Annotated in this window: 157 protein-coding genes, 2 tRNA genes, 1 pseudogene and 1 riboswitch; of the genes and pseudogenes, 99 read left to right on the top strand and 61 right to left on the bottom strand. The window is 63.4% G+C overall.

The window, feature by feature from the left end; all coding sequences use genetic code 11:
- Positions 1-304 (top strand): hypothetical protein (locus tag AC2FMN_RS10205; protein ID WP_496687931.1); only part of this gene is annotated, 304 nt, incomplete at its 5' end.
- On the opposite strand, the gene AC2FMN_RS10200 is transcribed toward AC2FMN_RS10205, so the two are convergent.
- Positions 301-1,014 carry a uroporphyrinogen-III synthase gene (locus AC2FMN_RS10200; RefSeq protein ID WP_496684084.1) on the bottom strand — a complete coding sequence of 238 codons (714 nt, stop codon included), beginning with the start codon at positions 1,012-1,014 and terminating at the stop codon, positions 301-303. The two genes, AC2FMN_RS10205 and AC2FMN_RS10200, sit on opposite strands and share 4 nt — an antisense overlap.
- Positions 1,015-1,111: 97 nt before the next feature.
- On the opposite strand from AC2FMN_RS10200, the gene tsaD reads away from it, so the two are divergent.
- The 4 genes from tsaD to AC2FMN_RS10180 are packed head-to-tail and all read left to right on the top strand — an operon-like array spanning position 1,112 to position 3,861.
- Entirely contained in the window at positions 1,112-2,209 is a 1,098-nt protein-coding gene (tsaD, locus tag AC2FMN_RS10195) for a tRNA (adenosine(37)-N6)-threonylcarbamoyltransferase complex transferase subunit TsaD (RefSeq protein ID WP_496687945.1), read from the top strand.
- Positions 2,206-3,168 carry an NAD(P)H-dependent glycerol-3-phosphate dehydrogenase gene (locus AC2FMN_RS10190; RefSeq protein WP_496687929.1) on the top strand — a complete coding sequence of 321 codons (963 nt, stop codon included), beginning with the start codon at positions 2,206-2,208 and terminating at the stop codon, positions 3,166-3,168. The genes tsaD and AC2FMN_RS10190 overlap by 4 nt, the downstream gene beginning before the upstream one ends.
- 1 nt (position 3,169) lies before the next feature.
- Complete coding sequence (locus AC2FMN_RS10185; protein ID WP_005979743.1) at positions 3,170-3,439, top strand: YciI family protein; 270 nt, start codon at positions 3,170-3,172, stop codon at positions 3,437-3,439.
- Positions 3,439-3,861: an EVE domain-containing protein gene (locus tag AC2FMN_RS10180; RefSeq protein ID WP_496687926.1), complete on the top strand. Its 423-nt coding sequence runs from the start codon at positions 3,439-3,441 to the stop codon at positions 3,859-3,861. Before AC2FMN_RS10185 ends, AC2FMN_RS10180 begins: the two co-directional genes overlap by 1 nt.
- Positions 3,862-4,078: 217 nt before the next feature.
- Here AC2FMN_RS10180 and AC2FMN_RS10175 read toward each other — a convergent pair whose 3' ends face one another.
- On the bottom strand, positions 4,079-4,420 hold the full coding sequence (locus tag AC2FMN_RS10175; protein WP_149774134.1) for a DUF2853 family protein: 342 nt from the start codon (positions 4,418-4,420) through the stop codon (positions 4,079-4,081).
- A gap of 188 nt (positions 4,421-4,608) precedes the next feature.
- Between AC2FMN_RS10175 and AC2FMN_RS10170 the strand changes: the two genes are divergently transcribed.
- Complete coding sequence (locus tag AC2FMN_RS10170) at positions 4,609-5,256, top strand: DUF899 family protein (RefSeq protein WP_496687923.1); 648 nt, start codon at positions 4,609-4,611, stop codon at positions 5,254-5,256.
- A gap of 55 nt (positions 5,257-5,311) precedes the next feature.
- On the opposite strand, the gene ahcY is transcribed toward AC2FMN_RS10170, so the two are convergent.
- Positions 5,312-6,700 (bottom strand): adenosylhomocysteinase, encoded by a 1,389-nt coding sequence (gene ahcY / locus AC2FMN_RS10165; protein WP_496687920.1) that lies wholly within the window; start codon positions 6,698-6,700, stop codon positions 5,312-5,314.
- Positions 6,701-6,796: 96 nt separating this feature from the next.
- The gene (locus AC2FMN_RS10160) at positions 6,797-7,111 is read right to left on the bottom strand and encodes a hypothetical protein (protein ID WP_496687917.1); all 315 of its coding nucleotides are present in this window, start codon (positions 7,109-7,111) and stop codon (positions 6,797-6,799) included.
- 206 nt (positions 7,112-7,317) lie between these two features.
- On the opposite strand from AC2FMN_RS10160, the gene AC2FMN_RS10155 reads away from it, so the two are divergent.
- Positions 7,318-7,911: an HD domain-containing protein gene (locus AC2FMN_RS10155; protein WP_496684101.1), complete on the top strand. Its 594-nt coding sequence runs from the start codon at positions 7,318-7,320 to the stop codon at positions 7,909-7,911.
- A 389-nt stretch (positions 7,912-8,300) separates the two neighbouring features.
- On the opposite strand, the gene AC2FMN_RS10150 is transcribed toward AC2FMN_RS10155, so the two are convergent.
- Both AC2FMN_RS10150 and AC2FMN_RS10145 read right to left on the bottom strand, forming a co-directional pair.
- Entirely contained in the window at positions 8,301-10,400 is a 2,100-nt protein-coding gene (locus tag AC2FMN_RS10150) for an alkyl/aryl-sulfatase (protein WP_496687914.1), read from the bottom strand.
- Positions 10,401-10,492: 92 nt separating this feature from the next.
- Positions 10,493-11,572, bottom strand: a complete 1,080-nt coding sequence (locus AC2FMN_RS10145) for an AraC family transcriptional regulator (protein ID WP_496687911.1) — start codon at positions 11,570-11,572, stop codon at positions 10,493-10,495.
- 321 nt (positions 11,573-11,893) lie between these two features.
- Between AC2FMN_RS10145 and AC2FMN_RS10140 the strand changes: the two are divergent.
- Positions 11,894-12,526, top strand: a pseudogene (locus AC2FMN_RS10140) (tyrosine-type recombinase/integrase).
- 186 nt (positions 12,527-12,712) lie between these two features.
- The gene (locus AC2FMN_RS10135; protein WP_496687909.1) at positions 12,713-14,617 is read left to right on the top strand and encodes a DUF3604 domain-containing protein; all 1,905 of its coding nucleotides are present in this window, start codon (positions 12,713-12,715) and stop codon (positions 14,615-14,617) included.
- Between the two features lie 101 nt (positions 14,618-14,718).
- Here AC2FMN_RS10135 and AC2FMN_RS10130 read toward each other — a convergent pair whose 3' ends face one another.
- The gene (locus AC2FMN_RS10130; RefSeq protein WP_496683628.1) at positions 14,719-15,273 is read right to left on the bottom strand and encodes an ActR/PrrA/RegA family redox response regulator transcription factor; all 555 of its coding nucleotides are present in this window, start codon (positions 15,271-15,273) and stop codon (positions 14,719-14,721) included.
- 79 nt (positions 15,274-15,352) lie between these two features.
- The gene (locus AC2FMN_RS10125) at positions 15,353-15,976 is read right to left on the bottom strand and encodes an SCO family protein (RefSeq protein WP_496687907.1); all 624 of its coding nucleotides are present in this window, start codon (positions 15,974-15,976) and stop codon (positions 15,353-15,355) included.
- Between the two features lie 90 nt (positions 15,977-16,066).
- On the opposite strand from AC2FMN_RS10125, the gene regB reads away from it, so the two are divergent.
- The 8 genes from regB (at position 16,067) to trxA (ending at position 27,892) form a co-directional block, all read left to right on the top strand.
- Positions 16,067-17,464 (top strand): sensor histidine kinase RegB, encoded by a 1,398-nt coding sequence (regB, locus tag AC2FMN_RS10120; protein ID WP_496687904.1) that lies wholly within the window; start codon positions 16,067-16,069, stop codon positions 17,462-17,464.
- A 66-nt stretch (positions 17,465-17,530) separates the two neighbouring features.
- On the top strand, positions 17,531-19,039 hold the full coding sequence (locus tag AC2FMN_RS10115) for a PAS-domain containing protein (RefSeq protein WP_496687902.1): 1,509 nt from the start codon (positions 17,531-17,533) through the stop codon (positions 19,037-19,039).
- A 41-nt stretch (positions 19,040-19,080) separates the two neighbouring features.
- Positions 19,081-19,551, top strand: coding sequence for a tRNA (adenosine(37)-N6)-threonylcarbamoyltransferase complex ATPase subunit type 1 TsaE (gene tsaE, locus AC2FMN_RS10110; RefSeq protein ID WP_496687899.1), 471 nt, complete (start codon positions 19,081-19,083; stop codon positions 19,549-19,551).
- Complete coding sequence (locus AC2FMN_RS10105; RefSeq protein ID WP_496687896.1) at positions 19,548-20,552, top strand: aminoglycoside phosphotransferase family protein; 1,005 nt, start codon at positions 19,548-19,550, stop codon at positions 20,550-20,552. The genes tsaE and AC2FMN_RS10105 overlap by 4 nt, the downstream gene beginning before the upstream one ends.
- Positions 20,549-21,235 (top strand): nucleotidyltransferase family protein, encoded by a 687-nt coding sequence (locus tag AC2FMN_RS10100; RefSeq protein ID WP_496687893.1) that lies wholly within the window; start codon positions 20,549-20,551, stop codon positions 21,233-21,235. Before AC2FMN_RS10105 ends, AC2FMN_RS10100 begins: the two co-directional genes overlap by 4 nt.
- Positions 21,228-24,155: a double-strand break repair protein AddB gene (gene addB, locus AC2FMN_RS10095; protein ID WP_496687891.1), complete on the top strand. Its 2,928-nt coding sequence runs from the start codon at positions 21,228-21,230 to the stop codon at positions 24,153-24,155. Before AC2FMN_RS10100 ends, addB begins: the two co-directional genes overlap by 8 nt.
- Complete coding sequence (addA, locus tag AC2FMN_RS10090) at positions 24,152-27,511, top strand: double-strand break repair helicase AddA (protein ID WP_496687888.1); 3,360 nt, start codon at positions 24,152-24,154, stop codon at positions 27,509-27,511. Before addB ends, addA begins: the two co-directional genes overlap by 4 nt.
- A gap of 60 nt (positions 27,512-27,571) precedes the next feature.
- On the top strand, positions 27,572-27,892 hold the full coding sequence (gene trxA / locus AC2FMN_RS10085; RefSeq protein WP_490361043.1) for a thioredoxin: 321 nt from the start codon (positions 27,572-27,574) through the stop codon (positions 27,890-27,892).
- A 127-nt stretch (positions 27,893-28,019) separates the two neighbouring features.
- Here trxA and AC2FMN_RS10080 read toward each other — a convergent pair whose 3' ends face one another.
- Positions 28,020-28,214, bottom strand: coding sequence for a DUF1127 domain-containing protein (locus tag AC2FMN_RS10080; RefSeq protein WP_496687885.1), 195 nt, complete (start codon positions 28,212-28,214; stop codon positions 28,020-28,022).
- A gap of 197 nt (positions 28,215-28,411) precedes the next feature.
- Here AC2FMN_RS10080 and hslV point away from each other — a divergent pair, with 197 nt between their 5' ends.
- The 4 genes from hslV to AC2FMN_RS10060 all read left to right on the top strand — a co-directional run bounded on the left by hslV (position 28,412) and on the right by AC2FMN_RS10060 (position 32,762).
- Positions 28,412-28,969, top strand: a complete 558-nt coding sequence (gene hslV, locus AC2FMN_RS10075) for an ATP-dependent protease subunit HslV (protein WP_149774117.1) — start codon at positions 28,412-28,414, stop codon at positions 28,967-28,969.
- Positions 28,970-29,037: 68 nt separating this feature from the next.
- Positions 29,038-30,345, top strand: coding sequence for an ATP-dependent protease ATPase subunit HslU (hslU, locus tag AC2FMN_RS10070; RefSeq protein WP_496683655.1), 1,308 nt, complete (start codon positions 29,038-29,040; stop codon positions 30,343-30,345).
- 102 nt (positions 30,346-30,447) lie between these two features.
- Positions 30,448-31,545 (top strand): alpha/beta hydrolase, encoded by a 1,098-nt coding sequence (locus AC2FMN_RS10065; protein WP_496687883.1) that lies wholly within the window; start codon positions 30,448-30,450, stop codon positions 31,543-31,545.
- Positions 31,542-32,762 carry an MFS transporter gene (locus tag AC2FMN_RS10060; RefSeq protein WP_496687880.1) on the top strand — a complete coding sequence of 407 codons (1,221 nt, stop codon included), beginning with the start codon at positions 31,542-31,544 and terminating at the stop codon, positions 32,760-32,762. The genes AC2FMN_RS10065 and AC2FMN_RS10060 overlap by 4 nt, the downstream gene beginning before the upstream one ends.
- Here AC2FMN_RS10060 and AC2FMN_RS10055 read toward each other — a convergent pair.
- From AC2FMN_RS10055 to AC2FMN_RS10045, 3 genes are read right to left on the bottom strand one after another with little or no spacing between them, the layout of a single operon-like run.
- Positions 32,759-33,346 carry a Smr/MutS family protein gene (locus AC2FMN_RS10055; protein WP_496683663.1) on the bottom strand — a complete coding sequence of 196 codons (588 nt, stop codon included), beginning with the start codon at positions 33,344-33,346 and terminating at the stop codon, positions 32,759-32,761. The genes AC2FMN_RS10060 and AC2FMN_RS10055 overlap by 4 nt on opposite strands.
- Positions 33,346-34,386, bottom strand: coding sequence for a murein transglycosylase A (gene mltA / locus AC2FMN_RS10050; RefSeq protein WP_496687877.1), 1,041 nt, complete (start codon positions 34,384-34,386; stop codon positions 33,346-33,348). Before mltA ends, AC2FMN_RS10055 begins: the two co-directional genes overlap by 1 nt.
- Complete coding sequence (locus tag AC2FMN_RS10045) at positions 34,383-35,042, bottom strand: Tim44/TimA family putative adaptor protein (RefSeq protein ID WP_496687874.1); 660 nt, start codon at positions 35,040-35,042, stop codon at positions 34,383-34,385. The genes mltA and AC2FMN_RS10045 overlap by 4 nt, the downstream gene beginning before the upstream one ends.
- Positions 35,043-35,150: 108 nt before the next feature.
- Here AC2FMN_RS10045 and AC2FMN_RS10040 point away from each other — a divergent pair, with 108 nt between their 5' ends.
- Both AC2FMN_RS10040 and secB read left to right on the top strand, forming a co-directional pair.
- Positions 35,151-35,642 (top strand): FxsA family protein, encoded by a 492-nt coding sequence (locus AC2FMN_RS10040; RefSeq protein WP_496681654.1) that lies wholly within the window; start codon positions 35,151-35,153, stop codon positions 35,640-35,642.
- 54 nt (positions 35,643-35,696) lie between these two features.
- Positions 35,697-36,197 (top strand): protein-export chaperone SecB, encoded by a 501-nt coding sequence (gene secB / locus AC2FMN_RS10035; protein ID WP_496687871.1) that lies wholly within the window; start codon positions 35,697-35,699, stop codon positions 36,195-36,197.
- Between the two features lie 23 nt (positions 36,198-36,220).
- Here the strand turns inward: secB and dnaQ are convergent, their stop codons facing one another.
- Genes dnaQ through AC2FMN_RS10015 form a run of 4 tightly spaced genes read right to left on the bottom strand, consistent with a single transcriptional unit; the run spans position 36,221 to position 38,955 of the window.
- Complete coding sequence (gene dnaQ, locus AC2FMN_RS10030) at positions 36,221-36,943, bottom strand: DNA polymerase III subunit epsilon (RefSeq protein WP_496687869.1); 723 nt, start codon at positions 36,941-36,943, stop codon at positions 36,221-36,223.
- A complete protein-coding gene (coaE, locus tag AC2FMN_RS10025; RefSeq protein WP_496681641.1) occupies positions 36,936-37,529 on the bottom strand; it encodes a dephospho-CoA kinase in 594 nt (197 codons plus the stop codon). The genes dnaQ and coaE overlap by 8 nt, the downstream gene beginning before the upstream one ends.
- Positions 37,526-38,359, bottom strand: a complete 834-nt coding sequence (locus tag AC2FMN_RS10020; protein ID WP_496681639.1) for a shikimate dehydrogenase — start codon at positions 38,357-38,359, stop codon at positions 37,526-37,528. The genes coaE and AC2FMN_RS10020 overlap by 4 nt, the downstream gene beginning before the upstream one ends.
- Positions 38,356-38,955 carry a Maf family protein gene (locus AC2FMN_RS10015; protein WP_496687867.1) on the bottom strand — a complete coding sequence of 200 codons (600 nt, stop codon included), beginning with the start codon at positions 38,953-38,955 and terminating at the stop codon, positions 38,356-38,358. The genes AC2FMN_RS10020 and AC2FMN_RS10015 overlap by 4 nt, the downstream gene beginning before the upstream one ends.
- Before the next feature lie 402 nt (positions 38,956-39,357).
- On the opposite strand from AC2FMN_RS10015, the gene AC2FMN_RS10010 reads away from it, so the two are divergent.
- The 7 genes from AC2FMN_RS10010 to AC2FMN_RS09980 all read left to right on the top strand — a co-directional run bounded on the left by AC2FMN_RS10010 (position 39,358) and on the right by AC2FMN_RS09980 (position 46,746).
- Positions 39,358-39,807 carry a CopD family protein gene (locus tag AC2FMN_RS10010; protein ID WP_170340679.1) on the top strand — a complete coding sequence of 150 codons (450 nt, stop codon included), beginning with the start codon at positions 39,358-39,360 and terminating at the stop codon, positions 39,805-39,807.
- A 135-nt stretch (positions 39,808-39,942) separates the two neighbouring features.
- Positions 39,943-41,214 (top strand): transcription termination factor Rho, encoded by a 1,272-nt coding sequence (gene rho / locus AC2FMN_RS10005; RefSeq protein WP_496681633.1) that lies wholly within the window; start codon positions 39,943-39,945, stop codon positions 41,212-41,214.
- A 31-nt stretch (positions 41,215-41,245) separates the two neighbouring features.
- Positions 41,246-42,532 (top strand): tRNA uridine-5-carboxymethylaminomethyl(34) synthesis GTPase MnmE, encoded by a 1,287-nt coding sequence (mnmE, locus tag AC2FMN_RS10000; protein ID WP_496687865.1) that lies wholly within the window; start codon positions 41,246-41,248, stop codon positions 42,530-42,532.
- 12 nt (positions 42,533-42,544) lie between these two features.
- The gene (mnmG, locus tag AC2FMN_RS09995) at positions 42,545-44,413 is read left to right on the top strand and encodes a tRNA uridine-5-carboxymethylaminomethyl(34) synthesis enzyme MnmG (RefSeq protein WP_496687863.1); all 1,869 of its coding nucleotides are present in this window, start codon (positions 42,545-42,547) and stop codon (positions 44,411-44,413) included.
- The gene (gene rsmG, locus AC2FMN_RS09990; protein ID WP_496687861.1) at positions 44,410-45,033 is read left to right on the top strand and encodes a 16S rRNA (guanine(527)-N(7))-methyltransferase RsmG; all 624 of its coding nucleotides are present in this window, start codon (positions 44,410-44,412) and stop codon (positions 45,031-45,033) included. The genes mnmG and rsmG overlap by 4 nt, the downstream gene beginning before the upstream one ends.
- On the top strand, positions 45,026-45,829 hold the full coding sequence (locus AC2FMN_RS09985; RefSeq protein ID WP_490360036.1) for a ParA family protein: 804 nt from the start codon (positions 45,026-45,028) through the stop codon (positions 45,827-45,829). The genes rsmG and AC2FMN_RS09985 overlap by 8 nt, the downstream gene beginning before the upstream one ends.
- Before the next feature lie 20 nt (positions 45,830-45,849).
- On the top strand, positions 45,850-46,746 hold the full coding sequence (locus AC2FMN_RS09980; RefSeq protein WP_496687859.1) for a ParB/RepB/Spo0J family partition protein: 897 nt from the start codon (positions 45,850-45,852) through the stop codon (positions 46,744-46,746).
- Here the strand turns inward: AC2FMN_RS09980 and AC2FMN_RS09975 are convergent.
- From AC2FMN_RS09975 to rph, 4 genes are read right to left on the bottom strand one after another with little or no spacing between them, the layout of a single operon-like run.
- Entirely contained in the window at positions 46,736-47,089 is a 354-nt protein-coding gene (locus AC2FMN_RS09975) for a YbaN family protein (protein WP_496681622.1), read from the bottom strand. The genes AC2FMN_RS09980 and AC2FMN_RS09975 overlap by 11 nt on opposite strands.
- Before the next feature lie 2 nt (positions 47,090-47,091).
- On the bottom strand, positions 47,092-48,246 hold the full coding sequence (gene hemW / locus AC2FMN_RS09970; RefSeq protein WP_496687856.1) for a radical SAM family heme chaperone HemW: 1,155 nt from the start codon (positions 48,244-48,246) through the stop codon (positions 47,092-47,094).
- Positions 48,236-48,850, bottom strand: a complete 615-nt coding sequence (rdgB, locus tag AC2FMN_RS09965) for an RdgB/HAM1 family non-canonical purine NTP pyrophosphatase (protein ID WP_496681617.1) — start codon at positions 48,848-48,850, stop codon at positions 48,236-48,238. Before rdgB ends, hemW begins: the two co-directional genes overlap by 11 nt.
- Entirely contained in the window at positions 48,847-49,560 is a 714-nt protein-coding gene (gene rph / locus AC2FMN_RS09960) for a ribonuclease PH (RefSeq protein WP_496681615.1), read from the bottom strand. Before rph ends, rdgB begins: the two co-directional genes overlap by 4 nt.
- A gap of 113 nt (positions 49,561-49,673) precedes the next feature.
- Between rph and hrcA the strand changes: the two genes are divergently transcribed.
- Positions 49,674-50,738: a heat-inducible transcriptional repressor HrcA gene (gene hrcA / locus AC2FMN_RS09955; protein ID WP_496681612.1), complete on the top strand. Its 1,065-nt coding sequence runs from the start codon at positions 49,674-49,676 to the stop codon at positions 50,736-50,738.
- A gap of 10 nt (positions 50,739-50,748) precedes the next feature.
- Positions 50,749-51,312, top strand: coding sequence for a nucleotide exchange factor GrpE (locus AC2FMN_RS09950; protein WP_496681609.1), 564 nt, complete (start codon positions 50,749-50,751; stop codon positions 51,310-51,312).
- Between the two features lie 58 nt (positions 51,313-51,370).
- Here the strand turns inward: AC2FMN_RS09950 and mutS are convergent, their stop codons facing one another.
- The gene (gene mutS / locus AC2FMN_RS09945; RefSeq protein ID WP_496687943.1) at positions 51,371-53,986 is read right to left on the bottom strand and encodes a DNA mismatch repair protein MutS; all 2,616 of its coding nucleotides are present in this window, start codon (positions 53,984-53,986) and stop codon (positions 51,371-51,373) included.
- A gap of 160 nt (positions 53,987-54,146) precedes the next feature.
- Between mutS and AC2FMN_RS09940 the strand changes: the two genes are divergently transcribed.
- Both AC2FMN_RS09940 and AC2FMN_RS09935 read left to right on the top strand, forming a co-directional pair.
- Positions 54,147-56,402 carry an NADP-dependent malic enzyme gene (locus tag AC2FMN_RS09940; protein ID WP_496681606.1) on the top strand — a complete coding sequence of 752 codons (2,256 nt, stop codon included), beginning with the start codon at positions 54,147-54,149 and terminating at the stop codon, positions 56,400-56,402.
- Between the two features lie 4 nt (positions 56,403-56,406).
- Entirely contained in the window at positions 56,407-57,279 is an 873-nt protein-coding gene (locus AC2FMN_RS09935) for a ribokinase (RefSeq protein ID WP_496687853.1), read from the top strand.
- Here the strand turns inward: AC2FMN_RS09935 and msrA (AC2FMN_RS09930) are convergent.
- The 4 genes from msrA (AC2FMN_RS09930) to AC2FMN_RS09915 form a co-directional block, all read right to left on the bottom strand.
- Positions 57,276-57,926: a peptide-methionine (S)-S-oxide reductase MsrA gene (msrA, locus tag AC2FMN_RS09930; protein ID WP_496687852.1), complete on the bottom strand. Its 651-nt coding sequence runs from the start codon at positions 57,924-57,926 to the stop codon at positions 57,276-57,278. The two genes, AC2FMN_RS09935 and msrA (AC2FMN_RS09930), sit on opposite strands and share 4 nt — an antisense overlap.
- Positions 57,927-58,021: 95 nt before the next feature.
- Positions 58,022-58,303, bottom strand: coding sequence for an SCP2 sterol-binding domain-containing protein (locus AC2FMN_RS09925; RefSeq protein WP_496687849.1), 282 nt, complete (start codon positions 58,301-58,303; stop codon positions 58,022-58,024).
- Positions 58,304-58,384: 81 nt separating this feature from the next.
- Positions 58,385-58,783 carry a DUF1810 domain-containing protein gene (locus AC2FMN_RS09920; RefSeq protein ID WP_496687941.1) on the bottom strand — a complete coding sequence of 133 codons (399 nt, stop codon included), beginning with the start codon at positions 58,781-58,783 and terminating at the stop codon, positions 58,385-58,387.
- A 32-nt stretch (positions 58,784-58,815) separates the two neighbouring features.
- On the bottom strand, positions 58,816-60,042 hold the full coding sequence (locus AC2FMN_RS09915; protein ID WP_170373152.1) for an argininosuccinate synthase: 1,227 nt from the start codon (positions 60,040-60,042) through the stop codon (positions 58,816-58,818).
- A gap of 135 nt (positions 60,043-60,177) precedes the next feature.
- Here AC2FMN_RS09915 and AC2FMN_RS09910 point away from each other — a divergent pair, with 135 nt between their 5' ends.
- The gene (locus AC2FMN_RS09910; protein WP_496687847.1) at positions 60,178-60,945 is read left to right on the top strand and encodes a hypothetical protein; all 768 of its coding nucleotides are present in this window, start codon (positions 60,178-60,180) and stop codon (positions 60,943-60,945) included.
- 59 nt (positions 60,946-61,004) lie between these two features.
- A complete protein-coding gene (gene ilvA / locus AC2FMN_RS09905) occupies positions 61,005-62,231 on the top strand; it encodes a threonine ammonia-lyase IlvA (protein ID WP_496687844.1) in 1,227 nt (408 codons plus the stop codon).
- A 4-nt stretch (positions 62,232-62,235) separates the two neighbouring features.
- Here the strand turns inward: ilvA and AC2FMN_RS09900 are convergent, their stop codons facing one another.
- Complete coding sequence (locus tag AC2FMN_RS09900) at positions 62,236-62,562, bottom strand: Hpt domain-containing protein (protein WP_496687842.1); 327 nt, start codon at positions 62,560-62,562, stop codon at positions 62,236-62,238.
- Positions 62,563-62,725: 163 nt separating this feature from the next.
- Here AC2FMN_RS09900 and AC2FMN_RS09895 point away from each other — a divergent pair, with 163 nt between their 5' ends.
- Entirely contained in the window at positions 62,726-63,991 is a 1,266-nt protein-coding gene (locus tag AC2FMN_RS09895) for a PP2C family protein-serine/threonine phosphatase (protein WP_496681649.1), read from the top strand.
- Here the strand turns inward: AC2FMN_RS09895 and AC2FMN_RS09890 are convergent.
- Entirely contained in the window at positions 63,988-64,431 is a 444-nt protein-coding gene (locus AC2FMN_RS09890; protein WP_496681593.1) for an NUDIX hydrolase, read from the bottom strand. The two genes, AC2FMN_RS09895 and AC2FMN_RS09890, sit on opposite strands and share 4 nt — an antisense overlap.
- Positions 64,432-64,507: 76 nt before the next feature.
- Between AC2FMN_RS09890 and hslO the strand changes: the two genes are divergently transcribed.
- The 8 genes from hslO to AC2FMN_RS09850 all read left to right on the top strand — a co-directional run bounded on the left by hslO (position 64,508) and on the right by AC2FMN_RS09850 (position 73,755).
- Positions 64,508-65,494, top strand: a complete 987-nt coding sequence (hslO, locus tag AC2FMN_RS09885; protein WP_496681592.1) for an Hsp33 family molecular chaperone HslO — start codon at positions 64,508-64,510, stop codon at positions 65,492-65,494.
- On the top strand, positions 65,484-66,083 hold the full coding sequence (locus tag AC2FMN_RS09880; protein ID WP_496687839.1) for a CoA pyrophosphatase: 600 nt from the start codon (positions 65,484-65,486) through the stop codon (positions 66,081-66,083). Before hslO ends, AC2FMN_RS09880 begins: the two co-directional genes overlap by 11 nt.
- Complete coding sequence (locus AC2FMN_RS09875) at positions 66,080-67,234, top strand: CCA tRNA nucleotidyltransferase (RefSeq protein WP_496687837.1); 1,155 nt, start codon at positions 66,080-66,082, stop codon at positions 67,232-67,234. Before AC2FMN_RS09880 ends, AC2FMN_RS09875 begins: the two co-directional genes overlap by 4 nt.
- A 191-nt stretch (positions 67,235-67,425) precedes the next feature.
- A complete protein-coding gene (locus tag AC2FMN_RS09870; protein WP_496687836.1) occupies positions 67,426-69,276 on the top strand; it encodes an ABC transporter ATP-binding protein in 1,851 nt (616 codons plus the stop codon).
- Complete coding sequence (locus AC2FMN_RS09865) at positions 69,273-71,105, top strand: ABC transporter ATP-binding protein (RefSeq protein WP_496687833.1); 1,833 nt, start codon at positions 69,273-69,275, stop codon at positions 71,103-71,105. Before AC2FMN_RS09870 ends, AC2FMN_RS09865 begins: the two co-directional genes overlap by 4 nt.
- Before the next feature lie 39 nt (positions 71,106-71,144).
- On the top strand, positions 71,145-72,374 hold the full coding sequence (locus tag AC2FMN_RS09860; protein ID WP_496687831.1) for a class I SAM-dependent RNA methyltransferase: 1,230 nt from the start codon (positions 71,145-71,147) through the stop codon (positions 72,372-72,374).
- Positions 72,375-72,394: 20 nt separating this feature from the next.
- The gene (locus tag AC2FMN_RS09855; protein WP_496681584.1) at positions 72,395-73,180 is read left to right on the top strand and encodes an ion transporter; all 786 of its coding nucleotides are present in this window, start codon (positions 72,395-72,397) and stop codon (positions 73,178-73,180) included.
- Positions 73,181-73,236: 56 nt separating this feature from the next.
- Positions 73,237-73,755, top strand: coding sequence for a L,D-transpeptidase family protein (locus tag AC2FMN_RS09850; protein ID WP_496681582.1), 519 nt, complete (start codon positions 73,237-73,239; stop codon positions 73,753-73,755).
- Here AC2FMN_RS09850 and AC2FMN_RS09845 read toward each other — a convergent pair.
- The 7 genes from AC2FMN_RS09845 to cysQ all read right to left on the bottom strand — a co-directional run bounded on the left by AC2FMN_RS09845 (position 73,739) and on the right by cysQ (position 81,767).
- Positions 73,739-75,184 carry a nodulation protein NodH gene (locus tag AC2FMN_RS09845; protein WP_496687829.1) on the bottom strand — a complete coding sequence of 482 codons (1,446 nt, stop codon included), beginning with the start codon at positions 75,182-75,184 and terminating at the stop codon, positions 73,739-73,741. The genes AC2FMN_RS09850 and AC2FMN_RS09845 overlap by 17 nt on opposite strands.
- A 6-nt stretch (positions 75,185-75,190) precedes the next feature.
- Complete coding sequence (locus AC2FMN_RS09840; RefSeq protein WP_496687827.1) at positions 75,191-76,894, bottom strand: DUF5927 domain-containing protein; 1,704 nt, start codon at positions 76,892-76,894, stop codon at positions 75,191-75,193.
- Entirely contained in the window at positions 76,891-77,877 is a 987-nt protein-coding gene (locus AC2FMN_RS09835; RefSeq protein ID WP_496687825.1) for a glycosyltransferase family 2 protein, read from the bottom strand. Before AC2FMN_RS09835 ends, AC2FMN_RS09840 begins: the two co-directional genes overlap by 4 nt.
- A 184-nt stretch (positions 77,878-78,061) precedes the next feature.
- Positions 78,062-79,105 (bottom strand): glycosyltransferase family 2 protein, encoded by a 1,044-nt coding sequence (locus AC2FMN_RS09830; RefSeq protein WP_496687938.1) that lies wholly within the window; start codon positions 79,103-79,105, stop codon positions 78,062-78,064.
- Between the two features lie 7 nt (positions 79,106-79,112).
- Positions 79,113-80,096, bottom strand: a complete 984-nt coding sequence (gene galE / locus AC2FMN_RS09825; protein WP_496687822.1) for a UDP-glucose 4-epimerase GalE — start codon at positions 80,094-80,096, stop codon at positions 79,113-79,115.
- A 73-nt stretch (positions 80,097-80,169) separates the two neighbouring features.
- A complete protein-coding gene (locus tag AC2FMN_RS09820; protein WP_496681572.1) occupies positions 80,170-80,970 on the bottom strand; it encodes a 3-deoxy-manno-octulosonate cytidylyltransferase family protein in 801 nt (266 codons plus the stop codon).
- Positions 80,970-81,767 (bottom strand): 3'(2'),5'-bisphosphate nucleotidase CysQ, encoded by a 798-nt coding sequence (gene cysQ, locus AC2FMN_RS09815; RefSeq protein WP_496681569.1) that lies wholly within the window; start codon positions 81,765-81,767, stop codon positions 80,970-80,972. The genes AC2FMN_RS09820 and cysQ overlap by 1 nt, the downstream gene beginning before the upstream one ends.
- A gap of 122 nt (positions 81,768-81,889) precedes the next feature.
- Between cysQ and AC2FMN_RS09810 the strand changes: the two genes are divergently transcribed.
- Positions 81,890-82,711, top strand: coding sequence for an ABC transporter permease (locus tag AC2FMN_RS09810; protein WP_496681567.1), 822 nt, complete (start codon positions 81,890-81,892; stop codon positions 82,709-82,711).
- Here the strand turns inward: AC2FMN_RS09810 and AC2FMN_RS09805 are convergent.
- Positions 82,708-83,310, bottom strand: a complete 603-nt coding sequence (locus AC2FMN_RS09805; protein WP_496687820.1) for an alpha-ketoglutarate-dependent dioxygenase AlkB family protein — start codon at positions 83,308-83,310, stop codon at positions 82,708-82,710. The genes AC2FMN_RS09810 and AC2FMN_RS09805 overlap by 4 nt on opposite strands.
- Before the next feature lie 214 nt (positions 83,311-83,524).
- On the opposite strand from AC2FMN_RS09805, the gene dnaK reads away from it, so the two are divergent.
- The 13 genes from dnaK to radC all read left to right on the top strand — a co-directional run bounded on the left by dnaK (position 83,525) and on the right by radC (position 95,078).
- Positions 83,525-85,432 carry a molecular chaperone DnaK gene (gene dnaK, locus AC2FMN_RS09800; RefSeq protein ID WP_496687818.1) on the top strand — a complete coding sequence of 636 codons (1,908 nt, stop codon included), beginning with the start codon at positions 83,525-83,527 and terminating at the stop codon, positions 85,430-85,432.
- Positions 85,433-85,507: 75 nt separating this feature from the next.
- Complete coding sequence (dnaJ, locus tag AC2FMN_RS09795) at positions 85,508-86,647, top strand: molecular chaperone DnaJ (RefSeq protein WP_496681560.1); 1,140 nt, start codon at positions 85,508-85,510, stop codon at positions 86,645-86,647.
- A gap of 124 nt (positions 86,648-86,771) precedes the next feature.
- Positions 86,772-86,876, top strand: a riboswitch (TPP riboswitch).
- 46 nt (positions 86,877-86,922) lie between these two features.
- The gene (gene thiD, locus AC2FMN_RS09790) at positions 86,923-87,726 is read left to right on the top strand and encodes a bifunctional hydroxymethylpyrimidine kinase/phosphomethylpyrimidine kinase (RefSeq protein WP_496687816.1); all 804 of its coding nucleotides are present in this window, start codon (positions 86,923-86,925) and stop codon (positions 87,724-87,726) included.
- Entirely contained in the window at positions 87,723-88,700 is a 978-nt protein-coding gene (locus AC2FMN_RS09785; RefSeq protein ID WP_496687815.1) for an FAD-dependent oxidoreductase, read from the top strand. Before thiD ends, AC2FMN_RS09785 begins: the two co-directional genes overlap by 4 nt.
- Positions 88,684-88,878: a sulfur carrier protein ThiS gene (thiS, locus tag AC2FMN_RS09780; protein WP_496687813.1), complete on the top strand. Its 195-nt coding sequence runs from the start codon at positions 88,684-88,686 to the stop codon at positions 88,876-88,878. Before AC2FMN_RS09785 ends, thiS begins: the two co-directional genes overlap by 17 nt.
- Positions 88,879-88,880: 2 nt before the next feature.
- Positions 88,881-89,651 carry a thiazole synthase gene (locus AC2FMN_RS09775; RefSeq protein WP_496687812.1) on the top strand — a complete coding sequence of 257 codons (771 nt, stop codon included), beginning with the start codon at positions 88,881-88,883 and terminating at the stop codon, positions 89,649-89,651.
- Entirely contained in the window at positions 89,648-90,244 is a 597-nt protein-coding gene (locus AC2FMN_RS09770; protein ID WP_496687811.1) for a thiamine phosphate synthase, read from the top strand. The genes AC2FMN_RS09775 and AC2FMN_RS09770 overlap by 4 nt, the downstream gene beginning before the upstream one ends.
- On the top strand, positions 90,241-91,203 hold the full coding sequence (locus AC2FMN_RS09765) for a ThiF family adenylyltransferase (RefSeq protein WP_496687808.1): 963 nt from the start codon (positions 90,241-90,243) through the stop codon (positions 91,201-91,203). Before AC2FMN_RS09770 ends, AC2FMN_RS09765 begins: the two co-directional genes overlap by 4 nt.
- Before the next feature lie 20 nt (positions 91,204-91,223).
- On the top strand, positions 91,224-92,159 hold the full coding sequence (locus tag AC2FMN_RS09760; protein WP_496687805.1) for an ABC transporter substrate-binding protein: 936 nt from the start codon (positions 91,224-91,226) through the stop codon (positions 92,157-92,159).
- The gene (gene tenA / locus AC2FMN_RS09755) at positions 92,156-92,830 is read left to right on the top strand and encodes a thiaminase II (protein ID WP_496687803.1); all 675 of its coding nucleotides are present in this window, start codon (positions 92,156-92,158) and stop codon (positions 92,828-92,830) included. Before AC2FMN_RS09760 ends, tenA begins: the two co-directional genes overlap by 4 nt.
- A complete protein-coding gene (locus AC2FMN_RS09750; RefSeq protein WP_496687800.1) occupies positions 92,827-93,555 on the top strand; it encodes an ABC transporter ATP-binding protein in 729 nt (242 codons plus the stop codon). The genes tenA and AC2FMN_RS09750 overlap by 4 nt, the downstream gene beginning before the upstream one ends.
- Positions 93,552-94,286 carry an ABC transporter permease gene (locus AC2FMN_RS09745; protein ID WP_496687798.1) on the top strand — a complete coding sequence of 245 codons (735 nt, stop codon included), beginning with the start codon at positions 93,552-93,554 and terminating at the stop codon, positions 94,284-94,286. Before AC2FMN_RS09750 ends, AC2FMN_RS09745 begins: the two co-directional genes overlap by 4 nt.
- A 36-nt stretch (positions 94,287-94,322) precedes the next feature.
- Complete coding sequence (gene radC, locus AC2FMN_RS09740; protein WP_496687796.1) at positions 94,323-95,078, top strand: RadC family protein; 756 nt, start codon at positions 94,323-94,325, stop codon at positions 95,076-95,078.
- A gap of 3 nt (positions 95,079-95,081) precedes the next feature.
- Here radC and AC2FMN_RS09735 read toward each other — a convergent pair whose 3' ends face one another.
- The 3 genes from AC2FMN_RS09735 to secA all read right to left on the bottom strand — a co-directional run bounded on the left by AC2FMN_RS09735 (position 95,082) and on the right by secA (position 100,371).
- Positions 95,082-96,638 carry a phosphate ABC transporter substrate-binding/OmpA family protein gene (locus AC2FMN_RS09735; protein ID WP_496687793.1) on the bottom strand — a complete coding sequence of 519 codons (1,557 nt, stop codon included), beginning with the start codon at positions 96,636-96,638 and terminating at the stop codon, positions 95,082-95,084.
- A gap of 24 nt (positions 96,639-96,662) precedes the next feature.
- Positions 96,663-97,559 (bottom strand): hypothetical protein, encoded by an 897-nt coding sequence (locus AC2FMN_RS09730; RefSeq protein WP_496687935.1) that lies wholly within the window; start codon positions 97,557-97,559, stop codon positions 96,663-96,665.
- Between the two features lie 106 nt (positions 97,560-97,665).
- The gene (secA, locus tag AC2FMN_RS09725) at positions 97,666-100,371 is read right to left on the bottom strand and encodes a preprotein translocase subunit SecA (RefSeq protein WP_496687790.1); all 2,706 of its coding nucleotides are present in this window, start codon (positions 100,369-100,371) and stop codon (positions 97,666-97,668) included.
- A 175-nt stretch (positions 100,372-100,546) separates the two neighbouring features.
- Here secA and AC2FMN_RS09720 point away from each other — a divergent pair, with 175 nt between their 5' ends.
- The 13 genes from AC2FMN_RS09720 (at position 100,547) to AC2FMN_RS09660 (ending at position 114,170) form a co-directional block, all read left to right on the top strand.
- Positions 100,547-101,395, top strand: coding sequence for a peptidylprolyl isomerase (locus tag AC2FMN_RS09720; RefSeq protein ID WP_496687788.1), 849 nt, complete (start codon positions 100,547-100,549; stop codon positions 101,393-101,395).
- Positions 101,396-101,401: 6 nt separating this feature from the next.
- Positions 101,402-102,628, top strand: a complete 1,227-nt coding sequence (argJ, locus tag AC2FMN_RS09715) for a bifunctional glutamate N-acetyltransferase/amino-acid acetyltransferase ArgJ (protein WP_496687785.1) — start codon at positions 101,402-101,404, stop codon at positions 102,626-102,628.
- A gap of 55 nt (positions 102,629-102,683) precedes the next feature.
- Entirely contained in the window at positions 102,684-103,082 is a 399-nt protein-coding gene (gene mutT, locus AC2FMN_RS09710; RefSeq protein ID WP_496681018.1) for an 8-oxo-dGTP diphosphatase MutT, read from the top strand.
- Between the two features lie 173 nt (positions 103,083-103,255).
- Positions 103,256-105,199: an AMP-binding protein gene (locus AC2FMN_RS09705; RefSeq protein WP_496687933.1), complete on the top strand. Its 1,944-nt coding sequence runs from the start codon at positions 103,256-103,258 to the stop codon at positions 105,197-105,199.
- Positions 105,200-105,276: 77 nt separating this feature from the next.
- Positions 105,277-106,098: an ATP-binding cassette domain-containing protein gene (locus AC2FMN_RS09700; protein WP_490361278.1), complete on the top strand. Its 822-nt coding sequence runs from the start codon at positions 105,277-105,279 to the stop codon at positions 106,096-106,098.
- A 29-nt stretch (positions 106,099-106,127) separates the two neighbouring features.
- A complete protein-coding gene (locus tag AC2FMN_RS09695) occupies positions 106,128-107,114 on the top strand; it encodes a branched-chain amino acid ABC transporter permease (protein ID WP_496687782.1) in 987 nt (328 codons plus the stop codon).
- Positions 107,115-107,117: 3 nt separating this feature from the next.
- Positions 107,118-107,375 carry a hypothetical protein gene (locus AC2FMN_RS09690; protein WP_496687780.1) on the top strand — a complete coding sequence of 86 codons (258 nt, stop codon included), beginning with the start codon at positions 107,118-107,120 and terminating at the stop codon, positions 107,373-107,375.
- A gap of 3 nt (positions 107,376-107,378) precedes the next feature.
- Positions 107,379-108,455 carry a branched-chain amino acid ABC transporter permease gene (locus AC2FMN_RS09685; RefSeq protein ID WP_005979938.1) on the top strand — a complete coding sequence of 359 codons (1,077 nt, stop codon included), beginning with the start codon at positions 107,379-107,381 and terminating at the stop codon, positions 108,453-108,455.
- A gap of 71 nt (positions 108,456-108,526) precedes the next feature.
- Entirely contained in the window at positions 108,527-109,810 is a 1,284-nt protein-coding gene (locus AC2FMN_RS09680; protein ID WP_490361276.1) for an ABC transporter substrate-binding protein, read from the top strand.
- Positions 109,811-109,893: 83 nt separating this feature from the next.
- Complete coding sequence (locus tag AC2FMN_RS09675; protein WP_170342738.1) at positions 109,894-110,727, top strand: ABC transporter ATP-binding protein; 834 nt, start codon at positions 109,894-109,896, stop codon at positions 110,725-110,727.
- A gap of 19 nt (positions 110,728-110,746) precedes the next feature.
- Positions 110,747-111,964, top strand: coding sequence for a phenylacetate--CoA ligase family protein (locus AC2FMN_RS09670; protein ID WP_496687777.1), 1,218 nt, complete (start codon positions 110,747-110,749; stop codon positions 111,962-111,964).
- A gap of 114 nt (positions 111,965-112,078) precedes the next feature.
- Positions 112,079-113,746 (top strand): ABC transporter permease, encoded by a 1,668-nt coding sequence (locus AC2FMN_RS09665; RefSeq protein ID WP_496687775.1) that lies wholly within the window; start codon positions 112,079-112,081, stop codon positions 113,744-113,746.
- 73 nt (positions 113,747-113,819) lie between these two features.
- Complete coding sequence (locus AC2FMN_RS09660) at positions 113,820-114,170, top strand: DUF2794 domain-containing protein (RefSeq protein ID WP_496681005.1); 351 nt, start codon at positions 113,820-113,822, stop codon at positions 114,168-114,170.
- Here AC2FMN_RS09660 and AC2FMN_RS09655 read toward each other — a convergent pair.
- From AC2FMN_RS09655 to AC2FMN_RS09645, 3 genes are all read right to left on the bottom strand, one after another.
- Entirely contained in the window at positions 114,167-114,904 is a 738-nt protein-coding gene (locus AC2FMN_RS09655) for a C40 family peptidase (RefSeq protein ID WP_496687772.1), read from the bottom strand. The genes AC2FMN_RS09660 and AC2FMN_RS09655 overlap by 4 nt on opposite strands.
- Positions 114,901-116,283 carry a leucyl aminopeptidase family protein gene (locus AC2FMN_RS09650; RefSeq protein WP_496687770.1) on the bottom strand — a complete coding sequence of 461 codons (1,383 nt, stop codon included), beginning with the start codon at positions 116,281-116,283 and terminating at the stop codon, positions 114,901-114,903. The genes AC2FMN_RS09655 and AC2FMN_RS09650 overlap by 4 nt, the downstream gene beginning before the upstream one ends.
- 64 nt (positions 116,284-116,347) lie before the next feature.
- Positions 116,348-116,737: a hypothetical protein gene (locus AC2FMN_RS09645; protein ID WP_005979954.1), complete on the bottom strand. Its 390-nt coding sequence runs from the start codon at positions 116,735-116,737 to the stop codon at positions 116,348-116,350.
- A gap of 142 nt (positions 116,738-116,879) precedes the next feature.
- Here AC2FMN_RS09645 and AC2FMN_RS09640 point away from each other — a divergent pair, with 142 nt between their 5' ends.
- Positions 116,880-117,530 (top strand): carbonic anhydrase, encoded by a 651-nt coding sequence (locus tag AC2FMN_RS09640; RefSeq protein ID WP_496681001.1) that lies wholly within the window; start codon positions 116,880-116,882, stop codon positions 117,528-117,530.
- 41 nt (positions 117,531-117,571) lie between these two features.
- On the opposite strand, the gene AC2FMN_RS09635 is transcribed toward AC2FMN_RS09640, so the two are convergent.
- The 4 genes from AC2FMN_RS09635 to AC2FMN_RS09620 all read right to left on the bottom strand — a co-directional run bounded on the left by AC2FMN_RS09635 (position 117,572) and on the right by AC2FMN_RS09620 (position 121,999).
- Entirely contained in the window at positions 117,572-118,489 is a 918-nt protein-coding gene (locus AC2FMN_RS09635; RefSeq protein WP_496687768.1) for an endonuclease/exonuclease/phosphatase family protein, read from the bottom strand.
- Between the two features lie 158 nt (positions 118,490-118,647).
- Complete coding sequence (locus AC2FMN_RS09630; RefSeq protein WP_496687765.1) at positions 118,648-119,670, bottom strand: aspartate-semialdehyde dehydrogenase; 1,023 nt, start codon at positions 119,668-119,670, stop codon at positions 118,648-118,650.
- Between the two features lie 103 nt (positions 119,671-119,773).
- A complete protein-coding gene (locus tag AC2FMN_RS09625; protein ID WP_496687762.1) occupies positions 119,774-120,805 on the bottom strand; it encodes a glycosyltransferase family 4 protein in 1,032 nt (343 codons plus the stop codon).
- Positions 120,806-120,826: 21 nt separating this feature from the next.
- Entirely contained in the window at positions 120,827-121,999 is a 1,173-nt protein-coding gene (locus AC2FMN_RS09620) for an MFS transporter (RefSeq protein WP_496687759.1), read from the bottom strand.
- A 136-nt stretch (positions 122,000-122,135) separates the two neighbouring features.
- Here AC2FMN_RS09620 and AC2FMN_RS09615 point away from each other — a divergent pair, with 136 nt between their 5' ends.
- Complete coding sequence (locus tag AC2FMN_RS09615; protein ID WP_496687756.1) at positions 122,136-123,278, top strand: DUF3095 domain-containing protein; 1,143 nt, start codon at positions 122,136-122,138, stop codon at positions 123,276-123,278.
- Between the two features lie 7 nt (positions 123,279-123,285).
- Here AC2FMN_RS09615 and AC2FMN_RS09610 read toward each other — a convergent pair whose 3' ends face one another.
- Together AC2FMN_RS09610 and AC2FMN_RS09605 are read right to left on the bottom strand one after the other, a co-directional pair.
- Positions 123,286-124,053: an HpcH/HpaI aldolase family protein gene (locus tag AC2FMN_RS09610; protein WP_496687753.1), complete on the bottom strand. Its 768-nt coding sequence runs from the start codon at positions 124,051-124,053 to the stop codon at positions 123,286-123,288.
- Positions 124,053-125,486, bottom strand: a complete 1,434-nt coding sequence (locus AC2FMN_RS09605) for a pyridoxal phosphate-dependent decarboxylase family protein (RefSeq protein WP_496687750.1) — start codon at positions 125,484-125,486, stop codon at positions 124,053-124,055. Before AC2FMN_RS09605 ends, AC2FMN_RS09610 begins: the two co-directional genes overlap by 1 nt.
- Before the next feature lie 161 nt (positions 125,487-125,647).
- On the opposite strand from AC2FMN_RS09605, the gene AC2FMN_RS09600 reads away from it, so the two are divergent.
- Positions 125,648-126,346, top strand: a complete 699-nt coding sequence (locus AC2FMN_RS09600; protein WP_496687747.1) for a fumarylacetoacetate hydrolase family protein — start codon at positions 125,648-125,650, stop codon at positions 126,344-126,346.
- 25 nt (positions 126,347-126,371) lie between these two features.
- Here AC2FMN_RS09600 and AC2FMN_RS09595 read toward each other — a convergent pair whose 3' ends face one another.
- Positions 126,372-127,616, bottom strand: coding sequence for a winged helix-turn-helix domain-containing protein (locus AC2FMN_RS09595; RefSeq protein WP_496687744.1), 1,245 nt, complete (start codon positions 127,614-127,616; stop codon positions 126,372-126,374).
- Complete coding sequence (locus AC2FMN_RS09590) at positions 127,591-128,616, bottom strand: LacI family DNA-binding transcriptional regulator (protein WP_496687741.1); 1,026 nt, start codon at positions 128,614-128,616, stop codon at positions 127,591-127,593. Before AC2FMN_RS09590 ends, AC2FMN_RS09595 begins: the two co-directional genes overlap by 26 nt.
- A gap of 115 nt (positions 128,617-128,731) precedes the next feature.
- On the opposite strand from AC2FMN_RS09590, the gene AC2FMN_RS09585 reads away from it, so the two are divergent.
- Positions 128,732-128,808: transfer RNA gene (locus tag AC2FMN_RS09585), tRNA-Arg, on the top strand.
- 421 nt (positions 128,809-129,229) lie between these two features.
- On the opposite strand, the gene AC2FMN_RS09580 is transcribed toward AC2FMN_RS09585, so the two are convergent.
- A tRNA-Leu gene (locus AC2FMN_RS09580) sits at positions 129,230-129,316 on the bottom strand.
- A 211-nt stretch (positions 129,317-129,527) separates the two neighbouring features.
- Between AC2FMN_RS09580 and AC2FMN_RS09575 the strand changes: the two genes are divergently transcribed.
- A complete protein-coding gene (locus AC2FMN_RS09575) occupies positions 129,528-130,511 on the top strand; it encodes a complex I NDUFA9 subunit family protein (RefSeq protein ID WP_496687739.1) in 984 nt (327 codons plus the stop codon).
- Here AC2FMN_RS09575 and AC2FMN_RS09570 read toward each other — a convergent pair whose 3' ends face one another.
- Positions 130,512-131,315: an undecaprenyl-diphosphate phosphatase gene (locus AC2FMN_RS09570; protein WP_496687736.1), complete on the bottom strand. Its 804-nt coding sequence runs from the start codon at positions 131,313-131,315 to the stop codon at positions 130,512-130,514.
- A 228-nt stretch (positions 131,316-131,543) separates the two neighbouring features.
- Here AC2FMN_RS09570 and AC2FMN_RS09565 point away from each other — a divergent pair, with 228 nt between their 5' ends.
- The 8 genes from AC2FMN_RS09565 to AC2FMN_RS09530 all read left to right on the top strand — a co-directional run bounded on the left by AC2FMN_RS09565 (position 131,544) and on the right by AC2FMN_RS09530 (position 143,768).
- Positions 131,544-132,977, top strand: a complete 1,434-nt coding sequence (locus AC2FMN_RS09565; protein WP_496687734.1) for an NAD(P)-dependent oxidoreductase — start codon at positions 131,544-131,546, stop codon at positions 132,975-132,977.
- 29 nt (positions 132,978-133,006) lie between these two features.
- Positions 133,007-133,444 (top strand): GFA family protein, encoded by a 438-nt coding sequence (locus AC2FMN_RS09560; RefSeq protein ID WP_005979708.1) that lies wholly within the window; start codon positions 133,007-133,009, stop codon positions 133,442-133,444.
- Positions 133,441-137,973, top strand: a complete 4,533-nt coding sequence (gene gltB / locus AC2FMN_RS09555) for a glutamate synthase large subunit (protein ID WP_496687731.1) — start codon at positions 133,441-133,443, stop codon at positions 137,971-137,973. The genes AC2FMN_RS09560 and gltB overlap by 4 nt, the downstream gene beginning before the upstream one ends.
- A 253-nt stretch (positions 137,974-138,226) precedes the next feature.
- Positions 138,227-139,072 carry a Hint domain-containing protein gene (locus AC2FMN_RS09550; RefSeq protein WP_496687728.1) on the top strand — a complete coding sequence of 282 codons (846 nt, stop codon included), beginning with the start codon at positions 138,227-138,229 and terminating at the stop codon, positions 139,070-139,072.
- A gap of 43 nt (positions 139,073-139,115) precedes the next feature.
- The gene (gene mtgA, locus AC2FMN_RS09545; RefSeq protein ID WP_496687726.1) at positions 139,116-139,856 is read left to right on the top strand and encodes a monofunctional biosynthetic peptidoglycan transglycosylase; all 741 of its coding nucleotides are present in this window, start codon (positions 139,116-139,118) and stop codon (positions 139,854-139,856) included.
- Between the two features lie 58 nt (positions 139,857-139,914).
- Complete coding sequence (gene fzlA / locus AC2FMN_RS09540) at positions 139,915-140,580, top strand: FtsZ-binding protein FzlA (RefSeq protein WP_496683184.1); 666 nt, start codon at positions 139,915-139,917, stop codon at positions 140,578-140,580.
- Positions 140,581-140,655: 75 nt separating this feature from the next.
- A complete protein-coding gene (queG, locus tag AC2FMN_RS09535; RefSeq protein ID WP_496683182.1) occupies positions 140,656-141,693 on the top strand; it encodes a tRNA epoxyqueuosine(34) reductase QueG in 1,038 nt (345 codons plus the stop codon).
- A 71-nt stretch (positions 141,694-141,764) separates the two neighbouring features.
- The gene (locus AC2FMN_RS09530) at positions 141,765-143,768 is read left to right on the top strand and encodes a hydantoinase/oxoprolinase N-terminal domain-containing protein (RefSeq protein WP_496687723.1); all 2,004 of its coding nucleotides are present in this window, start codon (positions 141,765-141,767) and stop codon (positions 143,766-143,768) included.
- A 3-nt stretch (positions 143,769-143,771) separates the two neighbouring features.
- Here the strand turns inward: AC2FMN_RS09530 and msrA (AC2FMN_RS09525) are convergent, their stop codons facing one another.
- Both msrA (AC2FMN_RS09525) and msrB read right to left on the bottom strand, forming a co-directional pair.
- Entirely contained in the window at positions 143,772-144,284 is a 513-nt protein-coding gene (gene msrA / locus AC2FMN_RS09525; protein WP_170391424.1) for a peptide-methionine (S)-S-oxide reductase MsrA, read from the bottom strand.
- Complete coding sequence (gene msrB / locus AC2FMN_RS09520; protein ID WP_496683177.1) at positions 144,281-144,730, bottom strand: peptide-methionine (R)-S-oxide reductase MsrB; 450 nt, start codon at positions 144,728-144,730, stop codon at positions 144,281-144,283. The genes msrA (AC2FMN_RS09525) and msrB overlap by 4 nt, the downstream gene beginning before the upstream one ends.
- Before the next feature lie 144 nt (positions 144,731-144,874).
- Here msrB and AC2FMN_RS09515 point away from each other — a divergent pair, with 144 nt between their 5' ends.
- Complete coding sequence (locus AC2FMN_RS09515) at positions 144,875-145,396, top strand: glutathione peroxidase (RefSeq protein ID WP_496687720.1); 522 nt, start codon at positions 144,875-144,877, stop codon at positions 145,394-145,396.
- Here AC2FMN_RS09515 and AC2FMN_RS09510 read toward each other — a convergent pair.
- The 4 genes from AC2FMN_RS09510 to ade form a co-directional block, all read right to left on the bottom strand.
- Positions 145,372-146,259, bottom strand: a complete 888-nt coding sequence (locus AC2FMN_RS09510; RefSeq protein ID WP_496687718.1) for a DMT family transporter — start codon at positions 146,257-146,259, stop codon at positions 145,372-145,374. The genes AC2FMN_RS09515 and AC2FMN_RS09510 overlap by 25 nt on opposite strands.
- A gap of 132 nt (positions 146,260-146,391) precedes the next feature.
- The gene (locus tag AC2FMN_RS09505; RefSeq protein ID WP_005979685.1) at positions 146,392-146,679 is read right to left on the bottom strand and encodes an HU family DNA-binding protein; all 288 of its coding nucleotides are present in this window, start codon (positions 146,677-146,679) and stop codon (positions 146,392-146,394) included.
- Positions 146,680-146,809: 130 nt separating this feature from the next.
- On the bottom strand, positions 146,810-148,273 hold the full coding sequence (locus AC2FMN_RS09500) for an AMP nucleosidase (RefSeq protein ID WP_496687715.1): 1,464 nt from the start codon (positions 148,271-148,273) through the stop codon (positions 146,810-146,812).
- The gene (ade, locus tag AC2FMN_RS09495) at positions 148,270-150,072 is read right to left on the bottom strand and encodes an adenine deaminase (protein ID WP_496687712.1); all 1,803 of its coding nucleotides are present in this window, start codon (positions 150,070-150,072) and stop codon (positions 148,270-148,272) included. The genes AC2FMN_RS09500 and ade overlap by 4 nt, the downstream gene beginning before the upstream one ends.
- A 128-nt stretch (positions 150,073-150,200) precedes the next feature.
- On the opposite strand from ade, the gene AC2FMN_RS09490 reads away from it, so the two are divergent.
- Positions 150,201-150,626: a VOC family protein gene (locus AC2FMN_RS09490; protein ID WP_496687710.1), complete on the top strand. Its 426-nt coding sequence runs from the start codon at positions 150,201-150,203 to the stop codon at positions 150,624-150,626.
- Between the two features lie 3 nt (positions 150,627-150,629).
- On the opposite strand, the gene AC2FMN_RS09485 is transcribed toward AC2FMN_RS09490, so the two are convergent.
- Entirely contained in the window at positions 150,630-151,514 is an 885-nt protein-coding gene (locus AC2FMN_RS09485) for a LysR substrate-binding domain-containing protein (RefSeq protein ID WP_496687707.1), read from the bottom strand.
- A 114-nt stretch (positions 151,515-151,628) separates the two neighbouring features.
- Between AC2FMN_RS09485 and AC2FMN_RS09480 the strand changes: the two genes are divergently transcribed.
- The 6 genes from AC2FMN_RS09480 to queF all read left to right on the top strand — a co-directional run bounded on the left by AC2FMN_RS09480 (position 151,629) and on the right by queF (position 155,801).
- Positions 151,629-152,384 (top strand): class II aldolase and adducin N-terminal domain-containing protein, encoded by a 756-nt coding sequence (locus AC2FMN_RS09480; protein ID WP_496687705.1) that lies wholly within the window; start codon positions 151,629-151,631, stop codon positions 152,382-152,384.
- 11 nt (positions 152,385-152,395) lie between these two features.
- The gene (locus tag AC2FMN_RS09475; protein WP_496687703.1) at positions 152,396-153,385 is read left to right on the top strand and encodes a sterol desaturase family protein; all 990 of its coding nucleotides are present in this window, start codon (positions 152,396-152,398) and stop codon (positions 153,383-153,385) included.
- A gap of 173 nt (positions 153,386-153,558) precedes the next feature.
- Complete coding sequence (gene queC / locus AC2FMN_RS09470) at positions 153,559-154,251, top strand: 7-cyano-7-deazaguanine synthase QueC (protein WP_496687700.1); 693 nt, start codon at positions 153,559-153,561, stop codon at positions 154,249-154,251.
- Positions 154,251-154,607, top strand: coding sequence for a 6-carboxytetrahydropterin synthase QueD (queD, locus tag AC2FMN_RS09465; protein ID WP_496683158.1), 357 nt, complete (start codon positions 154,251-154,253; stop codon positions 154,605-154,607). Before queC ends, queD begins: the two co-directional genes overlap by 1 nt.
- The gene (gene queE / locus AC2FMN_RS09460) at positions 154,604-155,323 is read left to right on the top strand and encodes a 7-carboxy-7-deazaguanine synthase QueE (RefSeq protein WP_496687697.1); all 720 of its coding nucleotides are present in this window, start codon (positions 154,604-154,606) and stop codon (positions 155,321-155,323) included. The genes queD and queE overlap by 4 nt, the downstream gene beginning before the upstream one ends.
- Positions 155,324-155,333: 10 nt before the next feature.
- Positions 155,334-155,801 carry a preQ(1) synthase gene (gene queF / locus AC2FMN_RS09455; protein ID WP_068347314.1) on the top strand — a complete coding sequence of 156 codons (468 nt, stop codon included), beginning with the start codon at positions 155,334-155,336 and terminating at the stop codon, positions 155,799-155,801.
- 5 nt (positions 155,802-155,806) lie between these two features.
- Here queF and AC2FMN_RS09450 read toward each other — a convergent pair whose 3' ends face one another.
- A complete protein-coding gene (locus tag AC2FMN_RS09450) occupies positions 155,807-156,751 on the bottom strand; it encodes a GlxA family transcriptional regulator (protein ID WP_496687694.1) in 945 nt (314 codons plus the stop codon).
- Positions 156,752-156,829: 78 nt separating this feature from the next.
- Here AC2FMN_RS09450 and AC2FMN_RS09445 point away from each other — a divergent pair, with 78 nt between their 5' ends.
- Genes AC2FMN_RS09445 through AC2FMN_RS09435 form a run of 3 tightly spaced genes read left to right on the top strand, consistent with a single transcriptional unit; the run spans position 156,830 to position 160,832 of the window.
- Positions 156,830-157,990 (top strand): acyl-CoA dehydrogenase family protein, encoded by a 1,161-nt coding sequence (locus AC2FMN_RS09445; protein WP_496687692.1) that lies wholly within the window; start codon positions 156,830-156,832, stop codon positions 157,988-157,990.
- On the top strand, positions 157,987-160,056 hold the full coding sequence (locus tag AC2FMN_RS09440; protein WP_496687689.1) for an acetate--CoA ligase family protein: 2,070 nt from the start codon (positions 157,987-157,989) through the stop codon (positions 160,054-160,056). The genes AC2FMN_RS09445 and AC2FMN_RS09440 overlap by 4 nt, the downstream gene beginning before the upstream one ends.
- Positions 160,053-160,832: a carnitinyl-CoA dehydratase gene (locus AC2FMN_RS09435; protein WP_496683145.1), complete on the top strand. Its 780-nt coding sequence runs from the start codon at positions 160,053-160,055 to the stop codon at positions 160,830-160,832. Before AC2FMN_RS09440 ends, AC2FMN_RS09435 begins: the two co-directional genes overlap by 4 nt.
- A gap of 26 nt (positions 160,833-160,858) precedes the next feature.
- Here the strand turns inward: AC2FMN_RS09435 and AC2FMN_RS09430 are convergent, their stop codons facing one another.
- Positions 160,859-161,494: a class I SAM-dependent DNA methyltransferase gene (locus AC2FMN_RS09430; protein ID WP_496687686.1), complete on the bottom strand. Its 636-nt coding sequence runs from the start codon at positions 161,492-161,494 to the stop codon at positions 160,859-160,861.
- Between the two features lie 87 nt (positions 161,495-161,581).
- Here AC2FMN_RS09430 and AC2FMN_RS09425 point away from each other — a divergent pair, with 87 nt between their 5' ends.
- Positions 161,582-162,442, top strand: coding sequence for an SDR family oxidoreductase (locus AC2FMN_RS09425; protein ID WP_496687684.1), 861 nt, complete (start codon positions 161,582-161,584; stop codon positions 162,440-162,442).
- Here the strand turns inward: AC2FMN_RS09425 and AC2FMN_RS09420 are convergent, their stop codons facing one another.
- The gene (locus AC2FMN_RS09420; protein ID WP_496687681.1) at positions 162,443-164,062 is read right to left on the bottom strand and encodes a GMC family oxidoreductase; all 1,620 of its coding nucleotides are present in this window, start codon (positions 164,060-164,062) and stop codon (positions 162,443-162,445) included.
- Here AC2FMN_RS09420 and AC2FMN_RS09415 point away from each other — a divergent pair.
- Entirely contained in the window at positions 164,061-164,306 is a 246-nt protein-coding gene (locus tag AC2FMN_RS09415; protein WP_490360091.1) for a hypothetical protein, read from the top strand. The genes AC2FMN_RS09420 and AC2FMN_RS09415 overlap by 2 nt on opposite strands.
- Before the next feature lie 60 nt (positions 164,307-164,366).
- Positions 164,367-166,574, top strand: a complete 2,208-nt coding sequence (gene katG / locus AC2FMN_RS09410; RefSeq protein WP_496687678.1) for a catalase/peroxidase HPI — start codon at positions 164,367-164,369, stop codon at positions 166,572-166,574.
- The last annotated feature ends 398 nt before the right edge of the window (positions 166,575-166,972 follow it).

Raw genomic sequence — 166,972 nt, 5'->3', positions numbered from 1 at the left:
CGGCTTCGGCTTCGGCTTCGGCTTCGGCTTCGGCTTCGGCTTCGGCTTCGGCTTCGGCTTCGGCTTCGGCTTCGGCTTCGGCTTCGGCTTCGGCTTCGGCTTCGGCTTCGGCTTCGGAAGGGGCCTGCTCAACCCGATCCTCTGGGTCAAGGGCTTCGGCATCGACGTTTTTGTCGACCGCTTCGGTCACCGCGTCGGCCTTGGGGTCGTCCACCGGTTTCTGGTCCGTGTCTTTCTTGGCAGCCACCGTCACTTCCCCCTGTCGATTCCCATAAATCCTGACGCGCAGACGCGTCCAAGTTAATCCGCGCCCATCGCACCCTCAAGCCGGATCGCATATTTCACGAGTTTTTTCACGGCTTTCCGCATTTTCTTGGGCGTCGGGCGTTTGGCAATCCGCAAACGGGCAATGGCCAAGTTTTCAAGGGGCTCAGCTGTCGGTCCGCTCATCGCAGCGACCAAAAGCGGCGCCGGTCCAGGCCAAAGGTCGGCAAATTGTCGCGCGGTCCGCGGCGAGAACAAGGGCGCAATCACCGGGGCAGATCCAGACGCCGCGTCTTGGGCCTCGGGCGTCAGGGGCAGCAAATACTGGCGATAGACCGCCTGTTCCCGCACGGTCAGGCCCAGTTCGGTCAGCCGGGTCGCGATGTTGCCCCGGCTGTGTTCGCCGCGCAGATGCAGCAGTGGGCTGTCCGGGCGCTCTTTCAGCAGTTTGGCCACCAGTTCCTCGGCGGTTTCGCCGGCCATCCGGGCCCCCCACCCGACTTGGCGGGCCGTTTCGGTGGTGGCCGGCCCCACGCAATAGGCGGGCAGATCCCGGCGCACATTCTGCGCCGCGGCGGCCGCCACGCCATTGGCCGAGGTGAAGATCAGGCCCCGGATTCCGGTCGTGTCCACCGCCTGCTCCATCGGTCGGATATCCAGCAGCGGGGAATAAATCACCTGGACCCGCGACCGTATCCGTTCGGGAAGCTGCGCCACGAACCTTTCCGAGGCGGCGCGGGGGCGGGTCATCAACAGGTACACGGGCGAGCGTTCGGGCCTTGAGGATTGTTTGCTGCAGCTTGGGGTGATACCCCGCGACGAGATCATGATGCAATGGTTCAGGCCGATGGTGCAAACACTTACCGTTCTGGGATTGGAAAGCAGCTGCGATGACACGGCGGCGGCCGTGGTGCGGCATACCGAGGGCGAACCGGCGCAGGTTCTTTCTTCGGTCGTGCATGGCCAGACGGACCTGCACAGCGCCTTCGGCGGCGTGGTGCCCGAGATTGCGGCGCGCGCGCATGCCGAAAAGCTGGATGTCTGCGTGCAGCAGGCGTTGGAGCAGGCGGGCCTGACTTTGCAGGATATGGACGCCGTGGCTGTGACCGCCGGGCCAGGACTGATCGGCGGGGTCATGTCGGGTGTGATGTGCGCCAAGGGGATCAGCGCGGCCACCGGCCTGCCGCTGATCGGCGTCAACCACCTGGCCGGCCACGCGTTGACCCCACGCCTGACGGACGGGATCGCCTTTCCCTACCTGATGCTGCTGGTGTCCGGCGGGCACTGCCAATACCTGATCGCCCACGGCCCCGAGCAGTTCACGCGGCTGGGCGGCACCATCGACGACGCCCCCGGCGAGGCATTCGACAAGACTGCGCGCCTGCTTGGCCTGCCCCAGCCCGGCGGCCCCTCGGTCGAGGCCGAGGGGCGCAATGGCGACCCCAAACGCTTTCGCTTCCCGCGACCGCTGCTGGACCGGCCCGGATGCGATCTGTCCTTTTCCGGGCTCAAGACCGCCTTGATGCGGATGCGCGATCAGATCGTGGCCGAAAAGGGCGGGCTGACGCGTCAGGACCGCGCCGATCTGTGCGCCGGGTTCCAGCAGGCGGTCGTGGATACGCTGGCCGAAAAGACCCGCCGCGCCGTCGCCCTGTATCTTGAAACCAACCCTGCCGAGCCGGTGATCGCCGTGGCCGGGGGCGTTGCCGCCAACACCGCTATTCGGACTGCGTTAGAGTCTGTTTCGGCGGATGCCGGCGCGCGGTTTACCGCCCCGCCGCTACACCTTTGCACCGACAATGCGGCAATGATCGCCTATGCAGGGTTGGAACGGTTCCGGCTGGGCGCGCGCGACGGGCTGGACCTGACCGCCCGACCCCGCTGGCCGCTGGATCAAACCAGCCCGGCCATGCTGGGCGGTGGGCGCAAGGGGGCCAAGGCATGAGTGTCTCGGTCCTTGGGTCGGGCGCCTTCGGCACCGCGCTGGCGATCTCGCTGGCGGGCAAGGGTCCGGTCACCTTGTGGGCCCGGTCGGGCGAACAGGCGCGGACGATGCAGGCGACCCGCCGCAATGACACCCGCCTGCCGGGGATCGCCCTGCCCGACGCCATCACCGTGATCGCCGAAATCACCCTGGCCTGTCAGGGCGACGTGTTGCTGCTGGCGGTGCCCATGCAAAAGCTGCGCGATGTCCTGTCGGACCATGCGGCAGACTTGCAGGGTCGCAACCTTGTGGCCTGTTGCAAGGGCATCGAGCTATCCACCGGCCTCGGTCCGATCGCCATGATCGAACAGGTGCTGCCCAGCGCCCGCACTGCCTTGCTGACCGGGCCCAGCTTTGCCGATGACATCGCCCGCGGGTTGCCCACGGCGCTGACCCTGGCCTGTGCCGACGCAGACCTGGGCACCCGGTTGCAACAGGCGCTGACCACTACCAACCTGCGGCTCTACCGGACCACCGACGTGACCGGGGCCGAGCTGGGCGGGGCCTTGAAGAACGTGATGGCCATCGCCTGCGGGGCCTGCATCGGCGCGGGTCTGGGGGACAGCGCCCGCGCGGCCCTGATGACTCGCGGCTTTGCCGAGATGCAGCGCTTTGCCACGATGCGCGGCGCCCGGCCCGAGACCCTGATGGGCCTGTCGGGTTTGGGCGATCTGGTTCTGACCTGCTCGTCCGAACTGTCGCGCAACTTCAGGTTCGGGCTGTCGCTGGGCCGCAACGAGTCCTTTGACGCCGCGACAACCGTCGAAGGCGTGGCCACGGCAAATGCCATGGCCGCCATCGCCGCGACCGAGGGGCTGGACATGCCCATCTGCCAGACGGTGGCGCAGCTCAGCCGCGGCGCCTACAGTGTCGCCGAGGCCTTGCAATCCCTGCTCAATCGCCCACTCAAGGAGGAATGACATGCTTATCGCCCTGATCGCCCGCGACAAGGACGGCGCCCTGCAGACCCGGCTGGACAACCGCGCCGCGCACCTGGCCTATATCGAAGAAACAGGCGTAGTCGCACAGGCCGGGCCGCTGCTGGACGGCGATGCCATGATCGGGTCGCTGGTCATCCTGGATGTCGAGGATCTGTCCGCCGCACAGGCCTGGGCCGACAACGACCCCTATGCCAAGGCCGGTCTGTTCAAGTCGGTCGAACTGATCCCGTGGAAGAAGGTCATCGGCTGATGGCGTATTGGCTGTTCAAATCCGAACCCTCGACCTGGAGCTGGGACCAGCAGGTCGCCAAGGGCGACGCGGGCGAGGAATGGGACGGGGTGCGCAATTACCAGGCCCGTAATTTCATGCGGAAGATGAAGCTGGGCGACCGGGGGTTTTTCTATCATTCGCAGAAGGACAAGGCGATCGTCGGCATCGTCGAGGTCTGCGCCGAGGCCCACCCCGACAGCACCACCGACGACGACCGGTGGGAATGCGTGGACATCAAGGCGGTGCGCCCCTTTTCCAAACCGGTCACGCTGGACCAGATCAAGGCCGATCCGCGGCTGACCGACATGGTGCTGGTCAAGAACTCGCGCCTGTCGGTGCAGCCCGTCTCCGAGGCCGAATGGGCGGTGATCTGCGAACTGGGCCAGACCGCGGCGGATTGAGAAAAAGGGAAGGCCCTGACGATGCAGAACCTTCCCTACCCCGCGTGCTCCCTACTCACCACACGCAAAGAAATCTCTGGTTCTGACCGTCCTGGTCACGGGTTGAATGTAGCTTAGGGCGCGTCTGTTTTTCAAACGTTGAATCAATAGATTGTGATTCAAATGCAAAACGCCCGCCGGTCCGACCGGGCGGGCGTTTCCAAATGTCGCGGCGAACTCAGCCGTAGACGGACTCTTTGCCGAAATGCTTGGTCAGCATGTAATAGACCACCGCGCGGTATTTGTTGCGCTCGGACTTGCCGTAGGTTTCGATGACCTTGTTGATCGCTTCCATCAGCTCGGGGCCATCCGACAGGCCCAGCTTCTTGATCAGAAAGTTGTTCTTGACCGTCTCCAGCTCACCTTCCTGGCTGGCGGCCACGGTTGCGGCATCCGCGTCATAGATCGACGGCCCGCAACCGATCGTCACTTTGGTCAGCAGGTCCATGTCGGGGTCCATCCCGCATTTGTTTTTCAGATCATCCGCATATTTTGCGATCAACTCGTCACGTTTTCCCATTGTCCTCTCCTGTATGGGTTGGGGTACGGCCTTTTTGGCGCTGGCTGAACGGTAGCGGCTGGCAGGAAAAGCACAAAGGGAAAAATCGGGCATGTTCCCCGTAGACCACGCCCGTGCAGCCCGCGCCTTGATCTGTTCGGGTTCTTTATTTAACATAAAAGTTAATTAATGATCCAAGGAGACTCGTCATGCCCGTCGCCCTTCCCAACGAAAGCGCCGCGTACCGAACCGCCCGAAATGCCCTGCTGGCCGCCGAAGTCGATCTGCGTGCGCGGGTCGAGGAAGTGGCCGCGCTGCGCCGGACCTTGCCCAAAGGCGGCCAAATCCCACAGGATTACGTCTTTCGGAACCTCAGCGGCAATATTGCCCCGATTTCAAGCCTTTTCGGTGATCATGACACTCTGGTCGTGTATTCGCTGATGTTCGGCCCCAAGGCGCAGGACCCCTGCCCCATGTGCTCGGCCTTTCTGGACGGTCTGACCGGGCAGGTCGCGCATCTGACCCGAAAAGCCGCCTTTGCGGTCGTGGCGCAGAATACGCCGGATGCCCTGGCCGCGCTGCGCCGGCGCATGGGCTGGCAGGATCTGCCGCTTTTTTCCGCGTTGGATACGACGTACCAGCAAGACTATCTGGCTGAGACCGAGGACGGAAACCAGTTGCCGATCCTGAACGTGTTTCAACGCGATGCGGATGGCATCCACCATTTCTGGAGCTCCGAGCTGTTTTTTGAACCCAGCGACTGGCATCCGCGCCATGTCGATGCGGCCTGGCCCCTGTGGAACATTCTGGACCTGACACCGCAGGGCCGCGGAGATTTCGTGCCGTCGCTCCGCTGACCGCAACAAAAAAAGGCGGCCCAGATGGCCGCCTTTTCCTCGAATTTCTGACAGATCAATACCGGTAATGCTCGGGCTTGAACGGGCCTTCGGGCGTGACACCGATGTAATCCGCCTGCTCCTTGTTCAGCTTGGTCAGCTTGACGCCTATCCGGTCCAAATGCAGGCGCGCGACCTTCTCGTCCAGATGCTTGGGCAGGATATAGACCTTGTTCTCGTACTGGTCGCCGCGGGTCCACAGTTCGATCTGGGCCAGAACCTGGTTGGTGAACGAGGCCGACATCACGAAGGACGGATGCCCGGTGGCATTGCCCAGGTTCAGCAGACGGCCTTCGGACAGCAGGATGATACGGTTGCCCGAGGGCATCTCGATCATGTCCACCTGGTCCTTGATGTTGGTCCATTTGTGGTTGCGCAGGCTGGCCACCTGAATTTCGTTGTCGAAATGGCCGATATTGCCGACGATGGCCATGTCCTTCATCTCGCGCATGTGCTCGATGCGGATCACGTCCTTGTTGCCGGTGGTGGTGATGAAGATGTCGGCGGTCGAAACCACGTCTTCCAGCAGAACCACCTCATACCCATCCATCGCGGCCTGCAGGGCACAGATCGGGTCGACCTCGGTCACCTTCACGCGGGCGCCGGCGCCACGCAGCGAGGCAGCCGAGCCCTTGCCCACGTCGCCATAACCGCAGACCACGGCGACCTTTCCGGCCATCATCGTGTCGGTGGCGCGACGGATGCCGTCGACCAGCGATTCCTTGCAGCCGTACTTGTTGTCGAATTTCGACTTGGTGACGCTGTCGTTCACGTTGATCGCCGGGAACGGCAGATGGCCGTCCTTGACCAACTGATACAGGCGGTTGACGCCGGTGGTGGTTTCCTCGGACACGCCCTTGATCTGATCGCGCACCTTGGTGAACCAGCCCGGGCTTGCCGCCATCCGCTTCTTGATCTGCGCCTTGATGACCTCTTCCTCTTCCGAGGACGGGACGGGGATGATGTCCTCACCCGCTTCGGCGCGCGCGCCCAGCAGGATGTACAGCGTGGCGTCGCCGCCATCATCCAGGATCATGTTGGGGCCGTCTTCGAACTGAAACGACTTGTCGAGATAGTCCCAATGCTCTTCCAGCGTCTGGCCCTTGATGGCAAAGACCGGAATGCCCGCCTTAGCGATGGCTGCCGCCGCGTGGTCCTGAGTCGAGAAGATGTTGCACGACGCCCAGCGCACGTCCGCGCCCAGCGCGACCAGCGTTTCGATCAGAACGGCGGTCTGGATCGTCATGTGCAACGACCCGACGATGCGCGCCCCTTTCAGCGGCTTGCTGTCGCCGTATTCCGCGCGCAGAGCCATCAGGCCCGGCATTTCGGTTTCCGCGATATCCAGTTCCTTGCGGCCGAACCCGGCCAGTGAAATGTCTTTGACGATGTAGTCGCCGGCCATCAGATGCTCCATTCCGATCAACAACGGTTTGGGCAGGCCCTAACACCGTTGAGGAAAAGTCGCAATGTGGATGGCGATTGGGGCGCGGGCGTTAATTCAACTGGGCGCCCCTTCGGCAGCGGCCCTAGGCGTCATTTCGAAGAAATCGGTGCCAGCGGCGACAATGCAACTGATGCCGTTGGCGTGGGTCATCAACACGGTATAGGTGCCGGTGGCGCGTGAGGCCCATACCTCCATGACCGTCTGACCGCTCCGCGTGTTCTGCAATCCGCCAAAGGCCAGCTCTTCGGAATAGATCTGCTGCAGCTTGGCGATGACATCACCGCGCAGGGCGCAGTTCTGGGCCGATGCGGGCGGCGCGGCCGCAGCCATGCCAAAGACAAGGGCCATTCCCAACAAACGCTTGAACATGACAAGCTCCTTTCGGTTCGGGTTTCGATCCGAGAGGGGCACGCCGGGAGGAACGCGCGCCCCCCTCAGCCTTGATGTCGTGATCCCCACGTGCCGGTTCAAAGCACGATTGCTCAAGAAACTGTTGGCAGCCGGTGATCAGGATGGCTTAAGCATAGCACGAAACCGCGTTTCAGGCACATTCGCTGCAAAGGGGGCATGGCAGAATGGCAACACAACCCAGAGCGTGGCAGAGGATGCTGTCAGGTCGCCGGCTGGACCTGCTGGACCCGACCCCGGTGGATATCGAGATCGAGGATATCGCCCATGGGCTGGCATTCGTGGCCCGCTGGAACGGCCAGACGGCGGGTGATTTCGCCTATTCCGTGGCCGAGCATTCTCTGCTGGTCGAAGAGCTGTTCGGCCGGATCGCCCCCAAGGCGCCGGTGAAATGGCGGCTGGCGGCGCTTCTGCACGATGCGCCAGAATATGTGATCGGCGACATGATCTCGCCGGTGAAGGCCGCGGTCGGCCCGGGCTATGGCGCGCTGGACGACCGGTTGGCGGCGGCTATCCACATCCGCTTTGGCCTGCCCGCCGCGGTGCCGAAAACGGTGAAACGTCAGATCAAGAAAGCCGACCGGATCAGCGCCTGGATGGAGGCCACCCAGATCGCGGGGTTTTCCGAGGCCGAGGCAACCAAGTTCTTTGGCCGACCGGACGCGGCGGTGATGGAGGGGTTGCAAATCACTCTAAGGCCACCGGTTGAGGCTCGGCAGGCGTATACGGCGCGGCATGCGGAGCTGTTGGCGTTATTGTAGCACATGACTTAGGCCCGAGGTCTGCTTTAGAGCCCTCTGCAAAAGTGAAGAATTTACGCTGCGAGCGCTCGCGGCAAGACTACCCGCAGCATGACAGAAGGAAATGCGGACGTTCAGGCAGAACGCAGCGAGATTGCGATCCGCAATGACCGGGTCGCGGGCCTCAGGGCGAATAGCTCTTTGGAGTGTGACCGACCCTTTCCTGCCGTTCGGCCAATCGGTCCGATGCTGCACAGCAGTTTGTCGAAGCCAAAATTCGCGGGCTTGCGGAACGACGCTGCCCTTGGAGGCCTTCCGCGCGGACGAAGTGGTTACTCAAATCGCACTATTTTCATGAGGGGTGGGTATTGGGGCAAGGTGCCGGTCAGAACCTTGCCCCGCGGTTTCTGTCACTCTGCGATAGTGGCACCCGGAACTGCTTCGTAGGCATTGGATTGCGCAACCTCGTGCTGAATGGCAGTGCCGGGCAGGATCTCAAACAGCGGGTCGAAATCGACCATGGTCGAGGCGAGTTGCGCAAGAACGGTGGGATCACCTTCAATCTTGGCGGTGCCATCGGCGATCTGCTGCTCTAGTTCAATCGCGCCCATCATAGTCATTTCCAGATCCGAACGGTTTATGACCAATGTCAGGTCCGGGTTGTCCGCCTGATATCCCTCGATATTGGTCAGGGTCGCGTTCTCCATTTCGATGATGAACTTCTCGCCATTGTCCGGCGTTACCAGATTGATGGTGAACCGCATGCCTTCGGCTTTGCGGCTGTCCATCTTGATGCCGAGGAAGTTCAGGAACAATTCCGTGGACATCGCCCGGATCACATCAGAACTGGTTGAGCTCACCGTTGGAGCGTCGGAAATACCAGAACGCAGTTCGTAGGCACCCGACAAGTAACTATTTCGCAGTCCCGGGTTTTCCTGCTGGTAACCAAGCTGCTCATAACAGTCCGCAAGCAGATCACGTGCTGGCTGGTTGTCGTTCTCAGCGAGAAAGAGTTTGTTTAGGATTTCGACGGCCATCTTGTACTCACCAGCCGAGAAAAGCTCTTGTCCTTTGGCCATGATCTTGTCCGACCCGCCCATCATCTCGACGTAGAGGGGCGCCGATGCTTCGGGTGATGGCGGGATCAGGGTTGCTGGATTGGCATCCCAAAAACCAAGGTATCGCTGGATCACTCCTCGACTGTTGTGCTCGGGTGAACCGTGATAGCCCCGGCAGTGCCATTCATTTTGCAGGCTCTTGGGCATTTCATAGACGTTCTGGATCTGGTTGATCGTCACGCCTTGATTGGCGAAGTGCAGCACCTGGTTATTAAAATGCGCATACATGTCACGCTGCGCCCGCATCACCTCTTGAATACGGTCATTGCCCCAGCGCGGCCAGTGGTGCGACTGGAACATCACTTCTGCTTCCTCGCCAAAGAGATGCAGCGCCCGCGAGATGTATTTAGACCAGCGCAGAGGATCGCGCACCGGAGCTCCGCGCAGGGTGTAAATATTATGTAATGTGCCGGTAATGTTCTCGGCCATCCACAATGCCTTCATTCCCGGAATGTAAGTGTTCATGTTGGACGGCGCTTCAGTGCCTGGCGTGTTCTGAAACACCATACGCACGCCATCCACATCGAGATATTCGATGTCTTCTTCGATGATCCGGGTGGGGGCAATAAGGCCAACGGAACCAAGAGACACCCGGTGACCCAGCCCCTGCCCTGCAAAACCGTACGGGTTGATCGGAAGCTGTTGGCCATACTGGTAAGACAATCGCCGGTTCATAGCGTTGCCAGCATAGACATTCTCGGAAATCGTGAACTCCATGAAATCACGCGGTGCAATGATTTCCACTTTGCCTGAACGCACATCAGCTTCGTCGATTATGCCGCGTACACCACCCCAATGGTCACCATGGGAATGCGAATAGATCACTGCGGTTGCCGGCAGCCCATCACCGACGTGCTCTTGAAATAGCTTCCATGCTGCGCGCGCTGTTTCCGCACTGATCAATGGATCGATTACGATCCAACCTTTTTCGCCGCGCACAAAGGAAACGTCGGACAGATCGAAGCCCCGCACTTGGTAAATTCCGGGAATGACTTCATACAGTCCGTAGTTCTGGTTCAGCCGCGAGACCCTCTGCAAAGACGGATGAATGCTTGGCCAGTCCTTGTCTTCGTCGAAGAAGCGGAAACTTGCCATGTCCCAGGCGATGTTGCCTGCATCCGCCATGATCGTATCTTCGGGCATCGGCGCGATAAACCCGCGAGCTTGTTCATCAAAATCACGCGTATCTGAGAACGGCAGCGTTTCCCGCGCTTCGGCAAGAATTTTCAAAGTGTGTTCCGAAGGCGCCTTGCCCTTCGGGTGGAAATGCCCTTCGGCTGGCGTCGCACTCTGCGCATACGCCGCCCCCTCCTCTGAAATGAATGTTGGCGCCACTGCGAATGCCGCTCCGAGCGCCGGGGCCGACTTGATGAAATTACGACGTGTGGTCATTTCAATTCCCTCCTGAAAATGACATTACGGAGGGCCGAAAAGTCCGGCTATGGCAGACCCGCGAGTTTGCCGCTCCGTTTCCACTCAAAAGTTTACCGTTGGCAAAAGTCCGATCTACTCACGCGACCTATCATTTCGCGACAATCGCCTAGGTACACAGGATCCTTTTTCTGACTTCCCTGGGCCTTTGACCGGAATTCAGACGGAGAGACCCCCTGCCACGCGCGGAAAGCGCGTGTGAAATTTTCCGGTGCGTCATAGCACAACTCGGCAGCTATGTTTTTCACAGGCAGATCGGTTTCTAAAAGGAACGCCATCGCACGCCTGCTGCGTGCAATTTCAAGGAGATGTTTGTAGGTGTACCCAAGCTTTCTCAGCTTCCGTTGGACAGTTCTTGGACCCAGATCCGCGGCCCTTGCAAATCCATCGAGGTCGACGGTGCGATCCATCAATCGAAGGTCAATGAGTTTCAGGATATCATCAAGGAACGCGGTTTGCCGCCCGTCGGGTGGTGCTACCAAATCAAGTGACGTAATGGGTCGATCGAACGGAAGCGGCCCAGAGAGCCTCGTACTCAGGTCCGCTTTCCTGACCGCCACACCGTAATTTGGACGGCCGAAACGGATTTCATTTTGAACAAGGGCACTTAATTTTTCCGTTCTCGCCGGCTTTTCGTAGTCGACTTCCACCCAATCGGGTCGCCACCCCTCGCCCAGGAACCCGCGAAAGAAAACGAACATCGTTTCAAAGAGGTGGTCCGAGAAATGACGTGTGTTTTCATAGCCTGCCAGACCTGATTTGTAGCACCAGACAACGTGATGTTCGCGCAAGGACAAGTACATCTCTGTGCCGCTTTCGTGCGCCCACAGTGTCCTGCAAACACGCTGGAGGGCTTGGCCAAGCGTTGGAGCACAATAAGCATATCCGGCCCAATTTCCGTAATCGAGCGCAGTGGTTTTGCTGCCAAGGCTTACACCGAATTCCGCGTCACCGATCGTACGCGCAGCCGCCTCCATTACGCGGATCATCTTGGCCAAAGGGACCCGATGCTCTGGCGCATCGAGAACGCTTAGGGGAAGATCGTGGCGTTTCAGGATGCGGTTAAGCGCGCGATCTCCGGCAATGTCACGAACAAGTTCGGGAAAGGGGCCCCATCCCCGGATTCTTGTCATCGCTAAGGCTTTCAACGCAAACCCCCTCATTTCCCATACAAACGATATCACATTCTTTCCATGACGTTGAGCCTGGAGTGCCACTCGCCTTCAATGGCTTGAAGGCGCCGGAAGACCTGTACAGAATGACCGGTTTCAGCCCACAGCGACGACTGCTGCGCCTCGGATCAAGGTCGTTAAAGGGCTCGAAACCGCCTTGTGGCGCCGCGGCATCGGTCGCTAGCAGCCCGTCATCGAGACCAGTCGTGACGCTTGGTCTTACAATCAATGGTCAACGCGGTGTTGATGTGTGGGCCGGGAGGGACGGATGGAGGCTAAATTATGCCCAGAATCCAACTTCCCGCCGCAAAACCGAAACGCAAGACCCGGAACAAGGGCTGCCTGATCGGTCAGAAACGCCCGCTGCTCCCGACGCAGGTATGGGCCATTCGTGCCCAGCTCGAACTCGCGGGCAATCTTCGTGATCTTGCGCTCTTCAACCTCGCCATAGACAGCAAGTTGCGCGGCTGTGACCTCGTCGGACTCCAGATTAGCGATCTCGTCGTCGAAGACCGAATCCGTGAGCGCGTCACGATTGTTCGGAGCAAGACCAATCGGCCGATCCAGTTCGAAGTATCTGAGAATACGCGCGAAACGATCGCTGCCTAGCTCGACCAACCCGAGATTCTGGGATGCAGACATCTGTTTCCGAGCCACTTCCACGCGTCACCGCACATCTCGACCGGGCAGTACGCGAGGCTTGTTCGAGACTGGGTATCGGCCATCGGCCTGGAACCGGGCGGCTACGGCACACATTCTTTGCGCCGGACCAAGGCCTCGGAGATCTATCGAAAGACCGGCAATCTCTGGGCTGTCCAACTTTTGCTGGGTCACACCAAGGTCTACAGCACGGTACGATACCCGGACGTCGAGCTTGAAGATGCACTGAGAATCGCCGAAAGAATCGACATCTGAATCAAAACGGCGAGCGGCACGCGCCGTCCAAGACCTGTTCTTCGCTGATACAAAGGTCAGCGGCGCGAAAGAGCCCACAGCGGCTATTCATTCTGCAGTCAATGATGAGCGGCTGATCCAAATCAAGTCAGCCTTTCGAGCATGCGCTATAATAATTCTGCGTTATTGACTGACGGGAGGACGGCAATGAAGAAGATATTCATGAGCGTGAGCTTGAGTGCATTGTTCACCGGCGCGGCACTTGCCCAAGGATACTCTGGCGACCTTGCGATAAACCCCGAAGATGTCCGACTTGGTCAGCGCGGCTATTCTCCATTTGTCGATCAGTCTTTTCCAAACAGAGTGTTCTGGGGCGATACCCACCTGCACACCTCCTACTCGACCGACGCCGGGATGGTCGGCAATGTGCTCGGTCCTGACGAAGCTTTCCGTTTCGCGCGTGGCGAGAAGGTGCGGGCCTCCCTCGGTGAGTTCGCGCAGCTTGTGCGTCCGCTCGATTTTCTGGTTGTTGCCGACCACGCCGAGAACCTTGGCCTCGCGCCGATGATCGCGGAATCGAACCCGCAGCTTCTGGCCAATAGCTGGGGTCGCAAGATCCACGATCTTGTGCGCGGTGGCGACCCGCTCGGCGCATTCGTAATGTGGGGCGACGCGATGGGCGCGGTAACGGACCCGATTGACGACGACGATCTGACCCGTACATTTTGGAGGCGCATTGTCGATGCAGCTGAGCGGTACAATGAACCTGGCGTGTTCACATCTCTGCACGGCTTTGAATGGACTTCAATCAAGGACCTGAACAACCTGCATCGGATCGTCATGTTTCGAGATGGTGCAGACGAAGTCGCGGACCTCGTGCCATTTTCCAACTACGACAGTTCCGATCCGGAGGATCTTTGGGACTGGATGGAAGCGTATGAAGCCCGAACAGGCGGTCAGGTCATGGCGTTTGCCCACAACGGCAACCTGTCGAATGGCACGATGTTCGACGATGTCCGTCAGAACGGCGAACCGATAGATCAGGCCTACGCCGAACGCCGGATGCGGTGGGAACCGCTATACGAAGTCACGCAGATTAAAGGCGACGGGGAAACCCACCCGATGCTCTCACCGAATGACGAGTTCGCGGACTATTATCGCTGGGATCGCGGAAATTTCGGCAGTGCACTTAAGACACCGGACATGCTGCCACGCGAATACGCTCGCGAGGCACTGGCGCGCGGTCTGAAATACGAAGAAGACATAGGCACGAACCCCTACAAATTCGGGATGATCGGCGCGACCGACAGCCACACGTCACTGGCAACCGCCCGCGAGGACAACTTCTTTGGCAAGGCTTCCCTGGCAGAACCCGGCGGCGGCGATCACCGCTACGATGAGTTCATCATCCAGCCTGATTTTCTGGGTGAAGACGTCGCGATCCGCACATATGAAACCCTCGCGTCCGGTCTTGCCGCTGCATGGGCGCGGGAAAACACCCGTGAAGCGATCTGGGATGCCTTCAAGCGCAAGGAAGTCTACGCCACGACGGGCCCACGGATGACTGTCCGCGTGTTTGCGGGGTGGGACTTTGAGGCCGACGAAGTGCACCGTCCCGACTTCGCCGCCGAGGGTTATGCCCGGGGCGTGCCCATGGGCGCGGACCTCTTCGCCGGGCCAAAGGGAGCAGCCCCCACCTTCATGGTGCGTGCGCTGCGCGACCCGGACGGCGCGAACCTCGATCGTATTCAGATTGTCAAAGGATGGGTCAATGCGAACGGCGAACCCAAGACCAAGGTCTTCGATGCGGCATGGGCCGGGGATCGGGAGCCGGATGCGAATGGAAAGTTGCCCCCGGTCGGCAGCACCGTGAAGGGCGCAGATTATACCAACACGATTGGATTGGCAGGGCTTGGCGCGCACTGGGTGGACCCAGAGTTCGACCCGGCGCAGCGTGCATATTATTATGTCCGGGTGCTTGAAATCCCGACGCCGACCTGGCTGGCCTATGATGAGGCTTTTTACGGCAACCTCGACCTGCCAGAGGATGCCGTAATGATCCATCAGGAGCGCGCCTACACTTCGCCCATCTGGTACACGCCAGAAAACTAACTTGAAAGCCAGCAGCAATGTCGCGTTTGTCCCGCATTGCGGCCATTCCAGCTCGCTTTAAAATGTACTTGAACTTCGAACAGGCGTAGCGCGACCCGGTATTACCGCGGGCTGCGCTTCGCCAGAATCCGCTGCAAGGTCCGGCGGTGCATGTTCAGCCGTCGCGCGGTTTCCGAGACGTTTCGGTCGCACAGTTCATAGACCCGCTGGATATGCTCCCACCGTACGCGGTCGGCGCTCATGGGGTTTTCGGGGGGCGGGGGCAGTTCGTCGCCCTTGGCCAGAAGCGCGTTGGTGATGTCGGTGGCGTCGGCGGGTTTCGACAGATAGTCTGTGGCGCCGATTTTCACGGCCGCCACGGCAGTCGCGATCGCGCCATAGCCAGTCAGAACCACCACCCGGCTGTCGGGGCGCTTTTCCCGCAGCACCTCGACCACGTCCAAACCGTTGCCATCCTCAAGCCGCAGATCCACTACGGCAAAGGCAGGTGGGCGAGCGGTGGCGATGGCGCGGCCGGCGGCGACCGATCCGGCGGTTTCCACCTCGAACCCGCGCTTTTCCATCGCCTTGGCCAGACGCCTCAGAAACGGCTCGTCATCATCCACCAGAAGCAGGGATTTGTCGGGGCCGATTTCAAGCTGCGCACTGTCTGCCATGTGGGTTCTTTCTGCTATGTCCTGCCGATAGGCTTGGTGTTGAGTAATAGCAGCGCCACACCAAAGGTCAAACCACCCTCTATTTCCCTGCCTGGTCCAGGAAACAGGCGACCCGGTCGGCAATCTGCTCGGCCGTGTCGTCCCGCTTGAAGAACTCCAGGAATCCGTCCTGCGGCGTGACGAAATAGGTAAAGGTGGAATGATCGACCAGGTAATACTCGTCGCTCTTGTCCTGGGCCTTGTAATAAGTCTTGTAGGCTTGGCTCGCAGCTTTGACCTGTTCGGGCGTTCCGGTCAGCCCGATCATCTTTTCATGCAGGTTGTAGGCAAAATCGCCGACCGCCTCGGGGGTGTCGCGATCGGGGTCGATCGAGATGAAGATCGGCGTCACCGAATAACCGCGCTCGGTCAGGATATCGACGGCCTCGGCATTGCGGGTGGTGTCCAGCGGGCAGACATCGGGGCAGAAGGTATAGCCGAAATAGATCAGCGACGGCTCGGTGATCACATCCTTGTCGGTCACGGTTTCACCCTTGGAGTTGATCAGCTCGAACGGGCCGCCGATGGCCGCGGAACCGCCGGCGATCTGGCTGGTCCGGCATCGGGCGAACTTGTCCTCGGGCCCGCCACGCGTCATCAGCCACATGGCGCCCAGGCCAAGGGCCAGAACGACGGTTGCGAGAATGGCATAAAGACGGGTCATGGCGTATTTCCTGACGCAAGGGGCTGTTGATCGGATCGGCCGCGACACCTATCAAGTTGACCAGCCGCCGCAACAGGACATAATCGCGCGATGACGGATTCCAACACCAGCCTCTGGCGCGGACAGGAACGCAGCAGTTGGATCCGGCTGCGCACGCTGATCCTGCTGCGATGGGTGGCCATCATCGGCCAGCTGACCGCCATCACCGTGGCGCAGCAGGTCTATCACGTTCAGCTGGAACTGGGCCTGTGCTATCTGGCCATCGGCGTGTCGGTGATGGGCAACCTGACGGCTATGCTGCTGTTCCCGCAGAACAAGCGCCTGACCGAGTTCGAGAACTTCCTGATGGTGCTGTTCGACCTGCTGCAGCTAGCCATTCTGCTGTACCTCACCGGCGGGCTGAACAATCCCTTTTCACTTCTGCTGCTGGGGCCGGTGACCATCGCCGCCAACGTCATGAGCACCCGCTCGACCCTGATCATCGGCGGGGCGGCGATCATCGTGGCGACGCTGCTGGCCCGGTTCCACCTGCCGCTGCGCACCAATCTGGGGCTGGTGCTGGACATCCCCGAGATCCTGCTGTTCGGAAACTGGGCCGCCATCGTGATCGCGATCGTGTTCATCGGCGCCTACTCGCACCGCATCAGCGCCGAGGTCCAGTCGATGTCCGAGGCGCTGGCCGCTACCCAGATGGCACTTGCCCGCGAACAGAAACTGACCGACCTGGGCGGGGTCGTGGCCGCCGCCGCGCATGAGCTGGGCACGCCTCTGGCCACCATCAAGCTGACCAGCGCCGAGCTGATCGAGGAATTGGACGACCGCCCGGACCTGAAGGAAGACGCCGCCCTGATCCGCGAGCAGGCCGACCGCTGCCGCGACATCCTGCGCGACATGGGCCGGGCCGGAAAGGACGACCTGCACCTGCGGCAGGCGCCACTGTCCACCGTGATCCACGAAGCCGCCGAGCCGCATATCCACCGCGGCAAACAGGTGCATTTCGCCGAAGGGCCGGGGCCGGATGGCGACGTTCAGCAGCCCTCGATCCTGCGCAAACCCGAGATCATCCACGGGCTGCGCAACCTGATCCAGAACGCGGTCGATTTCGCCCGCGCGCAGGTCTGGGTCGAGGCCGAATGGACCCCCGACCGCATCACCGTCAGCATCATGGATGACGGACGCGGATATCCGGCCCAGATCATCGGGCGCATCGGCGATCCGTTCATGCGCCGCAAACGCGCCGAAACCGACCTGCGCACGCGGCCCGAATACGAGGGCATGGGCCTGGGTCTGTTCATCGCCAAGACGCTGCTCGAGCGCAGCGGCGCGGAACTCTCCTTCGCCAACGGATCCGATCCGTATCAGGACCTCACTGACGACCCCGAGCGCCGGGGCGCCATCGTTCTGGTGTCCTGGCCGCGGAAACTGATCGACGCCCAGAGCGGTGAGTCGCCGGTTCCCTCGGGTGCCAACAAGCCGTTCCGGGTCTGAGTTAAGACACCGTTAACCATTGGCGCCGATAGTTGGGTCTGGTTTGGGTTTTCGGGTGCACGGAATATGGCAGACTGGATCATTCTGGCCGCGATCAGCCTGGTCTCGTCAAGCCTGGCGCTGCAGTGGCTGTTGCCGCGGCGCCGGCCCCGCGATGACAGCTTGGGCCTGTCGGCGCCCGAATCCCTTTTGGATGCGGTGTTTCTGTTCGATGGCGATCGCCTGATCAGCCATTCCGACATCGCCCTGTCCGGATTCGAGTCGGTGAATGACTGGAACGATCTCAGTCGCCTGTTGCAGAGGGACTTTCCCGCCTTTCCCGAGTCTCCTGAACTGGTGCGCGAGCAGGGCAGCATGGTGGTGTCTGCCATCGACTGCACGGTCGAGCGAGAAGTTCTGTGCGAATGGATCGACGGGATTGTACGGGTGCGCCTGCGCGACCGGGCCGGTGCACCCGAGCCCATTCGCCGCGACCCCAGCGACCCGATCCGCCTGGCCATGGACAAGGCGCCCTATCCGGTATGGCTTCTGAACCGGTCGAACAGGGTCAGCAGGTGCAACGCTGCCTATGTAACGCTGGCCCGCAAGGTGCGGGGGCCCGATACCGACCTGACCGACCCCATGTTTCCCGATCTCGCGGGTGAAACCCGGCCCGGACGGAAGACCCGCGTTTCCATTCCGGTCAAGGGCAACGACAACAGGCTGTGGTTCGATCTGACGCAGATCGAACTGGACGAGGGCATGCTGCACTATGCCGTCGACGTAAACGCGATCGTCGAGGCCGAAACCGCCCAGCGCAAATTCGTCCAGACCATGACCAAGACCTTCGCGCAGTTGTCGATCGGGTTGGCGATCTTCGACCGCAACCGGCAGCTGGCGCTGTTCAACCCTGCACTGATCGACCTGACGGCGCTGCCGCCCGACTTTCTCAGCTGCCGCCCCAACCTTTCCAGCTTTTTCGACAGGCTGCGCGACCAGCACATGATGCCCGAACCCAAGAACTATCGAAGCTGGCGCAGCCAGATGAACGACCTGCTCGAAGCGGCCGAAGGCGGCAACTATCAGGAAACCTGGTCGCTGCCGTCGGGATCGGTCTATTCGGTCAGCGGCCGCCCGCATCCCGACGGCGCCGTTGCTTTTCTGTTCGAGGACATCACCGCCGAGATCACCCTGACCCGGCGCTTCCGGTCCGAGATGGACCTGATGCAGTCGGTCTTCGACAAGTTGGCCGACGCGATCGCCGTTTTCGCCGATGACGGGACTCTGGCCTTCACCAACCATGCTTATCACCAGCTTTGGAACGACCCGGACGAAGAGGGTTTTCAGCCCGCCACCGTGTTGGACCTCATTCGCAGCTGGCAGGAAAAATGCCAGGCGACTCCGGTTCTGGGCGAAATTCGCGACTTCATCGAAATGCGCAATGACCGGGCCGAGTGGAGCGCGGAAATCCGCAAGTCGGACGGGACGCCCGTATCCTGCACGGTGACCCCGATCCAGAACGGCGCGACCATCGTCCGTTTCTCGGTCGAACCGGCGGAAAACCCGGCCAGAGGAATGATGCAGATCCCGGCCTGAACCGGGTTGCAGCGGGGGTGCGGCGCGTCCATTGTGGCGCCATGAATTCGCCTGTTTCGATAACCCTGGACTCGCCCGAAAAGACGTCGCGCCTGGCGGCGGAACTGGGCCAACGGCTGGCCCCCGGCGACGTGGTGCTGCTCGACGGACCCATAGGCAGTGGCAAGACCCATTTCGCCCGCAGCCTGATCCGGTCGGTCCTGCCGGTCCCCGAGGATGTTCCGTCACCGACCTTCACCCTAGTTCAGGTCTATGACGGCGCCACCGGAGAGATATGGCATTCCGACCTGTATCGCCTGACCTCGGCCGACGAGATCGTCGAACTGGGCCTGACCGAGGCGTTCGACACAGCGATCTGTCTGGTCGAATGGCCAGAAAAGCTGGGCGATCTGCGGCCGGAGTCGGCCTTGTTGGTCACGATAATAACCGACGCGGCCCACGAGGAGACGCGACATCTGACACTGTCCTGGTCCGATCCGAAATGGGCTGACAAGCTGGAGTTTTCCGTATGACCAACCGTGCAGACCTGATCCAGGCGTTCCTGGGGCGGACCCCGTGGTCCGGAGCACGACGCCAACCGCTGGCCGGCGACGCGTCCAACCGCCGCTACGAGCGGCTGACCGATCCCGACACGGGAAGGACGGTTGTATTGATGGATGCGCCCCCGGACAAGGGCGAGGACGTCCGGCCCTTTGTCAAGGTCGCCCGCTACCTGAATTCCATCGGTCTGAGTGCGCCTGAAATCCTGGCCGAGGATGCCGAGCACGGCTTTCTGCTGCTGGAAGATTTCGGTGATGATCTGTTCGCCCGGGTGCTGGAACGCGCGCCCGCGAAAGAGCGCGCGTTGTACGACGCCGCCACCGACGTTCTGGTGCATTTGCACGCCGCCCCCTTGCCCGCGCTGGACAGCTATGATCCGTCCCTGATGACCGAACTGTCGGCACTGGCCTTCACCAAATATGCGGAAGGAATTCTGGGCAGGCACGATGCCGACGCCCGGGCGCGGTTCGAACACCGCTTTGCCGACATCCTGCATCAGGAAACTTCGGGCACACGGGTGGTGACGCTCAGGGACTACCACGCCGAGAACCTGATCTGGCTGCAGGATCGCGATGGGGTCCGCCGGGTCGGCCTGCTGGATTTCCAATGCGCGATGCTGTGCCATCCGGCCTATGATCTGGTGTCGCTGCTGCAGGATGTCCGGCGCGCCGTGCCGGCAGGAGTCGAGATGCAGATGATCCAGCGCTACATCGCGTCCACCGGCGTGGACGATCATGACTTCCGCACTGCCTACAGCGTTCTGGGCGTCCAACGGAACCTGCGCATTCTCGGCGTGTTCGCCCGGCTGGCCATGGACTATGGCAAGCCGCATTACATCGATCTGATCCCAGCCACCTGGGCGCATCTGATGCGCGATCTGGAACATCCCGCGTTGATTTCCCTGGCCGACCTGCTGCGCTCGGCCCTGCCCGAACCCACCCCGGAAAACCTGGCACGTCTGAGGGGCGCATGACCGCAAGACCGCAGGCCGTGATGCTGTTTGCCGCCGGTTTCGGCACCCGGATGGGCGCGTTGACCCGCACCCGGCCCAAGCCGCTGGTCCCGGTGGCCGGACGGCCGCTGATCGACCATACGCTGGAGTTGACGGATGCGGTGAGGCCACGCCGTGTGGTCGCGAACCTGCACTACATGGCCGATCAACTGACCGATCATTTGGCGCCGCGTGGTGTTCTGCTGTCACACGAACAGCCGGAAATCCTGGAAACCGGCGGCGGGCTGCGGGCAGCCTTGCCACTGCTGGGTCCGGGGCCGGTATTCACGATGAATACCGATGCGATCTGGTCCGGGCCCAACCCTTTGGAGTTGCTGCAGGCGGCCTGGGACCCGGCGCGGATGGACGCGCTGTTGATCTGCGTGCCGATCGCACAGACGATCGGACATGCAGGCCCCGGAGACTTCAATGTCGACCCCCAAGGCCGGCTTGCACGCGGGCCGGGTCACGTCTATGGCGGCATTCAGATCCTCAAGACCGACGGTCTGGTGGACATTCCGGAAAAAGCGTTCTCGCTCAATGTTTTGTGGGACCGGATGCAGCGCGATGGACGGCTGTACGGGCTGCAGTATCCCGGGCGCTGGTGCGATGTCGGCCGCCCCGAAGGCATCGCTCTGGCCGAGGAGATGCTGGCCGATGTTTGAACCCGGCGCCACCCCCCGGGTCTTTGCAGTGCCGCCCGGCGCGGATTTTCCGCAGGCACTGGTGCGCGGGCTGCGGGCGCGCTGCGACGGCCGCCCGCCCGAGGCACTGGCCCGCGTACAACTGGTGCTGAACACCCGCCGCATGGCCCGCCGCGTGCGCGAGCTGTTCGATCAGGGCCCGCCCTGCCTGTTGCCCCGCATTTCGCTGGTGACTGATCTGGGCGAAAGCGTCGATCTGGATCAGGTGCCGCCCGCCGTGCCGCCCTTGCGGCGACGGCTGGAACTGACGCAACTGGTGTCCCGCCTGCTCGACCAGCAACCGGACCTGGCCGCGCGGTCGTCGCTGTTCGACCTGTCCGACAGCCTCGCCGCCCTGATCGAAGAGATGCAGGGCGAAGGCGTCTCGCCCGAGGCGATCCGGCAGCTGGACGTGACCGACCTGTCGGGCCATTGGGCACGGGCGCAGGCCTTCATCGGCATCGCCGACCAGTTCCTGAAGACCGAGGATGGCAGCCTGGACGTGCAGGCCCGCCAACGCCGCGTGGTCGAAAACCTGATCGCCCGCTGGCAGGACGCGCCGCCGCAACACCCGGTGATCCTGGCCGGGTCCACCGGCTCGCGCGGGACCACGCTGATGCTGATGCAAGCGGTGGCGCGGCTGCCGCAGGGGGCGCTGATCCTGCCCGGGTACGATTTCGACCAGCCCGCCCATGTCTGGGAGCGGTTGGATTCGACAATGACCTCGGAGGATCACCCGCAATACCGGTTCCGCAAGCTGATGACAGAACTGGGCTTGGAGCCGGATCAGATCGCAGCCTGGACCCCGGACCAGCCCCCCTCGCCCGCGCGCAACCGTCTGGTTTCATTGGCGTTGCGTCCGGCCCCGATTACCAATGCCTGGATGAGCGAAGGCCCGCGGCTGCGCGATCTTGATGCCGCGACGCGCGACATCACCCTGGTCGAGGCGCAATCGCCGCGGGCCGAGGCGCTGGCCATCGCCCTGCGCCTGCGGCAGGCGGCCGAGACCGGACAGACTGCTGCCCTGATCACCCCCGACCGGATGCTGACCCGCCAGGTCAGCGCTGCTCTGGACCGCTGGAACATCCTGCCCGACGACAGTGCCGGCCTGCCGCTGCAACTGTCGCCGCCGGGCCGGTTCCTGCGTCATGTGGCCGGGCTGTTCGCGCGCCGTCTGGATGCCGAGGCGCTGCTGACCCTGCTGAAACACCCCTTGTGTCACAGCGCCGGCGACCGCGGCGCGCATCTGTTGCATAGCCGCGATCTGGAACTGCACCTGCGTCGCAATGGCCCGCCCTTCCCCGACCGCGCCAGCCTGACCGGCTTTGCCGTTGAAAAAGACATACCCGACGCGTGGGTCCAGTGGTTGATCCGCCATTTCTGCGACCAGCAGATCAGCGGCACCCTGCCGCTCACCGACTGGGTGCAGCGCCTGCGCGATCTGGCCGAAACTATTGCTGGCGCCGGAACCGCCGGCGCGGGCGAGCTGTGGGACAAGAATGCAGGCCAAGCGGCTCTGGCGGTGATCTCGGGCCTTGCGGACGAGGCCGAGCACGGCGGCGAGATGACGGCGCTGGATTTCGCCGATCTGTTGGGTGCGCTGCTGGCCGGGCAAGAGGTCCGCGACCGCGACGCCCCCCACCCGCGGATCATGATCTGGGGTACGCTCGAAGCGCGCGTGCAGGATGCCGACCTGCTGATTCTGGGCGGGCTGAACGAGGGCAGCTGGCCCGAGGCCCCCGCGCCCGACCCGTGGTTGAACCGCCAGATGCGCGACCGTGCCGGCCTGCTGCTGCCGGAACGGCGCATCGGCCTGTCGGCCCATGATTTCCAGCAGGCCATCGGCGCGCCCGAGGTCTGGTTGACCCGCGCGGTGCGCTCGGATGATGCCGAAACCGTGCCGTCACGCTGGCTGAACCGGTTGACCAACCTGTTGCAGGGCCTGCCGGATCAAGGCGGCCGCGCGGCGCTTGAACAGATGCGCGACCGGGGCAAGACATGGCTGCGCTGGTCCGAGATGCTGGAACAGGCGCCCCGGATCGCCGCCGCACCGCGTCCTTCACCGCGCCCGCCGGCGGCCGCGCGCCCGCGCCGCCTGTCGGTGACCGAGATCAAGAAGCTGATCCGCGACCCCTATGCGATTTATGCCAAGCACGTCCTGCGCCTGAAACCGCTGGACCCGCTGGTGCAGGCGCCCGACGCCCTGCTGCGCGGTATCGTGGTCCACGAGATCCTGGAACATTTCGTCAAGGACAGCGTGCTGGACGGCGCGCTGCTGACCCGCGACAATTTCCTGAAACGGGCCGAGGCGCTTCTGGATCAGCATGTCGCCTGGCCTACCACCCGAAAACTGTGGCTGGCGCGGCTGGAGCGGATCGCAGACGACTTTCTGCGCGCCGAGATCAGCCGCCGCAGCGACGGCGGCCCGATCGCGTTCGAGGCCAAGATGCGCCTGACGCTGGAACCGCTTGGGTTCACCCTCAATGGCCGCGCCGACCGGATCGACCGCAACAGCCGCGGCGCCCTGACCATCATCGACTACAAGACCGGCACGCCACCCTCGGAATCGCAGCAGGCCAAGTTCGACAAACAGCTGCTGATCGAGGCCGCGATGGCCGAGCAGGGCGGGATCGACGGCTTTGACCCGATGGCCGTGGCCAGCGCCGTGTTCATCGGTATGGGCGGCACCTACAAAGAGGTCCCGGCACCCTTGGAAAAAGAGCCGCCCGACAAGGTTCTGGCCGAGCTGAAAGAGCTGATTTCTGCTTATTTAGAGCCTGATCAGGGGTTTTCTTCGCGCCGGATGATGCACAAGGACAGCGACGTGGGCGATTATGACCACCTGGCGCGGTTCGGCGAATGGGACCGCACCGCCGAAACCAAGCCCGAGGATCTGACATGACCCCGCGCGACGAAGCGACCGAACGGCAGGTTCAGGCGGCGCGGCCCGATGCGTCGACCTGGCTGGCGGCCAATGCGGGCTCGGGCAAGACGCGGGTTCTGACCGATCGCGTGGCGCGGCTGCTGCTGGATGGTGTACAGCCGCAGCACATCCTGTGCCTGACTTACACCAAGGCCGCCGCCAGCGAGATGCAGAACCGCCTGTTCAAGCGGCTGGGCGAATGGGCGATGCTGGACGACGCGGCGTTGCTGCGGCAACTGACCGAACTGGGCGTCGAAGGTGTGATCGACCCCGACCGCCTGGCCCGTGCCCGCACCCTGTTCGCGCGTGCCATCGAAACGCCGGGCGGGTTGAAGATCCAGACGATCCACTCGTTCTGCGCCTCGCTGCTGCGGCGGTTCCCGCTGGAGGCCGGGGTCAGCCCGCAGTTTTCCGAGATGGAAGACCGCGCCGCGGCCCTTCTGCGAGAGGAAATCGTCGAGGATTTTGCCGAAGGCCCACAGGCCCGCCTGATCGAGGATGTGGCCCGCTATATCACCGATACCGGCTTTGACAAGCTGACCGCCGCGATCGCCCAGAAGCGCACCCTGTTCAAGCCCGCGCTGCAATGGCCCGACCTGCTGGCCCGTTTTGGCCTGCCCGAGGGGTTCGACGAGGACACGCTGCTGGCGCAGGTGTTTCTGGGCGGCGAGGCCGAGCTGATCCGGTCGATCCTTCCGGCGCTGGCGGGCGGCGGCAAGACCGACGCCAAGGCGGCCGAGAAACTGTCGGGCTTCACCGAACCCGCCCTGGGTCAGTTGCCGGTGCTGGAAGACGTGTTCCTGACCGGAAAATCCGCCAAAGAGCCCTTTACCGCCAAGATCGGCAATTTTCCCACCAAAGCGCTGCGCGAGGGGGTCCTGGCAGGGCAGATGGTTCCGCTCGAGTCGCTGATGCGGCGGGTCGAGGCCGCGCGGGAAGGGCGTCTGGCGCTGGCAGCCGCGCGCAAATCCATGGTGCTGCACCGCTTCGCGGCGGCGTTCCTGCCGGAATACGAGCGCCGCAAGCAACTGCGCGGCTGGTTGGATTTCGACGACCTGATCCTGCGCGCGCGCCTGTTGCTGAACGACCCGGCGGTGGCCGCTTGGGTGCTGTACCGGCTGGATGGCGGGATCGACCACATCCTTGTGGACGAGGCGCAGGACACCAGCCCTGATCAATGGGATGTGGTCGAGAAACTGGCACAGGAATTCACCAGCGGCGAGGGCGCACGGTCCGGGGTTGAGCGCACGATCTTCGTGGTCGGCGACAAGAAACAATCGATCTATTCCTTTCAGGGGGCCGACCCGCAGGCCTTTGACCGGATGCAAGCCGAGTTTGGGCGGAAATTGCACGAATCAGGCTCTAAACTGTGGGATTGGACGCTGGAATATTCGTTCCGCTCCTCCAGCGCCATCCTTTCGCTGGTCGATATCCTGTTCGAAAACCGCGCCGAGGCGGGGTTTCAGAAAGAGTCCCAGCACCGCGCCTTCAAGGCCGATCTGCCGGGCCGGGTCGATCTGTGGCCGGTGGTGGAAAAGGTCGAGGACGCGGACGAGGGCGACTGGACCGACCCGGTCGATCGGCCCGCGTCGCAGCATCACACGGTGATCCTGGCCAACCGGATCGCCGCGCGCATCAAGGCCATGATCGACGCCGGCGAAACCATCCCCGAAGACGGCCCCACGCGCGGTACATTCGTGCGCCGCAAGGTGCGGCCGGGGGATTTTCTGATCCTGGTGCAGCGCCGCTCGGACCTGTTCGCCGAGATTATCCGCGCCTGCAAGGCCCAGGGTCTGCCGATCGCGGGGGCCGACCGGCTGAAGGTGGGCGCGGAACTTGCGGTCAAGGATTTGGCCGCACTGCTGAGTTTCCTTGCCACGCCCGAGGATGACCTCTCGCTGGCCACGGTATTGAAATCGCCGCTGTTCGGCTGGTCCGAGCAGATGCTGTTCGACCTCGCTCATCGCCGACAGGAAAAGTACCTGTGGGCGGCGCTGCGCCAACGCGCCGGGGATTTTCCCGAAACGCTGGCTGTGTTGAACGATCTGCGCGGGCAGGTGGACTTTCTGCGCCCCTATGACCTGATCGAACGGGTGCTGACCCGCCATGACGGCCGCCGCAAACTGTTGGGCCGTTTGGGCGCCGAGGCCGAGGACGGCATCAACGCGCTGCTGTCGCAGGCGCTAGCTTATGAGCGGTCAGATATTCCCAGCCTTACCGGTTTCCTGGTCTGGATGCAGACCGATGACCTGGAGATCAAGCGCCAGATGACCGGCGTGGGCGACATGATCCGGGTGATGACGGTACATGGCTCGAAAGGATTGGAGGCGCCGGTCGTGATCCTGCCGGACACCGGCAAGCGGCAGCCGCCCCGCGATGCCGAGATCATGGTCGCCGACGGAACGCCGCTGTGGAAGGTGCCCGCCGACCTGTCGCCGAACCTGATTGCCCGTGCCCGCGAAGACGCGCGCCAACGCGAGGAAAACGAGCGGCTGCGTTTGCTGTACGTCGCGCTGACCCGGGCCGAGAAATGGCTGATCGTGGCGGCTGCCGGCGATCTGGGCAAGGACGGGTCCAGCTGGTACCAACTGGTCGAAGAGGCGATGGGCCGGGCAGGGGCCACCGAGATCCCCGGCACCGGCATCCGCCGTCTGGCGCATGGCGATTGGGAGGGTCTGCCACTGGACCATCGCCCGACCCCGGAACCGGCGCAGGAGATCCTACCGGACCTGTTTCACCGGCCCGCATCCGAGCCGATACCCGATCCCGAAACGCTCAGCCCGTCCGATCTGGGCGGGGCCAAGGCCCTGCCGGGCGAGACCGGGCTTGAGGAAGAGGCCGCCAAGCTGCGCGGCACCCGCCTGCACCTGCTGCTCGAACATCTGGCCGAGGCGCCGCGCGACCGGTGGGATCAGCTCTGCGCCCGGCTTCTGCCCGATATGCAGGACGGCGACCGCAGCGACCTTCTGGCCGAGGCGTCGGGCGTGCTGACGGCGCCGGACCTGGCCCCCGTCTTTGCCCCGGCCGCGTTGGCAGAGGTGCCCGTCTCGGCCACTCTGGACGGTCGTCGGATCCACGGGGTGATCGATCGGTTGATCGTGACGGATGACGTGGTGCAAGTCATTGATTTCAAATCGAACGCTACGGTTCCCGATCGGGCCGAGACCTGCCCCGAGGGCCTGCTGCGCCAGATGGGCGCCTATGCCGCCGCGCTGTCGCAGATCTATCCCGGTCGCGAGATCCGCACCGCGATCCTGTGGACCCGGACGGCACGTCTGATGTGGCTGCCACACGATCTTGTGACGGAGGCCTTGGGGCGTGCCCAGATATCTTGACCTCCCTCTTGGGGACACCTACGTTCTACTCCCAAGCGCATGTCATTCAGGAGACAGAATATGTCGACCGTAGCCGTAACCGACGAAACCTTTGACGCCGAAGTCAAGAACTCGGACGTCCCCGTCGTGGTGGATTTCTGGGCCGAGTGGTGCGGCCCCTGCAAGCAGATCGGCCCCGCCTTGGAAGAGCTGGCGGCCGAATACGGCGACAAGATCAAGATCGCCAAGGTCGACGTGGACAGCAACCCCAACTCGGCCGCGGCCATGGGCGTGCGCGGCATTCCGGCGCTGTTCATCTTCAAGAATGGTCAGGTGGTTTCGAACCGCGCGGGTGCTGCTCCGAAGGCCGCCCTGCAAAGCTGGATCGAAGAATCGATCTGATCCCACCGGATCCCAAGGACACAAGGCGCCCCGCCAAGGGCGCCTTTTTTGTGGCCATACCGGACAAAAGAAAAGACCGCCCGAAATTTCGGACGGCCCTTTCTGGGGAGATAACTTTGCGTGCCGCTCAGATCTTGGCGATGTCGGCGCGGGTCAGGCCGATGTCGTCCAGCTGTTCGTCGCTCAGGCGCGACAACAGTTTGCGGGTCTTGCGGCTGGTGTTCCATTCAACAACCGAGTCATAGACGCGGATGAAAGCGTCCACTACGTGCAGGATGGTAGCTGCTCCGAGCGGCGCATGGATGTTTGCGGTGGTTGCCATTTTGCGCATTCCTTCAACTGAAGCAGCCGATCCAATGTCGGTTGCAGGCCCCATCTAGTCCTGCCGGGGGCGACTCACAATTGCTGGTCCGACAACCCCGTGATGCATAGATTGCATATCTTTTAGGCAGTTTGAGAACGGGTTGCGCGGATCGCCCGCCCGGCCCATATAGGTCGGCAACGGATACGGAGGCTTGGATGGCTGAGAACGACTTTCCCGGATGGCATGGCACCACGATCATCGGCGTCAAGAAGGGCGGCGAGGTCGTCATTGCGGGTGACGGGCAGGTCAGCTTGGGCCAGACCGTGATCAAGGGCACCGCCCGCAAGGTGCGCCGCCTGTCGCCCGGCGGGTTCGAGATCGTCGCCGGCTTCGCCGGATCGACGGCGGATGCCTTCACCCTGCTGGAACGGCTCGAGGCCAAGCTTGAGGCGACACCGGGCCAGTTGGCCCGCGCCTCGGTCGAGCTGGCCAAGGACTGGCGCACCGACAAGTATCTGCAAAAGCTCGAGGCGATGCTGATCGTCACCGACGGGGCGGACATGTTCGTGATCACCGGGGCGGGCGACGTGCTGGAGCCCGAACATGACGTGGCCGCGATCGGGTCGGGCGGCAATTTCGCTCTGGCGGCGGCGCGGGCGATGATGGACAGCGACAAGAGCGCCGAACAGGTGGCCCGCGACGCAATGGCGATCGCCGCCGATATTTGCGTCTACACCAACGGCAACCTCACCGTGGAGCGGATCACGAAATAACGGGCTCCGCCTTGTGTTTCCGCACCCCATGCTTAGGTTGCCCGCGAAACAACGGGATTTGAAAGCACATGACCGACCTGACCCCGCGCGAAATCGTCAGCGAGCTGGATCGCTTCATCATCGGCCAGAAGGATGCCAAGCGCGCCGTGGCCGTGGCCCTGCGCAACCGCTGGCGGCGCAAGCAGCTGCCCGATGACATCCGCGACGAGGTCTATCCCAAGAACATCCTGATGATAGGCCCCACCGGTGTCGGCAAGACCGAGATCAGCCGCCGCCTGGCCAAGCTGGCTCGGGCGCCCTTCATCAAGGTCGAGGCGACCAAGTTCACCGAAGTCGGCTATGTCGGCCGCGATGTCGAACAGATCATCCGCGACCTGACCGACGCCGCAATCATCCAGACCCGCGAATACATGCGCGACGAGGTCAAAGCCAAGGCGCATCAGGCCGCCGAGGACCGGGTGATCGAAGCCATCGCTGGCGCGGACGCGCGCGAAAGCACCCGCGAGATGTTCCGCAAGAAGCTGAAATCGGGCGAGCTGGACGACACGGTGATCGAGCTTGAGGTGGCCGACCATTCCAACCCCATGCCGATGTTCGACATACCCGGCCAGCCCGGCAGCCAGATGGGCATGATGAATCTGGGCGACATCTTCGGCAAGGCCTTTGGTGGGCGGACGGTCAAGCGCCGGATGACCGTGGCCGAAAGCTATGACATCCTGATCGGGGAAGAGGCCGACAAGCTGCTGGACGACGAAACCGTCACCCGGACCGCGCTTGAAGCGGTCGAGCAGAACGGCATCGTCTTCCTTGACGAAATCGACAAGGTCTGTGCCCGGGCCGATGCGCGCGGCGCCGATGTCAGCCGCGAAGGCGTGCAGCGCGACCTGCTGCCGCTGATCGAGGGCACGACCGTGTCCACCAAGCACGGCCCGGTCAAGACCGACCACATCCTGTTCATCGCGTCGGGCGCGTTTCACATCGCCAAGCCCTCGGACCTGCTGCCCGAACTTCAGGGCCGGCTACCGATCCGGGTCGAGCTGCGCGCGCTGACCGAGGAGGATTTCGTGCGCATCCTGACCGAGACCGACAACGCCCTGACCCGGCAATATGCCGCGCTGATGGGCACCGAGGACGTGAGTGTATCGTTCACCGATGACGGCATCGCGGCGCTGGCCCGGATCGCGGCCGAGGTGAACCGCAGCGTCGAGAATATCGGCGCCCGGCGACTGTACACGGTCATGGAGCGCGTATTCGAAGACCTGTCTTTTGCCGCCCCCGACAAGGCCGGCGCCGAGATCGTGGTGGACGCGCAATTCGTGGATGACAATTTGGGCGAATTGACCAAATCCGCCGATCTCAGCCGTTACGTTCTGTAACAGGTCCCACCGAAGATCGGCGGTCTGTCGCCACCCAAGTCTCTGGACCCTGCCGCTGGTTCCGTTATGCGTAGGCCGTTCCTTTGTTCCGAGGCCCGTTCCGTGCTGCGCATTCTGATCCTTCTTGTCTGGGTCGCCACATTGGGTGCCTGTGTCGACAGGTCCGTTTCGGTAATCCTGCCGCAGGCGCTCGAGGTTGGCACTGCGCAGACCGTCTTTGTCGCGACCACGCGTGCGCGCGAACCGGACGGCAGCTATGGCTATGGGCGGTCCGAGGATCTGAGGTTTCTGGAACTGACCGTGTCGATTCCGCCGAGCCACCGGCCGGGAACGCTTGATTTTTCCTATTCCGACCCTGATCCCGCAAAACAGTTCGTGCTGGCCGGGCTGAAAGAATTTGACGGGCCGCGGGACCTAAAGGCGCGGCTGAATGGCGCGCAGGAGGTCACGATTTTTGTGCACGGCTTCAACGCCACCCAGACCGAAACCGCGTTTCGTGCGGCCCAGCTGGCCCATGACATCGGGCTGCCGGGGCGGACCCTGATCTATTCCTGGCCCAGCCGGGGCAGCGGCACGGGTTATGCCTATGATCTGGACAGCATGCTGTTTGCGCGCAACGGGCTGCAGCAAACGGTGGCAAAGCTTAAATCCATCGGCGTTCCGCGCATACTGATCGTGGCGCATTCGATGGGGGCCGCGCTGACCATGGAGATGATGCGCCAGGCCGAGCTGCGCGAGCCCGGCTGGTCACGGCGCAACCTGGAAGGTGTTCTGCTGATCTCGCCCGACCTGGATGTCGATGTGTTTCGGTCGCAGATGGCCAGCATTCAGGACCCGCCCGATCCGTTCTTGGTGATGGTGTCAAAGAAAGACCGGATTCTAGGCATCTCGGCCCGGCTGCGCGGCACCGCCAAGAGTGAACGGCTGGGCAATATCCGTTCGACCGACCGGATCGCCGAATACCCGATCAGCATCATCGACACGACCGTGTTCAACCGCGATGCCGAATCCTCGCATTTCGTGGCCGCGACCTCGCCGGCGCTGCTGTCGATTCTGGGCGCGCTCCGCCGCGTTAGCCGGACTTTCGGCAAGGACAACGGAGGGATCGACCTGCTGGTTCCTCCGGCGGTTCGAAACGACAACGGCGCGACCGAAGTGGTTCTGACGGAAACCGGGCAGGTCCGGGTCAGTTCTCCGTGACCGGGCGGGGGCTGCGCCATTTTCTGGCCGGGAATGCGCCATGGCTGGGTGCGGGGGTGCTGCTGACCTTTCTGTCCAGTTTCGGGCAGACGTTTTTCATCTCGATCTTCGCGGGCCAGATCCGGGCCGAGTTCGGCCTGAGCCACGGCGCCTGGGGCAGCCTCTATGCGCTGGGTACTCTGGTTTCGGCCGGGGTCATGATCTGGGCCGGAGGGCTGACCGACCGCTACCGCGTGCGCGCGCTGGGGGCTGCGGTGCTGGGAGGCCTGGCCGTGGCGGCGATGGCGATGGCGGTCAACCGCTGGGTGGTCCTGCTGCCGGTTGTGATCTTTTTGTTGCGGCTGTTCGGCCAGGGCATGTGCAGCCACATCGCAATGGTGGCGATGACCCGATGGTTCACCGCCTCGCGCGGGAAGGCGCTGTCGATCGCGACGCTGGGCTTTGCCGTGGGCGAGGCGGTTCTACCGATGCTGTTCGTGGCCGCGATGGCGCTGATTGACTGGCGCTTGCTGTGGGTCGCCTCGGCCGCCGTGACGCTGTTGGGCGTACCCGCCTTGATGCGGATGCTCAGGAACGAACGCACCCCCCAAAGCCTTGCGCAGCAGCATTCGGCCACCGGGATGGCGGGCCGTCACTGGACCCGGTCCGAAACCCTGCGGACCCCGCTGTTCTGGTTCATGGCGCCGGCGCTTCTGGGGCCGTCGGCCTTCATCACCGCCTTTTTCTTTCACCAGGTTCATCTGGCGCAGATCAAGGGTTGGGCGCATCTGCAGCTTGTGGCGCTGTTTCCGATCTATACCGGGGTGTCGATTTTGGCGATGTTCGCCTCGGGCTGGGCGCTGGACAGGTGGGGCACCGCCCGGATGATGCCGTTCTATCAACTGCCGCTGGCGATCGGGTTTGGCCTATTTTCCGTCGTGCACACAATCCCCGGCGCGGTGGTGGCACTGGCGTGTCTGGCGCTGTCGGTTGGGGCCAACAGCACGCTGCCCGCGGCCTTCTGGGCCGAGTTCTACGGCACCCGCCACATCGGCGCGATCAAGGCCATGGCTGCTGCGGTCATGGTGCTGGGATCAGCCATCGGACCGGGCCTGACCGGGGCACTGATCGACAAGGGCGTTTCGTTGACCACCCAGTTTCAATGGATCGCCGGGTTTTTCATGCTGGCCAGCGCGCTGGTTTGGGCCGGGATCCACCGGGCGCAGCGGCTGTTCTAGCGGATCCGGCGCAGGTAGACGTAATAGGCCCCTTCGCCGCCATGGCTGACATGGGCCGGCGCCACCTGCAGCACCGCCTGCGCCAGCGGCGGCAACGCGAGCCATTGAGGCACCTGATTGCGCAGCACCCCGCGCGGAGTCGGAATCGGGCCGGGCTCGTCGCGGTGTTTGCCCTTGCCCGTCACGACCAGAACCAGCCGCTTTCCCGAGGCCTGTGCCGACAGGATGAACCTGATCAGGGCCGGGTGCGCCGTGTCGACCCGCATGCCGTGCAGGTCCAGCTTGCCCTCGGGTTTCAGCTTGCCGCGCTTCATCCGGGCGAAGGCCTTGCTGTCCATCTGCACGGGCGCAGCCCGCAGCCCCTCGGCCACCGAAGGCTTCAGACGATGGTCCGGCGCGGGCGCAGGTCGGTTCTGACCCAGCTGGAACGGCTCGATCCGCGGTTTGGGCGGTTTCTTGGGCGTGGGCTTGGGCAGGGTGGTCGGATGCACCGACTGCGGCAGTTCCGGGTGCAGCCGTTCGGTCTGGCGGGCCACCTTGCGCCACAGTTCGATCTCGTCAGCGGTCAGTTTGCGCCGGGTCATCAGAATTCGTCCGGCAACATGGCATAGGCGCGCTGGATCGGCAGCAGCACCACCATGCGGCCCGGATCCTTCAGCCGTCCGGCCGCCTGGCCCGCGGCGTCCCCCGTGCCGAAAAAGATGTCGGCCCGCTGTGCGCCCTTGATCGCGGCACCGGTGTCCTGCGCAATCATCAGGCGGCGCAGGGGTACGGCCCCGTCTTTCTCGACCCAGACCGGCGCACCCAGCGGCACAAAGGCCGGGTCCACCGCCACACTTCGCATCGCGGTGATCGACCGGTTCATTGCTCCCAGCGGGCCCCGGTCGGGCGCCACTCGCGAAACCTCGCGGAAGAACACGTAGGACGGGTTGTGCATCAGCAGTTCGGCCCCGGCTTCGGGGTTCTTGCGGACCCAGGCGCGGATCATCCGGGCGCTGACCTCATGCGCACCCAGCAGGCCCCGCCGCACCATCTCGACCCCGATCGAGCGATAGGGGTGGCCGTTCGCGCCGCCATACCCCACCCGTAACGCGGTTCCGTCGGGCAGGCGGATCCGGCCTGAGCCCTGGATCTGCAGAAAGAACAGCTCGACCGGGTCATCGACCCAGGCGATCTCGAGTCCGCGGCCCTGCATGACATCGCCTGTCAGCAGCTCTTGCCGGGTCAACCAGGGGCCGTCACCGCGGGCCTCGGGCGGCATCCGGTAGACCGGAAAGCGGAACCGGTCAGTGCGATGGCGCGCGCCATCGAGTTCGGGTTCGAAATAACCGGTGAACAGGGGCGGCTTGCCGTCCTCGATTAGAACCGGGCGGAAGAAAAGTTCGAAGAAGGCCCGCGCGGCCTCGGGCTTGTGGCTGCGCGCGGTGGCGCACAGCGCCCGCCAGTCGGGGTCGTCCAGATCGCCGCAGGTCTCGAGGAATACCGACAGGGCCGCGGCATGATCGTCTTCGGCCCAGCCATGCAGGTCATCGAAGGTCAGGATCGACCGCGTGGTCTCAGCCCCAGAGGCGGGAGCGGCGGCCAGAATCGCCGCCGCAATCAGCGACCGGAGCCGTCCCGTCATGCGTCGGTGGCGACAAGCAGCCAGTTTGGATCGTCCGCGCCCATGACGCGGGCAAATGTCCAGCTGTCCTTCTGGCGCTTGATCGTGTTGGGGTTGCCCTCGACGATGTTGCCGTCGCGGTCGCGCACGACCGAGGTCAGTTCACCGACAAAGCGCACGGTGATCTCGGCCCGGTTGGTGTCCTTGTCAAACTGCGCGTCCACCAGCGCGATCTCGCGCACGCCGATGAACTCGGCCTCGATGGTCAGGCCCTTGTCTTCGCGATCGGCCACGACGGACACGAAGGTTTCAAAAACGTCTTCGGCCAGGAAGGGCTGAATTTCGTCAAGGTTGCCGCGCTCGAATCCCATCACGATCATTTCGTAGGCGCCGCGTGCGCCCTGCAGGAACTCGCTGACCGAGAAGCTGGGTTCGACCCGCTTCATCGCGGCCAGGGTCTGGGCGATTTCGCTGTCTTCGGGGACATGATCGGTGATGTCGCGATCGGGGCCGCCTTCGATCACCTCGAAATCCCGACGCGACTTGCTGGGGGCAGGTTGCTGCGGCACGGGCGGTTTCTCGAAACCTTCCCGCGTGCCCAACACGCTTTTCAGGCGCAGGATCAGGAAGATGGCAATGCCAGCCAGCACCAGAAGCTGGATCAGGGGTGAATTCATTTCGTCCTCTTTTCAGCACCGAGACTTTGTACAAGCGGCCTCTGGTCACTATGTAGGTGACTGTTGATGGCAAGTCCACAGCCCGGCCTATGGGAAAGGATAGCGCAAATGTACCTGTTCTTGGCATTTTTGTTGGTGCCGATCGTCGAAATCGCCCTGTTCATCCAGGTTGGCGGGCTGATCGGCCTGTGGCCAACGCTGGCGATCGTGGTGCTGACGGCGGTTCTGGGCACCGTGATGGTGCGCAACCAGGGCCGGATGGCGCTGGAGAAACTGCAGCGCAGCTTTGCCGAACTGGACGACCCGACCGAGCCGCTGGCCAGCGGGGCGATGATCCTTGTCTCGGGTGTGCTGCTGCTGACGCCGGGGTTCTTCACCGATGCGGTGGGATTTGCGCTGCTGATCCCGGCGGTCAGGGCCGGCGTGTTCCGCTGGCTGAAATCGCGCGTCACAGTCACGCAGTTTCAGATGGGCGGCGCCACGCGGCACGAGGGCCCGTTCGCGCCGGGCGACATCATCGACGGCGAATTCACCGAGGTCCGCCCCCGTTCGAACCCGCCGCGTCCTTCGAAATGGGTAGAAGGCCCCCACCGGCATTGAGGTGCCGCGCCCAACTTGCTAAGCAGTGGCGAATTTCATTTTTGGAGCCGTTCCATGACCGAAGACACCGCCGCAGGCAACACCGAAGCCCCCGCCAACCCGCAAGTCAAAATGCGGGTCCTGGGCCAGTTCATCCGGGACATGTCGTTTGAAAACGTGATGGCGCAGAAAGGCGTTTCGGGCGACGTGCAGCCCGAAATCTCGGTTCAGGTGAACCTGGATGCGAAAAAACGCCCGGTCGAACATCAGTTCGAAGTGTCGATCAAGCTCAAGCTGACCTCGAAGGCCAAGGTCATGGAGGACGTCCTGTTCCTGTGCGAAATCGACTATTGCGGGTTGTTCCACGTGGAGGGCGTGCCGGAGGACCAACTGCACCCGTTCCTGCTGATCGAATGCCCGCGCATGCTGTTCCCGTTCCTGCGCCGGATCGTCAGCGACATCACCCGCGATGGCGGCTTCCCGCCGGTGAACCTGGACAATATCGATTTCGTCGCGCTGTATCGCAACGAGCTGATGCGCCGTCAGGCCGAGCAGGCCAACAAGACCGAAGCCTGATACGGACCCCGCGCCTGACCGGGTCAGGCGCGGGTCCACAGGGCGTTGTCGCCCAGTTTCTTCACGAAAGCTTCATGCGCGGTGCGCTCGTCCGCGGTGATCCGCGGGGGCAGGGGCGTCGGCCGCGGGCCCGGGCGCCAGGTCTCGCCGCCACCGCTGGTTTCCGAGCGGGCTGCGGACAGGCCGAAATCGGGCTGTCGTCCGCCGATCAGCTCAAGATAGACCTCGGCCAGGATTTCCGAGTCGAGCAACGCGCCGTGCAGAACGCGGTTCGAGTTGTCGATGTTGAACCGTCGGCACAGCGCATCCAGCGAGGCGGGCGAGCCGGGAAACCGCTTGCGCGCAATCGCCAGTGTATCCAGCGCCTGATCCATTGGGATCGGGGGCAGGCCTATCCATCCCAGCTCGGCATTGAGGAATTTCATGTCGAAGGCGGCGTTGTGGATCACCAGCCGCGCATCACCCACGAAATCGCGGAAGGCCTGCCCAATCTGGGCAAAAACGGGTTTGTCCTTCAGGGTGATCTGTCCCGGTTCAGGTTTTTGCGGCGGCTCCAGCAGGTCGGGGCCGATACCGTGCACACCGAAGGCCTCGGCCGGCATCGAACGTTCGGGGTTGATATAAACGTGATAGGTCTCGCCCGTGGCAACGTGGTTCCACAGCTCGATGGCGCCGATCTCGACGATCCGGTCGCCGCTTTCGGGATCGAATCCGGTGGTTTCCGTATCCAATACGATTTCACGCATCTGCCAATCCTGCCCTGATCTGCCTGACCACATCCTGCACCTGTGCGCGGGCATGGTCCAGAGTGTCGGTGACGATCACGAAATCCGACCGCGCGCATTTCTCGTCATTCGGCATCTGTTTGGCGCGGATTTGCTCGAACTGCGCCTCGGTCATCGTGCCACGCGCCATGACGCGGTGCTTCTGCTCATCTGGGGAGATTGAAACGCAGGCCACCGCATCCATCTGCGCGTCGCCGCCGGTTTCGAACAGCAGCGGGATGTCAAAGACAAGGATGTCTGACTTGGCCGCCTGGCGAAACATTTCCCGATCCCGGGCAACCAGTGGGTGGACGATGGATTCGATCCGTTTCAATGCGGTCGGATCGGCGCCGATGATCCGTTTCAGGGCGTCGCGGCTGACGGCTTCATCTTCGATCGCGTCGGGAAATGCCGCGCGGATCGGCGCGACCGCCGCGCCGCCTGCCGCATACAGCCGATGCACCGCGGCGTCGGCATCCCACACGGCGCAACCTTCCTGTGCAAACAGGTCGGCGGTGGTGCTTTTGCCCATGCCGATCGATCCGGTCAGACCCAACGCAAAGCTCATGCCAGAACCGCTGCGCGGGTTTCTTCCGTGACTTCGGGGCGGAGGCCGAACCATCGCTCGAACCCCGGCACCGCCTGATGCAGCAACATGCCCAGCCCATCGACGATGCTACAGCCCGCAGCCTCGGCCTGTTCCAGAAGGCGGGTCTTCAGCGGTGCATAGACCAGATCGGTCACCACCGTTCCCGGCTGCAACCCGTCCAGCGGGACGCGCAGTTCGGGTTGGCCCTGCATGCCCAGTGACGTGGTGTTCACCACCAGCTCGGCGTTTTCGATCACGTTTCCGGCCTTGACCCAATCAATCACGGTGATGCGCTGGCCGAATTCCTCTTTCAGGTGATCAGCGCGCGACCGCGTGCGGTTGGTCAGCAGGATCTCGGGCACGCCGGCCTCGGCCAGCGCCTGCAGCACCGCCCGCGCGGCTCCACCTGCGCCGAACACCACAGCCGGGCCATCCTGCGGCACCCAATCCGGCGCACCCGCGCGCAGGTTCTGCATGAACCCGTACCCGTCGGTATTGTCTGCGTGGATCGAGCCATCGGCCCGGAACACCAGCGTATTCGCCGCCCCGATCACCGAGGCACGGTCCGACACATGATCCGCCAGGCGCAACGCGGCCTCTTTGTGCGGAACGGTGACATTGGCCCCGACGAACCCGGCCTTGGGCAAGCTGCGCAGGACCGTTTCAAGATCGGCAGGCGCAACATCCATCGGCACATAATGGCCCGGCAAACCATAGGTCTTCAGCCAATAGCCATGCAGGGCGGGCGATCGGGAATGGGCAATCGGGTGTCCGATGACTCCGGCCAGTGGAATGCGGTTGTCGGTCATTGTTCGATCACCCCTCGGACCGCAAGAAAATTGAGCAGCTCCAGCAGGGGCATACCCAAGACGTTAAAATAGTCGCCGTCAATGCTGCTGAACAGGCGCACGCCTTCTTCTTCCAGCTTGTAGGCTCCGACTGCATGGCGAATGCTGTGCCAGTTGCGCGCGACATAGCCCTTCAGATAGGCATCCGAACTGGCGCGCATCCGCAACCGTACCTGTCCGACATGGCGCCAGACCGGTTCGCCGTCCTGATAGATCACCGCCGCCGACAGCAGCATGTGACGCTTGCCGCGCATCGCCTTCAACTGCGCCAGCGCGTCTTCGGGCGTTTCGGGCTTGGACAGCAGACGTCCATCGAAATCCAGAACCTGGTCACAGCCCAGAACCATCGCGCCGGGCGTCTTGTCACTGATCTTGCGCGCCTTAAGCTCGGCCAGAGCATCAGCGATGTCGCGGGGTGGCGCGGCCTCGGCCAAAAGCGCGCGTTTCGCGGTATCTTCGTCCACGCGGGCGACTTGGACGGAAAACGGCACCCCGGCGTTCCGCAGCAGCTGCGCGCGGATCTCGGACCCCGAGGCAAGTACGATGGGGACAGTCATGTGGAAAACCCCGTGGGCAAGTGGATCATTGGTCTTGAACGGTTTGTATGGTTTTCCGGTTGACACGCAAGCCCGCGATTTCGGCCCGAAACTTCCCTGAGTCGCCCGAAGTCTGTCCGGTCGGGACAAGGATAACTCGGGACCTTGGGATTTCCTGTTTATCAAAAGATGTCCCTTGAGTTATCCCCAGAAAGGTTAGGCGGATTCATTTCAAATCATTGAGTTTGCTTGTGAAAACTTTGTTTCAACAGAATCACGGATAATCGGGATACAGTCATCCACCTGGGGAAAACCGGCAGACAAAACAATAATCCACGGATTTTGCCCACCCTACAAAACCATCATCCTTTCTCTTTTCTATTTTTTTTATTAGGGAGGGCCCGACCAGTGCCGGGAAACCCGATGACCGATCTTCTCTTCACGCTGTACCCTTGGGTGAAATCGCTGCACATCATGGCGGTGATTTCGTGGATGGCGGGTTTGTTCTATCTGCCGCGCCTGTTCGTCTATCACGTCGAAAAGGCGCAGACCGTCGACGGCGCGCCCGAGATCTTCTTTGAAATGGAAGAAAAGCTGCTGCGCGTGATCATGCGGCCGGCGATGATCGTGGCCTGGGTCTGCGGCCTCATTATGGTGTTCACTCCCGGCATCGTCGGGTGGGACTGGTCCTGGCCCTGGGTCAAGGGCGCGGCGGTGATCGGTATGACCTGGTTCCATCACTGGCTGATGGCTCGGCGAAAGGATTTCGTCGAGGGCCGCAATACGCTCACAGGGCGCCAGTACCGCATGATGAACGAGGTTCCGACCGTTTTGATGGTCATCATCGTTCTGGCGGTCATTCTGAAGTTCTGACGGCCATTCCCGCACGGGTTTGACTCGGGTGGCAGCTGGCCTTATGTAAGAGGTAACCCATCCGACCGGATGGCGCATCTTCCTGTTTGAAATTCAATGCTGTGCCGCACCCTTGCGGCCAAGGTCCGTATAATCATGACAACCGAATCCCTGAATCTGTCCGATCTGAAGGCGAAAAGCCCCAAAGACCTTCTGGCCATGGCCGAAGAGCTCGAGATCGAAAACGCCTCGACCATGCGCAAGGGCGAGATGATGTTCCAAATCCTGCGCGAACGCGCGGACGAGGGTTGGACCGTGGGCGGTGACGGCGTGCTTGAGGTGCTGCAGGACGGCTTCGGCTTTCTGCGCTCGCCCGAGGCGAACTATCTGCCCGGCCCGGACGACATCTATGTCTCGCCTGACATGATCCGCCAGCATTCGCTGCGCACTGGTGACACGGTTGAGGGCGAGATAAAGGCTCCGGACGAGAATGAGCGCTATTTCGCGCTGACGAAGGTGACCAAGATCAACTTCGAAGACCCGGAAAAGGCCAAGCACAAGATCCTGTTCGACAACCTGACGCCGCTCTATCCGGATGAGCGGTTGAAGATGGAGATCGAAGATCCGACCATCAAGGACAAATCCGCCCGTGTGATCGACTTGGTCGCGCCGATCGGCAAGGGCCAGCGGTCGCTGATCGTGGCGCCGCCGCGGACCGGTAAGACGGTGATCCTGCAGAACATCGCGCACTCGATCGAAAAGAACCACCCGGAATGCTACCTGATCGTCCTGTTGATCGACGAACGCCCGGAAGAGGTGACCGACATGCAGCGCTCGGTGAAGGGCGAGGTGGTGTCGTCGACCTTTGACGAACCCGCATCGCGCCACGTCGCCGTGTCGGAAATGGTGATCGAAAAAGCCAAGCGTCTGGTCGAACATAAGCGAGATGTTGTTATTCTTCTCGATTCGATCACAAGACTTGGTAGGGCCTTCAACACCGTGGTGCCGTCCTCGGGCAAGGTTCTGACTGGTGGTGTGGATGCGAACGCGTTGCAAAGGCCCAAGCGGTTCTTCGGCGCGGCGCGCAACATCGAAGAAGGCGGATCGCTGACCATCATCGCCACCGCGCTGATCGACACCGGCAGCCGCATGGACGAAGTCATCTTCGAAGAATTCAAGGGCACCGGTAACTCGGAAATCGTTCTGGACCGCAAGATCGCCGACAAACGCGTGTTCCCGGCAATCGACATCCTGAAATCCGGCACCCGGAAAGAGGATTTGCTGGTCGACAAGGCGGATCTGCAGAAGACCTTCGTTCTGCGTCGGATCCTCAACCCGATGGGCACCACCGACGCGATCGAGTTCCTGCTGTCCAAGCTGAAACAGACCAAGACCAATGCCGAGTTCTTCGACTCGATGAATACCTGATACGGTCTTGTCACCGACTCGGGGCCTTTGAATGGATACGATATTCGCCTTGGCCAGCGCGCAGGGCAAAGCAGGTGTGGCGGTCATCCGTCTGTCCGGGCCGTTGGCGCATCGGGCCGCGGCGGATCTGTCGGGCGGTGACTTGCCGGCGCGCGGAATGCGGGTGCGCGAGTTTCGTGCGCCTGACGGCTCGCGCCTGGACGATGGCCTGGTGCTGACCTTTCAAGAGCCGGCCAGTTTCACCGGCGAAGACGTGGCCGAACTTCAGATCCACGGTAGTACGGCCGCGGTCAACGCCGTGTTGCGCACACTGGCCGACATGGATGGGTTGCGGATGGCCGAGCCCGGCGAGTTCACCCGGCGTGCGCTCGAAAACGGCAAACTGGATCTGGCCCAGGTGGAGGGCCTGGCCGATTTGATCGATGCGGAAACCGAGGCGCAGCGCAAACAGGCCCAGACAATCCTGGCCGGAGAGTTGGGGAACCTGGCTGAAAGGTGGCGGCGTGACCTGATCCGGGCGGCCTCGCTGCTTGAGGCGGTGATCGATTTTGCCGACGAGGAGGTTCCCACAGATGTGACGCCCGAGGTGCGGCAGTTGATTGCCGGGGTGATGGTGGATCTGGACCGCGAGTCGCGTGGGGTGAGAATTGCCGAGCGCATTCGGACCGGTTTCGAGGTGGCGATCGTGGGGCCGCCGAATGCCGGTAAATCAACGCTCTTGAATGCCTTGGCCGGACGCGATGCGGCGATCACCTCGGAATATGCCGGCACCACGCGCGACGTGATCGAGGTTCGGATGGATCTGGCCGGCTTGCCGGTGACTTTGCTGGACACGGCCGGCTTGCGAGAAACCCGGGATCATGTCGAAAGTCTGGGCATTGCTTTGGCGCGGGACAGGGCGGACAAGGCCGATCTGCGGGTTTTTCTGACCGAAGATCCCGATCAGCTGGGAATCGCTTTTCAGCCCGGAGATATCCACGTTCTGCCGAAATCCGATCTGCGCGGCGAATCCGAGTCCGGTGTTTCAGGCAAGACCGGGCAGGGCGTCGATCGGTTGATAGACCAGATATCGCGTGTTTTGCGCGAACGAACCGCAACATCTGGAATCGCGACAAGAGAACGCCATCGAAGCGCCATGCAGCGCGCTTCTGCGGCTTTGACCGAATCGTTGAAGGTTCTGGAATCGGGTCCCGACCTATATGATATTGCAGCGGAAGAATTGCGCACTGCCATCCGCGCGCTGGAGTCCCTTGTGGGCCGGGTCGATGTCGAAAACCTGCTGGACGAGATTTTCGCCAGCTTCTGTCTTGGGAAATAGGGAGTGTTTCACGTGAAACATTCACAGTTTGATGTCGTGGTAATCGGGGCCGGCCACGCCGGTGCCGAGGCCGCTCATGCCGCCGCGAGAATGGGCGCGAATACAGCGCTGGTCACGCTGTCCGAGACGGATATCGGTGTAATGTCGTGCAACCCGGCCATTGGAGGGTTGGGCAAGGGTCATCTGGTCCGCGAGATCGATGCCTTGGACGGAGTCATGGGCCGCGTCGCGGACCGGGCCGGCATCCAGTTTCGCCTGCTCAACCGCCGCAAGGGGCCTGCCGTTCAGGGGCCACGCGCTCAGGCAGACCGGGCATTGTATCGGGCGGCCATGCAGACGGAAACACGGAAGCGCCAAAACCTGATCGTCGTGACCGGCGAAGTCGTTGATTTCCGGATGGATGGACCGCGTGTAGCCGGGGTTGTTCTGGGCGATGGTTCGGAGATTCCGGCGAAAGCTGTGATCCTGACGTCTGGCACGTTCCTTCGGGGGATGATTCATATCGGCGATGTCCAGCGCCCTGGCGGACGCATGGGCGACCGGCCCTCGGTCAGGTTGGCCGAACGTCTTGACAGCTATGACCTTCCGATGGGCCGTTTGAAGACCGGAACCCCGCCGCGCCTGGATGGGCGTACAATTGACTGGAGCGGGCTGGAGCACCAAGAAGGGGATCCCGACCCAACCTTGTTTTCCTTCTTGTCGAAGGCGGTAGAAGCGCCGCAGATCGCGTGCGGGATCACCCATACTAACAGCCGCACCCATGACATCATCGAGAAAAACCTGAAGCGCTCGGCCATGTATGGTGGTCATATCGAAGGCGTTGGCCCGCGCTACTGCCCGTCGATCGAGGACAAAATCGTGCGTTTTGCGGAAAAGGACTCGCATCAGATTTTTCTCGAGCCCGAAGGCGTCAACGACCACACGATCTACCCCAATGGGATTTCGACGTCGCTTCCTCAGGATGTACAGGTTGAATACGTCCGGACGATCAAAGGATTGGAAAGCGCCGAGATCCTTCAGCCCGGCTATGCGATCGAATATGACTATATCGACCCGCGCGTATTGACGGCATCTTTGTCGCTGCCGGATATCCCAGGCCTATATCTTGCGGGTCAGATCAATGGTACCACAGGATATGAGGAGGCGGCGGCGCAAGGACTGGTTGCCGGTCTGAATGCCGCGTTGGCCGTCAAAGGGCGAGAGCCGGTCCATTTCACCCGTTCCAACAGTTATATCGGCGTGATGATTGATGATTTGACCACCCGCGGTGTTGCAGAGCCCTATCGGATGTTCACGTCCCGGGCCGAGTTCCGCCTGTCACTGCGCGCGGACAACGCCGATCAACGGTTAACACCTGTTGGTCTGGAGATCGGGTGCGTGAGCGAGACGCGCCGGGCGGCATTTGAAGATAAGATGGAAAAACTGGACACGGTAAAGCAGAAGCTTTCCGGCCAAACTTTCACACCAAAGCAAATTCAATCCGTGGGAATTGACGTCAACCAAGATGGAAATCGGCGTGACGGTATGGCGATCCTTGCTTTCCCATCGGTATGTTTCGAAGACCTGATGCCTTTGGTCGATGGGCTGGAGGATGTTGAACCTGATATCAGGCGGCAGATTGAGCGTGACGCGCTGTATGCGAACTACATCGCGCGTCAGCAGAAGGATGTTGAAGCATTGAAGCGGGATGAAGCCTATGAAATCCCAATGGATTTCGACTACTTCGCGCTAGAAGGGCTATCTTCTGAGATGAAACAGAAGCTGTCTCATGCGCGTCCAGCCAACATTGCGCAGGCCAGTCGGATCGAAGGTGTGACGCCCGCTGCTTTGACCTTGGTTCTCGCAAAGCTCCGCCGGGATCAAAAAGCGCGGCACGCATGACCTCCAGTTTCATACCGACGCCGGACAGCTTGAGTGTTTCACGTGAAACATTCGATCGGCTGCGCCTATATGTCGATCTGTTGAAAAAATGGAATCCCAGAATTAACTTGGTGTCTCGCAGCACACTGGCCGAGTCATGGTCGCGTCACATTCTGGATTCGGTTCAAGTCTTTCGTCAGGTGGACAAATTTGACCACTGGGTGGACCTTGGAAGCGGCGGGGGCTTTCCAGGCCTCGTTTGCGCTGTCATGGCCATTGAGACTCAGCCCCAGGCACGGTTTACCCTTGTCGAAAGCGATCAACGAAAATCGGCCTTTCTGCGGACGGTCATACGCGAGACAGGTGCAAACTGTTCGGTCATCATCAGGCGAATCGAATTGGCGGACCCGCTGAATGCCGACGTCCTGTCGGCCCGAGCCTTGGCCGATCTGACGACGCTTTTGTCTTTTTGTGACAGGCATTTGCAAAAAAACGGCGTTGCACTGTTCCCGAAAGGTGCCATCTGGAAAAAAGAGCTGGAGGATGCGCAGCGGGAATGGAAATTCGACGCCGAGCCGATTAAAAGTTTGACTGAAGCTCAGGCTGTCATCCTCAAGATCAAAGGAGTCTCACGTGGTTGATCTGTCGCGCCCGGCCGGACCTCGGATTATCGCCGTGGCCAACCAAAAAGGCGGGGTGGGAAAGACGACGACGGCAATCAATCTGGCAGCCGGCTTGGCCGAAGCGGGCTGCAAGGTGCTCGTGGTCGATTTGGACCCGCAAGGCAACGCGTCCACGGGCTTGGGGGTCGAGGACCGGGATTGGACGACCTATGACCTGATTCTCGATGAGGCGCCGCTGGAAGCGGTTGTGCAGGAAACCGAGCTGGAAAACCTGTACATCATTCCGGCGACTGTCGATCTGAGCTCGGCTGATATCGAACTGATTTCGAATGAAAAACGCAGCTATCTTCTGCACGATGCTCTGCGCCAGCCAGCAATTGATGCTTTTGGGCTGGATTTCATCCTGATCGACTGCCCGCCGTCGCTGAACCTTCTGACGGTTAACGCGATGGTCGCGGCGCATTCTGTTCTGGTCCCATTGCAGAGCGAGTTCTTTGCGCTGGAAGGTCTGTCGCAACTTATGCTGACGATCCGCGAGGTTCGTCAGACCGCGAATCCCGATCTCAGAATCGAAGGTGTTGTGTTGACCATGTATGACAACCGCAACAACTTGTCCCGGCAAGTCGAAAAGGACGCGCGTGACAATCTGGGCGAGATGGTATTTAAAACCAAGATACCCAGAAACGTAAGGGTCAGCGAGGCACCGTCTTTTGCGATGCCGGTGTTGCAGTATGACTCGGGGTCTTTGGGCGCCATGGCCTATCGACACCTGGCGCGCGAGATCATGCAGAAGAACAAGAAAATGGCTGTCTGAACGGCTGTCAGGAGGGCGAAGTGAGCGCCAAAAAGGCAAAACCCAGGGGGCTGGGGCGCGGGTTGTCCGCTTTGATGGCGGATGTCACGCAGGATCCGCAGGGGCAGGTATCTGCCGCGCCGCGTCGACCGGACATGAAAGTTCCGATCGAAAAGCTGCGGGCCAACCCCAACCAGCCGCGCCGCACCTTTTCGCAAGAGCAGTTGGACGAGCTGGCCGCCTCGGTCAAGGAAAAGGGCATCATCCAGCCCCTGATCGTGCGTCCCGTCGAGGGCGGCCAATACGAGATCGTCGCCGGTGAACGCCGGTGGCGCGCCGCGCAGATGGCGCAACTGCATGACATTCCTGTTATCGTGCGTGAGTTCGACGACACCGAGGTGCTGGAAGTCGCCATCATCGAAAACATCCAGCGCGCTGATCTGAATGCCGTGGAAGAGGCCGCAGGCTACAAACAGTTGATGGATCGGTTTGGACACACGCAAGAGAAACTGGCCGAAGCCCTGGGAAAGAGCCGCAGCCACATTGCCAACCTGTTGCGACTGCTGTCACTGCCCGGAGACGTTCAAGCCCTTGTCGTTGAAGGAAAATTGTCGGCCGGACATGCCCGCGCGCTGATTACGTCGGAAAACCCGTCCGAGTTGGCGAAGACCGTGGTCAAAGAGGGGTTGTCGGTTCGGGCGACCGAAGCCCTAGTCAAAAAGCAACAGCAGAGCAACACGGACAAGCCCGCGCCGCGCTCCCGCAACTTGAATGCGGGCAAGGATGCCGACACGCGGGCGCTGGAAAAGGACCTGTCCGCTATCCTGGCGATGAAGGTGGTCATCAACCACAAGCCGGGAACCGAGACGGGGCAGGTCGTGCTGACCTATGAAAACCTGGACCAGCTGGATGATCTCTGTGCCAAGCTCAGCCGCTAGGGCGTGACCAGATAAAGATCATGACCGCGCCCAGGGTCACGGCCTGAATGATCAGGACATGGACCGGAACCGAAACCAGAACGGACAGGCCAAAGACGGCGGCGACCGACAGGGTTGCCGCCTTTTTTGCCGCCGGCCGGATCGCACCCGAGCTCTGCCAGTCGACGATCAGCGGGCCGAAGGTGCGATGCGTCAGCAGCCAGGTGTGCAACCGGCTTGAGGACCGCGCGAAGAAAAACGCCGCCAGCAGCAGGAACGGAACCGTGGGCACCAAGGGAAGGACGACCCCGACCATCGCAAGCGCGACGCAGAGCAATCCCAATGTGGCCCACAGATAGTGCATCTCTACTCCAGCAATTCTCGGATCACCGCATTCAGAACGGCGCGGCCGTCCGCGGTGGCAGCCAGACGGTTTTCCTGTTGGGTGATCATTCCGATTTCCTGCAGATAGTCCAGTTTGGTCTGCGGCAAAGAGCGCCCGGCTAAACGGCTAAAACGGTCCATATCTAGACCTTCCGTCAATCGAAGACACATCATGAGGTATTCGTTCGCTTGTTCTTCAGCGGTCAGTGGGGTCCGCAGCTTCTCGCCATTTCCCTGCTCGGCGGCATTCAGCCACGCGGTCGGTGCCAGATGCGTTTCGGTTGCGATCCGTTGGCCGTTCACCGTGATCCGCCCATGGGCGCCCGGTCCGATGCCGACATAATCGCCATAGCGCCAATAGATCAGGTTGTGCCGCGACTCGGCCCCGGGGGCGGCGTGGTTCGACACCTCGTAGGCGGGCATGCCGTGGGCCTCGCAGATCTCTTGCGTGGTCAGATACATGTCGGCGGCGTTATCGTCCTCGGGCAGGCCACGCAGCTTGCCGACCGAATAGCGGTCGCCGAATGCGGTGCCTGCCTCGATGGTCAGCTGGTACAGCGACAAATGGTCGATCGCCATCGACAGCGCCTCGGTCAGCTCGGCGCGCCAGGCTTCAAGCGTCTGGTACTGGCGGGCATAGATCAGGTCAAAGCTGACCCGGTCGAAACAGGTGCGGGCGATGTCGAAGGCGGCACGTGCCTCGGCCACGCTGTGGATGCGGCCCAGCCGCCTCAGATCTTCGTCATTCATCGCCTGAATGCCCATCGAGATCCGGTTCACACCGGCATCGCGATAGGCGGCGAACCGTCCGGCCTCGACCGAGCCGGGATTGGCCTCGAGCGTGATTTCCATGTCATTGGCGGGCCGCCAAAGGCTGCGGGCGTTGTTGATCACGGCGGCGACGGTTTCGGGCGCCATCAGCGACGGGGTGCCACCGCCAAAGAAGATGGTATTCAGAACCCGGTCGGGGGTTTCGGCCGCAGATCGCTTCAGTTCGGACAGGTATGCGTCAAGCCATTGTTTTTGATCGATATTTCTGGAAACATGGCTGTTGAAATCGCAATAGGGGCACTTGGCCTCGCAAAAGGGCCAGTGCACGTACAGGCCAAAGCCCCCGTTGCGCCAATCATCCGCCAAAGCAGCCTTTCACGAACAGCTCGACCGCGCGGGCGCGGTGGCTGATCTTGTTCTTTTCCCACCGATCCATCTCGGCAAAGGTCTGGTCATATCCTTCAGGAACGAACATCGGGTCATAGCCGAACCCGTCCTTGCCGCGGATCGGCCAGACCAGATGACCGGGTGCTACGCCCTCGAACACCTCGTCATGGCCGTCGGGCCAGGCCAGAACCAGCGTACAGCGGAATTGGGCGGTGCGTGGATGCGGTGCGTTTCGCGCCTCAAGCTCGTTATGGGCGCGGGTCATGGCCATCAGGAAATCGCGGCCATTTCCGGTTTCGGCCCAGTCGGCCGTGTACACGCCCGGCGCGCCGTCCAGCGCATCGATGGTGATACCGGAATCGTCGGACAGGGCGGGCAAGCCGGTGGCCCGGGCGGCGGCGTGGGCCTTGATGCGCGCGTTGCCGACGAACGTGTCCTCGGTTTCTTCGGGTTCGGGAAGGTTCATCTCAGCCGCGCCCACGACCGTCACGCCAAAGGGCTCGAGCAGATGGGCCATCTCCTCGAGCTTGCCTTTGTTGTGCGTGGCCACCAGCAGCCGATCGCCTTCAAACCGGCGGGTCATGCGGTGGCAGCCCGTTGCGCGGCCACCAGCTCGGACACGCCTTTTTCGGCCAATTCCATCAGATGGTCCATCTGCGTGCGGCTGAAGACGGAACCTTCGGCGCTCATCTGCACCTCGATCAGCTTGCCGGAGCCGGTCATGATGAAGTTGCCGTCGACGCCAGCCTCGCTGTCCTCTGGATAATCCAGATCCAGAACCGGCTGGCCGGCATAGATTCCGCAGGATACGGCCGCCACCGGATCGACCAGCGGGTCCGTGATCACGTCGCCGGCCTTCATCAGCTTATTGACCGCCAGCCGCAGCGCGACCCAACCGCCGGTGATCGAGGCGCAGCGGGTCCCACCATCGGCCTGCAGCACGTCACAGTCGACGGTGATCTGGCGTTCGCCCAGGGCGACGCGATCCACCCCGGCGCGCAGGGCACGGCCGATCAGGCGCTGGATCTCGACGGTCCGGCCACCCTGTTTGCCGCTGGCGGCCTCGCGCCGCATCCGGGTGTTGGTCGCGCGGGGCAGCATACCGTATTCGGCGGTGACCCAGCCCAAGCCCGACCCCTTGATGAAGGGCGGCACGCGATCTTCGATCGTGGCGGTGCACAAAACATGGGTGTCGCCGATCTTGATCAGGCAGGAACCTTCGGCATGTTTGGTAAACCCGGTCTCGATTGAAACCGGGCGCATTTCGCTTAAATCTCGTCCAGAGGGTCGCATGAGATATCCTTTGTCTGCTGGCTTGGGGATACCGCCCGGCGCGGCAGCGATGCAACCCCGATTGACCTTTCTGTTGGCAGCTATTTAATGACCATCCAGCAAAAGGATCGCCGATGAGTGAAGCGAGCAAAATTCTGGACGAGATGAACGACCGGTCGCGCGAGGTGTTCCGGCTGATCGTCGAGAACTATCTCGAAAGCGGCGAGCCGGTCGGAAGCCGGACGTTGACCCGGTCGCTGAGCGAGAAGGTCAGCGCCGCGACTGTGCGCAACGTGATGCAGGATCTGGAATTTCTGGGCCTGTTGGACAGCCCCCATGTCAGCGCCGGGCGGGTGCCGACCCAGATGGGGCTGCGCATGTTCGTGGACGGGCTGCTGGAAGTCAGCGACCTGGGCGAGGAAGACCGGCAGAAGCTGGACGAAACCTTGGGCAGCAACGCAGGCGATGTCAGCGGCATGCTCGACCGGGTCGGCGCGGCGCTGTCGAACGTGACGCGCGGAGCGTCTTTGGTTCTGACGCCCAAGCACGAGGCCGAGATCAAGCATATCGAATTCGTGTCCTTGGGCCATGACCGGGCGCTTGTGGTTCTGGTGTTCTCGGACGGGCACGTGGAAAACCGTCTGTTCACGCCGCCACCTGGGCAGACGCCCAGCTCGATGCGCGAGGCGGCCAATTTCCTCAACGCCCTGATCGAGGGCCGCACGCTGTCCGATGTGCGCCGCATGATCCAGACCGAGATTGCCGCGCGCCGCCAGGAGATCGACGTGCTGGCGCGTGAGTTGGTCGAAAGCGGCCTTGCGGCCTGGGAGGGCGACGAGACGGACTCAGCGCGGCTGATCGTGCGCGGGCGGGCGAATCTGCTGGGCGATACCGGTCAGGAGGAAGAGCTGGAGCGGATTCGGGTCCTATTCGACGATCTTGAGCGCAAGCGCGATATCGCCGAATTCCTGGAATTGACCGAAGAAGGTGAAGGCGTGCGCATTTTTATAGGTTCCGAGAACAAACTTTTCTCACTTTCGGGTTCCTCTTTGGTGGTGTCTCCTTATATGAACGCTGATCGAAAGATAATCGGCGCCGTTGGCGTGATCGGGCCGACCCGTCTGAACTATGGGCGGATCGTGCCGATCGTGGACTATACGGCGCAGCTGGTCGGCAAGCTGATTTCCGACCGGAGCTAGAGGATAAAAGATGGCAGAGCCGAAGAACGAAGAATTTCTGGACGACATTGCAACTGCCGAGGCGGAAGAACTGGCCGAGGAATTGGCCGAGATCAGCGAGGAAGCGCTGGAACTGGATGCCCTGAAGGCCGAGCGCGACGAGCTGCGCGACAAGTTCATGCGCGCCTTGGCGGATGCGGAAAACGCACGCAAGCGCGGCGACAAGGCCCGCCGCGAGGCGGAACAGTATGGCGGGTCCAAGCTGGCGCGTGACATGCTGCCGGTCTATGACAGCATGAAGCGCGCGCTCGAGGCCGCGAGCGACGAGCAGCGCGAAGTTGCCGCCGGTCTGATCGAAGGCGTCGAGCTGACGATGCGCATGCTCAAGGACGTGTTCAAGAAACACGGGATCGAGGTGATCGCGCCCGAGGTTGGCGACAAGTTCGATCCGAACGTGCACGAAGCCATGTTCGAGGCCCCGGTGCCGGGCACCAAGGCGGGCGAGATCATCCAGGTTTCAGCCGAAGGATTCATGTTGCATGACCGCCTGCTGCGTCCGGCGCAGGTTGGCGTGTCTTCCACGCCGGCGAGCTGAAACGAGCCCTAGGGCGCATGCCTTCGGCGAGAGTATTTGGGAAAAGATGAAGGGGCGGTCAGGATCTGGCCGCCTCTTTCAGTTTGTAGATCAGGTCCAGCGCCTCGCGGGGGGTTAGGTCGTCCGGCAGGATCTGGTCCAGAATATCGGTGACCGGTGAGGCCTTCGCAGCCGGTGGCGGCGGGGGCGGTGCGGCGGAAAACAGCGGCAGATCGTCGATCAGGGCTTTTTGTCTTTCCCCCTCCCGTTCGCTCTTTTCCAATTGCTCAAGCACAACGCGCGCGCGCTCGACGACCGAGGCGGGAAGGCCGGCCAGCTGCGCCACCTGCACGCCATAGGAGCGGTCGGCCGCGCCCTTGTGAACCTCGTGCAGGAAGATCACTTCGCCCTCCCACTCCTTGACCGCGACGGTGGCATTTTCGACGCCTTCCAGCTTGCCGGCCAGTGCGGTCAGCTCGTGGTAATGGGTGGCGAACAGCGCGCGGCAGCGGTTGGCGGCGTGCAGATGTTCCAGCGTGGCCCAGGCGATGGACAGGCCGTCATAGGTGGCGGTGCCGCGACCGATCTCGTCGAGGATCACCAGCGCCCGGTCATCGGCCTGATTTAGGATGGCCGCGGTTTCCACCATCTCGACCATGAAGGTCGATCGCCCCCGCGCCAGATCGTCGGAGGCGCCCACGCGGCTGAACAGCTGGCTGACCAGCCCGATATGCGCGCGCTCGGCCGGAACGAAACTGCCCATTTGTGCCAGCAGGGCAATCAGCGCATTCTGGCGCAGGAAGGTCGACTTACCGGCCATGTTGGGGCCGGTCAGCAGCCAGATGGCCGCGCCGTCCTCGGCGCTGAGGTCGCAGTCATTGGCGATGAAGGCATCACCGGATTGCTGGCGCAGCGCGTGCTCCACCACCGGGTGGCGGCCCGCGACGATATCAAAGGCGCGCGAGCCGTCCACCTGTGGGCGGCACCAGTTCTCGCCCCGCGCCAGATCGGCCAGCGCGGTGGTCAGGTCCAGCTCGGCCAGCCCCTTCGCGGCCTGGTTGATGCGGGCCGCCTGCGCCAGAATCTCGTCAGAAAGCCTTTGATAGAGCCGCTTTTCGATCTCCAATGCCAAATTGCCGGCGTTCAGGATGCGGGTTTCGATCTCGCTGAGCTCAACCGTAGTAAAGCGTACCTGATTGGCAGTGGTCTGCCGGTGGATATAGGTCTCGCTGAAGGGTGGGTTCAGCATCTTTTCGGCATGGGTGGCCGTGGTTTCGATGAAATAGCCCAGCACGTTGTTGTGCTTGATCTTCAGCGAGGCGATGCCGGTGTGTTCGGCGTATTTCTGTTGAAACCCGGCAATGACCGAGCGCCCCTCGTCGCGCAGGGTGCGGGCTTCGTCCAGTTCGGCGTCGAAACCCGGCGCGATGAAGCCGCCATCGCGCGCCAGCAACGGCGGGTCGGCGACCAACGCCTGATTCAGCAGGTCGAGCAGGTTGTCGAAGCCCACGAGGTTCTGAACCGCGGTTGCCAGCAGCACCGGCAGGTCCTGACCGGCGCAGATCTCGGCAATCGCCTGCGCCTGGGTCAGCCCATTGCGGATCGCGGCCAGATCGCGTGGGCCGCCGCGCTCCAGCGACAGGCGCGACAGGGCGCGGTCCAGATCGGGCGTCTTGCGCAAGGCTTCGCGCAGATCGGCGGCGATCAGGCTGTCCTGGGCGGCAAAATCGACCGCATCCAGCCGCGCGTGGATCACGTCCAGATTGCGCGAGGGGCTGGACAGGCGTTGTTCCAACAGGCGCGCGCCGCCCGGGGTCACCGTGCGATCCACCACCGACAGCAGCGATCCGGCCCGTCCGCCCGATAAGGACCGTGTCAGTTCAAGGTTCCGGCGGGTGGCCGCGTCGATCTGCACGACGCGATCCTCGGATTCCTTCATCGGCGTCTGCAGAAGCGGCAGTTTGCCCTTCTGCGTGATTTCCAAATAGTCGATCAGCGCGCCCATAGCCGAGATCTCGGCCCGGCCAAAGCTGCCGAACGCGTCCAGCGTGCCCACGTGAAACAACCGACAGATGCGTTTTTCTGCCGCAGTGCTGTCGAAACTGGCCCGCCCGACGGGGGTCAGCGCGATGCCAAGATCTTCGACCGTGTCGCGCAGATTAACCTCGGCGCCATCGGCCACGATCAGCTCGGACGGGGCCAGCCGGGCCAGCTCGGGGCTCAGCCGGACCGAGGTCAGCGGCATCACGTGAAACGCCCCGGTCGAGATGTCGGCCCAGGCCAGCGCGGCCTCGTCACGCACCTCGGCATAGGCGGCCAGAAAGTTGTGGCGGCGGGCCTCCAGCAGGGCGTCCTCGGTCAGGGTGCCGGGGGTGACAAGGCGCACCACATCGCGCTTTACCACCGATTTAGAGCCTCTTTTCTTGGCCTCGGCCGGGCTTTCCATCTGTTCGCACACGGCGACGCGAAAGCCCTTGCGGATCAGCGTCAGCAGATAGCCCTCGGCCGAATGCACCGGCACGCCGCACATCGGGATGTCTTCGCCATTGTGCTTGCCGCGCTTGGTCAGGGCGATGTCCAGCGCCTCGGCGGCGTTCACGGCATCCTCGAAGAACATCTCGTAGAAATCGCCCATGCGATAGAACAGCAGGGCGTCTTTGTGGGCCTCTTTGATTTCCAGGTATTGCGCCATCATCGGCGTGACGTTGGACAAGGCTGCTCCCCTCTGGCGTATTCCGGCGCGACCTTACAAATCCACCAACCGCGACGAAAGGTGAAATCGCATAGTCGTTGAGGCGCGCCCCCGCCTGCGGTATGAGGCGAAAAGCCCCGAAGCCATGGAACCGACCGTCAAAATGCCCAAAGCGAAGATCACCAAAGAAGAGGCGCTGGCCTTTCACCTGGAACCCACCCCCGGAAAGTGGGAGGTGCAGGCCACCGTTCCCATGACCACGCAGCGCGATCTGTCGCTGGCCTACAGCCCCGGCGTGGCGGTTCCATGTGAAGCCATCGCGGAAAACCCCGAGACCGCCTATGACTATACCAACAAGGGCAACCTCGTGGCCGTGATCTCGAACGGGACGGCGGTTCTGGGGCTGGGCAATCTGGGCGCGTTGGGGTCCAAGCCGGTGATGGAGGGCAAATCCGTCCTGTTCAAGCGCTTCGCCGACGTGAACTCGATCGATATCGAGCTGGACACCGAAGACCCCGACGAATTCTGCCGCGCGGTCAAGCTGATGGGGCCGACCTTTGGCGGCATCAATTTGGAAGACATCAAGGCGCCCGAGTGCTTCATCATCGAGCAGCGCCTGAAGGAAGAGATGGACATCCCCGTCTTTCACGACGATCAACACGGCACGGCGGTGATCTGTGCGGCGGGGCTGATCAACGCGCTGCACATCTCGGGCAAGAAGATCGAGGATGTGAAGATCGTCCTCAACGGGGCCGGGGCAGCGGGGATCGCCTGTATCGAACTGCTCAAGGCGATGGGTGCCCGGCATGAAAACTGCATCGTCTGTGACACCAAGGGCGTGATCTATCAGGGCCGGACCGAGGGCATGAACCAGTGGAAATCGGCCCACGCGATTGCGACCGAGCTGCGCACGCTGGAAGAGGCCATGAAAGGCGCCGACGTGTTCCTGGGCGTATCCGTCAAAGGCGCTGTCACGCAAGAGATGGTCGCCAGCATGGCCGACAATCCTGTGATCTTCGCCATGGCCAACCCCGATCCGGAAATCACCCCGGAAGAGGCACACGAGGTGCGCGTTGACGCCATCGTGGCCACCGGGCGCAGCGATTACCCCAACCAGGTCAACAACGTTCTGGGCTTTCCCTACCTGTTCCGCGGGGCGCTGGACATCCACGCCCGCGCCATCAATGACGAGATGAAGATCGCCTGCGCCCACGCGCTGGCCCGTCTGGCACGCGAGGACGTGCCCGACGAGGTGGCGCTGGCCTATGGCAAGTCACTGACCTTCGGGCGCGACTACATCATTCCCACGCCGTTTGACCCGCGCCTGATCTACCGCATTCCGCCCGCCGTCGCGAAGGCGGGGATGGATACCGGCGCGGCCCGGCGGCCGATCATCGACATGGAGGCCTATGAGCTGAGCCTCAAGTCGCGCATGGACCCGACCGCCAGCATTCTGCGCGGCCTCAACGCCCGGGCCCGCGCGGCGCAAAGCCGGATGATCTTTGCCGAGGGCGACGATCCGCGGGTTCTGCGGGCGGCGGTGATGTATCAGCGGTCGGGCTTCGGCAAGGCGCTGGTCGTGGGCCGGCCCGACGACGTGAAGACCAAGCTGGAAGCCGCCGGTCTGGGCGACGCGGTGCGCGAATTGGAGGTGGTCAATGCCGCCAACACCACGCATCTCGATGCCTACAAGGACTTTCTGTACCAGCGACTGCAGCGTAAAGGCTTTGACCGCAAGGACATCCACCGCCTGGCCGCGCGCGACCGGCATGTGTTCTCGGCCCTGATGCTGGCGCATGGGCATGGCGACGGTCTGGTGACCGGGGCCACCCGCAAGTCGGCGCATGTGCTGGACCGCATCAGCCATGTGTTCGACGCCGACGCCGCCCATGGCGCTGCCGGGATCACCGCGCTGCTGCACAAGGGCCGGATCGTGCTGATCGGCGACACGCTGGTGCATGAATGGCCCGACGAGAACGATCTGGCGACGATTGCCGAACGCGCCGCCACGGTTGCCCGCCACATGGGGCTGGAGCCTCGGGTGGCGTTTGTCAGCTTCTCGACCTTCGGGTATCCGGTGTCCGAGCGGACCGAAAAGCTGTACAAGGCCCCACAAGTGCTGGAGGCGCGCGGCGTCGATTTCGAATACGAAGGCGAAATGACCGTCGACGTGGCGCTGAACGCCCACCAGCAAGAGGCCTATCCCTTCTGCCGCCTGACCGGGCCGGCCAACATCCTGATCGTGCCCGCGCGGCACTCGGCGTCGATTTCCACCAAGCTGATGCAGGAAATGGCCGGGGCCACGGTGATCGGCCCGATCCTGACCGGCATCGACAAGCCGATCCAGATCTGTTCGACCGGCTCGACCGCGAATGACATCCTGAACATGGCCATCCTGGCCTCGTGCGACATGGCGTGATCCAATGGCAATCTGGAACCTTGGCTCGATCAATGCTGACACGGTCTATGCGCTGCCGCACCTGCCGGCGCCGGGTGAAACCCTGGCGGCCAGCGGGTTGCAGAGGTTTCTGGGCGGCAAAGGTGCGAACATGTCTGTTGCGGCGGCACGGGCCGGGGCGCATGTGCGCCACATCGGCGCCGTGGGGTCCGACGGGCTGTGGGCGCGCGACCGGTTGACCGAATACGGGGTCGACACGCGGCACATCGCGCAGGTCGATCAGCCCACGGGCCATGCGATCATCGCCGTGGATGCGCAGGGGGAAAACCTGATCATCCTGTACCCCGGCGCCAACCACGCGATCGGGGCCGATCAGGTTTCCGCCGCGCTGACAGACTCTGACACGGGCGATCTTCTGGTTTTCCAGAACGAGACCACCGCACAGGTCGAGGCCGCGAAGCTGGGCCGCGAGCGGGGTCTGACGGTGTGCTATGCCGCAGCCCCCTTCAGCGCGCCGGCAGTGCAGGCGGTGTTGCCCTATCTGGATTTTCTGATCCTGAACGAGGTCGAGGCCGCCCAGCTGCAACAGGCCACGGGGCTGGCCCCGGCCGATCTGCCGGTCGAACATGTGATCGTCACGCTGGGGTCAAAAGGCGCCCGATATCATCAACGCGGCCAGTCGGCGGTTGAGTTTCCCGCCCACAAGGTCAAGGCCGTGGACACGACCGGGGCCGGGGACACCTTTACCGGATATGTCCTGGCCGGAATGGACCGGGGGATGCCGATGGCGCAGGCCATCACCCAAGCCAACCGGGCGGCGGCGTTGATGGTGATGCGGCCCGGCACGGCAGACGTCATTCCGGACCTGAAAGAGGTGCGCGAAGCCGTGTTGGATTAAGATCCGGCAAACGGCGCGGCGCTGCCCCACAGCTGCCGGACCCGCGCATCGCGGCCGCAGGCCTTGCGATACGCCTTGTAGGCATTCAGCTGGCGTTTCGGCCCGAACCGGGTGAACACCAGCTTTTTGCCCTTGTAGTAATCCTGATGGTAGGCCTCTGCCGGATAGAACACCCCAAGCGGCAGGATCGGTGTCACGATGGCCTGACCCAGCGCACGATTCGCTTCGGCTTTACTGCGTTCGGCCAAAGCTTTTTCGCCGGTGTTAGAGACGAAAATTGCGGTGCGATAGCTCTCACCCCGGTCACAGAACTGGCCTCCGGCATCGGTGGGATCGACCGAGCGGAAAAACAGGTTCAGCAAAGTTTCACGGGAAACGCGCGCCGGGTCGAAGGTGATCTGCACCGCCTCGTAATGGCCGGTGCCGCCGCTCGTGACCTGGCTGTAGGTGGGGTTCGGGGTCGTGCCGCCGGAATAGCCTGAAACCGCCTCGATCACGCCGGGTACGGACTCGAAATCGGCTTCGACGCACCAGAAACAGCCGCCGGCCACGGTCAGCGTCTCGGTCCCGGCCGCCGGGGCCGGCTGAGCGCGCAGGATCAGCGCAAACAGAAGGGTCAGCTTGATCTGGTCGAGGCAACGGGTCATGGTGGACCTCCTTTCCGCCTCAGGCTGCCGCGCAACGGGGCGGCTGACAATCGGCTGAAACGGTTTGTCACGCGGTGGTGAGACGAGTTTATCGCCTAGCCCAGAAGCTGCCCCAGCTTCATCGCGACGCCCATGTCGCCCGAGATCTTGAGCTTGCCCATCATCACCCCTGTCATCGGGTTCAGCTTGCCGGTCAGCAGTCTGCCCAGATTCTCGCGCGAGATGCGGATGGTGCAATCGGTCTCGCGGTCCTGGGTGGTGGCCGTGTTGTCGGCCAGGACGATCACGCCATCGGCGCCGCAATCAAACTTCAACGAGCCGTCAAAGCGCTTGTCGGCCAGTCCCTTCTGGAGTCCCTCAGCGATTTCCTGCAGCATCCCTGCCTCCCTTTTTTCGCACTTGCGTTCGGGGTGACAGAGGGCAGGGGCCGGGGCAAGCGTGACCTTACGGGAAACCGCTCAGCCCAGGGCCTGCTGCGTGCGCGGGCAGGGCTGCCCGTCGTAGAACGCATCCAGAACCGCCTGGAATTCGGGGGGCGCATCGGGCACGGTGCCGAACAAGGTCATGGACGACCGCAGCTTCTTGGCATCCACCTTGCTCAGAATCTTGGCCGGGTCCTTGCCGGCGTGGGTCAGCATCAGCCGGGCCACCTCGGTCAGGCGGCGGCGCAGTTCGGGGTGGGCCAGGTAGGCCGCAGCCTCGTCCAGATCCTCGATCCCGTAGAGCTGCGCCATGTGCGATTGGCCCAGCTCGGCCAGTTGCGGAAAGACGAACCACATCCAGTGGCTGGTCTTCCGCCCCTGTTCCAGTTCGCGCAGGACATCGGACCAGACCGTGTCCTGCGCTTCGATGAACATTTCCAGTTCGTCGTTTATGCCGCCATCCTCGGTCACTTGGACAACCGCTTGTCGCGCGCCGCCAGCAGCTTGAGCCGCAGGGCGTTCAACTGGATGAAGCCCGCGGCGTCTTTCTGGTCATAGGCGCCGGCGTCTTCTTCAAAAGTCACATGCGCCTCGGAATACAGCGAATGATCCGACCAGCGTCCCACGGTCGAGGCCAGACCCTTGTAGAGTTTCACGCGAACGGTGCCGGTGACATGTTCCTGGCTTTTGTCGATGGCGGCCTGCAACATCTCGCGCTCGGGGCTGTACCAGAAGCCGTTGTAGATCAGTTCCGCATATTGCGGCATCAGTTGGTCTTTCAGGTGCATCGCGCCGCGATCCATGGTGATGGATTCGATGCCGCGATGCGCTTCCAGCAGGATGGTGCCGCCCGGTGTTTCATAGATGCCGCGCGATTTCATGCCCACGAACCGGCCCTCGACCAGATCGAGACGGCCGATGCCGTGCTTGCCGCCGTATTCGTTCAGCTTGGTCAGCAGGGTGGCGGGGCTCATCGCCTCGCCATTGATGCTGACCGGGTCGCCTTTTTCAAAGCCGATCTCGATATATTCGGGCTCGTTCGGGGCGTCCTCGGGGTGGACGGTGCGCTGATAGACATAGTCGGGCGCCTGGACGGCGGGATCTTCCAGAACCTTGCCCTCGGACGAGGTGTGCAGCAGGTTTGCGTCCACCGAGAACGGCGCCTCGCCGCGCTTGTCCTTGGCGATCGGGATCTGGTGCGCCTCGGCAAATTCCAGCAGCTTGGTGCGGCTGGTCAAGTCCCACTCGCGCCAGGGCGCGATCACCTTGATGTCGGGGTTTAGCGCATAGGCCGCCAGCTCGAACCGCACCTGGTCGTTGCCCTTGCCGGTGGCGCCATGGGCCACCGCATCGGCGCCGGTTTCCTTAGCGATCTCGATCAGGCGTTTCGAGATCAGCGGACGCGCGATGGACGTGCCCAGCAGATAAAGCCCCTCGTACTGCGCATTGGCGCGGAACATCGGGAAGACGAAATCGCGGACGAACTCCTCGCGGATGTCCTCGATATAGATGTTCTCAGGCTTGATCCCCAGCAGCTCGGCCTTCTGGCGGGCGGGCTCCAGTTCTTCGCCCTGACCCAGATCGGCGGTGAAGGTCACGACCTCACAGCCGTACTCGGTCTGCAGCCATTTCAGGATGATCGAGGTATCAAGGCCACCGGAATAGGCCAGAACAACTTTCTTGGGCGCGGACATCTGACTTCCCCTTATGCGTAAGACGATTGGCCCCTAGCGGGTTTTCGACGTGGGGGCAAGAAGCAGTGGGTTGACCGGGTGCTGCGAATAAGCGCACACCAGAGACAATCAAAGATTGTCAAAGGGGTTTTTTGAATGCTTGGATGGAAGATTTTCGCCCATTCGCTGCGGATGGTGTTCGGCAACCTGCCGCAGGTTCTGCAAATCGTTCTTGGTCCGGCCGTGATCGGAACCGTCGTAGTCATCGGGCTGTTTCTGGTGTCCGGCATTCCGGTCGAAGCCTTTGACGACAGCGATACAGGATTGCCGCCCGAGGTGAATCCGGCATCATTCATCCTGTTCATCATACTCTTGGCGATCGTGATGCTTGTCACCATGGGCTGGATCGCCGTGGCGTGGCACCGCTTCATCCTGCTCGAGGAGTATCCCAGTGGGCTTCTGCCGACCTTCCGGTTCGACCGCATCTTGGCCTATTTCGGGCGCGGGCTGATGTTGATACTCCTGTTTGCGATCGGATACCTGCCGATGCTTGTGATGATCGGAATGTTGGGCGAGGGCGCGATCGCGGTTTCGATATTTCTGACGATCCTTTACATCGTGTTCCTGACCGTCTGCTTCTATCGGTTGTCCATCATCCTGCCTGCGGCCGCCATCGGCCATCCGATCACGCTGGGCGATGCGTGGAGCAACACCCAAGGCACCTGGGGCGCCATCCTCGTTTTGGTTCTGGTTTCGATCCTGTTCCAGTTCCTGGTGCAGCTGGCCGGCGGTGTTCTGTCGATGATTCCGGTTCTGGGGGTTCTGATCGCCGTGTTCTTCGGCATGGTGATCCTGCCGATGATCAGTGTCAGCATCCTGACCACGATGTATGGCGTGTTCATCGAAAAACGCGAACTGGGCTAATCGTCCGTACACTGATGTATTCCTTGCCCTTGTCGGCCTGATGGGGCAGGGAATGCGGCATGAGTGATTTCATGACCCGCGCCCGCGCCGCCGAACAGGCGATGCGCACCGTGTTTCCTGCAACCCCGTTGCAGCGCAATACTCATCTGTCAAAGAAATACGACGCCGACATCTGGCTGAAACGTGAAGACCTCAGCCCGGTGCGGTCCTACAAGATCCGCGGCGCGTTCAATGCCATGCGCAAACAGCAGGGGCAGGACCTGTTCGTCTGCGCCAGCGCCGGCAACCACGCGCAGGGCGTGGCGTTCATGTGCAAGCACATGGATGTGCGGGGCGTGATCTTCATGCCGGTCACCACGCCGCAGCAGAAGATCCAGAAAACTCGGATGTTCGGCGGCGACAACATCCAGATCCACCTGACCGGCGACTATTTCGACCACACGCTTGCCGCGGCTCAGGACTGGTGCGCGCAGCAGGGTGGGTATTTCCTGTCGCCCTTCGACGATGACGACGTGATCGAGGGGCAGGCCTCATTGGCCGTCGAAATCGAGGAGCAGCTGGGCGGCCTGCCCGATCACGTGGTGCTGCCGGTGGGCGGGGGCGGCATGTCCTCGGGCGTGGCGACGTGGTTCGGCGACCGCACTCACTGCCTGTTTGTTGAACCCGCAGGCGGGGCCTGTCTGCGCGCGGCGCTGGCGGCGGGCCATCCGGTGTCGCTGGACAAGGTGGACAATTTTGTCGACGGCGCGGCGGTGGGCCGGATTGGCGACAAGCCGTTCCGGCTGTTGCGTGACCGGCACCTGTCGGACGTGATCGTTCTGTCCGAGGACCGCATCTGCACCACTATGATCGAGATGCTGAACGTGGAAGGCATCGTGCTGGAACCCGCCGGCGCCCTTGCGATCGAGGCGGTGGGCGATGTCCAAAGCTTTGTGCGCGGCAAGACGGTCGTCTGCGTCACCTCGGGCGGGAATTTCGATTTCGAGCGTCTTCCCGAAGTCAAGGAACGCGCGCAGCGCTACTCGGGCGTCAAGAAGTACTTCATCCTGCGCCTGCCGCAGCGCCCCGGAGCACTGAAGGAATTTCTGAACATCCTCGGCCCCGAAGATGACATCGCCCGGTTTGAATACATGAAGAAATCGGCGCGCAATTTCGGCTCGGTCCTGATCGGGATCGAAACCGCCAAGCCCGAGAACTTTCTGCGCCTGTTCGCCCATCTGGACGATGCCGGTTTCGTCTATACCGACATCACCGAGGACGAGACACTGGCCCAGTTCGTGATCTGACCGCTCACAGGCTCTGCGCCAGTTCGGCCAGGAACGTCTTGCGCGACTCGTCGAAGGCGGCCAGGAGCGCGTCCAGATCCACCTCGGAGCCCTGGCCCGCGGCGGCCCGTCGCTCACCGTCCTGACACAGTCTGGAGAAGGTTTCGAACCCGAGGCTCAGTGCGCTGCCCTTCAGGAAATGCAGGTTCTGCTCAAGCTCGCGCCGTTCGGTATCGGCCTGCAGGCGGTCGATGACCTCGCCCACCTCGTCCAGAAAGATGTGAACGACCTCATCGAACTCGTCGGGCCCGACCTCATCCCGCAATTGGCGCACCCTGGGCCAGTTTATCATGCCCGTTCTCCGCATTGACCCGTTTGGGACCTGACTACCGGGATCGGGTAAAGAGCACGTTAAGTCGGTCCCTGTGTGGTGATGCCGGGTTTTCACCGGTTGTTAAGATTGGACTCTTAGCGTTTCTACACCCCGAATAGGAAGTGCAGAGGTCGGCGTGCGATTGCCCAGCCAACCAGAGATCAAGTCTGATCTGGATTTTGGTGCCATCCAGAACGTGCTGGTGGTGGATGACAGCCGCCTTCAGCGCCGGATCCTCGTGGCATCGCTCAAGAGATGGGGGTTCACGGTCATCGAGGCGGACAGCGGTGAAGAGGCGCTCGACCTGTGCAGGCAAGGTCTGCCCGATCTGGTGCTCAGCGACTGGGTGATGCCGGGGATGGGCGGGCTGGAGTTCTGCCGCGCCTTCCGACAGCTGGAAAAAGACGCGTACACCTACTTCATCCTTTTGACGTCCAAGAGCGAAAAGCAGGAGGTGGCGCGCGGCCTGGACGCGGGGGCGGATGATTTCCTCATCAAGCCGCTCGAGGCAGACGAACTGCGCGCGCGGATTTCGGCCGGTGCGCGGATATTGGGCATGCAGCGTGAATTGTCGGAAAAGAACCGGCTGATCGAAAAGGCCTTGTCCGAACTGCGCGCCGCACATGACTTGATCGACAAGGATCTCATGCAGGCCCGCAGCATCCAGGAATCGCTGGTGCCCGAGCTGACCCGGGAGTTTGGCCGCTCGCGCGTCAGCCTGTTGCTCAAGCCCTGCGGTCATATCGGCGGCGACCTCGTGGGCATGTTCTCGCCCGGTGCGAACCGGATCGGGTTCTACAGCATCGACGTGTCCGGGCACGGCATCACCTCGGCCATGATGACCGCGCGGTTGGGTGGGTACCTGACCAGCCAGCATTTTGACCAGAACGTGGCGATGGAGAAGCGGTTCAACAAGTTCTATGCACTGCTGCCCCCCGAACAGGTGGCCGAGACGCTGAATGCCCGCCTGATGGCCGATACCGGGATCGAGGAATATTTCACGATGGTCTATGCGATCGTCGATCTTCGGTATGGCCATGTGAAGATGGTTCAGGCCGGCCACCCGCACCCGTTGTTGATCCGTGCGGATGGTTCGATGCAGTTCATGGGCGACGGCGGTCTGCCGATCGGCCTGATCGATGGGGCGACCTTCCGAAAGATCGACTTCTACATGCAACCGGGCGACCGGTTGCTGTTGTATTCCGACGGGTTCACCGAATGCCGGGTGGCCGACGGCGGGCTGCTTGACGAAGATGGGCTGTGCAGGCTGGCGGGGGACTGTCTGGCCCAGCACAACGGCCCCGAGTTTCTGGACGACATGTTCTGGCGGCTCACCCAGTCGATGCCGCCCGGCGAAACGATGGATGATGACGTCTCGGCCGTGTTTTTCGAGTTCAACGGGAATTAGCGCTCTGAAAGGTGCAAGCGGGCGAAATGGCGGTCGCCGGCATTTCCCAGCATCTGGACCGCATCGCCCGCGTTCATCCAGACCGCCTCGTGAAAGGCTTCGGTCGGCGGCCCCTGGCGCCGCACCGGGCGGGCGCGATAGATCAGGCAGATCTTTTCGGCCCACAGGTCGTATTCAGGCATGTAGGTAAAGCGCCGGAACGCGCCGACCCGGCGGGGGGAGGCGATCGACCAGCCGGTTTCCTCGAACACTTCTCGATGCAGGGCGGTGACCGGGGATTCGCCCGGATCAATTCCGCCGCCGGGCAGCTGCAGATCGGGGCCGGGCTCGATCTGGCAGGTCAGCAGCAGGCTGCCGCCCCGGGGCAGCAGCGCATAGACTCCCACGCGCCGAGTATATCTGCGCCCCGGTTCCGGGGTTTCGCCGAACCGCCTGATCATGTAAGAGCCCTTTCAACTCTGGATCTTCGACCTATATGGTGGCGGTATGCCAACCCGTGGCGTTTAAGGAAACCCCATGTCTTTTGGAACGAAAATCGCGTGGGACGATACCGTCCTGCCCTTTCAACTCGATGTCTCGGATATGCGCGGCCGTGTGGCGCGGCTGGACGGGGTGCTGGACGGCATCCTGAAACAGCACGACTATCCCGAACAGGTCGAGGCGCTGGTGGCCGAGATGGCCCTGCTGACCGCGCTGATTGGCCAGACCGTCGCGCTGCGCTGGAAGCTGTCGCTGCAGGTGCAGTCGAACGGACCGGTGCGGATGATCGCCACAGATTACTATGCCCCGCGCGAAGAGGGCCAGCCCGCGCAGATCCGGGCCTATGCCAGCTTTGACCGCGACCGGCTGACCGATGGCGCGCCGTTCGATCAGGTGGGCGAGGGGTATTTCGCGATCCTCATCGACCAAGGCAAGGGAACGCAGCCCTATCAGGGGATCACGCCGCTGACCGGCGGATCGCTGAAGGCCTGCGCCGAGTCTTATTTCGCGCAGTCCGAGCAGTTGCCGACGCGGTTCTCGCTGAGTTTCGGAAAATCGACCGAACCCGGAGCCGGCGAACGCTGGCGGGCAGGCGGCATCATGCTGCAGCACATGCCCAAGGCCTCGCCCTTCGTGGCCACGAATGACGGTACCGGCGACATCTTGACGGCGTCGGACCTGGTGGATGGCAATGAAGGCGAAAACTGGGACCGCGTGAACATCCTGCTGGATACGGTCGAGGATCTGGAAATGATCGGGCCGTCCGTGGCGCCGACCGACCTGCTGGTGCGTCTGTTCCACGAGGAACAGCCCCGTGTGTACGAGGCCCAGTCGGTGCAGTTCGGCTGCACCTGCTCCGAGGATCGCGTGCGTCAAAGCCTGTCTATCTACTCGGCCCAGGACATCGAGAAGATGACCACCGACGAAGGCACCGTCACCGCCGACTGCCAGTTCTGCGGCGCGCATTACGTGCTGGATCCGAAATCGGTCGGGTTCGAGGCCGAAGACCCGGATGACGGCTGACCTGATCCCGCGTCTGAGCGAAGCGCTGGCTCGACCGGGTGATGGGTCCAGCGACTTCGACCTCAATCCCGGCACGGTTCTGCCTGCGGGGCGCAAGCTGCGCCCGGCAGGTGTTCTGGTCGCCGTGGACTTGGTCCGTGGCGATCCGCGCCTGATCTTGACCAAGCGGTCCTCGGCCCTGAAACACCATCCGGGGCAGATCGCATTTCCGGGCGGCAAGCAGGACGACACCGATGCGGATGTGACCGCCACGGCCCTGCGCGAGGCGCAGGAAGAGATCGGCCTGCCGCCGGACCTGCCGCGCATTCTGGGCACATTGCCGGTGCATGAAACCGTCACGTCATTCGCCGTGACACCGGTGGTCGCGGTTCTGGAGCGCGGCTTTGACCCGGTGTCCGAACCCGGCGAGGTGGACGAGGTGTTTTCGGTTCCGCTTGCGCATGTGCTGAACACTGCGAATTATGTGGTTGAATCGCGCATCTGGCGCGGAACACGGCGGTATTACTTCGCGGTGCCCTTTGGCCCCTACTACATCTGGGGCGCCACGGCCCGCATGTTGCGCGGGTTGGCGGCACGGATGAGCGAATGATGCGGATCACCGAAGACTGGATCACGAACCCGGCCACACAGAACGTGTGTGCAGCGCTGACCGAGGGCGGTGCGCAGGCGTTGTTCGTGGGGGGCTGTGTGCGCAATGCGCTGTTGGGGGCACCGGTCTCGGATCTCGACATCGCCACCGATGCCCGCCCGCAGCAGGTGATGGATCTGGCCGAAAAGGCCGGGCTGAAGGCGATTCCGACGGGGATTGATCACGGCACCGTGACCGTGGTCAGCGACGGCATACCGCATGAAATCACCACCTTTCGCCGCGACGTCGAAACCGACGGGCGGCGCGCGGTCGTTGCCTTTTCCGACCAGGTGGAAGAGGACGCCGCCCGTCGCGATTTCACAATGAACGCGCTCTATGCCCGCCCCGACGGCAGCATTCTGGACCCGCTGGGCGGCCTGCCTGACCTGCAGGCGCGGCGCGTGCGGTTCATCGGCACGGCCGGGGATCGCATCCGCGAGGACTATCTGCGCTCGTTGCGGTATTTCCGGTTCCACTCCTGGTATGGCGACGCGCAGGCCGGAATGGACCCGGATGCGCTGGCGGCGATTGCGGCCGATCTGGACGGGCTCGACCGGCTGTCGCGCGAGCGGGTCGGGGCCGAGATGCTGAAACTTCTGGCCGCGCCCGACCCGGCCCCATCGGTGGCCGCCATGCGCAGCATCGGCGTTCTGGCGCATCTGCTGCCCGGCGCCGACGATCGGGCGCTGCCGATCCTGATCCATCTTGAATCGCAGGCCGGGCTTGCCCCCGACGCGCTGCGCCGTCTCGCGGTCATCGCAGGGCCCGAGGTTGCCGGTACCTTGCGCCTCAGCAAGGCGCAACTGACCCGCCTGACCCGGATCCGAGACGGCGCGCAGGGCGGTGCCGGGGCGGCCGAATTGGGATATCGGCTGGGCCAACCAGACGGACAGGACGCGGCCCTGCTGCGCTGCGCCTTTCTGGAACAGCCCTGGACGGCTGAAACGAGCGCGGCCGTCGAAAAAGGGGCGTCGGCGACCTTCCCGGTCAGGGCCGCCGATCTGCTCGGGCGTTACTCTGGCCCGGCGCTGGGCGCGAAACTGGCCGAACTGGAAAGCCGCTGGATCGACTCGCATTTCACGCTGGACCGGGACGCGTTGCTGCAAGATTGACGGGAAGTCTCAAAAGGGGATGACAAGTCCTTGGGTTTCCGGCTAGGGTGCGCCTGTCTCATGGATGGAGGACTGCGAATGTATTACGGGATCTGGTTCGGCTAAAGCCAGAACACCTGACCCGTACGGGTGGTGTTTTGGCGCCATCTGCTTTCGCGTTTTCAATTTTCCTGCTCGATCGGAGCACCTCCATGTTTCGCTATTTCGAAAACCTCGTTGACCCTTTTGTTACCTATGAAGAGGTCGACACGCCGCCGACACGGCTGTGGCCCTTCATGCTGGATTATTCCCGCCCTTTTCGGCGCGTCTTCTTCTGGGCCGCGCTGATGTCGATCATCGTGGCCGCGGTCGAGATCGGGTTGATCTATTACATGGGCCGGGTCGTCGATCTGCTGGGCGGATCGCCGTCCGAGGTCTGGCAGGCCCACGGGACCGAGCTGGTCCTGGTCGCGCTGTTCATCCTGTTCCTGCGCCCGATCCTGCATGTGCTGGACGTGCTGTTGCTGAACAACGCGATCCTGCCCAATTTTGGCACACTGATCCGCTGGCGGGCGCACAAGCACGTTCTGCGCCAGTCGGTTGGTTGGTTCGAGAATGATTTTGCCGGGCGCATCGCCAACCGCATCATGCAGACCCCGCCCGCTGCGGGCGAGGTGGTGTTTCAAGTGTTCGATGCGATTTCGTTCTCGCTGGCCTATCTGATCGGCGCGGCGATCCTGCTGATGGCCGCCGATCCACGCCTGCTGCTGCCGCTGCTGATCTGGTTTGCGCTCTATGCGCTGCTGGTGCGCTGGACGGTTCAGCGGGTGGGACCGGCCTCGCAGGCCGCGTCCGATGCGCGGTCCACGGTGACGGGCCGGGTAGTGGACAGCTATACCAACATCCATTCGGTGAAAATGTTCGCCCATGCCCAGCAGGAACTCGATTATGCGCGCGAAGCGATCGAGGAGACCCGGCGCACCTTCCAGATCGAAATGCGTATCTTCACCATCATGGATGCCGTTCTGGTCGCGCTGAACGGCGTGCTGATCATCGGTGTGGTCGGCTGGGCCATTTACCTGTGGATGCAGGGCAGTGCCTCGGTTGGGGTGGTGGCGGCGGCCACCGCGCTGACGCTGCGGCTGAATGCCATGACCGGCTGGATCATGTGGGCGCTGACCAGCTTCTTCCGCCAGCTGGGCGTCGTGGCCGAGGGGATGGAGACCATCGCCCAGCCCGTCGACCTGCTGGATGCGCCGGGCGCCAAGCCGCTGCAACTGACCGATGGCCGGATCGAGATCCGCGACCTGTCGCACCACTATGGCCGCGAGACCGGCGGGCTGGATCATGTCAATCTGACCATCCAGCCGGGCGAAAAGGTCGGCTTGATCGGGCGGTCGGGGGCCGGGAAGTCGACCTTGGTCAAGCTGTTACTGCGGTTCTACGACGTGGAAAGCGGCGCGATCCTGATCGACGGGCAGGACATCCGCACCGTCACCCAAGACAGCCTGCGCCGCAATATCGGCATGGTTCAGCAGGACAGCGCGCTGCTGCACCGCTCGGTGCGCGACAACATCCTGTATGGCCGCCCCGATGCGACAGAAGACCAGATGATCGCCGCCGCCAAACAGGCCGAGGCGCATGACTTCATCCTCGACCTGCAGGACCCGCAGGGCCGCACCGGCTATGACGCCCATGTGGGCGAGCGCGGCGTCAAGCTGAGCGGCGGGCAGCGGCAGCGGGTGACGCTGGCGCGGGTGATCCTGAAGGACGCGCCGATCTTGTTGTTGGACGAGGCCACATCCGCCCTAGATTCCGAGGTCGAAGCCGCAATCCAGGAGACGCTGTACGGCATGATGCAGGGCAAGACCGTGATCGCCATCGCGCACCGGCTCAGCACCATCGCCCAGATGGACCGCATCCTGGTGATGGACGGAGGCCGGATCGTCGAGGAAGGCACCCATGCCGATCTTTTGGAGCAGGGCGGTCTTTACGCCCAGTTCTGGGCGCGCCAATCTGGCGGCTTCATGAACCCCGGGGCCGCGGACGAGGCAGCAGAATGACGGTCGCAGACCTGATCAAACCGTTTGAACCCACCCAGACGCCCCCGCCGCAAAGGCTGGGGGCGTTCGTTCGCTGGTGCCTGACAGGGGCCTGGCCCATGTTGTTCGCCGCTGCGCTGTTTTCGGCCCTTGCAGGTGCAATGGAGGCCGGAACCGCCTGGATTCTGGGCTGGGTGATCGACATGGCGACTGCCAGTGGGCCCGAAAACTTTCTGACACCGCGAAACCTGTGGATGATCCTGGGGGCTGTGGCGTTCTTCATGTTGATCCGACCGCTGCTGTTCGGGCTGTCCTCGGTGTCGAACAACTATATCGTCATGCCCAACATCCCGCCGCTGGTGCTGGCAAAGCTGAACCGTTGGACGCTGGGCCAGTCGGTCGCCTATTTCGACGACGATTTTGCCGGCCGCATCGCGCAGAAACAGATGCAGACGGCCAATGCGCTGACATCGGTCGTATCGGAGACCATCAGCGCCATCGTCTTTGCCCTCGCCTCGCTTGTCGGATCTTTGCTTTTGTTAGGGTCTATTCACCCCTTGGTCATGCTGCCCTTCGTGGCTTGGCTGGCGGTGTATTTCCTGCTGGTGCGCTGGTACCTGCCGCGCATTCGCACACGCTCGGCCGCGCGGGCCGGGGCGCGGGCGATGGTGTCGGGGCAGGTAGTGGACACGATCACCAACATCAAGACGGTCAAGCTGTTTGCCCATTCCGAGTTCGAGGATCAGGCCGCCCGCGACTCGATGGTTGCGCTGCGCGACAAGTCGCTGGCCTTCGGCAAGCTGTCGGCCAGTTTCCGGTTCATTTTGATGACCTTGGCGGGGCTGCTGCCGGTTCTGCTTTTGGGCGCCACCTTGTGGCTGTGGCAGGCGGGGTCGGCGACCACCGGGGATATCGTGGCGGCGGGCGCCATCTCGATTCGCATCGCACAGATGACGGGCTGGGTCAGCTTCACCCTGATGGGGATCTACGCCCATGTGGGCGAGATCGAGAACGGCATGAAAACCCTGGCGCGGCCCGACCGGGTCGAGGATGCGCCGGACGCCACCGAGCTGGCAGTGCCCGAGGGCCGGATCGAGTTCCGCGATGTCAGCTTTGCCTATGGTCGCGACGTGGGCGGGGTCTCGGACCTGACGCTAAAGGTGCAGCCGGGGGAGAAGCTGGGGATCGTCGGCGCCTCGGGGGCGGGCAAATCCACCCTGGTTTCGCTGCTTCTCAGGCTCTACGACAGGGAAAATGGCCAGATATTGATCGACGGGCAGGACATCGCCCGCGTCACGCAGGACAGCCTGCGCCGCCAGATCGGCATGGTCACGCAGGAAACCGCGATGTTCAACCGCTCGGCCCGCGACAACATCCTGTACGGCCGACCCGATGCCACCGAGGACCAGATGATCGCCGCGGCCCAAAAGGCCGAAGCGCATGACTTTATCCTCGATCTGCAGGACGGGCAGGGGCGCAAGGGATATGACGCGCATCTGGGCGAGCGCGGCGTCAAGTTGAGCGGCGGCCAGCGGCAGCGCATCGCGCTGGCCCGCGCGATCCTCAAGGACGCGCCGATCCTCGTGCTGGACGAGGCGACCTCGGCGCTGGACTCCGAGGTCGAGGCCGCGATCCAGACCGCGCTGCACCGGGTGATGGAGGGCAAGACCGTTCTGGCCATCGCCCACCGCCTGTCCACCCTCAGCGAGATGGACCGGATCATCGTTCTGGATCACGGGCGCATCGTGGAGAGCGGGCCGCATGACACCCTGCTGGCGCAGGGCGGGCTGTATGCGCGGTTCTGGCACCGCCAGTCGGGCGGGTTCATCCAGACCGAGGCCGCCGAATAAGGGTTTTGTTGGCGCATCAGCCCGGCTATCAGGCAGGCCATGACGCAGGAATACACCATTCTCCGCCTCGGGCATCAGGGCGACGGCATCGCCGAGGGCCCGGTCTATGCCCCCCGAACGCTGCCTGGCGAGCGGGTCAGCGGCCTGCTGGACGGCTCGGAGCTGACCGATATCAAGGTGCTGACGCCGTCGGACGATCGGGTCAAACCGCCGTGCCGCCACTACAAAAGCTGCGGCGGCTGCCAGTTGCAGCACGCCTCGGACGCCTTCGTGGCCGATTGGAAGGTCGAGGTGGTGCGTACCGCGCTGGCTGCTCAGGGGCTGCAGGCCGAGATGCGCCCGATCCTGACGTCGCCGCCGCAGTCGCGTCGCCGCGCCACCATCGCGGTGCGCCGCACCAAGAAGGGCGCGCTGGCGGGGTTCCACGGCCGCGCCTCGGACGTGATCACCGAGATTCCTGATTGCCAGCTGCTGGACCCGGCGCTGACCGCCGCCATCCCCGTGGCCAAGGCGCTGGCCGAACTGGGCGGCAGCCGCAAGGGCGTGTTGTCTGTCACCCTGACCCTATCCGAAGCCGGGCTGGACGTGGCGGTGCAGGGCGGCAAACCTCTGGACGGCCCGCTGGAACTGGCGCTTGCGCAGGCGACCGAGCAGCACGGCTTGGCGCGGCTGGCCTGGGATGGCGAGGTGATCGCCATGCGCAACCCACCCGCACAGCGCTTCGGTCCGGCCACGGTGGTCCCGCCGCCGGGGGCCTTCCTTCAGGCCACGAAAGATGGAGAACAGGCTCTAACACAGTCGGTTTTGGAGATTGTTGGCCCAGCCAAGCGGGTGGTTGATCTGTTCGCGGGCTGCGGCACGTTCTCGTTGCCGCTGGCGCAACTGGCTGAGGTTCATGCCGTTGAAGGCGCGGCTGATATGACCCGCGCGCTGGACCAGGGCTGGCGCAAGTCCACGGGATTGAAACAGGTCACGACCGAGATGCGCGACCTGTTCCGCCGCCCCTTGATGCCGGACGAGCTGCGCCGCTTCGACGCCGTGGTTCTGGACCCGCCACGCGCCGGCGCCGAGGCCCAGGTGGCCGAGCTGGCTCAGGCCCGCCGTCCGGTCATCGCCTATGTGTCCTGCAACCCTGTGACCTTCGCGCGGGATGCAAAAATTCTGGTTAAGGCGGGCTATGCCCTTGAATGGGTCCAAGTGGTTGACCAATTTCGATGGTCATCCCACAGCGAACTGGTGGGCAGCTTCAAACTGGCAGAGAACCCATGACCCGACAGGAGACCCTTCGCATGACGATCCGGCAGCGCCTGCAGGCCTTTGTCGAAAACCCGCGATTTGCGCAATTCATCACCGGCGTCATTCTGGTGAACGCGGTTCTGCTGGGCATGGAAACCTCGGACACGCTGATGGCGAAGTTCGGGCCGGTGATCGTGCTGCTCGATACCATCTGCCTGACCATCTTCGTGGCCGAGATCGCGATGAAACTGGTGGCCAACGGGCGCCGGTTTTTCCTCAATGGCTGGAACATTTTCGATTTCGTGATCGTTGGCATCGCCCTAGTCCCCGGCGGCGCCGGCATTTCGGTTCTGCGCGCGTTGCGGATCTTGCGGGTGCTGCGGGTGATCTCGGTCGCGCCGCGTCTGCGCCGGGTGGTCGAAGGGTTCATCCAGGCGCTGCCGGGCATGGGCAGCGTGTTCCTGCTGATGGCGATCCTGTTCTATATCGGCGCGGTGATATCGACCAAATTGTTCGGCGACAGCTTCCCCGACTGGTTCGGAGACCTCGGCCGCTCAGCCTATACCCTGTTCCAGATCATGACGCTGGAAAGCTGGTCGATGGGCATCGTGCGCCCGGTGATGGAGGTCTATCCCTATGCCTGGCTGTTTTTCGTGCCATTCATCATGGTCACAACCTTCGCGGTGGTGAACCTGCTGGTCGGTCTGATCGTGAATTCGATGCAGGATGCCCACCACGCCGAGGAAGGCGTCAGGACCGATGCCTATCGGGACGAGGTGCTCGAGCGGCTGGACTCGATCGAACGCCGCCTGACCGAACATATGAACAGCAAAAAGTGATTTCCGTTTCCGCCGGATTTTGGCATGATGCTGCAAAACGAGCAGGCAGTGAAATCATGGATCGTCGAGCATTTGGATTGGGTGCACTGGCAACACTGAGCCTTTCGGCTTGTGGAAGTGGGGGCCCTCGATTTCTGACCTACAACGGACCCGAGGTGACATCCATCGTTGTGAACAAGGGCGCGCGCAAGATGTACCTGCTGCATCACGAGCAGATCTTGCGCGAGTATGATGTCGAGCTTGGCTTCGCTCCAAGCGGCACAAAGGTTAAGCGCGGAGACGGCCGCACACCCGAAGGCACCTATCTGATCGACCGCCGCAACCCTCGCAGCCGATATCACCTGTCGGTCGGAATTTCCTATCCAAACGCGCAGGACGTCGCCAAGGCCAAGTCGATGGGGGTCGATCCCGGCGGCGACATCTTCATCCACGGCCAGCCGAACCTGCGCAAAGAGCGCAAGCGCGCGAAAAAGACCCCGGACTGGACCGCAGGCTGCATCGCCGTCAAGAATGACGAGATCGAAGAGATCTATGCCATGGTCAAGCCCGGCACGGTCATCACGCTGCGTCCGTGACCGGCCGCCAGTCGCCGAAACCGAACTGGACATAGTCGCGCTGATAGGCATCGGCCGCCAGCGCCTCGAGCCGGGCATCGTAGATCTGTTCCAGCCGATAGGGCGCATCCGGCTCTAACGGGGGCGGCGCGGGCGGTGCGCCGTGGCCAAACCTGCGCGCAAGATCCGGCAGGGCGGTTGCCATCTCATCCTCGCGCAGGATCAGGTCAGGCTGGGCAAAGGCGGCGATGCCCTCCAGCACCTGCGCCTGGCTGCACCACAGCCCATCCACCCGGATCGGGGTCTGCCCCGCGAGGTTCAGCTTCAGAAACTCCAGAAACGCGGCAAAGGCCGCATGATGCTGATCCAGCGTATAATTCTGTTCGCGCAGCTGCCCCGGAATGGGCAGTTTGAACCGATTGCGCAGCGTGGAGCGGATGGCGGCATAGCCGCCCGGCCCGGTGGCAAGGATCTTGTTGCAGAATGTACTATGGGCGCGGGCCAGCGGGTGTCGCAGCACGGTGAATTTGCGATGCCCCGGGCGCGTCTTCATCCAGCGGCGCACCTGTTGCTGGTTGCGTCGGGTCAGCAGCCCGTCGGGCGGGCAGCCGTCCAGCGCGGCCAGCCAGTGGGTCACCGCCTGCTCGGGTCCGCCGCGCACCGGCAGATATATCAGCGGCGTGTCCGGAGCCGCGACATAGCGGGGCACGCCGGGGCCGCGGCGCGGTTCGAAACTTGGTGGGCGGTGCAGGTTGAACCAATCGGTGTCGCGCAGCGCCTGTTGCATTTCCTCGGGGTTCGAGACCTTGGACAGGGCGGGTGCCGGATTCTGCGGTTTTAGGTCGGGGGCCAGCCGATCCAGCCGCGCAGCCACACCCAGCCAGGCGGCCAGCCCGTTCAGAACCTCCAGATCCGACAGGTCGTCATATCCGATGTGGAAGGCAACCTGTCCGGTGCGTTGCAGGTGGTTCAGGACCGCAAGGCGATGCTCCTGTCTCCGGTCCAGATAGTCGGCGAATTCCTGCGGATCGAAGGGCACCGTCGCATCGCGCCGCTGTTTCACGTTGGTCAGCTTCCACTGCTGGGTGGCGCGGGCGATCTTCAACGAGATGTAGCTGTCCAGCGGGTTGCGGGTCAGGATGATTTTGGCGCAGCGCGGATCGTCCAGCGCCAGCGCCAGCGCGCGCGGGTCGTGCGACGGAAAAAACCGGAACCCGTGCAGGCCGCCCGGTGCCCTGCGCACGGTCTGGATCACCGCGGCGGGGTCCTGGTCGCGCTGGTCGATGGAGAAACCCAGAACATGGGTCTCTTTCGGGTACCCGATAAAATGCGGGTTGAACAGCTCGCCATGGCAGGTCACGCCGTCCAACGCGTTCAAATGCGTCTCGAGTAGGTTCGAGCCGGTGCGCATGTCGGCCAGGATGATGAAATGGTCAAACGGGCTGGGCATTCCGGATCATTGCACCAGATAGGGCTTGTGATAAGACCGGGTCTGGCCGCCGAACACGTCGTCGACCGGAAAATCCCCCATCAGGAAGGGGTGCATGCCTTGGTTCTTTAGGTTCTGCAGGAATTTTCCGAACCCGGTCAGATCGACCATCCTGGGCGCTTCGATCAGGTGGCCCGGCTGCGACACGCCCATCTCGTCGATGACGGTCTGCAGATGCTCGATCGGGGATTCGAGGAATTCTGCCATCGACCAGATTCGCACCCGTGCCTTGGTCCAGACGGAATCGAGCACCTCGAGCTGCTCGCTCTCGATCTTCTGCAGCCGCGCGGCCTGGGCGCGGATTTCCCCGAAATTCTGGTTCGACCGGAACAGGGGCACCGCCCAGGCGCCGGTAACGACCGAAACCTGCGCGTTCTTGTCCCGCGCCAGGAACCAGTTGATCTTTTGCGTATCGGCGGGGCCGAACTGAAAGCACTGCCGCTCGCCGCGGGTGTTCCAGATCAGGTTCGACAGAAAGGCGGTTGGGTTGTAGTCACGCAGCGTCGCGCTGTCGCTGAGCGCGCCGTTGATGAGGGTTTCCCGGCCTGCGAACTCGGCCCGCTCGGGTGCGAACAGATGGCCATGGACCCGCGCGCCGGTGGTGTTGAACAGCCAGTCCTCGAAATCGACGAACAGCTCCGAAAATCCCTGAAACACCGAATAGGGGAACGCGGTCAGCCCGTTCTCGCTGCCGTGGCGGGGAAAGCGGCTTTGCATGTACAGCCCGTCGCGTCCGCGGGTGCGACGCTCGACCGCGCGGGAAAACACCCGGTCGATCTTGCCCGGATTGGGTTCGGCAGGTTTCAGCGCGCCGGGCTGGTCGGACAGGAACGCCTGGTACAGCCGGTCGGCTTGTGGCCAGATTTTGCGGGCGACGAAACAGTCGGACCGGCGCAGCAGCTGCAGGTGATCGTCATAGAAGATGTGCGGCCGGCCCTGGTAGTCGAATTTAGACAGGGTCAGCGACCGGCTTTCGATCTGAGTGGAATACAGCCGCGCCAGTGTCTGGAAATAGCTTTCGTCCGGAATCCAGACATGCCGGAAATAGCGATCGTAAATCGGGCGTTTCGGGTCCTGCAGGATCGCCGACAGCGTCTGGCGGGTCAGGCACCACCACTGGCTGCCCATGTGGGGCACCAACCCGTCGGGGATTCGCCGCCGGTAGCCGACCGCGCGTTGCAGCTTTACGAACCGGTCGAACAGCTTGCGGTGCTTGCGCCACGAGAACGGAAACCGCAGCGTGAATCGCTCGGCATCCAGCCCGCCCACGGTCCAGCTGACATCGGCGGTGGTGGCGCTTTCGATGAAGTCCGCGCGCGGCCGGTCAGCCAGATAGTCGATCAGGTCCTGCACCGGGCGCAGCGGCAGGCACGCGCCCGAGGACAGAAAGACGTGACGCACGCCCGGGAAGCGGTCCAGCATCAGTTCCGCGGCCGTCTGGGTGGCCGCGACGATCCCCCAGCCGCCCCAGTGACAGACATGGCGGTCACAGAACACGATCAGCGGATCATCGGCGCAGGCCGACACGAAATCGTCATGCACCTGTCGGGCGACCTTACGATCGACATGGATCACCACAGGGCATCCCGCAGCCGTCCAGTGCCGGGCCACCTGTTCGGCCCGGCCCAGCGCGGTATGGACCAGCATGATGATGCCCAAGCTGCCATTCATGCCCAGTTCCCCTTGGACATCAGGCCCAGAATCTCGAGCTGGCGCCAGTTGATGTATTTCTCGGACCATTTGCACCAGAAGACAGGCCGGTTTTCCAGCTCGGCCAGATAGGCCTTGTATTCCGCCGACCCGCGATAGTGCTGGCCCCACCGCAGCTCTTCCTGCACCTTGGTTCCCAGGGTGTCGATCAGCTTGGCATGCAGCAAAGCGCCGCTGGCCTTTTCTCCGCCCCATTCGTCATAGACCTGGTTCAGGCCGCGCGGCAGCAAGGCATGGGTCGAACTGACATAGACATATCGCCGGTCCCATCTGACCAGCGGGATCTTGTTCAGGGCCGGGGCCTTTTCCGGCCGGTCCCTGAAGAACATGCGCGCGCGCGGGCCACCCTGGATCCAGAGGTTGCCGTATACGGGGTTTTTGCTGATCACATAGTTGCCCGAGTCGAACCAGGGCGCAATTTCGAACGGGTCCTGACCTTCGTGATACGGGGCCTCCTGGATCGGGCCTTCGGGGTACATGTCCAGCAGCATGGTGCCGAAGCTGCGCACCCCGGTGCCGTCCAGCCAGTCGGTCAGCGCGCGCAGCGGGCGCGTGTCGCAGAAGGGATAGACGAAGAACTCATCCGGATCGACGGTCAGGACCCAGTGGCCATGCGCGTATCGGCGCAGCAGGTGGTTGGACCAGTCAACCCCAAATGTGGCCCGGCGATAGCTGGCCGCCGTATGCCAGACCGAGACGTCGGGCTGCTGTGCCAGGTATTCCAGCGTGCCGTCATCGCTGTCATTGTCCACGAACAGAAAGTGGTCGATGCCCAGCTTTCGGTAGTAGGACAGGAACCAGGGCAGGCGGATCTTTTCGTTGCGCACCACGCTCATCAACAGGATGTCGTCCGAGCGGATCTGGCGGGTCTTGTCCTGAACGGGTTTCAGATCGCGGCCGCGGCGGGCGCAACGCAACAGACGGCGCTTGCGCCGCAGTCTCATCCGATAGGAATCCAAAAGGCTCACGCGACTGCCCAACCTTTTTCCTTACGCGAGCATGCCCGGGGCTGGTTGCGGCCAGAGTGGTGCCGGGCAATGACGTTTTATGACATTTTCGCACCTTACAAGGCAATCTATTTAAATGGCGTTATCCAGACAGGGGTTTTCCGGGTGCGGAGTTCCCCCTTCAGCGCCAGCCGCCCGAAGACATCAGCCCCAACGCCTGCAGATGCACCCAGCCCGCAAAGCGCTCGGAACGGGCGGTCCACAAGTCAGGCCCGGCGATGATGCCATCATAGTATGGCCCGAATTGGTCGGGATCGTGAAAATGCTGGCGCCTGCGCTTTTCCTCCTGCGATTTGGCGACGACCTGCGGCAGGAACTTGGTGTGCAGCAGCACCCCCGAAGGCGCCTCGCCCCCCGGCCCGTCATAGGCATGGTTCAGATGTCGGGGCAGCGCCGAGTGGCAGGAATTCACATAGGCGAACCGGCGGTTCCACTTGACCAAGGGGATCTTGTTCAACGTCGGCGCCCGCTCGGGCCGGTCGGCAAAGAAAACCCGCTCACGCACCCCGCCTTGCACCCACAAATTGCCCAGCGGCTGTTGCCGCCGCACGCGATAGGGGCCGGGGTCGAACCAGGGCAGGGTCTCGGTCGGGTCGGTATCGGGGTCGTGCGTCTGGCTGCCCAGCGGTCCCTTGGGATAAAGGTCGAGCATCAGCGCGCCGAAAGCCAGCTGCCCGCGGCTGTCCAGCCATCGAGTCAGGTCATGCAGGGTGCGGCTGTCGTGATGGGCATAGATCAGCAGTTCGTCGGCATCCACCATCAGGGTCCAGTGGCCATGGCCATAGCGCATCTGCAACCAGGTCAGCCAGTCCAGCCCGAACCGCGCCTCGCGATAGCTGGCCCCGGTCTGCCACAGCGAAACGTCCGGCTGGTTGAGCAGGTAGGTGACCGAGCCGTCATCGCTGCCGTTGTCGACAATCAGGAAATGATCGACCCCCAGCCGGCGATAGTGGCGCAGAAACCAGGGCAGGCGCTCGATCTCGTTGCGCAGGGTGGTAAAGGCCAGAATGTCGGTGGGCGCGATCAGACGGGTCTTGTCCGACACCGGCGTCAACGCGTGGCGGCTGCGGAAGGACCGCCACAACAGGCGCTTGCGTTTCAGGCGCAGGCGGTATCTGCGAATCCAGCCCGGGGCGTTTTCGTCATGATGGTGCGCGGCGCCCATGGCACGATCACTTTTCGTAATGGCCATTCTGATGCCAGCGCCAGGCATCGGCGATCATCACTTCCAGCCGCGACCGTTTGGGCCGCCAGCCCAGTTCGGCCTCGGCCCGGGTCGAGCCTGAAACCAGCTTGGTGCAGTCGCCCGCCCGGCGCGGACCGACATTGAAGGGCACCTCGCGGTTGGTCACGCTGTGCGACTGCGCGATCACCTCTTTTACTGAAAACCCGGTGCCGGTGCCCAGATTGAACACTCGGCTGCCCTTGCTCTGTTCCAGCCAGCGCAGGCCCAGTACATGCGCATCCACCAGGTCGCAGACATGGACATAGTCGCGGATGCAGGTGCCGTCGGGCGTGTCGTAATCTGTGCCGTAGACGGTCAGCGCGTCGCGCTTGCCGTCGATCGCGTCCAATAGCAGCGGAACCAGATGGGTCTCGGGGCGGTGGAACTCGCCCACGTCGCCGTCAGGGTCGGCACCAGCCACGTTGAAATAGCGAAAGATCACGTGGTTCAGCCCGTGCGCCTGTTCGAAATCGCGCAGGATATCCTCAATCGCACGTTTCGAGGCGCCATAGGCGTTCAGCGGGTGTTGCGGCGTGGTTTCGTCCAGCACCACGTTGTCGTGGTCGCCATAGGTTGCGCAGGTGGACGAGAAAACGAAATCCAGGCAACCGGCGGCCACGGCCGCCTCGATCAGGTTCAGTGATCCGGTGACGTTGTTGCGCCAGTACCGGCCCGGCTCGCTCATGGCTTCGCCGACCTGGCTGAGCGCGGCGAAATGCATCACCGCCGCCGGTTGGTACTTGGCAAAGACCTGATCCAGCCGCGCGCGGTCCAGCAGATCGCCCTGTTCGAACGGGCCGAATTTCACCGCATCCTGCCAGCCGGTGACAAGGTTGTCATAGGTCACGGGCACATAGCCCGCCTGCGCCAGCGCCTTGCAGGCATGAGATCCGATATATCCGGCACCGCCGGTCACGAGTATGTTTGTCATCCGTGGTCCTGCCGAATGTCTGCCGCTCATGGGCTAATTGCTGCGCTGCCCGCGCGGAACGGGGAATCTGCGCCTATTCCAACCCCATCGCGGCCATCATACTTTCGATTTTGGCCACGTCCTGCGGATTGTTCAACTCCCAGAACTGGCGGCCTTTTGCCTCGACCTCGACACACAGAACCTTGCGTCCGTTTTCCATGAACCGCAGCTGTTCCAGCCCCTCGAGCCGTTCCAGCGGCCCGACCGGCCAACCCGGATAGGCGGCCAGCGCGTCGGGGCGGTAGGCATAGACGCCCACATGATGGAACACCGGCGTCGGATCCGACCCGGCATAGGTGTCGGCGGTGAAGGGGATCACTTCCTTCGAGAAATAGAGCGCGCTGTGATCGGTCGCGAAGACGGCCGTGGTGCCGCCCACCCGGCCGTGCCTGCGGTCGTTCAGCAGCCCGTTCAGCGCCTCGCCGTCGCACCGCAGCACCGGCGTGGCCACGCCGGCCTCAGGCGCAGCGCGCAGGCCATTGACCAAATCCTCGATGAACCAATGCGGGGTCAGGGGGGCGTCGCCTTGCAGGTTGACCACGATCTCGTATCCGCCGCCCAGCCTGTCATGCGCCTCGGCGCAGCGTTCGGTGCCGTTGGCGCAGCTTTCTGAGGTCATCACCACCTCGGCGCCAAAGCCCTCGGCCGCAGCGCGGATGCGGTCGTCATCGGTGGCCACCACCACCCTGTCGACGCCCGAGACCGACATGGCCGCGCGCCAGGACCGCTCGATAAGGGTCATGGGCTTTCCCGTTGCGCCGGTCAGCGGCACCAGCGGTTTGCCCGGATAGCGGGTCGAGGCATAGCGGGCGGGGATCGCGATCAGAACCGACATCAGGCCTCCTTGAGTTCGACGCCCGGGGCATAGGCAATAAAGAACGGGTTGGCATAACCCTCCTTGCCGTAGGTCAGCGGCGTGTGGTCGTCGAAACGCACCACATGGCCCCCGGCTCCGGCCAGCACCGCGTGGCCTGCGGCGGTGTCCCACTCCATGGTTCGCCCGACACGCGGATAGAGGTCGGCTTCGCCCGTGGCCACCAGGCAGAATTTCAGCGACGAGCCCGCCGACTTGCTGTCTTTGACCTGGTATTTGTTGATGTAGTCATCCGTGGCCTGATCGCGATGCGATTTCGAGGCCACCACCAAAAGCGCCGAATTGTCCGGATCAGAGACTGAAATCGGCGTGACCTCGCCCGGTTTGTCCTTGTCCAAGGCGTCGGTCTCCTCGACCGAGCGGCCATCGGCCAGGGTATAGAACATGCGCCCGCGGGCCGGGGCATAGACCACGCCGCGGGTGGGCACGCCGTTTTCGACCAGCGCGATGTTCACGGTGAAATCCCCGCGCCGGTTGATGAATTCCTTGGTGCCGTCCAGCGGATCGACGATTAGAAAGGTGTCGCCTTGCTGGCTGTGCGACGCGGCCTGTTCCTCGGTCACCAGCAGGATGTCGGGGAAGGCGGCGCGCAGCCCGGCCGAGATCAGCGCATCGGCGGCTTCGTCAGCTTCGGTCACTGGGCTGGAATCGGATTTGACCTTCACGTCAAAATCATCGGCATCGTAGATCTCCATGATCTTGTCGCCCGCTTCCAGGGCCAGGCGTCTGATCACGGGGATGAGGTCGTCATAGGTCACAAAAATGCTCCGTTTCCATGGTTTGTTGATCCGAAAACCTGACGAACTTATGCTGTGCCGGATACGGAACGGCAAGGAATTCGTGCCAGGCTGTCGGAACAAACCCGGGAAAGAGCGTTCGAGTGTTCTATTACAAGCGCAGCAGCAGCCTGCTTGGCAGCGCGTTCACCACGGCGGAACTGGTGTTCCACGCCGTCGTGCGCAACATCCGCTCGCAGCACAGCAACGCCGTTCTGGCCATCGTGATGAACATCCTGCAGGTCGTGCTGCTGGCCAGCGTATTCTACCTGATCATGTCTTTCATGGGTGCCCGGGTGGCCAAGATCCGCGGCGAGTTCATCCTGTACCTGCTGTCGGGCATTTTCCTGTTCATGACCCATATCAAGGCGGTGGGCGCGATCGCCTCGTTGGGGGGCACCAACAACCCGATGATGCTGCATTCGCCGATGAACATGATGGTGCTGCTGCTGGCGGCGGCTTTCGGCGCGCTGTATACGCAGATCGTGTCGATCCTGGTGATCCTGTTCGTCTACAGCGTGGCGGTTACCCCGATCGAGATGCAGGACCCCGGCGGCGCCTTCGCGATGTTGGTGCTGGCTTGGTACACGGGCTGTTCCGTGGGGCTGGTGTTCATGGCGCTCAAGCCGTGGCTGCCGACGGTGTCCCTGATGCTCAGCAACGTCTATCGGCGGTTGAACATGGTGTTTTCCGGCAAGATGTTCGTCGCCAACGCGTTAGGCGGCTATTTGCTGGCGATGTTTGCCTGGAACCCGCTGTTCCACGCGATCGATCAGTGCCGCGGGTTCATCTTTCGCAACTATTTCCCGCGCAACACCAGCTGGGAATATGCGCTTTGGGTCGGCATCGCGCTGATGATGATCGGCCTGCTGGGTGAATTCTATACACGCAAGCACATCTCGAAAAGCTGGGACGCCCGGCGCTAGGTCGCCACGCGCAGGGTCAGGTTGATGCGGCCACCCCGGGGCAGCAGGCGCGACGACCCGAACCGGATCCGGTCGATTCCGTGATAGGCCAGCCGTGCGGGGCCGCCCATGACCACCACGTCGCCCGAGTTCAGCCACACGGATTCGGTTTTTCCGCCGCGGGTGGTGTTGCCGATGCGGAACAGAGCGTCATCCCCCAATGAGATTGACACGACCGGCCACGAGAAATCGGCCTCGTCCCTGTCCTGGTGCAGGCCCATGCGGGCGCCTTCGCCGTAATAGTTGATCAGGCAGCAGTCCGGGTCGCGGTCCAGCGCGGTCACCTCGCGCCAGATGGTCAGGATCGGCTGCGGGATGTCCGGCCAGGGCATGCCTTTGGGGTGCGCGCCCTGGTAGCGGTATCCGCGGCCGTCCGACACCCAGCCCAACGGCCCGGCCGAGGTCATGCGCACCGACATCTTGCGCCCCGAGGCCGTGCTGGGATGAAACAGCGGCGCGGCTTTCAGAACCGGTCGCAAGGCGTCGACCAGCTGTTGCTGGGCGGCGCCGTCCAGATGGCCTTTTCTGATGTCGAATCCTCGTAAATTCAGGCGAGTCACGGCAGAAACCTCATTCCTTTCGAAATCCTTGCCAAAAAAGGCCCAAGATTCCCGAAAACCTGCATTTCACAGTGCTTGCAGGCCTTGGGCCTCGCCCTTATATACGCCGGGACGCGCGAGGGTGTAGTGCCACCGCGCCCAACAGATCGGGGCTGGGATGCCATAACGGGTTCTGGCCTCGGGACATCGCCTTGAAAAGAAAGGGATCGAAATAATGGGAAAAGTAATCGGGATTGACCTCGGGACCACCAACTCGTGCGTGGCCATCATGGACGGCTCGCAGCCGAAGGTCATCGAAAACGCAGAAGGGGCGCGGACCACGCCCTCGATCGTCGCCTTCACCGAGAATGAGCGACTGGTCGGACAGCCGGCAAAACGCCAGGCGGTCACCAACCCTGAAAACACGATTTTCGGCGTCAAGCGCCTGATCGGCCGCCGGGTCGACGACCCCGAGGTCGAAAAAGACAAGAAAATGGTGCCCTATCGCATCATCGACGGCGGCAACGGCGACGCATGGGTCGAAGCCCGCGGCGAAAAGTACTCCCCAAGCCAGATTTCGGCTTTCATCCTGGGCAAGATGAAGGAAACTGCTGAAAGCTACTTGGGTGAGGAAGTCACGCAGGCCGTCATCACCGTTCCGGCCTATTTCAACGACGCCCAGCGTCAGGCCACCAAGGATGCCGGCAAGATCGCCGGCCTGGAAGTGCTGCGGATCATCAACGAGCCTACCGCCGCCGCGCTGGCCTATGGCCTGGACAAGAAAGACAGCCAGACCATCGCGGTCTATGACCTTGGCGGTGGTACTTTCGACGTGACCATCCTGGAAATCGACGACGGCCTGTTCGAGGTCAAATCGACCAACGGTGACACCTTCCTGGGTGGTGAAGACTTTGACATGCGCATCGTCAACTACCTGGCCGAAGAGTTCAAAAAAGAACACGGCGTCGACCTGAGCCAGGACAAGATGGCCCTGCAGCGACTGAAGGAAGCTGCCGAAAAGGCCAAGATCGAGCTCAGCTCGACGACCCAGACCGAGATCAACCAGCCGTTCATCTCGATGGGCTCGAACGGCCAGCCGCTGCACATGGTCATGAAACTGACCCGCGCCAAGCTGGAATCGCTGGTCGGTGACCTGATCAAGAAATCGCTGAAACCCTGCCAGGCCGCTCTGAAAGACGCCGGCATCTCGGCCAGCGACGTGGACGAGGTGGTTCTGGTCGGTGGTATGACCCGGATGCCGAAGGTCATCGAAGAGGTGACCAAGTTCTTCGGCAAAGAGCCCCACAAGGGCGTGAACCCTGATGAAGTCGTGGCCATGGGTGCTGCTATCCAAGCCGGCGTTCTGCAAGGCGACGTCAAGGACGTGGTCCTGCTGGACGTGACCCCGCTGTCGCTGGGCATCGAAACCCTGGGCGGCGTGTTCACCCGTCTGATCGACCGCAACACCACGATCCCGACCAAGAAGTCTCAGGTATTCTCGACCGCCGAGGACAACCAGAACGCGGTGACCATCCGGGTGTTCCAGGGTGAACGCGAAATGGCGGCCGACAACAAGCTGCTGGGTCAGTTCAACCTTGAAGACATCCCGCCGGCTCCGCGCGGCATGCCTCAGATCGAGGTGACTTTCGACATCGACGCCAACGGCATCGTTTCGGTTTCGGCCAAGGACAAAGGCACCGGCAAAGAGCAGAAGATCACCATCCAGGCTTCGGGCGGTCTGTCGGAAGAAGACATCGAACGGATGGTCAAGGATGCTGAAGAGAACGCCGAGGCCGACCGCAAGCGCAAGGAGCTGGTCGAGGCCAAGAACCAAGCCGAAAGCCTGATCCATGCGACCGAGAAATCGATCGAGGAGCATGGCGACAAGGTCGATCCGTCGACCATCGAGGCGATCGAACTGGCCGTGGCCGCGCTTAAGGACGAATTGGAATCGGACAATGCCGACAAGATCAAGTCGGGCATCCAGAACGTGACCGAAGCGTCCATGAAGCTGGGCGAGGCGATCTACAAGGCGCAGTCTGAAGAGGCCAGCGAAGAACCGACCGCCGCCGATGCGGGCCCCGGCGATGACGACATCGTCGATGCCGAGTTCGAAGATCTGGACGATGACAAGCGCACCTAACGGCTAACCGGGCCAGTTCGGGCCGGTCCGGATACCGGGCCGGCCCGTTTTACGTTGAGGCAGAAGGAAACACCGATGTCAAAACGCTGCTATTACGAAGTGCTCGGCGTGTCCAAGGGCGCTTCGGCGGAAGAGATCAAGAAGGCCTTTCGCCGAAAGGCGAAGGAGCTGCATCCCGACCGCAACAAGGACAACCCAGAGGCCGAGGCGCTGTTCAAAGAGGCCAACGAGGCCTATGACATCCTGCGCGATGCCGACAAGAAAGCCGCTTATGACCGGTTCGGTCACGCGGCCTTTGAGAACGGCACCGGCGGTGCGCGCCCGGGTGGCGGTTTTGGCTCGGGCGATTTTTCCAGCGCCTTTTCCGACGTGTTCGACGATCTGTTCGGCGATTTCATGGGCGGCCGGCAGGGCGGTGGGCGCCGGGCCGCGCGGGGGTCCGACCTGCGCTACAATCTGCGCGTGACCTTGGAAGAGGCCTACTCGGGGCTGCAGAAAACCATCAACGTGCCGACCGCCGTGGCCTGTTCGTCCTGCGAAGGCACCGGCGCCGAAGGCGGGGTCGAACCCACCACCTGCCCGACCTGTTCGGGCATGGGTAAGGTGCGCGCGCAACAGGGCTTTTTCACCGTCGAGCGCAGTTGCCCGACCTGTGCGGGCCTGGGCCAGATCATCAAGAACCCCTGCAAATCCTGCCACGGCTCGGGTCGGGTCGAGAAGGAACGCGCGCTGTCGGTCAACATTCCAGCAGGTGTCGAAACCGGAACCCGCATCCGCCTGGCGGGCGAAGGCGAAGCCGGCATGCGCGGCGGTCCTCCGGGCGACCTCTACATCTTTGTCGAGGTGACGCCGCACAAGCTTTTCGAGCGGGATGGCATGAACCTGTATTGCCGGGTCCCGGTCAGCATGGCCAAGGCGGCGCTGGGCGGCTCGATCGAGGTGCCCACCATCGACGGTGGCCGCGGCCGGGTGCAGATTCCGGCCGGCAGCCAGTCGGGCCGGCAGATGCGTCTGCGCGGCAAGGGCATGCCCGCGCTGAGGGGCGGCGGTGTCGGGGACATGTTCATCGAACTGGCGGTCGAGACCCCGGTCAACCTGACCGCGCGGCAGAAAGAACTGCTGAAGGAGTTTGACGAGCTGGGCGAAGACAACCACCCGGAATCCAAGAGCTTCTTCTCATCCGTCAAATCCTTCTGGGAGCGGATGCAAAGCTGATCCCAGTGTTTCAGACAGCCAAGGGCCGGCGAAACATCGCCGGCCTTTTTCGTTCTGAGTCCAGTTTGGTCCGAAACTGCGCGGAATTGGCCCTTGATTCCTCGCCCTAGCCTTGAGAATGTGCGCCCAACCGTTGGGGTGCCCCGAACCCGGGGCTGAGAGGCGCGCGAGCCAACCCATCGAACCTGATCCGGGCAATACCGGCGGAGGGAACGGTCTAAAACACTCAGACGTTTTCCATGCCCGCGTTGCCCCACATGCAAGAAGGGAGCGACATGGCGCATATCGCTTTGACCATCGCGGGATCCGACAGCGGCGGAGGGGCCGGCATTCAGGCCGACCTCAAGGCGATGTCGGCGCTGGGTGTGTTCGGTGCCAGTGTCATCACCGCCGTCACCGCCCAGAACACGCAGGCGGTCACCGCCGTACATGGCATCCCGCTGGACATGATCGCCGCGCAGATCGATGCGGTTCTGTCCGATCTGGACGTGCGCGCGGTCAAGATCGGCATGTTGGCCACGCCCGAAATCATCCAGACCGTCGCCGACGGTCTGTCCGGCTTTACCGGGCCCATCGTGCTGGACCCGGTGATGATCGCCAAATCGGGCGATGCCCTGCTGGCGCGTGAGGCGGTGCAGACGTTGCGCGAGGTGCTTCTGCCCCGCGCCACCGTCCTGACCCCGAACCTGCCCGAGGCGGCCTGCCTGCTGGATCAGATGATTGCGGAGACCACCGACGAGATGACGGCGCAAGGCCATGCCCTGTGCGATCTGGGCGCGGGCGCGGTTCTGATGAAGGGCGGGCATGGCAAGGGCGATGTCTGCCGGGATCTGCTGGTATCTCAGGACGGGGTCGTCGCTCAGTTCGAGGCCCCGCGGGTGAACACGAAGAACACGCATGGCACGGGTTGCACCCTTTCTTCGTCCATCGCGGCGGGATTGGCCAAGGGGCTGGGGCTGGCGGATGCCGCGGTGCAGGCACATTCCTATCTGCAGGGCGCGATTGCGGCGGCGGACGGTCTTGGGGTCGGGCACGGGCATGGCCCCGTTCACCATTTCTATCGGGTTTGGGAGTCGTGACGGTCTGGTCCGTCATAGGTGCCGGGGTGGCCGGTCTGGCCGTGGCCTCGGAACTGGTCGCGCGGGGTGCGCAGGTACGGGTGTTTGACCCCGGCGGGCCTCCCGGGCCACATGGCTGTTCGTGGTGGGCCGGTGGCATGTTGGCGCCCTGGTGCGAATATGAGAATGCCGAGGAACCCGTGCTGCGACTGGGGCAACAGGCCATCGATTGGTGGGCGGCCCGCACCCCGGTCACGCGGCAAGGAACGCTGGTCGTGGCCAACACGCGAGACCTGCCCGACCTGCGCCGCTTTGCCCGCCGGACTGAGGGGTTCACGCTGGTCGATCAAGCGAAAATTGCTGAATTAGAGCCTGATTTGCACGGTTTTTCCCAAGGCCTGTTCTTCGCAGATGAGGCCCATCTGGACCCTCGCCGCGCGCTGCAGGACCTGTATCGCGGCCTTCAGGATAAGGGCGTCGCATTCCATCGCAAGCTGGCTCCGTCGCGGCTGGACAACGCCATCGACTGCCGTGGCCTGCACGCGCGCGACATCCTTCACGACCTGCGCGGCGTGAAGGGGGAAATGCTGGTGATCCGCTGCCCCGACGTGACGCTGACCCGTCCCGTGCGGCTTCTACATCCTCGGATGCCGCTCTATGTCGTGCCGCGGGGCGAGGGCGTCTACATGCTGGGCGCCACGATGATCGAATCCGAGGACAGCAGCCGGATCACTGCGCGCTCGATGCTGGAACTGCTCAGCGCGGCCTATGCGCTGAACCCGGCCTTCGGCGAGGCCGAGGTGCTGGAAATCGGGGTCGATCTGCGCCCGGCCTTTCCCGACAACCTGCCGCGCATCCGCCGGCTGGGGCGGACGATCTATGCCAATGGCCTCTATCGCCACGGCTACCTGCTGGCCCCGGCCTTGGCCCGGGGCGTGGCCGATCTGGCGCTCGAGAACACACATTCGGAGATGGCCGATGAAGATCGTGCTTAATGGCGAACCGCGCGAGGTGCGCGCCGAAACCCTTGGTGAATTGCTGGCGGAATGCGGGTTTTCCGGCCGAGTCGCCACTGCGGTGAACGAGGAATTTGTGCCCTCGGGCCTGCGCATCGCGCACAAACTGGCCGAGGGCGACCGGGTCGAGGTCGTCGCACCGATGCAGGGGGGCTGAGGATGAAAACGTTTTACGGCACCGAACTGCCCAACCCGCTGATGCTGGGCACCGCGCAATATCCCAGCCCGGCGATCCTGGAACAGGCCTTTCGAGCCAGCGGCGCGGGCGTGGCCACGGTGTCATTGCGGCGCGAGGGCGCGGGCGGGGCGGGTCAGGCGTTCTGGTCGATGATCCGCGATCTGGGCGTGCTGATCCTGCCCAACACCGCCGGCTGTCACACGGTCAAAGAGGCCGTCACCACCGCCCACATGGCGCGCGAGGTGTTCGACACACCGTGGATCAAGCTGGAACTGATCGGCCACACCGACAGCCTGCAGCCCGACGTGTTCCAACTGGTCGAGGCCGCGCGCATTCTGACCGACGAGGGGTTCCAGGTGTTTCCCTACACCACCGAAGACCTGATCGTGGCCGAGCGTCTGCTGGCCGCCGGGTGCCAGGTGCTGATGCCCTGGGGCGCGCCGATCGGGTCGGGACGGGGTTTGAACAACGAATACGCCCTGCGCGCGATGCGGGCCGAGTTTCCCGACGTGCCGTTGGTGGTGGATGCCGGCATCGGCCTGCCCAGCCACGCCGCCCACGCGATGGAGCTGGGCTATGACGCGGTTCTGCTGAACACCGCTGTCGCCCGCGCGGGCGATCCGGTGGCGATGGCGCAGGCCATGGCGCTGGCGGTGCAGGCCGGGAAATTGGCGCATCAGGCCGACCCGATCGAGCCGCGCGACATGGCCGAACCCTCGACCCCCGTGATCGGAAAGGCCTTTCTGTCATGATGCTCGACCGCTTCTATCCGATCTTCGATCACACCGACTGGCTGCGGCGGATGCTGCCCTTGGGCGTAAAGTTGGTGCAGCTGCGCATCAAGGATCAGCCCGACGCGGTGGTGCGCGCGGAGATCGCCACCGCGCAGGCCCTGTGCCGCGACCACGGCGCGGTGCTGGTGGTGAACGACTATTGGCGGGCCGCCATTGACGCGGGCTGCGATTGGATCCACCTGGGGCAGGAGGACCTGGACGACGCCGATCTGCCCGCCATCCGCAAGGCCGGACTGAAACTGGGCGTATCCACGCATGACGATGACGAGCTTGAACGCGTGTTGTCGATGGACCCGGACTATGTGGCACTGGGGCCGGTCTATCCGACCATCCTTAAAAAGATGAAATGGCACCAACAGGGCCTGCCGCGGGTGACCGAGTGGAAACGGCGCGTGGGTGACATCCCTCTGGTCGGCATCGGCGGTATGAGCGTCGAGCGCGCGCCGGGCGTGTTTCAGGCCGGGGCCGACATCGTCTCGGCCGTGACCGACATCACCCTGAACGCCGACCCCGAAGCGCGGGTGCGCCAGTGGATCGAGGTCACGCGATGAGCCGCTATGCCCGCCAGATGATCCTGCCCGAGGTCGGGGCCGAGGGGCAGAACCGCCTTGCCCGCGCGCGGGTTTTGGTCGTCGGCGCCGGGGGGCTGGCCGCGCCCGCCCTGCCGCTGCTGGTCGGGGCTGGGGTGGGGCATCTGACCATCGTCGATCCCGATACAGTGGACCTGTCGAACCTGCATCGCCAGACGCTGTTTGCCGAGTCCGATTGCGGCCGCCCCAAGGCCGAAGCGGCCGCCGAACGCTGCCGGGCACTGAACAGCGAGATTACCGTTGCAGCGCGAAAACAGACTCTAACGCCTGCAAGTGCCGCTGAATTGGTGGCCGAGGCCGATCTGGTTCTGGACTGCGCGGACAGTTACGCGGCCAGCTATACGTTGTCGGATACCTGCCTGGCGCAGGGCAAGCCGCTGATCAGCGCCTCGGTTTTGGGCCTGTCGGGGTATGTTGGCGGGTTCTGCGGCGGTGCGCCCTCCTTGCGCGCGGTTTTTCCCGACGCGCCGGACAGTGGCGCCAGTTGTGCCACCGCGGGTGTTCTGGGCCCGGTCGTGGCGATGATCGGCGCGATGCAGGCGCAGATGGCGCTGGGCGTGATCCTGGGCCTCGAGCCTTCGCCGTTGGGCCAAATGATGCAGGTGGACGGGCGCAACTGTATCAGCAGCGGCTTCCGCTTTGACACCGCGCCGGAACCGGACGGCCATTTCCCCTTTGTTGCCCCCTCGCAACTGACCCCGGACGACCTGGTTGTCGACCTGCGCAGCGTCGATGAGGCCCCCCAGCCGATTCACCCCAACGCTCGCCGATTGACGGTCGAAGCGCTGAAAACAGATCCTAACAAAGGAAAATCGCTGGCCCTCTGCTGTGCCACCGGGCTGCGCGCCTGGCGCGCGGCAGAGGAACTCCACCCCCATTGGCCCGGCCGGATCGTTCTGGTCGCCGCCGCAACGTCGTGAAGCAAAAGGAAACGCAGACCATGAAGAAACTGATCGCCGCCCTTGCCTTGCTGGCCGCCGCGCCCGCCTGGGCGCAGGACAAGATGACCATTCTGCTGGACTGGTTCGTGAACCCCGACCACGGGCCGATCATCGTGGCGCAGGAAAACGGCTATTTCGCCGAACAGGGGCTTGAGGTCGAAATCGTTCCGCCCGCCGATCCGTCCGCCCCGCCGCGCCTTGTGGCCGCCGGTCAGGCCGATTTGGCCGTGTCCTACCAGCCGCAGCTGCACCTGCAGATCCACGAGGGCCTGCCGCTGAAACGGGTCGGGACGCTGGTCGCCACGCCGCTGAACTGCCTTCTGGTGCTCGAGGATGGCCCGATCAACACGCTGGCCGATCTCAAGGGCAAGAAGATCGGCTTTTCGGTTGCCGGTGTCGAAGAGGCGATCCTGACCGCGATGCTGAACGCGCATGGCGTGTCGCTGGACGATATCGAGATGATCAACGTCAACTTCTCGCTGTCGCCGTCGCTGATGACCGGGCAGGTGGACGCCGTGATCGGCGCCTTCCGCAATTTCGAACTGAACCAGATGGATATCGAGGGCGTCCCGGGCCGCTGCTTCTACATCGAGGAAGAAGGCGTGCCGCCCTATGACGAGTTGATCTATGTCGCCAACCCCGAGACGATGGACAAGGACATGATTGCCCGCTTCCTGGCCGCAACCGAGAAGGCCACGCAGTTCATCGTGAACAATTCGGAAAAAAGCTGGGAGATCTTCGCCGCCACCTCGCCCGAGTTGCAGGACGAGCTGAACGCCCGCGCCTGGGTCGATACCCTGCCGCGTTTCGCACTGCGGCCGGCGGGATTCGATGCCGGCCGCTATGCCCGGTTCGAGGCCTTTCTGAAAGAGTCCGGCATGATCGACAGCATCAACCCGGTCAGCGACATCACCATCGACGTGACCGCGCAATGAGCGAGTACGGCAAAGCCTTCGCACTGATGCGCGACGCGGCGCACGGGCCGTGGCGGGACTATACCCGCCACGCCTTTGTCGAAGGGCTGAAGGACGGCACGCTGCCGCGCGCGGCCTTTCTGAATTACCTGCGGCAGGATTACGTGTTCCTGATCCATTTCTCGCGCGCCTGGGCGCTGGCGGTGGTGAAATCGGAAACCCATACCGAAATGCTGGCCGCGTCGCGCACGGTGAACGGTCTGATCAGCGAAGAGATGCAGTTGCATATCGGCATTTGCAAGGCCGAGGGCATCAGCCAGGACGAGCTGTTCGCCACCCCCGAACGCCCCGAGAACCTGGCCTATACCCGCTATGTGCTCGAGGCCGGCTACAGCGGTGATCTGCTGGACCTGTTGGCGGCGCTGGCGCCCTGCGTGATGGGATATGGCGAGATCGGCACCCGGCTGGCGGCCGAGGCGACCTCGGACACCTATCGCGACTGGATCGATACCTATGCCGGGGACGACTACCAGGCGGCCTGCCGGGCCGTGGGTGAGTTGCTGGATTCGGCTCTGACACGACGGCTTGGGGCGGATTTCCGTACCACACCGCGTTGGGATCGCCTGTGCCACACCTTCCGCACCGCGACCGAGCTCGAAGTGAATTTCTGGCAGATGGGTCTGACCCCATGACCCCGCCCCCCGATCTGATCCTCAGCGGACAGGCCAGCATCGACGGCGCGCCGCTGTTCGCGCCGCTGACCCTGTCGCTGAAGGCGGGGCAGTGGACCTGTCTGCTGGGCGGATCGGGGGTCGGCAAGACCACGGTTCTGCGCCTGATCGCCGGGTTGGCGACGGGGGCCGAGTTCACCGGCGAGATCCGCGCCAGCGACGGGCTGCCGGTGGCCGAGCGCGTCGCCTACATGGCGCAGGACGATCTGCTGCTGCCTTGGGCCACGGTCGCGCAGAACGTGGCGCTGGGTGCCCGGTTGCGCGGCGAACGGATCGACGAGGACCGCCGCGCCCGGCTGATCGAACGGATGGGGTTGCGGGATCACATGACCAAGAAGCCCTCGGAACTGTCCGGCGGGCAGAGTCAGCGCGTGGCGCTGGCCCGCACCCTGATGGAGGACAAGCCGATCATCCTGTTGGACGAGCCGTTCTCGGCGCTGGATGCGCGCACCCGCGCTGACATGCAGGACCTGGCCGCCGAAGCGTTGCAGGGACGCACCGTCCTGCTGGTCACCCACGACCCGGCCGAGGCCGCGCGTCTGGGTCAGTCGATCATGGTGATGACGCGCAGTGGCCTGACCCCGTGTCAGCCGCCCCATGCGCCGGTGCCGCGCAAGGTGGACGATCTCGAGACGCTGGAAACGCAGGGGGCGCTGCTGAAGCTGCTGCGGGAGGAGGTGGCATGAAGACGCTCTCGGCCCTTGCCGCGACGCTGTTTGCGCTGGTCCTCTGGCAGGCGATCGTCACCCTGACCGGCCTGCCGAAATTCATCCTGCCTAGTCCGGCGGTGGTGGCCGAGACCTGGTGGCAGAACCGCTGGCTGATCGCCGAGCACACCTGGATCACCGCCATCGAGGTGCTGATCGGCCTGGCCTTTGGAACGGTGCTGGGTGTTATCACCGCGCTGCAGCTGGCCAATTCCCGCGCCGCGCGGGTGCTGGTGCAGCCGATGCTTGTGTTCACCCAGGCACTGCCGGTCTTTGCGCTGGCGCCATTGCTGACCCTGTGGCTGGGCTATGGGCTGTGGTCCAAGGTCGCGATGGCCGTGCTGATCATCTATTTCCCCATCACCGCGTCGTTTTTCGACGGGCTGATGCGCACGCCGCCCGGTTATCTGGACCTGGCCCGCACCATGCAGGCCAGCTCACGCAGCGTGTTGTGGCATATCCGCATCCCGGCAGCGCTGCCCTCGCTGGCCTCGGGGATGCGGCTGGCGGCGGTCTATGCCCCGATCGGGGCCGTGATCGGCGAATGGGTCGGCTCGTCTCAGGGGTTGGGATACCTGATGCTGCTGGCCAATGGCCGCGCCAAGACCGACCTGATGTTCGCCGCGATGCTGACGCTGGGGGTGTTCTCGATCCTGCTGCATCTGGTTGTGCGCCGCGCCACAGCCCGCATGGCCGGTGAGGCGCGTTAACCATTCGGAAACCGATTATGCGGCAATCATGGGCGCATGACCAAGGACGCCTTTGCCGAAGCCCCATCGCTGTTCGAAAGTGACGAAGCGCCGGTCACGCCGCTGCCCACGGGTCGTCTGCCCTCGTATATCAAGGACCACCGCAAGCGCCTGCGCGAACGGTTTATGTCGGGTGGCGCGGGGGCGATGCCGGATTACGAGCTGCTGGAACTGGTCCTGTTCCGCTCGATCCCCCGGCAGGACGTGAAGCCGCTGGCGCGGCTGCTGCTGGATACGTTCGGTGATTTCAACCGGGTGCTGACCGCCCCGGTCGAGCGTCTGCGCCAGATCAAGGGCGTGGGCGACACCGTCATCACCGACCTCAAGATCCTCGAGGCCTGCGCCCATCGCATGGCCCGCGCCCGGGTGATGCAGCGGCATGTGATCTCCAGCTGGGACGCGTTGCTGGACTATTGCCACACCACCATGGCCCATCGCGAGATCGAGCAGTTCCGCGTGTTCTACCTGGACCGCAAGAACGTGCTGATCGCGGATGAGGAGCAGGCCAAGGGCACCGTCGATCACGTACCCGTCTACCCGCGCGAGGTCGCCAAACGCGCGCTGGAGCTGAACGCCTCGGCGCTGATCTTGGTGCACAACCACCCGTCGGGCGACCCGACGCCGTCGCAGTCGGATATCGACATGACCAACCGCATCAACGATGCCTGCGCCGCACTTGGGCTGACCTTGCACGACCACCTGATCATCGGGAAATCGACCGAACTGAGCTTCCGGTCAGAAGGTTATCTCTAACCGCTAGCGCACCCAGACTTCGACGCGACGGTTGGCCTTGCGGCCCCAGTCGGTGTCGTCGCAGGCCAGGGGCATTGCCTCTCCGAACCCCTCGACCGAGATGTCGACGGAGTCGGGCACCGATGTCTGCACCGCCGCCAGAACCGCGTTGCGCACGGTCTGCGCCCGGCGCAGGGCGATCCGGGCATTGGACTCGGCCGGTCCGTCTCCGTCGCTGAAGCCGACGAAGACCAGCTTGCGTCCGTCATATTGGCCGGCCTCCAGCGCCTGCGCCAATTGCTGGATGTTCGACCGTGACTGTGCGTCCGGCCGCGACGATCCCGGCTCGAACCGGAACGATAGCGACAGGCGCGAGAGGGGGCGCAGGGTTTCGACCATGCGTTGCAGCTCCTGCAGCCCCACTTCGGACCCGCCCGAAGTGATGGCATTGGCCAGCCGGTCCCCCTGCAGCCCGATCTGAACGGCCTCGTGCGATTGGTCGGTGAACCCGGCTTTGCGGATCACCATCTGCGCCTCGGGACCCAGGGCATAGGCCAGAAACTGTCGGGCGATCTTGGGCAGGCGCCGCTGTGGCAGATACAGGAACATCGGTAGGGTCAGGGGGTAGTCCTCGGTCTTGATGGCCGGGCGGGTGGCCCGCATCGCGTGACCGCAGCCCCCCGCCAGCGGCAGGGCGCGCAACCCGCGGACCTGGGCCAAGGTGGCGATTCCGATGGCAAAGGGATCGCGCGCGATGGCCGCGACCAGATCGCTGCCCCGTGCATGGCGGATCGCGGTGTCGGCGGGTTGTGCCTGGGCGGGTTGTAACAGCTGGTCCTGCACGGCCTGCGCCAGGCCTGATCCCGCATCGGGCAGATGCAGGGAAATCGGCGCGTCCGGGCCGCTGAGTTCGGCCCAGTTGGTCACCGCGCCGCTGAACACGCGTGCCAAGTCCGCCGGCGAGATCTGCGTCAACGGATTGTCCGGTGCCACCACCGGCACGAGCGCGTCCAGCGCCACCACCCGCGAGCGGCGCGGCCGGGTCAGGTCGCCAAGACCGGCATCACGGGCCGCGGCGATCTCGGGCGCGCGGATCTCGCGCAGCGCCAAGGCGATGTCGGTTTCATCGGCGATCAGATCGGCAAACGCCTGGCCGGTAGGGGTGGCGTGCAGGGTAAATCGGGCCATGGGCGCATCGCGTCCGGCCCGATGCAGGGCCAGTTGAAACCGGTCGGCGCCCAGGTCGGTGCGTATCAGCATCAGCCCTTCTCGTTCGGCAAAGCCTTCGATCAGCGCAGGAAACAGAGTTTCGGCCATCACCGGGGCGCCCGACAGGTGCAGTTCGGTGACGAAATCGGTCAGGTTGGGGCAGGCCGGGCCATCGCAGGTCACCCCCGAGCCGTCCACCGTCAGCTCTCCGAACCGGGTCCCGACGCGGTAGAACTCGCCGTCATATCCCAGAAGGGTGCCCGTGATCTCGACCTGACCGTCATGCGAGGTCAGTGTGATGTCTTGTGCCAGGGCGCCCGATACACCCGTGAACAGCGACACCGCCGTCACCGCCGCGCGAAGAAATGTCATTAATCCCGTTGACCCGCCTGCCGATTAGTTTGCGGCGATTTTCAGGTCTTGGAACAGATTATTCAACACCAGAAAATCCTGCCCGCTGTCGCAGGCGGGTAGAACAAGCGACAATTCGCGGGACCGCAGTTCCTGGTCGCTCAGCAGCTCGAGCGATTGCATGCTCAGCTCCTGCCCGCAGTTCGCGGGGGTGATTTCGGCCTCGACGGTCAGAGCGACTGATCCGTCGGTTCCGTTGCCGTTCTTGGGAATCGAGTAGATTTCGACCTTGCGGCCGCCGCCGGTGCCATAGTGCTCCACCCGGCCTGTGCCTTGCGCTTCCGCGTTCGACCAGACATGCCCGGCTTCGCCATACGACGCACCGAATTCCAGCGCATGCAGCTGCAGCTCGGTGTTGCCCGACCATTGAAGGGCCACACGGTCGAACCCGGCGATCTCGGGCACATGGGTGGTGGCCACCGTGCCCAGCTTGTCATCGAACGAGATCAGGAAAATCGCGTACTCGGCCAGAACGGGGATGGTCAGATCCAGGCGCCCGTCCTGATCGGTCTGTCCCGTGAAGACCATGCCGCTGTGCAGCAGTTCGACTGTCTGGTTCGGATGGCATGGCGCCGTCACGACGACATGGGCGGAAGCCAGTGGCACGGTCGTCGCCCGGGCACGCAGCCCGCAATCGGCCGCGGCGGTCGCGTCGGCGGGGGCAGGGCGCGCGGTGTCCGGGGTTGGGGTGTCTCCGGTGGCCGGAGAGGCGGAGGTCAGGACGATGTCCTCGAGCCCGGCGATCATCGTACTTTCGGCAACAGCAGTCTGGCCCGCAGAGGGGGATGCGGCCGACTGCGCCGCCGGGCCGTACTGCATCAGATACCCGATGGCCAGCGCGCACGCGACCGTACCGCCGGTGGTCACATAGTTTCGAATCACGAACAAGACACCCTCCCCAGTTGAAGGAGCAAAGGAGACTGTCGTTAAAGATCGCGGCCAATCTGTGGCCGCGACGCGGAGTCATTGTGTCGGAAATTGGGCCGGGTCAGACCAGCCGGCCATGGCAATGCTTGAACTTCTTGCCCGATCCGCAGGGACATTGATCGTTGCGGGAGGGATTGCCCCAGGTTGACGGGTCGTCCTCGACGAAGCCGGGGCGCGCATCGCCCGAGGCCTTGGCTTCGGCCACCGCTTCGGCCCGTTCGGCGGCCTTCTGGATCTGGGCCTGCTGCGCCTGCATCTGGGCCAGCATCTCGCGCTGCTCTTCCTCGCTCAGCGGGCGCACACGTGCCAGATGTTGGGTCACCGTCTCGCGCATGCCGTCCAGCATGTTCTCGAACAGCTGGAACGCCTCGGTCTTGTATTCGTTCAGCGGGTCGCGCTGGGCATAGCTGCGGAACCCGATGACCGAGCGCAGATGCTCCAGCGTCAGCAGGTGCTCGCGCCATTTGCTGTCGATGGTCTGCAGCAGCACCTGCTTTTCGATGTTGCGCATGTTCTCGGGGCCGAAGGCGACGGCCTTCTGGGCCATCATCTCGTCGGCGGCCTTGATCAGGCGCTCACGGATGGCTTCATCGTCCACGCCTTCTTCGGCGGCCCAGTCCTGAACCGGGGCATCCATGTTCAGCTTGTCCTTGACCGCCGCGTGCAGCCCCTCGGTATCCCATTGGTCGGCATAGCTCTTGGGCGGCATATACTGGTCGATCAGGTCGTCGATCACCTGCTCGCGCATGTCTGACACGATGTCGGATAGATCGTCGGAGGACATGATCTCGCGGCGCTGGCTGAAGATCACCTTACGCTGATCGTTCATAACGTCGTCGAACTTGAGGACGTTCTTGCGCATGTCGAAGTTGCGGGCTTCGACCTTGGCCTGCGCGCGCTCCAGCGATTTGTTCACCCAAGGGTGCACGATCGCCTCGCCTTCTTTCATGCCCAGCGTGGTCAGAACCTTGTCCAGCCGTTCCGAGCCGAAGATGCGCATCAGGTCGTCTTCCAGGCTGAGGAAGAACACGGTGCGGCCCGGGTCGCCCTGACGGCCCGAGCGGCCGCGCAGCTGGTTGTCGATGCGGCGGCTTTCATGGCGTTCCGAGGCCAGAACGAACAAACCTCCGGCCTCCAGCACCTTCTGCTTTTCTTCGGCGTGGCGAGATTCTTCCCGGGCACGCAGTTCCGCCGGGTCGGCGTCGGGGTTCTCGGCCAGCGCCTGCATCACGCTCATTTCCACATTGCCGCCCAGCTGGATGTCGGTGCCGCGGCCGGCCATGTTGGTGGCGATGGTCACCGCGCCCAGACGTCCGGCCTCGGCCACGATCTGGGCCTCCTGCTCGTGCTGGCGGGCGTTCAGGACGTTGTGCTTGATGCCTTCCTTGGTCAGCATCTGGCTGAGCATCTCGGACTTCTCGATCGAGGTCGTGCCAACCAGAACCGGCTGGCCCTTGGCGTTGGCTTTCTTGATCTCTTCGATCATGGCCGCGTATTTCTCGGCCGCGGTGCGATAGACCTGATCATCCTCGTCCACGCGAGCGATCGGCTTGTTGGTCGGGATCTCGACAACGCCCAAGCCATAGATCTCGGCGAATTCCTCGGCCTCGGTCAGGGCGGTGCCGGTCATGCCGGCCAGCTTGTCGTACAGGCGGAAATAGTTCTGGAAGGTCACGCTGGCCAGGGTCACGTTCTCGGGCTGGATCGGCACCCCTTCCTTGGCCTCAATCGCCTGGTGCAGACCTTCGGACAGGCGGCGGCCCGGCATCATGCGCCCGGTGAATTCGTCGATCAGAACCACATTGCCGTCGCGGACGATGTAGTCCTTGTCGCGCTGGAACAGCTTGTGCGCGCGCAGACCCTGGTTGACGTGGTGCACCACCGTGGTGCTTTCGGGGTCGTACAGCGACTGGCCCTCGGGCAGCAGGCCGCGGGCCTGCAGCTGTTCTTCCAGGAACTCGTTGCCTTCATCTGTGAACGTCACGCTGCGGGATTTTTCGTCGATCGTATAATGATCTTCCTGCAGCTCGGGGATCAGCGCGTCGATGGCGGTGTACAGATCCGACCGGTCCTGCGACGGCCCCGAGATGATCAGCGGCGTGCGCGCCTCGTCGATCAGGATCGAGTCGACCTCGTCCACGATCGCGAAATTGTGGTACTTCTGGTAGACGTCCGCCAGGTCCGACTTCATGTTGTCGCGCAGATAGTCGAAGCCCAGCTCGTTGTTGGTGGCATAGGTGATGTCGCAGGCATAGGCGGCCTTTTTCTCGGCATCGGGCTGACCCGACCAGATCACACCGGTCGTCATGCCGAGGGCGCCGAACACCTTGCCCATCCATTCGGCGTCGCGCTTGGCCAAGTATTCGTTGACCGTGACCACATGCACGCCCTTGCCGGTCAGTGCGTTCAGATAGGCGGGGAAGGTGGCGACCAGAGTCTTGCCTTCGCCCGTCTTCATCTCGGCGATGTTGCCCTGATGCAGGAAGATACCGCCCAGAAGCTGCACGTCGAAGGCCCGCAGACCCAGAGCCCGTTTTGCGCCCTCGCGGACGTTGGCGAAGGCTTCGGGCAGCAGGTCGTCCAGACTCTCTCCGTCTTTGGCGCGTTTGCGCAACTCGTCGGTCTTGGCCTTCAGATCGTCATCCGAGAGCTTCTCGAACTCCGGCTCCAGCGCGTTGATCTTTTCGACCAGCGGGCGGGTTGCCTTGATCTTGCGGTCGTTCGGTGTTCCGAACACCTTTTTGGCAAGCGTACCGAGTCCCAGCATGTTCACTCCAGCGGATCTTTTCTTGTCTTGGTTGCGACAGGCTTGCCCACCTTGCGCGCAACCCATAGATAGCTGGGAGGAAAGATGGTCCTGTCAAAGGCTTCAAGCGATGTAAGCGGCAGGTTCCAGAGTGTCAACGCCACGCCCTGTCGCGGCCAGAATATAGGATGAATTCATGCCCAAAGGTCTCACTTTTCTGCCATCGCTGGCGCTTGCGGCCATGATGGCCCTGCCGGTTGCCGCCGAAACCGAACCTTCGGCCGACACGGTTGTGGCGCGCGTCAACGGCGACGAGATCACTTTGGGCCATGTCATCGCCACCGCGGCCAGCCTGCCGCCGCAATATCAGCAGCTGGATGACGAGGTGCTGTACCAGTTCATCGTCGAGCAGCTGATCCAGCAGCAGCTGCTGAGCCAAGAGCAGGAAGACCTGACCCGCCTGAACGCGCTGATGCTGGAAAACGAGGCGCGCTCGCTGAAGGCGGTGCAGACGGTGAACCAGATCACCGATGCCCAGGTGACCGACGACGCGATCCAGGCCGCCTATGACGCGCAGTTCGCCGAGTTCCAGGGCGAGGACGAGTTCAACGCCAGCCACATCCTTGTCGCGACCGAGGACGAGGCCAAAGAGATCAAAGCGCAACTGGATGACGGCGCCGATTTTGCCGAGCTGGCCAAGGAGAAATCCACCGGTCCGTCCGGTCCCAATGGCGGCGCGCTGGGCTGGTTCGGCAAGGGCCAGATGGTGCCCGAGTTCGAACAGGCCGTGATCGGGCTGGAAAAAGGTCAGGTTTCGGACCCGGTGCAGACCCAGTTCGGATGGCATGTCGTGATTCTGAACGACAAACGCAAATCCGAAGCGCCCGAGCTGGCCGAGGTGCGCGACGAGCTGGCCCAGTCCGTCCGTCAGGAGGCCATTCAGGCCAGGATCGACGAGCTGAACCAGGCGGGCAGCGTCGAGCGCCCCGATGTCGAGGGCCTGACCCCGGACGTGGTCCGCAAGCTGGACCTGGTTCAGGAGTAAACCCCAGTGGCCAAGATCACCAAGGTGTCTCCGCTGGCCCCCGCGGCCTTTCCCGATCTGCCGGTTATCGACGGTGTGCGATTCGCCACGGTCGCCGCCGGGGTGCGGTATCAGGGCCGCACCGACGTGATGCTGGCGGTGCTCGATCCGGGCACCGCGGTGGCGGGGGTATTCACCCGCTCGGCCACCCGTGCGGCGCCGGTGCTGGATTGCCAGGACAAGATCGGCGGGCCCAGCGACGGGGCGGCGGCGATCCTGGTGAACTCGGGCAACGCCAACGCCTTTACCGGGCAGTACGGGCAGGCGTCGGTCGAGCAGATCACCGAAGCCGTGGCGCAGGCGACCGGTGTGGCGCAGAGCCGCGTGTTCACCTCGTCCACAGGGGTGATCGGCGAGCCGCTGCCGCATGACCGGATCGTGGCCCGGCTGGACGAACTGACCGCCGGCCTGCGCGCCGACGCGTTGGAAGAGGCGGCGCGGGCGATCATGACCACCGACACCTTCCCCAAAGGCGCCAGCGCGCAGGTGGAGATTGACGGCAAAACAGTCTCTATTGCGGGGATTGCCAAAGGGTCGGGCATGATCGCGCCCGACATGGCGACGATGCTGGTCTATATCTTCACCGATGCGAAGATCGAGCAACCGGCGCTGCAACGGTTGCTGGCCGAGCAGACCGACCGGACCTTCAACTGCATCACCGTGGACAGCGACACCTCGACCTCGGACAGCCTGCTGCTGTGCGCGACGGGCGCGTCAGGGGTGGAGGCCACCGGCAATGCCGATTTCGCGCGGGCGCTGGAATCGGTGATGCTGGACCTAGCGCATCAGGTGGTGAAGGACGGCGAAGGCGCCACCAAATTCGTCGAGATCCGCGTGACCGGCGCCGCCTCGGACGCCGATGCCAAGGTCCACGGCATGGCCATCGCCAATTCACCGCTGGTCAAGACCGCCATCGCGGGCGAGGACCCGAACTGGGGCCGTGTCGTCATGGCGATCGGCAAATCCGGCGCGGCGGCCGATCGCGACACGCTCAGCATTTCCTTCGGCGATATCCTCGTGGCCGAAAACGGCTGGGTCAGCCCAACCTATCGCGAGGAACACGCCGCCGCTTATATGAAAGGCCAGGAACTGGTGATCGCGGTCGATCTGGGGCTGGGCGCGGGCAAGGCCACTGTCTGGACCTGCGACCTGACGCACGGGTACATCGAGATCAACGCGGACTACCGGTCGTGACATCAGAGCAATTCCAGCAGAAGTGGAGCCCGGTTTTGCGTCCGGGACTGCGACAATGAAAACGGTTCTTGTCTCTGCCGTCGCCTTGATCGACGTGGATGGGCGGGTGCTGCTGGCGCAGCGCCCGGAGGGTAAGTCCATGGCCGGGCTGTGGGAATTTCCCGGCGGCAAGATCGAGCCGGGTGAAACCCCCGAGGCCGCCCTGATCCGCGAATTGCACGAGGAACTGGGCATCGACACCTGGGCCTCGTGCCTGGCGCCGCTGACCTTTGCCAGCCACAGCTATGACGATTTCCACCTGCTGATGCCTCTGTTCGCATGCCGGAAATGGCAGGGCATCCCGCAGTCGAAAGAAGGTCAGGCGCTGAAATGGGTGCGCGCGAACGACCTGCGCAACTATCCGATGCCGGCGGCAGATGTTCCACTGATCCCGATCCTGCGGGATTGGCTGTAACAATTCGTAAGATTCCGGAAAACATCACGAAAAAGTTGACGCTGATCGTCCTCCTTGTCCTTAATCGGGGCAGCGGCGCGCGGGTCTGACCCGGCGACGTCGTTCCGGCCCAAACCGGGGTCGGATGGGGAGGAGAGATAGAATTGGCTCAGACGCAGTCGGGCGCCGAGGGGATGCACTCCCTTCCGGCGCTGCTACACCGCAATGCGACGCAGTTCGGGGATGCCCCGGCCTACCGCGAAAAGGAATTCGGGATCTGGCAGTGCTGGACCTGGGCGGAAACGGCCGCCGAGATCCGTGCGCTGGCGTTGGGGTTCCTGGAGCTCGGCGTTGAAAAGGGCGACCATATCGCCGTAATCGGGCGCAACCGTCCGGCGCATTACTGGTCGATGATCGCGGCCCAGATGGTGGGTGCGGTGCCGGTGCCGCTGTATCAGGACTCGGTCGCCGAAGAGATGGCCTATGTGCTGGAGCACTGCGGCGCGAAATACGTGGTCTGCGGCGACCAAGAGCAGGTCGACAAGGTCATCGAGATCCAGCAGGATCTGCACCAGGTCAAGCATATCCTCTATACCGACAAGCGCGGCATGCGGAAATACGACCACAGCCAGATGAACGCGCTGAGCGACATCATGGCCGAGGGGCGCGCCGGGCATCACCGGTTCGATGCCGAGCTGGACCGCCGCATCGCCGAGATCACCTATGACGACACCTGCGTGATGCTCTATACCTCGGGCACCACGGGCAAGCCCAAGGGCGTGGTTCTGTCGAACCGCAACGTGATCGAAAGCGCAAAGAACTCGGCCGAATTCGACCACCTGACCCGGAACGAGGATATCCTGTCCTATCTGCCGATGGCCTGGGTGGGAGACTTCATCTTCTCGATCGGTCAGGCCTATTGGTGCGGCTTCTGCGTGAACTGCCCTGAAAGCGCCGACACGATGATGACCGACCTGCGCGAGATCGGGCCGACCTATTTCTTCGCGCCGCCGCGGGTGTTCGAGACCCAGTTGACCAACGTGATGATCCGGATGGAGGATGCCAGCCCGATGAAGCAGCGGATGTTCCGCTATTTCATGGATCACGCCAAGAAGGTCGGTGGACGCATCCTGGACGGCAAGCCGGTCAGTTTCATGGACCGTTTGAAATACGCGATCGGCAACGTGCTGGTCTATGGGCCGCTCAAGGATACGCTGGGCTATAGCCGCATTCGCGTGGGATACACCGCGGGCGAGGCGATCGGGCCCGAAATCTTCGAGTTCTACCGCTCGCTGGGGATCAACCTCAAACAGCTTTATGGCCAGACCGAGGCGACGGTGTTCATCACCGTCCAGCCCGACGGCGAGGTTCGGGCCGACACGGTGGGCGTCCCAGCCCCCGATGTCGAGCTTAAGATCGCCGAGAATGGCGAGATCTTCTATCGCTCGCCCGGCGTGTTCGTCGAATATTTCAAGAACCCCGAATCCACCGCCTCGACCAAGGACCCCGAAGGTTGGGTGGCCACGGGCGACGCGGGCTTCATCGAGGAAAGCAGCGGCCACCTGCGGATCATCGACCGCGCCAAGGACGTGGGCAAGATGGCCGATGGCTCGATGTTCGCGCCGAAATATGTCGAGAACAAGCTGAAGTTCTATCCCGACATCCTCGAAGCGGTGCTGTTCGGCAATGGTCGCGACCGTTGCGTGGCGTTCATCAACATAGACCTGACGGCGGTGGGCAATTGGGCCGAGCGCAACAACATCGCCTATGCCTCGTACCAGGAACTGGCGGGCCATACGCGGGTGCTGGAGACGATCCGCAGCCACGTGGAAGAGGTCAACAAGTCGGTTGCCGCCGACGAGATGCTGTCGGGTTGCCAGGTGCACCGGTTCGTGGTGCTGCACAAGGAACTGGACCCCGATGATGGCGAGATCACCCGCACCCGAAAGGTGCGCCGCAAGTTCGTCGAGGACAAATACGCCGACATCATCGCCGCGCTCTATGACGGGTCCGAGACGGTCTCGACCACGACCGAGGTGACCTATGAGGACGGACGCAAGGGATCCATCAGCGCCACGCTGCAGATCGTCGACGTGCCGGTCGCGCCGGTGTCGCATCAGAAGGTGGCCGCGGAATGAGGCCGGTCGCGCGCCGCTCGGCCTGTGGCCATCGCCCCGCCCGCCGTCCCGTTCACCCGCAGTTTGAGGAGTAGACGATGCTGGATGCATCCGACGACGGATATGTCACCGAGGATGGCCGCAAGATTGGCGGCGTGGTGATGGAGATGAAGAACATCACCCTGAGGTTCGGCGGCGTGGTGGCTATCAAGGACATCTCGTTCGACATTCGCCAGGGCGAGATCCGCGCGATCATCGGGCCCAACGGTGCGGGCAAGTCCTCGATGCTGAACGTGATTTCCGGCTTCTACGTCCCGCAGGAGGGCGAGGTCTGGTTCCACGGGGCGAAGCGCCCGCCGATGAAACCCTATGAGGTGGCGCGGCAGGGCATCGCCCGGACCTTTCAGAACATCGCCCTGTTCGAAGGCATGAGCGTTCTGGACAACGTGATGACAGGCCGCCTGAATTTCATGAAGACCAACATCGTGCAGCAGGCGATCTGGCGCGGTAAGGCCGAGGCGGAAGAGGTGGAAAACCGCGAGGCGGTGGAGAAGATCATCGATTTTCTGGAAATCCAGCACATCCGCAAGACACCGGTTGCGCGCCTGCCCTATGGCCTGAAGAAACGCGTCGAGTTGGCCCGCGCACTGGCCGCCGAACCCAAGCTGCTGCTGCTGGACGAGCCGATGGCGGGCATGAACGTCGAGGAAAAAGAGGACATGAGCCGCTTTATCCTGGATGTGAACGACGAATTCGGCACGACCATTGCCCTGATCGAGCATGACATGGGCGTGGTGATGGACTTGAGCGACCGCGTGGTCGTGATGGATTACGGCAAGAAGATCGGGGACGGCACGCCGGACGAGGTGCGCAACAACCAGGAAGTCATCGACGCCTATCTGGGGGTCAGCCATGACTGAGCACCGTACAGAATTGAGGGGAGGCGCAGATGCCTGATCAGTTGATTTTCGCGATGGAGGTCTTTCTGAACGGCCTCATGGCCGGGGTGCTGTATGCGCTGGTCGCGCTGGGCTTTGTGCTGATCTACAAGGCGTCTGGGATCTTCAATTATGCCCAGGGGGTTATGGCCCTGTTTGCGGCGATGACGCTGGTGGGGATCATGAACGGGCAGGTGCCCTTTGCCCATCTGATCAACGCCACCTTCGGCACGCATGTTTATTCGTTCGGCTGGACCGTTCCGGCGCTGCTGGCGATCATTCTGACGATGGGCGTGATGGTTCTGCTGGCCTGGGCGGTGCAGCGTTTTGTCATGCGCCACCTTGTGGGCCAGGAGCCGATCATCCTTTTCATGGCCACGATCGGCCTGGCCTATTTCCTGGAAGGCGTGGCCGACCTGATGTGGGGGTCCGAGATCAAGACGCTGGACGTGGGTTTGCCGCAGGGCATCAACCTGTGGATCGACGAGACCACCTACAACATCTTCGGCTACGGCTTCTTCATCGACAATCTGGACATCGTGGCGACGGTCATCGCGGCGTTGCTGGTGGCCGCGCTGGTCGCGTTCAGCCAGTACACCAAGCAGGGCCGCGCCATGCGGGCTGTGGCCGACGACCACCAGGCCGCACTGTCGGTCGGTATCTCGCTGAACTTCATCTGGATCATGGTCTGGTCGGTGGCCGGGTTCGTGGCGCTGGTCGCGGGCATCATGTGGGGCACCAAGTCGGGCGTGCAGTTCTCGCTGTCGCTGATTGCGCTCAAGGCATTGCCGGTTCTGATGCTGGGTGGGTTCACTTCGATCCCCGGCGCCATCGTCGGCGGGCTGATCATCGGCGTGGGCGAGAAGCTGTTCGAGTTCGCCGTGGGCCCGCTGGTGGGTGGCGCGACCGAGAACTGGTTCGCCTACGTGCTGGCGTTGATCTTCCTGGTGTTCCGGCCGCAGGGCCTGTTCGGCGAGAAGATCATCGAGAGGGTGTAGGCCATGACCAAGCTGATCGCCATCATCAACGTGATCGCGTGGGCGGGGTTCTGGGCCTTTGGGTACATCGCCCTGACCTCGGACGATCTGACCGCCAATCAGCTGACCGTGGCCGCGCTTTTGGCCTTTGCCGGGCTGGTCATGGGCGTTCTGGCTTACATGAAACTGGTGCGCGCCTCGGAGGCGAGCGGATATGCCAAACGGTCCAGCCAACTGGACGTCGAAGCCCGCAACCGGGCGCAGGAACAATGGGGAAAGTAAGACATGTTCTATCGTGAGGCCGGAGACTTCAAGACCTCCTACAGGGACGACAACCAGACTTTCCCGATCAAGTTCGACCGGTATCGGTATTATGTGGTGCTGGCGGTGGCGTTCGGGATAATTCCGTTCATCATCAACGACTATTGGGCCAACGCGCTGTTGCTGCCCTTCCTGATCTATGCGATTGCGGCGATCGGCCTGAACATCCTTGTGGGGTATTGCGGGCAGGTTTCCCTGGGTACCGGGGGGTTCATGGCCGTGGGCGCCTATGCCTGCTACAAGCTGATGACCGCCTTCCCCGACGTGTCGATGTTCATCCATGTGATCCTGGCCGGCGGCATCACCGCAATCGTGGGCGTGCTGTTCGGCCTGCCCAGCCTGCGGATCAAGGGGTTCTATCTGGCGGTGGCGACGCTGGCGGCGCAGTTCTTCTTGGTGTGGCTGTTCAACCGGGTGCCGTGGTTCTACAACTATTCGGCCTCGGGGCAGATCAACGCGCCGGAACGTGACGTGTTCGGCATCATCATCACCGGCCCCAACGCGCCGGCCTGGGCGACCTATCTGTTCTGCCTGATCTTCCTGACTGCCTGCGCGATCATCGCCCGCAACCTGACCCGCGGCACCACCGGGCGCACCTGGATGGCGATCCGCGACATGGACATCGCCGCCGAAATCATCGGTGTGAACCCGTTGCGCGCCAAGCTCAGCGCCTTTGCCGTCAGCTCGTTTTTCGTGGGCGTGTCGGGCGCGCTGTTCTTCGCCATCTACCTTGGCGCGGTCGAGGTGGGTGAGGCCTTCGGCATCCAGAAATCTTTCCTGGTGCTGTTCATGGTCATCATCGGCGGGCTGGGCTCGATCTTCGGATCCTTCGCCGGCGCGGCCTTTCTGGTGCTGCTGCCGGTGGTGCTCAAGGTCGTGGGTGCGGACATGCTGGGCTGGCCCACCGACATCGTCGCGCATCTGCAGCTGGTGATTGTGGGCGGGCTGATCATCCTGTTCCTGATCCTCGAACCGCACGGTCTGGCGCAGCTGTGGCGCGTCGCCAAGGAGAAACTGAGACTCTGGCCTTTCCCGCACTAGGGACCGGCCCAATCAAGAAAGGGGCGCAAAGCCCGAACCAACATCGGACAAACCAAGGGAGGAGACACCCGATGAACAAGAAACTGGCAACCATGGCGCTGGGTGCGCTGATGGCCGCAGGTCCGGCAATGGCCGACCTCGTGTTCCCGTCGCTCAGCTACCGCACCGGGCCTTACGCCGCGGGCGGCATCCCCTTCGCGGATGGCTACGCGGATTATTTCACTCTGCTCAACGAGCGGGACGGCGGCATCGGTGGTGTTCCAGCCAAGGTCATCGAGTGCGAAACCGGCTACAACACCGAGAAGGGTGTCGAATGCTATGAATCGACCAAAGGCGAAGGTGCGCTGGTGTATCAGCCGTTGTCGACCGGCATCACCTATCAGCTGATCCCCAAAACCACCGCTGACGACATTCCGATGCACACTATGGGCTATGGCCGCACCTCGGCCAAGAACGGCAAGGTGTTCAGCCACACGTTCAACTATCCGGCCAACTACTGGGACGGCGCCTCGGGTGCGATCAACTATCTGCTGGACGAGAACGGCGGTGATCTGAACGGCAAGAAAATCGCGCTGGTCTATCACAACTCGGCCTATGGCAAAGAGCCGATCCGCACGCTGGAAGAGCTGTCCAAGAAGCACGGCTTCGAGCTGGTGGCCCTGCCGGTCGATCACCCGGGCCAGGAGCAGAAATCGCAGTGGCTGCAGATCCGCCGCGACCGTCCCGACTATGTTCTGATGTGGGGCTGGGGCGTGATGAACCAGGTCGCCATCCAAGAGGCCGCGAACATCCGGTTCCCGATGGAAAACTTCATCGGCATCTGGTGGTCGGGCGCTGAACATGACGTGATGCCCGCCGGTGCGGCCGCCGATGGCTACAAGGCGCTGACCTTCCACAACGTCGGCTCGGACTTTCCGCTGTATGACGATCTGAGGAAATACGTCGTCGATGCAGGCAAGGCCGCCGGAGCCGGCGATCAGGTCGGTACGGTCCTGTACAACCGCGGACTCTATGCTGCGATGCTGGCCGCCGAAGCCGCCAAGAAGGCGCAGGAAATCTCGGGCAAGGCCGACATCACCGGTGCCGACATGCGGGCCGGTATGGAAGCGCTTGAGATGACCGAAGAAAAGATGGCCGAACTGGGACTGCCGAATTTCGGCCCGACCTTCACCGTGAGCTGTGAAAACCACGGCGGCGACGGAATGGTGGGTGTGACCCAGTGGGATGCGGACACCAAGACTTGGTCGCTGATCTCGGACTTCAAGCCGACCGATGGCGACGTGATCGGTGCGCTGATCGAGGAAGACTCGGCCGCTTATGCCGCCGAGAACAACATCGAATCGCGCTGCAACTGAGCGGCACGAACACCGGGGCGGCGGCTGACCGCCGCCCCGAACCGGACAAGCCCCGAACGGGGCAGGCATGAGGACACGCGCTGATGCTGGATGCGGCACAAACCACTGACGTGCAGGCGGAAACCCTGCTTGAGGTCAACAATATCGAGGTGATCTACAACCACGTGATCCTCGTGCTGAAGGGCGTCAGCCTGACCGTGCCCAAGGGCGGGATCACCGCGCTGCTGGGCGGCAACGGGGCCGGCAAGACGACGACGCTCAAGGCGGTGTCGAACCTGCTGCATTCCGAACGCGGCGAGGTCACCAAGGGCTCGATCAAGTATCGCGGCCAGAACGTGCACGAGAGCGATCCGGCCGACCTGGTGCAGAAGGGCGTCATCCAGGTGATGGAAGGCCGCCACTGTTTCGAACATCTGACCGTCGAGGAAAACCTGCTGACCGGGGCCTATACCCGCAAGGACGGCAAGGCCGCCATCCAGCAGGACCTTGAACTGGTCTACAACTATTTCCCCCGCTTGAAAGAGCGCCGCCGAAGCCAGGCAGGCTATACCTCGGGCGGGGAACAGCAGATGGTCGCCATGGGCCGCGCGCTGATGAGCCGCCCCGAGACGATCCTGCTGGACGAGCCCTCGATGGGCCTTGCGCCGCAGCTGGTCGAGGAGATCTTCACCATCGTGAAGGACCTGAACGAACAGGAAGGCGTGTCTTTCCTGCTGGCCGAACAGAACACCAACGTGGCGCTGCGCTTTGCCCATTACGGATATATCCTGGAATCGGGGCGCGTGGTGATGGACGGCCCAGCCGCCGAACTGCGCGAGAACCCGGACGTCAAGGAATTCTACCTCGGCATGTCCGACGAAGGCCGCAAGAGTTTCCGCGACGTGCGGTCCTATCGTCGCCGCAAGAGGTGGCTGTGAGCGGATGGAGGATCTGGCGATGACATTCTACGACGCTCTGGAAACCCGTTCGGCCGATCAGCGCGCCGCCGAGCAATCGGCCGGTTTGCGCGAACAGCTGGCGCGGGCGAAATCCGCGCCCGGTTTCGCGGCCCATTTCGCCGATGTCGATCTGGATGCGATCCAGACCATCGCCGATCTGCCCAGGCTGCCGGTTCTGCGCAAGTCCGACCTGACCAAGGCGCAGGGTCAGCACCCGCCCTTTGGTGGCTTTACCGTCAAGCCTGCGCATGGCTTTGCCCATGTGTTCCAGTCGCCGGGGCCGATCTATGAACCCGGCGGAGTCGATCACGACTGGTGGCGCATGGGCCGGTTCCTGCATGCGGCGGGCGTGGGCCAGGGCGATATCGTGCAGAACTGTTTTGGCTATCACCTGACACCCGCGGGCATGATCTTTGAAAACGGCGCCCGTGCCGTGGGCGCAGCCGTGCTGCCCGCCGGCACCGGCCAGACCGAACTTCAGGTGACCGCCGCGCGCGACGTGGGCTGCACCGCCTATGCTGGCACGCCCGATTACCTGAAGGTGATCTTGGACAAGGCCGACGAGATGGGCGTTTCGCTGAACTTCTCGAAGGCCGTCGTGGGCGGCGGGGCTCTGTTCCCCAGCCTGCGCCAGGCCTATGCCGATCGGGGCATCTCCTGTCTGCAGTGCTATGCCACGGCCGATCTGGGCAATATCGCCTATGAAAGCGCCGCGATGGAGGGCATGATCATCGACGAGCATGTCATCGTCGAAATCGTGACCCCCGGTACCGGAACACCGGTGGCGGAAGGCGAGGTCGGCGAGGTCGTGGTGACCTCCCTCAACCCCGACTATCCGCTGATCCGCTTTGCCACCGGTGATCTGTCGGCGGTGTTGCCCGGGCAGTCGCCCTGTGGTCGCACCAACCTGCGCATCAAGGGCTGGATGGGGCGTGCCGACCAGACCACCAAGATCAAGGGCATGTTCGTGCGACCCGAACAGGTGGCCGCGCTGGTTGCCAAGCATGACGAGATCGTCAAGGCCCGCGTGATCGCCGCCCGGCAGGGCGAGATGGACACGATGACCGTTCAGATCGAAAGCCCCGGCGGCGACGCCGATACCTATGCCAAATCTGTGGTCGAGGTGCTCAAGCTGAAGGGTGCGGTTCAGGTGGTGCCGCCTGGCTCGCTGCCCAAGGATGGGCTGGTGATCGAGGATCAGCGCGTCTACGATTGATCCGGCCCCGGGTTCTGCGGCCAAATACGCCGCAGAATCCTGTGCCTGCCCACTGGCGTTTCCGAGTTTTTTGGTCGATTAAAGGGGAACCGCAACCTTTGTCGTCCCGAGGCCATGGCCCAGATCGAATTTTCAGAACATGGATCGCGCAACCGCGGGGCCTTGGGCACGCGGTTCGTCGGGGCCTTGGCCTATCTGGTGGCGGCAGCCTGCCTGTTGCCGATGGTCGCCGTGGTGCTGGCGGCCGTCACCGGCGGTACCGACACGATCCGGCATCTGCTGGACACGGTCCTGCCCGGCTATGCCGCCACCACGGCTATTCTGGTGGTTCTGGTCTCGGCCGGCACCTTCGCCATCGGGGTCGGGGCCGCGTGGCTGGTCACCATGACCCGTTTTCCCGGGGTACGCCTGTTCGAAGTGGCACTGGTGCTGCCGCTGGCCTTTCCGGCCTATGTGCTGGCCTATGCCTATACCTTCATCCTCGATCACCCCGGCATCGTTCAGACCACGCTGCGTCAGGTGACCGGCTGGGGCCCGCGCGACTATTGGTTCCCCGAGATCCGCTCGACCGAGGGTGCGGCAGTCATGCTGATCCTGGTGCTGTACCCCTATGTCTATCTGTTGGCCCGCGCGGCCTTTCTGCAACAAAGCGCCACCGCCTTTCTGGCGGCGCGGGCGCTGGGCAGCAGCCCGTGGTCGGCCTTCTGGCGTGTCTCGCTGCCGATGGCGCGACCCGCCATCGCCGGAGGCGTACTGCTGGCGGTGATGGAGACCATCGCCGATTTCGGCACGGTCGCCTATTTCGGGGTTCAGACCTTTGCCACCGGCATCTATACTAGCTGGTTTTCGATGGCCGACCGCGCGGCGGCAGCGCAGCTGGCGCTGTGCCTTCTGGCCTTTGCGCTGGTGATGGCCGTGACCGAGCGCACCCAGCGCGGCAAAGCCAAATACTACCAGCCGGGCAAACGCCATTCGGCCTTGCCGGCGGCGCAATTGTCCGGTTGGCAGGCCGTGGCGGCGTGGGTCCTGTGTGCCATCCCGGTTCTTTTGGGGTTTCTGTTGCCGGTCGTCGTTCTGGTGCAGATGGGGTTGGAGTCCGAGCAGAACCTGCTGTCGGCCCGCTATCTGGGGTTCATTCGCAATTCTCTGACGCTGGCGGGAACGGCGGCGGTGATCACCGTCTGCGCGGCGGTCTGCGTGGGGTTCTATCAACGGCTGCGGCCCGGGCGCGGCTCGGCCATGGCGGCCTATGTGGCGCGGTTGGGCTACGCCGTGCCGGGCGGGGTCATCGCGGTGGGGCTGATTGTGCCGTTTGCTGGGTTCGACAATGCGCTGGACGCCTGGATGCGGCAGTCCTTCGGCGTGTCGACCGGGTTGCTGGTCACCGGCTCGATCTGGCTGTTGGTGGCGGCCTACATGGTGCGCTTTTTGGCCGCCGCGCTCAGCGCCTATGAAAGTGGCCAGAGCACGGTGCATGCAAATATGGACGCCGCTGCCCGGTCCTTGGGGCAGACACCATTGGGCACGTTGAGGCGGGTGCATCTGCCGATCCTCACGCCGTCGTTGCTGACGGCGCTGCTGATCGTGTTCGTGGACGTGATGAAGGAACTGCCGGCCACGCTGATCATGCGGCCGTTCAACTTTGATACGCTGGCGGTGCAGGCCTATCGGCTGGCCTCGGACGAACGGTTGGAGGGCGCCGCCGTTCCGTCGCTGGTGATCCTGGCCGTGGGGCTGCTGCCGGTGATCCTGATCTGCCGCCAGGTGGGTCGCAAGCCCTGACTGGCGGTTCAAAAATACCACACCCTGTCGTGACAGACTTGATCTGATCTCCGTTTCCGGCAAGGCTGAAGACATGAACATGCAGCCTCCCAGCCGGAACCCTGCAGGGCCGACCCAGATGCCGGTGGCCTTCAACCGGCAAGAGATGTCATTGATTCTTTCCGTCTATGGACGGATGGTCGCCGCCGGAGAATGGCGCGATTACGGAATATCCAACCTGCGCGACGTGGCGATCTTTTCGGTCTTCCGGCGCACCGCCGAACACCCGATCTACCGCATCGAGAAACACCCGCGTCTTCGGCAGAAACAGGGCATGTTCTCGGTGGTGGGCATGGACGGACGCATCCTGAAACGCGGGCACGACCTGCGCGCCGTCCTGCGGGTGCTTGAGCGCAAGCTGATCCGCTCGGTCGACCCGGATTAGAGCCGCTTGTGCGCCGTGACCGGCCCGTCGCCCTGGGCCTCGATCCGGGCGATGGCCTGATCCATCGGCTCGAATACCACGGCCATGTGGTGGGCATTGGCATGCAGCAGCAGGTTGTCACCGGACACCCAGGCCACATGGCCTTTCCAGAACAGCAGATCGCCACGCTGCGCCGGGGAGCCTTGAGGCAATGCGGTCCCCAGGTCCCGCTCTTGATCGCCGCTGTCGCCGGGGCAGGCCACACCGCAGGCCAGGAGCCCCGCCTGCACCAGGCCCGAACAATCCAGCCCCCACCGGCTGTTGCCACCCCACAGATAGGGCGTGCCCAGAAACAGTTCGGCCACCGCCACCGGGTCGTTCAGCAGTGTTCCGACCGGTTTGACATGCACTGCGGGGATGAACCCAAGCTCGGTCTCGACAAAGCGGTCCTGCTGCGACAGCACCACGATCCGGCTGCCAAAGCTCAGGCTGACCCGGTCGGGGCTTTTGATTTCGGGTTCGGAATAGGCGTGGGTCGCCGGGGCCCAAATCCAATGCGTGGCCGGGGCGTCGGGGCCCAGTTGGTCGGCGCGCAGCCAGCCTTGATACCCATCCTTGTCGGAAACCACCCGGCACCAGCCGCCGGACTGTTCGGTGACGTCAAGGCCGTCGCCATACAGCAGCTGCCGGTCGCGCGGACCCTTGGGGTTGCGCAGCAGGTCCACGACGGGGCGGATGGCGCGCGCGCGGTTCACAGGCCCAGCATCCCGGGCAGGGCGGTCAGCAGGGCGCGCGGCCCTTGCCCCAACCCGCCCTTGCTGCGGCCGGGCTCTTTGGCCTTTTGCCAGGAATAGATGTCGAAATGTATGTACCGGCTGTTTTCCACGAACCGCCGCAGGAACAACGCCGCGGTGATCGACCCGGCGAACCCGCCCGCCGGCGCGTTGTCGAGATCGGCGATGCCCGGCTCGATCAACGTCTCGTAGGGCGTGTGGAACGGCATCCGCCAGACCGGGTCAGCCGCCTGAACGGCGGCCTGCGCCAAGGCCTGCGCGGCGGCATCGTCATCGGTGTAGAACGGGGCCAGATCCGCCCCCACCGCCACCCGCGCCGCCCCGGTCAGCGTCGCCATCGAGATCACCAGATCCGGCGCGCCCTCATCCGCCAGCGCCAGCGCATCGGCCAGCACCAGCCGCCCTTCAGCATCGGTGTTGTTGATCTCGACCGTCAGGCCCTTGCGTGAGGTCAGGATGTCGCCCGGCCGGAACGCGTTGCCCGCCACCGCGTTTTCCACCGCCGGGATCAGTACACGCAATTGCAGCGGCAGATCCAGCGCCATGATCATGCGCGCCAGCCCCAGCACGTTCGCCGCGCCGCCCATGTCCTTTTTCATCAAACCCATCGCGGCGGCGGGCTTAAGATCCAGCCCGCCGGTGTCGAAACAGACGCCTTTGCCGACTAGGGTCAGTTTCGGCCCGGATGTGCCCCAGGTCATCTCGATAAGGCGCGGGGCCTGTTCGGCGGCCCGGCCCACGGCGTGGATCATCGGGAAATTCCGTTGCAGCAGCGCGTCGCCTCGGGTCACTTCGCACCGGGCGCCGAACTCCCCGGCCAGCGCCTCGGCCGCGGCCTGCAGCTGATCGGGGCCCATGTCGGCCGCGGGCGTGTTGACCAGATCGCGGATCAGCGCCTCGGCATTGGCCATGATCTCGACCCGCGCGGCGTTCACCCCGTCCGGCGCGACCAGCAGGGCCTTGGCGGCCGATTGCGTGGCATATCGGTCAAAGGCATAGCCGGTCAGCAACCAGCCCAGCGCCTCGACCTCGGCGCGGTCGGCGGGTAGGCCCGAAGCGATGGCATAGGTGCCCTCGGGCAGCGCCTCGGCCGCGGCGGCCAGCGGGAACCGAACCCGCGCGCGCCGGTCGGCGGTGCCATACCCGGCCAGTGCACGATCGGGCGCCCCTTCAGCACCCGGGATCAGCAACACCTGCCCCAACGCTCCGGTGAACCTGTTCGCCGCCACCCAGGCCTGAACCTGCGGCGGCTGAGCTTCGAGCCACCCATCGCGTGCGTCCTGGTCGATGACATGCAGCGCAGTGGCCGGTTGGTCGGGGGAAGCGAATGTCAGGGTCATGGGCGCCTCGGTCTGATCAGGGTCGTGCACAGACTAGCGACAGGTATGGCGCCCGCAACCCCCGTCAGATCGAAAGATCCTGCTGGTCCCACACGGCGGTCAGCGACCGTTCGCCCACCCGGATCAGCCGGTTAAGCGTGGCGCCGGCGGCCACCGCATCGCCCGCATCTACGGCCCGTGTCACGTCCGCGGCTACACGGGCCAGCAGGGTCATGCCCACCTGTTCGGCGATCGCGATCAGAGACCTGGCGCATTTACGCAGGTCGGTCCAGTTGCGCTGACGCCAGTGCCGCTCGCAATTCGACAGACGCACGGCCAGTTCCTCGACCGTGCGGCACAGCACGTCCATCGCGTTCTGGTCGCCCAGCTGCCGGTACAGCCCGCTCAGGCAGTCCGGGTCCAGACGGACGGATTCCTTCTGTTCAAGCGTGACAATCTTGTCCACCACATTCACCCCAATCTTCATGCCCCCACGGCACCGGTGACCCTGCCACACTGAACCTTTGCAATTCCTTGAGGCCAACCGGCAAAATCGCTCGAATTTTTCCTGAATTTGGGTTACAGCGGCCGCCAGAAAGACTATCAGGGACAGCCCAATGCAATTTGCCAAACCTCTGCCGAGCTATCTGGTTCAGCGGTATCACGGCTGGAAGGCCACCACCTATTCCGAGAACCAGGCCTGGTACCGACGCTTGGCAACCGAGGGGCAACGCCCGCGCGCCATGGTGATTTCGTGCTGTGACAGCCGGGTGCATGTCACCTCGATCTTCGGCGCCGATCAGGGCGAGTTCTTCATCCACCGCAACATCGCCAACCTGGTTCCGCCCTACGAGCCCGACGGCGAGCGCCACGGCACCAGCGCGGCGATCGAATATGCGGTGACGGCGCTGAAGGTGGCGCATCTGATTGTGCTGGGTCATTCGCAATGCGGTGGCGTGCAGGGCTGCATCGACATGTGCAAGGGCAACGCTCCGCAGTTGGAGGCCAAGGAAAGCTTTGTCGGCCGCTGGATGGACATCCTCAAGCCCCGGTTCGATCTGGTCGCCGATGTTGACGACAGTACTGAACAGGCCCGCCAGTTCGAGCGGCAGGCGGTCGTCGCCTCGCTCGAGAACCTGATGACCTTTCCCTTCGTCGAAAGCGCCGTGAAAGCCGGCGAGATGTCGATCCACGGGCTGTGGACAGATATCGGCGAGGGCGCGCTGGAATTCTACGACCCCAAGGAGAAGAAGTTCGCCTTGGTCTGATCGGCGCGTACGCGCGCACCCGGCCGATTCGACCCGGCGGGTCAGGGCAGGCGAATCCGCGCCAGTATGCCCAGATGGTCCGACCCCAGATAGGGGCGGAGATGCACCGTGCCGGTCGTGCCCTTGGGGAAAAGGAGGTTGTCGATGGGCATCGGCATCATCCAGCTGCCCAGGGAATGGGTGTTCAGCACCATTCCGAAATTCCGGTTGCCGGTGGCCGAGCGGATTCGCGCCACGCTGCCGCCCCAGGGCACCATGTTGAAATCGCCACCGACCAGAACCGGGCCATCCAGGTTTTCGATATATTCGGCGATTTTGCGGCTTTGGTTGAACTGGTCATACGGAAACGGCCACTGCATGTGGATCGAGACCACCCAGACCGGCCCGTTGTCCGGGGTCAGCACCTTGATCCCGGCCGCACCGAGCCCTGACAGGCAGAAGTCCGACCCGTCTATGGCGGGCAGATCGGTCAGAACCGCCACGTTCTGTTCGGGGCGAAACCTGCAGTACACCGCAGTAGGGTAGTGCTCGAACAGGGTGTGCATGTATTTTCGGTTGTGGCTCGAGACCTCCTGTAGCGTCACGATCCGGGCGCCGGATGCGATGATATCCTCGGACAGCTCGTATCGAGGCCATGCCTTCCGCATCAGATTCTTCTGATAGAAGGTCAGGCAGCCGTCGTCACAGCTGGTGTCGGCCGGCGCGTAGCCCAGCGCGATCGATGCAGCGGCGACCAGTGAAAACGCCATCGAGACCAGAGCCAGCCGCCAGGCCCGGACCAGCGCCAGCACCAAGGCGCAGACCATCAGCAAGGCCCCGGCCTGAGGGCGCAGCAAGGCCAGCGAATCCCCCACGGCCAGATAGTACCCGGTGAACCCCATCAGGACGACGCCCGCCAACAGCGCGGCGCACAACGCAATCAAGCGCCGCAAGATGGCTTTTCCGGTCAATGATTGCATTCAACGCCCCGGGTCTACGGTCAGGTCAGGATATGCGCTCTGACCCGCCTCGCGTCCAGACCCGCTGCCACAATAATGGCTGCCCACGGGCGCCCGTCCCAAAAACACGCAAGGCCGCCTCGGCGGAGGCGGCCTTGCAATTGCATCAGGGCCGGATGTCAGCCCTTTTTCAGAACCTCGCGGCCCAGCAGCTCGGCGATCTGGACGGCGTTCAGGGCTGCGCCCTTGCGCAGGTTGTCCGATACGCACCACAGGTTCAGGCCGTTTTCCACGGTCGAATCCTGACGGATGCGGCTGATGAAGGTGGCGAAATCGCCCGCGCATTCGACCGGCGTGACGTATCCACCGTCCTCGCGCTTGTCGATCACCATCAGGCCGGGGGCCTCGCGCAGGATGTCGCGGGCCTCGTCCTCGTCCAGGAATTCCTCGAACTCGATATTGATCGCCTCGGAATGGCCCACGAAGACCGGCACGCGCACGCAGGTGGCGGTCAGCTTGATCGAGGGATCGACGATCTTCTTGGTTTCGGCGACCATCTTCCACTCTTCTTTGGTCGAGCCGTCTTCCATGAAGACGTCGATATGCGGAATGACGTTGAAAGCGATCTGCTTGGTGAACTTCTTCGGCGGCACATCGTTGATCGGGTTGTAGACGGCCTTGGTCTGGTCCCACAGCTCGTCCATGCCCTCCTTGCCGGCGCCCGAGACCGACTGATAGGTCGAGACCACGACGCGCTTGATCTTGGCGCGGTCATGCAACGGCTTCAGCGCCACCACCATCTGCGCGGTCGAGCAGTTGGGGTTGGCGATGATGTTCTTGTTCTTGTAGTCGTGGATTGCCTGCGGGTTCACTTCCGGAACGATCAGCGGGATCTCGGGGTCGTAGCGATAGAGCGACGAGTTGTCGATCACCACGCAGCCCGCGGCCGCCGCCTTGGGGGCGTAATCCTTAGTCGCGGCCGAGCCCACGGCGAACAGCGCCATGTCCCAGCCGGTGAAATCGAACGTGTCCAGATCCTGGGTCTTGAGTGTCTTGTCGCCAAAGCTGACCTCGGTGCCCAGCGAACGGCGGCTCGCCAGAGCGGCGATTTCGTCAACCGGGAACTGGCGCTCGGCCAGGATGTTCAGCATTTCGCGGCCCACGTTCCCCGTGGCGCCGACGACAACGACGCGATAGCCCATGTCTAGTCTCCTGAATTAAGGACGCGCGTTCATAGCCGCGAAACCGAAAAGAAAAAAGGGTCTTCGCGGCGGAATTGACCGTTTGACGCAGTTTTGCGGCACCTCAGCCGGCCAGCAGCCGCCGATAGAGCGCAACAAGCGCCTGCGCCTCGCCGTTGATGTCGAAATTCCGTTCAACATGGGTGCGGGCGGCCTGACCCGCGCGGGCCAGGGAATCACGGTCCGTCAGCATCTCGGACGCGGCTGCGGCCAGCGCCGGAATGTCGCCCGGAGGCACCACCCGACCCAACGCGGGGTCGGTCACGATCTCGGAAAACGCGCCCACATCGGTGGCCACCACGGGCACGCCGCAGGCCATCGCTTCGAGGGGGGTCAGCCCGAACCCCTCCCAGCGTTGGGGGGCGATGAACAGATCCAGCACCTGGTACCATTGGGCGATCTTGTCCACGGTGACCTCGGGCTTGAACAGGATGCGGTCGGAAAGGCCGGCTTGGGCCACCTTGTCCTTCAGTTCGGTCAGGAAAGCACCGTGTTTCTCGGTCGCGCGGCCCATAACGATGCCATGCACGTCGGGGACTTGCCCGCACAGGTCGATCATAGCATCGACGAAGGCGTCGGTGCCCTTCTGGTGCCGAATGCGGCCATAGCAGCCCAGCAGCAGCCCGTCGGGCAGCCCCAGCTTCTGGCGCAGCGCCGCCTTGTCCTGCGGAGGGGTGAAATCCTGCAGATTGATCCCGTGCATGATCACCTGCGCGTCCCGCTCAAGGTACCCGGCCGTCTTGCGCGAGGTCGCCACCACCGCGTCCATCTTGCCGATCAGCCACTTGGTATAGCCCGTATGCACCCGCTGCGAGGCGCTGGTGAACAGCAGTTTCAGCCGCAGCCGCAGCAGGTCGCGCAGGATCAGGCCCAGCAGCATCTCGGTGTTGCGGCGGGCGTGCCAGACCCGCAGCGTCTTGCGCGACAGAAAGGGCAGGTGGCCCAGCGGGATGTGCGGGATGTCCTCAGGCAGGCCCGGGCCGGTGGCGGCGATGTCGATCCACTGCGCCTGCAACGGCACCAGCCGTGCGATCGTGGCGGTCACGCCCGACAGGCGGCGTTTCAGGTTGGGGGCAAGGACAACGGGGTCTTTCACGGGATGCGCTCCGGCGGGGTCTCACTCCATGCTGTCACGGCTGAACAGGTAAATCACGCAGCCGATCGCCAGCGTGGCGGCAAAGAAGGCGAATATCGCTGTGTAGGGTGCGGTTGGTCCCATGTCCACCGTCGCCGCATGGATGCGGCCGGTGGCGAATTGCGCCAGCCCCACGCCGCCGATCCCGAACAGGTTCAGCAGGGTCACGCCGCGCCCCACCAGGTGCGCCGGGATGAAGGCGCGCCCATGCGCCATGATCACCGGGAAGGATGCCCCCAGAAACCCGATCAGCGACATCAGCAGAACCGACAGCCAGACGGCGTCCGCGACCCACAGCCCCAACAGCCCCAGCGCCATTACCGCCAGCGCGTTGCCGCCGAAGATCACCCATTTGCGGGTGTTCAGCAGCCGGTCCAGCGGCCCATATACAAAGGTGCCCGCGATCATCGCGGCGCCCATGACCAGCGTGGCCTGCCCGATCTGGGTGGCGCTCAGCCCGAACACGTCCAGCAGATAGGGGCCGGCCCACAGCCCCCGCAGCGCGGCCGAGGGCGCATAGGCCACCAGCATCAACGGCAAAATCGCCCACAGAGCTGGCTCGCGCAGCAGGTCCAAAACCGAACCCTTCTGCTTTGACACCACCCGCGCGGGGTCTTTGACCGTGACCCAGATGCCCAAGGCCACCGCGCCCGAGATCGCGGCCAGCCCGGCCAGCGTCGCGCGCCACCCCATCAGCTCGACCGCCAGCGCCGTGGGATACGAAGCTACGAGGTTGCCAACCGACCCCACGCCCAGCATCACCGCGGCCAGGGTCGCGAATTTCGCGGGCGGATACTCGCGGGCAAAGATGAAATACGAGGCCATCAGAACCGGCGAACACCCGACCCCGATCAACGCCATCGCCAACGCCACGTGCAGGGGCGTCGTGGCCAGCGCGAACACCGCGGCCCCACCCGCGCCGCCGATCAGCAGCAGAACCGCCGCCGTCTGCCGCGGGCCAACCCGGTCCAGCGCCCAGCCCACCGGGATCTGCATGGCCGCAAAGACCAGAAACCACAGGCCCGAGGCCCAAGCCAGATCCTCGGGCGTGGCGCCGATGTCGCGGGCCAGATCGGCGGTCAGAACCGCAAGGAACGCGCGGAAGAACTGGCTGAGGACATAGGCCAGACACAAGATCACCAAACCTGCCTGCATGTCAGTCTCCCTAACGTCCGCTTTGGCAGGATGCTTGGCACGTCCCGATGCCATGCACAAGCGCGTGTGATATGTTGCAATGTCGGGACAGGCACGCGGACTGCGCTAACATGATCTTGAGGTAATGGGAGGGACGATGAAAGACGCCGATCTGGGATTCTATGACCGGATTCCCGTCACGCGCGATTTTCTTGCCCTGTCCGACCCGGCGCGGTTCACGCCGGTCCCGGACGGTTGGATCGTCGGGGTGGCCGATATCGTGGACTCGACCGGCGAAATCGCCCGTGGCCGCTACAAAACCGTGAACACGGTGGGTGCGGCGGTGATCTCGGGTATGATCAACGCGCTGGGCGGTCAGAATTTCCCGTATGTATTCGGCGGCGACGGGGCCGGATTCGCCGTCGCGCCCGAACACGAATCCAAGGCACGCGCCACGCTGGCGGCGCTGCGCAGCTGGGCCGCGGCCGAGTTCGACATCGTCCTGCGCGCGGCCCTGGTGCCCGTGTCCGACCTGCGCGCGGCAGGGCACGACCTGCGGGTGGCACGCCATGCGCCGTCCTCAGGGGTGGACTACGCTATGTTCACCGGCGGCGGGCTGGCCTGGGCCGAGGCGCAGATGAAGGCTGGCCGGTACGAGGTTCCGCCCGCCGGGCCCGAGGCGCAGCCCGACCTGACGGGCCTGTCCTGCCGCTGGTCCAACAGCCCGGCCCGGCACGGGCAGATCGTGTCGCTGGTCATCCAGCCGACCGCCCGCGCGACCGAACGCGATTTTGCCGATCTGGCCCAATCGGTCCTGTCCGCCGCCGAGGCGCTGGAGCGCGCGGGTCATCCCGTGCCGGCTGGAGGACCGCCAATGAAATGGCCGCCGCCGGGGCTGGCGCTCGATGCTCATGTCTCGCGCGCGGGGCGCAACCTGGCGGTGCGCAAGGCCGCGCTGCTGGTACAGAACCTGCTGATCTGGCTGTTGTTCAAAACGGGCAAGAGACTGGGCGAGTTTGAGCCGGGCCACTACAAGACCATGGTCAGCCGAAATGCGGATTTCCGCAAATTCGATGACGGGTTGAAGATGACGCTGGATTGCGACGGCGAGACCCTGTCGCGGATCACCCGGCTGCTCGACGATGCGCGCGGGCGCGGCAAGGTTCGGTACGGCATCCATTCCCAGCACGAGGCGATGATGACCTGCGTCGTCCCCGCCGCCACCCGCGACGATCATGTGCATTTCGTCGATGGCGCCTCGGGCGGCTATGCACGGGCTGCCGCCGCGATGCGGGGTTGAGCCGGCTCTAGGCCTTCCACTTCGCGGCCAGCCCGCGCGCCGCCTGCGCCAGAAGCATCACGTCGATGCCGACCGCCAGAAACTGCGCGCCCATGTCGCGATAGGTCTGAACCGCTTCGTCATTGGTACCCAGAATGCCAGGCGCCTTGCCTGCGGCCCGGATCCGTTTCAGCGCATCGGCGATGGCCGAGCGGACCTCGGGCGCGGTGCTGTCGCCCTTGTATCCCATGTCGGTGGACAGATCGGCCGGGCCGATGAACACACCATCCACACCCTCGACCTGCAGGATCTCGTCCAGCGCGGCCAGGCCAGCCCGGTTCTCCACCTGCACCAGCAGGCAGATCTCGTCATCGGCGGTCTGCACATAGTCGCCGACCTGACCGTACATCGTTGCCCGCGACGCCGCCGCCCCGACGCCGCGCGCGCCTGTCGGCGGATAGCGGCAGGCACGCACCAGTTCGCGCGCCTGGTCGGCGCTTTCGACGATCGGTACCAGAACGGTCTGGGCGCCGGCATCCAGCACCATCTTGATCAGCCAGGTCTCGCCCACGGGCACCCGCACCACCGGGTGCGAGCGGCTGTTGGCCAGCGCCATCAGCTGATCGCGGATCGAGCGGATGTCGTTTGGGGCATGTTCGCCATCGATCACCAGCCAGTCGAACCCGGCGGTTCCCATGATTTCGGCGGTGACGGGCTCGGCAAAACTCATCCAGCAGCCAATCTGCATTTCGCCCTGTGTCAGAGCCTGTTTGAACGGGTTTTTGGGGGCGGGCATCAGTTGTCCTCCTTCGGGGGTGTGGGCAAGGTGCGGGCGATTTGGGTGATAACGTCAAAGGCCATCCGGACGTCCTCCTCGGTGGTTTCGAACTGGCCGGCCTGGAAACGGATGACGATGTCGCCATCGACTCGGGTCTGGGTCAGATAGATGCGGCCGTCATCGTTGATGGCGTTGACCAGCCGCAGGTTCAGGTCGTCCAGATCCGCGGTGCCGGGTGGCTCATAGCGGAAAGTCCACAGGGACCACATGGGCGGGGTGACGATCCGGAAATCCGGCTCGGCCGCCAGCCGGTCATGCAGGTCGCGCGACCAGTTGACGTGGTTGCGCAGCCGCGCGCGCAACCCTTCCAGCCCGTAGGCGCGGATCACGAACCACAGTTTCAGCGCCCGGAACCGGCGGCCCAGCGGCACCGACCATTCCGAATAGTTGATAATCCCGTCCTGGCCATGGGTTTTCAGGTATTCGGGGCTAATCGCCAGCGTCTGCACCAGATCGTCGGGGTTTTTCAGGAAATGCGCGCAGCAGTCGAACTGAACCCCCAACCATTTGTGCGGGTTGAAAACGATGCTGTCGGCCCGGTCGATCCCCGGCCAATAGTGGCGGTATTCGGGGCAGATCATCGCCGACCCGGCCCAGGCCGCATCCACATGCGTGTACAGCCCGTATTTCTGCGCGACTTTCAGGCACTCATCCACCGGATCGGTCGCGCCGGTCCCGGTGCCGCCGACGCACAGGATCACCCCCGCGGGGTGAAGGCCGGCGTCCAGATCGGCCCGGATCGCGTCCTCGAGCGCCGCCGGGTCCATGCCGCGCCAGTCACCCTTGATCGGGACGCGCACCAAGTTGTCCTGCCCGATCCCGGCGACCCAGATGGCGCGGTCGACCGATGTGTGCACCTCGGACGAGCAATAGACGCGCAAGGGTTTCTGCCCGAACAGGCCCTGACGGTTGCCCTGCCAGTTCAGCGCCTTTTCCCGCATGGTCAGAACGGCGGCCAGCGTGGCAGAAGAGGCCGAATCCTGGATCACACCGGCAAACCCTTCGGGCAGGTCCAGTGCCTGCCGCAGCCAGTCCATCATCCGGGTTTCCATCTCGGTCGCCGCGGGCGAGGTCTGCCACAGCATGCATTGCGGGGCGATCGCGCTGGCCAGAAACTCGGCCAGCACCGACGGCGCCGAGGCGTTCGAGTTGAAATAGGCGAAGAAGCGCGGATGCTGCCAATGAGTGATGCCGGGCATCACGATCCGCTCGAAATCTTCGAATATCCCCTCGATCGGCTCGCCGGTTTCGGGCGGGGCGGGGGGCAGGGCGTTCAGCACTTCGCCCGGCCGGGTCCGGGCGCGCACGGGGTGATCGCCGACGGTCTGGTGATAATGCTGTGCCCATTCGGCCACCCGCTTGCCCCAGTCCGAGAATTCACTCCATTCCATCGGTCACCTATTTCTTTGCATCTTTTCCGCGCCAGTGATGGACACACTGCGGCGCAGGTCAATCGAAATTCCGAACAGCCCCTCGCGCACCACTGCCCGGAATGCTTGAACGTCCGGGTGTGGTGTCTATGCTGCGGGCAACGGCCACAAACGGACACGCCATGACCCGACCTCTGTTTGACCTGCCCGACCCCTTGGCGATCCCTGTATCAGGCGAGGATACCACCTATCCGGTTGGGCGCATCTTTTGCGTCGGCCGGAACTATGCCGCCCATGCGGCCGAGATGGGAAACGAGGTCGACCGTGAGGCGCCGTTCTATTTCACCAAGTCCCCGCAGAACGCCATTCTGACCGGGCAGACAGTGCCTTACCCGCCGGGAACCGAGAATTATCATCACGAAATGGAACTGGCCTTGGCCATCGGTCGCCCGGTGTTTCAGGCGACGTCGCAGCAGGCTTGGGATGCCGTGTTCGGATATTGCTGCGCGCTGGACATGACACGGCGCGACCTGCAGATCCGCGAGCGCAACAAGCAGCGCCCCTGGGATCTGGGCAAGGATGTGGAAAACGGCGCGGTCTTCGCACCGCTGACCCGAGCCGCCGATTGGGCGGCGACAGATGACATTCGCATCCATCTGAGCGTCAACGGTGAGGTCCGGCAGGACGCCACCTTGTCCGAACTGATCTGGAAGATCGACGAGATCGTCATGCACCTGTCCCGGTTCTATCACCTGCGGCCCGGCGACCTGATCCTGACCGGAACGCCCGCCGGTGTCGGCCCGGTTGTCGCCGGAGACGTGCTGACCGGCGGTATCGACGGGCTGGACCCCGTCCGCCTAACCCTCGGGCCGGCGGAATAGACCCTAAGAAGGGGTTTTCAGCTGCTCAAATAGGCGCGCGAAGCCAGTCTGCGGCAAAGGCGACCCGATGCAGCCCGGCAAAAAGGCGCACCCGGTCCAGCTCGGCCTCGAGCCGCCGGGTGCGGGCGTGCGACCACCGGACCCCGCGCTCGGGCCACAGGGCGCGGACCCGCAAGGTGCCTTCGTCGCGATGGGCCTTCATGTCGATCCGTCCGATCAGACGGTCTTTCTCGAGCAGCGGAAAGACGTAGTACCCATAGGTGCGCTTGGCCTCGGGCACGAAGACCTCGATCCGATAGTGGAAGCCGAACAGGCGCTGGGCGCGGTTGCGGTCGCGCAGCATCGGGTCGAACGGGCTGAGCACACGGATCCGCCCCGGCGCGGGGGCAGGGTCGGCAGCCTGGTCCGCCAAGCCGGGTTGCGCAAACACGCGGCGCATTCGACCATCGGCGCATTCCACCTCGATTTCCTGTAAATCACCCAGTGTCAGAGCCTGTTTGCACCACGCTTTCGCCTCGGCAGCGGTGACCGTATCCCAAAAGGCGGCCAGTTCGCCCGAGGTGGCAAAGCCCAACCGGTCGAGCGCCGCGCGGCACAGCCAGTCCACCGTCGCGTGATGGTCGCACTCCATCACGCCGGGGCATAGATGGGTATCGATCACGCGCTCGGTCAGGTCGTATTGCTTTTGAAACCCTCGGCGCCCCACCACCGTCAGCGCGCCCGAGCGCCACAGGTATTCCAGCGCCGTTTTCGAGGGGTGCCAATCCCACCAGCCGCCCGAGCTCTTTTTCTCATCCTGACCCAGATCGGCCGAGCATACCGGACCGTGGTCGCGGATGTGCCGCAGCACGGTCTCGAACTGCTGTTCGAACCCGTCGCGCCGCCAGTTGCGCCAGCGGGCCCGCAGCATCTCGGCGTCGCGCTGGAAGCGCAGATGCCAATGCGGATAGAACGCCATCGGGATCGCGGCGGCGTCGTGGGTCCAGTGTTCGAACAGGCCGCGGTCGCGCTCGTACAAGCGCTTGAGGTCGTTCGGCCGATAGGACGGGCGGCGCGAGAACAGGATCATGTCATGAGCGCGGGCAACGGTGTTGATGCTGTCGAGCTGCACGAACCCCAGCCGGTGGATCAGGTGCAGCAGGTCGGGCCCCTTGGCCGGACCTGCGGGTTGTTCCGCCAGCGCGTGGCGGTCCATGAACAACGCACGGGCGGTTCGGTTGTCCAGCCGGGGTCGCGCGGGTGCCTCAGCGCCGCTTGAGCGTGTCGCCATAGCTGATCTTGGGCGTAAGGGTGATGCGGGTCTCGATCTCGGCGTCGGGATCGGCCCGCTTGGCGGCGATGATTTCGGCCGCCTTGCGCCCGATTTCCAATCGGCAGGCATCCATCGTCGCCAGCTTGCGCGGCAGACCCTGCAGCAGTTCAACGTTGTTGAATCCGGCCAGACCGATCTGCCCGGGCACATCGATACCTTGCTCAAGCAGGTACAGCAGCCCGCCTGCGCCGATCATGTCGTTGGAGTAATACAGGAAATCCAGATCCGGGGAGCGTTCAAGCATGGCCTTTGTCATCTCGCGCCCCTTGGCCAGGGCCGAACCGCCGGAATAGAACTCTCGGTCCTCGATCTCGATTCCGTGCTTGCCCAGCACTTCGGTGAAGCCCTCGAACCGTTTGCGCGCGCGGTGGTCCAACGGCATCTTGGTGCCCATGAAGCCGATATGCTGATACCCGGCCTTCAGGATCGCCTGCGCCATCTCGCGCCCGGCCCGGCGATGCGAAATGCCCACCATCGCGTCCACAGGCTTGCCGTCTGTATCCATGATCTCGACCACCGGAATGCCCGCCGAATCCAGCATGGCCCGCGCGGCCTCGGTGTGTTCCAGCCCGGCGATGATCACGCCCGAGGGACGCCACGAGAGCATCTCGTACAGAACCTTCTCCTCTTTTTCCGGCAGATAGTCGGTGACGCCGACCACGGGCTGCAGCTCGGTATCTTCGAGCACCTGGTTGATGCCGGTCAGCACCTCGGGAAAGACCATGTTCGACAGCGACGGGATGATCACCGCCACCAGGTTCACCCGGCTCGAGGCCAGTGCACCGGCGATCTTGTTGGGCACGTACCCCAGCTCTTTCGCGGCGGCCAGAACCCGGGTTCGGGTGGCCTCGGACACATCGCCCCGATTGCGCAGGACCCGGCTGACCGTCATTTCCGACACACCGGACGCTTCAGAGACATCACGGAGGGTAAGCGGGCGTTTCGTTTCTGTTGTCACGGGGATACCTGCATTGTTGTTTACCCCCGATGCTAGCGCGAACGGGGCAATCTGTTCAACTGTTGTGCAAAGGTCATGACAAGCGGGAAAAACCCGGCTAGAGAAGGCGCCGCGCGGCCCCGTGGCTCAACTGGATAGAGCAGCCCCCTCCTAAGGGGCAGGTTGCAGGTTCGAATCCTGCCGGGGTCGCCAGAAAAATCAAAATGTTGTCAAAATAGCCAACTGTCCGCGCAAAAGAACGAAATAGAGCGCGCAAGGTGGTTGGCCGGATGGTGAGATGGCCGGCTTTCCGCATGAAATATAGATTAAAAACAATGTGTTGAGAGGAATCATCTTGCGCTCGAGCTGCTCGCCATCCGCTCCCCGTCACCCCCTGATTTGACACGTCGCCCCGGATCGCGTCACTGGAGGCAATCAGGCCCCGGAACCCTTCAGACCCACCCCAACTACCATGACGGTGTGGCGGGCTCCGCCCGTGTCCGGTCCGATCACCAGCGCATCTTGAGCCGCCAGTCCGATAGAACAATGATTTCCCGATCAACAAGCCTGTGTGGCCACATCAAGACAGCTTGCGGCAATACCGCGTTTTGGGAAATTTTTCATTATAGGGGAATGGTGCCCAGGAGAGGACTCGAACCTCCACGTCCATACGGACACTAGCACCTGAAGCTAGCGCGTCTACCAATTCCGCCACCTGGGCAGGTGTCGTGGAGGGGCGTTTAAGCCTAGTCGCGGGGGGCGTCAACAGGATTCGAACAGATTTTTGAAAGTTTTTTTGCCGCCGCCGAAATCGGTTCGGGACACCTGGGCCAAATGCGGGGTTTTCGTCGCTTGCGCGGCGTTATTGCGCCTTGTTTGCAGCGCTTGCGGACGGTAGATCACATCAAGACCCACACAGTAGGAGCGCTGTCATGTCCAAACTGGTCACGATTTTCGGTGGATCGGGATTCGTCGGTCGCTATGTCGCGCGGCGCATGGCGAATGAAGGGTGGCGCGTCCGCGTCGCGGTTCGGCGCCCGAACGAGGCCATTTTCGTCAAGACCTATGGCGTCGTGGGGCAGGTCGAGCCGATCCTGTGCAACGTCCGCGACGACGCTTCGGTAGCAAATGCAATGCGGGGCGCGGATGCGGTGGTGAACTGCGTCGGTGTTCTGAACGATCTGGGCAAGAACGGCTTTGAGGCGGTGCAGGCCGAAGGGGCCGAGCGGATCGCGCGTCTGGCCGCGCAGCAGGGAATCAAGCGGATGGTGCATATTTCGGCCATAGGCGCGGATCCCGATTCCGACAGCGAATACGCGCGCACCAAGGCACAGGGCGAGGCCGGCGTTCTGACCCATATGCCCGACGCCGTCATCCTGCGGCCCTCGGTGATCTTCGGGCCCGAGGATCAGTTCTTCAACCGGTTCGCGGGAATGACCCGGATGTCGCCGTTTCTGCCGATTTTCGGTGCCGACACCCGGTTCCAGCCGGTCTATGTGGATGACGTGGCGCAGGCCGCGATCAAGGGCGTGTTGGGGCAGGCCGAGCCGGGGATCTACGAGCTGGGCGGCCCCGAGGTCAAAACCTTCCGCGAGCTGATGCAGCAGATGCTTGGGGTGATCCACCGCGGCCGTATCATCATCGGCCTGCCGTTCTGGGTGGGGCGGATCATGGCCGGGGTTCTGGACATCGTGAAATTCGTCAGCTTCCAGCTGTTTCCGAACAACATCCTGACCCGCGACCAACTGAAGAATCTGCGCCGCGACAATGTCGTGTCGGAGGGGGCGAAAGGTTTCGCCGATCTGGGGATCGAGCCGGCCACACTTGAATCGGTGCTGCCGGAATACCTGTGGAAGTTCCGCCCGTCGGGACAGTACGACGAGATCCAGAACTCGGCCCGAAACCTGCGGGCCTGATCAGCCGTAAGCGATGCTCAGCAGGACAACGCCCAGGATCACGCGATAGATCACATAGGGCGTGAAGCTGACGCTGCGCAACAGCCGCATCATCAGGCTTAGCGCCAGCAGGGCCGAGACGAAGGCGAACACGGCGGCAATCGCGCTGTCCTTGGCCAGTTGGGTATCGGCCTGATCGATCACGTCCAGCGACAGCAGAGCACCCGAGGCGAGGATCGTCGGGATCGACATCAGCATAGCGATGCGCGCGCCGTCCTCGCGGGTATAGCCCAGATGGCGCGCGCCGGTGATGCAGATCCCCGACCGCGAGGTGCCGGGAATCAGCGCCAGAACCTGCCACAGGCCCAAGATCACCGCATCGCGCAACCCCCAGTCGGCGGCCTCTTTGGTCTGGGGGCCTTTCTGGTCCATCCAGTACAGCAGCAGCCCGAAGCCCAGCATCGTCCATCCGATCACCGCCACGGACCGCATCGCGCTGCTGAGCCCGGTCAGGTGCAGAATGGCACCGACGATGACGGTCGGGATGGTGGCCACGATCAAGGCCAAGGCCAATCGCGATTGCGGGGTGTCGATGCGTCCGCGCAACGCACGGGGCAGGCCTGCAAGGGCCAGCTTAACGTCGCTCCAGAAATACAGAACCACCGCGCCCAAGGTGCCCACATGCACCGCCACGTCGATGGCCAGGCCCTGATCGTCCATCCCGGTGAGGCTGGGTAGCAAGATCAGGTGGCCCGAGGACGAGATCGGCAGAAACTCGGTGATACCTTGGATGATCGCCACCAGAATCAGCTGAAAAAGACTCATCCGCACACCTGCCCGCTGTCACGTTTTCTTTGTCCGCAATGGGTATAACTGGCATGATGAAAAGGAAAGCGCCGAGATGGGTCCGAAGCGGACATAAAAAACAAAAAAATCTGGGTGCTCACGGCGCATTTCCAGCATTTTTTTGAATTTAGGTCAGTACAGTTGACTTTTCATTCGAAAAGCTGTCGCCTAAAGAAACTCGACCAAGCCAATTCATGGAGTCTGACCGTGGCCAAGCAACCGATGCTGAAATTCGTGCAGATCGATCGTGACATGCCCCAAAAGCGTGCTGCTGATGACCGCAAGGATGACTTCCACGAAATCTATGCCGAGTTCGCCGCGGAAAAGGCCGCCGAACAGGCCAGCCGTTGCAGCCAGTGTGGGGTGCCCTATTGCCAGTCGCACTGCCCGCTGCACAACAACATCCCCGACTGGTTGCGCCTGACCGCAACGGGGCGGCTGGAGGAGGCCTATCAGACCAGCCAGGCCACCAACACCTTCCCAGAGATCTGCGGTCGCATCTGCCCGCAGGACCGCCTGTGCGAGGGCAACTGCGTCATTGAACAATCCGGCCACGGAACGGTGACCATCGGCGCGATCGAAAAATACATCACCGACACCGCGTGGGACAAAGGTTGGGTCAAGCCGGTCTCGCCAGCCGCCGAGCGCCCCGAAAGCGTGGGTATCATCGGTGGCGGCCCCGGCGGTCTGGCGGCGGCGGACATGCTGCGCCGGGCCGGGATCCAGGTTACGGTCTATGATCGCTATGACCGCGCGGGCGGGTTGCTGATGTATGGCATTCCGGGCTTCAAACTGGAAAAGGACGTGGTTCAACGCCGCAACGAACTGTTGGCCGAGGGTGGCGTGACCTTTGAGTTGAACTGCAACGTGGATGCGGCCAAGTTCGCCGAGATCCGCGCCAAGCATGACGCCGTGATCATTGCAACGGGCGTCTACAAGTCGCGGGATCTGTCCATGCCCGGCAGCGGTCTGCCCGGCATCGAAAAGGCGATCGATTTCCTGACCGCCTCGAACCGCAAAAGCTTTGGTGACACGGTGCCGGAATATGACAGCGGCCGCCTGAACGCCAAGGGCAAGAAGGTGGTCGTGATCGGCGGCGGCGATACCGCGATGGATTGCGTGCGCACCGCGATCCGCGAGGGCGCGACCTCAGTCAAATGTCTGTACCGCCGCGACCGGGCGAACATGCCAGGTTCGCAGCGCGAAACCCAGAACGCCGAGGAAGAGGGCGTGATCTTCGAATGGCTCAGCGCGCCCAAGGGGTTCGTGGGCGATGAGCGCGTTACCGGTGTAATTGTGCAGACGATGCGCCTGGGCCAACCCGACGCGACTGGCCGCCAAACGCCCGAAGTAATCGAAGGCGCGGATTACGTCGAAGAGGCCGATCTGGTCATCAAGGCGCTGGGCTTCGAGCCCGAGGACCTGCCCACCCTGTTCGGCCAGCCCGACCTGCCCGTGACCCGCTGGGGCACCGTCAAAGCCGCGTTCGAGACCGGCGAGACCGAGATGGACGGCGTCTATGCTATTGGTGACATCGTGCGCGGTGCCTCGCTGGTGGTCTGGGCGATCCGCGACGGCCGTGACTGCGCGCAGGCCATCATCGACCGGTTCAACGGCAAGGCCGCGCTTGCGGCCGAGTGACACCGCAGCCCAGCGACAGGAGCGACAGGATGCCCGAATTGCAAGGCCAATGCATGTGCGGCGCGGTCACCGTGACCGCGACCCCCGCCCGCGACGCGCTGGGCGCCTGCCATTGCGACATGTGCCGCCGCTGGACCAGCAGTGCGCTGGTCACCTTTCCGGCACAGCCGGGCTATGCGGCGCTGGGGCCGGTCAAGACCTTCACCTCGTCAGACTGGGCCGAACGCGCCTTCTGCGAGGAGTGCGGCTCGGCCCTGTGGTACCGGATCACCCTGCCGGGCGAGATGCACGGCCAGACACAGATCGCGGCCGGCCTGTTCGACAACGCGGCCGGCAACACGCTGAAACTTGAACTTTACATCGACAAGAAGCCCGAGGGTTACGCGTTCGCAGGTGAACGCCGCCAGATGACCGAAGCCGAGGTCATGGCCATGTACGCCCCGTCGGAAGAAGGAGACAGCCAATGACGAAATATGATGCCGATTGGGTCCGGGCCGAGGAAGCCAAGCGCAAGTGGATGGCCGAAAACGGTCTCTATTCCGAGCAGGAAGAGCATTCCTCGTGCGGGGTCGGCCTGGTGGTTTCGGTTGACGGCAAGAAAAGCCGCAAGGTGGTCGAGGCCGGGATCAATGCGCTCAAGGCAATCTGGCACCGCGGTGCGGTGGATGCCGACGGCAAGACCGGCGACGGCGCGGGCATCCATGTGCAGATCCCGGCCCCCTTCTTCTATGACCAGATCCGCCGCACCGGGCACGAGCCCAAAATGGACCAGCTGATCGCTGTGGGGCAGGTGTTCTTGCCACGCACCGATTTCGGCGCGCAGGAGCGCTGCCGGACCATCGTGGAAACCGAAGTTCTGCGGATGGGTTACTACATCTATGGCTGGCGCCACGTACCGGTGGATGTCACCTGCCTGGGCGAAAAGGCCAACGCGACCCGGCCCGAGATCGAGCAGATCCTGATCTCGAATTCCAAGGGCGTTGACGAGGACACGTTCGAGCGCGAGCTGTACGTCATCCGCCGCCGGATCGAGAAAGCCGCCGCCGCCGCGGGGATTTCGGGTCTGTACCTGGCCTCGCTCAGCTGCCGGTCGATCATCTACAAGGGAATGATGCTGGCCGAGCAGGTCGCCGTGTTCTACCCCGACCTGATGGACGACCGTTTCGAGTCGGCCTTTGCGATCTATCACCAGCGCTATTCCACCAACACCTTCCCGCAATGGTGGCTGGCGCAGCCATTCCGCATGCTGGCCCACAATGGCGAGATCAACACGCTGAAGGGCAACATCAACTGGATGAAAAGCCACGAGATCCGCATGGCCTCGGCAACCTTTGGCGACTATGCCGAAGACATCAAGCCGATCATCGCAGGCGGATCGTCGGATTCGGCGGCGCTAGACTCGGTGTTCGAGGTTCTGGTGCGCGCGGGCCGCTCGGCCCCGATGGCAAAGACGATGCTGGTGCCGGAAAGCTGGTCGAAACAGGCGGTGGAACTGCCGCAGTCCTGGCGCGACATGTATTCCTATTGCAACTCGGTGATGGAGCCGTGGGACGGCCCCGCCGCGCTGGCCATGACCGATGGCCGCTGGGTCTGCGCCGGGCTGGACCGCAACGGCCTGCGCCCGATGCGCTATGTGGTCACCGGCGACGGTCTGGTAATCGCCGGGTCCGAGGCGGGCATGGTCCCGATCGACGAGGCCAGCGTTGTCGAGAAAGGCGCGCTGGGTCCGGGCCAGATGCTGGCCGTCGATATGAAAAAGGGCAAGCTGTATCGCGACAAGCAGATCAAAGACAAGCTGGCCGCGGCCCTGCCGTTCGGCGAATGGGTCAGCAAGATCAACGATCTGGACGAAAAGCTGGCGAAGGTCGCCGAAAAGCCGCTGTTCACCGGTGAAGAGCTGCGCAAGCGCCAGATCGCGGCGGGCTACACGGTCGAAGAGCTGGAGCAGATCCTTGCCCCTATGGCCGAGGACGGCAAAGAGGCCATCGCCTCGATGGGCGACGATACGCCCTCGGCAGTTCTGTCCAAACAGTACCGACCGCTCAGCCATTTCTTCCGCCAGAATTTCAGCCAGGTGACCAACCCGCCGATCGACAGCCTGCGCGAATACCGTGTGATGTCGCTGAAGACACGGTTCGGCAACCTCAAGAACGTGCTGGACGAGGACAGCAGCCAGACCGAGATCATCGTGCTGGAAAGCCCCTTTGTCGGCAATGCTCAGTGGGAAGAACTGGTGGCGAATTTCGATGCGCCGCTGGCCGAGATCGACTGTACCTTCGAACCCGGCACCGGCGCACTGAGCGCCGCGCTGGCGCGAATCCGCGCCGAGGCGGAGGAGGCCGTGCGCTCGGGCGCGGGTCACTTGGTTCTGACCGATCAGTATTCCGGCCCCGGCAAAGTGGCGATGCCGATGATCTTGGCCACCAGCGCGGTTCATTCGCACTTGATTCGTCAGGGTCTGCGAACCTTCTGTTCGTTGAACGTACGCTCGGCGGAATGCATCGACCCGCATTATTTCGCGGTGCTGATCGGCTGTGGCGCGACCGTGGTCAACGCCTATCTGGCCGAGGATTCGCTCGCCGACCGGATCGAACGCGGGTTGCTGGAAGGCAGCCTGACCGAAAACGTCGCGCGTTACCGCGAGGCGATCGACCAGGGCCTGCTGAAGATCATGGCCAAGATGGGCATCTCGGTGATCTCGTCCTATCGCGGCGGCCTGAATTTTGAGGCCGTGGGACTGAGCCGCGCCATGGTGGCCGAATATTTCCCTGGCATGACCAGCCGGATTTCCGGCATCGGCGTCACCGGCATTCAGTCCAAGGCCGAGGAAATCCACGCCAAGGGCTGGGAGAGCGGCCTGGACGTTCTGCCCATCGGTGGGTTCTATAAGGCCCGCAAATCCGGTGAGACCCATGCGTGGGAAGCGACCTCGATGCACATGATGCAGATGGCCTGCAACCGCGCCTCGTACGAGCTGTGGAAGCAGTATTCGGCCAAGATGCAGGCGAACCCGCCGATCCATCTGCGCGACCTGATGGATTTCAAACCGCTGGGCAAGCCGATCCCGATCGAAGAGGTCGAATCGATCACCTCGATCCGCAAGCGGTTCGTCACGCCGGGCATGTCGCTGGGCGCGCTCAGCCCCGAGGCGCACAAGACGCTGAACGTGGCGATGAACCGGATCGGCGCGAAATCCGACTCGGGTGAAGGTGGGGAAGATCCCGCACATTTCGTGCCCGAGCCGAATGGCGACAACCCCTCGGCCAAGATCAAGCAGGTGGCCTCGGGCCGGTTCGGCGTGACCGCCGAATACCTCAACCACTGCGAAGAGTTGGAAATCAAGGTGGCCCAGGGCGCCAAGCCCGGCGAGGGCGGCCAGCTGCCCGGCATGAAGGTCACCGATCTGATCGCGCGCCTGCGTCACTCGACCAAGGGCGTGACCCTGATCTCGCCGCCGCCGCATCACGACATCTACTCGATCGAGGATCTGGCGCAGCTGATCTATGACCTGAAACAGATCAACCCGCGCTGCAAGGTGACTGTGAAACTGGTGGCGTCTTCGGGCGTGGGCACGATCGCCGCCGGGGTGGCCAAGGCCAAAGCCGACATCATCCTGATCTCGGGCCACAATGGCGGCACGGGCGCATCGCCCGCGACCAGCATCAAATATGCCGGCCTGCCGTGGGAAATGGGCCTGACCGAGGCGCATCAGGTTCTGGCGATGAACAACCTGCGCGACCGGGTGACCCTGCGCACCGATGGCGGCCTGCGCACCGGGCGCGACATCGTCATGGCGGCGATGATGGGGGCCGAGGAATACGGCATCGGCACCGCCGCCCTGATCGCGATGGGCTGCATCATGGTGCGCCAGTGCCAGTCGAACACCTGCCCAGTGGGCGTCTGTACGCAAGACGAATCCCTGCGCGCCAAGTTCACCGGCAATGCCGACAAGGTGGTTAACCTGATCACCTTCTACGCGCAGGAAGTGCGCGAGATTCTGGCCAGCATCGGCGCCCGGTCGCTGGACGAGATCATTGGTCGGGCCGATCTGTTGGCGCAGGTCAGCCGCGGGTCGGCGCATCTGGACGATCTGGACCTGAATCCGCTGCTGATCACCGTCGATGGCGCCCAGAACATCGTCTATGACCGCGACAAGCCCCGCAACGAGGTGCCCGACACGCTGGACGCCGAAATCGTGCGCGACGCGGCGCGGTTCCTGAAGGACGGCGAAAAGATGCAGCTGTCTTACGCGGTGCAGAACACGCACCGGACGGTGGGCACCCGGGTCTCGAGCCACATCGTGCAGAATTTCGGCATGCGCAACACGTTCCAGCCGGACCATCTGCATGTGAAATTGCAAGGCTCAGCCGGTCAGTCGCTGGGCGCCTTCGCCGCGCCGGGGCTCAAGCTCGAGGTGTCGGGCGACGCCAACGACTATGTGGGCAAGGGCCTGTCGGGCGGCACCATCGTTGTGCGCCCGCCGCAGGTCAGCCCGCTGCAGGCCGACCGGAATACGATCATCGGCAACACGGTTCTTTACGGCGCGACCGACGGGTACCTGTTCGCGGCTGGCCGGGCAGGCGAGCGGTTCGCCGTGCGCAACTCGGGGGCCAAGGTGGTGGTCGAGGGTTGCGGCTCGAACGGGTGCGAATACATGACCGGCGGGGTTGCGGTGATCTTGGGGGACATCGGCGCGAACTTTGGCGCGGGGATGACGGGTGGCATGGCCTATCTGTACGACCCCGAAGGCAAGGCGCAGCTGCTGATGAACATGGAAACCCTGGTGACCTGCCCCGTTACGGTCGAGCATTGGGAGATGCAGCTGAAATCGCTGATCGAGCGCCACGCCACGGAAACCGGCAGCCGCAAGGCCGCCGACATCCTGCAGCACTGGGACGTGGAAAAGGCCAATTTCCTGCAAATCTGCCCGAAAGAGATGCTGAACAAGCTGGCCTATCCGCTCAGCCACGAGGCGACGGCGGTTCCGGCCGAGTAACCCGGGCCGAACCCGAACAAGACCCGCGTGCCGCAGCCCGGCGCGCGGGTTCTTTGTTTTCATGCGGGCAGACGTCCGGGTGACCGCCCTCGCAGGCGGGGTTATGGGCGAATTGCGCCACAAAATCATCGTGAAATCGGGCCAATCGTTCGATAAGGTCGCAGAAATCGCAGGAGCCTTGGGAATGCCGACCACCTATCTCGATCAGTTTTTTATCATTGATCCCTTCAGCCCGCCTGCGGCAGGGACTGTTATGGTGGTCCAGAAATACAATCTGATCGATCAGAATGATGACGGAGACATCGACCGGTTCGACAATGACTCGGTCAACGGTCAGGATGTTACCAATTCGTGGCCCGGCGACACAGTCACGGTCAACGTGCCCGGCACGGGGAACGTGACTTACACCGGCATCACCTTCTATCTGGCCGATGGCAGCCGCGTGTTCACTCCGACGGATGGGCAGGTGCTGCAGCAGGGCACATTGGTGTCCACGTCATTCGTTTCTTCGCAAGGTCCCCTGACTGTGCCCGGTGAGCTGGGGCCGCCCTGTTTCACGCGCGATACGTTGATCGAGACGCCAAACGGACCAATGCCGGTTCAGGACCTGAGCGCCGGCGATCTGGTTCTGACCGTCGACAACGGTGCCAAACCGTTGCTGTGGGTCGGAAAGACTTGCGTGCCGGCCATCGGAAAGACCGCACCGATCCGGTTTGCGGCCGGTGTTCTGGGGCTGGATCGCGAAACACTGGTTTCGCCGCAGCACCGAATGTTGATCGACGACTGGCGGGCCGAGTACTTCTATGGCTATCCCGAGATCCTGATCGCGGCGCATTGCCTTGTGAATGGCACCAGCGTGACCCGAGCCGAGGGTGGAGATGTCACCTATTACCATCTGTTGTTCGACCAGCACGAGATCGTGACAGCCAATGGCGCCAGAAGCGAAAGCTATTACCCCGGACATGCCCTGTCGCAATCCGAGCGGGATACCTGCCGCGAGCTTTTCGAATTGTTCCCCGAACTCGACCGTGCGGATCTGGGCATGTTGAAGACCGCGCGCCCGGTCATCCGCCCACGCGATGCGCAGCTGATCGGCTGATAAAGCCGTTCCAATATTCGGCTGCGCGGCGTATAGCGGACCCATGGCGAAGAAAGCGGCCCGCAAGAGCAGCGGCAAAAAGAAACAGGCGACCCGGCCGAAAAAGACTCGGACGCTCCTGCCTCGTATCCGGCGATGGGCGGTGCGTGGCGCTTTGGCGGTTGCCGGCGTCTTTCTGGCGCTGGTGTTGATCTATTCGGTGGTGAACCCGCCGATCACCCACACGATCTGGTCGGAATGGCGCCGTCTGGGCAAGGTCGAGCGCGACTGGGTGCCGATCGAGGAGATTGCCCCGGTCATGGCCCGTGCGGCCGTGGCGGCCGAGGATGCCAATTTCTGCCTGCACTGGGGGTTCGACGTGAACGCCATCCGAGACGCGCTGGAGGATGGCGGCAATCGCGGCGCCTCGACCATCACGCAGCAGGTGGTGAAGAACGTGTTCCTGTGGCAGGGGCGCAGCTGGGTCCGCAAGGCGATGGAGACAGTGCTGACCCCGGTGGTCGAAATTTTCTGGAGCAAGAAGCGGATCCTCGAAGTCTATCTGAATGTGGCCGAAACCGGTGAGGGGCTGTTCGGGGTCGAGGCTGCGGCGCGCCGCAATTTCGGTGTAAGCGCCGCGGAGCTGAGCCCGGTGCAGGCCGCCCGCCTGGCCGCGATCCTGCCCGCGCCGCGCGCGCGATCGGTGACGGACCCGTCGGTCTATACCCGCCGGCGGGCCGCCGCGATACTGGATGGGGCGGCCACCATCCGCGCAGATGGCCGCGCCGATTGTTTCGAGGATTGAAACCCTTGCCGCTCAGCGGCTATTGCTGAGCGGTATTCACTGGATCGAATGGACTCTCATGGCGCGTTTGTTTCACGTTCCCCTTTCCCCGTTTTGCCGAAAGGTCCGTCTGGCGCTGGCCGAAAAGAAGATCGAGGTTGAGCTGGTCTCCGAGAAATATTGGGAGAAGGATCCGGATTTCCTGCGTCGCAACCCGGCCGGGAAAGTCCCGGTTCTGCGGCTGGACGGGCGGATCATGGCAGAAAGCACCGCGATTTGTGAATATATCGAGGAAACCCGCCCGGACCCCGCCCTGATGCCCCGCAAACCCGAAGCCCGTTACGAGGTGCGCCGTCTGGTCAACTGGTTCGACGACAAGTTCCACCATGAGGTGACGTCGAAGCTGTTGTACGAACGGGTGAACAAGAAGATGACCGGGCAGGGCTATCCGGACAGCAGGAATGTGAAAGAGGGCGCGCGGGCGATCAAGTTCCACCTGGACTACATGGCCTGGCTGCTGGATCAGCGGCGCTGGCTGGCGGGGGATCAGATGACCTTGGCCGATTTTGCAGCTGCGGCGCACCTGTCGGCGCTGGACTATATTTCAGACGTGGACTGGAACCGCAGCCAGGTGGTCAAGGACTGGTACGCCAAGATCAAATCACGCCCGGCATTCCGATCGATCCTTGCGGACCAAGTACCGGGATTCCGCCCGCCTGCCCATTACGCTGACCTTGATTTCTGATAGGTTGGCTCAGGGGGCTGTCTGCCCCCTCTTGGCCCGTTGGGCCAATTCACCCCCGAGGATATTTTGGGCCAGATGAACAGCGCGACAGCATTGAAGGACAGGTTGGTGGCGCAGGCCCGGGCCGAGGGGTTCGTGTCGTGCCGGATCTGCCGCCCGTGGGACGTACCGGAGGTGCCTGCGCGGTTGGCCGCCTTTCTGGCGGCGGGCTATCACGGGCAAATGGGTTGGATGGCCGAGCGGACCCATTGGCGGGGGGATCCGGCGAAGCTGTGGCCCGAGGCGCGCTCGGTCATCATGCTGGCCGAGAGTTACACGCCGGATCATGATCCGACCGAGGTTCTGGGGCGACCCGATCGCGGGGCGATCTCGGTCTATGCGCAGAACAGGGATTACCACGATCTGGTCAAGAAGCGGCTGAAGCGGCTGGCCCGATGGCTGATTGCCGAGGCTGGCGGCGAGGTAAAGGTGTTCGTCGATACCGCGCCGGTGCCCGAGAAAGCACTGGGCCATGCGGCCGGGCTGGGGTGGCAGGGCAAACATACCAATCTGGTCAGCCGCGATTGGGGCAATTGGGCCTTTTTAGGGTCTGTTTTCACCACTCTGAACCTGCCGGCAGATCCACCGGAAGTGGATCATTGCGGGTCGTGTCGGGCCTGTCTGGATGCCTGTCCGACGGATGCTTTCCCGGCACCCTATCAGTTGGATGCGCGGCGCTGCATTTCCTATCTGACCATCGAGCACAAGGGGCCGGTGGATCAAAAGCTGCGCGGCAAGCTGGGCAACCGGATCTATGGCTGTGATGATTGCCTGGCCGCCTGTCCGTGGAACAAGTTCGCGGTGGCGGCCAGCGACATCCGCTATGCCGCGCGCAAAGACCTGATGGCGCCGCCGCTGGCGGAATTGGCCGGGTTGGACGATGCGGCGTTCCGGGACAAGTTCTCGGGGTCTCCGATCAAGCGGATCGGGCGCGACCGGTTCGTGCGCAACGTTCTGTATGCCATCGGCAATTCCGGGTCGGCCGAGTTGATTCCGGTCGCGCAGGCGCTGACCGAGGATCCCGATCCGACGGTGGCCGACGCGGCGCGCTGGGCGGTCGAACAACTGTCGTGAATGCCGCAAACAGGCTGGACGCGTCGGTTCAATCCGCTACACCCGTGACTGCGAACAGGATGGAGACCCCGATGGCGTTGGCTTTGGGCGTGGATACCGGTGGAACCTACACCGATGCGGTGCTGATCCGGGACGAGGAAGAGGTGATCGCCTCGGCCAAGTCCCTGACCACGCGCGAGGATCTTGCGATCGGCGTCGGGCGGGCGATCCAGGCGGTGCTGGACCGGGCGCAGGTCGCACCCGGCCAGATCTCGATGGCGTCGCTGTCGACGACGCTGGCCACGAACGCGCTGGTCGAGGGGCAGGGCGGGCGCGTTGCGCTGATATATGTTGGGTTTCGGGATGGTGATCTGGACAGGCATGGGCTGCGCGATGCGCTGAAGGGCGACCCGGCGCTGGTGATCGCGGGCGGGCACAGCCATGCCGGGGCCGAGGCCGCGCCGTTGGATACAAGGGCGTTGACCGAATTTCTGGACCAGCAGTCCGGGATTTCCGGGTTTGCGGTCGCGGCCCAGTTCGCCACGCGCAACCCCGCGCATGAGCTTGAGGTTGCGCGGATCATCACCGAGAAGACCGGCGCGCCTGTGACCTGCTCGCATCAGTTGTCGGCCAAGCTGAACGGGCCGAAACGTGCGGTGACGGCGGTGCTGAACGCGCGTCTGATCGGAATGATCGACCGCCTGATCGGCCGGGCTCAGGATGTTCTGCACGAGCTGGGCATCGACGCGCCGATGATGGTAGTGCGTGGGGACGGAGCCTTGATGAGCGCCGAGCAGGCGCGGGAACGGCCGATCGAGACCATCCTCAGCGGTCCGGCGGCCTCGATCGTGGGCGCGCGGTGGCTGACCGGAGTTCAGGACGCGCTGGTTTCGGATATCGGAGGGACGACGACCGATGTGGCGCTGATCCGCGATGGTAAACCCGCGATCGACCCGGCGGGCGCCCGGGTTGGCGGGTTCCGCACCATGGTCGAGGCGGTGGCGATGCGCACTCATGGTCTGGGCGGTGACAGCCAGGTGCATGTATTGACCGAGGGCCTGCGCGGCGGCGTTTTCCTCGGTCCGCGCCGGGTGCTGCCGGTGTCTCTGATCGCGGCCCAGGCGCCCGAGGTGGTCCATGCCGCGCTGGACGAGCAGTTGCGCGCGACCACGGTGGGCGAGCACGATACCCGTTTCGCCCGCCGCGTGCCCGGCATCCACGCCGAGGGTCTGGGCCCGCGCGAGGCGGGGCTGTTGGAGCGGCTGGGAGATAGGGTTCTGCCCCTGAGCGCCCTTTTGCGCACCCGGATGGAAAACGGTGCTTTGACCCGGCTGGTGGACCGCGGGATCGTTCAGGTCTCGGGGGTGACGCCGTCGGATGCCAGCCACGTTCTGGGGCGTCTGTCCGATTGGGATGCCGATGCCGCGCGCAAGGCGCTGGAGTTGATTGCGCGCCGGCGTGTGGGGTCGGGCGACCGACTGGCGGGCTCGGCCGATGAACTGGCCGGGATGATCGTGGATCAGTTGACCGAACAGACCGTTTTGACCTTGTTAGAGACTGCTTTTGCAGAAGAGGCCGAGGCGTTCGGCCTGCCGCCCGAGGATCTGGCGCGCCATGTGCTGACCCGGCGGGGCTTGCGCGGGCATCGCGGTCTGCTGGCGCTGGATACGAAGCTGAACGTGGATGTGGTCGGGCTGGGGGCCTCGGCGCCAAGCTATTACCCGGCGGTCGGTGAGCGGCTGCGCTGTACCATGGTGCTGCCCGACCATGCCGGGGTGGCCAATGCGATCGGGGCCGTCGTGGGGCGCTTGACCATGCGGCGGGCGGGCACAGTGACCGCCCCGTCCGAAGGCCGGTACCGAGTGCATCTGAACGACGGGCCGCAGGATTTCCCCACGCCCGAACCCGCGCTGGACCTGCTGGAGGCTGAACTGCGTCGCGAGACCGAAAGCGCCGTGCGCGAGGCCGGTGCCCAGGATGTCCGCGTGATCGTCAACCGCGACATCCGCACCGCCCGGATCGAGGGCAAGGATGTCTTTGTCGAGGCGATGCTGACCGTCGAAGCCAGCGGCCGCCCGCGGGTGGCCGTCGGCTGACCGCTATTCTGCAGCGCTGCTGCGTTTGGGCAGAACCCAGTCCGGGCGCGGGAAGTGGCAGGTATAGCCATTGGGGATACGCTGAAGGTAGTCCTGATGCTCGGGCTCGGCCTCCCAGAAATCGCCGACGGGTTCGACCTCGGTCACGACCTTGCCGGGCCACAGCCCGCTGGCATCCACATCGGCGATCGTGTCCAGCGCGATCTGTTTCTGGGTCTCGTCGCAGTAATAGATGGCCGAGCGATAGCTCATTCCGATGTCATTGCCCTGGCGGTTCACGGTGGTCGGGTCGTGGATCTGGAAGAAGAACTCAAGCAGATCGCGATAGGTGATCTGCGCGGGGTCGAACCAGATCTCGATCCCTTCGGCATGGGTGCCGTGGTTGCGATAAGTCGCGTTGGGCACGTCGCCGCCGGTATATCCGACGCGGGTGCGCAGAACGCCGGGCAGCTTGCGGATCAGATCCTGCATGCCCCAGAAGCAGCCTCCGGCCAGAACGGCGCGTTGTTCGGTCATTTCGGGTCCTCCACTTGATCGAGGTATTCGCCATAGCCCTCGGCCTCCATGTCGTCACGATGGATGAACCGCAGCGCGGCGGAGTTGATGCAGTAGCGTAGCCCACCCTGGTCCAGCGGACCATCGGGAAACACATGGCCCAGGTGGCTGTCGCCGTGTTTCGAGCGGACCTCCGTCCGGATCATGCCCAGCGAGCGGTCCTCAAGCTCGGTGACGTGGTCATGCACGATGGGTTTGGTGAAACTAGGCCAGCCACAGCCCGATTCGTATTTGTGGGTCGAGGCGAACAGAGGTTCACCCGATACGACATCCACATAAATGCCCGGTTCCTTGTGGTGAAGGTATTTGCCGGTGCCGGGGCGTTCGGTCCCGTTGCGCTGGGTGACGTGGAATTCCTCGGGCGAGAGGGCGGCGACAACCGATGGATCTTTGGTATATTTTGACATGGGTCCTCCGGCGTTATTCCTTTCCCGAGATAATTGGGGTGCGCCGCGACAAAAGCAAAGCCCTGTTTTGCCCGGCTCGCGCGATCGTGCGGGTGATCTGCCGCCGTTCTTCGTGCGTATCAATGACAAAGAGGAGGTCAAGCCATGTTCAGAATGCTGCTGTTGTCTGCCCTGTTGCTGATCGGCCGGATGGTGCAGGCCGCGCCTGTGTCCGGAGAGTTCGCTTCAATTGATGGCGGCACGCTGTCGCTGTCGGATTGGCGCGGCCAGCCGGTTCTGGTGGTCAACACGGCCTCGCAATGCGGGTTCACCGGGCAATATGCTGGGCTGCAAAAGCTGCAGGACACCTATGGATCCGAGGGTTTGGTGGTTCTGGCGGTCCCGTCGGATTCCTTCAACCAGGAATTGGAAACCGCCAGCGAGGTCAAGGAGTTCTGCGAGTTGAACTATAACCTGACCCTGCCCATGACCGACATCACCCCCGTGACCGGCCCGCAGGCCCACCCGTTCTACAAGGCGGTCGCCGCCGAGACCGGGTTTGTGCCCAACTGGAATTTCAACAAGATCCTGCTGAGCCCCGAAGGCGAGGTCGTGGCGACCTTTGGGTCGACGACGCGGCCGGACTCCCGCAAGCTGCGCCGTCAGGTCGAGGCCCTGCTGCGCTGAACCGGCTGGCGTGACAACTGCACGGCCAGAATGCCCAGCGTGGTGACCGCAACACCGACGGCATCCATTGCGCCCAACCGTTCACCCAGAAGAATCGCGGCGATCGTGACCCCGAACACCGGGTTGAGGAAATGGAAGGTCGCCGCGCGGATCGGCCCGATCCGGTTGAGCAGCAGGAACCAGATCAGCGTGGCCAGCAGGCCGGGGAACAGGGTCGTGTAGGTGAAGGCCAGCGCCAGCGGCCAGGTCGGGCGGACATAAATCGTCTCGAACAGCGGGGCGGCGATGAACAGAACCGCCGAGCCGACGAACATCTGCAGGCCGACGACCATCATGAAGTTCCCGCCCGAGGTCGCCCCGCGCACGGCCAGCGTGGCGAAAGTCAGAGCCAGCGCGCCCAGCCCGCAGAGGGCAACGCCGAACAGGTCGATCCCGGCGCTGATCCGGCTGCTCATGATCAGGGCCACACCGGCGAACCCGGCCAGCAGCCCCAGGACACCCAGCGGGCGCAACCGTTCCCCGAACAGCAGCCAACCGGCCAGCGCCACCAGCAGAGGCATGGTCGATGCGATGATCGCCGCGACCGAGGCCTCGACCGTTTGCATCGCATAGAAATTCAGACCCAAATACAGGGCATTCTGGCAGATTCCGAACAGGATGGTCGCGTACCATTGCGACCGCGTCAGGCGCCAGCTCTGGCCCATGGCCGCGGCGATGGCGACACCCAGGATGCCGGAAATCAAAAAGCGCACGGCCAGCGAAAACAGCGGCGAGGCATCCGCGACGATGATCCGCGCCGAGGTGAAGGCCGACGACCAGATGAAGGCAAAGGCCAGCCCCATGGTGATGGCGCGCGGATCCATGACAAGCCTCGTTTGAATTCCGTGGCGACTGTTCCCGATTTTCTCTGGGTCTGCAACCGGCGGATGGCAACGTGCGCATAGAAAAAGGGCCGCGAAACCGCGGCCCCTGTTTCGTACCACCTTGGGGTGGGATCAGCTGTTGACGCTGTCCTTCAGGGCCTTGGCGATGGTCATTTTCACGACCTTGTCGGCCTCTTTGGTAAAGGTCTCACCGGTGGCCGGGTTGCGCACCTGACGCTCGGGGCGCTCGCGGCAGTAGATCTTGCCGACGCCCGGCAGGGTCACGGCGCCACCGGCCGAAACTTCGCGGGTGATCAGGTTGGTGATCGCTTCCAGCGCCGCGTTCGCGGATTTCTTGTCGGTTCCCATTTCCTCAGCGAGAGCAGCAACCAGCTGAGTCTTCGTCATAGGCTTTGCCATTTCTTGGTCTCCTTAACGTGCCCGATCTATTGGGCCTCACCGCGTAACTGTAACGGGATATTGTGGGCGAACACAACGAATAGTAGCGCCGAACCCCCAAAAAATATGGGGATTTCGTTGCTTTTTTGCGTCAGAGGAAGGCCGTTTCATCGAACGAGCGCAATTTCCGGCTGTGCAGACGTTCCAGCGGCATGCCCCGCAGGTGTTCCATCGCCCGGATTCCAATCGCCAGATGGCGGCCGACCTGAGTTGTATAGAACTCGGACGCCATGCCCGGCAACTTCAATTCGCCATGCAGGGGCTTGTCGGACACGCACAGCAAGGTACCGTAGGGCACGCGGAACCGATAGCCGTTGGCGGCGATCGTTGCGCTTTCCATGTCCAGCGCGATGGCGCGCGACTGGCTCAGCCGTTGCACCGGGCCGGATTGGTCGCGCAGTTCCCAGTTGCGGTTGTCGACCGAGGCCACCGTGCCGGTGCGCATGATCCGCTTCAGCTCATAGCCGTCCAGCTCGGTCACTTCGGCCACGGCGCGTTCCAGCGCGACCTGAACTTCGGCCAGCGGCGGGATCGGCACCCAGACGGGCAGGTCGTCGTCCAGCACCTTGTCTTCGCGCAGATAGGCATGGGCCAGCACAAAGTCGCCCAGGGCCTGCGTGTTGCGCAGCCCTGCGCAGTGGCCAACCATCAGCCAGGCATGTGGGCGCAGCACCGCGATGTGGTCGGTGGCGGTTTTGGCGTTGGATGGCCCGACGCCGATATTGACCAGCGTGATCCCCGACCCGTCGGCGCGTTTCAGGTGATAGGTCGGCATCTGCGGCAGCTTCAGCGGCTGGTCCAGCGGCGCGTCGGGGTCGGTGATCTCGACATTCCCGGTCGAAACGAAACTGGTATAGCCGCTGTCCGGGTCGGCCAGTTGCGCGCGGGCATAGTTCTCGAATTCCGAGACGTAGAACTGGTAGTTTGTGAACAGAACGTGGTTCTGGAAATGGTCCGGGTCGGTGGCTGTGTAGTGGGCCAGCCGGGCCAGCGAGTAATCGATGCGTTGCGCTGTGAACAAGGCCAGCGGGCCGACGCCATCCAGCGGTTCGTGCACACCGTTGACGATGTCGTCATTGGTGGTGGTCAGATCGGGCACGTCGAACACGTCGCGCAGGGTGAACCCCGCCGCACCCTGATGCGGAACCACCAGATCGGGGTTGCCGGCCACGGCGAAATGCACCGGCATCGGCGTGGTCGATGGGCCGATGGTCACCGGCTGGTTGTGGTTCTTGATCAGCAGCGCGATCTGCTGCGTGAGGTAAGACCGGAACAGATCCGGCCGGGTTACCGTCGTGGCATGGACCCCTGGCTCGGACACGTGACCAAAGCTCAGGCGGCTGTCCACATGCGCGTAGGACGCCGTACGGATACGGATTTCTGGGTAATAGGCTCTGTACCGGACCTTGGGCGCGCCGCTTTCCATCGCCTCGGCAAAGCTTTCGCACAGAAAGGCGGTGGCCTCGTTATACAGCTCTTCCAGCCTCGCAACGGCTGCGGCGGCATCGGTGAAAATCTCGGGGTCCCGTGGTTCGGGCGTTGTTATTTTTGTCATGCGAGGGGTTCCAGAAGGTCAATTTTTTCGAATGTACGGACATCCACCAGTCCCAGATCGGATATCCGCAGTTCGGGGATCACGACAAGGGCCAGCAGCGAGTGCTGCATATAGGCATTGTTCAGCTGACAGCCGCAGGTCTGCATCGCCTCGACCATCTTTTGCGCCTTGGCCGCGACGCCGGAGGCCGGGCTGTCGGACATCAGGCCGGCGATGGGCAGTTCGACCAGCGCCAGCTCTTCGCCATCTCGGAAGATGGTGATGCCGCCGCCCACTTCGGCCAGACGATTGGCGGCCAGCGCCATCTGCTCGCGGTCGGTGCCGACCACGATCATGTGGTGGCTGTCATGCGCCACGGTCGAGGCCATGGCCATCCGGCCCTGATAGCCAAAGCCCGAGACGAAGGCGTTGGTGACGCCGCCCGTGGCCCGGTGCCGCTCGACCAGCGCGATCTGGCAGACATCGCCTTCGCCCTCAACCAGCCCGCCGATGATCGGCAGCTCGGCCTTCAGCGCCTGGGTGGGGGCCTGGTTTTCCACCACGCCGATCACGTTGGCGCGGACGCGGTTGGCGCCCTCGGGCGCGGGGATCTCGAAATCGGCGGCGGTCAGGGCATGGCCCAGATGTACTGTGTTGCGCGCCCGGTCGGGCCAGTCGTAATGCGGGCAATCCACCTTGATCGCGCCATTTTCGGCCACCACCTGTCCGCGCGCGATGACCATCTCGATCGGCAAGTCGGTCAGGTCCGAACTGAGGATCACGTCCGCCCGGCGGCCCGGCGTGATCGAGCCGATCTCGCGCTCCAGCCCGAAATGGGTGGCGGTGTTGATCGTGGCCATCTGCAGCGCGATCAACGGGTCGCAACCGCAGGCGATGGCATGACGGACGACGCGGTTCATGTGGCCCTCGTTCACCAGCGTGCCCGAATGGCAGTCATCGGTGCACAGGATGAAGTTGCGCGGGTCCAGCCCTTTTTCGGTGACGGCGGTGATCTGGCTTTCCACGTCATACCAGGCCGAGCCCAATCGCATCATCGACCGCATCCCCTGCCGCACCCGGGCAATGGCGTCGGCCTCGCAGGTGCCTTCGTGGTCATCCGCCGGACCGCCGGCGACATAAGCGGCAAAATCAGGCCCTAAATCAGGGGATGCATAGTGTCCGCCCACGGTCTTGCCCGCGCGCTGGGTGGCGGCGATTTCGGCCAGCATTTTGGGGTCTGCATGGATCACGCCGGGAAAGTTCATCATCTCGCCCAGCCCGATGATGCCGGGCCAGGTCATCGCCTCGGCCACGTCTTCGGCGGTGATCTCATAACCGGTGGTTTCCAGACCCGGCGCCGAGGGCGCGCAGGACGGCATCTGGGTAAAGATGTTGACCGGCTGCATCAGCGCTTCGTCATGCATCATCCGCACGCCGTCCAGCCCCAGCACGTTGGCGATCTCATGCGGGTCGGTGAACATCGACGTCGTGCCATGCGGGATAACAGCGCGGGCGAACTCGGCCGGGGTCAGCATGCCGGATTCGATGTGCATATGCGCGTCGCACAGGCCGGGGATCATGTAGCGGCCTTTGGCCTCGATGATCTGCGTGTCGGGGCCGATGCAGTGGCTGGCGTCGGGGCCGACATAGGCCACGCGTCCGGCGGCGATGGCGATGGCATGATCGGGCAGCGCCTCGCGGCTGTGTACGTTGATCCAGATCCCGCCGCGAATGACCATGTCGGCGGCTTCGCGGCCGGCGGCAACGGCGATCAGGCGGGGGGCGACGTCGGGCCAAGAGGGGAAGGGTGCGTATTCCATGGCACAACTTTCCCGAATGCATCGGAAGGTGCAACCCCTGCCGTGCCACCTTCATGAAACCGTCATCCGGCCCGGGCGCGGGGCAGCAAATGCTTGATCCGCGCCGCGATGCGGGGTCTGGTAAGGGCATGGACTACGAAACCATAAATGCCGACAGTTTCGGCCGCAGCCTGCGCGGGATCGGGCTGAACCTGCTGGTGCGCGACGTGCGGGCGGAATGCGCTTTTTTAGAGACTGTTTTTGGCCTGAAATCCCATCAAGTGACGGCGGATTACGCCATCGTCACCTATGGCGATCAGGTGTTTCAGCTGCATTCGGACGGCACCTATCATTCCAACCCGCTGCTGGGGCTGGTTCCCGAAACGCCCCCACGCGGTGGCGGGATCGAGATCCACCTGTACGATACCGACCCGGACGACGCGGCGGAGCGCGCCCGGTCCGCTGGCGCGGTCGTCCTGCAGGAGCCGACCGACAAGCCCCACGGCCTGCGCGAGACCTATATCCTGTGCGAGAACGGCTATGCCTGGGTTGCCAGCCGCCCCAAGGACGGATGAAGGTCAGGCGAGGTGTTGCTCGGCGGCGATTTCCGCCTGGATCCATTCGGCAAAGGCTACGGCACCCGGCGTCTCCTCGGCCTGAGGCGACAGCAGAAGGTAGTAGGCTTCGGGCATCGGCGCGCGATGCTCGAACGGCGCGATCAGACGGCCTTCGTCCAGAAGGCGCTTTGCGATGGTATCATGGGTCAGGCACAGCCCGCCTCCGGCCATCGCGACGGACAGGCCGACCATATAGGTCGTGGCGTAAGTAATCGGCGGATTTTCCCAGTTTAGACCCTGATCTTCGGCCCAGCTGACCCAGTTCGACAGAAGGTTCGAACAGTCGTACAGCGGTTGCTGCTGAAGGTTTTCCAGCGTGACCGGATAGTCGGGGGCACAGACGGGGTAGTAGTGATCGCTGCGCAAAAGCTCAGTGCGGACCGTGTCGGCCGGGCGCAGGGAATAGCGGATTTCCACCGCCGCGCCTTCGGCCATCTCGCGCGGCTCCCACAATTCGGTGAAGATGTTCAGGTGAACATCGGGGTGCAGGGCGCGGAACGCGGGCAGGCGGGGGGCCAGCCAGTTCACCGAAAAGGTGATGTTGCATTGAACCTGAACGGTATTCTGCTGCTGCCCGGTCACGGCCTGGGTGCCGCGTACCAGCGTCCGGAACGCTTCGCGCACCACGGGCAGATAGGTGATCCCGGCCTCGGTCAGTTCCAATGCGCGGGGGCGACGGTGAAACAGGGGCTGGCCCAGATAACCCTCGAGTGACTTGATCTGCTGGCTGACGGCGCTTTGCGTCATGTTCAGATCGCGCGCCGCGCCGGTGAAGGACAGGTGGCGGGCCGCGGCCTCAAAGGTCCGCAGCCAGCCAAGCGGGGGAAGAGGGTTCTGAGGTTTCATAATCCAACCATAAGCTCAGCTAATGCCAAAACACCAATTTTTTCGTTGGTCAATTGCGCCCCGGCCCGGCACGGTTTGTATCAGCCCTCTGCCCAAGCCTAACGGAGCCTCCGGATGAGCGTCACCAATCTGAAGCCGAATATCGACCATTGGCAGGAGCGCGTGGACATGGCCGCGGCCTTCCGTTGGACCGAAAGGTTGAACATGCATGAAGGGGTCGCCAACCATTTCAGCCTTGCCGTGAACGAGGGTGGCACGCAGTTCCTGATGAACCCGAACCAGATGCATTTCGCGCGCATCCGTGCCTCGGACCTTCTGCTGCTGGATGCCAACGATCCCGACACGATGAGCAAGCCCGGCGCACCGGACCCCACCGCATGGGGGCTGCATGGCTCGATTCACCGCAGGTGCCCGCATGCGCGTTGCGTGATGCATGTGCATTCGATCTTTGCCACCGTCCTGGCCTCCTTGGCCGACAGCACCCTGCCACCGATCGACCAGAACACAGCAACCTTTTACAACCGCTATGTCATCGACGAGGAATTCGGCGGTTTGGCCTTTGAAAGCGAGGGTGAGCGTTGCGCCGCAATGCTGCAGGACCCGAAAAAGAAAGTCATGATCATGGGCAACCACGGTGTGCTGGTGATCGGCAGCGATGCGGCAGATGCCTTTAATAGACTCTATTATTTCGAGCGCGCCGCCGAGACCTATGTTCGCGCCCTTCAGACGGGCCGGCCGTTGCGGCTGCTTTCGGACGAGATCGCCGAAAAGACCGCGCAGGAGTTGGATGACTATCCGGGGCAGGCCGAGGCCCATCTGCGCGAGATCAAGGCCGTTCTGGATGCCGAAGGCTCGGATTACGCCACCTAGAGGGTTTTGCCATGACCGATGCCTCGCATGATCCCGAAGCTGCCCGCTGGCACTATCGGCCATCTGATCCAGTGGCGTTGAACCCTTTGTTCAGCTGGCCGCCCAGACCGATGGCGGTAGTGAAATGGTACAGCGGTGCGTGGTTGCAGATCACCGCGCTGACCCTGTGCATGGTGTTGGCGCTGACAGCTTATGTGCTTTTCCTGCCGCCGCTCGAGGCGATGCAAAGCTTCGCACCTGGTTGGATGTTCCGCATCTGGCTGCTGAACATGGTGCCTCAGATCCTTGTTGCGGGTGGGCTGCATTGGTGGCTCTACATGCGCAAGGGCCAGGGTATGTACAAAAAGTTCGATCGCCGCGACCTGACGCGCAACAACGGCATCTTCACCTTCAACAACCAGGTCTGGGACAACATCTGGTGGACGCTGGGCAGCGCCATGACGGTGGCGACCGTCTATCAATGGGGCATCTACTGGGCGATGGCCAACGGTTGGGTGCCAACCGTCTCATGGGAACAGGCGCCGGTCTGGTGCGTGGTCTGGATGCTGTTCATCCCGATGTGGTCCGGGCTGCATTTCTATTGGGTACACCGGCTGGAGCATCACCCGAAACTGTTCAAGCATGTGCATGCCGTGCATCACCGGAACGTCAATGTTGGTCCGTGGTCGGGCATCTCGAACCACTGGTACGAGAACCTGCTGTATTTCACGACCTATTTCATCCACCTGATCGTGCCGTCGCACCCGCTGCATCTGCTGTTTCACGCCTATTTCCAGCAGGTCAGCCCGATCCTGTCCCATTCGGGGTTCGAGAAGCTGAAAGCGGGGGAAACCGAAGCGGCACGGGCGGGCGACTTCTTTCACCAGCTGCACCACCGGTATTTCGAGTGCAACTATGGCACTTCCGAGATTCCCTTCGACCGGTGGTTCGGCACCTATCACGACGGCTCGGCCGAGGCGACGGAACGCACCCGCGCCTACAAGAAAAGGCGGTTCGGCTGAAGGGCGCCTGCAGCATCCCAAGTCGTGATACCGCTTGGACAAGCCGCCGATGGGCGGCTTTCCGTTTTTGACGGGTCTTTACCTTGCTGCCCGGGGTCTGATAGACACCGCTGGTCCGGATGAACCGGGCGCCGGTCGCAGCCTACCCGGCTTACAAAACAAGGATCTGAAAAGTGAAGACAATCGTCATCTGCTCGGGCGGACTGGATTCGGTTTCTCTGGCGCACAAGGTTGCCGCCGAAAACGAACTGATCCGCCTGATCTCTTTCGACTACGGTCAGCGTCACCGCAAGGAAGTCGAGTTTGCCGCCCGCTGCGCGGAGCGGCTGGGCGTGCCGCATGACCTAATCGACATGAGCCATATCGGCAAGCATCTGTCGGGCTCGGCCCTGACCGATGACGTCGACGTGCCCGACGGGCACTATGCCGAAGAGAACATGAAGGTCACCGTGGTCCCGAACCGCAACGCCATCATGCTGGCCATCGCCTTTGGCGTGGCCGCCGCCAAACAGGCGGACGCCGTGGCGACGGCGGTGCATGGCGGGGATCACTTCATCTACCCCGACTGCCGGCCGGAATTCACCGAAGCCTTCGAGGTCATGCAGGCCAAGGCATTGGACGGATATGCCAATGTCAGGCTCTATACGCCCTTCGTTCACATCCCGAAATCGGCCATCGTGACCGAGGGCGCAAAGCACGGAACGCCCTTCGCCGACACCTGGTCCTGCTACAAGGGCGGCGAGACCCATTGCGGCCGTTGTGGAACCTGTGTCGAACGGCGCGAGGCGTTTCACATCGCCGGCATTGAAGACCCGACCGTCTATGCCGATCCCGAGTTCTGGAAAGCCGCGGTGGAGGGGCACTGATGTTCCGTATCACCAAGGAATTCCACTTCTCGGCCTCGCATCAGCTGTGCCACCTGCCCGACGACCACCCCTGCGCGCGTCTGCACGGGCACAATTACATCGTCGAGGTGGAACTGGCCGCCGAAGAGCTGGATGCAAATGGTTTCGTGGTGGACTACCGCGATCTGAAGCCGCTCAAGACCTATATCGACGAGGAACTGGATCACCGGCACCTGAACGACGTGTTCGGGCATGACATGGTCACCTCGGAGCGACTGGCGAAAGAGATCTTTGACTTCTGCAAGGCGCGCTGGGCGCAGACCAGCGCGGTGCGGGTCAGCGAGACGCCCAAGACCTGGGCGGAGTATCGGCCGTGAAACCGCTGCGCATCGCCGAGATCTTCGGCCCCACGATCCAGGGCGAAGGCGCCGTGATCGGGGTGCCGACCGTCTTCGTGCGGGCGGGTGGCTGCGATTACCGCTGCAGCTGGTGCGACAGCCTGCATGCGGTGGACAGCGCCTATCGCCATGACTGGACGCCGATGACCCCCGAACAGATCTGGGCGCAGGTCGAAGCCCTGTCCGGCGGCACACCCCTGACCGTGTCGCTGTCGGGCGGCAACCCGGCCATTCAGGATTTCGGCCCGCTGATCGCGCTGGGCAAATCCAAGGGTTATGACTTCGTGATGGAAACTCAGGGCTCGGTGGCGCAGGACTGGTTCCGCGAATTGTCCACCCTGATCCTCAGCCCGAAACCGCCCTCGTCCGGCGAAACCGTCGACTGGGCGCGGTTCGAGGACTGCATCGCCCGGGCTGAGGGCGCGCCCACCGTCATGAAGATCGTGGTCTTCGATGATGAGGATTACCGCTGGGCCCGCGCCGCGGCCGAGCGGTTTCCAGCGCTGCCGCTTTATCTGCAACCGGGCAACCACACCCCGCCGCCACCCGACGCCGAGGATGCCGAGATCGACATGGACGGGATCATGTCCCGCTATGAATGGCTGATCGACAAGACCCTCGGCGACCGCTGGTTCACCCCCACCATCCTGCCGCAGCTGCATGTCCTGATCTGGGGCAACAAGCGCGGCGTATGAGGCTCTAACAATGGCAAACCAAGACATCTATGCAAACCTGACCCAACTGGGCAGCAAGACCGACCTGCCGAACTCGCCCGAAGAGGCGGTGCTGGAGCGGGTGCCGAACCCGCAGGCCGGCACCGATTATGCCGTGCGCTTCACCGCGCCCGAGTTCACCTCGCTTTGCCCGCTGACGGCGCAGCCGGATTTCGCGCATATCGTGATCGACTATGTGCCGGGTGACTGGCTGGTGGAAAGCAAGTCGCTCAAGCTGTTCCTGGGTTCGTTCCGCAACCATGGCGCGTTCCACGAAGATTGCAGTGTCACGATCGGCAAGCGGCTGGAAGAGGTGCTGGAGCCGAAATGGCTGCGTGTCGGCGCCTATTGGTATCCGCGCGGCGGTATCCCGATCGACGTGTTCTATCAGACCGGGCCGGAGCTGCCGGGCGTGTGGATCCCCGATCAGGGCGTTCCCACCTATCGCGGGCGCGGCTGACCGCGTTACGAGGCCGCCCGGATCGCGCGCGGCGAGGTGCCGAACTCGGCGCGGAAGGCGCGGGTCATCGCGCTGGGGTCGTCATAGCCCGCGCGCAGGGCGATCTCGCCGATGGGCAGATCGGTCTCGGATACCAGCTTGCGGACCAGGTTCAGGCGCAGGCGGCGATAGACCTGCGCGGGGCTGGCCCCCAGATCGGCCCGCATCCGCGATTCCAGCGCCTTTTGCGAGCGGCCGACCCGCCGTGCGACCTCGGGGATGGGCAGGGGCGTTTCCAGATGTTCCTGCATCAGCGCCAACGCTTTGTTGACGAAGGCGCTGGCCGACCCGGCCCCGCCCATATGTGAACGGGCGGAATCGCGGGTCATGAACAGCTGCGCCACTTCCAGCGCCAGTGCCTGACCGTGATCCCGCCCGATCAGGTGCATCACCAGGTCAAACGCCGCCATCGCGCCCGAGCAGGTGATGCGGTCTCCGTCGATGACATAGCGTTCGCGGCAGGTTTCCACCTCGGGGAAGCGTTCCGAGAACCCCGTCAACTCCTCCCAGTGGATGGTCGCGCGATGGCCGTCCAGCAGCCCGGCTTCGGCCAGCAGCCAGCTGCCCGTGTCCATTCCGGCCATGATGGGGAACCGTTGCGCGGCGGCGCGCAGGCTGGCCTGCATGCGCCAGCCGCCGTGATCGCGAAAGCCATAGGATGGCATGACCGCCAGCAGGTCGCCGGACACGTTGCCGAGCCTGTCATGCGGCGACACCTGCAGCCCCGAGGATGAGGTCACCGGCCCCGCGTTCAGCGACAGAAACTGCCACTTGTAGAGCGTGCGCCCCGACAGCGTGTTGGCCGCGCGCAGCGGCTCGACTGTGTTGGCCAAACAGTGGTTCGAAAACCCGTCGAACAGCAACACGCCAAAATGCTGCATCGCAGAGGTCGATTTAGTCCATTTCTGCATATTAAATGTCTATTACTGCATGAAAATGCGCGCAAGACGGGTCAGGCTGTTCGCAACATCTGCACTTGGAGAACCGCTATGCAATTCGGTCTGTCCGAAGAACAGGAAATGATCGTCTCGACCGTCCGCAGCTTTGTGGAAAAAGAGATCTATCCCCACGAAGAGCTGGTCGAGCGCACCGGAGAGGTGCCGAAAGAGATCGCCGACGAGATCAAGCGCAAGACGATCGAGCTGGGCTTCTACGCCTGCAACTTTCCCGAAAGCGTGGGTTGCGCCGGGTTGAACCACCTGGAATTCGCGCTGGTCGAACGGGAACTGGGCCGCGGGTCGATGGCGTTGAACCATTTCTTCGGGCGGCCGCAGAACATCCTGATGGCCTGTCAGGGCGATCAGGTCGAACGCTATCTGATGCCCGCCGTGCGCGGCGAGAAAATGGATGCGCTGGCGATGACCGAACCGGGCGCGGGTTCGGATGTGCGGGGCATGAAGTGTTCCGCCGTTCGTGATGGCGGCGATTGGGTGGTGAACGGCACCAAGCATTTCATCTCGGGCGCGGAACATGCCGATTTCATCATCGTCTTCATCGCCACGGGCGAGGATCAGACGCCGAAAGGCCCCAAAAAGCGCATCACCGCCTTTCTGGTCGATCGCGGCACGCCGGGGTTCACCATCCGCGACGGCTACAAGTCGGTCAGCCATCGCGGTTACAAGAACATGGTGCTGGACTTCGACGACTGCCGCTTGCCTGACGCACAGGTGCTGGGCGAGGTCGATGGCGGATTCGAGGTGATGAACACCTGGCTTTACGCCACCCGCATCACCGTGGCCGCCATGTGCGTGGGTCGCGCGCGGCGGGCCTTCGACTATGCGCTGGACTATGCCGCCACGCGCGAACAGTTCGGCCAGAAGATCGGCAAGTTCCAGGGCGTCAGCTTTCAGATCGCCGACATGATCACCGAGATCGACGCCGCCGACCTGCTGACCCTGGCCGCTGCCGACCGGCTGGACAAGGGCCTGCCCGCCAACCGCGAGATCGCCTCGGCCAAGCTTTTTGCCTCGGAAATGCTGGCGCGGGTGACCGATGCGGCGATCCAGGTACATGGCGGGATGGGTCTGATGGATGACTATCCGCTGGAACGGTTCTGGCGCGATGCCCGGGTGGAGAGGATCTGGGACGGTACCAGCGAGATCCAGCGCCACATCATCAGCCGCGACCTGCTGCGCGCGTTGGGGGCATGAACGTGGCGCCGGGCCTGAACGGCGCGGCGGATGTGCTCACGCCGGGAAAACTCGCCGCGCTGAGGCGGATGCTGGTGTTTCGTTCGCTGGCGGTGATCGGCGGGGGCGCTTGGTGTGCCGAGGTCATCCGGCAGGTGCGGAAACTGGGGTTCACCGGTCCGGTCTGGCCGGTGCATCCCAAGGCCGACGAGGTGGCGGGCGAGCGCGTCTTTGCCACGATCGAAGACCTGCCCCAAGCGCCCGACGCGGCCTTTGTCGGCATCAACCGCCGCGCGACCATCGAGGCGGTCGAGTTTCTGTCCCGCATTGGCGCGGGCGGGGCTGTGTGTTTCGCCTCGGGCTTTACCGAGGCGCTGGCTGAGGATGCGGACGGGCCGGACTTGCAGGCGCAGCTTGTGGCTGCAGCGGGGGACATGCCGATCCTCGGCCCCAACTGCTATGGCTTCGTCAACGGGTTGGACCGGGTGGCGATCTGGCCCGACCAGCACGGGATGCGCCCGGTGGAGCGGGGCGTCGCCATTCTGACGCAAAGCTCAAACATCGCCATCAACATGACCATGCAGCGCCGGGCGCTGCCGCTGGCTTTCATGCTGACCTGCGGGAATCAGGCACAGTCCCACCAGGCCGAAATCGCCATGGCCCTGCTGGAGGATGACCGGATCACCGCCATCGGTGTGCATGTCGAGGGCTTTGGCGACCTGCGCAAATGGGAGGCGCTGGCCGCCCGTGCGCGCGAGCGCGGCGTGCCGATCGTGGCGCTCAAGGTGGGTCGGTCGGAACATGCCCAAACCGCAACAATCTCGCACACGGCATCGCTGGCAGGCGGTGATGCCGGGGCGCAGGCGTTTCTGGACCGGCTGGGCATTGCGCGTCTGGGCGATGTGCCAAGCTTCCTGGAAACGCTCAAGCTGTTCCACGTCGCCGGCAGGCTCGGCGGGAACGGCCTGAGCATGATCAGCTGTTCGGGGGGCGAAGCCAGTCTGGGAGCCGACATGGCGGTCGGGCGGGATCTGCATTTTCCACCGCTGACACAGGATCAGCGAAGAGAACTGCGCACGGCGCTGGGTCCGATGGTGGCGCTGGCAAATCCGCTCGACTACCACACCTATATTTGGCGCGACACTCAGGCGATGACGCGGGCGTGGAAGGGAATGACGGGCCCGGATGTGGCTCTGACACTGTCGATTGTGGACTATCCGCATACGGATGCCACCGACTGGGCCTGCGCAACACAGGCGGCGCTGAACTGCTCAAGCGAAACCGGCAGGCCCTTTGCCGTGGTGGCGACCCTGCCCGAGCTGATGCCCGAAGACGTGGCGCAAAAGCTGCTGGACGGTGGTGTGGTTCCCTTTGCCGGCCTGCACGAGGCGTTGGCCGCAGCCGAGGCAGCCGCCCGCCCGCTGCCCGAGCAGGCCGCGCCGGTCCAGTTGCCCGGTAATTGCGAGGCGGACACAACCTTGACCGAGGCCGAGGCGAAACAGGCGCTTGCCGAACACGGCCTGACGGTGCCGCGCAGCGTGGTCTTTCCGGCCGATCAGGCTGAAAAGGCGACACGCCACCTGACCGGCCCCTTCGCGGTCAAGGGCGTCGGGCTGGCGCACAAATCCGAACATGGCGCGGTTCTGCTGGGCGTGGAGGCGAGCGAAATCGCGGACGCCGCCCGCCGGGTGGGCACCGCCGACGTGCTGGTCGAGGAAATGGCGGCCCGCGGTGTTGCGGAACTGCTGATCGGTGTCACGCGCGATCCGGCGCATGGGTTCGTGCTGACCCTCGGCGCCGGGGGCGTCCTGACCGAGATCCTGCGCGATACCGTGTCGCTGCTGGTGCCCTCGGATCGTAACGCAACCCGGGCGGCGCTGGGCAAGCTGGCCTATGCCCCGCTTTTGGCGGGCTATCGCGGCAAGTCCGCAGCCGATCTCGAGGCGATTCTCGACGCCATCGACGCGGTGCAGTCCTATGTGATTGCCAATGCCGCCACTGTCAGCGAAGTTGAAATCAACCCCCTCATCTGCACCGCGACGGGCGCGGTGGCGGTTGATGCCCTGATCCGAAAGGCAAGCTCATGAACCCAGTGAAGACCAAACGCGACGGCGCCATTCTGGAAGTCACCCTGGACCGGCCCAAGGCAAACGCGATCGACTTGGCCACCAGCCGGGTGATGGGCGAAGTGTTCCGCGACTTCCGCGATGATCCCGACCTGCGGGTGGCGATCCTGACGGGGGGCGGAGAGAAATTCTTCTGCCCCGGCTGGGATCTGAAGGCCGCGGCTGAGGGCGATGCCGTGGATGGGGATTACGGGGTCGGCGGTTTCGGTGGCCTTCAAGAGCTGCGGGACATGAACAAGCCGGTGATTGCCGCCGTGAACGGGATTGCCTGCGGCGGCGGTTTGGAACTGGCCTTGAGTGCCGACATGATTCTGGCGGCCGATCACGCCACCTTTGCCCTGCCGGAAATCCGCTCGGGCACGGTGGCGGACGCGGCCAGCGTCAAGCTGCCCAAGCGCATACCTTACCACATCGCGATGGAACTGCTGCTGACCGGCCGCTGGTTCGACGCCGAAGAGGCGCATCGCTGGGGCTTGGTGAATGAGATCGTCCCGGCCGACCAGCTGATGGACCGTGCATGGGAGCTGGCTCGCCTGCTGGCCAGCGGCCCGCCGCTGGTCTATGCCGCGATCAAGGAGATCGTGCGCGAGGCCGAGGATTCCAAGTTCCAGGACATCATGAACCGCATCACCAAGCGGCAGCTGCGCACGGTCGATGTTCTCTATGGCTCCGAGGACAATCTGGAAGGCGCCCGCGCCTTTGCCGAGAAACGCGACCCGGTCTGGAAAGGGAAGTAGCGGCACACGAACTGGCCTGACGTCGCTCAGGCCTTTTCGAACAGCGCGATATAGGCGGTGTCGCCCTTGTTGGGGCCTGAGGCGAGGTCGCCGTAGATGCGGACCGGGGTCAGGGTCAGATGTTCCATCCGGCCCTCGGCCTGCAGATTGTCGAAGGCGGTTGCGAATCCCAGCGCCTCGAAGTGTTTGGCGTTGATCGACAGGGCGAATTGCGCCCCGGGCCGGGCCACCCGCAGCAGGGCGGGCAGAACCTCGGGGTCCAGATGGCCGTGGGTGAAGGTGCCCGACGATACGATGCCCGAATAGCTGTCACGTGGAACCGGGATGCCCTCATTCAGGTCAGCCTCGATCGCGTCGCGGTAGATGTCCTTGCGCATTGCCTTGTCTAGCATCTCGGCGCTGATGTCGGTGGCGTCGATCGGCCCCACGCCCAGATCGGCCAGAACCGCGCCGCACAGGCCGGTTCCCGCGCCCACATCCAGCACCGGGCCCTGTCCCCCGGCGCCGACAAAGGCGCGGGCGGTGTGGATATGCAGCTGGTAATCCTCGCGCGCGGCGAATCCGCGATCGTAATCTCCCGCCCATTCGGCATAGAGCCGTTTGTTGTCTGCCGGAGTTCTCAGCGCATAGGCCGCGTGCAGGCTGGGTTTGTCATCACTCATCACACCATGAAGGCGCAGGCGGAGATTCGAATCAAGTGCGTCCATCCGGCGCTTGCATCCCGCCCGCGGCGCGATCAACAAGGGGCCATGACTGGAACGCTTTTTTCATTCGGGCACGGCTATACCGCGCGCGCGCTGTCGCGCTGGCTGGCCCCCAAGGGTTGGCGCATCGTCGGAACCACCCGCGATGCCGCCGAGAAAGACGCCATCCGCGCCACCGGGGCCGAACCGCTGGTCTGGCCGGGCGAGGACCCCGATCTGAACGGGGTCACGCATCTGTTGATTTCGACCGCGCCCACGGCCAAGGGAGATCCGGTTCTGGTCGCCCTGCGGGATGAGCTCGCCGCCCGCGCCGGGCGGTTCGACTGGGTCGGGTACCTGTCGACCACCGCCGTCTATGGCGACCACCAGGGCGGTTGGGTCGATGAGTCCACGCCGGCGACCCCGACGGCCGAGCGCGGGCGCTGGCGGTTGCAGGCCGAGCAGGACTGGGCCGCAATTCCCGGCCTGCCGCTGCACATCTTTCGCCTTGCGGGCATCTACGGGCCGGGGCGGGGGCCGTTCTCCAAGCTGAAGAAAGGCGGGCTGCGGCGGATCATCAAGCCGGGGCAGGTGTTTTCGCGCATTCATGTCGAGGACATCGCACAGGTGCTCGAGGCGTCGATGCTCCGTCCCGATCCGGGCGCGATCTACAATGTCTGCGATGACGAACCGGTGCCGCCGCAGGACGTGATCGGCTATGCCGCGCAGCTTCAGGGCCTGCCGCTGCCGCCTGCGGTGGATTTCGATACGGCCGACCTGACGCCGATGGCCCGCAGCTTCTACAACGAGAACAAGCGCGTTCGGAACGACCGGATCAAGACCGATCTGGGCGTGAAGCTGAAATACCCCAACTATCGCGTGGGCCTTGAGGCGCTGCACGCGGATCAGGCGTTGAACGGCGACTGATCAGGCCACATCCGCCAGGATCATGTCGGCGGCCTTTTCCGCGATCATGATCGTGGGCGCGTTGGTGTTGCCTGAAACCAGCGTCGGCATGACCGAAGCATCGACCACCCGTAGCCCCTGCATCCCGCGCACCCGCAGCTGTGGATCGACCACCGCCATGTCGTCCACTCCCATCTTGCAGGTGCCCACGGGGTGATAGATCGTATCGGCCCGCGCGCGGATATGGCGCTCCCAATCCGTGTCGGTCCGGGCGGTGTCGGTGCCGAACATTTCCTTGTGGCGGTATTCGGCAAGGGCCGGAGCCTCGAGGATTTCGCGCGTCATCCGCGCGCCCTTGATCATTGTGTCCAGATCGCGCGGGTCGGACAGATAGGCCGGGTCGATCGCCGGGGCGGCAAAGGGGTCGGCGCTGTGCAGCGAGACGGTGCCGCGGCTTTCGGGGCGCAGCTTGCAGATATGGCAGCTGAACCCATAGCCCAGATGCAGCTTGCGCGCGTGGTCGTCCACCAGCGCGATGGTGAAATGCAGCTGGATGTCGGGGCGGTCCAGATCGGGAGAGGTCTTCAGAAAGGCGGCGCCTTCCGCAAAGGGGGTGGCAGCCATCGACACCCCGCTCTTGCGCCACCGCATGAGATGTTTGATCAGCCCCACCGTACCGGCGGCGCCGATGCCGAAATTGTCTGTGTCCTTTGTCTTGTAGGCCAGGATGAAATCCAGGTGATCCTGCAGGTTCTTGCCCACGCCTGGCAACGCGTGGCGGACGGCAATGCCATGCGGGGTCAGGTCCTCGGGGTCGCCGATGCCCGACAGCTGCAGCAGTTGCGGCGATTTCAGCGCGCCCGAGCAAACCAGAACCTCGCGCGTGGCGGTGACGGTGAGGTCGGCGCCCTTACTGCCCTGGCGATAGATCACGCCCGTGGCGCGGTGGCCGTCAAAGGTGATCTCGCGCGCCTGCGCCCCGGTGATGACCGTCAGGTTCGGCCGGTCCATGACTGGAAACAGATAGGCCGCGGCGGCCGAGCACCGCTCGCCGTTTTTGTCGGGGTCATGGAACTGGGTGACTTGGTACAGCCCCGCGCCTTCGTTGTCGCCGCGATTGAAATCGTCGGTCACCTTGTGTTGCAACTGGGCGGCGGCCTCGACGAAGGCGCGCGTGATCGGGCGTTCTTCTTTCTGGTCGGACACCTGAAGCGGGCCGTCGGCGCCATGCAGGTCATCCGCGCCGCGTTCGTTGTTCTCGGACCGTTTGAAATAGGGCAGGACGCTGTCCCAGTCCCAGCCCTCGCAGCCCAGATCGGCCCAGCCGTCATAATCCTGCCGTTGCCCGCGCACATAGAGCATCGCGTTGATCGCGCTGGATCCGCCCAGGGCCCGGCCGCGCGGCTGATAGCCCTTGCGGCCGTCCAGCCCCGGTTGCGGCACCGTCTCGAAGGCCCAGTTGTTGATCCTGGGTCGCCCCGGCAGCATTGCGACCACCCCGGCGGGCATTCGGACCAGAATGCCGTTTCCGCCCCCGCCCGCCTCAAGCAGGCAGACCCGCGTGCCCGGATTGGCGCTCAGACGGTTGGCCAGCACACATCCCGCGGACCCTCCGCCGACGATGACGTAGTCGAATTGCATGGCGATCCTCCCCTGTGGCCCGCGCGGTGTCGCGCGTCACAGCCCGCAGTTTGAAGCACCGGCCGCAAAAGGCAATCTGGGCGTTGGGGAACGCCGCGTCATGTGGATGGGGATCGGTTTGAAGGAACCCGGCAGAGCCATAATCAATATCTATCAAATCAATCCGAAAACAAAATTTTTTCTCATGGCTGGGATTTGCTATGACTCGGGGTATTCCAGCGGACTGCGGTCCGCCCCTTTTTGACGTGCCATTCGCACGGTTGCCTCGCAAACAGACTGACACCAGCCAGGATCGGAGATTGAGATGGACGGAAGCGACACCCCCAACACGGGCAAATGCCCCATCATGCACGGCGCCGGAACCCGATCGAACCGGGACTGGTGGCCCAACCAGCTGAACCTGTCGATCCTGCATCAGCACCAGCCGGCCAGCAATCCTCTGGGCGCCGATTTCAACTATGCTGACGCGTTCAAGAAGCTGGATTACCAGGCGCTCAAGCAGGATCTGTATGATCTGATGACGGATTCGCAGGATTGGTGGCCGGCGGACTATGGCCACTACGGCGGACTGTTCATCCGCATGGCCTGGCACAGCGCCGGAACCTATCGCACCGCGGATGGTCGGGGCGGGTCCTCGACCGGTTCCCAGCGGTTCGCGCCGCTCAACAGCTGGCCCGACAACGGCAACCTGGACAAGGCGCGCCGCTTGCTGTGGCCGATCAAGCAGAAATACGGCAACCAGATTTCCTGGGCCGACCTGATGATTCTGGCCGGCAACTGCGCCATCGAATCGATGGGCGGCAAGACCTTCGGCTTTGCCGGCGGCCGCGAGGATATCTGGGCGCCCGAGGAAGACATCTATTGGGGCCCCGAGGCCGAATGGCTGGCCACCAGCGATACCGAAGGCAGCCGTTATACCGGCGACCGCGAGCTGGAAAACCCGCTGGCCGCAGTGCAGATGGGCCTGATCTACGTGAACCCCGAAGGCCCCGACGGCAAGCCGGACCCGGTGGCCTCGGGCCGTGACATCCGCGAGACTTTCGCGCGGATGGCGATGAACGACGAGGAAACGGTGGCGCTGACCGCGGGCGGCCATACCTTCGGCAAGATGCACGGCGCGGGCGATCCCAGCCATGTGGGCCCCGAGCCCGAAGCCGCCCCGATCGAGGCGATGGGGTTCGGCTGGCTGTCCACCTTCGGCAAGGGCAAAGGGCGCGACACCATCACCAGCGGGCTGGAAGGTGCCTGGACCGCGAACCCGATCCGGTGGGACAACGGCTATTTCGACGTGCTGTTCAAATATGATTGGGAACTGGTCAAAAGCCCGGCCGGGGCTTGGGTCTGGACACCCAAGGACATCCAGCCCGAGGACATGGCTCCCGATCCGGAAGACCCGTCGAAGCGGGTTCCGATCTTCATGTCGACCGCCGACATGGCGATGCGGATGGATCCGATCTATGGCCCGATCTCGAAGCGGTTCCACGAGAACCCCGAAGAATTCGCCGATGCCTTCGCGCGCGCCTGGTTCAAGCTGACCCACCGCGACATGGGCCCCAAGATCCGGTATATCGGCCCCGAGGCGCCGGACGAGGAGCTGATCTGGCAGGACAACGTGCCGCCGGTGGATCATGACCTGATCGACGCGGAGGATATCGCCGATCTCAAGGCCCGGATTCTGGACAGCGGCTTGTCGATCCCACAGCTGGTCTCGACCGCTTGGGCGTCGGCCTCGACTTTCCGCGGCTCTGACAAGCGCGGAGGCGCCAACGGTGCGCGGATCCGGCTGGCCCCGCAGAAGGACTGGGCCGTGAACGAGCCGGAAAAGCTGTCCCAGGTGCTCTCGGTCCTCGAAGGCATCCAGGCAGCGTTCAACGCGGCGCAAAGCGGAAACAAGAAAGTGTCGCTGGCCGATCTGATCGTTCTGGGCGGGGCCGCCGCCGTCGAACAGGCCGCCGCTGCCGCCGGGCACAAGGTCGAGGTCCCCTTCGCACCGGGCCGCACGGACGCATCGCAGGAGCAGACGGATGTCGAATCCTTCTCGGTGCTCGAACCCATGGTCGACGGGTTCCGCAACTATCAGCGCCAGGAATACAGCGTCTCGCCCGAGGACCTGCTGGTGGACAAGGCCCAGCTTTTGACCCTGTCGGCGCCCGAGATGACCGTTCTGGTCGCCGGGCTGCGGGTTCTGGGTGCAAACCACGGCGGATCGACGCATGGCGTGTTCACCGACCGGGTCGGAGCGCTGAGCACCGATTTCTTCACCAACCTGCTGGATATGGGAATCGAGTGGAAACCTGCGGAGGACCAGCCGGGCGTGTATGAAGGCCGCGACCGGGCCACGGGCGACGTGAGATGGACTGGCACGCGCGTCGATCTGGTGTTCGGCTCGAATTCGCAACTGAGGGCGATTTCCGAGGTTTACGGGCAGGCGGATGCGGACGGCAAGTTCGTGTCTGACTTCGTCGCCGCCTGGACCAAGGTGATGAACGCGGACCGGTTCGACCTGGTCTGAGCCGCAGGTTCGCTGACCCATGGAGGCCGCCCCGATATTGATTGGGGCGGCCTTTTGTATTGCTGCGAATGCTCCGACCCATGTCCCGACAGCGGATTCCCACTGCGATTCCGCGCTGCGGCATCATTTGCGAAAGTTTCTCGGGGCGAAACGGGCGTACGGTTGGATGAAAGCTGCATGATGAAGTCGTTAATTAAATGTAATTTAATAGGAAAATCGTCATCTGAGAAAAAAATGGAAGTTTTTTGAAAATGGGTCTTGCAGGTCCCGGACCTAATCCGTAAATACCCCTTCACCGGCGCTGGTGAGGTGTTGGTGACGGGCTGGAGAGGCGGCCTGACGGACTGGAAAGACGGTTGTGACGCTCAGGAGAGACTGGGGCATCTTGAGGATTTGTT

Source organism: Ruegeria sp. BHSC037 (genome assembly GCF_059613045.1).
Note: the sequence above shows the minus strand (reverse complement) of the source record. Positions and strands in the feature narration are given on the sequence as shown.

Excerpts from the sequence above, each read along its gene's own strand:
- hslU (WP_496683655.1), top strand. The coding sequence starts at position 29,038 with ATGACCGACCTGACCCCGCGCGAAATCGTCAGCGAGCTGGATCGCTTC.
- hslO (WP_496681592.1), top strand. The coding sequence starts at position 64,508 with ATGTCTTTTGGAACGAAAATCGCGTGGGACGATACCGTCCTGCCCTTT.
- tsaD (WP_496687945.1), top strand. The coding sequence starts at position 1,112 with ATGGTGCAAACACTTACCGTTCTGGGATTGGAAAGCAGCTGCGATGAC.
- AC2FMN_RS10145 (WP_496687911.1), bottom strand. The coding sequence starts at position 11,572 with ATGACAAGAATCCGGGGATGGGGCCCCTTTCCCGAACTTGTTCGTGAC.
- AC2FMN_RS10115 (WP_496687902.1), top strand. The coding sequence starts at position 17,531 with ATGGCAGACTGGATCATTCTGGCCGCGATCAGCCTGGTCTCGTCAAGC.
- AC2FMN_RS09635 (WP_496687768.1), bottom strand. The coding sequence starts at position 118,489 with ATGCAATCATTGACCGGAAAAGCCATCTTGCGGCGCTTGATTGCGTTG.
- ade (WP_496687712.1), bottom strand. The coding sequence starts at position 150,072 with ATGGAATACGCACCCTTCCCCTCTTGGCCCGACGTCGCCCCCCGCCTG.
- AC2FMN_RS09415 (WP_490360091.1), top strand. The coding sequence starts at position 164,061 with ATGGCGATCCTCCCCTGTGGCCCGCGCGGTGTCGCGCGTCACAGCCCG.
- AC2FMN_RS09915 (WP_170373152.1), bottom strand. The coding sequence starts at position 60,042 with ATGTCCGCGCCCAAGAAAGTTGTTCTGGCCTATTCCGGTGGCCTTGAT.
- AC2FMN_RS09695 (WP_496687782.1), top strand. The coding sequence starts at position 106,128 with ATGCCTGATCAGTTGATTTTCGCGATGGAGGTCTTTCTGAACGGCCTC.
- AC2FMN_RS09765 (WP_496687808.1), top strand. The coding sequence starts at position 90,241 with ATGAGCCGCTATGCCCGCCAGATGATCCTGCCCGAGGTCGGGGCCGAG.
- AC2FMN_RS09490 (WP_496687710.1), top strand. The coding sequence starts at position 150,201 with ATGGACTACGAAACCATAAATGCCGACAGTTTCGGCCGCAGCCTGCGC.
- AC2FMN_RS09690 (WP_496687780.1), top strand. The coding sequence starts at position 107,118 with ATGACCAAGCTGATCGCCATCATCAACGTGATCGCGTGGGCGGGGTTC.
- AC2FMN_RS09430 (WP_496687686.1), bottom strand. The coding sequence starts at position 161,494 with ATGAGTGATGACAAACCCAGCCTGCACGCGGCCTATGCGCTGAGAACT.
- gltB (WP_496687731.1), top strand. The coding sequence starts at position 133,441 with ATGACGAAATATGATGCCGATTGGGTCCGGGCCGAGGAAGCCAAGCGC.
- AC2FMN_RS09620 (WP_496687759.1), bottom strand. The coding sequence starts at position 121,999 with ATGCAGGCAGGTTTGGTGATCTTGTGTCTGGCCTATGTCCTCAGCCAG.
- AC2FMN_RS09745 (WP_496687798.1), top strand. The coding sequence starts at position 93,552 with ATGAAGACGCTCTCGGCCCTTGCCGCGACGCTGTTTGCGCTGGTCCTC.
- katG (WP_496687678.1), top strand. The coding sequence starts at position 164,367 with ATGGACGGAAGCGACACCCCCAACACGGGCAAATGCCCCATCATGCAC.
- dnaQ (WP_496687869.1), bottom strand. The coding sequence starts at position 36,943 with ATGCGTGAAATCGTATTGGATACGGAAACCACCGGATTCGATCCCGAA.
- AC2FMN_RS09670 (WP_496687777.1), top strand. The coding sequence starts at position 110,747 with ATGACATTCTACGACGCTCTGGAAACCCGTTCGGCCGATCAGCGCGCC.
- AC2FMN_RS09775 (WP_496687812.1), top strand. The coding sequence starts at position 88,881 with ATGAAAACGTTTTACGGCACCGAACTGCCCAACCCGCTGATGCTGGGC.
- hslV (WP_149774117.1), top strand. The coding sequence starts at position 28,412 with ATGGCTGAGAACGACTTTCCCGGATGGCATGGCACCACGATCATCGGC.
- AC2FMN_RS09550 (WP_496687728.1), top strand. The coding sequence starts at position 138,227 with ATGGTGGTCCAGAAATACAATCTGATCGATCAGAATGATGACGGAGAC.
- queF (WP_068347314.1), top strand. The coding sequence starts at position 155,334 with ATGGCAAACCAAGACATCTATGCAAACCTGACCCAACTGGGCAGCAAG.
- AC2FMN_RS09940 (WP_496681606.1), top strand. The coding sequence starts at position 54,147 with ATGCCCAAAGCGAAGATCACCAAAGAAGAGGCGCTGGCCTTTCACCTG.
- queD (WP_496683158.1), top strand. The coding sequence starts at position 154,251 with ATGTTCCGTATCACCAAGGAATTCCACTTCTCGGCCTCGCATCAGCTG.
- AC2FMN_RS09500 (WP_496687715.1), bottom strand. The coding sequence starts at position 148,273 with ATGACAAAAATAACAACGCCCGAACCACGGGACCCCGAGATTTTCACC.
- queG (WP_496683182.1), top strand. The coding sequence starts at position 140,656 with ATGAACAGCGCGACAGCATTGAAGGACAGGTTGGTGGCGCAGGCCCGG.
- secB (WP_496687871.1), top strand. The coding sequence starts at position 35,697 with ATGACCGAAGACACCGCCGCAGGCAACACCGAAGCCCCCGCCAACCCG.
- AC2FMN_RS09650 (WP_496687770.1), bottom strand. The coding sequence starts at position 116,283 with ATGACCCTGACATTCGCTTCCCCCGACCAACCGGCCACTGCGCTGCAT.
- AC2FMN_RS09705 (WP_496687933.1), top strand. The coding sequence starts at position 103,256 with ATGCACTCCCTTCCGGCGCTGCTACACCGCAATGCGACGCAGTTCGGG.
- AC2FMN_RS09830 (WP_496687938.1), bottom strand. The coding sequence starts at position 79,105 with ATGGGCGCCGCGCACCATCATGACGAAAACGCCCCGGGCTGGATTCGC.
- AC2FMN_RS10040 (WP_496681654.1), top strand. The coding sequence starts at position 35,151 with ATGTACCTGTTCTTGGCATTTTTGTTGGTGCCGATCGTCGAAATCGCC.
- AC2FMN_RS10130 (WP_496683628.1), bottom strand. The coding sequence starts at position 15,273 with ATGGCAGACAGTGCGCAGCTTGAAATCGGCCCCGACAAATCCCTGCTT.
- addA (WP_496687888.1), top strand. The coding sequence starts at position 24,152 with ATGACCCCGCGCGACGAAGCGACCGAACGGCAGGTTCAGGCGGCGCGG.
- AC2FMN_RS09600 (WP_496687747.1), top strand. The coding sequence starts at position 125,648 with ATGACCCGACCTCTGTTTGACCTGCCCGACCCCTTGGCGATCCCTGTA.
- tenA (WP_496687803.1), top strand. The coding sequence starts at position 92,156 with ATGAGCGAGTACGGCAAAGCCTTCGCACTGATGCGCGACGCGGCGCAC.
- AC2FMN_RS09480 (WP_496687705.1), top strand. The coding sequence starts at position 151,629 with ATGAGCGTCACCAATCTGAAGCCGAATATCGACCATTGGCAGGAGCGC.
- AC2FMN_RS09560 (WP_005979708.1), top strand. The coding sequence starts at position 133,007 with ATGCCCGAATTGCAAGGCCAATGCATGTGCGGCGCGGTCACCGTGACC.
- AC2FMN_RS10125 (WP_496687907.1), bottom strand. The coding sequence starts at position 15,976 with ATGACCCGTCTTTATGCCATTCTCGCAACCGTCGTTCTGGCCCTTGGC.
- AC2FMN_RS10015 (WP_496687867.1), bottom strand. The coding sequence starts at position 38,955 with ATGACTGTCCCCATCGTACTTGCCTCGGGGTCCGAGATCCGCGCGCAG.
- AC2FMN_RS09870 (WP_496687836.1), top strand. The coding sequence starts at position 67,426 with ATGTTTCGCTATTTCGAAAACCTCGTTGACCCTTTTGTTACCTATGAA.
- AC2FMN_RS10080 (WP_496687885.1), bottom strand. The coding sequence starts at position 28,214 with ATGGCAACCACCGCAAACATCCATGCGCCGCTCGGAGCAGCTACCATC.
- thiS (WP_496687813.1), top strand. The coding sequence starts at position 88,684 with ATGAAGATCGTGCTTAATGGCGAACCGCGCGAGGTGCGCGCCGAAACC.
- rph (WP_496681615.1), bottom strand. The coding sequence starts at position 49,560 with ATGCGACCCTCTGGACGAGATTTAAGCGAAATGCGCCCGGTTTCAATC.
- AC2FMN_RS09440 (WP_496687689.1), top strand. The coding sequence starts at position 157,987 with ATGAACGTGGCGCCGGGCCTGAACGGCGCGGCGGATGTGCTCACGCCG.
- trxA (WP_490361043.1), top strand. The coding sequence starts at position 27,572 with ATGTCGACCGTAGCCGTAACCGACGAAACCTTTGACGCCGAAGTCAAG.
- regB (WP_496687904.1), top strand. The coding sequence starts at position 16,067 with ATGACGGATTCCAACACCAGCCTCTGGCGCGGACAGGAACGCAGCAGT.
- AC2FMN_RS10175 (WP_149774134.1), bottom strand. The coding sequence starts at position 4,420 with ATGGGAAAACGTGACGAGTTGATCGCAAAATATGCGGATGATCTGAAA.
- mltA (WP_496687877.1), bottom strand. The coding sequence starts at position 34,386 with ATGACGGGACGGCTCCGGTCGCTGATTGCGGCGGCGATTCTGGCCGCC.
- AC2FMN_RS10200 (WP_496684084.1), bottom strand. The coding sequence starts at position 1,014 with ATGACCCGCCCCCGCGCCGCCTCGGAAAGGTTCGTGGCGCAGCTTCCC.
- radC (WP_496687796.1), top strand. The coding sequence starts at position 94,323 with ATGACCAAGGACGCCTTTGCCGAAGCCCCATCGCTGTTCGAAAGTGAC.
- AC2FMN_RS09750 (WP_496687800.1), top strand. The coding sequence starts at position 92,827 with ATGACCCCGCCCCCCGATCTGATCCTCAGCGGACAGGCCAGCATCGAC.
- AC2FMN_RS09515 (WP_496687720.1), top strand. The coding sequence starts at position 144,875 with ATGTTCAGAATGCTGCTGTTGTCTGCCCTGTTGCTGATCGGCCGGATG.
- AC2FMN_RS09935 (WP_496687853.1), top strand. The coding sequence starts at position 56,407 with ATGGCAATCTGGAACCTTGGCTCGATCAATGCTGACACGGTCTATGCG.
- dnaJ (WP_496681560.1), top strand. The coding sequence starts at position 85,508 with ATGTCAAAACGCTGCTATTACGAAGTGCTCGGCGTGTCCAAGGGCGCT.
- AC2FMN_RS09875 (WP_496687837.1), top strand. The coding sequence starts at position 66,080 with ATGATGCGGATCACCGAAGACTGGATCACGAACCCGGCCACACAGAAC.
- AC2FMN_RS09640 (WP_496681001.1), top strand. The coding sequence starts at position 116,880 with ATGCAATTTGCCAAACCTCTGCCGAGCTATCTGGTTCAGCGGTATCAC.
- AC2FMN_RS09630 (WP_496687765.1), bottom strand. The coding sequence starts at position 119,670 with ATGGGCTATCGCGTCGTTGTCGTCGGCGCCACGGGGAACGTGGGCCGC.
- AC2FMN_RS09880 (WP_496687839.1), top strand. The coding sequence starts at position 65,484 with ATGACGGCTGACCTGATCCCGCGTCTGAGCGAAGCGCTGGCTCGACCG.
- AC2FMN_RS09850 (WP_496681582.1), top strand. The coding sequence starts at position 73,237 with ATGGATCGTCGAGCATTTGGATTGGGTGCACTGGCAACACTGAGCCTT.
- AC2FMN_RS09450 (WP_496687694.1), bottom strand. The coding sequence starts at position 156,751 with ATGCAGAAATGGACTAAATCGACCTCTGCGATGCAGCATTTTGGCGTG.
- secA (WP_496687790.1), bottom strand. The coding sequence starts at position 100,371 with ATGCTGGGACTCGGTACGCTTGCCAAAAAGGTGTTCGGAACACCGAAC.
- AC2FMN_RS09910 (WP_496687847.1), top strand. The coding sequence starts at position 60,178 with ATGCTTGGATGGAAGATTTTCGCCCATTCGCTGCGGATGGTGTTCGGC.
- AC2FMN_RS09840 (WP_496687827.1), bottom strand. The coding sequence starts at position 76,894 with ATGAATGGCAGCTTGGGCATCATCATGCTGGTCCATACCGCGCTGGGC.
- thiD (WP_496687816.1), top strand. The coding sequence starts at position 86,923 with ATGGCGCATATCGCTTTGACCATCGCGGGATCCGACAGCGGCGGAGGG.
- ahcY (WP_496687920.1), bottom strand. The coding sequence starts at position 6,700 with ATGGCCGGCGACTACATCGTCAAAGACATTTCACTGGCCGGGTTCGGC.
- AC2FMN_RS09510 (WP_496687718.1), bottom strand. The coding sequence starts at position 146,259 with ATGGATCCGCGCGCCATCACCATGGGGCTGGCCTTTGCCTTCATCTGG.
- AC2FMN_RS09530 (WP_496687723.1), top strand. The coding sequence starts at position 141,765 with ATGGCGTTGGCTTTGGGCGTGGATACCGGTGGAACCTACACCGATGCG.
- rsmG (WP_496687861.1), top strand. The coding sequence starts at position 44,410 with ATGACCTCCAGTTTCATACCGACGCCGGACAGCTTGAGTGTTTCACGT.
- AC2FMN_RS10105 (WP_496687896.1), top strand. The coding sequence starts at position 19,548 with ATGACCAACCGTGCAGACCTGATCCAGGCGTTCCTGGGGCGGACCCCG.
- AC2FMN_RS09975 (WP_496681622.1), bottom strand. The coding sequence starts at position 47,089 with ATGCACTATCTGTGGGCCACATTGGGATTGCTCTGCGTCGCGCTTGCG.
- msrB (WP_496683177.1), bottom strand. The coding sequence starts at position 144,730 with ATGTCAAAATATACCAAAGATCCATCGGTTGTCGCCGCCCTCTCGCCC.
- AC2FMN_RS09845 (WP_496687829.1), bottom strand. The coding sequence starts at position 75,184 with ATGCCCAGCCCGTTTGACCATTTCATCATCCTGGCCGACATGCGCACC.
- AC2FMN_RS09570 (WP_496687736.1), bottom strand. The coding sequence starts at position 131,315 with ATGAGTCTTTTTCAGCTGATTCTGGTGGCGATCATCCAAGGTATCACC.
- AC2FMN_RS09865 (WP_496687833.1), top strand. The coding sequence starts at position 69,273 with ATGACGGTCGCAGACCTGATCAAACCGTTTGAACCCACCCAGACGCCC.
- AC2FMN_RS09445 (WP_496687692.1), top strand. The coding sequence starts at position 156,830 with ATGCAATTCGGTCTGTCCGAAGAACAGGAAATGATCGTCTCGACCGTC.
- AC2FMN_RS09720 (WP_496687788.1), top strand. The coding sequence starts at position 100,547 with ATGCCCAAAGGTCTCACTTTTCTGCCATCGCTGGCGCTTGCGGCCATG.
- AC2FMN_RS09605 (WP_496687750.1), bottom strand. The coding sequence starts at position 125,486 with ATGGAATGGAGTGAATTCTCGGACTGGGGCAAGCGGGTGGCCGAATGG.
- AC2FMN_RS09920 (WP_496687941.1), bottom strand. The coding sequence starts at position 58,783 with ATGTTCATCGAAGCGCAGGACACGGTCTGGTCCGATGTCCTGCGCGAA.
- mnmE (WP_496687865.1), top strand. The coding sequence starts at position 41,246 with ATGGATACGATATTCGCCTTGGCCAGCGCGCAGGGCAAAGCAGGTGTG.
- AC2FMN_RS09610 (WP_496687753.1), bottom strand. The coding sequence starts at position 124,053 with ATGCCCGCCCCCAAAAACCCGTTCAAACAGGCTCTGACACAGGGCGAA.
- AC2FMN_RS09680 (WP_490361276.1), top strand. The coding sequence starts at position 108,527 with ATGAACAAGAAACTGGCAACCATGGCGCTGGGTGCGCTGATGGCCGCA.
- AC2FMN_RS09760 (WP_496687805.1), top strand. The coding sequence starts at position 91,224 with ATGAAGAAACTGATCGCCGCCCTTGCCTTGCTGGCCGCCGCGCCCGCC.
- AC2FMN_RS09485 (WP_496687707.1), bottom strand. The coding sequence starts at position 151,514 with ATGAAACCTCAGAACCCTCTTCCCCCGCTTGGCTGGCTGCGGACCTTT.
- galE (WP_496687822.1), bottom strand. The coding sequence starts at position 80,096 with ATGACAAACATACTCGTGACCGGCGGTGCCGGATATATCGGATCTCAT.
- AC2FMN_RS09420 (WP_496687681.1), bottom strand. The coding sequence starts at position 164,062 with ATGCAATTCGACTACGTCATCGTCGGCGGAGGGTCCGCGGGATGTGTG.
- AC2FMN_RS09475 (WP_496687703.1), top strand. The coding sequence starts at position 152,396 with ATGACCGATGCCTCGCATGATCCCGAAGCTGCCCGCTGGCACTATCGG.
- AC2FMN_RS10185 (WP_005979743.1), top strand. The coding sequence starts at position 3,170 with ATGCTTATCGCCCTGATCGCCCGCGACAAGGACGGCGCCCTGCAGACC.
- AC2FMN_RS09770 (WP_496687811.1), top strand. The coding sequence starts at position 89,648 with ATGATGCTCGACCGCTTCTATCCGATCTTCGATCACACCGACTGGCTG.
- AC2FMN_RS09595 (WP_496687744.1), bottom strand. The coding sequence starts at position 127,616 with ATGGCGACACGCTCAAGCGGCGCTGAGGCACCCGCGCGACCCCGGCTG.
- AC2FMN_RS10150 (WP_496687914.1), bottom strand. The coding sequence starts at position 10,400 with ATGACCACACGTCGTAATTTCATCAAGTCGGCCCCGGCGCTCGGAGCG.
- AC2FMN_RS09575 (WP_496687739.1), top strand. The coding sequence starts at position 129,528 with ATGTCCAAACTGGTCACGATTTTCGGTGGATCGGGATTCGTCGGTCGC.
- AC2FMN_RS09615 (WP_496687756.1), top strand. The coding sequence starts at position 122,136 with ATGAAAGACGCCGATCTGGGATTCTATGACCGGATTCCCGTCACGCGC.
- AC2FMN_RS10170 (WP_496687923.1), top strand. The coding sequence starts at position 4,609 with ATGCCCGTCGCCCTTCCCAACGAAAGCGCCGCGTACCGAACCGCCCGA.
- AC2FMN_RS10045 (WP_496687874.1), bottom strand. The coding sequence starts at position 35,042 with ATGAATTCACCCCTGATCCAGCTTCTGGTGCTGGCTGGCATTGCCATC.
- msrA (WP_496687852.1), bottom strand. The coding sequence starts at position 57,926 with ATGACCCGTTGCCTCGACCAGATCAAGCTGACCCTTCTGTTTGCGCTG.
- hrcA (WP_496681612.1), top strand. The coding sequence starts at position 49,674 with ATGAGTGAAGCGAGCAAAATTCTGGACGAGATGAACGACCGGTCGCGC.
- AC2FMN_RS09820 (WP_496681572.1), bottom strand. The coding sequence starts at position 80,970 with ATGTCGGTTCTGATCGCGATCCCCGCCCGCTATGCCTCGACCCGCTAT.
- AC2FMN_RS09675 (WP_170342738.1), top strand. The coding sequence starts at position 109,894 with ATGCTGGATGCGGCACAAACCACTGACGTGCAGGCGGAAACCCTGCTT.
- AC2FMN_RS09425 (WP_496687684.1), top strand. The coding sequence starts at position 161,582 with ATGACTGGAACGCTTTTTTCATTCGGGCACGGCTATACCGCGCGCGCG.
- coaE (WP_496681641.1), bottom strand. The coding sequence starts at position 37,529 with ATGAGCTTTGCGTTGGGTCTGACCGGATCGATCGGCATGGGCAAAAGC.
- AC2FMN_RS09660 (WP_496681005.1), top strand. The coding sequence starts at position 113,820 with ATGAACATGCAGCCTCCCAGCCGGAACCCTGCAGGGCCGACCCAGATG.
- AC2FMN_RS10135 (WP_496687909.1), top strand. The coding sequence starts at position 12,713 with ATGAAGAAGATATTCATGAGCGTGAGCTTGAGTGCATTGTTCACCGGC.
- ilvA (WP_496687844.1), top strand. The coding sequence starts at position 61,005 with ATGAGTGATTTCATGACCCGCGCCCGCGCCGCCGAACAGGCGATGCGC.
- AC2FMN_RS10155 (WP_496684101.1), top strand. The coding sequence starts at position 7,318 with ATGGCAACACAACCCAGAGCGTGGCAGAGGATGCTGTCAGGTCGCCGG.
- AC2FMN_RS09860 (WP_496687831.1), top strand. The coding sequence starts at position 71,145 with ATGACGCAGGAATACACCATTCTCCGCCTCGGGCATCAGGGCGACGGC.
- AC2FMN_RS10020 (WP_496681639.1), bottom strand. The coding sequence starts at position 38,359 with ATGACCGACAACCGCATTCCACTGGCCGGAGTCATCGGACACCCGATT.
- AC2FMN_RS10010 (WP_170340679.1), top strand. The coding sequence starts at position 39,358 with ATGACCGATCTTCTCTTCACGCTGTACCCTTGGGTGAAATCGCTGCAC.
- AC2FMN_RS09700 (WP_490361278.1), top strand. The coding sequence starts at position 105,277 with ATGCTGGATGCATCCGACGACGGATATGTCACCGAGGATGGCCGCAAG.
- rdgB (WP_496681617.1), bottom strand. The coding sequence starts at position 48,850 with ATGACCCGCCGGTTTGAAGGCGATCGGCTGCTGGTGGCCACGCACAAC.
- AC2FMN_RS10160 (WP_496687917.1), bottom strand. The coding sequence starts at position 7,111 with ATGTTCAAGCGTTTGTTGGGAATGGCCCTTGTCTTTGGCATGGCTGCG.
- mutT (WP_496681018.1), top strand. The coding sequence starts at position 102,684 with ATGAAAACGGTTCTTGTCTCTGCCGTCGCCTTGATCGACGTGGATGGG.
- mtgA (WP_496687726.1), top strand. The coding sequence starts at position 139,116 with ATGGCGAAGAAAGCGGCCCGCAAGAGCAGCGGCAAAAAGAAACAGGCG.
- AC2FMN_RS09900 (WP_496687842.1), bottom strand. The coding sequence starts at position 62,562 with ATGATAAACTGGCCCAGGGTGCGCCAATTGCGGGATGAGGTCGGGCCC.
- AC2FMN_RS09685 (WP_005979938.1), top strand. The coding sequence starts at position 107,379 with ATGTTCTATCGTGAGGCCGGAGACTTCAAGACCTCCTACAGGGACGAC.
- AC2FMN_RS09665 (WP_496687775.1), top strand. The coding sequence starts at position 112,079 with ATGGCCCAGATCGAATTTTCAGAACATGGATCGCGCAACCGCGGGGCC.
- dnaK (WP_496687818.1), top strand. The coding sequence starts at position 83,525 with ATGGGAAAAGTAATCGGGATTGACCTCGGGACCACCAACTCGTGCGTG.
- fzlA (WP_496683184.1), top strand. The coding sequence starts at position 139,915 with ATGGCGCGTTTGTTTCACGTTCCCCTTTCCCCGTTTTGCCGAAAGGTC.
- AC2FMN_RS09835 (WP_496687825.1), bottom strand. The coding sequence starts at position 77,877 with ATGAGACTGCGGCGCAAGCGCCGTCTGTTGCGTTGCGCCCGCCGCGGC.
- AC2FMN_RS09435 (WP_496683145.1), top strand. The coding sequence starts at position 160,053 with ATGAACCCAGTGAAGACCAAACGCGACGGCGCCATTCTGGAAGTCACC.
- AC2FMN_RS09890 (WP_496681593.1), bottom strand. The coding sequence starts at position 64,431 with ATGATCAGGCGGTTCGGCGAAACCCCGGAACCGGGGCGCAGATATACT.
- rho (WP_496681633.1), top strand. The coding sequence starts at position 39,943 with ATGACAACCGAATCCCTGAATCTGTCCGATCTGAAGGCGAAAAGCCCC.
- tsaE (WP_496687899.1), top strand. The coding sequence starts at position 19,081 with ATGAATTCGCCTGTTTCGATAACCCTGGACTCGCCCGAAAAGACGTCG.
- AC2FMN_RS10055 (WP_496683663.1), bottom strand. The coding sequence starts at position 33,346 with ATGACCCGGCGCAAACTGACCGCTGACGAGATCGAACTGTGGCGCAAG.
- AC2FMN_RS09855 (WP_496681584.1), top strand. The coding sequence starts at position 72,395 with ATGACGATCCGGCAGCGCCTGCAGGCCTTTGTCGAAAACCCGCGATTT.
- addB (WP_496687891.1), top strand. The coding sequence starts at position 21,228 with ATGTTTGAACCCGGCGCCACCCCCCGGGTCTTTGCAGTGCCGCCCGGC.
- AC2FMN_RS09735 (WP_496687793.1), bottom strand. The coding sequence starts at position 96,638 with ATGACATTTCTTCGCGCGGCGGTGACGGCGGTGTCGCTGTTCACGGGT.
- AC2FMN_RS10100 (WP_496687893.1), top strand. The coding sequence starts at position 20,549 with ATGACCGCAAGACCGCAGGCCGTGATGCTGTTTGCCGCCGGTTTCGGC.
- AC2FMN_RS09505 (WP_005979685.1), bottom strand. The coding sequence starts at position 146,679 with ATGGCAAAGCCTATGACGAAGACTCAGCTGGTTGCTGCTCTCGCTGAG.
- AC2FMN_RS09950 (WP_496681609.1), top strand. The coding sequence starts at position 50,749 with ATGGCAGAGCCGAAGAACGAAGAATTTCTGGACGACATTGCAACTGCC.
- AC2FMN_RS10180 (WP_496687926.1), top strand. The coding sequence starts at position 3,439 with ATGGCGTATTGGCTGTTCAAATCCGAACCCTCGACCTGGAGCTGGGAC.
- mutS (WP_496687943.1), bottom strand. The coding sequence starts at position 53,986 with ATGATGGCGCAATACCTGGAAATCAAAGAGGCCCACAAAGACGCCCTG.
- AC2FMN_RS09925 (WP_496687849.1), bottom strand. The coding sequence starts at position 58,303 with ATGCTGCAGGAAATCGCTGAGGGACTCCAGAAGGGACTGGCCGACAAG.
- AC2FMN_RS10190 (WP_496687929.1), top strand. The coding sequence starts at position 2,206 with ATGAGTGTCTCGGTCCTTGGGTCGGGCGCCTTCGGCACCGCGCTGGCG.
- msrA (WP_170391424.1), bottom strand. The coding sequence starts at position 144,284 with ATGACCGAACAACGCGCCGTTCTGGCCGGAGGCTGCTTCTGGGGCATG.